This window comes from Streptomyces griseoruber (assembly GCF_001514205.1).
Classification (GTDB): domain Bacteria; phylum Actinomycetota; class Actinomycetes; order Streptomycetales; family Streptomycetaceae; genus Streptomyces; species Streptomyces griseoruber.
Genome location: NZ_KQ948767.1, coordinates 57,527 through 239,836, shown reverse-complemented (window position 1 = coordinate 239,836; position 182,310 = coordinate 57,527). Strand labels below are relative to the sequence as shown.

Sequence of the window (182,310 nt, the reverse complement as noted above, 5' to 3'; positions counted from 1 at the left end):
GCCCGATCCCCGGGAACCGCCGCCCTCGCTGTTTCCGCACGCCCACATCACCCACCCACCGGACGACCACCGAGCCCCGAGCCTCGAGCCCAGAAAACCGGAAGAGCCCCGAAGCACACGGCGTGCGCCCCCGCCCCCGTACTCCTCACCCCCAGCCTGCAGTTGTCCACCGGCCATGGCGGGGGGTACCTCTGTGTGTTTTGGTCAAGGTCTGAGGCCAGTAGGTTCGTGAGGTCGGGGGCGGGGGCCAAGCCGGAGGGGTGCGCATGAACGACAGCCAGGTCACAATCAAGCTCACGGGTGACGAGGCGCTGGTGCTGTCGCACTGGCTGGAGAAACTTCAGATGACGGACCTCAGTCGCGTTGTCGATGATCCGGCGGTCTGGGCTCCGATCCATCGAATCGCCGGAACGCTGGATAAGACACTCCCTGAGCTGTTCGCCTCCGACTACGACCAGCGACTTGAGTCCGCTCGGCAGCGACTGCGACCGCAAGACTGACCGGCCAGTCTCAACCCTCAACGGGGTGCGGCGGGTTGGGGTTCCCCGGAGAGGCCGTCGCGGAGCGTTCGCGAAGAGGACGTCAACCCGGGGCCTGGCGATTCGGCATCCCCGACCTGCCGGTGGGCGTCGACCGTGCCGGCCGTCGCCCGCCCCTGCGATGTGACGAGCCAGGCGAGTACCTGTTCCATCAGCGGCGATCCTCCCGGACCCTCGTCGTTCCAGTGCACCCGCCACCGAGGAGGTTTCCGGGGCCGGTCCCGGAAGTGGATCTTGGTCGTGGGGATCGCGTCCAGCCCACGGCATCCGCCCGCCGTCCCTCAACCCCCCTGTGCGGGAGCCGAGGGACGTGGTCGTCGTCCAGGGGCGGGAATCCGGCCGGGCCTCAGCGGTGTTCGGGCAGGTCCGACTCGGCCGGCGTCATGGACGACCTGGGCCGCGCGGGCGACGCCGTCGCGGCCGGCTTCTTGCCGCAGAACGCGGCCTCGAGCGTGCCGCCGAGTGCCGTGTTGGCAGACCCCTTGTTCGAGGTGTTGGCCATCGCGGAGAGGCTGCGCCGACCGTCGCCGGTCGCGAAGGCGTAGGTGTAGTACCCCTGCACGGTACCGGTGTGGCCGTAGACCCGCGTACCGCAGGACAGGTCGTAGCGGCGCAGACCGAGGCCGTAGAAACGGGTGTTGGTGGCGTCGGTCGGCGTGACGGTGGTCATCGCCTCCAGCATCCGCGGCGACAGCAGCCTGCCTCGCATCAGCGCGGTCACGAAGGTGTTCAGATCCGCCGTGCTGGAGATGACCGCCCCGGCCGACTGTGCCCAGGAGACCGTCTGCTCCGTGGAGTCCACCAGCGGCGCGCCCGCCTCGTCGGGGTGCAGATAGCCGTGTGCATGCATCCCCGCGATGCGGACGTCGGGGTGCACGTACGAGGTGTTGCGCAGCCCGAGCGGCCCGATGATGCGGCGCTGGTACTCCTTGACCACCGGCTTCCCGGTGATCTTCTCGATGAGCATGCCGACCACCACGAAGTTCGTGTTGGAGTACTTGTACGCGACGCCGGGCTCGGTGGTGCGGGGCTCGCTCAGCGACAGGTCCACCAGTTCCTGGTAGCTGAAGACGCGATTGCGTACGGCCTCGAAGCCGGGCACGGTGTGCTCGAACATCGCGTCGGTGTAGTCCGCGAGTCCACTGCGGTGGGACAGGAGGTGCCGCACCGTGATCCGGTCGTCGGGCAGCAGCCCGGGAAGGTAGCGGTTCACCGGCGCGTCGAGCTCCAGTTCTCCCTCTTGCACCAGTTGGAGCAGCACCACGCTGGAGAAGGTCTTGCTGACACTTCCGATACGGAAGCGTGCGCGGACGTCCATGGCGGCGCCCGAGTCCCGGTCGCGCACACCCACGGTCCGGGCCTGGACGCCCTCGGGGCTGGTGAACCGGGCCATCGCTCCCGGTGCGCCCTCGGCCATGGCGGCGTTCAGCGCGGCGACGACGCCTTCCATGTCGGGGGCGGGTGTGGTGGCGCGTACGGCGCCGGGAACGGCCGGCGCGGCGTACGCGCTGGTGGTGGGGGTGACACCGGCGGCGAGCGCGGCGATCAGGGTGGCGCCGGCGGCCAGGCGTCGGCGGTTGTTCAGCGTCACGTCATTTCCTTGAGTCGAAGGGCAGGGCGCAGGGTGCGGGAGCGGTCCGCCATGTCAGGCAGGACACTGTCTGATCTGCTGCTTCCACACATCCGCGCTGCCGGTGTTCAGGTACCAGTCGTTGACGTAGCCGCTGTTGCTGCCGCCGACCTCGACCCGCATCCAGTAGCGGTAGTTCGGGTTGTCGTAGGCGCCGTCCCCCAGCCTCCAGCAGGTGATGCCGACCTGGTCGCCGTTGTACAGGCGGCTGTACGCGTCGGCGATCGGGCCGTACCCGTAGCCCGGGCCGGTGCGCACCTGGAGCCAGGAGCCCGGGTCGATGCCGGTGACCGTGGTGCAGGGGATCGTGGAATCGGACATCTGGCACGGGTAGATCGCGGCGTTCGCCGAGGTGGCCGTGCTCAGCAGCATCGTGGCGGTCGCGAAGACGGTCGCGAGACCGAGGATCTTCCGGCGGACGGAGTTCATGGGTTCTCCCCTCGTCGTTGTCAGGGTCTTCAGCAGTGCGGGATCCGCTGCTGCCACACCGCAGGGTCGCCGGTGTCGAGGTACCAGTCGTTGACCCAGCCGGCGCGCACGCCGGTGTCGATGTACATCCAGTAGCGGGAGTGCGGGTTGTCCGCGGCCCCGTCACCCGTGGACCAGCACTTCAGGCCCACTTCGGCCCCGTTGTTCAGGCGCCCGTACGGCACGTCGGCGTAGCCGTATCCGGGGCCGGTGCGCATGTTCAGCCAGGAGCCCGCATCGATTCCCGTGACGTACGCGCAGACCGCCCGGTCCCCCGACACACGGCAGTCGTGGACGGCTGCCTCGGCGGGAGTGACGAGTGTCGGCGTGACGGCGAAGGCCATCAGCACGGCGAACAGCCCCGTGCCGGCCCGGCGTCTGAAAGACATACAGTGCCCCGTTTCTCTTGCGTGTTCCGCGTGGGGGCACAGCGATAGGCGCGGTTGGTCAGCCGCCACCGTCCCCCGTGGTCGGACTCAGTCTGTTCAGAGCCAGGAGCACAACCCAGCATTTCGAGGAGCTTCAAAACGTGTCCTGGTCGGCGTCTTTGCCCAGGTTGTTCGAAACCTTTGCCCAAACCCGCGCGTCCCAAGGGGTGGTGATACGTCAACGGGGGGTGTTCATGGACCGTTTCTCCGAGTTGTGTCTGGGGCCGCTGGAAACGGTGCCGGTGTCCGTGGTGGCGCAGCCCGGCGTCACTTTGATGTCGCTCGTCGCGGATGCGCTGGGCGGCCGTTCCCAGGGTGTGCACCCCATCTGGCGGCGCGCGCTGCGCTCGGCGGTGCCCGAGGGGGCGGAGGCAGTGCTGCGGCCGCTGTTCGCCCGCGAGTACTCGATGGTCCCCGACTGCCTCACCCCCACGGCGCCGCTGTGGGAGATCGACCTCTCGGTCCAGCTCGACCGTCTGGCGGAGATCCCGCCCCATCTGCTGCTGCAGGAGCTGGAGACCGACTTCGGGGGGACGGTCCCCCGGCAGTGGCAGTCGGTCGTCGATCGGCCGAAAGCCTTCATCCACGCGTACGCGGCCATTCTCGGCGCCGTGTGGGAGGCCTTCGGGCCGATATGGGCGCGGGCCGGCTCTCTGCTGGCCCGGGAGACCGAGCGCGTGGGTGTGGCGGTCGTCAGCAACGCCCTGCCGCTCGTTCTGGCCGGGCTCGGGCCCAAGATCCGCTTTGCCGGGCAGACGGTGTACGTGCCGGATCCGCACCCCGAGACGTTCGAGCGGGGTGCCCGCCGCGTGGTTCTGGTGCCCATCGTGTCGGGCAACGGTGCCTCGGTCTTCAGTTTCGACCGTTCCGACGCCGTGTGGTTCGGCTATCCCGTGCCCGGCCTGAACACTCTGTGGACCGCGCAGCAGGCCACGGCCGAAAGGGACCCGCTCAGGCTCGTGGTGGGCTCCCTGCGGGCGGGGATCCTGCGCGAGCTGGTTCGCCCGTGCACCATGGGCTCCCTGGCCTCCGCGCTCAACTGCACGCCGGCGACCGTGACATACCACTGCGGTCAGCTGGAGGCAGCCGGTCTCCTCACCCGGGAGCGCCGAGGACAACGCGTGGTGGCCCGGCGCACGGCGTCGGGTGCGGCACTCGTCACCTTGTTGTCGGGGTGAGCCCGTAGGCCGGAGCCCGACCCGCTGGCGCGACCGCCACCCTGACATCCGTCAGGACCGCCGGACCCGCTCCCCTTTCTAAGGTCGAGTCGTCTTCCAGGCCCCGGCTGTACTGCGGGGCACCCTCCACAGACAGGAAGAGACGGCCTTCATGCGCCTGTTCCGCTCCACCCTCGCCACGGCCACCGCCTTGTGCGCGGTCACCACCGGCGTCGTCCTCGCTCAGCCCGCACAGGCCGCTGCCTCCGACTGCGAAGGCGGCGCACGCGGCTTCCGAGACCACCCCGACAACGCCGAAGGCGACACCGACAAGCCTGCCGACTTCAGCCTGGGCAGTGTCCGCATCACGCTGGAGAAGGGCGTCTACGTCGACCAGCAGATCGCCTTCGGCAAGATCAGCGGCCGGACCCGGCCCGGCGACAACGTGTGGATGGACTGGCGTGCCAACGGCTGGGACAACAGCAACGCCGTGTCCCCCTGGCTCCAGTGCGGACCTTTCACCGTCCGGTCCGCGGGGCAGAGCCTGACCACGCCGTTCCGGCGCACCAGCACCGACCCGCAGTACCAGTTCCGGGTCTGCGGCTCGCTCGCATCGGACGGCGTGGTCCGCTGCTCCGACTGGTGGTAGAGCCCGCCGCCCGGCCCCGCTTCCCAGCGTTCACCACGAAAGGCATGACCATGCGCAGACTCCTGCGCGGCGCCGCCGCGCTCGCCCTCACCGCCGTCGCCGTTCTGACCGGGGCCGCCCAGGCTCAGGCCGAAGGCGGCTCGTGGGACGGCTGTCCCTACGGCGCCGTCTGCATCTACCCGCAGAACCAGATCCCCGTCGACAACCCGCACCCGAGCCACATCTTCTACTCCTACGGGTTCCACCCCATCTACAACCAGTACGGCAACCACTGGGTCTTCAACAACCAGTACGACGGCGCCCTGGCCGAGCTGTGCGAGTCCATCAACACGGACTGCCACGACTCCATCCCCCCGCAGGAAGGCTGGTACGTCGACCTCACACCGATCAACTCGATCCATCTCAGGGAGCACTACCAGTGAGGCGCCGTCTCCTCGCTGCCGCCGCCGCGCTGCTGCTGATCGGCGGCGCGGCGGGCTCGGCCGCCGCCGGTGCCCCGGCCCGGCAGCCGGTGCAGCCCGCCACCGCGTCCGTCGAGGTGCCCGCCGGCGTCAGCGCCGGGGTCGCCGTCTTCGACCGGCAGACCGGCACCTTCACCGAGCAGCTCAACACGAGCACCCGTTTCCGGTCCGCCTCGGTCGTCAAGCTGCTGCTGGCGCTGGACTACTTGTGGGGCCGAGGCCCCGGCTACACCGTGCCCGCCGCCGACCGGGCGTGGCTGGAGCCGATGCTGCGCAGCAGCAACGACAACGCGGCCAACACCTACTGGTCGGACAACGGCGGTACGGCGATCATCACCCGCATGGTGAGCCGCCTCGGCCTGAAGGACACGGCAGTGCCGCCCACCGGGTTGGAGGGCTACTGGGGCTACACCGCGCTCTCCGCCCGCGACACGGTGACGATCTACCGCTACCTCCTGGACTCGGCACCCGGCCCCGTGCGCGACTTCGTGATGGGGAACCTCCGTCAGTCCACGCGCTGTGCCTCGGACGGCTTCGACCAGCACTTCGGCCTCGCGGGGGCGTTCGAGAAGCCGTGGGCGGTGAAACAGGGCTGGGCGGGAACCTCGTACGAGAAGGGCACCTGCGGCCCGGTACGCACCGCGACCGCGACGCCTGCGGCGAGCCCGGCTCCGGCCGGCGCCGCGGACGTGGACCTGACGCGGCCCGCGCTGCACAGCACGGGCACCGTGGGCGCCGGTGACCGGTCCATCGTGGCCGTGTTCACGCTGCATCCCGTCGGCACGTCGTACGGGAAGGCGTACACGGACATCGGCCGGCTCACCCGCTCCCTGAACGTCCCCGGAGCCACACGGTCCACGGGGTGGTGGTACGGAACATGGAGCGACCATGTGAACGTCCGCCCCAACCCCTCCACGGGCAACGCACCCCTCACCCAACTCCCCTCGGGCGTCGAAGTGTTGGTGGGCTGCCAGGCGAGGGGCGAGGAGGTTCACGTACCGCCCTACACCAACGACTGGTGGGCGTACCTCCCCCAGTACGACGGCTGGATCTCCAGCATCTACATCAACTCGCCCGACAACAGGATTCCGGACGTCAAGGACTGCTGAACAGCCTTGAACGACAGCTCCGCCTCCTCACCGCTCGTAGGCGGCGAGGAAGCGGAGCACCTTGTCGACGTGCGGTCGCACGCGTGCGGGGACGCCGCCCTCCACGATGACGGTGCGGTCGCTCGTGCGGTAGCCGGCCGCGATCAGCGCGGGAAGATCCTCGGCGGGCATGTCGGCCTTCTTGAACTGCTGGTCCAGCCAGCACACATAGACCGCCATCGTGGAGATCGCGTCCGGCGGCGACCGGTAGTCCTTGTCCCCGTCGCCGTCACCGTCGACCGCCCAGGCCCGAAACACCGACGGCGTCCACATGGCGATGCCGTACTCCTCGCTCGCCGGGCGGGCCGCGTTGACGTCGAAACCGCTCTCCGCCTTGAGCATGGCGGCGAGCAGCGCGGGTGTGACCTCCGCGTCGGTGCAGCGGTGGGCGGCCTTCACGATGACCGGGCGCAGTGCTTCGGGTACGTCGGAATCCTCCGGGATCTCCTCGGCCGCCCCGCTGTACGCGCCGGTGACGACGGCCGGTGCGCCGCGCCCCTGGTCGTCATCATCGTCACCCCCGCCTCCGCCGCCCCCGACCAGCGCGGCCCCGCCGATGGCGGCGGCCGACACTGCGGCGAGCGCCACAGCGGCGACCGGCAGCAGGCGGCGCCGGCCACGAGGGCGTGCCAGTTGCTCGATCCGGGCGCTGAGGCTCGCGGCGGTGTGGCGCAGGCGACCCGCGTGGTCGGGTGCCAGACAGTCGCCGATGAGTCGGCGCCAGTTCTCGTCGAGTCCGGCGTCCAGACGCAGGGGCGCGGTACCGCGGGCGTAGGCCTGGGCGGCGAGCGAGCGGGCGCGGGCGGTGGCGCCGGGGAACGGGTGGAGGCCACCGGTGAGCACCTGGTGGGCCAGGACGCCGAAGGCCCAGATGTCGGCGGTCGGCCGCGTCACCGTCCCGCCGGCTCCGGTGCGCTGGGACCACCACTCGGGCGGCACATGGTCGAGCGTGCCGAGCGGCGGCACATAGGCGTGGGTGCCCTCGAGTTCGGTGGCCAGGCCGAAATCGGCGAGCCAGACCGCGCCGTCCGCGCCCAGCAGCACGTTGGCGGGTTTGAGGTCGCCGTGCACCCAGCCGGCGCCGTGCATATGGGCAAGCCCGGCGGCGACGCCGCGCAGGACCCGCTCGGCGTCCGGGATCGGGACGCCCAGCCCGGCAGCGTCCAGCACCTGACGCAGACTGGCCTCGGCCCGGTCCATGACGAGCGCGATCGCACCGTCCAGCGCGGGCAGGTCCGGCGCGTCCACGGTGCACACGGCACGAGTCCGCACCAGGTGGGGGTGGTCCGCCTCGGCGCTGAACCGCACCTCGCGCGCGACCAGTTCGCCGAGCGCGGCACGCTGGCCGGGTGCCAAGGCGCCCGTCGGCAGCACCTTCACCGCCGCGATCGCGCCGTCGGCCACCGCGCGAGCCTCGTACACGGTTCCCCAACCGCCCGACCCGATGACGGCATCCAACTCCCAGCCCTCGATGCGGAAACCCGCCGGCAGACGCGGCGTTTCGAGGGCGCCCTCCTCGGCGCCCGACGAGGTCACGTGCCGCTCCCCTGTGGGACGGGCCGCCTGCGGGACGGTAACAGGGCGAGATGCTCCTCGCGCACCAGGCCGAAGCGCAGGGCGAGGGAGGCCAGCCGGGCGCGCTTGGCGCCGGTGCGGCCGTTGCCGTCCGCTCCGGGCTCGTCGCCGAGGTCCAGGCGCAGCTTGGCAAAGGCCAGGTAGTCGATGTGGTAGTTCACCGCGGAGCGGGTCAGACCACGACAGCTCTCCAGCGGGCCAAGCCGCTCCGCGATGTCCCCGGCGCCCGGCAGTGCGCTGTCCGAGGGGTCGCGCAGCCGCGGCTCGCACAGGGCCACCAGCACCAGGAAGTACTTCGCCGTCGTATCGAGTGCGTAGGGGTGCACGGTCGACTCCCCGGCGCCGGGCGAGGACCGCTCGTCCAGATAGGCGTGCTGCGGGGCGAACACCTTGAAGTCGACGGTCCCGCACAGCGCGGGCAGCACGACTCTGGAGAACTCGAAGGGCACCGGCGCTCCGAGCCGACCGGGCGCGACGGTGATGTACTCGCCGGCACCCTCCAGGTTCTCGACCGCATACGCGGTGTCACGGCTGAAGTTCGACAGCCGCCAGTAGTCCTCGGCCGCCTCCAGCCGCCCCGCCCGCCGGGAGATCCCGGGGTCGGGCAGCACGATGGAGACTTCCCGGCCGCCGGGCAGCCCGCGCCCGAAGTCGGCCACGTCGCCCGGTCCCATGTGCAGCAGCTCGGGCCCGCCCGCGGCGGCATCACCCGGCCGTGACGGACCGGGCGGCTGCACAATGATCGTTTCCATACCGACTTTCCCCCGATGTGGTCGCCAGGATCGCGGCGGTTCCGGCTGCCGCGGAGTGTTCGCCACGGAGCGCCGGCTTCTGGTCAAAAGCCGCACGCGTGACATCGTTGCCCACGCCCGGCACCGCATGCGGGCCGGTTCCAGGGGTGAGAACGCGAGGCACGTCCCCTAGGACGATCGGCCGATCATCTCGGTTCCCGGCGCCTGATCCGCTCCCGCGGCACCAGGGCGGATGACGGGCGAGACCGACTCCGACGCTGGAATCGCCGGTCGATCAGGACCGGAACGGGGGCGACGACCACGAGATCTCTAGCCTCGGCCGTCACTCCCCTCGGAGGGCCGCACGCCCGGTCCCACCAGCTGCTCCCCCACTGCCGGAGCGGGACACAGAGTAGTGGGTGACGGCCGTCGGCTCGGCTCCAGGGCAATCGCGCACACCGCCCGGGGCCGCCCCCACCGGGCGCCCTGGTGGCGGGCCAGTTCCCACGCGTCGTGCGCGCAGAGGGTCTCGACCTCGTCGCCGTGGTCGCGGACCAGGCTGCACGAACGCCTGGAAACTCGCCCCAGCCGGTCGGCCCTCGCCCGCCGTCGGCCCGCGCTGTCACTCGCTGGCTCCCCACCCTTCCCGATGCTCTGGCCGAGGCAGAGCGAGTCCAGCGCAAGGCCGTCCTGTCCACCCACCCCGAACTGACAGCGCTCGCCGCGCAGGTACGCTCCTTCGCCCCCGTGCCACCCACCTACCTCGATGCCGTTACCGTCGGCCTCGCACCATCTCCTCCGCAGACACGTCCTGCTGGCGTGACCGAAAGTCACCGCTCCACAAGAAGTGGACCAGAGCCCGAATCCCGACAGCAGATGTGCGGCGCTTCGGGAAGCGGCCCGCCGCTGCCGAAGCCGATGTTCACGAGAACGGTAGGCATGCCGTACCTGGCAGGCGTGGCTTGCAGGACCCGGCCCCCTTGGTGAGGGCAGGGCCCAGGCCGGTGGGTTGACCGGTCGCGTGGGTCCTGATCGCTGCCGGTGGGCACGGCTTTCCTGGAGGGACCCATGAGCTGGGCGGATACCTGCCCCCGCTGAGCAGGAGTCGCACCCTCACCCGCTTGTCGTCGACGACGGAGGCGAGATACGACCGATCAGCGCTCAGCGGGCTCCCACCACACCAGATTGGCGGCCGCCTGAGCCACCGGCTCGATGATCTCCCAGCCCTCGGCGATCAACCCGTCGTCGATCCGCCAGATATCGACGACCGCGATCTCCGGCCCGGCATCGGGGAGTTGCCGCCGCGAGTGCATCACGACGTGATCACCGTCGGCCAGCAGGTGGTGGACCTCGACCCGCATAGCGGCGAGCGGAAGGAGCGCTGCCTGTACGGCGGCGAGCCATTCCGCCTTGGTCGAGGTGGTCGAGTCCGGCCTGTGATGGACGAAGTCATCGCTCAGCAACGGTTCGAGCGCGTCGGCGCTGCCCGTCTCGATCAGTTCCGCCAGTGCCCGTTGAACGATGTTCTTGTTGTCCGTGGTCATGGACGCAGTGTTTCCGCGGTCGTGACGGTTGTCGATGAAGTCGGACTTCATGACGTACGGCTCTCCGATGAGTACTGTCGATGCCTGTGCATACCGTCGGGGAGTTGTTACGGCAGTGGCGGCATCGCCGACGACTCAGCCAACTCGATCTCGCGATCGCGGCCGACGTCTCGGCTCGTCACGTCAGCCTGGTCGAGACGGGCAAGTCCAACCCGAGCGCCGACATGGTCCTCCGGCTCGCGGCCCAGCTCGACGTGCCGTTGCGTGATCGCAACCGGCTGTTGCTCGCGGCCGGCTTCGCACCCCGGTACGCCGAACGGCCACTCGATGACGACGCGCTGTCGGCGGCCCGGGACGCGGTCGCGAGGGTGCTCCGCGCGCATGAGCCGTACCCGGCGTTGGCCTTTGACCGCCGGTGGAACATCGTGATGACCAATCGCGCGGTCGAGCCATTCTACGCGGACGTCGATCCCGACCTGCTACGGCCGCCGATCAATCTGGTGCGGCTGGGACTGGACCCGCGCGGGTTCGCTCCTCTGGTCGTCAACCTGGCCGACGTACGTGCGGTGTTCCGCTCCCGAATCACGCGTCAGCTCGCCCTTGCTCCCGACGCCGAGCTCACTGCGCTCTATGAGGAACTGCTGGAGCCCAACTCCGAGGACGCGTCGAGCCGATCGGTCGAATCCGATGTCGTGATCCCGATGATCCTTCGCTTCCACGGACGAGAGCTGCGGCTGTTCTCGACCATCACCACGTTCGGTACCCCGATGGACATCACGCTGGACGAGGTCGCGATCGAGTCGTACTACCCGGCGGACGCGGAGAGCGCCGCCTACTTCGAGGAGGCCGACGGAATCTAGTCCTCGCCTTGTACGGAGCAACACCGCACTCCAGCCCATCCACCAGAAAGGGCAGGATCTCCACGCGACCCTCCGGAAAACGCCCTCACTGACCTTGCCGGTGTGATGTCGGGGGGCTGACAAGCTGTGGTTGTCGCAGTGGGCCGGTCACCTGTGCGGCGAGGTGGGGGCGAGGGGGCAGGGGACGATCGCCGGGCCGGGGCCGGCGGGGATCTCCAGGGCGTCGTGGTCGAGGTCGAGGTCGCCGAGGACGCGGTGGTGGAAATGTTGTCGGCCGCTGCGGTAGTACAGATCGGCGAGGTCGGTGTCGCCGGGCGTGCGGGCGGCTTCGGTGGACGCGCCGCGCCGCCGGATGCGGCTCCCCCGCATGTGGCCGGGATCGGCTGGGTGAGGTTCACCGCGTTGCGTCGGGGTCCAGGACGTGGGCGACGCGCTGTCCCCACGGCATGTCGTCCGCTCCGCCGCAGACCGCGCCGCCCGACCCGGTGCTGCACCGTTCCGTCCTCGCCATGGTCCGGTTCCAGGGCACCGTGGACGTCCCGTCGGGCGACGACGCCTGCCTCGCGCTTCGCGGCAATGTCCGGGAGGAACCGGCCCGGGACCACGAGATCCAGCGACGGACGCCGATCACGGCCACTCGTTCATCGCGTCGCGAGCGCCGGGTGCCCCTGGTTGCGGTGAATCCCAGCAAGGCTTCGGCGTCGTCGCGCGACATCCGATTCGCGGCGATCTGCAGGCGATCCGAGGGGAAGACCGTGCTGCCGACGCATCATCGCCGACCCCGTCTGCCTTTGGAGTTGGCGGGGTATATCGGCCTGCCCCCGACCACCTCCCGCGAGGCGGGCGAGGACGGCCAGAGGCTGACCAGGCGGTGCAGATAGTCTTCCGCCGCCCACCGCTTCAGGTAGTCGGCGTCGAGTAGGTGCACCCCTTGATCGGCGGCCCACCGGGCGTCCTTTCCGGTGAACTGCTCGACACTGATCACCAGCCGGGCCGTGCGTCCGGGGCCGAACGGCACCGCATCCCACAGGGGAGCCGTATCCCGCAGCGGAGCAGGGCCCGTGTGGACGGCGATCTCAAGCGTTTCGTGACCAGGATGCCAGGCGAACACCCGGGGTCTGCCCTCCACGGTCTCGGAGATGACGCGCCAGAAGCCCTCCCGCCGCAGTATCCGTTCTGCCGCCTTCGCCAGCCCCCACTCGTCCAGCCCCGCGAGTTCCCTCGGTTTGTAGACGCCGTCGCGCCGACGGAGATACCGCATGAAGGGCACCGACAGGACAACGAACGGCAGTACGAAGAGCCCGGCGGCCAGGTGGCCGAACCGGGAGTCAATGCTTTCGAACAGCCCCTGCGGGACGACGAGAGCGAAGGCCAACATGAAGGTCCCGCCGACGACTTTCCCCACACCCCGCCAGGTGAGCCGGTTGATCCCTCTCAACCGCCTCTCCAGCCGCTCCCGTTGACGCACGGCCCGACGCGTTCCCGGCACAGGCGGGCGCAGCCGTCTCAGCACCGTCTCTTTCACCCCGCACCACCGCCCCCTCCGGAGATGTCATGTTCCTTGAGTACCCATGCGTGGGGCGGTGCTATCAGGGCTCAGGCGAAGAGCGCCGATGGCGAGATTGCGCCAGAACGACTTCCGCCGAGTAGCCGGCCGCTGCGTTCAGCGGCCCACGGACGCCAGGCCCTGACCTATCGAGGCCGCGATCAGCCCCAGCACAGGAGGCCCTGCGATCCTGACGGCCCACTGCCCCACGGACAGCGGCTCGCTCCTGGTCTCGCCCCCGTTCCCGCCCCGGAGAACCGACACGAACGACCAGACGATCCAGAGCAACAACGAAACGAGCACGACGGTCGCGAAGAACTCCACGGATGGCTCCCCCCAACAGCAAGTCCGCCTGAGCCAGCAGGCGGCTGTACCCGCAGAGTTCCGCCGGGCGTCGATGTGGTCAAGCCGGTGACGACGAGGCGTAGCGCAGCATCAGCCCGATCGACGAGCGGCACCTGGCCGAAACGGATGGGGTCCCAGGGCTTACCGGCTGAGCAGCGACGCCGGTTGAGGGGATCGGGGACTGTCGGTGGCTGGTGGCAGGATCACCGGCATGGTCTTCGTACGTACTACGCCGCCGCGTCCTGTCGATGTCACCGCGGTCTTTCCGGAGCTCGCTCCGTTGGCGCGTGCCGCGATTCGGCTGCATCCTCGTGCCGGGTCACCTTCGATCAGGGAGAGCTCGGTCGGGGGGCCGTTGCTGTGGCCGGCTGAGGAACCGTGGCCGCACTGCGAAGGCACGCACCTGGACAGTGGGTTCCGCCGGTCGCCGGCAGAAGTGCGGCTCGACAGGCGTAGGCGGGCCCGGCGGCACCATGATCCCCACGGTCCCGAGTCCACGCCCGAGGAAGAGGCGATCAAGGAACGGAACGCCGCGAGGCTCGCGGAGCGACTCGACGCCGGCCCTCCGTGGCCCGCGGAGTGCCCGGTCCCCATGTTGCCCGTGGCCCAACTGTATCTGCGCGACGTACCGCTGTTGCGGCCGCCCGGACAGGCCGACCTGCTCCAGGTTCTCTGGTGCCCCTACGACCATGATCCGGATTACAAGCCGTCGACCGCACTGTTCTGGCGGTCCGCCGCCGCGGTCGTCGACATCCTCGCCACACCGCCAGAACCGTATGAGGCGGACTGGCCGGGCTATGTGCCGGAGCCGTGTCTGCTCGCCCCAGAAGCAGTCACCGAGTACCCCAACAGCCTTGATCTGAGTCCGGAGATGCGGCTGGCGTTGGGAGACTGGAGCAGATGGCAGGCAGCCGACTGCGGCGTGGACAGCTCGTACGCGGACTGTCCGGCGGAGTTCTATGACGGCAATCTGGCTGACGCTCCCGGCTGGAAGGTCGGCGGCTGGCCCCCGTGGGGCCGCACCGACCCGTATCGCCGATACTGCGCCGTCTGCGACGCTCAGATGGTCCCACTGCTCACCATCGCCTCCTTCGAATGGGACGGTGGTGCGCGACGCGGCTGGGCGCCGTACGAGGACCGGGCCGCCGCCTACGCCGCCGGTCACCTCGCCGGCCAGGCCCCCTCTCAGCCGACCAAGGTAGAAGTGGGCAGCACCGACAACATGCAGCTCTACGTCTGCCCGACCTCCCCCGAGCATCCGCACACCGACCTGATCCAATGAACTGTCCAGCCTGTTGCACACCTTCCCGTGGCCGGTGACACACGTGCTGCCGCGTGAGGGTGTGTGACAAGCCGCTTGCCTCGCCTGTGCCAACCAGACAGCTTGGGCCGATCCCAGCTCACCGCGTCATCCGGCTGTGCCGGTGACAACTACTGAGCCGTAGCACATGATCCTGGCCTGAGTGAACTGGTGGGGGATGCTCGGCACTTGTCGCCGTCGGCGCAGCAAGCGTCGCGGATGCGGGTGGTCGCCGCGCTGGTCGAGGGTCATGACCGCGCGGACGCCGCGGCGATGTTCAGGGTGTCGCTCAAGGCGGTGACGGGGCCAGCCTGCAGACCGGCTCCCGGTCGGCAGGCCTCACGCCGTCCGGCGGTGTGGCGGCGCTCGTCATTTCTGAGAAGGCAGTTGGGTGTGGATACAGGCATGGCAGGATCGCGGCCATGTCCCTCAGCGTTCCCCGCCTGCGGATCGGCTCGACCGAGATCATCGCCCTCGCCGACGGCGAGGGCCCGTTCTTCGCGCCGCGCGCCGAGGCCTTCCCCGAGGCCACGGCCGCTCAGTGGGCCGAGGCCGACCACTACGACCCGGGCGCGGTCGATAGCGAGGGCCGCTGGCGCCTCCAGTTCCGCGCGTACGCGATCCGCGGCGACAAGGGCCTCACCGTCGTGGACGCCGGGATCGGTCCGGCGGACAGCCCGGCCGCCTCATGGGCGCCCGTGCCCGGGGTGCTCCCCGAGTCGCTCGCCGCCGCGGGCATCGACCCGGCCGAAGTCGACACCGTGGTACTCACTCATTTGCACACCGACCACGTCGGGTGGGCGGTCGTCACCGAGGCGGCCGCCCCCTCAGCGGGCGGCGCCGTGGACGGCAACGCTTCGACCGGCAGTGCGACCAGCCGCCGCCCCTATTTCCCGAACGCCGAATACCTGCTCCAGCGAGCCGAGTTCGACGCCCTCGACGCCCTCAACCCGCAGCTTCGCGAGACCCTCACCGACCCGCTCGCAGCGGCCGGCCGACTCCGGCTCCTCGACGGGGACACGCCGCTGCGCGCCGGACGCGCGATCGCCACACCCGGCCACACACCCGGACACCAGAGCGTGCTGGTCGCTCACGGGCGCGAGCTGGCACTCGTCACCGGCGACCTCCTGGTGCACGCACTCCAGCTGCTCCACCCCGAGCTCGCCTACGCGCACGAGAACGACCCCGAGGCGGCCGGACACTCAAGGAAGCGCATGCTCAGCCGCGAAACCGCCACCACGCTGCACCTGGCGACGCCGCATCTGACGGAGCCGTTCATCCCGGCGTGATCGCGGCCGTCCGGCGCGAGTCAAGCCGTCAGGACGTCACGGCGCGGCCCGCCACCCGATTGGGTGACGGGCCGCGCTCCCCAACGTCACACCAACGACACCGAGCTGGGTGCGGGACGTGGGTTCTTGGTCCCGGGCGGCCCTCCGCGACCGGCTCCACGAGGTTGGGGCACACGGGCCGGGGTGAGGCGTTCGAGCCTGGTCGGCTTCTCCCTGCGCTGCTCGTTCTCGCAGCCCGGGAACGCATCAGTCCTGTCGCGCACCGGCTCAGGACACCTCGTCCGCATCGGACCGGCAGGCCGCCGGCAGAAGACTCCGATACGTGAACTCGCTGACCTTGCTCTTTCTCCGCAGGAGCAGGGATTTCCGGTCGACTCCCGCGCCGATACTGAACAGGACAGGCCCGTCGTCCCGGGGCTCGAAAACACTGCCCTCGTTCTTGAAGAAATGCCCACCCAGCGCGTTGGTCGGCAGCATTTGAGAAGCCAGCCCTCGCTCCACGACCCGTTGAGCAGCGCGGAGAAGACGGCCCTCGACCTGCGTCTGTCCAGTACCACCACCCCCGGGGACGAGTTCGAAGACGCGCTCCTGGAGAGCGCGCGGGGGCGTGGGTTCTCCCTCACTCTGTGTTCCCTGACAGCGGAGATCATCCAGTCCGATCCGGAACCCGATGGCCATCTCGCCCGGTTCGGCAGCGAAGACGACCAGCGGGCGCTTCGGCTGGCCGAGCACATCGCCGAGTTCCTGCACGAACTCGAGCGCGTCATCCTGCGTGAGTGGGAGGAGCTCGTGCGTTGCAGGACCCGTTCACGGCGATGGCCGGCCGGCCGGGTGTACGGATGGAGCCGTTCCCCTACTTCCGGAAGATCCGCGCGCTGATGTACCAGCAGGGCACCCCGGATCCCATGCGGTACTGGCGTGAGATCGAACCGGCCGTCGAGCTCTTCGGGGTACGGGTCGAGGCCGGAATCCACCGGGAGCTGCTACGGCGGCTCAAGGCGGCCACTGAGAAGTCGCCGTCCGATCTGACCGCACTCGACGCCGACGCCGAACGCTACGGGGTTGCGACGGTCTACGGCTTCCAGCCGCGCACCATCCACGGCGCCGACCGGCTGAGCAACCATGCCTGGGGGCTCGCGATCGATGTGAACGCGACGTGGAATGCGTACATCACCCTGGGCGGGGTCATGGAGGTGATCAACCGGCACACAACCGAACATGTCGATCTGCGCCGGGACGCCGTCGACCATCGGCTCGCCGCACGCGAGGACCGCGAGATCGTCCTCGAACAGCGTGACGAAGTCCTCAAGAATGCCTCCTACGACCTGAAAATCCGGCTCGCCGGCATCGAGCCGAAGGCGACGTCCCTCTTTGACGCGGTGCAGCGGGCGGCCGATGAGCTCGCCAACGCCGAGGCCACCGGGGAAGCGGCCCGTGTGGCCCTGGCACAGGCGCAGTACGCGCAGGCCAGGAAGGCCTACGAGGCGGGCCCGGACGTCGCGGACTACATCTACCTGCGTACGCACCTGCCGGAGAAGGAACTCACGATCTGGACCCTGGAGGGCTTCCTGAATCTGCCCCTCGAGGTGATCAAGATGATCAAGTTCAAGGAAGGCGTGGTCTGGGGCGGCGAGTACGAGAGGATCAAGGACTTCATGCACTTCGAGCTCGCCCCCCTCCCAGGTGCCCGACACTTCCCGGTGAACCCCGCTGACCGACCGACACGGCACTTCGTTCCAGTGCCGCGCCTGACCACGGCCGCGGCCGAATCGGGCGCCGACGAACCGTCGGTCACTTCGGCGCCGTCGCTGTCGTGGCGCAGGCCGTGCCGTTGAGGGTGTAGGAGCTCGGCGGAGCGGTGTTGCCGGTGTGGGCCGACTGGAAACCGATGCCGACCGATGCGCCTGGAGCGATGGTGGCGTTGTGGGCGACGTTCCTGGCCGTCACCCGGCCGGAGGCGGGCGAGTAGTCCGCGTTCCAGCCGGAGGTGACGGTCTGGCCGTCGGGCAGGGTGAAGGCGAGGGACCAGCCGTCGATCACGGTGGTGCCGGTGTTGGTGAGGGTGATGTTCGACGTCAGGCCGGTGTTCCAGGCGCTGACGGTACTGGTGACCCGGCAGGTCGCCGGCCCCGGCGGCGGGTTGGAGGTCTGGAACTGCGTGAAGAACTTCCAGACCTCCTGCGGCACCCAGGTCCTGGATCCGCTGTCTCCTGCGGCCCCGTCCTGCGGCGCGGCGATATGCCCTTCGTCGAACGCAGCCCAGGTGACCGGATGCCCGGCCGAGCATCCCGAGTAGGTGGTGACCCGGTGCGTCAGGCTGCCTTGCGCCGGCTCCGTCGGGTTCTGGGCGGTGCAGCCGTTGTTCCTGACGAACCTGTCCCGCAACGCCCGTCCGCCGGAGATGCCGAGGACGTTGTCCCTGAGGCCGTGCACCCCGAGGTAGGCGATGGGCTGGGTGCCACCGCTGCATCCGCTCAGCTGCCCGCCGCTCTGCACCGCGACCGCGCGGAAGACCGTCGCGCGGGAACACGCCAGGGCGTACGACATGGCGGCTCCGTAGCTGAATCCCAGGGCGAAACGCTGTGTCGTGTCGACGCACAGATCCGTCTCGATGCGCCTGATCATGTCGTCGACGAAGGTGACGTCCTCCCCACCGGCGTTGGCCCAGCCGTTGTCGAGGCCTTGGGGTGCGACGAAGATGGTGCTGTTGTTCGCCAGTCGCTGGAGCCCGTAATAGGCCCAGCTGCCCGTTTCCACGGTCCGGCCGGTGGCGACGTCGGTGGAGGTGCCGCCCAGCCAGTGGAACCCGAAGACCAGCCGGTAGGCGCGGTTGCGGTCGTAGCCGTCGGGAACGCGCAGGATGAAGTTGCGGTTCTTGCCGCCGCTCTGGATCGTGTGCGTTCCGCTCGTCAGGGCGGGAGCCTTGCCGCACCCTGCGGTCGGGGCAGCGGCGCCGGCGGACGCGGCCGCCATGGCGGAGACCGTGCGCGGGGTGCTCTCGCCCTGGCCGCGGCCCAGTGCCGTGCCTCCCATGCTCAGGACGACCACCACCGCGATCACGGCGGACCATAAGAGGGATCCTGTCCTCGTCATCGCGAAACTCCCCTTCTCAAGGCTGTGGTTGCTCACGCGCGGGTCCACTTCTGGTTGGCCTGGCCGTTGCAGGTCCGCAGCAGCAGCGGGGTCCCGTTCGCGGTGCCGGCCCGGTCGACGTCGAGGCACAGCCCGGCGTGGACGTTGCGGATCGACCCGTCGGAACCGGTGGACCACTTCTGGTTGTCCTGGCCGTTGCAGGGCCAGGTGATGACACGGGTACCGTCGGTGGTGCCCTGGTTGTAGGCGTCCAGGCACTTGTCGCCGAAGACGCGGATCTCGCCGCCGGCCCACGTGGTCCACAGCTGGTTGGCGGCCGTATGACAGTCCCAGAGCAGTACTGTCGCCCCGGCGGCGGTGGAGGCGTTGTCCACGTCCACACAGCGGCCGGACCCGTTGCCGCGCAGCCGCGAGGTGGTGGCGGCCAGCGGGCTGCCACCGCTCACCCGGAACACGGCCGCGCCATGCGCGGGGACGCTCGCCGAGATCGGCCCCGCCGTACTCGACGTGGCGCCCGTCCACAGATCGGTGAGGGTGAACGGCCCGCCGGACAGACCTACCTGAGCTGCTGTCGCACTGACCGCCGCGGTGGTCTCTCCCCGGTTGAACAGGCCCACCGCCACCGAGCCGTCGGACAGCGGCTTGGCGAACACCTCGGTGCTGCCGTCGTCGCGCACCCTGCGCCCGCCCGCGCCCAGCTGATCCTGGTTCACCGCCAGCAGCCGCGGGTTGCGCAGGATCGCGCTCACGTCGGCGGACATGGTGCGGATGTCGTTGCCGGCCATGAGCGGGGCAGCCAGCAGCGCCCACAGGGCGAAGTGCGAGCGGGACTCGGTCAGTGACAGGCCGGGACGGCCCACGACCAGCATGTCCGGGTCGTTCCAGTGCCCTGGACCCGACTGCGCCGCCAGTGGTGCGGTGACGTCAAGGACGTTGCCGACGCCCATCGGATAGCTGTTGGTGTTGCCGTTCTGCCAGATGTCGAGCAGGTCCTCGGTCGTCCGCCACAGGTCTGCGACCTCGCCCCAGTCGTACGTGGCACCGGTGATGGCGTGGAAGCTGTTGGGGTTGATGCTGTAGACGATCGGCCGCCCGGTGGCACGCAGTGCGTCGCGCATCACCGTGAACCGTGCGACCTGCTCGTCTCGGGTGCCGCTGGAGGAACACCAGTCGTACTTGAGGTAGTCCACACCCCAGGCGGCGAACGTGGCGGCGTCCTGGGCTTCGTGCCCCCTGCTGCCCGTCGACCCGGGATAGGCACCGCTGGTCTGCGCGCAGGTGCGCTCGCCCGGCACCTGGTAGATGCCGAACTTCAGCCCCTTGCCGTGGATGTAGTCCCCGAGAGCCTTCATCCCGCTCGGGAACTTGCTCGCGGCCCGCAGGTTGCCCGCCGCGTCACGCTGCGGGTCGAACCAGCAGTCGTCGATCACCACGTACCGGTAACCGGCGTCCCGCATCCCCGAGGACACCATCGCGTCGGCGGCCTGGCGAACCTGCGCCTCCGTGACCCCGCACCCGAAGCTGTTCCAGCTGTTCCAGCCCAACGGTGGAGCAAGCGCCGGGCTGCCGGGCGCGGCCGAAGCAGTGGAGTGAGCGGAAGCCGTCACGGACGCGGTGGCCGTCAGCACGATGGTCGCGAGGAGGCGGAGCAGTCGTCCGCCTGACCGTCTGGGCACCAAGCGCTCCTTTCGCGGAAGGGTGCCATGGGCGTGCGACGCGAAGATCGATGTCACGTCCATGACACTGAAGAAGGGGGATGCCGGTTCGAAATTTCGTGAATGATTCGGAAACTGCGGCCTCACGGATACTAGGGGGGTCATCGAGCATGTCAACACCCATCACTGCACTGCCTCCACAATCCGGCCATGCAGACGTGCGGAAGGTCGCGCATCTGCACCATCCGGGCAACTGGCCAGCGGGAACATGGGATCAAATAGCTCCGAATGTTTCGAAGCATCAATCGATTCATGCGAGAGGTATTGACGGCATTCACCGGCCCCCTATCATCCAAAATGCTCGACAAGCCGATCCGTGTTCGACATCTCGTATACAGAGCGGCCGCTCCGCACGAACCAGCAGGGCACCTCCGGACAACTCCAACCGTCGACGGCTGGGTCACAGAGGGAGAACGCCACCCGTGCAGATGTCATGGACTCATCACATCCTGTCCCGCCGGCGCGCACTGACGGCCGCCACCGGCCTGGCCGCCGGTGCCCTGCTGCCTCCGGCAGCGGCCCCCGGCACCACTTCCGCCCAAGGGCCGGCCCTCGGGACCGCGGCGGCCTTCAACAACCCGGTGATCTGGCAGGACTTCGCGGATATCGACGTCATCCGCGTCGGTGACACCTACTACGCCTCGGCCTCGACGATGCACTACTCGCCGGGCGCACCCGTCCTGCGCTCGTACGACCTGGTCAACTGGGAGATCGCCGGCCACTCGGTGCCCGTCCTCGACTTCGGCGCCAAGTACGACCTGAACGGCGCCCGTGGCTACGTCCGGGGCATCTGGGCATCGTCGCTGGCCTACCGGCCGAGCAACCGGACCTTCTACTGGCTCGGCCAGATCGACTTCGCCCGGACGTACGTCTACACCGCCACCGCCGCCGAGGGGCCGTGGAGCAGACTCACGACGATCAACACCCCCTACTACGACGCGGGGCTACTCGTCGACACCGACGACACCCTCTACGTGGCATACGGCAACACCACCATCAACGTGGCCCAGCTCTCGCCCGACGGCCGCACCCAGGTCCGCACACAGCAGGTGTTCACCACTCCGCCGAGTGTCGGCACGCTGGAGGGCTCCCGCTTCTACAGGATCAACGGGCAGTACTACATCTTCCTGACCCGCCCGGCCAACGGCCAGTACGTCCTGAAGTCGTCGAGCGGCCCCTTCGGTCCGTACACGATGCGTCAGGTCCTGCTGGACCTGCGCGGACCGATACCCGGCGGCGGCGTCCCCCACCAGGGCGGACTGGTGCAGACGCAGAACGGCGCCTGGTACTACCTGGCCTTCGTCGACGCCTACCCCGGCGGCCGGATGCCCGCCCTGGCACCGGTCACCTGGACGTCGGACGGCTGGCCCGTCGTCCAACTCGTCAACGGCGCATGGGGTTTGACATATCCCAGCCCTGCCGTGCCCCCTCCGCCCCGCCAGGTCACCCCCCTGATCGGCGTCGACACCTTCGACGGCACGGCCCTCAAGCCGAGATGGGAGTGGAACCACAACCCGGACAACACCAAATGGTCGGTGAACAACGGCCTGACCCTGCAGACCGCGACCGTCACCAACGATCTCTACTGGGCCCGCAACACCCTCACGCACCGCATCCAGGGCCCCACCTCCACCGCCACGGTCCAGCTCGACCACACCGCGATGCGGGACGGCGACCGGGCCGGACTCGCGCTGCTGCGTGACTCCTCCGCCTGGATCGGCGTCAAGCGCGACGGCGCCGGGACGCGGGTGTCCATGGTCAACGGGCTGACCATGGACACCAACTGGAACACCACCGGCACCGGCACCGAGGCCGCGAGCGCGGCCGTGTCGGGCAACCGGGTCTGGCTGCGTGCGAGCGCGGACATCCGTCCCGGCACCGGACGCCTCGGCACCTTCTCCTACAGCACCGACGGCACCACCTTCACCCGCCTCGGGCCCGCCTTCTCGCTGGGCAACGACTGGCGGTTCTTCATGGGCTACCGATTCGCCCTCTTCAACCACGCCACCCAGGCACTCGGCGGCTCGGTGCGCATCGCGCGGTTCGAGCTGACCACGCCCTGAACGGTCCACCGATCGCACCACTCAACCCCCCACCCACTCCACGAGGAGAACCATGAACCCGCTGAAACGGCTCGGCTGTCGCCGAGCCTCGGTCCTGGGCCTGCTGGCCGCGACCGTCCTGGTGACACCCGGGACGGCGACCGCCGCGCCCGACACGCCCGACACGCCCGACACCGTTCGGGCCTCCACCCTGGGCGCCCAGGCGGCCCAGTCCGGACGGTACTTCGGAACCGCCGTGGCCGCAGGCCGGCTCGGCGACGGCACGTACACCGGCATCCTGGACCGTGAGTTCAACTCGGTCACACCCGAGAACGAGATGAAGTGGGACACGACCGAGCCGTCCCGCGGCTCGTTCAACTTCGGCCCCGGCGACCAGATCGTCAACCGGGCGACGTCCCACGGTCAGCGCATGCGTGGCCACACCCTGGTGTGGCACTCCCAACTGCCCGGCTGGGTCGGCTCCATCAGGGACGCGAACACCCTGCGCGGCGTGATGAACAACCACATCACCACCTTGATGAACCACTACAAGGGCCGGATCCACTCCTGGGACGTGGTCAACGAGGCCTTCGCCGACGGCTCCAGCGGCCAGCTCCGCAGCTCGGTCTTCCGGGACGTGCTGGGCAACGGCTTCCTGGAGCAGGCGTTCCGCACGGCTCGGACGGCCGACCCGGCAGCCAAGCTCTGCTACAACGACTACAACATCGAGGACTGGAACGCGGCCAAGACCCAGGGCGTCTACCGCATGGTGCGCGACTTCAAGGCACGCGGCGTCCCCATCGACTGTGTCGGCCTCCAGGCGCACTTCGGCGCCGGCGGTCCCCCCGGCAGCTTCCAGACGACGCTGTCGAGCTTCGCCGCACTCGGCGTGGACGTCCAGATCACCGAACTGGACATCGCGCAGGCGTCGCCGACCGCGTACGCGAACACGGTCAGGGCCTGCATGAACGTCACGCGCTGCACCGGCATCACGGTCTGGGGCATCCGCGACAGCGACTCCTGGCGCAGCGGCGAGAACCCGCTGCTGTTCGACCGCAACGGCAACAAGAAGTCGGCGTACAACGCGGCGCTGACGACGCTGGGCGGCACACCCGCCACCACCCGTAGCGCCCCCGACGCCGCTGCTCTGCCCAGCCGTTACTCGTGGAGCTCCAGCGGCCCGCTGATCGCACCGAAGCCGGACTCGACCCACAACATCGCCGGGATCAAGGACCCGACGGTCGTCCAGTACAACGGCAAGTACCACGTGTTCGCCAGTACCGCGAGCTCCTCCGGCTACAACCTGGTCTATCTGAGCTTCAGCGACTGGTCCCAGGCCGGCTCGGCCACCCACCACTACCTGGACCGCACCGCCATCGGGTCCGGTTACCGGGCCGCGCCTCAGGTCTTCTACAACGCGCCGCAACGCCTGTGGTACCTGGTCTACCAGACCGGCAACGCCTCGTACTCCACCAACCCCGACATCAGCAACCCCAACGGGTGGAGCGCCCCGCGCAACTTCTACTCGTCGATGCCGGACATCATCCGGCAGAACATCGGCAGCGGCTACTGGGTCGACATGTGGGTGATCTGCGACAGCGCCAACTGCTACCTGTTCTCCTCCGACGACAACGGACACCTGTACCGGTCCCAGACGACCGTCGGCCAGTTCCCCAACGGGTTCACGAACACGGTCATCGCACTGCAGGACTCCAAGTACGCGTTGTTCGAAGCGAGCAACGTGTACAAGGTGCAGGACAGCAACCAGTACCTGCTCCTCGTCGAGGCCATCGGATCCGACGGGCGGCGCTACTTCCGCTCCTGGACCACCACCAGTCTGGCCGGCTCCTGGACGCAGCTCGCCGCATCGGAGAGCAACCCCTTCGCGCGGGCGAACAACGTCAGCTTCCCCGCGGGCTCCTGGACCCGGGACATCAGCCACGGCGAGATGATCCGCGCAGGCTACGACCAGACACTCACCATCCCGTCCTGCCGGCTCCAGTACCTCTACCAGGGCGTGAATCCCAACGCGGGCGGCGACTACAACCTCCTCCCGTGGCGGCTCGGACTCCTGACCCAGACCAACCCGACCTGCTGACCGACCATGCCGTGGGGAGTGCTTCCGATGGGAGCGCTCCCCACGCTCATCGCCGGCCATCGGACGCATCCCTGTCAGAAAGCCGAGGTACCGTCATGCGCAGCAGACTGCTCGCCCTGGTGGCCGCGCTCTCCGCGCTGCCGCTCGCGCTCGCCGCCGCACCGCCCGCCCACGCGGCCGACCCGACGACCATGACCAACGGGTTCTACGTGGACCCGGATTCCAGCGCGAAACGGTGGGTCGCCGCCAACCCCGGCGACGGCCGGGCGCCCGCGATCAGCGCCTCCGTCGCCAACACCCCGACGGCCCGCTGGTTCGGCTCCTGGAGCGGCACCATCGGCACCGCCACCGGCGCGTACGTGGGTGCCGCGGACGCCAGGGACAAGCTGCCCATCCTCGTCGCCTACAACATCTACAACCGCGACTACTGCGGCGGGCACTCCGCGGGCGGAGCCTCCTCGCCGTCCGCCTACACGAACTGGATCGCCCAGTTCGCGGGCGGGATCGCGGGCCGCCCGGCTGTCGTCGTCCTCGAACCGGACTCCCTGGGGGACTACGGCTGTATGACCCAGGCCCAGATCGACGAACGCGAGGCCATGCTCACCGGGGCGCTCTCCGAGTTCAACCGCCAGGCTCCCCACACCTGGGTCTATCTCGACGCCGGCAACCCGGCCTGGGCGAGCGCCGCGACCATGGCCACGCGCCTGCACGAAGCCGGCGTCCGCCAGGCTCACGGCTTCTCGCTCAACGTCTCCAACTACCTGACCACGGCCGAGAACACCGCGTACGGCAACGCCGTCAACAGTGAACTCAACGCCCGGTACGGCTACACCAAGCCGTTCGTCGTGGACACCAGCCGCAACGGCAACGGCTCCAACGGCCAGTGGTGCAACCCCTCAGGCCGCCGGATCGGCACCCCCAGCCGACTGGGCGGAGGCGCCGAGATGCTCCTGTGGATCAAGGTCCCGGGTGAGTCCGACGGCAACTGCGGCGTCGGCACCGGCTCCTCGGCCGGACAGTTCCTCCCCGAGGTCGCCTACAAGATGATCTACGGCTACTGAGGCGGCACCGCTCCGCCGCAGTTCCACAGGCCCCGAGACAGACCTGGCGCAGTGGCGGGCCGAGCGCCGCGGACGCGGACCGGACATCTGCCGACCGCCGGACCATGACCTGCGCATTCTGCTCGACGCGGTCCTCTCGCGAACCGCACCGCGATCCCCTGGCGTCACCTCCCGCACGACTACCCGCACGGGAACACCGTCCACGCCCACTTCGCCCGCCGGCGGGAGGGAGGCGTCTTCGACCAACTCAAGGACAACACGCAAGGGCTCGTCTTTGGGGTGATTCCGCCGCCGGGTCCTGACCGGATCGAGGCCGCCCAGGCCAGGATGGCCGACACGCTCCTGGCCTCGGGCATCACGTCCTTCCTCGACGCCGCCAGGGGCGAGGACAGCCTCAAGACCCATGCCGACCTCATCGGAAAGAAACTGCTGCCGCAGCACATCACCCCCGCGCTGCTCATCGACACGGAACTCGCCACAAAGCCACCGGGCCGCGGCCGCATGCCTGCGTGACGTGCACCGGCGCTTCACCGGACCGGCCACGCCGCGGCTGACCACGGCCACGGTGTTCCTCGACGGCGTGATGGCGTTCCCGGCGCAGGCCGCCGCCCTGCTGACCCCGTACCGGAACGCGGCGGGCAGGCCGACCGGTCACCGGGGTGAGCCGTACGTCAGCGACCGCGACCACCAGGCGCTCGTCCGGGCCCTGGACGCGGACGGATGGCGGGTGCACGCCCCCGCCGTCGGCGACCGCGCCGTACGCACCGCCCTCAACGCCTGCGAGCGCGTCGCCCGCCCCGGCCGCCGCGGCCGGCGGCACACCCTCACCCACCTCGACCGATGACTCGCTGCGCCCCTACCTCGGGCCGGAGCGGTACGCACGTCTTGGTGTCGGCGATGTCGAAGGGCGTGTGTTGACCGCCCGGTTGGTGGAGCCGAACGGTTGCAGCGCCTGCCCGTCAGTTCCGCGCTGCCGTTCCGAAGGGGAGGGGCTCGCCGGAGCGCAGGTGTTCCCTCAGCCACTGCTCGGTGTTGCTCACGTGCAGCAGTGCGGCGGCCTGGCTGAGGGCGGAGTCACGGGTGGACAGGGCGTTGAAGATCGCCTCGTGCTCGGCGAGCGTGCGTCCCGCAGCCTTGTCGTCGACCAGACCGCGCCAGATCCGGGCGCGCAGCGTGCGGCCGGAGACGCTCTCCAGGAGGGTGAGCAGGGTTTCGTTGCCGGTCGCGGCGACGACGGCGCGGTGGAAGGCGGCGTCATGGGCGTTGAGCAGTTCGACGTCGTCGCGGGCCTCCCGCATGGCGTCCAAGTGGCTTTTGACGTCGGCCAGTTGGTCGTCCGAGATTCGGGTGGCGGCCAGCGCGGTGGCGACGGGCTCGAGGAGCCGTCGTACCTCCATGAGGTCCTGCAGGGCAGCCGAGTCGCCCTGCAGCAGTTCCACGGCCCCGCCGAGCCCTTCGAGGAGCAGGCTGGGCTGCAGGCTGGTGACATAGGTGCCGTCACCGCGGCGGACCTCCAGGACTCGGGCGACGGCCAGCGCCTTGACCGCCTCGCGCGCGAGGTTGCGTGACAGACCCAGCTGGGCCGCCAGGTCCGGCTCCGGGGGGAGCTTCGATCCCGGCGGCAGCGCACCGGTCCGGATCAGTTCACGGATCTCCTCGATAGCCCTGTCCGTCAGAGACACCGCCCATCCCCTCCCCCCACCGTGCCCCGTGAGCACGTCCGACCTGATCAGCCCCTGAGTGCGGAGATCGTCCCAGAGGCCGTCCGGGACTTGCTGATCATGGAGTCTCGCGTCTCGTCCGGCCTGTTACGGAGTCCGCATGCCGAGGGTGACGTTGATGATACTGGGATGCGTGTGCAAGGAGGTGATCGCGGCCGCGGGCGGGGGGTGCCATGCGCCGCGCGGACCTCGGCGATCGCCCGAGCTCGGGTGTCCAGGGCCGGCGGGGCGTCCTGGTGGCCGTGGTTCATGCCCCCCGACGGGCCGGTCGCGGGAGATCCGCCAGCGGGGAACCGACCATGAACTGCCTGCCAGACATCGCATGTCTGGTGAAGGCAATGCGCATGAAGAGGATGACAAGTGGGACAAAACCCTTAGCAATAAGGGGTATTCATCCCTGCACGCTGGTTGACATCCCATGGCGACATGGCCGACCTTCATGCGTGGCCCTGCATTCCCCCTGTCCCCTTCCGCATCAGGGATGTGTCCATGTCGAGCTCGATCAACAGACGCCACTTCCTGGCCTCCGCAACCTGCTTGGCCACGGCGGCCGTTGCCGGAGGTGTGTTAGGCGCCGACATCGCCCAGGCGGCGCCCAGCACGTACACACCCGACTGGAACTCGGTCGACCAGCACCCGCCGGCCCCTGAGTGGTTCCAGGACGCGAAGTTCGGGATCTACTTCCACTGGGGCGCCTTCAGCGTCCCCGCCTTCGACAACGAGTGGTACCCGCGCAACATGTACCAGACCGGGAGCAACGCCAACCAGCACCACATCGCCACCTACGGCCGGCCCTCGGCATGGCCGTACCACAACTTCATCAACGGAGCGAAGGACCCGGCGGGCAACACCGTGCAGTTCGCGCCGAAACTGAAGTCGGCCGGCGGGAAGTTCGACCCCGACGAGTGGGTGCAGCTGTTCGTCGACGCGGGCGCCAGGTTCGCCGGCCCGGTCGCCGAGCACCATGACGGTTTCTCCATGTGGGACAGCCAGGTCAACGAGTGGAACTCGGTGGACAAGGGACCAGGGCTGGACCTGCTGCAGCTGTTCTCCACGGCCATCCGCGCCAGGGGCCTGAAGCTGCTGGTGGCCATGCACCACGCGTACCACTTCAACGGCTTCTACGAATTCGTCCCCGGCCAGACGGACCCCGGTCTCAAGAAGCTCTACGGGCAGCTGGGTTCATCCGCGGAGAACCAGCTCTGGTACGACAAACTCAAGGAGGTCATCGACCGGGCGCAGCCCGACATCCTCTGGCAGGACTTCAAGCTGGACGCCGTCGACGAGACGCAACGCCTGAACTTCCTGTCGTACTACTACAACCAGGCCAACAGTTGGGGCCGCGAGGTCGTCGCCACCTACAAGGACGGCATGAACGGCAAGGGCGAGGTCTTCGACTACGAGCGCGGCGGCCCGGGCGATCTGACCGCCCCGTACTGGCTCACCGACGACAGCATCTCCAGCAGCAGTTGGTGCTACACCCAGGGCATCGGTTACTACAGCATCCCCCAGATGCTGCACTCGTTCCTCGACCGGATCAGCAAGAACGGCAACGTGCTGCTGAACATCGCGCCGATGGCCGACGGCACCATCCCCCAGGCGCAGAAGGACATCCTGCTCGGCATCGGGGACCATCTGAAACGCTTCGGCGAGTCCGTGTACTCGACCCGGGCGTGGACCGCGTACGGCGAGGGACCGACGAAGATGGGCGGCGGTGCGTTCACCACCCCGCACGCCGGCACGCCCCAGGACATCCGCTTCACCCGCAACAAGGCCGACACCGTCCTCTACGCCACCGTCCTGGGCTGGCCCGGCACCACTCTGACGATCAAGACCCTCAGCTCGGATCGGATCGACCTCTCCTCGCTGACCTCGGTGAAGCTCCTCGGCTCCACCGCCGGCACCTACATCGACCTGCCCACTCCGGCCCAGCACTCCTCCGGCCTCACCGTCGCCCTGCCGTCCTCGGCGCCGTACAGCGCGGGTGCCTACGTCCTGAAGCTCACCTTCTCCGGCACGATCCCTGGCCTGCGGCCGCTCGTCGGCGCCATCGCCTTCACCGACGTCAACTACACCGGTAACGCCGCCGTCCTCACCGTCGGCGACTACACCGCGGCCGACCTGACCGCGGCCGGACCGGGCCCGCGCACCCTCTCCTCCCTCCGGCCGGCCCCCGGCTACCAGGTCATCGGCTACTCCGACGACAACTTCACCGGCACCTCCTGGACCTTCACCGCCGACAACCCCGACCTCAGGGTCACCGGCAACAACGACAAGGTCACCTCTCTCAGGGTTCAGTTCAACCCGGCGACGTACTTCCGGATCACCAACGTCACCAACGGTCTCGCCCTGGACGGCGGCGGCAACGTCGCCTCCGGGGCCAACCTCAAACAGTGGACCTGGGACGGCAGTTCGAACCTGCAGTGGCATGCGGAGGCTGTCGCAGACGGCTACTACAGGCTGGTCAACCGCACGAACGGCATGGTCGCCGACGGCTGGGGCGCCACGACCGACGGCTCCGCAGCCAGACAGGCCCCCTGGAACGGCGGCACCAGCCAACAGTGGAGGATCACCCACCGGGGCGGCGAACGTCATTCGATCGCCAACCGCGCCACCGGCCTGGTCCTCGACGGCGGCGGCAACGTCGCCTCGGGCTCCGTCACCAAGCAGTGGACCTACGGCAACAGCACCAACCTGCAGTGGACCTTCACCGCGCTGTAGCCGCGGGACCGCTGCCGCTGACGTGGCAGCACAGATCCTGGCGCGAGCCTCCGGCCGTACCACCGGGTTGCGCCTTGGCATGGTGCGCAACCACAACGGAGGCCCGCCTGACGTCACGTACCGGAGCTTCTACGATCGTGCCCTGCTGAACGTGTCCGGCGACGTCTGGCAGAACCCGGGCACATGGAGCGCCGCCCACACCTGCCCGTCCGGCACCACCGGAATCGTTGTCTTGGTCCGACGTCACTGTGTCTCGCATGACGACCTTTTTCCCCTCGTCAGAAGACAAGGGGCAATCCGCCTACCTCGAACGCCCCCCTCCGCGTGGTGCTGGCCCACCGGGCGGTGACCGTCGCGCCCGAGGAGACCTGCACGCTCGTTCTGTGGGCGCATGATCCGGGCGGATGAGCGTGGCGTGCCCGCCGCAGCCCCACCTGCCCTAGGCTCCGGAATCGGGATTCCGTCCGTTCGACAGCCGTGGGGAGACACGGATGAAGTGGTTGGTCTCGCTGGTCGGCGCCGGGCTCGTCATGATCACCCTGCGGGACCTGTTCCACACGCTCTGGCACCCCACTCGCCACGGTGGCCTGAGCCGGCTCGTCATGACGGCACTGTGGCGACTTGCCCGGCGCTTCCGCGCCCCCGGCCGCGTGGTCGGACTCGTCGGGCCCCTCGCCATGGTCACGGTGGTGGGCATGTGGGCCCTCACCGTCGTCCTCGGCTGGGCGATCGTCTACTGGCCCCACATGCCCGGGGCGTTCACCTTCTCGCCCGGCTCCAAGGCCGCGCAGGAGCCGGCGCTGCTCGACTCCCTGTATCTGTCGCTGGTCACGGTGGCCACCCTGGGGCTGGGCGACATCGCACCCGACGAGGGCTGGCTGCGTCTGGTGTCCCCGCTCGAGGCCCTCGTCGGTTTCGCGCTCCTGACGGCCACCGTCTCCTGGGTGCTGGAGATCTATCCGGCGCTGACCCGCAGAAGGGTCCTGGCCATCCGACTGGCCCTGCTGCGCGACGCGGATCCGACGACGCCGCAGATCGACGGCACTGCGGGGGCGCTGCTGCTGGAGAGTCTGGCCACCGAAGTCGCGCGCGTCCGCATCGACTTCACCCAGTACGCCGAGGCCTACTACTTCCATGACGGGGAGGACCACTCGTCGCTGGCGGCCATGGTCGGTTACGCCACCGTGCTCGCCCAGCGCGGCCAGGCGGCGGAACGGCCGGAGGTGCGACTGGCGGGTGCCCTGCTCACCGGCGCGTTGAACGACCTCGCCGCCATCCTCGACCAGCGATTCCTCCACACGGGCGGCCCGCCGACGGCCGTGTTCGCCGCCTACGCCGCCGACCACGGCCGCGACGGCGCTCAGCCCTGAGCGGGCAGGGGGCACCCTGAGAAGCGGGAACCGTCCGTCGGGACGCAGGCAGCGCCATTTCCGGGCGCGCCTCCGCGACGTCCGTGACCAGGCGCCATGACAGCCAGCCACCTGCCCAACGAGATCCCCTCGGAACCGCGGACCCCGGTGTGGCGGCGGGTGTCGCGGCAACAGCGCGCCCCTCTGATCTCGTCCTGTTCGGGGGCGGCCGCCCCGACGATCCTGGTGGCGGAGGGCGACATGGTCCCCCCGACGGAGACGTGCTGAAGAAGGCCCCTGACGGTGCCGGACGCGCGGGGCGGCGTCGGCGGGCACGGTCGGGGCCACGGACGGGTCGTGGTGACCGCCACCGGGAGCCGACAGCGCGGACAGCTGATCGGCCCCTGCATCCTCGACGTATCCCTGAGGACCCCGGCGAGCCGACCGCGGCCGGCATGCCGGAGACCCGGGCGTCGACGCCCCGTGTCGTGGCCGCCGACGAGCGCGACACGATGGCACTGCTCCGCCACGACACGGGGGATCCCGCGCTGCCCGGCCACTGCGGGGCGCTGATCGTGCGCCTGGTGACTACAGGACGTCAACGAACGTATCCGCCGGGCGTACGCCCTCGAACGCGAGGTCGCCCCGGCCCTTGCAGCCGGCGATGCCGCCCGCGCCGGAACCGACAGCCCCGCCCAGGCCCTGAGCACTCTCGCCCTGTACGCCCGCTCCGTCCACGGCGCCGAATCGACCACCGCCGTGACGACCTTCCTCGACTGGGACACCCACACCATCACCTACAGCAGCGCCGGCCCCGCAAGTGGGCCGTACGCGGCCTGACCAGAACCGCCGCCCTGGAACTGGGCCGCGACCACATCCGCGTCAACGCCATCCACCCCGGCGTCGTCGCCACACCGTTCATCACCGAACCCGCCGCCGGCAGCGACACCCCGATCTCCGACCTCTGCTCCCCCGAGCCGTTCGCGATCCCGCGCCTGGGTGAACCCGCCGACATCACCCGGGCCCTGCTCTTCATCACCTCGGACGACACCTCGTTCGCCACCGGCTCGGAGTTCGTCATCGACGGCGGCCTCCCGCTCGGCCCCGCCCTCGAGCACGAGGCCGCCCGACCGCAGCCCGTCATCCGACAACCGGGAGCGGAGCCGGGCGTTCGGCGTGTTTGGTCAAGCGGTGAGGACGAGGTCGAGCATGATCCTGTGGTTCTTCGTTCGTCCGACACCTGCTCCCCGCATGTGGAGACGGCCCCTTCGGGCGCCTTCCGTGTCGCTGTCCGCGCCGCCGCCCTGTTCACAGCCGTGCCCGTTCGACCCACGGCCAACGGCGACGGGCTGCCCCGCAACGGCGGCAGGCGCACAATGGAAGGGCGCACCGCCCTTCAGGGCGCGCCAGTGACGGGTTCACCGCAACCGCGGACGGGTCCGCTGACGATCCCTGGTCCAGCCGTGGCGACCAGGAGGAACCATGCCCGTGTTCTCGCCCGGCGAAGGCATCCGACGGCGGCGGGGCGTCCTCCTGCTCACCCGCAGAGGTGCTCGCCCCACCCCTCCCCGCCCGTCGCGCCCGGCCCAACTGCGAGCGCTGCTCGCGGTGCTGGACGAGGCGGTGGCCGCCCAGCGGCCTGCCGACGCCGCGGTGGCCGCGTGCGGGGAGCCCGGCCCCGTCTCCGGCCAAGCCGCCCGGGACTGCGGCGACGCGAGCTCGGCCCTCCTCCGTCTGCGGGCCCGGCTGCGGCAGCTGCCGCTCACCGACCCCGACCTCGTGGAGGCACAGGCGTACGCGGAGCGGTTGCTGGCCTACGACCAGTGGATGGTGTACCAGTCGGTGAACCTGGCCTTCTCCGTGCACCCGGATGCCCGCACGGAATCGGCCCGGCTGCAGCTGAACGGACTGGGCCGGTCAGCGGACGATCTACGACGGTTGCGTGAGGGCCTCCAGCTGGAGGAGAGCGCCCCCGTGCATCCCACCCGCCGGACCGGGTGAACGACACGGGCCCCGCGTCCAGGACATCGACGGGGCGAGGAGGCCGCCATGGAGTTCGACGTGATCGTGGAGATCCCCCAGGGATCCCGCAACAAGTACGAGATGGACCACGAACTGCACCGCATCCGGCTGGACCGGCTGCTGTTCACCTCGACCAAGTACCCGGCCGACTACGGCTACATCGATCACACGCTCGGCGGCGACGGGGACCCGCTCGACGCCCTGGTCCTGACCGGCGAACCCACCTTCCCCGGCTGCACCATCGAGTGCCGGGCCGTCGGCATGTTCGTCATGAGGGACGAGCACGGCCCGGACGAGAAGATCCTCTGCGTGCCCGCCCACGACCCGAGATGGGCGACGGTGCAGGACATCGGCGACATCCCCTCCTTCGACCAGCTGGAGATCACCCACTTCTTCGCGGTCTACAAGGATCTGGAACCAGGCAAGTCGGTCGAGGGCTCCCACTGGGAGGGCCGTGAGCAGGCGTACGCGGAGATCGACGCGTCCCGCCGACGGGCCACGGAACACCCTCACTGAGCCTCCTCCGACTTGAACGCAGCGGGCGGGGTCGGTGCGGGGTTCGGTGAGGGTCCGCCCGGTCCCCCTTCGGGGCGGGGCAGGCCACGGTCACCTGAAAGGTGCGGGACACCCCGGCGGTGACATCCCGGGCGGTGACATTCCGGGAACCGATTTCTGGCTCCAGAGCGGCATGCGGCCCCGGAGCCGACCCGACGCGGCCCGGGAACGTCTGCGTCGTCGCGAACGACGACCCCGCCAACGGCCACAGCCCCCTCCCAGGGCAACCAGACGACCTACTTCGACGTCTACTCGCTGCTCGGCCCCGTTCCCGACCGGTTCGAGCCGAACGAGTCGATCGACACCGCCGTCGCCACCGCACTCGCAGGCTCGCGATCCCGGTGGTCACGGACGAGCCGTACTTCGCCGCGGTCGCCGACGCCGACGTCACCGACCCGACCGCTCCGGGTGACGCCTCCCCGACCGAGCCCGCCGCAGGCCACCCACGACCTCACCGTCGTCGACCGCGCGGCCCCCGCCCCCCGGAAGGGTTCGCAGGCCGATGCGGCCCTCCAGCCGGGCAGGGGGGCACCGAGGCAGTGGTGGATGCCGTGTCCGAAGGCGAGGTGTCCACGCCCGGCGCGCTGAGGTCGTGCGACTCCGGGGCCCGGTCACGCCGGCACCCGACCGGCAACGGGGACGCCGAGCAGTGCCATCGCTTTACCCCTCGTCGTGGCGGGCCGTGCGAAGGGCACCGCCAGACCCCGAGCGGCCGCGAGGATCTCCGCCACCGTCTGCGGAGGCTTCGGTGTCCCCACCCGACGCACGCTCCCACGGCACCCGTGCACAGTCCGCGGAGCATCTCCTTCTCCGGAACACCTTCGAAACATTCGGAGTTGGATGGATCTCCTGATCATCAGCTGAGAGCGCTCTCATCGTGGACCGCAGTCGCCTTACTCGAAAGCCCGCACTGAACAGGCATGTTCCGGCATGTTCCGCTCACAACAGAGCGCTCGGACGGCCGAATGTTTCGAAAGATGTGCCGAAACTGTTGACAGTTGGCAGGGGCATACCAACACTCCCGGTGAACAGAGCCGCCCCCTTGCCGAAGGAGGAAGCACGCGCATGAACGGCACACCCGCACCCGTACTCCCGAAGCGGCGCAGGCACGAACTCTTCGGGTTGCTCGACCGATTCCGGCGGACCGTCAGTGGGGTCTGCACCATGCTGCTGGTCACCGCGGCCGCACTGATCCTGCCTGGTACCGCCCACGCCGACACGGTCGTCACCACGAACCAGACCGGCACCAACAACGGCTACTACTACTCGTTCTGGACGGACAGTCCAGGAACGGTCTCCATGAACCTGGGCTCCGGTGGCAACTACAGCACCTCGTGGAGCAACACCGGCAACTTCGTGGCCGGCAAGGGCTGGAGCACCGGTGGGCGCCGGAGTGTGACCTACTCGGGGAGCTTCAATCCGTCCGGCAACGCGTACCTGGCCCTCTACGGATGGACGTCGAACCCGCTCGTCGAGTACTACATCGTCGACAACTGGGGCACCTACCGGCCCACGGGAACGTTCCTGGGCACCGTCACCAGCGACGGCGGCACGTACGACATCTACAAGACGACCCGGTACAACGCCCCGTCCGTCGAGGGCACCAAGACCTTCGACCAGTACTGGAGCGTCCGCCAGTCGAAGAGGACGGGTGGGACCATCACCACCGGCAACCACTTCGACGCCTGGGCCCGCGCCGGGCTGACGCTGGGCAGCTTCACCTACTACATGATCCTCGCCACCGAGGGCTACCAGAGCAGCGGCAGCTCCAACATCACGCTGGGCACGGCCGGTTCGGGCGGTGGCGGCAGCGGCTGCACCGCCACCCTCTCCGCCGGCACGCAGTGGAGCGACCGCTACAACCTCAACGTCTCGGTCTCCGGCTCCAGCAACTGGACCGTGACGATGAACGTACCGTCCCCGGCGAAGATTCTCTCCACCTGGAACATCAACGCCACCTACCCCAGCGCCCAAGTCCTCACCGCCACACCCAACGGCAGCGGCAACAACTGGGGCGTCACCGTCCAACACAACGGCAACCGGACCTGGCCCACCGTCACCTGCACCGCGACCTGAGCCCCGTATCCCCGCCCCACCGAGGCTGAAGGGCCCTTCCCCATGACGACCATGCCCCACCTTCCCTTACGCTCCCTGATCACGAGACTGGCCGTCGTCGCGCTGGCAGCGGCGGGCGTCCTCACCGTCGACAGCGGCGCACCGGCACAGGCCGCCACCTGCAACGGGTACGTCGGGCTCACCTTCGACGACGGTCCGTCCGGCAACACCCCCGCCCTGCTCAACGCGCTGAAGCAGAACGGGCTGCGGGCCACGATGTTCAACCAGGGGCAGTACGCCGCCGCCAACCCGGCCCAGGTCAAGGCCCAGGTCGACGCCGGCATGTGGGTCGGCAACCACAGCTACACCCACCCCCACCTGACCCAGCAGAGCCAGGCGACGATCGACTCGGAGATATCCCGGACCCAGCAGGCCGTCGCGAACGCGGGCGGTGGCACACCCACGCTGTTCCGGCCTCCCTACGGCGAGACCAACGCGACGGTGAAAGCGGTAGAGGCCAAGTACGGGCTCACCGAGATCATCTGGGACGTCGACTCACAGGACTGGAACGGTGCCGGCACCGAGGCGATCGTGCAGGCCGCCGCCCGACTCACCAACGGTCAGATCATCCTCATGCACGACTGGTCCGCCAACACGCTCGCGGCCATCCCGCGGATCGCCCAGGGGCTGGCCGCTCGCGGCCTGTGCGCCGGAATGATCTCGCCGCAGACCGGCCGGGCCGTGGCCCCCGGCGGTGGCGGCGGTGGCGGCAGCGGCTGCACCGCCACCCTCTCCGCCGGCACGCAGTGGAGCGACCGCTACAACCTCAACGTCTCGGTCTCCGGCTCCAGCAACTGGACCGTGACGATGAACGTACCGTCCCCGGCGAAGATTCTCTCCACCTGGAACATCAACGCCACCTACCCCAGCGCCCAAGTCCTCGCCGCCACACCCAACGGCAGCGGCAACAACTGGGGCGTCACCGTCCAACACAACGGCAACCGGACCTGGCCCACCGTCACCTGCACCGCGACCTGAGCCCGGTGACGCGGGGTGGCGCGGCAGCGCAGGGGGCTGCCGCGCCACCCCGTACCCCGGACGACCACTGCTCCGTCACGCGTACGCCGACCCCGCGTAGAGATCAGGACACCGGGTTCATGGTGAGGGCGCGGCCGATGGAGCATCCGGCACGACCGGCGACGGCACGTGTCACGGGACCGGGGAAGAGGTGACAGCGCAGGCGTCACGGTTTCCGGTGATGGTGTGGTGGCCCTTCGGACCCTCACGAGTCCGTGATCGGGCGGGCGGCATGTGCTCGGGAGGCCTTCGACAGCGAGCACATCCTCGTTCGGCCGCGGGTGCCCGGGGCACCGGCAGGGCACGGCGGACGCCGAAGCCCGCGCGCACGCGCGGAGTGAGGTACCTGACCGACCGGCGTCACGGTCCACGGCGACGGCGGGGAACGGCCGATCACGATGCGCCGGATCAGATGGGTGCCCTCATGGATGACGTGTCAGTGGTGCCGGTGACCGTGCTGGTCCCGGTGCCCGGTCCCGGTCAGCTGTTCCCGGCGCCAGGTGCCGGGGGCCACGGCGTGGGCGCGTTTGAAGGCGCGGCTGAACGCCTCCTCCGAGTCGTACCCGACCCGATGCGCCACGGCGGCTACCGAATGCCCTGTGGTGGCGAGCAGGTTCTCGGCCAGGTGCATCCGCCAGTCGGCCAGGTAGCGGATCGGTGAGCGGCCGAGTACCTGGCGGAAGCGCTCGTCCAGTACGGACCGGGACACCGCGACCGTGTCGGCGAGCTGCTGAACGGTCCAGTGGTGGTCCGGCGCGGCATGCATGCGGGCCAGCACCGGCGCGAGGACCGGGTCGGCGAGCGCGGCCAGCCACCCCGTGTCGATCGCCGGCGCGGTGGCCAGGTGCAGTCGGAGGGTTTCCAGCAGCACCAGCTCGGACAGCTTCGTCGCCGTCCGGTCGGTGCCCGGTGCCGGGGAACCGGCCGCCAGGGCGTAATCGATGCTGGATCTGATCCACGTCGCCGCCGGTCCCTCGGGCGGGCGCACCACGAAGAGGGGCGGCAGCGCCCGTAGGGCAGGGTTGAACAGCGGGTGGTCGCTGTGCAGATAGCCGCACACGATGTCGGTACGTCCGCCGCCCGCGCCATGTCGCAGCACCGGCAGGGTCCGCCAGGGGGGTGGGTCGAGCAGTTCGAGGATCGGCACCTCCTCCGCCGTCTCGGCCCCTCCCATCGCATGCTGTTCACCGTAGGGCACCACGACGACGTCTCCCTCTCGGGCCCACAGGCGTTCCCCGCTCCGGGCCCGGGCCCAGCACGTCCCACCGGCGATGATGTGGAAGACGATCAAACGCCTTGCGCCCGGTCGGAGGATCCGGACGAGTTCGTCGGGCGCCGGTGACCGGTAGGCCCATCCCTCCGTGAACTCGGCGCGGAAGAAGAGCGCTCCGTCCAGCCGCAGGCCCCGCAGCGCCGCGTCCAGCGCGGTCCACGCCGTCGCGGGCCGGGTCACCGTCCCTCCGGAGCCATCTCCGGGGCCACGGCCAGGAGCCCCGGTCGTGCGGTCATGGCTCTTCCTGCCGGCCGTCACGAGTATCAAGTGTGGCACCACCGAGGGTGCCCACCACCCGAAGGGAACGCACCATGGCGCTGTACCTCGACGTCCACACGATCAGCGGTGGCGTCACCGCGGAAGACGCAGCAAGGGCTCACAGGGCGGATCTGCAGACGCAGGACAGGTTCGGGGTCCGCTACCTGCGCTACTGGGTCAACGAACCGGAGGGAAAGGTCTTCTGCCTCATCGAGGCACCCTCGGCGGAGGCCGCCGGCGCCGTGCACCAGGAGGCGCACGGCCTGCTCGCCGATGACATCTTCCCCGTTGAGGAGGGCGACTGAGAAAAGCCGGCCGGAACAACCGGGCGGCGCGGGGGCTCTTTCGGCCGACGGGTTCGGTTCCCGGCCGGAGGACTCGCCCCCGGCCGCCACCCCCTCCGCGCCAGGTGTTCGCGTGTACGACGGCCCGGCAGAAACGATCACCGGGAGCGGACGGAGCGGACCCGGCGTTCGTGACGCCCTCCGCACGGCCCGCTGGCCGCCCATGTGTGGCTGTGTGTCACCGGTGCTCCCGCCGCCCGCCCCGGCCCCGCCGGAGTTCCACGGTCGTCGTGACCCGGGTGAGGCCGGGACGTCTGGGCACCGAGCCGAATCCGAAGCGGACCGGTGGTTCGACGGACGTCAGCCCACCGAGGTCGGTGCCCGCGATGGCTGCCGACACCTCGCGGATCGCCCGCACGTCCCGCGCGCCGTACCACTCACGGCGCCCCGCACCGGCGCTGCCCCGCGTCCGCACGCCGGGCAGCAGGGCACGGGCGGGCCAGTCCGTCAGCGCCGCCCACGCGGGGCGACGGGCGAGGGCGGGGGGTACGGCACACAGCAAGAGCCCCGTAGCCCGGCGCCGGCCGATGGTGAAGCGCAGGTCGAGTGGCCCGGCCGCGACCGTCCAGCCGGCACCGGCGACGCGCACCTCGACCGGGACGAGGCGCACCGAGTCGAATGTGTAGGTGGCGGTGACGAAGTCGGCCGTCTCGCGACTGGGAGCCAGCAGCAGCCTTTGCCCGTCGGGCCATTCGATCATCACGTCGCTGAACGGTCCGAACGGGGAATGTGGCCAGTGGCCCAGCACGATGCGCGTGCCGGAGGCGGTACCCATGCCGGCGATCCAGCCGTCGAAACGCAGCCGCCGACGAGAGACCAAGCCCTGCACCGCCTCCGGTCCGAGCGGCCGGTGGACGAACATCCGGCTCAGCCTGCCGACGCGCAGAGTCGACAGGCCCACCCACTGCTCGGCTCCGAACGCGACCACAGGCGGCGAGTCCCCTCTCCCGGGACACGGAAACGTCCGGGCAAGGGCTCCCAGCAGGCCCGCGAACCGTGGTCCGGCCATGTCCGCGCCTCACCGCACAAGCTCCGTCACCGCCAAGCCCCACCACCACGATCACGATGGGATGAGCCCTCACCGGGGCCGGACCGGGAAGTCCGTGCGTGGCGTGGTCACCGCAGTTCGACGGAGTACGAGGTGCCGGGGAGGTCCCACCCGTCGGTGCAGGGGTCTGCATCGAGACGGATACGCGATATCACTGATACCGTGGATACCATGTCGGATCCCAAAGCAATGAGTCTGCGCTTTCCGGACCCTGCCCAGCGGGCCGCCATCGCGGCAGCCGCGAAGCAGGCGGGGGTCAGCATGCAGGAGTACATCCTCTCGGCGGCCTACGACCGTGCGACCGCCGTGGAGCAGCGCTTCCTGGAAGGCTTCAAGACATCCATGGCCCGTAGCGGCGCGGCTTTCGCCGCCGAGCCCGGGAGCCTGGACCCCAGGGCCGAGCAGCGTGCGGCCGAGCAGGAGGCGCGTCGGGAACTCGAGCAGCACGAGGAGCGAGGCCACGCCGCGTGACCCAGCCGGAACCGCTCCACCCGCTCGACGTGACCTTCCTGCTGCACGCCGCCGAGTTGCTGGACGGTGATCCGCAGGTCGACGACTACGGACCGCTGTACGCCGCGGTCGCCCGGGTCAATGCCAAGGCGATGGAGCGCGCCATCTACGGCTCCCTGCACCTCAAGGCCGCCGCGCTGCTGCAGACCCTGGCGAAATTGCCGTGCCTGGAGCATTCCAACGACGCCTTCGCCTGGCATGCGACCGAGGCCTACCTGATCCTTAACGCCCGCGGACTCGACTACTCCCCCAAGGCGGCCGTTGCGCTCGTGCGGGACGCGGCCTGCGGAGCGCTCGGCGTCGCCCGCATCGCCCGCCGGCTGCGCGACTGGACCGTCATCTGATCCTGACGTGCAGTACTGATCGCATGATCGCGGGTCTGGACCAGGTGTCATCTCATGACATTGGTTCCTCGTGTTCAGGCTTGGCGGGCATAGGACGCGAGGCGATCGGCGAGCGCGATGACGAGGTCGCGCAGTTCATCGGGGCGCTCGATGACGAACGGCCGGCCGAGTGAGGCGAGTACCGGAGGCAACCAGTCGAGCCGCTCCGCCCGCAGCTCGACGCGCAGCCAGCGCTCGGTCGCCCGGTCCTCGCCTGCCGCCGGCTCGTGCTCCTCCAGGCTCGCGACGCCGACGGGAAGGTGGGCGCGGATCTGCTCGACCGTCCCGTGGATCCGCAAGGTCACCTCATGCTGGTACTCAGCCGTGGCGAAGGCTGACAACACGCGCTGTGCCGGACCGGGACCCGCCGGCGCTTCGAATGAACCGGGCAGGGTTCGCGCGTCCGCGATGCGATCGAGCCGGAAGGTTCGGTCCTCGCCGATCCGGGCGTCCTGCCCCGTGACGTACCACCGGCCCGCGTGGGCGACGACCCCGTACGCGTGCAACGTGCGTTCGCTGCGCCGCCCGTCGCGGTCGGTGTAGCGGATCGAGACCGGTCGGCGGTGGCGCACCGCATCGGCGATGGTCAGCAGGACCTCAGCGTTCGGGGTGTCGAAATCACGGGGCTGATCCGTGAAGGCGACGGCCTCCAGGAGAGTGTCGAGCCTGCGGGCGATGTGCTTGGGCAGCACCCGCCGGATCTTCGCCGATGCCGTCTCGCTCGCCGTGCGCTCCGTCGTCGTCAGCCCTGCTCGGCGGCCGGCGACCAGGCCGAGCAGCACGGCCAGCGCCTCGTCGTCGCTGAGCATGAGCGGAGGCAGGCGGTACCCCGGGGCGAGCCGGTACCCGCCGTAGCGGCCTCGCACCGATTCCACGGGCACGTCGAGGTCGATCAGCTGGTCCACATACCGCCGCACGGTGCGCCCTTCGACGCCCAGCCGGTCGGCCAGTTCGGCCACCGTCCGGGTGCCGCCCGACTGCAGCAACTCCAGGAGTGTCAGCACGCGGGCAGTGGGTCGAGGCATGTGCACAACCTAGCGTGAATACAGGACCGATTCTGTCCACTATTTCTCCTAGCCTGCGCAGTGCACGCCTCCAGCACAGCCAAGGAGATCCCCATGGACTTCGTCTCGATCCGCATCATCACCAGCGACGTAGCGCGCCTCGTCGAGTTCTACGAGCGAGCCACAGGGGCGCGGGCGACGTGGGCCACCGAGGATTTCGCCGAACTCAAGACCGTGGGCGCCACCCTCGCGATCGCCGGCACCCGCACCGTCCCTCTGTTCGCCCCGGGCTCTGCCCGCCCTGCGGACAACCACAGCGTGATCACCGAGTTCCTCGTCGACGACGTGGACCGCGTTCACCAGAACCTGAGCGCCTTCGTCTCCGACTTCGTCACCGAGCCCACGACGATGCCCTGGGGCAACCGGTCGCTGTTGTTCCGTGACCCCGACGGCAACCTCGTCAACTTCTTCACCCCCGTCACCCCAGCGGCCATCGAAAAGTTCGCACGCTGACGCCACGCACCGCCGCTCAAACGGGAGCCCCGAGACCCCAGGGCTCCCGGTGGACGCGGCCGCCCAGTCCGGGAGCGCCACCGGCAGGGCACATCGGAACGCACCCCTGACCCCCGAAGGACGGCTGCGCTTGTGCCTGCGGATCGACGCCGGACCTCCGATCGCGCACGTGGCTGCGGAAGCCGGGATCTCCCGCCGCTGCCTGGCCAAGTGGTACGCCCGCCGACGCGCGCACGGCGAGAACGGACTACTCGACCGCTCCTCCCGCCCCACCACCAGCCCCGCCCGCACCTCCGAGGACATCGCTGACCTGGTGGAGGCGCTGCGGCGGCAGACCAAGCACGGGCCGCCCCGGCTCGCCGCCGACCTCCAGCGGCTGCACGGCATCACACTCGCGCCCGCGACCGTCCACCGCATCCTGGTGAGGCGAGGACCCAACCGGGTGGGCGACCCGGTCCACGTCGACATCAAGAAGCTCGGACGCATCCCACACGGCGGACCCGCTGGAAGATCCGCGACGACATCCACCAGGCCCTCCTCACCCTGGCCTGCGCGCTCGTCTGCCGGCGCCGACCGGTCGCAGTTCAGCGCCGCCACTCGTAGGCGCCCGGCGACGTTCGGAGGACTTCGCTCGGCCACTCCCGCCGCACCAGATGGAGCAGCTTCCGCTGGTCGCCGATCCATCCGTCCTCGAGAGACAGGGGGAGGAACACGGAGACGCTGGAGCGAGCCACGTCCTCAAGTCCGCGGCGTCGGCGGGGCGTGAGGCCGGCTCGAGCGCGACGGCAGGACCGCAGGGGCGATGCCCAGCGGCAAGACCCGGTCGATCCGCGGCCGTCGGGGTTCGGCTCGGGCGGCTTCCTCTCCCCCACCGCTGCCCGCACAGTTTGGCAACCGTGTTCGATCCGGGCTGCGCAGAAGCCCTTCCCCCGCCACCACGTGCGGAACCAGCCAGATCGGCCGGTACCGGGAACCAGACGGGACCGCGCCCCGACCACTGACACATGGAGCAGAAAAGCCTGATGTGTGTGGCGCACAGGAAGCGGAACCCACCGTTCGGCGCCTCCGCCGGCGCGCTGGACCTGCTGGTGGGCTGCACCGCGACCGGCGCGGCAGGCGATCCGCCGCCCAGGATCAGGGCCACCGACGCGCGTGTCGTCGCGGCGCCCGCGGGCTCCGGCTCCACCCGCGTGTCCTTCGCGATCCGCAACACGCGCCCGACGAAGGACACCCTGCTCCACACGGGCGGCGCGGTGCGCATGGCCCCCGGCGGGCCCGGCGTCGTGGTTCTGGATCCGCCGGCGCTGAAAGCCAGCCAGGAGACGTCCCACGACCTGTGGTTCCAGCAGAGCGGGAAGGTCGCCGTCCGGGCGACCGTGGCCGAGGGAGAGGCCCGGCCGGCGAGGTGAGCCACCACCACACCACCCCCCGCCACACGCGAAACCCCAGTAGCCCCGGAGGATTGATGAGCCATTCCCGCAGTGCCGGTATCGCCGAGGTGAGAACCCAATCGATACTCGTCATCCTGTTCGACGGCGTACAGCCCCTCGACGTGGCAGGGCCTGTGGACGTGTTCTCGGCGGCGGCGCGCTTCACCGGAAGCGCGAGCACGCCTCCCTACGTCGTTCGCACGGCTTCGCTCGGCGGCGGGACCGTACGATCCGCCGGTGGTCTTCGGCTCGTTCCCGATCTTGATTTGGCTGATGTCGAGGATCCCGACCTGCTTCTCGTGCCAGGCGGGCCGGGTGCGGGAGACGTCGACAACCGGCTCGTGGCCTGGCTGCGCGAGCGTGCTCCTCGCGTTGGACGTGTGGTGTCGGTGTGCACCGGGGCGTATCTCCTGGCCGAGGCCGGACTGCTCGACGGCCGCCGGGCGACGACTCACTGGGATTCCTGTGACTACCTCGCGAGCAGGTTTCCCCGGATACAGGTCGATCCGGTCCCGATCTTTGTCCGGGACGGCTCGATCTCCACGTCAGCGGGAGTGACGGCTGGGGTGGACCTCGCCATCGCTCTGGTCGAGGAGGACTACGGCCGCGCGGTGGCACACGAGATCGCCCGGCTCCTGGTGGTCTACTTGCGCCGGCCGGGCAACCAGGCACAGTTCAGCGTGCAGCTTTCGGCGCAGACCGCCCGCTCGGATCCGCTGCGTGAGGTCCAGTACTGGGCCGCCGCCAACCTGGCAGCCGACCTGTCGGTTCCCGCGATGGCGCAGCGCGCCGGCCTGTCCCCCCGTCAATTCGCCCGCGTGTTTGCCGAGCAGGTCGGGATGCCCCCGGGCCGCTATGTGGACCTCATCCGCCTGGAGGCCGCGCAGCGCATGCTGACGGACACCCGCGACGGCGTGGTCCGTATCGCGCGCCACTGCGGATACGGGACGCCGGAGGCGATGCGTCTCGCGTTCGTGCGTGAACTCGACGTCTCGCCCACGGAGTACCGCCGCGCATTCGCGAAGTCGTCGAAGCTCCTCCCTGACCCTCGATAGAAAGACGCCGGCAATCTGCTTCGGAGCCGAGCGCCTGCGATCTGCGGGATGGCAGATTTGTTGGTCTGCATGACATGGACGTCATACAGGGACGCTCTTACGCTTGTGATGCAACAGTTCATCAGAAGTGAGGCACTCATGACCCCGACGTCACGTCGTCTTTTCTGCGCCGCGTCGACGCCTCTGCTTTCGGCCTGGTGAACCCGAGCAGGAGCGAATGTGTCCTGCGCAATGATCGCCGTCACGTGATCGGTTTCCTGATTCCACGACGGCTCTGAGTGCGGGCCGCCGGGGCTCGGCCGTGCCCGGGCCTATGAATGTTGGAAGGTAGAAAGGCAAATGCCCTTGATATCGCTTGGGTCCGTGCGACCGAGCGCGAAACGGTGTGCTGCCGTGTTGCTCGCGGCCACGTTGAGCCTGGCAGTCGCGGGCTGTGGCTCCGGTGACTCGTCGGGATCCGGTTCAGGTGGCGCGGCAGCCACGGAAAAGAGCGCCGCGCCGACCAGCACATCGTATCCGCTGACGATTGACAACTGCGGTCGGAAGGTGACGTTCGACAGGCCGCCCAAGCGTGTACTGATCATGAATGGCGCGTCCGTCGGAGAGGTGGAGACGTACGTCCTTCTCGGTCTGCAGAGTCACATTCTCGCGAATGCGCAACGCGTCGCCATTTCCGATGATCCGAAGATGGTCACCGAGGTCGCAAAGCTGCCGACCGGAGGTGCCGAGTGGAACAAGAATTTCGATGTGCCCGCCGAAAGGGTGCTCGAACTCAAGCCTGACCTCGTGGTGTCGACATGGAGCGGAAGTTTCGACGCGAAGAGCGGATTCGCCACCCGGGAACAACTGGCGGATGCCGGGATAAAATCGTTCGTCAACCCGGTCGACTGCGCGTACGGAGCGACGAACCCGTCAGCCGCGGACCAGGCCGTCTATGACCAGCAGTCCATCGAATCGGCCTACGAATTCATCACGCAGACCGGGGTCATCTTCGACGAGCAGCACAAGGCGGCGGACCTCGTCGCCAAGCTCAAGGACCGGATCACTTCCGTCAGGGAGCGCGTCGAGGGCAAGGTGCGCAAGAAGGTGTTGCTGGTGTATCCCGGTATGGCGATGATGAGCACCAACAACCTGCCTGCCGTGTTTTCCGGCGGTGTCCACGACGACATCATCGAGGCGGCCGGCGGCGAGAACGCCTTCCCGAGCGACCAGCCGAATCCGGAGCTGACCTCGAACCTGAGTGCCGAGGCCCTGGCATCCGCCGACGTCGACGTGCTCGTGATCGGACTGTCCGATCCATCCGAAAAGGGCGAGGTGCAGCAACTCGCCGACCAGCTGTTCCAGCAGTACCCGCAGTGGGAGGCGTCGCAGACCAAGACCTACACCAGCATCTCCGACGGAGCCTTCGTCGGGCCGACGAACGCGTACGCCGTGGAGGCGATCGCCGATGCAGCGCACCCTCGGTAGGCCCGACGCGCTGTCGCGCCGCCCACACCTGGTGGCGGGCCGCGCGACCGTTCTCCTGTATGTGACGCTCGCCGTGGCGCTCATGGCGGCTGTCACCGCCGCGGTCTCCCTGGGAACGGTCACCGTCCCCGCGCGTGACGTATGGCAGGTGATCCTGCGCCACATCTTCGGCGACACCGGCGGTCTGGACCCGCTCCAGAACCAGATCGTCTGGGACCTTCGCCTGCCGCGCGTCCTCGTGGCCGCGGTGGTCGGTGCGAGCCTGAGCGTCATAGGAGTCGGCCTGCAAGCGCTGGTGCGCAATCCGCTCGCGGATCCCTACATGCTGGGGATCACTCCTGGTGCGTCCCTCGGGGCGGTGCTCGTTCTGGCGATCGGCTCCGCGGCGCTGCACGGACTGGGAGTGACCGGCGGCGCCTTCGCCGCGGCGGTGCTCACCATGGCCGCGGTGTTCCTGATCGCCCAGCGCAGCGGCCAACTCACCGACACGCGGCTGATCCTCGCCGGCGTCGCAGTGGGGTATCTCGCCGTCGCTGCCACGAGCTTCGTGCAGTTGCAGACGAACCCGAACCAGCTCGCGGGCATCATGTTCTGGCTCATGGGCAGCCTCGCGGGGGCGGCATGGTCCGACCTTCGCATACCGGCCGTCGCACTCGCCCTGGGCGTCGTCTGGCTGTTCACCCAGGGGCGCGCCCTCAACGCGCTCATGATCGGCGACGACGCGGCGGCCGGGCTCGGAATCGACGTGCACCGCTTCCGGCGTCGACTGCTCGTGGTGACGTCGCTGATGACCGCGACCGTCGTCGTGGTCGCCGGCGGCCTCGGATTCGTCGGACTGATGATCCCCCACATCGCCCGCCTCGTCGTGGGCGCCGAACACCGGCGCGTACTGCCGACGTCCCTGCTCGTCGGGGCGACCTTCCTGGTGCTCGTCGACCTCGCAAGCCGCACGGTCGCCCGGCCCGACGAGTTGCCGGCCGGCATCTTCACCGCCGGTATCGGCGTGCCCGTACTGCTGTGGCTGCTCCAACGCACCGGGCGAGGGGAGGGGTCGTGATGGAGCTGGAGTTCGAAGGCGTCAGCATCGACATCGCCTCGGCCCGGATCGTCTCCGAGGTGTCGTTGCACATCGCACCGGGTGACATGGTCGGACTCGTCGGGCCCAACGGCAGCGGGAAGTCCACACTCCTGCGCAGCGCGTACCGGGTGCTTCGACCGACCGGTGGGGCGGCGCTCATCGGCGGCGAGAGCGTGTGGAACATGTCCGCGCGGGAGGCCGCACGCCGTCGCGCGATCGTCACCCAGCACACCGTGCTCGGTGCCGAGTTCTCCGTCGAAGAGGTGGTCGCCATGGGGCGAACCCCTCGCAAGAGGATGCTCGATCGGGACACCGACGGGGACCGCCGGATCGTCGAGCAGGCACTCGACGACGTACACATGCGCTGGGCGGCTCAGCGATCATTCGCGACGCTCTCCGGCGGCGAACAACAGCGTGTCCTGCTCGCCCGCGCACTCGCGCAGGAAGCCGCGCTGCTGATACTCGACGAGCCGACGAACCACCTCGACGTACGCGCACAGTTCGAGGTCCTCGACCTGCTCCGGCACCTGGGCATGACGACGCTCACCGCACTGCACGACCTCGACCACGCGGTCTCCTACTGCGACCGCGTCGCGGTCATGGCGGAGGGCGAACTCGTGGCGGTGGGGGCCCCGACCGAGGTACTGACGCCCCAGCTCGTGCATGACGTGTTCGGGGTACGTGCGGTGCTCGACACCCACCCGATCACAGGCCGGCCACGCATCACGGTCGCCTCCGCCGCCCACGGCCCGACGACCACCGCAGGCGACGACGCGCGTGCCCCCGCCTCCACGCCCCGTGCTGAGGAACCGCCGGGACATGCGACATGACCCACCTCTTCGAGCACACGCCGCCGGAAGGCGGCGCGAAGGCCGTCGCCGTCCTCGGACCCGAGAACAACTGAAGGAGCCCCCTGTATGCAGGTCGCGATCGCTCTCTATCCCGAGTTCACTGCGCTGGACGTCATCGGACCGTACGACGTCCTGGGCCGCCTCCCGGACACCGAGGTCGTCTTCGTCGCCGAGCATCCCGGCCTTGTCCGCAACGACCTGCGCAGCCTGTCGATCAACGTCGTCGCAGGTCTCGCCGACATGCCGAACCCGGACGTGGTGATCGTCGGTGGAGGCCCGGGCCAGACAGAACAGATGTCCGACGGGAGCCTGCACGACTGGCTGCGAACCGTCGACCGGACCTCTGCGTGGACGACCTCCGTCTGCACGGGGACCTTGATCCTCGCCGCCGCCGGAGTCCTCACAGGCCGTCGGGCGACGACCCACTGGGGCGCGCTCGAACACCTCACCGAGTTCGGTGTGACGCCGACGCACGAGCGGGTCGTCATCGACGGACACTACGCGACCGCGGCAGGCGTCTCGGCGGGCATCGACATGGCGCTGACCCTTGCTGGTCTGATTGCCGGCGACGACGCGGCACAGGCCCTTCAGCTCCTCATCGAGTACGCACCGGAGCCGCCCTACAACTCGGGATCCCCGGACTCCGCTCCGGTGGAGATCGTCGAGAAACTGTTCACGCTGTTCCCGCCCAGCTGACCCCACCGCCCGCCTCCGCCCGCCTCCGCGCCTGGCGAGCGCTACCCGACCACACCCCCATCACATCAGGAACATGCGAGGCCGTGGTCCAGCGGCCAGGGGGTCGGTACCCCCGGCTTCGGCCCGGGAGGCCGACGGGCGGGCTCGGGCACCGCGAGCTGCCGCCCGTTCCGGGCCGGAGCCTGATCGGCGATGTCGTCGTCCAGGCCCGGCTGGAACGCCCGGCCGCGCCATGACGGTGAGACGAGCACTCGACCCTGGCCGCAGCTCTTCCGGGGCGCCCTGTTCGACCTGCCACGAGTCGCGACCCAACCTGTCACCCCGCAGGTCAGCGCTGCAACGAATCCGCATGACGTCGCGCACGCTGCGGGCCTGGCGCTCCGCCCACGACATCTTGCAGAAAGTGCCCCTGAGCTGCAACGATAGGACTTGCTGAGGGTGCTGTACGGGGTAATGGGAGAGGCACTTCCCAGGTGAAGAAGCCGAGACCGTCCGCAAGTGCCGCCTGGACACTGCGGTATCAGCGGCACAGACGCCGTGGCGCAAGCCTGCGGACCGTGCACGATCCGGGCAAGATCCTGCTGGATGTGGCGCCGGCCTGCGTGCCCGGCGGCGACTGGATGGCCGACGTCGGCATGGTACGGGCCGAGCCGGTGCGTTCGTCCCGCAGCGGAGCCGTGGGCCGGATGACAGGGGCTGGGCGGACCGGAGTTCAGCCAGGTTCCGAACAGTGCGTTGAGGGACTCTTCCCTGGAAACCTGGGCTGCCGCCTTCTCGCAGGAGGCCCGGAGTGAACTCGACGAGCTACGCGGTGACCTGCTGATCGAGTGTGATGAGGTGCCGGTCCCGAGCGCGGGCACAGAGCCCGTGTACTCCGCGCAGATGGAGCTCACGGATCGGTTCCTCCGCAGGCCCGGCTCGAAACCCCGCAGAAGACAGATGGCCTCCGCCCCGTCACGCGCTGTGCGTAGAGGCTGCCGAGAAGCTTCAGGATCGCCGGAAGGACTCGCTCCGGACGTGGCCGAAGACCGACACGTCGACTGGATGCACCGCGGAAGGTTGCCGACGGTGCCGGCGGAGACGCGATGGCCCTGGCGGGGTCAGCTCCGACGCCAGGTTTCGGGTCGACTACGTCGTCCAGCGCAGCGGCGGCATCGGATCGCCCCGCTCGTCGGGCTCGACCAACGCCAGCAGCGCGGGCTGCAGTCCCGCATCCAGCTCACTCGTCTTCTTCCGGCCTCCCCGCACCACGACAACGATCCCGAGGCTGGAAGCCACGACGTATTTTCCGGCCTTCCCTACCCAAGAGGACGGCGGTAGCGCAACTTGTTGAGAGAGGCCCCGCCGGTGGTGTCCTCCACGGCTGCTCCGTCCGCGCGCCAGCCAGCGGCTTCGTAGAAGTGCCGGGCGCGTTCATTGTCTTCCAGGACCCACAAGGTGGCTTGTGCGTAGTCGGCCTGTCCGAGAGTCGTCAACGTGGCCAGCATCAACTGCTTCCCGATTCCGGTTCCCCAGACCTCGGGCATCGCGTAGAGCGTGCCGATTTCCGCGACGCCAGGGGTCTCCTGAGATGGGCCGAAGCCTGCGAAGCCGACGATCCCTGCCTCGGTTTCGGCTACGAGCACTCCCGACGATGGCCATCTTGTCTCCTCGATGCGTGCCTTCCACTTGAGCTCTTCGCGGTGTGGGTCCATGGCGTTGAGGTAGTGCTGGGGAACAAGACCGGCAAAGGCCACTTGCCAGGAGCGCACGTAGACACCGGCGACCGCTGATGCGTCATCAGGCCGTGCCCGTCGAGGCTGCATGGCCGCCATTCTGCAAGTCCCTTCAATCCAGGCCAAGTTCTTTTCCCGATGGCGATGCCGAGTGCTCGACAGTCTGCTCCAGTAGTGCCCGTGCGGAGTCCGCGTGGCGCATCGCGGTCTTCTCGTCGAGCCGGCCGTCCGACAGCCGACCGGGGCGACCTCGACTCCCGCGGCGTGACGAAAAAGGAGTTCACGCGGATCCCACTCATGGCGTCGCTGTTCCCCGCAGGGGCCTTACGACAGCCCGGCTCCGGGATCTTCCCTGGCCACGGTCCGCAGCGGCCGGTCTCCTTGGCCGCGAGTTCCCGCCGGTGAGCGAACGGGGGCATCACCTCCCTGACGACTGCGACATCCCGCTCCTTGACGCCTACGGCCGGTACCTGAGAGACGCCGGAGCCGGCGCGGACCGGCCCCGGGACGTGCTGGCGGATACTGGAGCCTGCTCCGACCGCCGACGGCGCGGTCCCCGTGGCCCGCAACGGCGGCAAGACGACGGTAGCCCGTGCCTACCTGGCCGGCCTCGCAGGTGTCTCCCTGTAACCGGGTGTCTCCCTGTACCGGGGCGACCGGATCGCCCGCGTGCACGGGCTGACACGGGCTGAAACGGGCGGCAGCCGATCGGCCCGGTCCCTGCCCCCTCGACGTGCCAGTGACGGCAACCATCGGCTACAGACCCTGGCGCCCCCGGTTCGACCTCACCGAGGCCCCGGCGCTCTGCGGCATCTGGCAACCGCCGCGTTCATCGTCTGCGCCAACCTGACCGGCATGCGCTCGGGCTGCGCCCCGACCCGGCCGACGGCCACAGGGTGCCATGGCCTCCCCTGGGTCGCCGCCATCGGCGCCGTCGTCGCGACCTCCGCGTCCGGAACGGACCGTCCCCGAAGGGGAGCCGCTCTTCGCCAGCCCGGAACGGATCGCCAACCCAGCCTCGGCAGGAGAACCGCCGGCTGCGGAGGGGACGCGGAGATCCTCGAGCGGGCCACGGCCATCTTCACGAAGCGCGGGCAACAACGTGAAGCGCTCGGCTCCCCACCCGCCGGTGACGGCCACAGCAACGTCCCGGGACCGCTCTTCCAGCAGTTGCCTGCGCGCGTTTCCCGGGAGTACGGCAGGCGCGGCGTCAGGGGACGATGGCGGCCGCGTCCCACACGATGAGTGTGTCGCCACGATCCTTGGTCATCAGGTGTTTCCGGTCGGGTGACATGCGGCAGTCGCGTACATCGTCCGTGTGGGCCTCGAGGGTGTTCAGGAGTTCGCCGGTGCGGGTCGACCGGATCTGCACGCGTCGGGCGTCAGGCACGGCCAGCCAGTCCTCGGTGGTGGCGAAACGTGTACGCGTCTGTTCCAGCGTGAAGCGCTCACGAAGGCCGGGCAGTTCCAGGACCCGGAGGCGGTACAGGTCGCCGATGGCGATCCACGAACCGTCCGGGGCCAGACCGAGCCGGTGGATCTCGTGCGGCTGGCGGGGCAGCTCCGCGAGCAGTCGGCCGGAGCGCGGGTCCCAGAGCAGGATCTGACCCCCGCGGCCGCAGGCAGCCAGGGTTGCTCCGTCGGCGGCGAGCGCCAGCTGCGACATCCCCTTCGTTGTGGGCTTCGTTCCCCGGCGTTCGTTGGTGAGCGGGTAGACGAAGCTGCCGGTCGAGGTGTTGTAGGCAACCCACATACCGTCGGGACCGTACACGGACTCACCCACGGCGCCGACCTTGAAGGGGAGCATCTCCTCGCCGCTGACCGCGTCCCAGGCCTGGGCCTTCTCACCCACCGCTCTGGTCATGATGAATGTGCCGTCCGGAGCGACGGCGCAGTGTCGGAGCATGTCGGACGGGCCTCGGATCGTCCTTCGCAGGGCCTGGGTTTCCAGGTCGTACACATGGACGAGCCGGTCGTTTCCGACCGCCACCAGCCATGTGGCGTCCGGCGCCAGAGCGAAGTCGAAGGTGAGCCGAGGCAACTGCAGTACGGCACGGACCGCCGACTGCGGCTGGACCACGAACTGCCCGGCGACGGTGGGCCGCTCCGGTTCTCCGTGGTGGTCAGCATGGGCTCGCGGGAGCGGCATATGGCCCAGGGCCTGCAGCAACTCGGCCTGCTTCCCAGGATCCAGCCGGGAGCCGTGCTCCTCCCCGTTCATGACCTCGTGGATCACCGAAGCGGTGGCCCTGGACTCCGGGGAGTCGACCAGGGCCAGATCGGCCAGCAGGCCCTGCGCGCCGAGCCGCTGGATCTTGGCGATCTGCCAACCTGGGAACGTCACGAGTCGGGCGGCCTGAGCCGGGTCGCAGTACTGCATGTGCCACACCAGATGCCGCCACCAGTACCCGGCGCCGGCGGGCAGAGCCGACCAGGGGTCACCGGGTTTCAGCAGTGCGAGGGCGTTGTCCACGAGCCGTCCGTGCCAGTCGGCCGCCTCGTCCGCCGACCAGCGCGACCTCAGGCGCTCGTGCAGGGCCTCCGGGACCGTCAGCCGCCACCTGCCGTCGTCGGCCTTGGCGGCGTGCACAAGACCCACGCGCTCGAAGTCCTCAAGCAGGAACAGAGTGCGGTGGACGTGGCGCTTCAGTCCGGAGTCCACATCGACCCAGATCTCTTTGACCTCGGTCATGTCCAGTTCGACGCCGGGAGGGACAGCCGCCAGACGCCGGGCGTCGAGGGAATCCGAGCAACTGAGCCCCAGATCCTCCAGTGCCCTGCCGAGGGGGTCATCGCCCCAGTCCTTGTGGCCTGTTACCTGCTCCCAGTGCTCCCTGAGCCGGCGATCGAGCCGACGCCGGCCCCACCGTGTTCTCATCCCCTGCGCCTCCCCCACCCGGACACCCAGTGAAACAGTTCGAACGCCTGTATGCGGGCATTCCCTCCAGGCCGGCGAACGAACTGCGGGCGGGCCCTCAGCCCGGTGCCTCCGCACAAGGGCGGTGCGGTCCGGCGCCTGCCCGGTCGGGCTCTACCTGACACAGCCCCACCTTTGGCAGGCCGCCGCCGGCCGCACGGTCCACTCACCGTCCGGAGGCATGCGACGGCCTGCCGTCCTCGGTGCCGCACTGCCGCGTGCGGCGTCGGCGCTGCTGGTGCGCGAACCCCTTCTCCGCCGCACTCATCGTGCGTGTGCCGGCACCGGGGCGCAGTCACACAGCGGAGCCTTCCTGGCGCGATGGCGGCCCCGCGCCCGCCGTTGGTGGCAGGCGCGGGACCGGTGGTGTTGCCTCAGCGAGAGGTGAGCTTCCACAGGTGGTCGGCGGTTCCGTTGTCGGACCACTGCAGGACCTGGGCTCCCGACGAAGTGCTCATGCTGTCGACGCCCAGCAGCAGACCGCTGTTGTAGTTGGCGATCTTGTAGTAGCCGTCACGGGCCGGTATGGCCTGCCAGAGGTGGTCGGCGGTGCCGTTGTCGCCCCAGATCAGGGCGGTGCCGCCATTGGTGGTGCTCATGTTGTTGATGCCCAGCAGCAGTCCGCTCTTCTGGTTGACGATCTTGTACAGGCCCGATCCCGCGGCGACCAGGGTCCAGTTCTGGTCGGCGCCGGTGGTGGAGGTGGCCTGGACGACCGAGGTGCCCTGGGCGGTGCCCGCGTTCACGGTGTCGAGGGCGAGTCCGCTGTTCTTGTTGGTGATCTGGTAGCGGCCGGCCAGCGTGGTGGAGCTGCCGCTGGGGGTGATCACCAGGTGGTAGCCGTCGGACGCGTTCATCGTGACCGGCACGGTGATGGAGCCGCCGGAGACCGTGTAGTCGGTGTCGGAGAGGGTGATCGGCCCGGGGGAAGCGGTGGTGCGGCCGGTGCTGGGCGAGTACTCCAGCTTGACGTGGACCGTGCTGCCGAAGGCCGACAGGGAGTTCAGGCCGTTGACCGTGACGGCGCAGGAGCCGGTGCAGCCGCCGGCGATGACGCTGATCTGGTTGCCGGCGCCGTTGAGGGAGGCCAGGCCGTCGATGCCGGTCTGCGCGGGAGGCGTGGTGGTGAGCATGTTCCCGGACATGTCGCCGTACCACTTGTACGTCCAGTAGGAACCGTTGGGCGAGCCGCCGGTGTCGGTGAGGGTGTCGCCGAGGGTGCCGTAGTGGTTCCAGAAGGCGAGCTCGGCGTCCCGGATGCCCGCCCGCTCGAACTTGGCCGCGTAGCCGATGAGGGCGCCCGAGTTGCCCATCTCGGCGGGCGTGCCGTACTCCTCGATGTCGATCGGGCGCGGGCTGATGCCCAGGCTCGTCTCCAGCGCGCGGTACGCCGACACGTGGGCGGCGATGTTCTGGCTGCCCTCCAGCTCGTGCCAGGCGATGACGTCGGGGACGGTTCCGCTCGCCTTGGCGTCGGTGAGGAACGAGCTCATCCAGGACTGGTTCCAGACCGAGTAACTCGGCCCCTGGATAGGCGTCGTGGTGTCCTTGGTGCGCACCTCCTTGAACGTACGCGCCCAACCCGCGTTGAAGGCACCGGCGTTGGTGGTGTCCCAGGTCCAGTCGGGCTCGTTCCACAGGGCGTAGGCGCTGATGTTCGTGGCGCTGGAGGACTTCACGGCGGCGACCTGCTGGTCGACCGCGGACAGCCAGTCGCTCCAGCTCACCCACTGGTAGGGGAAGTCCGGGTACCAGTCCGGCATCCGCACGACGACCTTGGCGCCCGCGGCGGCGGCCTTGGCGGCGACGACGAGGGAGTCGCCCGCGGGAGCGGGCTCGCCGTTGGGCACCTGGCTGCCGCCCGGCGCCATCTGGACGAAGGTGTTCGGCTTCAGGGGCTGCACGAGGCTGTCGGCGGGGGTGCTCGTGTTCGCCAGACCGTAGAGGCTGCCCGTGCCGACGTGGGTGACGGACCGCAGGTTCTGCGCGGCGTTGACGACCAAAGTGGTGGCCGAGGTGGGGGTGGCCTGGGCGGACGCGCCGGTCACGACGACGGCGGTGGCGGCCAGGGCGGTGGCCACGGCGGTGGCGCCGACGCGGCCGAGAGGGGCTCTGAAACGGTGACGGTGGCTCAGGTACGACATCAGCGGCTCTCCTGAGGAGGGGACGGGGACTTGCCGAGTGCGGTGCGCAGGCGGCTCGGGGAACGGCCGGCCGGGTTGCCCGGGGTCTTGGACCCCGGTGACGGGTGACAGCCCTGTGCGGAGTGCGAGCGGGCACGGCGGAGCGCGGCCCCGTCCTGCCGGTGGGGGAGGTCGAGGAAGATGCCGTAGAAACCCATCGCCATGACGATGCCGGGGATCATCTGCGCGACCAGCAGGAACAGGCCGAGCGCGCCGCCGCCGAGCGGGCGCAGCTTCGCCAGCGCGAAGCCGGCCGGGGCGGCGAGGAGGAGGGTGAGGGCGACCGTGCCCAGTCCGATGAGCAGACTGGTGCCGAGGTAGGGCATCTGGTCGTGCAGAACGGGCCGACTCCACCATCGCCGTGCCGTTCGGCGTCATGATCTTCACCGCGTTCATGTCGGGCATCCCCGGCGAGACCGCGGCACGCGGCCGCACCAGCGGCGGACTGGGCACCAAGTACCCGCCGTCATGCTGTTCCCGGTGCACTGGATGCTGAACGTGTCCCTCACCCCGCAGCAGGACACGCGCAAGACCCCGCCGGACCCGCGGGCGTCACCGCGGGCGCGGTCAAGGACTGATCCCGCAGGCCGCGCGCGGTGTGGCGGCCGACGGCGGCGCGGGCCCAGGCCGCGATGCGCCGGACGACGCGCGGATCGGTGGCGTGCCCGGCGACGATCTTGCGGTCGACGCCGACGCGGGACTCGATGTGTCCGAACTCGCGGTCGCCGTGGGCGGCCTGGTTGAGGTTCATGCAGTCCATGTCGATGCTGGGCCACACGATCACGCCGACACAGGCGTCGGAGGCGCTCGCCTCCTGGCACATCCGCCGGATCGACTCGGCGTCGGTGAGGACCGGCTTCCACACGATCCGGACCGGGACCTTGCCGGGACGGCCGAGGGTCTCGGAGACGCTATCGCCCGAACGCCTCCCCCTGCGTCCGGTCAGCGGAACGTGACGCTGACGCCGTCCGGTGCACCACGGCCGCTCCCCGGTCCCCCGCGGCCGTCCAGCAGCGTGGACGAAGACACCGCCCGGCAGTCCGGGAAGCCGGGCTCAGCCGCCGCGCCGCACCCGGGCCGCCTCACGGGCCTCCGCGAGCTTGCGGGCCTCGCTGCTCTTGCGGGACGGCCTGCCACCGGAGCCGCCCTTCGCGTCCTTGGTACTGCCCAGACCGCGGAACGGGGCGTTGTGGTTCTTGGGGCGCGGTACGGCCGGCCCGCCGTCGAGAGGCTTTCCGGAGGGGGCTTTGGCACCGGTGATCCGGCTCAGCTCCGCCTCGCCGGACCGCACTTTGGTGACCTTGGCGGCGACATCGGCGTCCGCCATGACCTGGCTCGTCTCGCGGCGCTGTCCCGAGAGGACGAGTGTCACGACGGTGCCGGAGCGGCCGGCCCGGGCCGTGCGGCCCGCACGGTGCAGATAGTCCTTGGGGTCGGTGGCCGGGTCGACGTTGACCACGAGGTCGAGGTCGTCGACGTGCAGGCCTCGTGCGGCGACGTTCGTCGCTACCAGCGCGGTGACCTGCCCGTTCTTGAACTGGGCCAGGGTCCGGGTGCGCTGCGGCTGGGGCTTCCCGCTGTGCAGGGCGGCGGCGGCCACACCGCTGGCCCGCAGATGCCGCGTGAGCTGATCGACACCGTGCCTGGTGTCCAGGAACAGCAGGACGCGGCCGTCCCGGGCGGCGATCTCCGTGGTCACGGCGTACCGGTCGGGGCCGTGCACGACGAAGACATGGTGCTGGATCGCGGAGATCACGCTGGAGGAGGGATCCACGGAATGGACGGCCGGGTCGCGGAGGTAGTCCTGCACCAGCTGGTCGACATCGCGGTCGAGGGTGGCGGAGAACAGCATGCGCTGCCCGTCGGGACGCACCTGGTCCAGGATCTCGGTGACCTGCGGCAGGAACCCCATGTCACACATCTGGTCGGCCTCGTCCAGGACCGTGATGCGCACCCGTCCCAACCGGCAGCCCTTTCGTCCGACGAGGTCGTGCAGCCGACCGGGCGTGGCGATGACGATCTCGGCGCCGTCCCGCAGCACGGCGGCCTGCCGTCCGATGGACACCCCGCCCACCACGGTGGCGAGCCGCAGCCGCAGCGCCTCGGCGTACGGGGTGAGCGCCTCACCGACCTGCTGCGCCAGCTCCCTGGTGGGCACCAGAACGAGCGCCAGCGGCTCCTTGGGCTGCGCGCGCCGCCCGGCCGTCCGGGCGAGCATCCCCAGGCCGAAGGCGAGCGTCTTGCCGGATCCGGTGCGGCCCCGGCCCAGGACGTCCCGTCCCGCGAGCGCGTTCGGCAGTGCCGCCGCCTGGATGGGGAAGGGCACCGTCACACCACGCTCGTCGAGCGCCCGCAGGATCACGGCCGGCAGGCCCAGCTCCGCGAAGGACGCCGCCGTATGCGGCGCCGGAGCGGCGCCCGGCGCCTCGGACACAGGGTCCTGCTGCCGGGCGTCGGCATGTACTGATTCGCTCACGGAAAGCCTTCCTCCGAAGGGACCGTACCGAGGAAGGCGCGGCGGGGACGCGGCCACCGGTCAGGGACACCGAACCGGGCACCGACGCAGCGACGCTGCAAAAGCTCAACGCTAGCACAGGGCACAGGGCACAGGGCACAGGGCACGCTGCCACGGGCTTCCCCTGACTCGCGGTTCGACTCGGCCCGGCCCGCATCGGCCCCGTGCTGGGCCTGCCCGCTCCACCGTGCACCGCATCCTGGTCCGCCACGAACGCGACCGGCCCGGCGAACTCCTCCACGTCGACGTGAAGAAACTCGGCCGGATCCCCGACGGCGGCGGCCACAAGGTGCTGGGCCGACTGGCCTGCAGCGAGATCCACGGCGACGAGAAGGCCGCCACCTGCGCCGCCTTCCCGCGCCGGGCCGCGGCCTTCTGCACCACCTGCGGCATCGACCGCATCGAGCGGGTCCTGACCGACAACGCCTGCCCTACCGCAAGTCCTTCGCCGGGCCGGTGATCGTGGCGATCGGACGTGCGGTGACGTTCGGTCCGGCCGCGGGGTCACTGCGGTTGAGCCTGGGGGCATGCAGGCCGTGGCCGCCTCATGCGGAGTCACGCTCGACGCGTCGACGTGACTCCGCGTCACAGGGGAATCCAAGCGCGGCCCGGGCATCGACAACGCGCCCGTCCCGCCGGCGCCGCCACCCGTGCGGATCACCGACGTACAGCACGATACCTGCCGCACCTCACCGTGGTCCGGCGTCCTCCGTCCCGGCCGCGTCCCGCGCCTTCGCCGATCCCTCCCCCACCCTCACTGCCGCCACCGGCAGTTGGCGTACGGGCTGGCGGACGCCCTCGCGTTCCAGCACCGTCCGCCAGGCCGAGATCTGCGCCTGGTCGGCGCGGGCGGGGTTCCACAGCCGCAGGGTGTCGGTGTCCGCGATCTCGTGGGTCTCGCGGTGGGTGTCGCGCAGCAGCACGCGGCCGTCGGGACCGCCGACAGGAAGACCGGTGCGGGTGCCGTCAGTGGTGTCCGCCTCCCAGATCAGGGCCCGCACGAGCGGGCCCGCGACCGCGTGCTCGAGCCACCGGGAGCGGAACCGTGCGCCGGCCAGCCCCGTGCTGTCCACAAGGAGTTCCTCGAGGACACCGCGCTCATGGTCGGCCCGGGCCACGAGACGCGGCAGCCTGTGGCGCAGGGCTGTCAGTTCCGGGACGAAGAGCCAGTTGAGCCGGCGCATCGTGTACGGCGTCACGGGCCGCCCTGCGGAGTCGCGCACGTCCACCACCACGGAGCCGTGGGGTCGCACGGTCAGTGATGCCGTGTAGTCCTCGAAGGACACCACGCGGGCGACCTCGTCGGATCCCTCCGGCTCGGGCAGGTACGCGTCGGCGATCGTGTCGAGCGCGGCCCGTGCCGCGTCGGCGACGCCCGTCGGCAGTCCCGTGAGTGCCGCGCGGGGCCGTCCCAGGGCAGGCAGCCCGGCCGCGGCGTTGAGGGCGGTGACGGCCGCACGCACCGACAGGGTGTCCCCGGCCGACAGACCTGGCCGGGTCCGGGCTCGGGCGCGGCGCAGAACCCGTTCGCCCACCAGCGAGATCAGGGCGGGGTCACCGGTGAGGCAGGCCGCCCAGGCGGCTCCTGCCGCGAGTGTGTCCTCCAGGACGGCATAGGCGGGGCCGCATTCCGGGAGCATGGCGTCGTACCCCGAACCACCGTCGTCGAAGCTGAGCAGGGTGCGCAGGACATCCGGGGCTGCCGGGAGCGTTTCCAGCCGTTTCCTTACGCGGCTGAGCCAGGACGGGGCCGGATGGAAGTTGTCGATGGAGGCGAGTGTCGCGAGCAGGTGTGTCACACCGGGTTCGAAGACCCGCGGTCCCAGGGCGACCAGGATCCGGTTGCTCCGGGCGTACCACTTCCGCACGATCTGGCGCAGGCGGTCCAGGGCCTGGCGGTCCTGCGGCAGACCCAGCAGTTCCGCGGCCGTGCAATCGGTGAGATGCCACTCGCAGTGACGGGAGAAGGCGTGGTGGACCAGCGCGCCGAGCATGATCCGGCGTATCTGGGGCTGGTAGCGGGCCCGCTCGGACGGTTCCTGTTCTCGTACGGCGGCGAGGGGCAGCCCCAGTGCCCGGCACACCCGGCGATGACTGTGATCCGAGTCCAGGAGGGAGAGTTCCAGCAGCCCTTCGGTCTCCTCGGGGGACCACCCGCAGGTGTGCTGGGTCAGCGCCGCCTCCAGACAGATGTCCTTCGTGCCGTGGGGATCGCTCAGCAGCGCCAGGCCCAGCCGCCGGCGGTCACCGGGTTCGAGAGCGGCGACGAAACGGTGGCTGTGGCTCCAGTGGACGGGGTCCTGGGGGGCCTTCAGGAAGACACCGAGCGGAACGCCCGAGTCGAGCGACGGGACAATCCCGAAGTCGCGCCGACGGGCCCGAGCCGCGGCTCTGCGCAGGGCCGGGGGCAACGGTGGCACCACCGCACCCCGTCGCCTCCGATAGGGAAACGATCCTCCACCCGCCCACCACGGCCACATCCGCCCCACCCCCACACCGAAGGTATCCCGACTGGCCCCTCCCCGTGACCGATTGCGGTGGAAGGCAGTCGGGTTGACGGCACCATGGTCGTGTGCGGCATCTGGACGGCGCACTTCCCGGGAGGCTCCGACGAGCTGGTCGAGGTTCGTTTCCCTCGGAGGAAGGTCACCGAGGTCACCCGCACCGGCCTGACGACGTTGCCGACCGTTCCGTTGAGCGCGCTTGGACGGCCCGCACCGAACAGTGCGGGCCGTCGACTTTTCGTCGATTCCTTTGACTCTGCTGGTGTAATTCTCCAAGGGTGCCCGGCACGGCATGCGGAATCGTACACCTGAGGGATATTCGCCAACTCAAAGCATTTTCAAGCAGGTTGATGTAACCCTTAAGCGCAAATCCACACCCAAGGGCGTGACGATCAAGGAATGAGGATGTTGAGAGTTAATAACAGCAGCAGAACGGCTTGCGGCGCCGCGCTATCCGCCAAAGACACCCGGCGCCGCTCGCCTTTTCAGATTGGATGCTATGACGAGCACCCAAAGCGGTCAGCCCATGAGGCCGGACCGCAACTCGGTTGGCTCCGACCGCACCCCCGCTGAGCAGCGAGGCGGTGTTGCCCTTCGACACGTCGCGGAAGTAGTCCGCAAGGTCGGCGTGACTGTCATCAAGGTATCGGTGAGGGAGACCACCATCTCGGCCCTTACGACCGGTGACATCGAAATGAAGCAGGTGCTGTTGTCGGCAGCCGCCTCAGGGACTGTGGCATTGACAGGGGAGGCGCTCAGGTGGGTTGCCCGTAGGGTTCGCCGACGGTAGCTCATACGATCTTCAACCCTCCTGTCGTCACGCCTGACGTCTTGGGTCGGCGCCCGTCGCGTCGGCCCTATTCTCAGGTTTTTCGCTGCCTCTTTGGCGTTCTGGTTCCAATACTCACCTAGCCGAGTGACACACGCTCACTTAAACGGGACTTACTTCATAGAGTCGCGGGGGGTTGTAACCGGTCACCCGAAAGGGGTTGAACAGGCCTGACATATTCGAAAATTGGCGCGAAAGGGGCTAACTTGTGATATTGCCCTGCGACGTCCGGTCGAGCCCCCACTGTGTGTGATCTGTGGCCGTGCCGCCCGGTGGGATCCGGTGTTGGAATGATCCAGCGGACGACGCGCGGGGGTTGGGGGCGGGCCACCGCTCGGGGGGCGGAGACGCGGGCGGGTTCTTCCGCTGGCAACGGTGCACCCGGTTCGAAGAGGCGGGAGCAGCGGCGCACGCATGGGATGTCTCCCAAGAAGCCACGGCCGCGCAGTTCGCCGACTTACTCATCGAACACTTGGCTGGTCTGGATGTCATCGGTTCCTTGCCGTGCGGTGCTCGGCGCTCTCATCGGCGAAGACGCAGAGCCGGCTGATGCTCTCGCGATAGCCGTCCGGCGTGCCGTGGTGCTCCTTGCGGGGCGGTCCGTCGATCCACTGATGCCAGAGGCCGTCCGCGGTCAGGAAGCGGGCTGCTTGATCGGCACGGAGCTTGGCGTCGAGGTGGAGGAGCGCGCCCATGGCGGCCGGCTGGTCGTAGTAGAGGTCGGGGCGGCGCAGGTAGCGATCGAGGTAGGCAGCCAGCAGGTCCACGTCGGCGGGAGTCGCGAACGCGGCGAAGGTGACGCAGTAGGCCGAGCCTGCGAAGCAGACCTCGCTGGCAAGCAGCATGTCGCCGAGACGTTCGCGGAACTCGGTTCTGCGGGCGACGGCGATGAGCCAGGCTGCGGTCTTGCGTTCGCGCCACCCGCCTTCGAGCAGGACGGTCAGCTCGCGGGCCGTGATGTCGTCGGCGGCCTCGCCGAGCTCCCGTGTGAACTTGGCACGTTCAGGTTCGGTCATGCGCATGAGAGGGCCGCCGAGTTTGAGGTAGCGCCTGTCGGGCGTGACGTAGCGGTGGACAAGTGCGAGCAGCTCGGGGTCCTCGTGCGTGTGACGCATGGCCGCATCCTGTCCTGGGCGAAGCCGTTCGACCAGTGTTTATCTCAGTCGCACTGGTCGGCCGGCCGGCTCGTCGTATGGTTCGCCCAGGTCGCCCAGGTCGCCCAGGTCGTCGAGGTGGTCGAGGTCGTCGAGGTGGTCGAGGTCGTCGAGGAGGCTGGTGACGCGGCCGGCGACGCGCTGGTGGCGATCGGTCTCCCGCTCCCGTCCGCGGTCCGTCGCGTCGGTGATCAGTTGCCGCTCGACGCAGAGGCGTTCACGCAGGTGTGTCGCGTACGCGGGTGTGCCGACGAACTTCGCCGTACCGGGCCAGCTCCCACGGGTCGTGGGCGCAGAACACCTCGACCTCGTCGCCGTGGTCGCGGACCAGCTCCCGCAGTCGGGCCTGCGTCCCGAGCCGCAGGTCGCGATGGACCTGTGACCGCTGTTGGACGACGTCCAGCAGCGGGTGGGTCTCCTTCGACTCCTCGATCTCGCGGTGGTAGTAGTAGGCGTCGCCGCAGTGCAGGAGCCACCGGTCGTCGCCCTGTACGGCGACTCCGGCATGGCCTTCGGTGTGGCCTCCGAGAGGGACCAGCCTGATCTGCGCAGGCAGTCCCTTCAGCGGAACGGCGGTGAAACCGAACCACTGCTCGCCCGGCTCGGGGTCGTAGGCGACCCAGCCGGGACCGTGCGCCCAGTGGGCCGGGCGGTAGCGCGGGCCGGCCCCCTCGGCGAGCGCCGCGTCCAGTTCCGCAGCGAGCACATGGACCCGGGCGTCGGGGAAGTCGGGGAGGCCGCCGCAGTGGTCCACGTCCAGGTGGGTCAGGACGATGTGGCGCACGTCGGACGGCGCATACCCGAGCCGGGCGACCTGGCGGACAGCGGTCTCCCCCTCGTCGAGCACGGGCCGGGCCATCTCCACCCACTCCGCACCCAACGCCCCGTCCGGGTCCCGGACATCGCCCAGACCCAGCCCGGTCTCCACCAGCACCAGGCCGTCGGCGCCGGTCTCCACCAGCAGACAGTGATTCACGGCGGGTGCGCTCCGCGGGCCGTCGTACGTGGCCTCGATCGTGCGCACCGATCCGCAGTTCAAATGATGGATCTTCATGATGGCTAGGCTGCTACTTGAACCGCGGTTCAAGTCAAGGAGCCCTCGTCAAGGAGTACTCATGGACGGATCGTTGCTGGACATCGCCGAGGTCGCACAGCGGTCGGGGCTGGCACCGTCGGCACTGCGGTTCTACGAGAAGAAGGGCCTGATCACCCCTGCGGGCCGCAACGGCCTGCGCCGCACCTACCGTCCCGACGTGCTCGAGCACCTGGCCCTGATCACCTGCGCGCGCGGCGCCGGCTTCTCCATCGCCGAGATCGACCGCTTCCTCGTGGCCCGGCCCTCCGACGCGGACCTGCGCCTGCGCATGGCCACCAAGGCCCACGACCTCGACGAACAGATCGGCAGGCTCACGCGGCTTCGCGACAGCCTGCGGCACGCGGCCGTCTGCACCCACGAACCACTCGTCGACTGCCCCGATTTCAAGCGGGCCGTGGGCAACGCAGGGCAGGCGAGGCAGGTGGGACAGGTGCCCTCCGCGCCTGACGCGGACAGGCACGCCTGAACCGCCCCGGGCCGCGCCCGCACACCCGTGGCGGACCGGCTCGCCCAGACCGTCGCCCGGCACGGCCGACCCGCACACCCCGTCACCCCGTCAGCCCGTCAGCCCGTCAGCCCGTCAGCCCGTCAGCCCGTCAGCTCATCAGCTCATCAGCTCATCAGCTCATCAGCGAAGGCAAACAGCTGCTGCCGTCTGCCCGGCCCATGCGGCCGACGCAGCCGTACGAGGCGGCGTTCAGCTTCTCCTCCTCGCCAGTGGCGGCCCTCCGAGGCGGGGATTGCGGCGGACCTCGCCAGAGAATAAGTTTGGACCCAAACAACATTCCCCTGTGGCCCCAGGGACACCCGGAAGCGCGAGGAAGCCGATGACGACCACCCCGCCCCGCATGCTGCTCGTCCTCAGCGAGAACTGGACACTGACCGGCGGACGGGCCGATCTGCCAGCCGCCGTGCGCTGGGCTCGGGAGGCGGAGGACGCCGGGTTCGACTCCGTCATGGTGAGCGAGCACATCGTGCTCGGCCCCGACGCCGCAGCCGACGGCATCATGGGCAACCCCCGCGACTACGCCCTGCCGGGCAACCAGGACCCGTACACACCCTGGCCCAACTCCCTGCTCCTGCTCGCCTCCATCGCCTCCGTCACCGAGCGCCTGCGCCTGGCCGCCGCCGCCGTCCTCGCACCGCTGCGCCACCCCCTGCTGCTCGCCAGGGAACTCGGCACCCTCGATCTCCTCAGCGAGGGCCGGCTCCTCGTCCAGCCGACCGTCAGCTGGAGCAAGGACGAGTACGACGCACTGGGCGTGCCCTTCAGCAGGCGGGGGCGGTTGCTGGACGAACACCTCCAGGTCTGGGCGAAGGCGTGGGGGCCGTCCCCGATCTCGCACGACGGCGAGCACTACCCTTTCCAGGACGTCTACTTCGAGCCCAAGGCGTACCGCCCCGACGGGCCGCGGCTGTGGTTCGGCGGCCAGCGCCTGCACGGGCCGGTCCTGCGCCGGCTGGTGGAACACGGCCACGGCTTCCACCCCCTCGGCCGGCCCACACCGCACGACATCCAGACGCTGAAGACGGCCATGGCCGCTGCGGGAAGGGACATCACGGAGCTGGAGATGATCGGCGGCACCCAGGCCGACTTCCCCGACCACCACTCCCCCGCGGACCTGGGCGCGGCTCTCGCATCGATCCCCGAACAGCTGGAACAGGGCTTCACGACCTTCTGCGTCAAACCCAACCAGTTCATCGACGACCCGAACGGCATCGGCGCGTTCTGCCGCGACGTCATACGGCGGGTCGAGGCGCAGACCGCATAACGAGCCCCCTCCCCGCCACCCCACCTGGCACCCGGCAACCACACCCCGCAGACCCCGCCCCCGCCCAAGGGAGCCGGCAGGCGCCGATCGCCATGCTCTGCAAGAGCGCCCCCAGCGCGCGGCCTCCCGAGACGGGCCCGGTCCCTTCCGGGCCGGACCGGGCCGGGCCGGGTCGACGCGGCTCGGCCTGGATCGGGTCGGCCTCAGCCCCTGACGACGATTTCACCCTGGTCGCGCTTGGTGGTGTGCAGTTCCCAGTAGACGGGGGCGATGTCCTCGGCCGTGGCCACCTTGAGCGTGGGGTCGAGGGAGGTGCCGCCGAGCGCCACATCGATGGCTACGTGGGCGGCCTGGATGCCGGTGCCGTCCAGTTCCTTGTGCAGGTTGACCACCCAGTTGCGCAACGCCGCGGCGGCCGCGTTGACGTTGCCGACCACCGGCAGCGGGTCGAGGGAACCGGCGCCGGTGGTGTAGAGCAGGGTGCCCGTACCGGCCTCGCGCATCGCGGGAAGCACGGCCCTGGTGGCGGCCATGGCTCCGTAGAGCTGGAACTCGATCTGGTCCTGGATGTGGGAGGGATCGCTCTCGGCCGGAGTGGCCAGCACGGTGGATTCGATGGCGAGCGGAGAGTATTCCAGGACGTCGATCCCGCCGAACCGGTCGGCGGCGTCCTTGAGGGCCTGGGTGAGGGCGTCGTGGTCGAGTACGTCCGCGGGGAACGCGGCGGCGGTGACGCCCTCGGTGGCGAGCCCGCCGACGAGGGCGTCGAGCTTCTCCCGGTTGCGGGAGATCAGGGCGACGTCGTAGCCCTGGGAGCCGAAGGTGCGGGCGATGGCCAGGCCCATCCGGGGGCCGGCTCCGACGATGGCGATGCTGGTCACAGCGATCCTTTCGAAAATCTCGGTGGGGAAGCGGTCGAATCGGATAGACCTATCCGATTCGATATCCGGATAGGCCTATCCGGTTCACCGCACCACCGTACCACTAAAAGTGGATAGGGCAATCCGATTGATAGGATGGCGGCCATGACCCCTGGCTCCCGGCATCCCCACGGCCCCGCTCCCCAGTCGCTGCGCAGCGACGCGGAGCGCAACCGGGAGCGCATCATCGCCGCCGCGCGCAAGGTCTTCGCGCGCGACGGACTCGGCGCATCCATGGCGTCCGTGGCCCGCGAGGCCGGGGTGGGGATCGCCACGATGTTCCGTCGCTTCCCCACGAAGGAGGAGCTGGTCGCCGCCGTCTTCGCCGACCGCATGGACGCCTACGCCGACGCGGTCGCCGTCGCCCTCGACGACCCCGACCCCTGGCACGGCTTCGTCGGCTACATCGAGACCGCCAGCGCGATGCAGGCAGCCGACCAGGGCTTCGCCGACGTCCTGACCACCTCCTTCCCCACTGCCAAGGCCCTGGAGGTGCGCCGCAACGAGGCGTACGAGGGCATGGTGCGACTCATCGACCGCGCCAAGGCCGCCGGCCGACTGCGCGAGGACTTCGATCCCTCGGACCTGGTCCTGATCCACATGGCCAACGCCGGCGTCGTCAACGCCACCGGTGAGGCCGCTCCCGACGCCTGGCGCCGCGTCGTCGCCCTGTTCATCCAGTCCTTCGAGGCCCCGGCTCGCGGCCCGCTGCCCGCCTCACCCGAGCACGACGCCCTTCACCGGGCCATGCTCCGCACCAACCCGGCCGACCCCACCACTCCGGAACCCGACACGACCGGCTGACCTCGGGCCGGCGCCGCCCTCGGCGAGAGCGGCGCACGCTCCGTGGCACGGGCGTCAACCCCTGACGCGTTCGGCCCTGTCGCGGTCGGTGGTGTGCAGCTCCCAGCAGAGAAGGGAGAGCACGGGGTCGCTGACGCCGCGTCATGCCCGCTGCGGTGCTTCCCGGCGGTGCGGGTGCGGCCGGCCGGGGTGTGCTCCCGACGGCGAGGCCCCGGCAGTATCGGGGTGACAGGCCCGGGCAGACTCGGGTGGCGGGCCCGGTCAGGCCGCGTGCGCCGGCCACCAGTCGGATACCAGGGCCGCCAACTGGTCCGGGGTGGCGACCGAACGGACCGGCACCTGCGGGGGCAGCAGGCGGCGGGCGAGTCCGCTGAGCGTGCTGCCGGGACCGAGTTCGGCCAGCCGCAGCGGGCCCCGGGCCACCGCGGTGAGGGTGCGCATCGAGCCCGCCCAGCGCACGGGCATGACCAGGTGCCGCAGCATCAGGTCCCGCCAGCGCTCCGGGTCGCCCCGGTGAGCGCGGGCGTCGACGTTGGCGATCACCGGGCAGTGCGCGGGGTGCAGCGCGACGGCGGAGACCGCGGCGGCGAGGCGGGGGCGGGCCGCCGCCATCAGCGGGGTGTGGAAGGCCCCGCCGACCGGGATGCGGACCACCCGCGCGCCCGCCGCCTCCGCCTCCTCGGCCAGCGCGGCGACGGCGTCGGCGGTGCCGGAGACCACGACCTGGGCGGGGCCGTTGAGGTTGGCGACCCAGATCGGCGCCTCGGCGCCGGCCCGCAGCCGGGCGGCGAGCCGCTCGGCGTGGGCGGCGACACCGGGTCCGACCAGGACGGCCATGGTGCCGGGCACCCGGCGGGCCGCCTCCGCCATCGCGGCGCCGCGTTCGGCGACCAGCCGGCCGGCGTCCTCCGGGGTGAGCACCCCGGCGGCGGTCAGCGCGGCGAACTCGCCCAGGCTGTGCCCGGCGCACACGGCCGGCCGGACACCGCCGACGGCCGTGTCGAGCGCGTCGAGGATCAGCGTCTCCAGGGTGAAGGTGGCGAGCTGGGCGTTGTCCGTCCGGGTCAGTTCGGCGGCGTCGGCGTGCAGCAGCAGCCGGCCGAGGTCGCGGTCGCAGGCCTCGGACAGCCGGTCGACCACCTTCCAGTGCGCGGTGTCCCGCCACGGCTCGCCCATCCCGGGCCGCTGGGCACCCTGGCCGGGGAAGAGGAGGCCGGTAGCGGGGGCCACCGGCACCGGCCCGGATACGGGGTCAGCCGTGGTCGACGGCACGGTCGACCGCGTCGTTGAAATCGGCGGGGACAATCTCGACGACCTCCCAGTCCTTGTCGTTTCCGGTACGGGTGTCCCGCGGTACGGCGATCGCCGCCGTGTACGGGCCGCCCGGCGCCGGTCGCAGCAGCGTCCACGCCCCCGGCACGCCGTACGCCGGGCCCGCGCCGTCGGGGACCGTGACGCGGCGGACCGCGGACAGGGTGACCCCGCGTCCGGTGGCCTTGAGCAGGGCTTCCTTGCCGGTCCAGCGGCGCAGCAGGGCCGCCCGGCGGTCGGGGTACGGCAGTCTCCGGTAGGCGCCCAGTTCGGGCGGGGCGAGGACGGCCTCGGCGAGTTCGTCCAGGCCCCCCTCGTCGGGCGGCCCGGCGTCCAGGTGTTCCAGGTCGGCGCCGACCGGGGTGTCCCGGCATACGGCGAGCAGGGCGCGGTCGCGGCTGTGGGTGAGGTTGAAGCGGAGGCGACGGCCGCCGGGCCCGTCCAGCCGGGGCCGGCCGTGACGCCCGTAGGCGAAGGCGATCCGGGCGGGCGGCAGGCCGGTGTAGGCACCCAGGACGCGGCGCAGGGTGACCCGGGCGGTGGTCCAGCGGCGGCGGTCCTCGGGGAGCAGCAGGCGGGTCGCACGCCGTCGCTCCCCCGGGTCGAGGACGGAGGGCGCCAGCGCCGCCGCCGTGTCGGCCGCCGGTCCGTCGAGCGGGACGGTCCAGAGGTGCACCTGCCGCGTTCCGGGCGCCGCGACGGGCGTGACCCTCGTGAAGGTCGTGACCGTCATGAGGCCGGAGGCGGTCATGAAGCTGGGGGCGGTCACCGAGCTGGGGGCGGTCATGGTCAGTCCAGTCCGGGCCGGCGGCGCGCGGGGAGGCGGGGCGGGTCCGGGACGTGCGGTACGGGGGTGCCGAGGGCCTTGGCGAGGAAGTCCGGCAGTGAGGCCCGTACCCCCGCGAAGGGTTCGTGGCCGCCGGCGTAGCGCTGCCAGGTCACCGGGTGGCCCCAGGAGCAGAGGAGGTCGCGCAGGCCCTCGCCGCTGCGCTCCGGGACGACCCAGTCCCGCGCCCCGTGCCCGATCCACACCGGGAGCCCGGCGTTGGCGGGGTGAGGGCGCCCTCCGTCGAGCAGTGCGGGCAGGTCGGGGGGCAGGTAGGGGGCGTACAGGGCGGCGCCCGCCAGGGGCTCGGGGTGGGACAGGGCGAGGGTGAGGGCGACGGTGGCGCCCTGGGAGAAACCGGCGAGCAGGACCCGGTCCGCGCCGATCCGCTCGGCCTCCTCGGTGAGCAGGGCGGCCAGCGGGCGGCGTACCGCGTGCAGGCCTTCGGTGTCGATGCGGTCGATCGCCAGCACGCTCTGCGGGAACCAGCAGGTCACCGGGAGTCCGGTGAGGAGGCTGGGTGCCGTGACGGGCGCGCGCGGGAAGACCCCGCGCACGCCCGCCTCGGCGAGCCGCAGCCGGCCGGCCACCTCGGCCAGGTCGCCGGGGACCTGGCCGATGCCGTGCAGCCACACCACGGTGGCGAGGTGCTGCCCGGCCGGTTCGATCTCCTCGTGGTCCAGCCGGTCCACGGCCGCGGCGCTCATGCCGGCCGGGGTTCGTGCGTCCGTGCCCGCTCGGGCGCCTGGCGGGGCGTCGCGGGCCGGCGGAACAGCATCGACGCGTACTGGCCGCCGAAGCCGAAGGAGTTCTTCAGCACCGCGGCGACCGGGCGCCGTACCGGGGTGAGCGAGGTCTTGACCCCGCACGCCGGGTCGGGTTCCGTGCAGGTCACCACGGGCGGTACGACGCCCCGGCACAGGGTGAGCGCGGCAACCGCGCTCTCCACGACGCCGGAGGCGGCCGAGCCGTGCCCGGTGAGCGACTTGACCGCGCAGGTGTCGATCTCGGCCATGCGCTCGCCGAACACCTGGTGCAGGGCGCGTGCCTCGGTGACGTCGTTGAGGCGGGTGGAGGTGCCGTGCGCGTTGACCGAGTCGACGTCGTCGGGCTCCGCCCCGGCGTCGGCGAGGGCGGTGCGCATGACCCGTTCGATCATCTCGACCCGGGGCGCGGTCATATGGGCGGTGTCCACGGCCAGGCCCCAGCCGCCGATCACGGCGTGCGGACGGGTCATGCCGCGCCGGGCGGCGTGCGCGGCGGTCTCCAGGACGAGGGCGCCCGCCGATTCGTTGATGACCATGCCGGTGCGGCGCCTGTCGAACGGCATGGACGCCTGTCCCGGGTCGCCCTTCCAGCGGGACAGCGCCATCAACTGCCCGTACTGGGAGAGCACGTAGGGGGTGTTACGGGACACGGCGGCTGAGACGACCGCGTACTCGGCACGGCCCGAGCGCAGCAGCCGGGCCGCCTCGGCGATGGCGCGCAGGCCGCCGGAGCAGGTGGCCTCCAGCCGGACCGGGAGGACGGCGGTGCCGAGGCGTTCGGCGATCTCGCGGGGGAAGGCGGACAGGTCCTGGGTCTCCAGGGAGAGATGCCGTCCGCGCAGGCGTTCGAGAACGCCGACGGGGTCGTTGCCGACGGCGTCGTAGCGGTCGGCGAGGTCCGCCATGTGGGTGACGTAGTCCTGGGGGAAGGAGCCGGTCGGGCCGGGCCAGACCCGGGCGTAGACCAGGGCGGCCGGGCCGTCGGCGGGCGGCCGGCCCGCGAAGTCGGCGTCGGCGAGGGCCTGTTCGACGCAGGCGTGCATCAGGGTGTCGCCCCAGGAGCGGTCGGGGGCACCGTGCCCGGCCCGGACCTTGTCCTTGACGTCGTCCGGGATGAGTCCTGCGGTCCAGCCGCAGGGCAGGCCCCGGGTGTCCATCCGTTCCTCCAGGACGATCCCGGAGCGGCCCTCCAGGTTGGCCGACCAGAAGGTCTCGACGTCGCCGCCGATGGGGGTGACCACGCCGAGGCCGGTCATGACGATGTCGTCGGGACGGTCCAGGGGATCCTGGGTGCCGGGGGTCTCGTGACTCGGGAAACTCATGCGGGTGCCTCTCCGTCTGCTTCTCCGGTGCCGGTCCCGTCGGTGCGGGTCCCGTCGGTGCCGGACACCGCCGCGATCAGCGCCGCCCCCGCCGCCGCCGCGCCGCGCCCCTGGTTGAAGGCGGTGAGCAGGACGGTCGTACCGTCCCCCAGCGGGCGGGGTCCGCCGAGGACCGGGTCGAGCGCGCCCAGGGCCGGGTCGGGACGGTCGAGCAGGCCGACCGGGGGGAGTTCGCGGCGGGCCAGGCTCTCCACCACGAGGGCGGTGTCGAGGAGCGCCGCGCACTCGAACGCGTTGCCGATGGTGCCCTTGGAGCCGGTGACCGGCAGCGTGCCGGCCCGTGCGGTGACCGTATGGGCCTCGACGGCGTCCAGGGTGCGGGAGCCGGCGCCGTGCGCCCACCAGGCGTCGGGCGGCGCGGCGTCGGCGAGGACCGCGTCGACCGCGTACCGGGACGCGCTCTCCGGGTCACGGGCGGCCAGTACCTCGCAGCCGAGGAACCGGGCGAGCGGTACGCCCCGTGCCCGGTCGGCGCGTTCCAGCAGCACGGCGGCGGCGCCCTGGCCGGGCAGGGTCCCGGCGCGGCCGGTGTCGAAGGGGCCGGCGCCGACGGTGGCGCGGGTGCCGAACGCCTCGTGACTGTCGAAGGCGGCCAGTGAGGTCATGGACAGCGCACCGGCCACGCCGACCACCAGGACCCGGTCGAGTTCGCCGTCCTCCAGCAGCCGTACCGCGAGGGCGAGCGCTCCGGTGCCGCCCGCGGCGGACTCGCCGTAGGCGGCGACGTTGGAGCCGCGGAAGCCGCTGGCGAGGGAGACGAACTGGCCGAGCTGGGAGGGGATGCCGCGGATGTAGGAGTAGTCGGGGACCTCGTCATGGAGGAATTTGGCGAGCGGGCGGGGGTCGTCGCGGAAGCGGGCGGCGAGCCGGGGCATGACCTCGCTGAGTTCGTCGCCGCTGCTCCCGACGGCCATCACGGTGCCGCCGCGCACGTCCTCGGTGTCCCCGGTGATCCCGGCCTGCTCCAGCGCCTGCCCGGCCACCGCGACCGCCCAACGGGCGGACTGGTTGGCGTACTTGCCTGCGTTTGCCCAGACGGTGCCCTGGGGCCAGCCGATCTCGGAGGTGTCGACGGCGGCCGTCGGCCAGGGCAGCGCGGGGGCCGGCCCGTCGTGGTCGCCGGTGCCGAAGAAGGCCTTGCCGGCCGCCATCGCCTCCCACAGACGGGCCGCGCCGAGGCCCGCCGGGGAGATCACTCCGGTGCCGGTGACGACGATCCCGGCGGAGGCGTCGTAGGGGGTACGGCCCGGGACGTCGTGAGGGGTACGGCCCGGGACGTCGTCCGGACTGCGGTCACTCGGCACGCCGGCCTCCGCCGCTGATGCCGCCCCACAGGCGGTAGCCGCCGTCGACGGTGACGGTCTGCCCGGCGATCCAGTCGGCCTCCGGCAGGCAGAGCAGGGCGACCACGTCACCGCTGTTCTCCGGGGTCGTCATCTTGTCGCCGTCCCAGGGGGACACCGACAGTTCCTTCTTGACGCCGTGCGCGAAGTCGGGACGCACCTTGAACACGCCGGTCTGCACCAGGCCGGGGCGGACACAGTTGGCGACGATGCCGTAGGGGGCGAGTTCGTAGGAGAGGTAGTCGGTCAGGGACTCCAGGCCCGCCTTGGCGGCGGCGAACAGGCCGGCCCGGGGGATGATGCGGGTGGTGGTGGAGTTGGTGATGGTGATGAAGCGGGCGCCGGGGCGGTTCTTCATCAGCGGCAGCGCGTACTTGGCGAGCAGCCAGGTGGCACGGGAGTTGGTGTCCTGCACGAACTGCCAGTCGCCGAGGGTGGCGTCCTCCAGCCGGCTGAACTTGGTGGCGGCGGCGTTCTGGATCAGGATGTGCAGGTCGTCGTGGAGGGCGCCGATCTCGTCGATGAGGTTCTGGATCTGCGCCGGGTCGCTGAGGTCGGCGCGGTGCAGCGACACCTCGGTGCCCTGGTCGGCGAGTTCGGCGGCGAGCTCCTTCGCCGGGCCCTCCCGGTCGACGTAGTTGATCGCGAGGGTGGCGCCCCAGGAGGCGAGCTTGCGGCTGATGCCCTCGCCGATGCCACGCGATCCGCCGGTGACCAGGGCCACCTTGCCCTTGAGCGGCTGGTACTGGCTGTCCATCACTGAGCCCTTCCGGTCGGGATTGCGGTCGGCGTCGCGGCCTCGGCTGCGGGGACGGCGGCGTGGCGCAGCAGCACCACGCTCATCCGTCCGATGGCGTAGGTCCGGTCGTGTTCGTCGAAGACCCGGCGGGTGGTGTCGATCAGGCCGAGCCGGTCGTCGATCGGGGCGGACCGGTCGGTGGCGGTGGTGAACCAGAACGGGGTGTCGGGGTAGAGCGGCCGTACGAAATCCCAGCTCATCCGCCGCATCCCGACGATCGCGGCGGGTGAGCCGTGCTGGACCACCCAGCCGGAGGTGATCGAGTGGATGAATCCGCCGGGCACGATGCGCCGTCGGCGGTCGGTGCCGTGGGCGAACGAGTCGCTGTCGTGCACCGGGTGCTTCTCGCCCATCAGATCCAGCAGGCGATCGAGCAGCGCCTCGTCGAACACCACTGGTCCGAACCGCCGTACGGGCGCCTGCGCCAGGTCCTCCCAGTACTTCACGGCCCCCACGGCCGCCTCCTCTCCCTCATCGCTCTCCTCTCCCTCATCGCTCTCCTCTCCCTCGTCGGTCTCATCGCCTCCGGCGCCTGCCCGGGCCTCATCGGCGGGGGCGGCGGCCGGTGCCAGGGCTGCGCATGACCATGCGTCCGCCGTCGACGGTGAAGGTCTGGCCCTGGATGTAGTCGGCCTCGTCGCCGGCGAGGAAGGCGACCAGCCCGCTGATGTCCTCGGGCAGTCCCCAGCGGGTGCCGTCCCCGTCCGAGCCGAGCTTGTCGGCCACGGCCGAGGTCATCTCGGTACGGACCTTGCCGGGTGCCACGCAGTTGACGCGGATGCCCTTGCGGCCGACCTCTACCGCGAGGGCGCGGGTGAGCGACTCGATACCGCCCTTGGACGCGGCGTAGGCGCTCTGGCCGGGGCCGGGAGTGCGGGCCGAGTTGGAGGAGATGTTGATGATGCGTCCCCAGCCCTGGTCGAGCATGACGGGCAGGGCCTCGCGGCTGGTGAGGAACGGGCCGGTGAGGTTGGTCCGCAGCACGTTCTCCCAACGGGCGGTACGGGTCACCGCGAGCAGTTGGTCGTCGATGACGGCGGCGTTGTTGACGAGGACGTGCAGTGCACCCTCCTGCGCAGTGACACGTTCCACCAGGTCCTCCACGTCGGCCTCGACGCCGACGTCGGCCTGGTGCAGGACCGCGCGGCCGCCGGACTCCTCGATCTCCTTGACGACCCGGAGTCCGGCGTCCCGCGCGCTGCGGCACACCAGGTGCACGGTGAGCCCGTCGGCGGCGAGGCGGCGTGCGATGGCGGCGCCGATCCCGCGCGAGCCGCCGGTGACCAGCGCGACCCGGGGGGTCGTGGGCGTCCCGGCGCCGACCGCCCCGGCCGGGGTGGTCCCCGGCACGGCGGTCCCGTTCGCGGCGGTCCCGTTCGCGGCGGTCCCGTTCGCGGCGGTCCCGTTCGCGGCGGTCCCGTTCGCGGCGGTCCCGTTCGCGGCGGTCCCGTTCGTGGCGGCTTCGGGCACGGCCGCCTCAGGCATGCTTGCCGGCCGCAACGGCGGCGGCGATGGAGGCGACGCTGCGGTGGTGGTCGTCGGCCTCGGCGTTCCAGCTGTCGAGGTCGAAGTCGGCGCCGAACTGGCGGGTGATACGCCGGGAGAGCTGGAGCAGGTCGAGGGAGTCGAGGCCCAGGTCCTCGACGACGGACTGGTCGGCGGTGACGGCCTGGTCGGCGATCCCCGGCTTGACCTCCTTGATGAGCTCGATGATCTCGTCGAGGGTGGCGTGGGAAGCGGTCGTCATCGAAGAACTCCTCCGTGGATGGGCGCGGCCCGCCTCGATGAGGGGGCGCTGTCTTCCCGGCCCGCTCGGCCGGCTCATCCATGCCAACAGAGCGCGGAGTGCGACGGCAAGACGCGTCGGGTGCCGGGCTCCGGACACCTTCCGGGGCGTCCGCGTCAACTACCGGAAAAAGAAACTGGTCGATCGGAGGAACCGGTTTCTCCACTTCCCGGACGGATTGAAACAAGGGGTCGCCGGGCACAGCCGCAAGAGGGTTTGCCGGTAAAGCTCAGTAAAGTCTTCTTGACCACTCAACGGGCCCGTCCATAAGGTTGTCCGGGAGAACAAATTTCGGTTCTTAAACGATCCGTAAACAATCCGAGCGGTCCACAACCGATCCCTCCATGACCGGTCCATGCGCGATCCGTTCGCGCCGTGAGCATGCGTGTCCGCACTCGTCGGACGCCTGCACGGCCCCGGTGCAACCGGCGGCCAGGTGGATCGTCGAAACGCCGCACATCCAGCCGCACGTCCAAGGGTCTTGCTATCCAGAGGAGCAGTGGTGGTTCGCAGGCGAGAACCCGTGCCGTCGTCCGCGCGGTACGAGGAACTGGCGCAGTGGCTGCGCGCACTCAGGCAGCGTGCGGGGCTGACGTACCGGCAGATGTCGGAGCTGACGGAGCTGCCACGGGTCGCCGGGCCCGCCTGTTCGGCGGTCACCCTGTGCCGGGCCGACAGCGGGGCGGCCCTGCCGCGCCAGCAGGTGGTGGAGACGTATGCGCAGGTCTGCGGCGCGACCCGGCAGGAGGCGCGGCTGCGCTGGGAACGAGCGGCGGTGGGCGCCGAGTCCGCGGCCGGCGGTCCGCAGTCCCCGGCGGCCCCCCGGGCGGGGCGTCGGCTGGAACTCGTCTACCACCCGGCCCACCTGCTGGAGGCGATGCACCGGGTGCGGCTGGCGGCGGGTCAGCCGTCGCTGCGGGAAATGCAGAAACGGGCGCGCGAACTGGGTGCCGGCCCGCTGCCGCGGAGCACGGTCGCGGACGTGCTGGCCGGTTTGCGGATGCCCTCGGAGGAACTGCTGGTCGCCTTCGTCCGGGTCTGCGGACAGCACGGCCAGCATGTCGTCCAGTGGCGGCGGGCCTGGGCGCGGGCGGTGAATGCGGAACCGGGTTGAGGGGCGGGGCGCACCGGCCGCCCCCGGGCACGGAAAATTCCGTACGAACGGCCTTCGTTTTTCGGACGGATCGACACACGGATCGACGCACGGATCGACGGACTGGTCGACGGATGGCTGACGAACGGACCATCGGACCGGACAAAACCTGAGCCAAAGATGGGCTGAACGGACGAGTCGCCCGAAGAAGCAGCCGAGGAACCGGCCGGGAATGGGCCGGGGAATGGGCCGAAGCATCGACCGACATATCGGCCGACGAATCAATTCGGCGGATCGGCCGCGACGCAAACGCGACCCCTTTCCCGCACTACTTCGTCACCGGAAATTCGCGGGCGTCGGGGTCGGCGTCAGGGCCGGCGTCGGGGACGGGCATCGAGTGGCCACCTCGTCGACGCCGTCGGGTCAGTCCGGCGCCACCGCCGAGACGGCGACCGACCAGCCGAGCGGGGGCAGCACGGCCTTACCGCTGCCAGGCTCGATGACGGTGTCGCCGGCCGCGTGCGCCCAGGGGGCGGCCGGGACCCCCGCGGTGACCGGCGCGGTGCCGAAGTTGAGGGCGACGGCGACGGCGGAGCCCCCCGCCGGGTCGACGGCGGTGTAGGAGAGCGCCGCGTTGCCGAGGGTATGGACCCGGGTGTGGGCGCGCACCAGCCAGGGGTGGCGGCGGCGCAGCCCGATCAGTGCCTGGTGCAGCCGCTGGACGTCGAGCCCCTCCTCCCCCAGCCCGGCCGGATCCGCGGGGAAGGCGGGCCGGATCGCGTCGTCGCCGCCCACCCGGTCCTCCTTGACGGCGCGCATCGCCCGTTCGTCCCCGGCGTACACCGACGGGACGCCGCCCAGGGTGAACAGCAGCGTGAGCGCGTGCGCGAGATGGCGTGGTTCGCGCAGCCGGCTGGCGATGCGGGTGACGTCGTGGTTGCCGACGAAGGTCTGGGGAGCGAAGACGTCGAGGAAGGCGTTGTGGCGTTTGAGGGCCCAGGCCAGTTCGTGCGGGTTGGTGTCGTTGAGGGAGCTCCAGACCGCCTTCCACAGCTCGTACTGGGTGACGGTGTCGAGGCCGCCCTCGGTGACGTACGCGGTGTAGTCGCCGTGGATGACCTCGCCGCTGAACCAGGCGCCGGGATGGCGGCGCCGGACCCGGTCGGTGACGGCGCGCCAGAAGGGGCGCGGCACGGCGTACGCGGCGTCGAGGCGCCAGCCGGCGATCCCCCGGTCCAGCCAGTGCTCCATGACGGAGGCGACGTGGTCGGCGACGGCGGGGGCGGCGTGGTTGAGGGCGACCAGGTGGCGGTGGCCCTCGAACACCCTGTAGTCGTCGCTCTCCGGGACGAACCAGTCGGCGTACGGGGACCGGGCGCCGTGCGCCGCGACATCGGCGAACGGGCCGAAGGACCGGCCGACGTGGTGGAACACGCCGTCCAGCAGGACCCGCACGCCGCGCTCGCCGGCCCGTTCGACCAGCTCGGCCAGATCGTCCTCGGTGCCGAGGCGGGGGTCGATCCGGAAGTGGTCCACGGTGTCGTAACCGTGGGTCTCGGCGGCGAACACCGGGCCCAGTGCGAGCCCGTTGCAGCCGAGGGACACCAGGTGGTCCAGCCAGCCGGTGAGTGCCGGGAGCCGGTGGACCGGGGCGGAGCGGGCGGACAGGGCGGCGTGCTCGGCGCCGAGGAAGCCCAGGGGATAGACGTGCCACCAGATGGCGTGATCGGACCAGGACACGGGCGTCCCTTCGTCAGCGTGAAGGTGAGGGCGGGGGCGGGGGTCAGGGTGAGGATCGGGGTGCGGGTCGGGGTGCGGGGGCGGGCAGTTCGGCCGGGGAGTCGGCGAGCCGCCGCAAGAGGCGGGCGGCGAGCAGCAGCACCTGGCGTTCGGTCTCGGTGAGGTCGGCGAGGGCCACGTCGAGCCAGGCGTCGCGCCGCGCCATGTCCTCGGCGAGGGCGTCCCGGCCGGCCTCCGTCAGCTCCAGCACCCGCTGCCGGCCGTCGTGTTCGTCCCGGGTGCGGCTGATCAGCCCGTCCCGTTCGAGTTCGGCGAAGACCCGGGTGAGGGACTGCGGCTGCTGGTGATCGGCCGCCGCCAGGGCCCCGGCGGACATCGGCCCGTTGCGCCGCAGATGCGCGAGGACGCTGCTCTTGTTGAGGCTCAGCCCCTCAGCCGGCCGCTCGGCGCTGAGCCGGCGCGCGAGCCGCACGACCCCCTGCCGGATCTCGGCGGACTCCCGGGCACCCGCCGCTCCAGGGGCGCCGCCCACGCCACCCGCGTCCCCCGCACGAGAGGTTTCCTCGGCCCCCTCTCCGGCCTCGGGGATGCGCTCTGGCTTCTGCAACGTCATGTGATTAAGGTATCACTTACTAAATACGGGCGGGTGAGCCTCTCCGCGCGCCACGCAATCCCGCCGTTTTGTCCACTCTTGAAGGACATGGCAGCGGCACGGATCGGCGATGATGTTACGTGATGCTTAGTTTATGGGTGCGGCTGCGCCAAGGTCTCCGCCGGGCTCTCCGCCTCGCTCTCCACTTCGACCCCGGCGCCCGTCTGCTGCGCGCCACCGCGCTCGGCATGACCACCGTGCTCGGCACCTACGGCTGGTCGCTGTGGATCGAGAACCGGGCCGGTCTGTACGTCGACAGCGTCGTCCAGGCCGTGGTGATCTCCTCGGCTTTCGCCCGCGTCCAGCGCGTCCACGACCGGACCGACCGGCTGGTCGCCTGCCTGGTGCTGCCCTGCGCGGCGGCCGGCGGCATGGAACTGACCACGCTGATCCACCACCACCCCGACGCCGGCGACGTCCTGTTCACCCTGGGCGTCGCGGCCTCCGTCTGGATACGCCGGTTCGGGATGCGGGCGACCCGGGCCGGCACGCTGGTGGTGCTGCCCCTGGTCGCCGTCCTGGTCGTGCCCGGCGGCGTCGCCCCCGCGCAGGGACACGCGCCCACCGGCTGGGCGGCGCTCACCGCGCTGTTCGCGGTCGCCTGGGGGACGGTGGTCACCTGGGTCGGCCACCGCACCGGTCTGGTCCCCCGCCCGCCGTCCGCCTCGGTGGCCGCGATGCCCGCGCCGGACCGCCCCGGCCTGCGGGCCAGTACCCGTATGGCCCTGCAGTCGGTGGCCGCGCTGGGCGCCGCGTTCGCGCTCGGGAGGGCGCTGTGGCCGGACCACTGGACGTGGGTCGTGCTCACCGCGTTCCTGGTCGGCAGCGGGGCGCGCAGCCGGGGGGACGTGCTGGTCAAGGGGGTCTGGCGGACCCTGGGCGCGGCGGCGGGCACGGTGGTCGCGGGGGCGGTGGCCGGTTCCTTCGGCCCCCACTCGGACACCGTCGTCGTCATCATCTTCAGCGTCCTCGCCGTCGCCACCTGGCTGCGCGAGCTGAGCTACGCGTACTGGGCGGGCTGTGTCACCGCGGTGCTCTCCCTGCTCTACGACTGGTTCGGCCAGGACGCCGGAAGCCTGCTGCACACCCGGCTGGCGGGAATCGCGGTCGGCGCGGTGCTGGGCATCGCCGCCTCCTGGCTCGTCCTGCCCATCCCCACCTCGGGGACGGTACGGTCCCGCACCGCGGCGGCGCTGGCCGGCCTCGGCGAGGTGCTCTCAGCCGACCCGCACGACACCCGGGCGGTACGGGTTACCCGGGCCCGCTTCCTGTTCCGGCTGGAGCAACTGACGCTGGCCGCGGCCCCGTTGCGCGTCGCGGAGTCGTTCCCGGTGCCGCCGGCACTGGCCGCGCGGTGGCGGAAGGGCGGTTTGGCGATCCTGGCGGCACCTGCCGCGCTGGGACGGTGCGCCGAGCCGCTGGGCGCCTACGCCACGGCTGTTGCCGCGGCGCCGGACGCGGTCGCCGCCGACCCCGGGCTGTCGCGTCGACGCCGGGAGGTCGCGGCGCACGGGGTGGCGGTCCGCCGCGCGATCGGACGCCGCCCGGCCCCGGCACCGGACACGTCCGACGACGGTACGACCCTGCACCCGGCCGGGGGCGGCACAGCACCCGAGGGACTGCCCAACCAGGAATCCCCGGCGGGCCCCGAAGCCCCGGCCGGCGGGCCCCGATCGCCCGAGGTGACCACCGCCCACGCCGCCCTGGACGCGATCAGCCTCCAACTCGACGCCCTCACCGAGCTGTTCGGCCCTCCCCCGACCGCCCCCGCGCCGACCCCGGCCCCGGCGCAGGCCGCCTCGGGCTGAGGCGGCGGGAGGCCGTACGGCGTTCGGGCACCCCCCGGCCGGGCACACGGTGGGCTTGCCGTGCGGGCCGAACTTCCGGTGAACGCACGCTGAGTCGGCGGAGCGGGCGGGCAAGTCCGGCGCAGAGTGGCGACTTCGCGGGCGAGGCCGTGGCTTCGGAAGGCTCGCCGTCGTCAAAGCACCCGGGAAGAAACCTCGTTCCAGCCTGCCTGCCGGTAAACAGCGCTTCTAAGATGATTCAGGTGGGTACGGAAAGGAGCACAGCGAAGTGACCGACAGCACGGAGGCCGGAAGAGGCTCACCGACGCCGGGCCGCCCCCTCGCGGGCCTGTTCCCCCAGGTGCTGGCCGACCACCCGCTCCACTGCGGCAAGTGCGAGCACCGGGCCGACCATCGGGTACCGAGGCTGATCGACTGGCGTGACCGCGAGGCCGTGGAGCTGCTGGCGCGCTGCGCTCCCACCGTGCTCTGCCAGGCCTGCGGCGAGGGGATTCCGCTCGACGCCCCCGTGGTCGTCCTGCGACCGGGCGACCCGGCGGCCATGCTCCTGTGCCTGCCCTTCCACACCGACCCGGAACAGGACGGCAAGGTGCTGCGGGCCGTCCTGGGGCATCCGGCGGTGCCCCGTACCCCGGAGGGCCGGGTCTCGGCCCCGGTCGTGACGGCGCTGGCCGATGCGGCGGCTCTGGCCGGCCGGTACACGGGGTTCGCGCTGTGCGCGCTGTCGGGGCTGGACCTGGCCCCGGAGGAGCCCTGGACGGACCGGGAGCGGGCCTGGCTCGCCCAGCTCTCCGAGACGGTCTCCGCGCCGCCACTGCACGCGGAGTTCGCCGCCTTCGTCCAGCATCCCTCGGAGGCCGAGGCCGTCGCCGAGGCCACGCGGACGGGCGTACTCCTGGACCCGGTGTGGTCGGTGGTCGTGGACGAACTCGCCGCACGCACCGCCGCCCTCCAGGTCGACCCCGAGGCCCTGGAGCGGGTCCGGCAACGGGCCGGTGTGCTACGGCGATTACGCCTCGGGACGATCCCGCCCACCGGCCAGGACGGGCTGGATCCGCGAACGTCGGAGCTCCTGGACCGGGCAACGGAGGGCTGGGACGAATTCGCCCCCGAACGACCCGTGGCCATCCGGGAGTTGATCGATGCTCTGCGGCAACGCCCCGACTGTGCTCCCTTGTTGGTGGCCGCCCTGATCAGCTACGCCGCCCGCGTCAGCACCGCCCACGGGCGTACCCCGGCCGCGCTGGCCGCCGCCTTCGAGGCCGCCGGTGAGGCGATCGTCCTCGCACCCGAGGTGTTCGGCGACGATCACGCCGTGACCCAGACCGCCCGGCAGGACTACGCCGCCCTGCTCCTGGAACGCCAGCAGGGCGACCCGGCGGACAACGAACGGCAGGCCCTGGCCCTGTTCGAGCAGGCCGCGAGGGCCCTCGCCACCAGCGGCGGCCGGGCTCTGCCGACAGCCCTGCACAACTGGGCGAACGCCCTGGTCAACCACAACCGGCAGGGCCGCACCGACAACCAGGAACGGGCGATCACCCTGTACCGGGACGCGCTCCACGTCCACCGCCGGCTCGCCCCCCGCGACCGGCGCGGCGAGCTGCTGCTCATGCTGAGCACCGCGGCGGCGCTGCGCAACCGCCGCGCGGGCAACGTCGTGGCGGCCGTCCGCGAGGCCCACCGGCTCTACACCGAGGTCGTGGACGATCCGCGCGCCCCGGAGCTGCTGAGCGCGCTGGAGCTGGCCCAGCCGGTGGCCAATCTCGTCAACTCCGCCTACCGGCTGCATCTGCTGGCCCCCGCCGAGATGCCCGCCACCGAAGTGGCCGAGGCCGCGCGGCGGGCCGCCGTACGGCTGGAGTCCACGCTGCGGGAGGGCGATCCCGGCCGGATCCGTACCCTGTCCAACCTCGGCGGTGTGCTCTCCCAAGTCCGCGACCGGCCCATGACCGGGGCCGAGGCGACCGGATCGGAGGACTCCGACCGCGACTTGGCCGTAAGGCTCACCGGGCAGGCGTACGAGGAGGCGGTCCGGCACCTGCCTCCCGGCCACGAGGAGCTTCTGCGGGTGGGGGCGAACCACGCCTCCTGTCTGGCGTCCTGCGCCGACGACCGCCCGGAGTTCCTGGCGCAGGCCCGGGAACTGCTCCACGAGCTGCTGTCGGCCGCCGCGCCGGAGCGCTCACCGGGGGTGCGGTCGGTCGTCGCCGCGAACCTCGGGCGGATGCTGCTGCGCGGCGGGGAGTCCGGTCCGGCCGCCGCCGTCCTGGAGACGGCCCTCGACGCCGTCGAACGGCTCTACCAGGACGCGCACACCCACGCGACCCGCCTCGCCGAACTGGGCGAGGGCGCCGACCTGGTGGGCTCCTTGGTCGTCGCGCACATCCTCAACAAGGACACCGCGGCCGCCGTGACCGCGATCGAGCGTTCCCGTGCCCGTCTGCTGCGGGACACACCGGCCGCGCGGGCCGGCCGGGACGGCTCCGCGCCCGCCGGGCGGCCCACGCTCTACGTGGGCACGGGACCACACGCGAGCTGGGTCGTTCTGGTCCGGCCGGGGTACGCGCCGTACGGGGCGCTCACCCCGCTGACCGCCGCCGACCTGCGCCCCCTGGTCACCGCGGTCCGCGCGGCCGACACCCACGAGGAACTGGCGGAGGCCCTGGACGCGGTGAGCGCGGTCCTGGGCCCGGCCGTGCTCGTGCCCGCGCGGGAGCTGCTGCGGGAGGCGGGACTCGGCGACATCGAGGTGGTCGCGTCGGGACTGCTGGGCGGGCTGCCGCTGCACGCGCTGCGCCCACCGGCGGAGGACGCAGCGGCGTCCGCGTGCTGGCTCGACCTCGCGGTGGTCCGGTACATCCCGGGCCGGTGGGCCGCCACCGGCGGCGCGCCGGGCCCCGCCCGCCCCGGCGTGGTCGCCGTCACCGACCCCGAGGGCGGGCTGGACTGCGCGCTGCACGAACCGGAGGCGCTGCCCGCGCGGCTCGGCGCCCGGTACCCGGAACCCGACGGCGGGGACCGCACCGCCTGGCTGCTGACGGCGCTCCGGGACGCCACGACCGCCCACTTCGCCTGCCACGCCCACTGGAACCCCGACGACCCGCTGAGCTCCTGGATCGACCTCGGCGCCCCGCACCGGCTGACGATCACCGATGTCCTGGACCTCGTCGCGCCCGGCCTCGGCCTCGTCGTGCTGTCCTGCTGCTCCACCGGTGTCGCCACGGAGTCGCTGGCCGACGAACTGCTGGGCTTCGGGACCGCGTTCCTGCTGACCGGGGCGAAGGCGGTGGTGTGCAGCACCTGGGACCTCTCGGACCTGTCGAGCAGTCTGGTGATGTGCCGGTTCTACCGTCTGCTCGGCCAGGGCGCCGACCCGGCGGTGGCGCTGCGCGAGGCCCAGTTGTGGCTCTCGGCGGTGACCAGGGCGGACATCGAACAGCTGGTCGCGGAGGCCCTGGACGAGGTGCCGGGGGCGCTGCTGCCCGTCGGACTCGCCGTCGAGGCACAGCAGTTGCTGTGGCAGGACACGGCGCCCGGGCACCGGCCGTTCCGGCATCCCGCCGCCTGGGCGGGGTTCGCGTACCACGGCACGGCGGAAGGCGCCCCGGAGGAAGGGGAGGCCGGGTGACCGCCCGGGACGCCGTGGCCGAACTGGTGGCCCAGTGGCCCCGGTTGCCGGAACTGGTCGGTCCCGGCTGGTCGACGCTGCGCCCCCGGGCGCTGGAGCAGATCGGCCTGCTGGCCTCGGCCACGACCGACGCCGAGCGGAGGCGGGGCGTGGGCAAGCTGCTGCGGCTGTTCCTCCCTCATCCGCGCGTGGGCGCGCTGCTCGCGGGGCCGGCGGCCAGGGACCCCCGACGCACCCCCGAGGGGGAGCCCGACGACACGGCGGAGTTGAGCGAGCTGTGCCGCCAGCTGGCCGCCGCGCCGTACGAGCAGTGGATCAGCGCCGTGTTCGAAGGGCACCCGCCCGGCGAGCCCTTCGAGGCCGGACGTGTCCACACCCTCGCCTTCACGGTGGACCGCCACGACCACCCTTTCGCCTTCGCGACGGCACAGCTCGACCTCGCCCCGGCCGCCGGCGAGGACAGCGCGATGCTCGACGTCACCCTGCACGGCGATCCGGACGCCGTCACGATCCGGCCGGTCCGTACCCGGCTCACCGTCCACCGGAACGTGCCCGCCTCCGTCCCCGAGGCAGCCTCGGCGGTCTTCGAAGTGACCCCGCGCAGGACGGACCGACCAGTGGTTCTGATGGCCCGCTTCACGCGGGGCGCCGCCCGGGTCTCCCAGGTGCTGCGACTCACCCTGCGTCCGGCCGGGCCGGTCGAACAGAGCGCTCTGCTGCCCCCGCTGACCACGGGTGACGGCGAGGGCCCGGACATCAGCATCACCCTGATGTCGGCGGGCGGCGGTCATCAGCTGTGCGTCCAGGACCGCACCGGGGCCGCCTTCGCCCCCCTGCCGCACGGCGTCACCGAGCTGTCGTCCAAGGTCCGCGAGGTCCGCAGGGGGCTCGGGCAGCTGCTGGGCGGCCCAGGGGGTCGCGTGTACGCGACCTCGCTGACCATCCCGAAGGACGTGTACCAGCAGGGACTTCGGACGCTGGCCCAGCACGGTGTCGACTTCTTCCGCGCCCTGTTCCGCGCTCCGGGCGGCAGCGAGGACCTGCGCAAGCTGGGCGACATGCTGCTGCACGCGGTCGACGAGGCGGAGAAGGGGGCCACGCCGCCCCCGCGCATCGAGATCGTCTCCGACGAACTCTGTCTCCCGTGGCACCTGATGTACATCGCCGACCGCTACCGGGAGGACGAGCTGAGCCCGACCCGCCTGCTCGGTCTCGGCAGCCGCGTCACCCTGGTCCCCCTCAGCTCCGGCCAGCGTCACCGGCCACCCGAGGCGTGCGGCTCGCTCGACACGCTCCGAGCGCTCCTCGCCGTCAACTCCGACATCGACCGCCCCGGCACGGACCGTCCCCGGACCCTGGTGTCCGGGCAGCTCGACTACTGGCGCGGGCGCCTCGCGAACCGGGCGGAGACGCTGTACGAGAGCGAGGAGGTGACCCGTGCCCTGGTCGGGCCGAGAGAGCCGGACGCGCTCTGGTACTTCTACTGCCACCTGGAGGAGGGCGAGGACCAGCCGTCGGAGGACACCCGTATGGTCCTCACCGGTGACCGGCGGCTGTGGCTGAGGAGGGTACGGAACACGGCGCCGTACGAAGAGCCCCTGTCCGGCGCGCCGCTGGTGGTGCTGAACACCTGTGAGTCGGCCCCGCCCTGGCCGGTGCGGCGCGCGGGGTTCCCGCCCTACTTCCTCGCCAAGGGGGCACGCGGGGTCGTCTGCACGGAGGCCAAGGTGCCGATGGAGTTCGGGACGGAATGGGCCCGGCGTTTCTTCGACCGGCTGCTCGCGGGCGTGCCCCTCGGCACCGCGCTGCACCAGGTGAGCCACGAACTGCTCACCGAGCACCACAACCTGCTCGGACTGCTCTACACCGCTCATGGCGACAGCGGCATGCTGCTGGTGCGGCAGCCGTCCGCGACCCCGGCGAGGCAACCGTGATCAGTGTGGAGGCCCTGCCCGCCCAGCACGGCGACTGCCTGTGGGTGGAGTGGGACGACGGCCCGCACCGCCGCCGCATGCTCGTCGACGGCGGCCCCGGCGCCCGGAACTCCCTGCCCCCGGAGCTGAAGGCGCGGTTCGACCGCCAGCCCGCCGACCCGGCGGCACGGGAATTCGAGCTGGTGGTGTGCACCCACATCGACGACGACCACATCACGGGGCTGCTGCCCCTGCTCTCCGCGCCCCCCGAGCACTTCAGCACACGCGACATCTGGTTCAACAGCCACCGTCACCTGGGCGCACGGGACACCCTCGGCGCCCGCAGCGCCAACCTCCTGGTGGACCGGCTGACGGACAGCGGTCTGCCGTGGAACCTCGAGGCGGGGGGAGACGCCATCGTCGTGCCGGACGACGGCCCGCTTCCCGTGTTCGAGCCGCGCGGCCTACGGCTCACCCTGCTGTCCCCCACTCAGGCGAAGCTGGACAAGCTGCTCGAGCACTGGCCGGATCCGCGCGACGCCACGGCGGACGAGGACCGGGACGTCCTCGGGCCGACGGCCGACGGCGACGGGACCGCCCTGACCCCGCAGCGGCTGGCCGAGATCATCGCCGACCGCCCCTACAGCCGGGACCGCAACCCGGCCAACGGCTCCAGCATCGCCTTCCTCGCCGAGCACCCCGACGGCAGCCGTGTGCTGTTCGGGGCCGACGCCCACGCGGAGACCCTGGTCCAGTCACTCGACCGGCACTGGCCCGGCGGCGGCTGTCCGGTCGCGCTGTGCAAGGTGCCGCACCACGGCAGTGCCCACAACGTCAGCCCGGCGCTGCTCGGCGCCCTCGACTGCCGGCACTGGCTGTTCTCCACGAACGGCGGCCGCGGTCACCAGAAACGGCTGCGGTCCGGCCGGTCCACGCACCCCGACCTGGCGGCGGTCGCCCGGATCCTGCTGCACGACCCGCCGCGGGGACCCGGTGCCACGCTCTGGTTCAACCACCGCTCCCCGAGCACCGAACGCTACCGGGACCCGTCCCTGCGCCACTGCGGCCTGCGGTCCGCGAAGTATCCCCTGGACGGCACCGAGGGCATCACCCTTCTGGTCCGGGGAACAACGGTCACCCGAGGCCGACTGCCCCCGCTCTGAACGGACTTCAGCCACCGGTGCCCCCGGGCACCGCGCCCTGGTCCGGCACCATGCAGGTCTCCAGCAGCCGCTCGGCGTAGAGCCAGGCCGCGGACTCCGCCCAGCGGGCCCGCACCAGCACGGACCAGAACACCGTCAGCGCGGCCTCGACCACCACCAGCACCGCCAGCAGCGCGGTCTCCGGGCGCCCGAGACACCCGGGCGGGACGAAGCCCCAGGCCACCACGGCCAGCAGGCCCGCGACCGCGATCACCAGCGCGTACGGGCGCAGGCCCAGCGCGTTGCGCCGGAAGCCGTACTCGCAGTTCTGCTCCAGCACCAGTTCGGCCCCGGGCAGCCCCCGGGCCCGAGCGCGCAGGACCAGTCCGGCGGCGTCGTAGATCTGGTCGGCCTCCTCCGGTTTCGCGCGCTCCTCGCTCTCCGTGGGCAACCGCAGCGCCGTGCCCGTGATCTGCTGTATGCGGGCGTGCAGGTAGGCGAGGCGCGGCCGGTCGGTGGGCCCGCGCCAGCGCAGCAACTGGACGCTGGGCTTCCCGCCCCAGGACTGGAACAGCCTGCTCTCGATCCGCTTCCCCCGGCTGCGCCCCAACTGGTCGGCGAGCAGGGGCACTCCGCTGAGCAGCGCCAGCGACCAGAGCAGTTGGGCGCGGGGCAGGTGGGGCAGGGCTGCGGCGACCGGCAGCACGAGGGGGAGCGAGGCGAGGAGCACCGGCCGGATCCGGGCCCGCCAGCTGTACTTGTCGAACGGAGCGGACAGCGTGAGCTGGCCCATGCCGCACCTTCCCGGGTTCCGTGTCCGTTCCCTGCGCCGCCTGGCCCGTCCCCGAGAGATACCCGTACGGGAGGCCGTTATACGTACGGGTGGGGCCGGTCAGACGCCGGAGTAGGCGAACCCGGCCCACGAGTCCGGACCGGCGAAGAGCCGTTCGTCGGGGGCGCCGCGCAGCTCCAGCAGCAGGGTGAACTCGTCGGCCGCCTGCTCCGGCAGCCACCCGGCCCCCTCGGCGAGGGCCTTCCGGTACGCGCTCAGCTTCTCGCCGTTCGTCGTGTCCCGCAGCCAGATCTGCGCCTCCCGCAGCGCCGTCGGCGGCGGAACCGGCCGCTCCTGATGGCGCCAGCGCCGGTAGAACTCCGTCATCAGCATCGCGGTGGCCTGGTCCGGGACCTCCCACAGGGCCCCGATGACCCCGGCGGCCCCCGCCTGCAACAACCCCGTGGGCAGCGATACGACCTCGTCGGGGAGCTCGTCGCCCGGCACCGACGTCTCGCACGCGGACAGCACGGCCAGCCGCAGCCGCAACCGCAGGGCCAGCAGATCCCGCAGCCGCAACGCGTCCGTGCCCGACAGCAGCAGCCGGCTCTCCAGCGGGGTCATCAGGTCCGCCTCGCCATGGCACGCCAGATGCGCGACGTCGGCCCGCCCGAGAGCCGCGGACACGGTCGGCACGTCGGCGGCGGTCCCCCCGGCGGACTCCGTGGACCCCGGAAAGGCCGCGGCCGCCACCAGGGCCTCGATCCCGGCGTTGTCCAACCGCCGGCTTCCCGCCTCCCGGGCCGGATCGGCGACGGTGAACAACCGCTCGACCGGCCCCTCGGCGAGTTCCCGGGCCGCCGTCAGCGCTCGGGCGTTGGGGACGTAGGTGAGGGTCGACTCGTCGAGCGCGTAGCGCCGCCCGGTCGGCCGTGACGTGTCCTGCGTCCACGCGGCGTGCAGGGGCAGCAGCCCGAGCAGTCCACCGGCCACGAGCGTCGCGGCACCGTCCGCGCGCAGCCGTCCGAGGACCGGTTCCATGACCGCGGTCCACAGCCATCGTGTGACGTCGTCGAGACCGGTCCTCCAGGAGTCCGTGGCGGTGGGCGTGTCCTCCTTGTCCGCGCCGTGCAGCTCCAGATGGCGCGCGACCCGCCCCCGCAGCGCCTCGCCGGTGAGTCCCGGCAACGGGACGTGCTCGACGTCCTCGCCCCGTACCACCATCGCCAGCCCGCCCGCCTCGGCCGCGGCGAGATAGACCAAGGGCTGGTACCGCGCCGCCACCGCCACCTCGTCCATGCCCGGCGGGGCGAGGAAGGACCCGAATCCCGGCACCCCACGGATCGCCCCGATGGCCTCGTCGAGCTCCCGCCGCGCGGCACCGAGCCCGATCAGGTCGTCGTCGGACATCCCCCGCTCCTCTCCCTCTTCGCGATGCGCCGTTCCGGTACGGCGACCATGCCTCCGTCAGTCCTCCAGCGCGCCCCGCGTGAACTCGCCCAGCCGCGCCACCGCCGCGCGGTACCGGTCGGCCAGGTCCTGGTGACCCGCCTCCGCCAGCCGGTCGACCATGGTGCTGCGCGCTTCGAGCGCCTCGGAGAGCAGCAGGGCCCTGCCGCGTTCCAGGACCACCACGGCCGCCGCCCGGTCCTCGGGCGTCGACCGCGCCACGTGGTTCCAGGCGGCCCGGACATGGATGTCGGCGGCCGTGCGCAGCCAGCTCCACCGGTGGGACCGCAGCACCTGGGCCTGGAAGAGCTGATGGGCCGCCGTCACCCCGAGTCCGAACGCCCTGGCCGCCTCGTCCGGTGCCTCCCGTGCCTCGGCCCACCGGCCCCACACCCGCGCCGCGCCGAGCGCGGTATCGGGTCCGGTGCGCAGCGCCAGACGGCAGGCCTCCGCCAGCAGTGCCACGCCTTCCTCGACACAGGCCTCCTCGCCGGTACGGCGATGTCGGCCGCGCAGTGACCGGCCCAGGTTGGCCAGGTGGAGGGCCCGGTCCGGGGAGGACTCCGACACCAGGGACAGCGCCGTACGGAAGTGGTCCTCCGCCGCGCGGAGATCCGCCGAGGCATCGTGCCGTACGCCCTGCCCGGCCGGTTCGCCGTCCGATCCCCCGCCCGCCCCCTTGTCCGGTCGCACGCCCGGTCGCCTGTCCGGCACGGTGGCACGCTGAACCAGGGCGCCGCCGAGGTTGTTCAGCAGGGTGGCACGCTGAGCCGCCGAGTCGGAGGGCAGGTGGAGCGTGTTCTCCAGGAGCCGGATCGCCTCGTCCAGCAGTCCCTGCTCGCCGGTGTGGCCGTACCGCAGGCGCAGGGCATTGCCCAGGTTGCCGGCGTAGCTCACGCCGGCCGGGGAGTCCGCCGGGGTCGTTTTGAGTGCTTCCCGCAACCGGTCGGCGCAGTCCCGCAGAGCGGCCTCGTCACCGGTGCGCTCATAGCGCTCGGCGAAGCCGACCGCGAGGCTGTTGAGGCACGCCGCCCGGTCGACGGAGTCCGTGGGGGTGGCCTCGGCCACCTGGGTGAAGAGCCGCAGCGCACGGTCCAGGGCGGCCAGGTCACCGGTGCGGCGGTAGCGGATCCACAGCCCGTTCCCCAGGTTGAACAGGAACCCGAGAACGCTCACCGACGCCGGCGTGTCCGGCGTGTCCTCTCCGGCGCCCTGTTCCAGCAGTTCCAGGGCCTCGTCCAGGTCCTTCTCGGTGCCGCGCAGTTGATACCGGGTGAGCAGCCCGATGCCGAGGCTGTTGACCCGGTCGCGCAAGCGGGCGAAGTCGGCGGAGGTCTCGGCGACGGCTTTCCGGTAGATCGTGATCGCACGGTCGATGTCGTCGTCGGCGGCGCTCCCCCGCTCAGCCCGCATCTGGAGGGCATGCCCGAGCGCCACCAGATGCGACGGCCGGTCCGCACTGCCTGGTACGGCGACCCGCACCGCGTGCTCGCCGCTGTCGATCGCGTGGTCGAGATCGGCCGGGTCACCGCCGCGTTCGTACCGGCGTCGCCAGGCGTTGGCCAGCGTCCCGTGGACCGCCGCCTCCAGACGGGATCCGGGTGTCACCAGGGCGGCGGCCTCGGTCAGCAGGTCGGTCGCCCGTTCCAGGTCGGCGGGGTCCGACCGCCGGTCGTGGCGGAGCAACAGCACGCCGGACAGGTTGGCCAGGGAGCCGGGCCGAGCCGGGGAGTCGGTGGGCAGGTGGCGCACCGCGTCGGTGAAGGCCCTGACCGAGCGGTCGAGATCCGCGTCGTCGCCCTGGATCTGATAGCGCTCGGCGAACGCACCACCGAGGTTGTCCAGGAGGGACGGCAGCCGGGCCAGCATCTGCTCCAGCGTGCCGATCCCCTGCTCGGTACTGCGGATCGCGAGTTCGAGGTCGTGGGGTCGGCCGCCGAACGAGTGCCGGGCGCGCAGCGCCTCGCCGAGCGCCCCGAGCAGTACCGGTACCGCCGTCGCGTCGGGTCCGGCGGCTCGCAGTGCCTTGAGCGCCAGGTCCACCGCGGCGTCCAGGTCCGCGGCGCCCCGGTCGCGTTCGTGCCGCTGCCGTAACGCGGCGGTCAGGCTCACCACCAGCTCGGCCCAGCCCGGCGGGCAGGTCATCGGCGGTCGAAGCGCGGCGCCGGCGCGGTCCAGCGCCGCGTCGAGATCCACGTCCCGCCCCGCCACCCGGTACCGCTCGACCAGCGCCTCGGCCTCCGTGACCAGGGCCGACTGCCGACGGGTCGGTATCCCCGCCACCAGTTCCCGTATCCGGGCGCGCACTTCGACGGTCTCGTCCAGCGCGGCCGCCGCTGCCTCGCCAGCGCCACGGGTATGGCGTTTCTGAGCCGCGTCGGCCCGCGCGACCGTCTCGGTCAGCCGCTGTCGGAGCGCGGCCCACCACTGGAAGGTCTCCTCGACCCCCCGCTGCCTGACCCGCCGGAGCAGCATCGCGTGCTCTTCCATCAGGACCCGCGTGTTCCGGTCGGTCTGCGCGTGCAGCTGCTCGGCCAGCGCCTTTTCCCCGGCGTCGGTGAGGAGTTCCGGATGTGTGGCGAGGAATGCCTCCGACTCTGCCCACGAGGAGGTGCTGAACCAGCCGGCCAGGACCAGGGTCAGCGAGTCGACGGGGGACGACGCGGGGTCTGCGGGCAGCTCGCGGGGCGAACCTGACATCTCATCACCATAATGCAGGTACAGGGCTTCAAGTCGGGGAACGGGCATAACTGACGGGGTCCGGCGCCATGACCGGCCCGCCAGCCGACATCGCCGGATTCGGGGCGTCTTCGCAGGCCCGCCCCTCACCAGCCCTCGTCGAGCTCGTACGCCCGGCTTCGGCGACGAGGACGTTTCCAGCGGGCGGGGCATGCCCGTGCCGGAAGGGGGATCGGGTTCCGAGGGTGAACCTTCCTTGTTTCCCAGTGTGTTGGCAGGGGAGGAAGGGGTGGGGTGGTCGGACCGCGCCGGCAGCCATGTCTCTCCGCAGGCGAACGAGCGGCCGACGCTCCCGTTCATGAGTGTTGATCATCCGACTGGGGGCGGGCGCATGAAGTGGCGTCGTTCGGCGAAGTCCGGTTCATCCGGTGACCGTACGGGGAAGAGCAGTCCACCTGACGGGAGTGCGCGGCCCGGTCCGTCCCCTGACGCCGGCACCGCCGACCTCCGGCGGCAGGTGGGCGAGCTGTTCTCCGAGGCGCAGGCGCTGATGGTCGGCGGCCTGTCCGCCGACGCCGCGCCGCTTCAGCAGCAGGCCCGGCGGCTGATGTACGTGCTGGTCGAGCGCGACCCGGGCGACCGGGAGGCCAAACGGATGCTCGGCAGCGTGCTCTACGGACTGGGCTCGACGCTGGTGAGTGCGGAGCAACCGAACGAGGCGCTCGCGGCGCTCACGGAGTGCGCCGGAATCTACGAGGATCTCGCGGAACTCGGTGAGCCCGACATGCAACCGCTCATCGCCGACGTCCGTGTACGCAAGGCACAGGTCCTCAGCAAGCTGGGCCGGGGCGTGTCCGCTGTCGTGGAGTCCGACCGGGCGGTCATGACCTACCTGGACCTCGGCGCGGACAACTCCGACCACCCTCTGTGTCTGGACCTCGCCAGAGTGCTGAGCCTGAACGCGAATGTCCTGTACAACCACGGCGACCACGACCTGGCCGTCTGTTCGGCGGACTGGGCCGTCCGCTACTACCTCGCCAAGGCCGAAGCGCTCAACAACGCCCCGCTCTCGCAGTCCTTCATGCACGGACGCTACCTACGGGGGTCCGCCGGAATCGCGGCGCGTGTGCACACCGAACAGGGCCGGCCCGAGATCGCCCTCGCCGTCGGCGGGACAGAGGTGCACAGCGCGCGGGCGATCGCCCGGTCGAACGCCCCCGAGGACCTCGCCCACCTGGCTTCCGCCCTCACCCGCCACGGACTCAACCTCCGCGAGGCGGGTCGTACGGACGAGGGCACAGAACTTGTCGAGGAAGGCCGGGGGCTCGTTCCCTCGGCCGCGGCCGAGGCCACCGAGTACTGGCAGTCCGTCACCGCCCACAGCACCGGAGACAACGGTGTGCCGTTGCCGTCGTCCTTCTCCGCCGCCCTGACCGCCGTGGCCCGCAGACTCGGTGACGACCGGGTGCCCTCGACGCTGCGCGAGCTGGCGTTCGACCCGGCGGAGGGCGCTACGACCGTGATCCCCTCGCTGCGCTGTCCGGTGCAGATCGCACCCGCTGCGGCGGCGATGCTCGCCGAACTCACCGTCGACCTCCTCGACGATCCGGACCCCTACAGCGCCCGGGAAGCCGGTCTCCTGGGCCGCGAGGCCCACTACTTGTTCGCCGCGGCCTCCCAGGCTCAAGTGATCTCCATGCGCTACCAGTTCCACGACTTCGGCGCCGCCTGGGCGCGGATGCTCCTGGCCCTGATACCCGCCTTCGACAGCGACCCCGCAGGCGCGGTGATCGCCGAAGACCTGGCCGGCTGGCTGGCCGGCATCACCCTGCAACTCCAGCCGTTCGCCCTTGTGGACCAGACAACCGGCCGCCTGGTCGAGGAGTGCAACCTCGTCGTGGAACGCCTCCTCCGGAGCTGAGAATCGTGATCGGCTGAAGCGCGGGCTGCCCCACGGATCTGCATGCTCCTTGCGGCGCGCTCTCAGGGCGAGGCCGACCGCTGGAGAGGAACCGCCCTCTCGCCCTCCTCCTGAGTCCCGCAGGAGTGATCGCCCGAGCCGCCGCAGCCGCGGCGCCCGGCTCCGCTCCGCGGTGCCCTCCACCGCCGCCCACGGGCCCGCCCGGCACCCGGCGAAGAAGCGGCCAATCCGTCGCCCGTTCCGCTCCGGATTACGCGCACAACCCTGATCGCCCAGAGCGGGAGGAGAGGCGATGGAGCGCACGTCACGGGACGTTCCGGAGCGGACGGCGCGGTACGGACGGCGGACAGCCGTGGTGGGATCCGGCGTGGCGGGACTGACCGCCGCGTACATCCTGGGCCGCGGCTGTCACGTCACCCTGTACGAGGCCGACGACCGGCTCGGCGGGCATGCGCACACGCATGAGCTGACGTCGTCGTACGACGGGCGGGTGCACCGCGTGGACTCCGGGTTCATCGTGCACAACCGCCGCACCTATCCGTACCTGCTACGGCTGTTCGACGAACTCGGCGTGGCCACGCAGGAGTCGGAGATGAGCATGTCGGTGCGGTGCGAGGGATGCGGCCTGGAGTACGCCGGAGCCCGCGGCCCGGCGGGGCTGTTCGCCCTGCCCCGCAATCTGCTGCGCGTCCCGTATCTGCGGCTGCTGGCCGAGGTGCCCGCCTTTCACCGGGCGGCCCGGCGGCTGCTCGCCCAGAGGGGCGAGGACGGGCTCACGCTGGGGGCGTTCCTGGACCGGGAGGGCTTCTCGGCCTACTTCCGCGCCCACTTCATGACACCGGTGGTGTCCGCCGTATGGTCCTGCGACGCCGCCACCGCCCAGCGCTACCCGGCCGCCTACCTGTTCCGCTTCCTGGAGCACCACGGCATGCTCTCGGTGGGCGGCTCACCCGTGTGGCGCACGGTCACCGGCGGTTCACGCGAGTACGTCGACCGGGTGGCCAAGCACATCGGCGAGATCCGCACCGCCACCCCGGTGCGGGCCGTGCGCCGCCGTGCCGACGGCGCCGACGTGACGGCCGAGGACGGTTCCACCGAGTCGTACGACGCGGTGGTGATCGCGGTCCACGCGGACCAGGCGCTGCGGCTGCTCGCCGACCCCACCGAGCGGGAACGGAAGGTGCTGGGCGCGTTCCGCTACTCACGCAACAGCACCCTCCTGCACACCGACACCCGGCTGCTCCCGCGCGCCCGCGGGGCCCGTTCCTCGTGGAACTACCTGATGCCGTCCTGCGCGGCCGGCGCCGACCGGGTGCGGGTCAGCTACGACATGAACCGGCTGCAACGCCTGGACTCCGCCGAGGACTTCGTGGTCACCCTGGGCGGGGAGGACCGGGTCGACCCGGGCCGGGTCCTGGCCCGCATGGTGTACGAACACCCGGTCTACACGCCCGAGTCGGTGGCCGCGCAGCAGCGCCTGCCCGAACTCGACAGCGCCGTCTGCGCGTTCGCGGGGGCGTACCACGGCTGGGGGTTCCACGAGGACGGCTGCCGCTCCGGCGTCGCGGCCGCGGCCGCGCTGGGAGCCCGCTGGTGAACGCCGTACCCGGCCCCCACCCGTGCGCCGCCCTCTACCCGTGCACGATCACGCATGTGCGGACCGCCCCCCGCCGGTACGCCCTGCGGCACCGCACCTACCTGTGGCTCATCGACCCCGACCGCCCGCCCCGGCTGCCGCGCCCGCTGCGCCCGCTCGCCCGGTTCGATCCGCGCGACCACTTCACCGGCGACCAGCCCTCGATCCGGGCCGGCCTGGACGCCTTCCTGGCCGCGCACGGCGTACGGCTGGACGGCGGGCGCGTGCTGATGCTCACGCACGCCCGGGTGCTCGGGTACGTCTTCAACCCGCTGACCCTGTACTGGTGCCACGGCCCCGACGGCGACCTGCGCTGTGTCGTCGCCGAGGTGCACAACACCTACGGAGGACGGCACTGCTACCTGCTGCGCCCGGACGCCGACGGGACCGCGCGCACCGGCAAGGAGTTCTACGTCTCGCCGTTCTTCCCGGTCGACGGCCGCTACCGCATGCGGCTGCCCGTACCCGGGCAGCGCCTCGACCTCGCCGTGCACCTGGACCGCGCGGGCGGCCGGGCCCTGACCGCGACGGTGCGGGGCACCCGCCGGGAGGCGGGCGGCGCGGCCCTGCTGCGGCTGGCGCTGCGCCATCCCTGGTCCCCTCTCGTCGTGTCGGCCGCGATCCGGGCCCACGGCATACGCCTGTACCTGCGGGGGCTGCCCGTCCAGCCCCGCCCCGACGACCACCGCACCCCGGAGAAGGTGACATGAGGACAGCAGAGCCCCTTACCGCCCGTCAGGCGCGAGCCGGCGTCGATCCGGCCCGCTGGCCGGACGTAGCCGTCGTGCCGCCCTCCTCCCGGGCCCGTGCCGCCGCGGCCGGGGTTCTGGTGCGCAGAGCGCTGCGCGGGCTGCCCCTGCGGGCCCGGTTCGCCGGCAGCGGCACCTTCGGCGGGGGCGGCCCGCTGCTGGAGATCCACGACCCGCGTGCCTTCCACGCCCGCGTCGGCACCGGCGGCCTGGTCGGCTTCGGCGAGTCCTACATGGCCGGCGAGTGGGACGCCCCCGACCTGGTCGCCGTGCTGACCGTCCTCGCGGGGCACGCCGCGGACCTGGTTGCGGCGCCGCTGCAACGGCTGCGCCGCCTGTGGGCGCCGCGGCACCCGCACGCCGAGCGCAACACCCCCGACGGCTCCCGCTCCAACATCAGCCGCCACTACGACCTGTCGAACGACCTGTTCGCCCTCTTCCTCGACGACACCCTCACCTACTCCTCGGCCGTCTTCCGCGGCTTCCCGGCGAGCCGGGACCTGCTCGTGGCCGCCCAGCGGCGCAAGATCGACCGGCTGCTCGACCTGGCCGGCGTGGGCGAGGGCACCCGGCTGCTGGAGATCGGCACCGGCTGGGGCGAGCTGGCCCTGCGGGCCGCCGCCCGCGGCGCGTGCGTCACCTCGCTCACCCTCTCGCGCGAGCAGCGGGCCCTGGCCCGGGAGCGGGTGCGCGCCGCGGGCCTCGAGGACCGGGTCTCGATCGAGCTGTGCGACTACCGCGAAGCGGGCGGGGAGTACGACGCCGTCGTCAGCGTGGAGATGATCGAGGCGGTCGGCGCGGAGTTCTGGCCGGTGTACTTCCGCACCCTGGACGCGCGGCTGGCCCCCGGCGGCCGGGTGGCGCTCCAGGCGATCACCATGCCGCACGAGCGGATGCTCGCCAGCCGGGACACGTTCACCTGGATCCACAAGTACGTCTTTCCGGGCGGCCTGATCCCCTCCACCCGGGCGATCGAGGAGACCGTCCGCGACCACACGCGGCTGCGCCCGGCGCGCCGCGACGCGTTCGGCGCCCACTACGCCGAGACGCTGCGCCTGTGGCGGGAGCGTTTCACCACGCGCGCCGAGGACGTCGAGGCACTCGGCTTCGACGAGACGTTCCGCCGCCTGTGGACCTTCTATCTCGCCTACTCCGAGGCCGGGTTCCGGGCCGGCTACCTCGACGTCCAGCAGTATCTGTTCACCAAGGAGGGCGCAGTCCGATGACCATCCTCCAGCCCGTCTCCCGGGACGGCGGCGCGACGGGACCGGCCGGTGCCCCGGCGGTCGTGCCACGTTCCCGGCGCGCGCTGCGCCGGCCGCCGAGGCAGCCCGGCGAACTCGGTCCGGCGCGGGCGTGCGCCACCGGCGCCACCGGCGCCCTCGACGTCGAGGGCGACCTCGGGGAGGGACGCAGGGCGGTGTGGGCGGCCGCCCGCGCGCGCGGCCCGCGCCCGCCCCGGCGCACGCCCGCCGACCGGGCGAGAGCGCTCGCCACCGCCGTACGGCTCGGGGTCGCGGGCCCTCCGCTCCTCGACGACACCATGGCCCGCTCGTGCGTCCACCGGGCGGGCGAGGGCCCCGGATTCACGTCCGCGGACGCGCAGCGGGCCAAGCCGGAGCTGGTCTGCCGCAATCTCGCCCTGAAGCCGGGTGCCCGGGAGCGGGCGGCGTACCCGGCGCCCGCCGCCGCCCCGGACAGCCACCTGCGGCCGCTCGGCGAGCCGGTGGGTCCGCTGAAGGCGGCCGGGCGGGAGGTCCGGCACACCAGGTCCCTGCGCGAGCATGACGTCCGCAGCGGTATGCCGACGACCACGCACCCGTGGGACGAGGGGCTGGAGATGCCGTGAGCGGTTTCCCGTGGGGCGCGTTCGCGCTCAATCTCGCCTGGGCCGCCGCCGCGGCCCTGGCCGTCATGCTGGTCACCTTCGCCGTCGCGGTGCGCGCGGGGGTGCACCGGATCGTGGACGTGGCCTGGGGGATCGGCTTCACCGCCGTCGCCGCCGTGACGTTCGCGGCCGGCGCCGGGTACGCAGACCTCGGTCGGCGGGTCCTGGTCACGCTGCTGACCGCGGTGTGGGGGATGCGGCTCGCCGCGCACATCGCCCGCCGCGGCCGGGGCCACGGCGAGGACCCGCGCTACGAGGCGATGCTGGCCAAGGCCCCCGGCAACCGGAACGCGTACGCCCTGCGGATGGTGTACCTGCTCCAGGGCGCGCTGGTGTGGCTGGTTTCGCTGCCCGTCCAGGCGGCGCAGTACGTGCCGGGCACGCCGTCCCTCGTCGCCTGGGCCGGTACCGCGCTGTGGGCGGTGGGCCTCGGCTTCGAGGCGGTCGGGGACGCCCAGCTCGCCCGGTTCAAGGCCGACCCCGACAACCGGGGCCGGATCATGGACCGGGGCCTGTGGTCGTGGACCCGGCACCCCAACTACTTCGGGGACTTCTGTGTGTGGTGGGGCCTGTTCCTGCTCGCCTGTGACTCCCCGGCGGCAGCCGCCGTGTCCGTCGTGTCCCCGGTGGTGATGAGTCTGCTGCTGATCCGGGGCAGCGGAAAGCGGCTGCTGGAACAGCACATGGCCGACCGGCCCGGCTTCGCCGAGTACACGGCCCGCACCAGCGGCTTCTTCCCCCGCCCTCCGAAGCGGGCCCGGACCGGCGGCCGGAGGAAACCATGACCGGCCCGCCCCCGGAGCCCGGGGAACGCCAGGCGAAGGGCCTTGAGGAGGAGCCCGGGAAGGAGCTTGGGAAGGGCCTTGAGGAGGGCCTTGGGAAGAGGCTTGAGAAGGAGCGTGCCGCCTCGCCGGGGTCCGCGCTGGTGCTGCGCGGGTGGCCGCCGCGGCCGCGGGCGGCCGTGCTGGTGCTGCACGGCGGGCAGGCGGACAGCGAGCGGCCCGCAAGGCCCTGGCAGCTCGCCGCGCTGCGCATGGACCCGATCCTGCGGGCGGTTGCCGCCGCGCTGCCCCACCAGGACGTCCTGGTGGGGCAGGTCCGTTATCGCCTCCGCGGCTGGAACGGCATGCGCGCCGACCCCGCGCGGGACGCCCGGCGGGCGCTGCACGACCTCGCCCGCCTCGCGGGCCCCGTCCCCACGGTGCTGCTGGGCCACTCCATGGGCGGCCGGGCCGCCCTGCGCGCCGCGGGTCACCCCCAGGTCCGCGGTGTGCTCGCCCTCGCGCCGTGGTGGCCTGCGGGCGAGCCGGTCGAGCAGGTGGCGGGCCGGCGGCTGGTCGCCCTGCACGGGGCGCGGGACCGTGTCACCTCCCCCGCCGCGACGGCCGACTGCGTGCACCGGGCGCAGGGCACGGCGACACGGGCCGGGATGGCCCTCGTCGCCGACGGCGACCACGCTCTGCTGCGCCGCCACCGCTTCTGGCACCGCACCGCCGCGGCCGTCGTGGCCCATCTGCTCGACCCGGACGGCGCACCGGACCCCCTGCCCGAGGAGTGCTACGGGACGGGTGCCTTCCCGGAGATCTGACCGCGCCGCTCCCCCACCCGATCCCGAGCGGCGCGGACGGGAGACGCCGCCCCTCGGGGCGGCGTCGCTCAGGCGGGCAGCGTCATCAGGGCGACCGGGCCGGAGGTCGGCTCCCGCGAACCGCCCACGGGTTCGACCGTGATACCCATCCCCGAGGCCCCGTCCACGGCGCCGCGCAGCAGGACGACCTGGTCGCTGCGGCGGGGGTCCATCACCCCTGCCGGCCGCATGCTCCCGGCGTCGTCGAACCAGAGCTGGTACACCTTCCCGCCGGGCGGGTGGGTCATCCCCGACACCACGAACACGGCCCTGTCCAGTTCACGGGAGACGACGACGGCACCGGTGGCGCCGTCGCCCAGCTCCGCGGCTCGGGTGCGGGCGTCCGGTGCGGCGAGTACGGCGGCGATCTCGTCCGCCGTGCCCGCCGCGCGGTGGGCCCGCTCACCGGCGTCCTCGGCCCGCCGGTGCTCCCACACGGCGGTCCCGCCGAGCGCGGCGACCGCGGCGAGGCAGGCGGCGAGCGCCCACCGGGACAGCAGCCGGGCCCGACGGCCGTCGCGCGCGGAGAGGGGCCCGCCCACCGTCCCGGGCGCTTCCTGCCGGACGGTGGTGATCCGGCGCAGCACGTGCTCGCGCAGGGCCGGGGAGGGCGCGGTTTCGGCGGCGAGCCCGAGACGGGCGGCCGTCGCGCGCAGTTCGGCGGCCTCCTGCGCGCACGGTTCGCACCGCGCGAGATGGCGCTCGAAGGAGACGTTCTCGTCGTCGGACAGGGCGTGCAGGGCGTAGGCGCCCGTCAGCCGGTGCAGGTCGATGGTGGTCACGCGGTCACCCCCAGGCAGTCGCGGAGCCGGATCAGCCCGTCACGCAGCCGGGTCTTGACGGTCCCCAGTGGGAGGTGCAACGCCTCCGCCACCTCGCGGTAGGTCAGCCCTCGGTAGTACGCCAGCGTGACCGCCTGGCGCTGGATCTCGGTCAGGGTGCGCAGACAGCGCCGCACCTGCTCCCGCTCCAGCCGCGCCTCGACGTGCTCGGCCACCTCGTCGTACTCGGGCACCCGGTCCAGCAGCGCGGCCCGGTGGTCCCGGGCCGCCGCGGCGTCCACCGAGCGCACCCGGTCGACCGCGCGGCGGTGGGCGAGGGTGAGGATCCAGTTGATCGCGGTACCGCGGTCGGGGCGGTAGCGGGGAGCCGTCCGCCACACCTCCACGAGGACCTCCTGGGCGACCTCCTCCGACTGTGCGTGATCACGCAGTACGGCGCGTACGACTCCCAGCACCGGACCCGCCACGGCGTCGTAGACGCCGGCGAACGCCTCTTCGTCCCCCAGCGCCACCTGGCCTAGCAGGCCCTGGAGGTCGGGTTCCGTCGAGGGGTTGCTTCCGATATCCACTGCTTCTTTCACCGAGGGCCTCCACCGTCGGGACATGTCCGGGCGTAATCCGTTCCTGTCGGGACCCCGGATCGGTTGCGGTGGATGGGACACTCGTGTGAGAAGGCAGGTGGTCCTGAGCATCTCGGCGCCCTTCGGCGGCCAGCCGCGAGAACCGGATGGTTCGTCGTCGTCCCTTCGTCGGGGGCTCGGCGGAGGAGCGCGGGCCGGTCGGGCGTAGGCTGCGCACAGCACAGTCACGGCCCGGGGGAGCGGATGACGTCGGAGACGGCACAGGGGTGGGAGTCGCGCCTCGATTCGGTCGTGGTGTACGCGCAGGGCGCGATGTGCCGCCGTCTGGCCCGGGGCGTCGTACCGCCGGACGGCAGGGTACGGGTCACGGGACTTCCCCGCTCGCTGGACGCGGGGTCCCTCCGGGCTCGTGTCCTGGGCGGTTCCACGGTGCGCGTCGGGGAAGCCCGGGTGGAGGTCGAGGCCGAACCGCTCGGCACCGAGGCGCCCGAAGGGCTGCGCCGTGAGGTCGAGCGGCTGCGCGAGGAGAGCGCGGCGGCACGAGGTCGCCGCGACCGCCTGCTCGGTCTGATCGCGGAGATCGGGGCGTTGCGCCCCGTCCCGCCGCCCCGCAGGAAGGACGATCCGCACCGCCGCACCCCGGTCGACGCCTGGCTTCGGCTGGCGGACTTCGTCGACGAACGGCTGACCACGTTGCACGCCCGCCTCGCCGACCAGGACGAGGCGCTGCGGCTCGTCGAGCACGAGCTCTCCCTCGCCGAGGACCGGCTCGCCCGCGCCTCCACCGACGCACCGTCGGCACACGTGGAGACCACCGTCTCCGCGGTCCTGACCCTCGACGGCGTCGAGGACACGGACGTGACGGTGGAGGTGGAGGTGGAATACGGGGTGCCGGGCGCCGTGTGGGTGCCTGCCTACCGGCTCACCCACCGTCAGGACGAGGACAGCGGCCGTCTGGTCCTGCGCGCCTCGGTGGCCCAGCGCACCGGCGAGGACTGGACCGGTGTGCGGATCGCGCTGGCCACCGCCGACCTGCGACGCCGCACCGACCTGCCCAGGCTCCGCTCGATCCGGATCGGACGCCGGCAGCCCGGGCCCGAACCCTCCGGCTGGCGTGAGCCCCCGGCGGGTCTGGCCGACCTGTTCGCCGGGTACGACGCGGCGGGCCGCCGCCCTGAGCCGACCACCGCTGCCGTGAGGGTCGGGGCCGGTCCCCTTCCGCCCCTGCCCCCGCCGCCTCCGCAGAGCTACGGCGCACCCGCCCCCATGGCGCCGGGTCACGGTGTGCCTGCCCCAGGCTCCGTCGCTGCCCCCGGTTTCCCGCCCGGCGGCGCCTGTCCGGACGTCATGGGCGGTGCCGTGGACGGCTTCGCGCCACCGGCCCCGTCGACGGCGGGAAGCAGGCCGCGTTTCGCCGGCGGCCCGGCCGCCGCGGCTGCGCCCTCCCCCGCCCTCGCCGCCCAGGCTCCCCGTTCCCTGGCCCCCTCGGCGCCCGGCGGGGCGGCGCCTCCCGCGCCCGCGGGGCCCGCGGCACCCCTGGGCAAGGCCGCACCGCCGCCGTCCCCGGCGGCCGGTCCGCCGCAGCCCAGCGGCGCCGAACTCGACTACACCGCTCTCGTCCTGTGCGGCCCGGACGAGCAGGGCGGCCGCCGGGGCCGGCTGTTCGCCGACGCCCCCTTCGACCCGGTGGCCACCGAGTACCGTCGCCGCGCCGACGCGGTGGCCGCGCTGCCGTTGCCGGGCCACTGTGTGCGGCCCCGCGAGTCGGCCGGTTCCTTCGACCACCGCTTCGACGCGGTGGCCCGTGCCGACATCCCCTCGGACGGCGCCTGGCACACCGTCACCGTCGGTGAGATACCCGTCGGTCTGCGCGTCGAACACCTCTGCGTGCCGTCCGTGGAGCAGACCGTGTACGCGACGCTCATGGTGTCGAACGCGACCGACCGGGCCCTGCTGGCCGGTCCGGTCGAGGTCACCGCCGGGGACGACTTCCTGGTGACCGCCGCGCTGCCCACGCTCGCCCCCGGCGGGGTCTGCCGGGTGGGGCTCGGCCCGGCCGAGGGCATCCGGGTCACCCGCCGTACGAACCTGCGCGAGTCGACCGCGGGAATGCGCAACCAGACCACCGTGCTCGACCACCGCGTCCACGTCGAACTGGCCAACCGGCTCGCCAGGCCGGTCACCGTCGAGGTCCGTGAGCGGGTCCCGGTCACCTCGGACGCGGACGTCCGCGTCGAGGAGCGGGCCGACTGGACGGCCCCCCGCGACGGCACCGGACCGGACCGCCACGCGCCCGGCACCCGCCTGTGGCGGGTGGAACTGCCCGCCGGCGGCACCGCCGCCCTCGAAGGCGGCTACGAGATCCGCATCCCCTCCGGCAAGTCCCTGGCCGGCGGCAACCGCAGGAGCTGACCCACCCCATGTCCACGGCACCGGAGCCGATCCCCCTCCCCGTCACCGCCGTCACCTGTCTGGAGGACCGCGCCCACATCGAGCGCACGACCGTGCTGGTCCTGGCGGCGGGCGTCCAGCGGCTGCGGCTCGGGCCGGTCGGCGCGCTGGCCGTCGACCGCACCCTCCAGGCGGAGCTGACCGCCGACCACCCGGCGACCGTGCTCGACGTGCGGATCGTCCGCGCCTGGCGGCCGCGCGGGCCGCGCCCCACCGACGACGACTCCGCCCTGCGCCACCACATGGTCCGGCTCGAGGACGAGCGGCTCGCCCTGGGGCAGCGGCGCGACCGGCTGCGGACCCGCCTCGACACGCTCGGCCGTCTCGCGGCCGACCTGCTGCGGGAGATCGGTGAGGGCGCCGGCACCGGAGAGGACGAAGCACCCCGCTGGACCGGCGAACTGGACCGGGTGGACGACGAACGCGACTCCTGCGGCGAACTGCTGCGTGCCACGGAAGCCCGTCTGGCCGCCCTCACCGCGGAACTCGACGCCGCACAGCGGGCGCTGGACCTCGCCGAGGACGAACCGGCCGAGCTGACCGGCCACATCGAGCTCACCGTCGAGGCCGCGGCCGCCGGACCGGCCGGACTGCGCCTGACCCATCTCACCCCCTGCGCGCTGTGGCGGCCCGCCTACCGCGCCGTACTCGAGGGGGACGCCGTCACGCTGGAGACCGACGCGATCGTCTGGCAGCGCACCGGCGAGGACTGGTCCGGCGTACGCCTGACGCTGTCCACGGCGCGCTCGTCGCTGGCCACCGAACCGCCGCGGCTCGGCGAGGACCGGCTGATCCTCCAGGACCGTCCGGCCGCCGAGCGCCGCACCATCGACGTGGAACTGCGCGAGGAGGAGATCGCGGACCTCGGCCCGGCTCCGGTGCTCGGTCTGCCCGGAGTGGACGACGGCGGCGAGGTACGGGTGCTGCGCTCCCCCGCGCCGGTCTCGGTGCCCGCGGACGGCCGCGCCCACCGCGTACCGCTGTCCGTCTTCACCACCACCGCGAGCAGCGAGTACGCCTGCGCACCCGAGCTGTCCCCGCTGGTCACCCAGGTGGTGCGGTTCGACAACCTGGCCGGGCACGCGCTGCTCGCCGGCCCCGTCGACCTGCTGCGGGGCGGTGGGTTCACCGGCCGCGGCACGCTGGACTTCACGGCCCCCGGCGCTCCCGTCGAACTCGCCTACGGCAGCCGTGACGACATGCGGGTCGTCCGGGACACGGAGGAGTCCCGTGACACGGCCGCGCTCACCCAGCGGACCGTGGTGACGCGGACCGTCCGGCTGCATGTGTCCCGGTTCTCCGCCCCGGGCGAGCGGGACGACAGGGTGGTCGTCCTGCGCGAGCGGATCCCGGTCTCGGAGGTCTCGGCGGTGCAGGTACGGCTGTGCGAGGAGGCCTGCTCCCCCGCGCCCGGCCTCCTCGACTCCGACGGGGTCGCCCACTGGGAGCTGACGCTCGCACCGGGCAGCCGACACACGGTCACCCTGGTCTACGAGTTGTCGGCGAGCGCCAAGGTGGCCGGTCTCTGACGCCGGGAGCGGGCCGCGCTCGGCGCCATCACCCACGCGGCCCTTCATGACCGGCCGCTACGCCGGTTCACGACCCTCACCTGCGGCGCACACGCCACCGTTCCCAGCCTGACGCAGGCGTGGTCCATGTGAGCGGATTGCCCGGAGCCGCAGACTTCTCCTGCCGCCCCTCGGGCACCTCCTGTGCGTGCGAAAGTTTCCTCATGTTCTGGCACTGATTGCGGCGACGACGGCCGCAGGCCCGGCAACCGCCGTACCTCGCGACGGGGACGAGCGGATCGTGGCCGCCGTCCAGCGCGCGGCCCGGCCGCTGCACACCACCGAGCCGCAGGGCAGCCTGGCAGACCTCGGTCCGGTGGGAGCGATGGTGGGCCGGGCGCGGATCGTCGGGCTCGGCGAGGCGACCCACGGCTCCCACGAGTTCGCCACCATGAAGCACCGCGTCTTCCGGTACCTCGTGGAGAAGAGGGGGTTTCGGACGTTCGCCCTGGAGGCACCCTGGAGCACCGGGCGGCGCCTCGACACCTACGTCGTGCACGGACAGGGGGATCCGCGCCGCATCATGAGCGAGGACCTCCAGTACGCGTACGCACTCTGGAACAACGCCGAGTACCTGGCCCTGGTGGAATGGATGCGGGCCTACAACCTCCGGCATCCGGGCGATCCGGTGCGGATCATGGGCGACGACTTCGGCTACACCGGTCCGGAGGTGTACGACCGGGTGATCGGGTACGTCGCCGAGGCGCACCCCGAGCTCCTCGGACGTATCGCCGAGCTGTACCGCGGCCTGCCGCCCGCCCTGCCCTCCGGCGCCTACCAGAAGGCGTACTTCGCCCGGCCGCTGACCGAGCGCCAGGAGATGGCCGGCCGGACCGGGCGGGCCGTGGCACTGCTCGCGCGTCTCGCACCGCCCGCCACGGCCGGACCGCGGGCACGCGAGGAGCACGCGTGGGCGCTGCGGGACGCGACGGCGATCGACCAGACCGCCCGCCAGTACGCGTTCGACCCCGCCGATCCGGAGCAGGTGGCCGCCATCATGCGCTGGCGCGACTCGACCATGGCGGACAACGTCGTGTGGTGGCAGGAGCGGACCGGCACCCGGGTCCTGCTGTCGGCCCACAACGGACACGTCGCCTACGAGTCCGAGGACCCGCCGAACCAGCCCAGGACCCAGGGAGCCTTCCTCCGCGACCGGCTCGGCACCGGGTACACGGCCATCGGGTTCACCTTCGGCCAGGGCTCGTTCAAGGCCACCGACCCCGCCGAGACCATGATGCTCACCCAGTCGGTCGGCCCTGCGGAGCCGGGCGGCAACGAGTACGTCCTGGACCGGGTGTGCCGCCTCCGCTACGTCCTGGACCTGCGCACCGCTCCCGCCGTCGTCCGCAACTGGCTGACGACGGCCCGCCCCACCCGCAGCATCGGTACGGCGTACCCGGAGCGGGAGTACGAGATCGCGTTGGCGCGCTCCTACGACATCCTCATCCACCTGCGCCGGGTGCGCGCCGTCCGTCTCCTGGACGAGCCCTGACCACCGACGCCGCCGTTCTCCGCCGCGAGCCGCTGCTGGAGGCACAGATGGCGGAACTCGTAGTGCGCGCCCGACTGGCGCAGCACCCCGCGCCGGTGCGCCTCGTCGAGGAACCGCATGAGCCGCCACGGCGCGCGCCCCGTCACCGCCGGCCCGACCCGGGCCACCCCCAGTCGGCCCCAGGCGCTCCGCGCGGCGGTGGAGGGACCGGTCGGTGTCCACAGCCCGGTGGGCATGGTGTTCCACAGGCTGCCCGTCGGCACGGCCCGGACCAGTGCCGGACAGGCCCCGCGGAGATCCACATCGACGCCGCGTCGCCGTCACCGTCCCCCTCGCCAGTACGACGGTCGGCGCGACGAATGCCGCCGCGACCACCCCGAGTCCGGCCCCCTTGTCACAGAAAGCGCGCATTCACTCTCCTTGAGTTACTATCCGGTTGGTCGTCGGCGAGGGGAATGCCATGAGCTACACGCTGTTGCGTGGCCTGTTCGTCATCCGCTATCCCGATCTGCCGCGGCAGGGGCCGGAGCCCGACGGCGACACGGTCAAGTTCAAGCCGGACACACCCGCCCTGGTCGAGGGCCTGCGCCGGCCGTCGGGGACGCCGCCGGACATCAACGCCCGGGGCGTCTCGGTGCGGCTGGAGGCGGTCGACGCGCTGGAGACGCACTTCACCGAGACCCACCAGGAGCCGGCCGGCGCCGAGGAGGCCCGTGACAGGCTGCTGCACCTCCTCGGGTTCACCCACGTCACCTTCTTCGAGGACCATCCGAACAAGGTCAAGTCGGCCGACCAGGACAGCATCCGCGGATATGTGCTCTCCAACGGGATCGACGCCAACGGCCGCATGATCGGGTTCGTCTACCCGGGCGACCCGGCCGAGCCCGACGGGACGGACGTGTTCCTGGACGAGGCCAGGGTGGACCGGTCCGCCAACGCGACGCTGCTCACCGAGGGCCTGACCTACCCGGCGTTCTACGCGACCCTGCCCGCCTCGCTCCGCACCCACCTGGCCACGACGTCCCGGGTGGCGCGGACAGCGGGGGCGGGGGTGTGGCCCCGCTCGAAGGCCGACCCGAACGGCAAGGCCGACGTCCCGGACCTCGACACGCTGCAGCAGCTGGTGATGTGGCCCAAGCTGTTCCGGCGGATCGTGCCCTACCTCGCGACGGGAGCCACCGACTTCAACGGCTTCGACGCCTGGCTGCGGAGCGACCCGGTGCACCGCGACGATCCCCTCTTCCTCCTGGACCGGGGCGAGTACGGCAACCTGCACGACGTGATCGAAGCCTCGGGGCAGGACATTCAACTCACGCTCTGGCCGGAGGACTTCATCATCAGCCCCGACCCCGCACCGCCGGGGGCCACCACCCACCCCTAGGGCCCTTCCGTTCATGTGGTGCCGCTCAGTTCGGCGGCTGTGTGCGTCGACGCCACCACGTCAGCGCCAGGCCGATCAGCAGGATCCCCACGGCGCCCGTGGCCGCCGACGCGGCGATCAGGCCGGTGTTGCGCGTGCCGTCGGTGGAGCCGGCCGGCTGCAGGGCGTCGACCACCTGGTTGCGGACGTCGTTGCCACCGTTCGTGCCCTTCGCGAGCGGCCCCCGCGAACCCGCCACGGGTTCGGCCAGGTAGGGGAAGGAGTCACCGAACCGCTGGTCGTTGGCGTCGACCGCGTCGCCCAAGTCGTTCTTGGAACCGACCAGTTCACCCTCGACGACCTGGAGAGCGATGTCGACGACGTCATCGGTGAGTCGGCGCCCGTTCGGGAAACCCGCCTGGTCGCCGTCGAGCACACCGAGCCGTTTCGGCTCGGCGGCCGGCTTGATCGACGTGTTCAGACGCAGCATCTCCGCCGGTCGCACGTTCGGCGGCCGGTTGAGGCCCTTGACGCCGTTGAGGAAGACATCGACGAGATCGGTGCGTGGTGCCGCGGGCGCCTTGATCTTGTAGACGCTCTCGATGAGCTTCGGCAGTTCGGGATCGGTCACGTTGTTCAGGAACTGGCCGTCGTTCCACGGCGAGGACGCGTTGAACCTGTCCTTGTCCTTCAGCGGGTTGACGACCTCGTTGACCAGCGGGTTGCCCAGACGTGAGACCTGCTCGTAGGAACCCTGGGCGTTCTTTCGCTGGGTGGTCGACCAGATGCCGACGACCGGCTGGCGCTCCGACGCGGTGATCATGTCGGTGGGCAGTTGCAGGGCGACCGAGTTGACGTTGTAGCCCTCGAGGGTGTCGTCGCCGACCTCGGAGAGGTCCCCGCCGTACAGCAGGTCGAACACGCGCAGGTCCAGGAAGAAGGGGTCATCCGCCTGGCCGGCGAACGTCCGGGCGCCGCCGGCGAGCTTGTGGACGGCCTGCCGGCGCAGCGTGCCGTAGTCCGGCATCGACGCCTTGCCGACGTTCGACGGAGCCACCGGTATGTCGTCGGCGAGCCGCGTCCTCGACACGACCTCCTGGTTGTGCAGCTTGAACAGCTCGATGTCGTAGGTCTGCGTGACGTTCAGGTCCGGGTCGTCCAGGGCGGTGACCGGGCCCGTGGTGTACAGGAACGTCTTCTTGGACTTCGTGTGCGTCGTGAAGGTGTAGCGCAGCAGCAGTTCGCCCTGCGCGTCACCGTTGTTGTCGATGTGGATGTCGTACTGGGCGTCGTCCGCGAACGTGTAGAAGTTCGGGCCGCCCGCCGGGTCCTGGAACGGGATCCAGTTCGCGATGATCGTCGTCGTCTCCGGATCGTCCGGACTGACGAAGGCGTACACGTCCGTGTTGTCGTACCGGGGTTGTCCCGAGATCAGCGGGGCCTCCCGGTGACTGGAGGCGGAGGCCGCCCCCGGTTCCAGCGTGGCCACACCGGCGGCTGCGAGTCCCCCGGCGGCCAGTGCACCCGCGATGAGGGTCGCGAGGCCCGTGCGCCCCGCACCGCTCCTGGAGATAGGTGTCATACCGTCCGTCCTCCATGCCAACTTCCCTGACGCTGGAGGATTCGGAACAGCCACCCCTGCGGATTGGTGCATATTGACTGATCTGACGGATCTATCGGTGGATCCGTCGATTGATCTCGCCTCCCCCGGACGCGGCTGACCGATCCGGCGGGTCCGAAGAGGCGGTGGACGGCGGTCGCGGCAGGGGCTGCTCCGTCCAGATGATCTTGCCTGTGGATGTGTACCGGGTTCCCCAGCGCTCGGTGAGCCGGGCGACGAGGAAGAGGCCGCGCCCGCCCTCGTCCTCGGTTCTGGCGCGACGCAGCCGGGGCGAGGTACCGCTGCCGTCGGAGACCTCGCAGATCAGTGTGCGGTCGCGGAGCAGCCGCAACTGGACCGGACCGGTCGCGTGCCGGATCGCGTTGGTGACCAGCTCGCTGGCGACGAGTTCGGTCGTGAAGGCCAGTTCGTCGAGGCCCCAGGCGGCCAGCTGGCCGGTGACCGCCGCGCGGGAGCGGGCCACGACCGCCGGGTCGCTGGGCAGCTCCCACTGGGCGACGTGTTCCGGCCCCAAGGCGCGGGTACGGGCGACGAGCAGGGCCACGTCGTCACTCGGCCGGGCTGGGAGCAGTGCGTCCAGGACCGCCTCGCAGGTGTCCTCCGGCGCCCGCTCCGCACAGGCCAGGACGGTGCGCAGGCGGTCCATGCCGACGTCGATGTCCTGGAGCCGGTCCTCGATCAGACCGTCGGTGTAGAGCACCAGCTGGCTGCCTTCGGCCAGTTCCAGCTCGGCGGTCTCGAAGGGCATCCCACCGAGCCCGAGCGGCGGCCCGGGCGGCAGATCGACGAAGTCCACCGTGCCGTCGGGGCGGACGACCGCGGGAAGCGGGTGCCCGGCGCGGGCGAGGGTGCAGCGCCGGAGAACCGGGTCGTAGACGGCGTACAGACAGGTGGCGCCGATGATCCCGGTGTCCGGGTGGGTGTTCTCCACCGCCCAGCCCTCGCCCCGGTCGAGCCGGCCGACCAGGTCGTCGAGGTGGGTGAGGAGTTCGTCGGGTGCCAGGTCCAGAGAGCAGAAGTTGTGCACGGCGGTGCGCAGGCGGCCCATCGTGGCGGCGGCGTGCAGCCCATGGCCGACCACATCGCCGACCACCAGCGCGACCCGGGCGCCGGACAGCGGGATGACGTCGAACCAGTCGCCGCCCACCCCGGCCCGCGCCGGCAGATAGCGGTAGGCGACCTCGACGGCGTTCTGCTCGGGCCTGCCCCGGGGCAGCAGGCTGCGCTGAAGGGCGAGGGCTGTGTTGTGCTCGCGCGTGTAGCGGCGGGCGTTGTCGATACAGATCGCCGCCCGGCCGACCAGCTCCTGGGCCAGGGACAGATCGTCGTCCTCGAAGGCGGCGGGCTGCCGGGAGCGGTAGAAACTCACCACACCGAGGGTCACGCCCCGGGCCCGTAGCGGCACCGTGATCAGGGAGTGGACGCCCGCCGCGAGCACGCGTCCGCCACGTGCCGGATCGTTGGCGATCCAGCCGGGGGCCTCGGCCAGTACGGGTTCGAGCACCGACTGCCCGCTCTCCAGGCAGCGGGCCTGCGGCGTGGACGGGACGTAGCCGACCCGGTCGCCGACGCCGTACAGGGCCCGCTCCTCGTACACGGCGCCCAGCGCGACCCGGCGCAGCGGGGTGCCCGCGTCGGTCGGCGCCGGTTCCTCTCCGTGCAGCACCGGGTCGGCCAGGTCGACGGCGGTGAAGTCGGCGAACCGGGGTACGGCCACGTCCGCCAGTTCCTCGGCGGTCCGGGTGACGTCGAGGGTGGTGCCGATGCGGACGCCTGCGTCGTACAGCAGTTCCAGACGCTTGCGGGCCAGCACGGCCAGCCGGCCGACACCGGGCTCACCGACGAGCAGCAACCAGCCCTCGTCCCCGAATCCGCCGGTGTCCGTCGCGCCCCCGGGCACGGGTGAGGCCGTGGGTGAGGCCGTGGGGGACTTGGGCCATGCCGGTGCGCCGGGCAGGGGCGACGGCACGACGGTGTGCGTGTCGACGGGAGCCGTCACGGAGGGCGCCGGCACTGTGGCGGACTGTGCGGGGGACGCTGTCATGGCCGTTGCGGCGGCCCCGGCCGGCACCTCCGGCACGGTGAGTTCGACATGTCGCAGACGGGGGCCACCGAGAACACGGGCCTCGATGACCACCCCTGTCTCACCCGCCTCACCGATGACCGGGCGGCGCAGCAGAGTGGCGATCCGGCCGCCGGACAGGGCCACCTCGTCGAAGGCCCGGTGCGGTGCGGCGATGAGTTCCTCGGCCTTCTCCCGCAGCACGGCCAGGTCGATCCGGCCGAGGTCGCCGCCGCCCTGGGGAGTGCGATGCTCCGGGGAGGCGTGTTCGGGCTGCTGTGACCATACGCGCGCGCCGCCGGTGTCCCGCTCGGCTCGCCGGTACGCGGCGAGGAGCGCCCGCTCGTGCTGTGTGGCCTGTTCCAACAGCCGCTCCTCTATACCGTGGACGGCTTCACGGACCAGCCGCAGCATGGCGGGGTCGCCGTCGGCGCGCAGACAGGTGAGGTCGAGGACCGCCTCGACGTGTCCGCTGAGCGGATTGCGGATCGGCGCGCCCGCGCAGGTGAAGGGTTGCAGGCAGTCGGCGAAGTGCTCACGGCCGACGACGTAGAAGGGGCATCGCTCGGCCAGCGCGGTGCCGACGCCGTTGGTGCCCACGACCTGCTCGGAGGCGTCGAATCCGGGGGCGAACCGTATCTCGTCGAGGCGTTCGCGCAGCGTGCGGTCGCCGCCGTACCGTTGGATCATGCGGGCCCGCCCGTCGCAGAGCACGACCGTCATGCTCACGTCGACGAGCGACGCGGCCAGGTCCTTCAGCACCGGGTCGGCCGCGCGCCGGAACCGGTCGTCCAGCTCCAGGTCGGACCTGTAGGGGACCAGCAACTGGTGCGGCTCCAGCCCGGCGGACCTGCAGCGCTTCCAGGACTCGAGCACCGAGCCGCGCACATCCGAGTCCACCCGGGCACCGGTCAGGAAACGCTCGTGGGCATCGACCAGACCCCCTATCTGGTCCCAGGCGACGGTCATCGGCACCACTTCCTCCACCTGGTGACGGTTTCCTCGCGCACCGCTGCTCGGCTCGCCCCGAGGAAGGGGGAGTCCTCCAAGTGTTTTCACGGTAGACCGTCTGTGATGTGAATCTCAATGCAAGGGCAATGCGCCTCACGAGCAGGCCCGGCCCGATCAGCAGCGGCAGCGCTGCTTCTCGGCAGCACCGCGTGCGCCGGCCACGGGCGGTCGCCGGGATGGCGTGCGCCGTGCCGCAACCCCGCGCGCCCTGTCACGGGTGGGTGTGGATCGTAGGAATGTACTGCTCGGCTCCGGTGGTACGGAGCCGATCTCGGCACGGGCAGACGGCGTGGCTGACTCCGGGATCGTCGACATACGGGTGAGGGTGCGTCGTGGTGGAGCCGCTTCGGTACGGGATCGACCCCGCGCGCGTCGGGCCGTACGAGGTGATGGGCCGTCTGGGCTCCGGCGGCATGGGTAGCGTGTACCTGGCCCGCAGCACGGGCGGCAAGCGGCTCGTGGCGCTCAAGACGATCCGGGCCGAGCTGTCGAAGACGCCCGGGTACCGCGAGCGTTTCGCCCGCGAGATCGTGCGCCGCCGACTACAGCGCCGTGCCCCTGCCGTGACGTGACGGGACGGGGTGCATGAGTCTTCCGGGCGCGACTCCACCCCACCCTCTGGCCGCCGGGGCAGCGATCCGTCACACCACGCTCACCGGATGCCGTACCACCGCGTCGAACAGGTAGCCCTGTGTGTTGAGCACGGCGACGTCCGGCCGGCCCCGCACCCGACCACGACCGCCCGCGCAGTCGCTCTTCGCCGCCTGCCGGGTGAGCGGCCCACTGCCGCCCTCCGGGCAGGAGGGGCCGAACAGCCGGGGTGTGGTGGCCGGTTCCGCGCGGCGCCTCCCAGCTTCACAGCGATGACACTTCGGGTACGACGCCCGGAGGGGGCAGCTGGCCGGAAGAGCGGTTACGGTTCTCGGTGCTGGGACCGGTCAGGGCGTGGCGCGGCCCGGACGAGGGGGAGCTCGGCCCGCCTCAGCAGCGGGCGGGGCTGGCGGTGCACTGCTGGCGCAGGCGTCGCAGGTGTCGACCGGCAGGTTGGTCGACGCGGTCTGGGGAACCAGGGCACCGGCCTCCGCGCTCGGCATTCTGCGCACCTACGTCCACCGCCTGCGGAAGGCGCTGGGACCGGCCGAGGACAGCGCGGCGTCCTTGATCCGTTCCACCGGGGACGGCCACCAGCTCCGTACCCCGCCCGACGCACTGGACCTGGGCGCCTTCCGGGAACTGCTCGCGCGAGCCGAACAGGCGTGCGGTGCGGGCGGCATCAAGGGCGCGGCACAGGTTCTTGACCGGCGCATGGCGTGGATTGTCGGCCAATACTCGTGAGGGGCGCCGCGAACGCGGGAGATCGGCGGGAAGCGCCGCGGGCCGTGGCGGCGGCGGATGTGGCGCTGTGTCACCGTCGTTCGCAGCCGCCCACGTTCGGATGCGCAATCGTTTCCCGGGCCGGAGGGCGCGCCGGTCGCCACGGCACCCGGGGTGGTGAACGGGGACAGGCCCTGTGCGGATGTGAAGCGGAAGGTGCCGTGCCGCCGCAGCGCCGGGCCGGTCTCCCCGTACGCCTCACCTGCACGGGCGACAGCTCAGGACCAGTCGTTCCTCGGCCATATATCCCTGTATCGGGCGACGATTCCTTACTGTGTGCCACTTGTCGCCGACGTTCCGCGATGGCTAGGCTCCCGCTCGCTTTCACGCTTCACGCACATGTTCGACACATGGAGGCCGGCCGTGCGCAGCGGCCTTCCGGGCGTACGGGGAGGTGGGGAACGTCGACGCGTCACCGATCCGCCGCCCTGCCGAGGGGCCCGTCCCGTCGCACGGCGTGAACCGCCCGGGCCCGCGGCCCGGTCCGCCCGACCGGCACCGAGACCTCAGGATCCTGTGGTGGGTCAACGCGGTCGACGGGCTCGGCAGCCAGGCCTCCGGACTGGTCCTGCCGTTGCTGCTCCTGGAGTTGGGGCACGGCCCCGGCACCGCGGGCGTGCTGGCCAGTGCGGCCGCGCTCACCGGCGTCGTCCTGGGCCCGCTCGTCGCGCTACCGGCGGACCGAGGGCGGCGAAGACGCCTGATGACGGGTTCGGCGGCACTCGCGGCCGTGGGAACGGGGGTACTGGCCCTGGCGTGTCTGGGCCGCCCCGCGTTATGGGTCGTGGTGACGCTGGCGCTGACGGAGCGGCTGTGCGCCGTGACCTACGAAGCCGCGTCGCGCGGAGCCCTCGTACGTCTGGCCGCGAGGGACGAGCTGCCCCGGGCGGCCGCCGGCCTGCAGGTGGGCGACCAGGTCGCACTCGTCGTGGGACCGGCGCTCGGCGGGGTCCTCTTCCAACTCGCCCGGCCCGTGCCCTTCTTGGCCGACGCCCTCTCCTACGCGGCCGCCGCGCTGGGCGTACGGGCCATCCGCACCCCCCTCGACACCCCCGCCCCCGCCCCCGCGCCGGGGTCGGCCGACCCCGACCCCGGCTCCGACCCCGACCCCGACCCCGGCTCCCGTCGGGGCGAGAGATGGTCCGCGCGGCTCGGTGCCGCGAGGGCGGGCGTGGTCACGGTGGCCGGGTCCCCCGTGCTGCGACTCGTCCTGGTCTGGACGTCGACGGCCGGGGGCGCCCTCACCCTGCTCTTCTACACGGCCCTGTTCCGGCTGGGCGCCGACGAGCGGAGCGCGGCGGCGGGTCTCGTCCTCGCCGCGTCCGGAGCCGCCGGCCTGCTCGGCTCGCTGATCGCGGCCCCCGCGGTACGACGGCTCGGTGCGGCGCGCCTGCTGACCCTGGCCGCCTGGCTGCTGCCCGTGCCGTGCGGCTCACTGCTGTGGGCGGACGGCGCGGTCGGCTGGGGCGCGGCCTTCTCCGGGCTGTCCTTCCTGGTGCCGCTGATCACCGTGGTCCTGTCCAGCGTCGCCGTCGCGCGCACACCGGCGGCCCTCCAGTCGCGTACCGCCGCCGTCCTCGCCTCGTCGTCCGCGCTGGCCGCGGCCGGTGCGCCCACGCTTGCCGCCCTCCTGGTCACCGCCTGGAGCCCGCGGACGCCCGCGCTGCTGTGCACCGCGCTGTTCGGCGCGCTGGCCGTGTACACGTGGGCGAAGGCGCCCGGCGTTCTGCGTGCCGCGGGCGCCGCGGCCGCCACCGGGAGGGGAGACGGCCGTGGGTGACGGCTTCAAGGTCTTCCTCGGCGCCCTTCCGGAAGCGTGCCCGAGCGACGTCCGCCGTATGGTCCTGACGGCCGACGCCGACGGCCGCTGCGAGGTGTTCACCTGGGACGCGGCCACCCGGACCACCCGGCAGGTCACCGACCGGCCCCAGGGCACGGTGCACTGCGCCCTCGACGCCGACGGATACGTCTGGTGGTTCGACGAGGACGCGCAGGGGCGAGGGCACTGGTGGTTCCAGGCGTTCGACGGGGGCTGCCGGCTGCCCGGTCTGCCGGGCGCTCCGGCCGGGCTGCCGCGCGGTCTGGCGGTGGCGGCCGACGGAACGGTCGCCGCGGCGCTCGCGACCCGGCACGGCGGCACGAGCGTGCTGGTGGGACGGCGGGGCCGCGCCCCGCGCGAGATCCTCGGCACCACCGGGGAGGTCCGGCTGGGCGGCATCACACCGGAAGGCGACCTGGTGGCCCTCACGACCGTGTCCGACGGCGCCGCGACCGTCAGCGTCGTCACCCCCACGGGCCGGCTCGTCGCCACGCTGCCCCGGCCCGGCACCACGGGCGGCGGATTCTGGTGCCGCGGCTTCTCGCCCCGCCCCGGCCGGTCCGAGCTGCTCCTGGTGCACGAGCTGGAGGACCGCTACCACCTGGCGACCTGGACGGAGCGCCACGGACTGGTCTCCCACTCCTGGTGCGCCTTCGACACGGAGATCACCGCACGCTGGTACCCCGACACCGACGAGGTGCTGGTCCGCCAGGAGCGCCACGGCCGCTCGCTGCTGCACAGGGTGTCCCCGCACCGCCGTACCCGCCACGTCGTCCCCACTCCGGCCGGCAGCCTGCTGGACGCCGCCCCGCGTCCGGGCGGCGGGCTGCACTACCTGTGGACCGACACCGCCCACCCGCCCGTGGCCCGCGCGACGGACGGAGTCGCCCTGCCGGTGCCCGGCCTCCTTCCGCGGGTGCCCGGGCGGCACACCGATCTGTGGACCCCGACGCCGGACGGCCCGGTGCACACCCTGCTCAGCCTGCCGCGCCCCGACGACGACCGGGCCGACCGCGCCCACCCGGTTCCGCCGCCGGCCGTGTTCCTGGTGCACGGCGGGCCCGCCGACCACGACCGGGACGCCTACGACGCCACGGTGCACTCGCTGGTGGCCTCCGGCTATGCCGTCGCACGCGTCAACTACCGCGGCTCGACCGGCTACGGCCCCCGGTGGCGGCGCGCCTTCGCGCGGGGTGTCGGCCACCCCCAGGTGGACGACCTGGCCGCGGTACGGGCCGACCTGGTCGGCCGCGGGCTCGTCGACGACCGGGCGACGGCTCTGTGGGGGGTGTCCTGGGGGGCGTATCTCGTGCTCCTCGCCCTCGGTACCCGTCCGGGGCTGTGGCAGGCCGGTGTCGCGGTGAAGCCCGTGGCCGACTGGGTGAGCGCCCACCGGATGACCACGCCCGCGCTGCGCGCCCTGGACATCCGCTGGTTCGGCGGCACTCCGGAACAGGTGCCGGAACGTTACGCCGACAGCTCGCCCCTCACCTACGCGGCGGACGTGACGGCTCCCCTGCTCGTGGTCGGCGCGGACCAGGACGTCAAGTGCCCGCCCGAACAGATCCGCAGCTACCTCGACGCGCTGACCGCGGCGGGCGTGCCCCACGAGCAGATGTGGCTCGACACCGGACACGACGGCTACGACGGTGCGGCGCACGTCGCGGTCCTGCGCCGCTCCCTGACCTTCCTGAGCCGGCAGTTGCCCGCACCGGCGCCCGGCGCCCCCTCGCGTCCCCCGGCACGTCCGGGCGGACCCCGGTCCCGCTGACGACACAGCGGGACCGGGTCGCGCACAGCACCACCCGTTCGGAGAAGCACACCGTGAACCCGAGAAGGAGGACGACCGTGCAGAAGGACATCATCCACAACGACCCGCTCGCCGGCGACGAGGAGAACCGCAAGCCGGGCATCGGCATCACCATCACCATCCCCTTCCGCAACGCCGCCGAGAGCGACGACGAGGAGTGACCCACGGCCCGGCCGGCCCGCCCCGACAGGGGCCGGCCGGGCCTCCCTCCCTCCGCGTCTCCCGTCCCGCCCGCCGCTCGTGCGCAAGGAGCCCACCGTGCGCGTTCTTCTCGTCAACATGCCCTGGTCCCCGATCGACCTGCCCTCACTGGCGCTCGGCATCCTCAAACGAAGCGTCGACGCACACGTCCGGGGAGCGACGTGCGAGGTGCTGCACGCCAATCTGGAGTTCACCGACTGGATCACGAGCCGCACCGAGTTCACCGCCGAGGACTACGAGTACTACGCCCTCTCCTCCTACTTCCTCGGCTGCGGCGACTGGGTGTTCTCCTCGGCGCTCTACGACGACCCCGAGTGGAGGGACTCGGAGTTCGCCGAGGTGATGGCCTCGAAGCTGCGCCGGTCCCGGATGCGCATGACCCGGGAACTGCATCGCCTCGTGCCCGAGTTCGTCACCGAGGTGGCCCGCCGCGTCGTCGAGCTGGAGCCCGACGTGGTCGGGTTCACCTCCACCTTCCAGCAGAACACCGCGGCGCTCGCGGCGGCCCGGCGGATCAAGGACCTCGCCCCGCACATCGTGACCGTCATGGGCGGGGCCAACTGCGACGCCGAGCAGGGTGCCGCCGTCCATCGCAACTTCCCCTTCGTGGACTACGTGGTCCGCGGCGAGGGCGAGGACGCCTTCCCCCGGCTGCTGACCGCGCTGCGGGACGGCGACCCGGCCGCCGCCGCCGCGATCCCGGGGCTGTGCCACCGCACACCGGACTCCCCGCACACGGCCAATCCGATGCCGACCGGGCCGCTGCCGCCGGCGGCGATCCTGCCGCCCGACTACAGCGGTTACTTCGAGCGTCTCGCCGCCTCCGTGGCGCGCAACTGGGTGGAGCCGAAGCTGGTCGTCGAGGGCGCGCGCGGCTGCTGGTGGGGGGAGAAGCACCACTGCACGTTCTGCGGTCTGAACGGCTCCTTCATGGAGTTCCGCAGCAAGAGCCCCGACACCTTCTACCGGGAGATCATGGAACTGGCGGAGCGCCACCAGGTGCTCGACATGTACGTCGTCGACAACATCCTCGACATGCGCTACCTGTCCACCGTGCTGCCCCGGATCATCGACAGCGGCTACGACCTGCGCATGCACATCGAGATCAAGGCCAACATGCGGCGCCCGCAGCTGCAGGTGCTGGCGGACGCCGGGCTCATCTACGTCCAGCCCGGTATCGAGAGCCTCAACAGCCGCGTCCTCGACCTCATGGACAAGGGGGTCAGCGGCTGCCAGAACGTCCGTATGCTCCGCGACGCGGCGGAGACCGGGCTGTCGGTGTCGTGGAACTATCTGCACGGCTTCCCCGGGGAGACCGCGCAGGACTACGAACCCGTCATCCGCCAGCTCCCCGCCCTGGAACACCTCAACCCGCCGGTCGACCTGTCCGCGCGTATCGCCATCGAACGCTTCAGCCCGTACTTCAAGCGCCCCGAACTCGGGTTCACCGGGCTGCGGCCCGAGGAGCACTACCTGTTCACGTACGACCTTCCCGAGGCGGAGCTGTACGACCTGGCCTATGTCTTCCAGGCCCCGGAGCGCGGGATCGCCGAGCCGACGGTGACCCTCCTCAACGACGCCATCGCCGCCTGGAAGAAGCACCACGCCGACGCCCGCCTCACCCACACCGACCTGGGTGACCGGATCGTGCTGGTCAGCAGGCGGCCGTCGTTCGGCTGGCGGACCATGCAGCTCACCGATCCGTTCGAGACTGCGGTCTTCCGGCTCCTGGACCAGCCCCACACGGTCGTCGCGCTGCACCGCAAGCTGACCTCGGCCGCCGGCTCGCCCGGGGGAGCGCGGTGCACCCCGCAGGATCTCGACACCCTTCTCGAGGAGTGGGTCGCCCAGGGCGTGGTGTTCACCGACGCGGGCCAGTACGTGCACCTCGCCCCCGCCGCCGTGAACCAGGACCTGCTGCGGCTGGACTACATGCGCCACACCCACGCCCGGACCGCGGCGGCACCCGAGCCCGCGCCCGTTCCGTCCTGAGCGCCGGTCCTCCCACCCGTTGGCCGCCCGCCCCTCCGACCCGCACGAAGGACCGCCCATGACCACCACCGCACCGGACCTCGCGATATCCGCCTGGCGCGACCTCGACCCGCAGGCCCGTCATCTGCCGGGCATGTCCCTGGGGTCCCTCCCGGTGACCCCGCAGAGCCAGGAGGCCGACCGCCTCTGGGAGCTCGGCGTGCGCCACGCCGAACTCGACAGGACCGTTGACGTGTCCACCGACGATCCCGCGGCGCACCGCCGGGCCGTCGACCGGCTGTGTCTGGTCCGCGATCTCACCGCACGCGCCGTCTCCGTCGACTGGGACCTCCGGCTCTCCCCCCGGACCGCCGCCGACCAGTGGAAGGTGCTGTCCCACCTCCAGCCGCCCCGCTCGATCACCGGACTCGAGGGCGCGGAGGAGGCACTGCACGCCTGGCGGACCCGGCACTACCTGTGCAAGCTCGTCTGGCGCCAGGGGCCGGGGTTCGTCCAGATCCGTGACCGCCGCTGGGGGGATCTGCGCCGCTTCACCGCCGACGAGCCCCGGTACCGGGAGGCCATCGCCCTGCTCGGCCCGGGTGCGCACCACACCGACGTACCCGCGGACGTCCTGGCGGAGTTCACGGCCGAGCACCTCGTCCTGCGGGTCGGCGAGCTGGCGTGGTGGCTGCCGTACCGGGTCTCCCGCTGGCTCCAGGAGGCGATGGCCGTCTGAGCCCGGACCGCGGGCTCCTCACCAACGGCTTCTGTTTTCGGCCGGCTTCGGAGCTCCATGGAAAATCCAGAATCTAAGCAGTGTGCACACATTTTCATCACATGAGATGCCTTCTCCTTCGAACGTGATCTAGCAGGGGGCTCGTTCAGCTGCCCATGGGTGCGCATATCCGACATGCACGCACGGTCATGACGCTCCCCCTCGACGAGATCATCCGGCGGGCCACCCCGCACGGCGGCAGGAGCAAGGGAGGCACCCGCAGACTCGCGCGCTGAGCCGGTCGGGTTCCGGGGCATCGTCCCGAGCGGGATCGTGTGGCCTCGACACGTGTCGGAGGGATGGGAAACCGAGGAGTTCTCGGTCACAGTGGGCGTGGTCGGTCGAGGGGGAAGCCACGGCGGGGAGGATGACCGATGACGGAGCCCGACCTGTCCGAGCTGACGGCCGTCGTGGTGAGGCAGCCGAAGCGTTCGTGGTGGCGCCGTTACAGGGGCCCCGAACTGACCGTGTCCACCGTGGAGGGGACACCGCTCGCAGAGGTGACGAACACCGACGACACGGACTTCCTCCTGGCCCATGTGTCCGGCGAGTTCATCGTCCGCGTCAAGAAGCACGCCGGGTTCGCCTCCATGGGCCCGGTGCGCTTCCACCTCATCGACGCCGAGGACCACGAGGTCGGCCGCGTCCGTCCCTCCCGACTGGTCAAGACCCGGCAGCTGGGCTTCCGCACGGAACGGAGCCGCCCGCTCTTCCTGACGCGGCTGGCTCACCTCGCGATCGAGTGGCAGCTCACGGAGACCGATCCGCTGCGGACCCCGGAGCCGGAGAGCCTCGGTCGTGTCACGGTGAGCACGGTCGACCGGTGGCTGGGGTTGCAGCAGTACGTCGTCGAAACGACCCCACGCCTGGACACCTCCGAACGGCAGACCTTCATCGCCATGGTCATCTGTCTGCATCTGCTCCGGCGGCCCCCGGGCGACAGCTCCGCTCCCGTGTGAGAGTCCTCCGCCCACGTGCGGTTGTTCCGTTGAGCGGACCCTTGAGCGACAGCCGCGCGACAGCCCCCCATGCTGGCCACTCGACACACAGAGAAGAAGCACAAGGGGGACCGATGAGAGAAGCGGCAATGCCAACGCGTCGCCACGTGTTCGCCGGGGCGGCCGCCGGGCTGCGCAGGCGGGCGGCCCGCGCGGCGGGCGCGCCCAAGGCCGTGGTGCTGGTCGTGGCGGCGCTGGTGGCCACCGCCTTCGCCGTGACACCCGCCTACGCGGACGATCCCGGACTGAACTGCGCGGTCACCGCGACCGCCACGGTGTCCGTGACACCCTCACCCGTCGTCTACGGGCACAACGCCCTGGTGCAGTGGAGCGCGGACTGCGTGAACAACACGGCCGAGGACGCGCTGGTGATCAGTGGACCGGGCTTCAACCCCTCCACCACGAGCTTCCCGGTCGGCGGCGGATCGCGGACGGTGTTCATCGACCGGCCCGGGACCGTCGGTTGGGACGTCACGGTGGTCGACCTGTCGTCGGACACCGGATTCAGCAGGAGCCTGGCCTCCGTCTCGGCGTCGGTCACCGGCGTCACGACCGTCCCCGACGTACGGGGTGACACCCAGGCACAGGCCACCTCGGCACTCGCGGCTGCCGGATATGTGCTCGGCGGTGTGGGCAGCGTCGTCGACTGCGAGAGCGTCAACCGGGTCAGGTCGCAGAGTCCGGGCGCGGGCACCGTACTGCTGCCGGGATCGCCCGTCTCGATCACCCTCGGAAGGAGGCCCACGCCGCCCGCCGAGTGCAAGTGATCCGGTGACCCCGCCGGGACTCGGCAACCGACGCTTTGAGTAGCTACTGCTCATGTTCCGTCTCGCGGCGCGCGGCATCCTCGCAGGGACTTGTCGGGTGCGCCGGGGGGAACGGTGAGGGGCTTGAACGGGCGACGGGGAGCGACACCGAGGGCGACGGCGGTCTCCGCGCCGGACGGCGGCGGGCGGAGCGTCCTGGAGGGCGCCTTCAGACTGCTGGAAGTGGTGCAGCGGCGGGAGGAGGCCGGTCTGAGCACGCTGGCCTCGGAGTGCGGACTGCCGAGGACGACCGCGCACCGGTTGCTGGATCAACTGGTGGGACTGCGTGCGGTCGAGCGGCGCGGGCGCGGCTACCGGCTGGGCCCGCGCATGTTCCGCCTCGGGCAGGGATGGCAGCCGCACTCCGGGCTGCGCTCCGCCGCTCGGGAGCCGGCCCGTCGGCTGGCCCGTGCCACGGGCACGATGGTGGGGGTGAGTGTGCTGAGCGAGGGGCGCACGCTGGTCCTCGACTGGACGGTCTGCACGACCGACAACACGCTTGCTCCCCTCTGTGACGACGCGGTGTGGCCGTGGTTCACCGCGGCGGGCAAGGTGCTGGTGGCCGGGGCACCGGCCGGACTTCCGCCGGGCCCGTCACCGGCCTCGTGGAGGGCCGAAGCGGCGGTGATCCGGGACCGGGGTGTCGCCTACGACCGGGAGGAGGTGGTCCCGGGCGTCTGCTGTGCGGCGGTACCGCTGCACGGCCCGGCCGGCACCCCGGTGGCGGCTCTGTGTGTGGTGACCGACCCCGCACACCGCCTGGACCGGCTCGCGGACGCCCTGGCCCGCACCGGCAGGGCCATCAGCGGGCGGCTGCGCCGCCGGTGAACGCGAAGACCGCGGTCTTGGCCGGCCTGGAGGACGAGGCCCGGCTCACCGCGGACCGCGGCCGCACCTGCGCGCAGGCACAGCGGCCGCCACGCACACCGCCGGTTCCGCACCCGCCCGCCTGGCCACCGAAACGGCACAGGGCAGCGCATGGCGGTCGGGTCAGCCGAGGCCGAGCCGGCTGAGCGCGGTCGTCCAGTCCGTGACGATGGCGCTCTGCGCGGCCGCGAGAGTGACCCTGCCGGAGCAGACCGCGGTGTGCAGCTTCGTCTCCACCGGGTCCTTCAGGTTGTTGACACCCGAGCCCTTCTTGTGGCCGGGGTCGGCCGGCTCCACCCACAGGTTGCGGTAGTCGTTGGGGTCACCGCCGAGCTGCAGGCTGATCAGGTGGTCGTACTCGGCGTCCCCCATGCGGCCGGTGTAGCCGTAGGAGGCGGCGTTCAGCTTCTTCTCCTGGCCGGTGACGTAGGTGGAGGGCCGGACGCCGGAGGTGTAGCCGCCCTTGCGGCATATCGTCGACTTCAGATCGGCCTGCGTCACGGCCGGAGAGATCGCGCCCGGGGTGCACGCCGGGTCCTCCAGCGGCTCCCCCTTCTCGTACCGGTAGTGGCAACTGCCCGCGGCCGGCTGCCGCTGCACCGTGTACTTCCGCTGCGGACCGGCGCCGACCGCGATGGACCTCCCCGCCCCTCCGGCACCCGACGCGGACGCCGACGGCGCCGAAGCGCCGGACGAGGACGGCCCCGATGCGTCAAGCGGCGAACAGCCCGCCAGGAGCAGGCAGGCGAGCAGCACGGGCGGAGCAAGGCGGCGGGTCGAGCGCATGACGTCCCCTCACGGGCAGGCGGTACCTGACCAGATGCTGCACTACCGGGAATTCCGTACATCGCCCGGGGTGCCGGGACAGCGGCACGGACACCCCGCGGTCGGGTCGCGCCGCCCGACCGCCGGCGGCCGCAGGTCCCGCCTCAGCCCCCGGGCTGCCCCTCGATCTTGAGCAACAAGCCCAGCAGCGCCGCTCGCTCCGGCTCCGTCAGACCCTCGAAGCACTCCTCGAGCACCGAGTCCGCCACCACGTGGCCGGCCTTCAGCACCCGGTTCCCCTCGGGAGTGAGGTGATGCTCGATACGACGGCCGTGCCCGGGGCGCCGGTCCACCAGCCCCTGCGCCACCAGGCGTCCGGCGAGCGTGCCGAACGCCTGCTCGCTCTGGAACGTCGCCGCCGCCAGCTCCCGCGCGCTGGCGCCCGGCGCGCGGCCGACCGCCCGCAGCGCGTCCCACTGCGCGAGCGTGCTGCCGACGGACGCGAGCCGGGAGTCGAGCGCCCGGTGCTGGCGGTACTGGGCGGCCTTCACGGCCCTCCCGAGGATCTGCAGTTCAACGGCCATGTCCGCCAGGCTAGCACGTCGACTAAACTTGCTTATATAAACATGCTTAGTTAGTGTCCGGGGCATGACTCCGAACCTGACACTCACCGAGTCCGGCCCCGCCACCGGCCGTCCCGTCCTCGTACTGCACGGCGGCGGCGGTCCCGCCACCGTCGCCCCGATCGCCGAGCACTTCGCCCGGACCGCCCGCACCCTGCTACCCACCCACCCGGGCTGGAACGGCACCCCCCGCCCCGACCACCTCACCCGCGTCGCCGACCTCGCCGCCGCCTACCTGGACCTCCTGCGCGACCGCCGCCTGTCCGACGCCCTGGTGATCGGCTCCTCCCTCGGCGGCTGGATCGCCGCCGAACTGGCCACGGCCGACACGGAAGGCCTGATCAGCGGGGTCGTCCTGATGAACGCGGTCGGCATCGAGGTCGACGGCGAACCGATCCAGGACTTCTTCGCCCTCGGCGCACGGGACGTCGCCGAGTACGCCTACCACGACCCCGAGCGCTTCTACGTCGACCCGGCGACCCTCCCGGCCGAGCGACTCGCCGTCATCCAGGCCAACATGGCAGCCCTGCGCGTCTACTCCGGCGGCCCCGCCATGAACGACCCCGCCCTCCGCCCCCGCCTCGCCGCCGTCACCGTACCCACCCTCGTCGTGTGGGGCGAGAGCGACCGCATCGCGACCCCGGCATACGGCAAGCAGTACGCGGCGTCGTTCGCGAGCGCCCGCCTCGAAGTGGTGACAGAGGCGGGCCACTTGCCCCATCTCGAACAGCCGGCACGCACCTACGCCCTGCTCGACGCCTTCGCCGCGGAAACGGGGCGCCGCTGAACGCAAGCCCGCGTCCGGAGCGGGATCGCCCGAAAGGGAAGGGGCGGGCAACCCTGCCCCTGTCTCATGAGTCACACCCGCGTCACCTGTTTCGTTTCCCATAGGTCCGGAAGGGGCCGCACTCTCTGTGATGACTCGTACTCGGCTGACCGCGCTCGCCGCCACGGCCGCCCTCGCCGCCACCGGCGGCCTGATCACCGCCACCCCGGCCGCCGCCGCCGTCACCTGCGCCTCCCCTCTGTGGAGGGCGCAGTACTTCGGCAACTCCACCTTCAGCGGCACGCCGAAGCTGACCGCCTGCGACTCCGCCGTCGCCGAGGACTACGGGTACGGCGACCCGGCCGGCGTGACGCTGCCCAAGGACAACTTCTCCGTCCGCTGGTCCCTCACCCGGGACTTCGGCTCCGGCGGCCCCTTCCGGCTCTCCGCCGCCACACAGGACGGCATGCGCGTGTACGTCGACGGCGTGCGGAAGATCGACCTGTGGAAGAACGTCTCCACGACCGCCCGCAAGACCGTCGACCTGACCGTCCCGGCCGGCAAGCACACGCTCCGCGTGGACTACGTCGCCTGGACCGGCGTCGCCCGCGCCGCTTTCACCTACGCCCCGCGCACCGAGGCCGCCGTCGACGCGGTCAAGCCGCTGGCCCCGACCGGCCTGACCGCCGCGTACAACCGGGACACCTCGAAGACCACCCTGCGCTGGACCGCGAACAAGGAGATGGACCTCGCCGGTTACCGCGTGTACCGGCGGCTGAGCACCACCTCGTGGGCGCGGGTCAGCGGTGCGTCGCTGCTCACCTCCCGCTCGTTCGTGGACGCGACGCCCGCCACGGGCCAGACCTTCCTGTACGAGGTACGCGCGGTCGACAAGGCGGGCCGCGAGTCCGCCGGCAGCCTCGACGCCCCCGCGGTGACCGTGGACCGCACGGGCCCGGCGGCGCCGACCGCTCTCACGGTCGTCGGCGACGCGTGGTGGGCCACCCTGGCCTGGCACCAGGTCGCCGACGCCACGACGTACGAGGTGTACGCCTCCGCCGCGGCCGGCGGCCCGTTCGAGCTGCTGGGCACGACGAGCACGACGTCGTACCGCACCGACGCACCCGAGAACACCGCCCGGTACTACCGGGTCCGCGCCCTCGACGCGCTCGGCAACCCGTCGGCGTACGCCGCCGTCACCGGCGACGGTGTCGACCGGACGCCGCCGAAGTCCCCGACCTCCCTCGGCTCCGTCGTCGGCGTCGGCGACACCGAGGTGTACTGGAAACAGCCCGACGGCTTCCACGAGGACTTCGACAACGGCGGGGCATACCACGTCTACCGCTCACCCGGCACGACCCTCGACCCGGCCGCGCTCACCCGCGTGACCTGCGCCGAGGAGAGCGACGAGACCAGCACCGGCGGCCTCTGCCACGACCTGGACATGCCCGCGGGCACATATGTGACGTACGCGGTCGTGGCGGTGGACCCGGCCGGCAACGAGTCGGCGCTGTCCGCCCCGCTCGTCGTCCGCACCGGCGACCGCGTCCCGCCCGGGCCCGTCACCGGTGTGAAGGCCACCCCGCGCGCCGACGGCGTGCTGGTGAGCTGGGCGGCCTCGAGCGAGGACGACGTCGAGCGCTACGTGGCCTGGACCGGTGCCCGCCAAGCCGACGGCACGGTCAAGTGGCTCGGCTCCGCCTCCTGCCGGGAGGGCACGAGCGACCCGCTCGCCGTCCTGTGCGGCGACCTGCCGGACGGCGAGACGTACGTGTACGCGGTCGTCGCCAGGGACCGCTGGGGCAACGCGCTGCTCCCGAGCGACCCGAGGGTCACGCTCGTCGAGGCCACCGAGCTGGACGTCCGGCCGGAGCTGACGGTCACTCGGGACTGGGACCTCGGCAGCATGGGCTACGGCACCGTGATCGGCGGGCCCGACGAGGACGGGCCGTCCATCAGCTGGCGGTGTGACAAGACCGCCGAGTGCGACAGCGTCGCGGGCTACCGGGTCAGCCGGTGGAACGCGGCCACGAAGGCGTACGAGCCGCTGCACGCGGGACTGCTGCCGTCCCAGACCCGTGCCTACACGGACACCACCGCCGCGCGGGGGACCACGCACTTCTACACGCTGGAGGCGGTGCGCGCCGACGGCGGCATCGCGGGCACCCACGTGTGGAACTGCGTCTTCCAGGACCGCGTCTAGCCACGCGGCGCAGCCGGGGACGCGCGGTCCCGGAGCGGGAAGTGCCGCTCCAGGACCGCGGCGTTAGCCTGTTCGCCCGCAGCCGTCCCGCTCTCTCGCCATTCCTCCACCGCCGCGATGCACACCTGGCTGACCTGTGCGGATGCCCGCACAACGGCGGCGCATACGCCTGCCCGGGCGACGCCCGGGCCGATCCTTCCGGTTGCGGATCTGACGCAGCGTCGGTTGCCTCGTCAGTGGCGTGCGCACAGGCGCCGCACAGACAGCCGGCAGCTGCTCAGTTGGAGGGTTCTCGTGGGCATCACACACGTTGGTATCGGTATCGGCCTGATGGCCGGTGCCCTGGCTCTACAGATTCCGGTCGCCGCCGCGGCCGGCGACTCCGGTCTCGACATCCGGCAGGGCGCCCATGGCTCCACGGTCACCGTCAGCACCACCGCCTGCGGTCCGGACGTGACCTACGGCAAGGGCGAGTCGGAGCTGGCCGGGGCGTTCCACCTCTTCGAGGGCGAGAGCAAGGGTGTGCTCACGGGCGAGTTCACCCTGCCGGAGGGCACTTCGGCCGGCACCGACACCGTCACCGTCAAGTGCCCGCCGCGGATCAAGATCACGGATTCGTACCAGCTCGCCGCACGCGAACCCGACGGTGCCGTCGAGGCAGGTTTCGGACAGCCGGGGAACACCGGCCCGCAGCTCGCCCTCGGCGCGGCGCTGGTCGCCGCGGCCGCGGCCGGGGGGCTGGTGAGGATGCGTCACCGCTCCGGCGCACAGCGCAACTGACCGCCGTATCCCCGCCGGCTCCCGGAGCCTTCCCCTTCCCGGGAGCCGCGAGGAATCCGATCGCCCCGCCCTCTCCCCGCTCCCCCGCTCCCCCACTTCAGGCAGAGACGCGACCGCGATGGCCTCCAGGCGCACCACCCGCTCTCCCTCCTCCTCGTTCGTCCCCTCAGTCGGACTCCTTGTCTGGACACTCGTGGCAGGTGCCGTGCTGGTGGCCGGCGCGCTGCACTACGAGCCGCCGCCACAGCCTTCAGCAGTCCAGGGATTCTCACCGCTGCCAGGTCCCGCCGCACATCGCACGGTCCCCCCGGCGGACCCCGACGTCCCCTCGCTGCCGCCCGCGGAACCCCTCCGGCTCCGGATCCCCGCCATCAACGTGAACGCCCCGCTCACCAAGCTGCACCTGGACGCGACGGGGGCGCTCGAGCCGCCGCCCCCCGACGATCCGAACCTCGCCGGCTGGTACAGCGAGGGCACGGCTCCGGGATCCGTCGGAACGGCCGTCACCACGGGCCACGTGGACGTGCGCACCGGCAACCCGGGCGTCTTCTTCGGACTCGGCGCCCTGTCCAAGGGCAACACGATCGAGATCGACCGGGTGGACCGGCGCACCGCCGTGTTCACCGTCGAGGCCGTTGAGGTCTACGACAAGGAACACTTCCCGAGCAGGATGGTGTACGGCGGCTCCCGGCGGCCCGAACTGCGGGTGATCACCTGCGGTGGCGCCTACACCAAGGGGACGGGATATCAGGGCAACGTCGTCGTGTACGCAACACTCACCGCGGTCGGCTGAGGCCACCGCACCGGCCCTCGTCATGACTCCGGGCAGGACGGTGGTTCGATCACGAAGGTGCCCGGCTCCGGGCGTTTGTCGGCCAGGGCCTCGCCGCCGGCGAGTCGTGCCCGCAGGCGGATGACGGTGCCCGGGGCCAGGCCCGCCACACGGTCGCTCGGCACGGCGAGGCCGAGACGGTGTCCGACCTGCCGGGCCAGCAGATCGGCGTAGCCGGGGACCGGCTGGGCGTCGAGGACGTCGACAGCCAGCAGGTCCCAGCCGTTCAGCCGTGGGTGCGGGGCGGCCGCGACCAGCCGGACGGTCAGCGCGGTGCGGTTCTCGATCGCCTGCACCATGGTTCTCGCCTCCGTCCGTCCTCGCGACAGGGCCTAGGACCGACGGTAGCCGTGGCCGAAGCCCGCGGCGGGTTCCGCGCCCTCCGGCTTGCCGTCGTGCTCCTGGCGCGGGCCGCCTTCGAAGAGCGGCTCGGCCCCTCCGCGCCCCTCGCCCGCCATGGCCCTCTCCAGCGCCTCCAGCCGGGTCTGCAGGGCGTGGATCATCTCGGCCAGCCCGACCTCGCCGACCGCCTGGGGGCGTGCCGCGGCCACCCCGACGGGCAGATGGACCGGTCCCGGCACGGTGACCGCGGCCGTGGCCGTCATCGTGGGCCCTGACGCGGAGATGCCGGTGAGGGAGACGCCTGTCGGGGCGCCCGAGTGGGAGTGGGAGTTGGGGATGCTCGTGGGGCCGAACGCGGTGTTCCCCGTACTTCCCGGGTAGGGGTCGCCGGTGTCGCCGCGGTTCGATCCCCACTCCAGATCCCGCTCGTCGTCGGCCTGCACCAGCCCCACCATGTAGTGGGTCTCGTCCGAGTTGTCCCGCTGGTGCTCGTCGACGTGCCAGATCAGCAGCCCGTCGCCGGGCAGCGAGACGTCGTAGCCGGTGCGCTGGCGGTTCTCGACCAGGAAGTACTCGCTGCCGGGGAGACCTCCGGTCCACAGCCGGTGCACTTGGTGGCTGTTCTTCACGTCGGGGATCGACAAAGTGGTCGGTCCGGTGACGTTGGACACGCTCGCCCAGCCCTGGTCGAGCTTGCACCACGCCGAGGGGTGCGTCGGCACGTCGCCGCCGCCGCCCCACGAACCGCCGCCCATCAGGCACCAGTTGCCGACGCCCTCGGAGCTGCCGTCGATGTCGTACAGGTCGGGGAAGCCGAACAGCAGGTGCCCCAGCTCATGTGCGCAGACGCCGATCTTGGCGTTCTCGGGGATGGTCAGGTAGGCGAAGATGCGTGCGCCGTCCGCGTTGTAGGCGTCCGGCAGGGTCCACTTGTGGGACCAGATGTCTCCGGGGTCGCCGGTCTCCTCGCCGCCGAGTCCCGCGTGCACCACGATGAAGGCGTCGACGAAGCCATTGCCGTCGTTGTCGTACGGGGCGTAGTTGATCTGCGGGTCGGCGGCCATGGCGGTGTCCCTCGCCATGAGGTGCGCCCTGGGCTCGCCGGACGGTCTGCCGATGCCGAAGTTGCCGTTGGCGTACCAGGAGAGGGCCTTCGGCAGCCGGACGGGGCCGACGACCTCGCCGACGATGTCGACCAGACCGTGGGTCACCTCGCGGTAGTACTCGCGAACGCTGCCGTGCTGCAACACGCCTTCGGAGAAGAAGAGTTCCTCGAAGTGCTGCTGCTCACGGGTCATCGGCCGGTCCTCGAAGTCGGCGAGGACGACGACGACGCGTACGGCGCCGGTGAGCGGCCGGCGCTCGGCGGCAGCGGCGGCGATGGTGGCCCGTGGGGTGCCGACGGGGAAGTCGCCGGGCGGGATGATCGTGCCGTCGTCGAAGCCGAGGTGGCGCGGAGCGCCGCTCACGACGAACTGGCCGCCGAGCGGCGAGGCGCCGCGGATGCGCTGCTGTGCGTCCTGCAACCGTTCACGCAGTTCGGGGCTGGGGCACACGGCGCAGAAGTCGGACCAGACGGCGACGGCACCGGGGCGGCGGGAAGCGGAAATGGTCATGGCGAGTCCCCTCGAGCGGAATGCGGGGTCTCCACCAGTCACACATGCCGCGAGGGCGCGCGCAACCGCATACGAAGCGGCACAACCTTCAACTTTGTTGGGCTCGATGCCGGCCGCCACGATCACCAGCGTCAGGGCCATGGGCATCGGCTCGATCGAGGAGCGGTACCGAAGACTCTCGGCGGCGAAGGAGGCACGGACGAGGTCCACCGCGGCGGCGTGGTCGTCGGCCCCCGTCCCCTGCGCGAGGCCTTCGCCAGTGGCTGTGCGGTGACGCAGGGCCAGGGCGTAGCCGAACTCCCGGTAGACCCAGAGGTCCACGGGAGCGGCGAGGGCGTGGAAGAGGGCGGAGCTGCCGGTGAAGCGCAGCACGCGGTCCGCCATGCCGCTGCCTCAGGAGCCGACCTCGCGTTCGAAGCCCCAGGTGTAGAGCGCGCCGGGCAGCACGGCCGCGATCAGGACGTCGAGGGCCTGGACCGAGTCCACCATCGGCTACTGCTCGTCCTTCGGCTCGTGGCCGAGCAGGAACTCCGCCAAGGACGGGGTTTCGCCGGATGACGGGGGCAGCCACGCCTTCGCCCAGGGATTCGGTTCGGTTCTCTGGAAATAGACCAGCAGGTCCAGTGCGGGCACTTCCGTCTGGAACCATCCCGCACAGGCGATCACCTCGTCGTTGTCCCCGCGGACGATCACCTCCACCTTGGCGGAGGTGACGGTGGGGTCGATGGTGCACAGGGTCCTGCCGTCGGCCTGGACGGCGATGTGCCGGTGCGCCGTCTCATGCGTCGTCTCCGACAGCAGCACCGTGCGCTCCGGCCGTTCCCCCTGGAGCGACTTCGCCAGTTCCTCAAGGGTTATCAGCGGTCGCTGGCGGCGATCCTTGGGAAACGGAACGACAACGCGCACCGTCAGCACGGCCGTTTCACCCGTCGTCGGCTGTTCCGGGGGCAGCGCGCCCGCGGGCTCCGGCTGGGACGGTTGCACGGGCCGAGGCACCATGAACACCCGTTGCTTCACATAGACCTTGCCGTCCGCCGAGTAGCCGGGCATCGTCACGAAGTCCGCGGTTCCCTCGCCGTCGCGGCCGCCGTGCGGTTGCTGGCGTTCCGGGTCCAGGGGTGCGCCGGGGTCGAGGGCGAAGTCCCAGACGATGGTGTGGCCGGTCGCGTCGGCGGCGGTGCGGATCTCAGCGGCCAGTTCACAGGCCCGGCCCAGTTGGTCGGCACCGATCTGCAGCCCTGACGCCTGGAGCCGTTGGGCCAGGGCGCCCGCGTCGGGGGCCGGGCCCTGTGCGGGGAAGAGCAGCACCGCCATGCTCGCGATGACCTGGGCCTCCTGCCGTGCGTCCTGGCTGCCCGAGTTGACGGCCACGTTCACCAGCACCTGGTCGGCGAGGTTGTCCAGCCGCCTGCGGATGTCCTGGTGAGGGAGGTAGGAGGCCGAAGGCAGCCCCCGTTCCTGGGTCTTGGCCTGGCTCAGGACGTTCATACGGACGTCCAGTTCGTCGAACCTGCGGTCCTGCGCCGCGAACCGTTCGTCGATGTACTCGCGGAGCAGCCGGTTCTCCCTTTCGAGTTCCTTGACCTTCTCCCATACGGGGCCGACCACGACCTTCCTCAAGGAGGACAACTCCTCCTCGGCCTGCGCACCGTCCGTCCGGGGCTGCCTGCCCCTTCGTCCTTCGTCACCCTGATGTGCCGTCATATCCGGTGTCCCGCCCCCTAGTAGCTGCTGTCGAACCGCAGCGTCGTGTCGAGTTCCGCTCCGGTGTGGGTGTTCACCGCGCGGGCGCTGATCTCCGATCCGCCGAAGCCCAGGCGTACTTGCACCAGGCGTTGGGTGAGCGGGAGCGACATCGCCGTTCCCAACTCCACGGACAGGGTGCCGATCTGTTCGCAGCCCTCGTCGTCGATGTAACGCGGGTCTTCGGCGAGGGTGCGGAAGAACCTGAACGTGACGCTGTCCTGGGTGGGTTGCAGCGGGATGAACGGTGAGGGCCCGCTCGTGCCACCGGTGTCGACGGTGTCGCCGATCCGCACGAAGCGGTGGAACCTGTCGTTGCACATCACCCGGCCCTGACCCTCCAGACGCTTGGCCACCGGGTCGCGGCCCGGCTCGAACGGAAGGGCCACATTGCAGCCGTAGGTGTAGCGGCTGCGCCGGGAGATGATGAGTTCGGGGTCGTAGCCGAGCAGGACCGCCCCGCGCAGGACCGCTCCCACGGGATTGGTGGTCCGTACGAGGGTCACCGTGTCGCCGAAGTGGGACAGCAGGCGCTGGCGCAGATACTGGGCGCCCGACAGTCCACCGACCAGGAGGACCTGTTCGGGGCCGTCCGGCGCTCCGTCGCGTTGCCGCATCGCGGCGAGTTGTACGTCGACGAGTTCGACGAGGTCGCGCAGCACATTGTCGAAGAGCCTGCGGACCTCCTCGGTGGTGACGACGATGCGTGACTCGGAGCCGCCGGGCCGGGCGGCCAGGGACTTGCGGATGTCGTCGGTGAGGAGTTCGTCCAGGTCGCGCGGCAGGGTCACATACACCGGCTGGTCGATGGTGAGTTCGTCGTCGGGGCCCCTGGTGGCGCTCACGGACAGTTTTCCGCTCTCCCAGATCTGCATGATCTCCAGAAGGGCGTCGGGGCGTTCACGGCGGATGCGCTCCACGACCTGCCGGCCGCCGAGCCGGTCGGTGAGGATGTCGTCCACGAAGGCTTGGTTGATGTACTCGGATCCGAGTTTGCCGCCGGAGACCTTGCCGATCTCGACGAGTCGGCGGCGGTCCGCGTGCGCGGTGGCCACCACCCGGTACGCGGTGATGTCGACGGTGCCGCCACCGCAGTCGACGACCATGAAGCGGCTGCCCGCCCGGGTGACCTCGGCGGTGGTCGATTCGCCCCGGGCGGCGATGACCCGGGCCAGGTGGATCTGGCAGTACAGCGCCGCGGCCTCGGGTTCCCTGGCGAGGATCAGCCGGTCGTGGTCGGCGGGCATGCCCGCCTCCACGGCCGCGTCCCGCATGAGCTGCTTCTCGGCCTCGTCCCAGATGGCGGGGATGGTCACGCACCACCGGATCTGGCGCTCCAGGTAGCCGCTGCCCTCGACCTCCTCGCGCACGATCTCGTACATGCGGCGCAGTGACCCGACGACGAGGGGATAGGCCTTGGCCGGGGTGTCGATGGTGGTGCCGGTGATGCCGAGGACCGGTGCGCCCGCGGTGCTGCCGGGTTTCAGGGCCATCTTGAAGCCGTGGACGTAGGTGTGGTTCGTGTGCCGGCCGGCGCGTGCCAGGGCCGTCCAGTCCAGCATGGCCCGGTGCCCCCAGGCCGTGGGTTCGCCGGAGGGGCCGAGGAGCACCGTGCTGAGATCCTTGACGTAGTAGTCGCTCCTGCTGCCGTCCCACTGCTCGCGGATCTGTGTGTTGCGGTCCAGACCCCGCGGGCCGGGGCCGTGTTCGTCTCCTACTTCGGCCCAGGCGTAGCCCGTGCCGTGGGTGCCGAAGTCGATGGCAGCCACGATCGGATACGGACTGATCATCGTCTCCCCCTCCGATGTTCCGATGGTCGAGATACGGGCCCGCGCGGGGCCTAGGGCTGTGGGGTCACCAGCGCCACGGTGCGGTCCTCGGGCAGTTCCAGCCGGAAGCGGCCGGTGCGGCGGCCGGTGGCCACCACACAGTCGATGAGCGGGGCCCGCACCGAGCGGTCGAGGATGTTGCGGATCTCCCGGCCGCCGAGCGCCAGCGACCGCGGATCGCGCATGGCCTGCGCCACTCCGGCGGTGATGGACTCCTGTTCCAGGTCCAGTTCGATGCCGGCACGTGCCGCGGACGCGGTGATCTGGCGGAGGAACTTCGCCGTGATGGCGGGGATGTTCTCCGGTCTGAGGATGTCGAAGGCGAGGACTCCGTTGCCGATCCGCCCGAGCAGTTCGGGGCGTTTGAGCGTGGTGGCGAAGTGCTCCGACACCTCGTGCTGGAACAGCTCGGACACCTCGTCGTAGGAGGGGAGTTCGCCCTTCTGGAGCAGGGCGTACAGCGGTGTGGCCCCGATGTTGGAGGTGAAGATGATCAGGGACTGGGAGAAGTACGCCGTTCTGCCGAGCCCGTCGGTGAGCCGCCCGTCCTCCAGGATCTGCAGGAACTTGTCGAAGACGCTCCCGTGGCTCTTCTCGATCTCGTCGAAGAGCAGCACGCTGAAGGGCTTGCTCATGACCCGGTTGGTGAGTTCACCGCCGCGTTCGTGTCCCACATAGCCGGGGGGCGCTCCGGTGAAGCGTTCGGCGGCATGCTCCATGGCGAACGTGGACATGTCGAAGCGGGTGAGCGCCGTCTCGTCGTCGAAGATCATGTCGGAGAGGGAGCGGGCGAGTTCGGTCTTGCCGACGCCGGTGGGTCCGGCGAAGAAGAAGACTCCCTTGGGCCGGGCCTCGACGCTGTGCGGATCGGAGACGAAGTCGACGTTGAGAGTGCCCGCGGCGAGGGCCCGGCTGACCGCGCGCACGGCGACGGGCTGGCCGATCACGCGTTCACCCAACTGCTGTTCGGCCTGGGGGATCCGGTCGACGAGCCGTACCCAGGGGTCGTCCTGCTGACCGAACAGGGCGCGTTTGACGAGTTCCCTGGGTTCGGAGAGGGGCACCTTCTCCACCCGGCTGGTCTGGGCGAGTCCGTCGAGTTCGGCGAGGGCCATGCCGTCGGTGAGGTTGGCCAGGGTACGGACGGCCGCGGCGGTGTCGTCCTGGTGTTCCGGGGACCGGCCGTGGAAGCGGCCGGCGATGGTGCCGAGGTAGCCGAGCCGTTCGCGGTAGGAGGGCATCGGCACCTCGACGGCTCGTACGAAGGGTTCGTCGCGGTGCAGCCAGGGCGGTACGGACGCCAGGTCCGGTACGACGATGACGAGCAGGTTGTGCACCTGGGCCCCGGCCGCGTGACCCGACTCCAGCATCATCTTCTTGGTGAGCAGCAGCAGGTCCCGGTCCTGCCGGTCGTGGTGGTCGGGGTCGAGGAGGAGGAGTTCGGCGAAGTCGAGGATGAAGGCGGCCGGCCGTGACTGCTGGGCCAGGCCCCGGCGTACCGCGGCGAGGGCCTCGCTGGGCTGGCGGTACCGAGGGGCCTCGGCGGCCCCCTCCCGGATGCTGCTGCGCATTCTGCGGTGCAGCTCCTCGGCACGGGCGCTGCGGGAGGTGCCCGCGGCCCCCGGGGTCCCCTGCTGTTCCCGCTGCTCCCCCTGCTCTTCCCGCTCCTGCGGCAGCTCCTCGGGGCCGGTCGCGGAGGGCGGCCGGGCCTCGATCAGCCGGGCGAACCTGCGGTGTCCGTCCTCGCCGTCGAAGACGAGGCCGTCGATCTGGTCGTAGCGTCCGACGACGTCGTAGGAGAGGGTGTCGAGGACGGCGCCGAGCGCCCGGGCCAGCGGTACGAAGCCGCCCTGCCAGCGGACCACGTCATGGATGTTGCCGTGCAGGATGACATGGCGGCTGCGGGCGATCTCCGCGACGAGCTGCCGCATCCAGGGGGAGACCGTCCGCCGCCCCGCGGGCCGGTTCTCGCCGGGCGGGGTGCTCATCGGCGCTCCCGGGAGCGGTCGCCGGGCAGCCGATTGGCCTCGAAGGCCGGCGGGCGTTCGGGTTTGCCCTTCCCCTGCCAGGACAGCTCGCCGGCGCGTACCCCTTCGGGTTCCAGTGCCTCCTGGAAGCGTTCGAGGACCTCGGCGGTCAGATCGCAGCTCTGCTCCTCGCCGGTGGCCGACAGCCGGGTGACGAAGTCATGGCCCTCGGCCTCGTAGACGAGCTGGGCACCGCCGCTGCCGTCCGGGACGACGGCCATCACGATGCGGTCGCCCGAGGCACGGTGTGCGGTGAGGATGCTGCTGGTGCCGTCGGTCTGCACACTGTCCGGATCCAGCCGCAGCCCGGCGGCCGGCAGTGCGCGGCGTACCGCGTCCAGGACGATCCGGGTGCAGGCCAGTTCGTCGAGCCAGCCGTCGAAGTCGGCGCTGAGAGAGGTGAGTTGCTGTCGGGTCTGCCGGGTCAGCCGGGTGATCTCGGAGGTGTCCCCGCGGTCCGACGCCGCGGTGAGCCGGCGCAGCAGTGCCGCCGCCGCGTCCAGGCCGTCGAGTCCGGCGCCCGCCTGTTCCGCCTCCGCGATGAGCGAGGTGAGTTCCTGATGTGCCTGTTCGGCGTGGCGACGGACCCGGGCCAGTTCCTCGCGCCGCTCGTGTGCCCGGCGCAGATGCCGTTCCGCGGCGTCCGCGGCGGTCGCCCGGGCGGCCGGGAAGCGGTCGGGAGAGCCGACATGGCGTCGGGCCTCGTCGAGTGCGGCGGTGACGTCCCCCGCTCCTTCGGGGTCGAGTTCGGCCCGGTCGGGGAAGGCGGCGAGCCCCGTCTCCAGGGCCGCGAGCGCGGCCGACCGCTGCTGTCGGGCCAGCGCGGCGCTGACGGCGACGTCCAGCGCGGTGGCGGTCTGCTCGGCGGCCGCCAGGGCGGCCCAGGCGGCTTCGAGGGACGGCTCGTCGGAGACAGCGGCGATCGTTGCGGCCAAGGAGGTCAGCGTCGTCGTGAGGTGGGTGTGCCGGGCACCCTCGCCGTTGGCACGGGCGCCGTCCCGCTGTCCGGCGACCCTCGCGGACAGGGCCGAGTGACGGGCGGACAGCTTCTCGCGCTCGCTCCGGACCCGGCGGGCCAGCTCCCGGAGCCGCTTCTGCCGCGCCTTCTCCTCACGCTTGCGGCGCTGCTCGGCCAGTTGCTGCTCCCTCATGCGGTCGAGTTCGGCGTAGGAGTACTTGGGGCTACCGGACATCGGTCCTCCGGGGAATGGTCAGATGGATTCCGTCACGGTCCAGGGCACGTTCGAAGTTCTCGCGGAAGCCGGGCACCGGGGGGACGCCGTTCCAGGCGATGCTCCCGGATGCGATCTCGACCTCCAGACCCGCGCTCCCGTCGTGGGCGGGCGGCTCGTGACGGTCGGTCAGCCAGTGGATGCGCTGGTTGTCGGAACCGCGCCACAGCAGCGGGCGCTGGCGCTCGGCCAGGAACGGGCCGTCCACGAGGATGTCCAGCCGGGCGAGCAACTCCCGCCGGCCCGCGTCCCCACGCCGCAGCCGCTCCAGGGTGAAACCGGAGTACGACATCACCGACCAGTCGCGTGCGGCGCGCATCCGGTCCACCAGCGCGGCCAACGCTGCTGCCTGCGCCATCGGTTCACCGCCGGAGAAGGTCACTCCTGTCACCTCCGCGGGCAGCGCGTGGAGCCGGGCGGCCAGCGCGTCGACCGCCCAGGGCTCGCCTCCCTCGAAGGGCAGTCCCTCCGGTGAGAGACATCCGGGGCAGCGCAGCGGACAGCCCTGCACCCACACCACGGCCCGGGTCCCGGGGCCGAGCACCCGGACCGACTCGGAGATCCGGCCGACGAAGAGCACGGGGGGTCCGCCGGAGGCGGGCATGTCTTCGGGAGGGCGGTCGGGAGGGTTCATGGCGACGTGCCTTTCGGGCGAGCGAGCGGGTGGTGCGGGTGGTGTCAGCTGAGCGGGAAGGCGTCGTGCCCGGTGCGGGCCAGGAGTTCGCACCACGGGCAGTCGGTCGCGTCGGCGAGGTGGACGTGCAGTCGTCCGGCGGTGCAGGGGCGTATCTCGTACTGGGCATCGGTGAGCGCGTCGATCCACTCCTGCGGGCGGGGGCGCGCCTCCGGGTCGTCGTAGCCCTCGCGCAGGCACCGTCGCAGCAGGTGTCCCGGCCGGCCCGCCAAGGCCAGGTCGGCGCGGGGCGCACGGGGCGGCAGCCGCAGACGGGCACCCAGGATCACCGTGCGCCGGGCCTCGACATTGGCCCGTACGTCATGCGGCGGCTGTCCGCCCGGCGGGATTCCCGCGAAGGGGTGGGTGCCCAGCCGGAGGATGGCCGCGACGAGCACGGACAGGGCCCACCAGTCGGCGGAGAACCGGCGCTCCGTGCGGGAGGCCGGGTCCGCCAGGTGTTCCGGCGGGGTGTACTCGTCCCGGGAGAACGGCGAGGGCAGCGGCGTACGGCCACGGGGGTCGCGGATCTGCCAGCCGTCGACGTCGACGAAGGCGACGGTCGCGGCGGCGGTGGCGAAGAGGTTCTCCGGTGACAGATCGGCCACCACATGGCCGGCACGGTGGATGGCCCGCACGGTGCGGGCGAGGTCCAGGGCGAGTTCCAGGTACCAGCGCCAGGTGGCCTGCGCCGGCACGAGCGTTCCACGGCCGCCGAACGCCTGCTCGAGGGAGGCGAACTCCGGTCGCAGCAGGGCGGGTTGGACATAACCGAGCAGTCGTCCGCCGTGGGCGTCACGGACCCGGCCGAGCGGCCAGGCCACCCTGATGATCCCGTCCCGCGCCGTCAGGTGTTGCGGACGGGAGCGGAGCATCACCTCCAGCTTCTCCGGGAACCGGTCGGCATCGGGCCGGCGTTCCAGCTTCACCACGAGCCGCGGCCACTCCACGACGCGCCACACACCGCCCTGTGATCCCGGAGGACCGGCCCGCTCCCCGAGCGTCACCCGCCGGCTCCTGCCGTCCGCGGTTTCGAGCACGACCTCCTTCGGTGGCTGCGTCATGCCCGTTCCACCGCTACGACCAGGGTCTTGTCGTCGTGCGTCCGCGCGGCGATCCGTTCGCCCGCCAGCAGCCGTGCGAGGTAGGTGTCGTCCTCCGCGGCCTGGTCGGCGTGGGCGAAGAGCGGGGTGAAGAACCGCGCGAAGGGCCGCACCGCCTGAGCCCGCTCATGGACCAGCCCGACCTCGCGCAGTCCGTCGCTGGCGACCACCACACCGGTGAGGTCGGGCAGTCTCGCGACCACCCGGCGTGCCCGGGCCTCGGCACCGCGGGAGGTCACGAACACCGTACGCCCGGGTTCGTCGAACCGGCTCGCCCACCGCTGTCCCGTACCGGGTGCCGTACGGTGCGGACGGCCCGTCCGCGGCGCCGGCCCGGGTCCTTGGGCCGGTCCGGGTCGGTGGGCCGGTGCCTCGTCCGGGGGCAGCAACAGGTCGAACTGTTCGGCTCCACAGCGGGTCACCACGAAGCCGTCACCGATCGCGACGGCCCCGAGCCAGGGCCGGCGCACCACGACCAGGGTGAGGGTGGTGCCCCACTCCGCCAGTCCGTAGCCGTGCCGGTCGGGCAGGGAGGAGGCCATCGCCGCCGCGGCGCCGCGGAATCCGCGCACCACGTCCCGTGTGACCCGGTCGAGGTGGCGCGCCCAGTGCTCGGCGACCTCCGCGACGCAGGCCTGGTCACGGCCGTCACGGGCGTCCGGCGGCATCCGCCGGGCCTCGTCGGCGGCACGGTTCACCGTCAGGGTGACGGCGAGCGAGGAGGCGGTGCGGGCCAGCCGGGCCCGGCTGCCGCCGTCGGCGCAGGCGAGGACGAGCGTGTCCGCGTCCTGGTGGGTGGCGAAGCTGTCCTGGCAGTCGGTGACGGACCGGGCGTGCCTGCCGCCCATCACGGACGCGGCCGAGACCAGCCATGGCGTCGGTCTCATGGCCTTCTCCCCCGCGACCCGGCGCCGTCGCCCTCGGCGGCGTCCTCGGCGGCGTCCCCCTCGGCGTCCCAGTCGGCCTGCTCCCATACGGCGGTGTAGGGGTCGTCCGCCGAGGTCGCCACCAGCACCAGGTCGAGCAGCGCGGCGAAGTCCAGATCGGTCAGCGGTATGTAGCCGCGGTCGGTGGCGAGGGTGCGCAGGATCTCCTCGTCGGCACCGGGGGCGCCGAAGGCGAGGAACAGCAGACGGCGCTGGCGGCGACGGGTGGCGATCAGATCCGCCACGGAGCGCCAGGCGTCGGCGGGGAGTTCGTCGTTCGGCGCGCCGTCGCTGAAGAGGATGAGGCGTACCTGTCCTGTCTGCAGACCGTGCCGGTCGGCGAGATGCTCGACCCGGCGGTCGCCCAACCGCAGGGCGAACTCGAGGGCTTCGACCATCGGTGTGGTGCCGGAGGCGGTCAGATCACCGAGATCCAGCTCGGCCGCGGGCACGAACACCCCGCCGTCCTCGGCGAGTTCGGCCTCCGGACGGCGAGGGTCACCGGTCACCGCGCGGACGCCGTCGCCGCCGAACGTCACCACCGCGAACTCGACGGCCCTGAGGGGGCCTTCGCCCTGTCTGCGGATGTCCGGCAGCCAGGCGCGCAGGCTGCGGTTGAGTTCGTCGATGGGACGGGTGCCCTTCTCGGCGAACCGCATGGATCCGGACACGTCGATCAGCAGGATGACGACCCGTCGGTGATAGGTGCCCGGATGGAGGTCGATGTCGTCGGTCGGGTCCGCGGATCCGCCGAACATCTCGTCGAAGTCGTCGAAGACGCTCATGCCGCTCCGTCTCCGTCCAGGGCGTCGCGGAGCGGGGTGGCGTCCCACATCGCGGTCTCGTCCTCCCTGGTCAGCCGAACGATGCCGCCCCGTCCCGGGGGTTCGCCCGGGCCCTGCCACCGGGCCGGCTCGACCAGTCCGTCGACCGTCACCAGCCCGCGCGGGCCGAGGAGCGCGTGGACGGTTCCGTGGATGTCTCCCGGCGCGGCCGGGGCGGGCGCGGGGTTCACGGCCTCCCGGCGCCCACGCCGACGTAACAGCACGGCCACCGCCCCCAGAACCGCCGCGGCGACCGTCCACGAGACGATGTGCGACCTTCGGGCGATCCCGCCACAAAGACTCCTCATCCCACTTCCCCCGAGTATTCCGTGGCATATCCTTCCACAGTCGGTAAATGAGCTTACCTACCCGGGATTCACTCCAATCCCGTTTTGCCGCGAGAAGTTGCGGAACTTGTCCCCCTGTCTGAACTCGGCCGGCGAGGAGAACGCATCGGTGACCCTGTACGCACTCCTCGTGGGAATCGACGACTATCGCGCACCGGTCACACCGCTCGGCGGCTGCCGCAACGACATCGACGCCGTGGGCGTCCTTCTCGGGAGCCGTCTGCCCGACGGGGGGTTCGTGCCGCTGCGGCTGACCGACGGGGCGGCGACCCGCGCGGCGGTGATCGACGGGTTCCGGCACCATCTGGGCCGGGCCGCCTCCGGCGACAGTGCGCTCTTCTGGTTCAGCGGCCACGGCTCGCAGGCTCCGGTGCCCACGGAGTTCGCCCGCTTCGAACCGACCGGGATGCTGCAGACGCTGGTGTGCGCCGACAGCCGGCACGACGGGGTGCCCGACCTCCACGACAAGGAACTCGCCGGGCTGATCGGTGAGATCACCGCGCGGGGCGTCCATGTCGTCGTCGTCCTCGACTGCTGCCACGCGGACAGCGGCACCCGCGGGCCCGCCCCGGCGCACGGTCCCGGGGCCCTCGCGGTGCGGGGGCAGCCGGCGTTCGCCGGGCCGCTGCGGGCCGCGGATCCGGCGCGGGTCCTGCCCGGGGGGCCGGGCGGCGGCCGGGACGGGGCGGCAGCCGTGCGGGGCACGACAGCGGGGAGTCCCGACGCCGCCCCGCATGTGCTGCTGGCGGCCTGCCACTCGGACCAGTACGCCGTCGAGGTACCCACCGCGGACGGCCCGCGCGGGCTGTTCAGCGCGGCGCTGCTGGAGCAGCTGGAGAGCCTCGGACTCGACGCGACCAGCAGGGAGTTGATGGCCGGGACCCGGTGCCGGGTCGAGGACGGCGCCCGTGGTCAGGTGCCCGTGGTCAGGTGCCCGTGCTGTCCCCGGCCGCCGACGCCGTGGTGGACCGTCCGTTCCTCGGTGGCGGGGTCAGGACGGCGCGGTCCCCGGTGACGATGCGCCGGCGGCGCGACGGCTGGGAGATCGACGCGGGAGCCTGCCACGGAGTGCCGTCCGGTGGCCCGGGCGACCCGGCGCTGTTCGCCGTGTACGACTCCGACCCCCCGCTGGAGGTGCGGGTGTCGCGGGTGCTGCCCGACCGCAGTGACGTGACGCCCGTCGGCTGGACACCCGATCCGCACGCGTCGTATCCGATGGTGCTGACCGGGGTCCCGCTGCCCGTCGGCACGGTCGCGCTGGACGGTGGCCCCGGTGACGGGACGGGGGCGACCTCCCGGCTGCTCGCCGCCGCCCTGGACACCGCGGGACCCGGCGGCGGACCCTCGCCCCATGTCCGGGTCGCGGACCCCGCGACGCGGGCCCGCCGGCTGCCGGACGTACGGATCCACGTGCCGCGTGCCGGCACGGTGCGCATCACCGCGCCCGACGGACGGCCCCTCGTCCCCGACGCGCCGTGCGGCACGGCGGACGAGGCGGCCCGGGTGGCCGTCGACCTGGAGCACATCGCCCGATGGCGGCGGATCAAGGAACTGCACAACCCGGTCTCCGCTCTGCCGGGCGCGGTGGCCGTGGAGGTCGTGGCGGCCGCCGGGGGCGAAGCCGTCGACGCCCGCACCCGGCCACCGCTGCGGCCCGGGCCGGACGGCGCCGTCCGTCTGGCCTACCGGTGGACGCGGCGCGGTTGGCAGGAACCCGAGATCTTCGTGCGGCTGCGCAACACGACGGACCGGCAGCTCTACTGCGTCCTGCTGGATCTCACGGACCGGTTCCGGATCCACCCGGACCTGTTCACCGGGGACTGGATCGCCCCCGGGTACACCGCGTCGGCGGCCTGGGGCCGGGCGATCACCCTGTCGCTCCCGCCGGACCGGCCCCTCGTTCCGGGCGCGCGGGGCACGGACTGGCTGAAGGTGCTGGTGTCGGAAACGCCGTTCTCCTCCGCCCCGTTCCACCTCGGTCGCCTCGGTGAACCGCAACCGGCCGAGGCGGTCCGTGGCGGCCGCGGCGGCTACCACGGTGTGCTCGACCGGCTCGGTCTGGCGGCCCTGCACCGGGACGCCGAGCCGATGCGCCCGGAAACGGGCGACTGGACCACGGCCGTCCTCGCGGTGGAGACCCACGTCCCGGGCGCATGAACTCGATCGTCGGCCGGCCGGCATGGCGGAGCGATCACCGCCCGGTGTGCACGAACGCCGCCCAGGACGTGATGTCGGACTCGTCCCGGGTACGGAAGTGCCCGCGCAGCCTCTTCGGCATCTCCTCGGGCGGCCTGCGGCGGCCCACCATGCACAGCTGTGCCTCACGCAGGGCGTCCGCGGGCGGCATGCCCCCCTCCCGCAGGAAGTGGTGGAACATGAACATCAGGACGGAGGTCGCCGCGTCGGGCACGCTCCACTTGGCACTCACCACCGAGCGAACCCGTCCCGCCAGCAGCGTGGTGCTCAGACTGAACGCCTCGTCGAGCCCGCGGCCGGAGCGACCGGAGCTGCACGCCGCGAGGACGGCGAGCGCGATCTCACGGTCCGGTCCCTCGCCCAGGACCCTCACCAGCCGTTCCGCCGCGAGATGCGCTCCCCCGTCGAGCAGCAGATAGGAACTGTCCCCGGCGGCGGTGGACTCCTCGACGATGCCGTGGCAGGCCAGATGGAGCACCGGACCGCCGTCGAGGTCCGCGAGCCAGCGCAGCACCTCCTCGCGGGTACCGGCGCCCTCCGGGCTCGGCTCGCCGTCGGGCATCCGGCCGACGTAGCGGGCGTCCGGGTAGAAGCGGTCCTTGACGGCCAGCGCCTCGAGTCGGGCGGCGGGCAGATCCCGTGCCGCGCCGGCCGGGTCGGGGTCCCCGACGACCAGCCCGCCCCCGGTGAGCGTGACCGGGCCGCGCCACGCCGACGCGCACAGCAGACGGGCCGAGGGCGCGTACGAGAAGACGGCGTGCTCCATCGCGTACCGCCAGCCGCCGTCCGGTGAGCGGGTGCGCGCGGCGTGCCACGGCACGCGCGCCAGCTCCCGCACGGGGATGAGCACGAGCCGCGCGGGACGGCCCTCGGGCAGCGGCAGATGGCGTTCCAGCAGGGGTCCGACGGCCGCGTTCCAGGCCCACTCGCAGATGCCGTCCAGCGCTCTCGGCGCTTTGATCCGGGCGTCGCGCAGTCCGTTGTCGCGGGCCGGAGCGTCGCGTCCCACGGCGCCCTGGGCGGCGTCGGAGAGAAAGGCCTCGAAGGCGGCGATTCCCGCGTCGTTGAGCTGGGGCAGCAGCGTCCAGCTCGCGGGGGCGTCGGCCGGGACCACCACGGCCGCCCCGTTGCGTTCGTCACCGGGCACCAGGTAGACCAGCGCGTCGGCGCCCAGTGCCCGCAGGGCGGCACGGGTCTCCGCGAGCTGCGGCGGGTCGAGCAGCCGTGTGCCGCCCTCGCCCGGCGCGGCCACCGGTGAGCCGTCCTCGGTCAGCGGCATGCCCGCGAGCGAGCCGACGACCCGCCGTCTGAGTTCACCGGGTTCCTCACCGGCGGCGTGGTTCCGCCGGGCCTGCTGCCACTCCCGGGCGAGGGCCGTCTCGCCCGAGGCGGTGAGCCGTGCCGCGATGTCCCGGGTCTCGGTGGTGGCGTAGAGGATGAGACCGCGTCCGGCGTCCAGGGCGACGGCGGCGCCCTCCGGGTCGTTGTCCATCAGGCACCAGCGGGCGGTGTCCAGCGCGTCGTCGGCCGCGTACCGGGCGGTGGCCTGCATCTCGTCGGGCGAGGACTCGAGAAGGACGTTCCACGCATGGCCGCGCAGTCCGCGCAGCGCCGTCGCGCGGCCCAGTTCCCGGCGGCCGGCCAGCCGGTAGGCGTGGGCGAGCGGCATGGCGATGGTGGTCCACAGTCCGTGTGTGGTGGACGCCGCCGACCTCAGTGCCTGCTCCAGCAGTTCGGTGGCGGTCCTCAGCCCGCGTCGGCCGCCCGACATCTCCACCCGGCGCAGATGGGCGGTCCCGGCGTGCAGCAGATAGGAGGGGCGTCGCGGATCGTGCTCGGAGGCGAGGGTGAGCACCTCGGTCATATGGGCGACCGCGTCGTCCACCGACTGCGGGGTGTCCGCGGCGAGTTCCGCCAGCGCGAGCTGGGTCAGCCGCAGGGCCCGTTCGGTGTCGGAGAGACCGGGTTCGTTCGCCATCGTCTCGAAGATGCCGAACTGGGCCTCGGTGGGCTGCTGTACGTACTCCGCCCGCCGCTGTCCCGCGCTCCCCGCGCCGGGAGAGAGCATCTCCAGCAGCGGAGCGGTCGAGTTCATCGCCTGCTCGAGGTGCTCGCGCAGCGGGTCGCCCGGGGGCATCCGGTCAGCGACGTCCCGGAGCCGGCCGAGGATCTCCGCGGCGCCTTCGATGTCGTGCCGCATGACCTTGGTGCTGAATTCCTGCATGAGGGCGAGGACCCGGCCCTGATCGAGCACGGGCGATCCGGGGCCGAGGCCGTTGAGCAGGTCGTGTGCCTCGCGCGTCACCTCCTCGTTCTCCCGCACGTTGCGTTTCCCGGCGGCGTCCAGATGCCGCAGTCCGAGCCGGGCCGAGCGGACCATCGTGGCCTGGGGCTGAGTGTCCCCGACGATCTCCGCGTACCGTTCCAGGTCTTTCAGCGCGGCGTGCGCGGAGAACCCGGGACGGTTCTCCTGCCAGGCCACGAGCAGCTCGTTCGCCCGCAGCGCCGCGGAGGTCGCCGGCCAGTCCGGCAGCGGGGAGGGATCGGTGTCCGCGGTGTCGGTGAGGGCCATCGCCTTGGTCAGGCGCGGGGAGCCCAGCAGCGTCTTGGATCTGACCAGGGAGGTCACCAGGACGGACGCCAGCTTGGCGCGGCCCGGGAAGTCCCTGGGCAGCGCGTCGAAGTCCGCGAGGGCGCTGTCGATGTCGGCCGGGTCCCGGCCGAAGGCCTCGTAACGGCAGGCGCGCATCCAGCAGCGCGCGAACAGCCAGGGTGCTCGGTCGTCCGCGCCGACCACGTGGAGGGCCTGTCCGGTGCGGGAGATGACGGTGCTCAGTTCGTCCGTGGGTGTCGTGTCGGGCATGGCGGCGGTCCTTGTCGCTGGGAGCGGCGGTCCTCGTCGGCGGGGGCGATGGAGGCGGGTGGACGTGAGGCGGGTGGACGTGAGGCGGATCGACAGGGACGGAAGGGCGGGGGCGAAACGGCGGGGGCGGAAAAGCGGGGGCGGAAAGTCGGGGGCCGATGTGGGTCTCAGCCGCCGGCGGCGACGGCGGGCCGTACGGCGCGGATCCAGGCCGCCCCGGTGAAGTTCTTCACGGCGACCTCGATCGCGGCGCGCCGGAAGCCGTCGGCCGCGAGGCCGTCGCAGCCGGTGCCCACGACGTCCTGGTGGAGCGGGTCGGAGAAGGTGGCCACGAGAGGGGCGTCGGGGTACTCGTCCAGGGCTCGGTGCAGGGGGCCGGAGGGCGCCGGGTGGCGGTTCGCCGCCGCCAGGCCTTCGGCCAGTCCGTCCAGGAGACGGGGCACAACCCTGGTCTCGTCGGTGGCGGGTTCCAGGACGAGCAGATATCGGTCCCCCTGGGCCTGGCGTCCGCAGCGGTCCCGGACGCCATCCGCCCGCTCGCCCGCCCGGCGCAGGGTGCGCAGCAGTACCCGTCGCATGCCGCAAGCCGCTCGTGGAACACGGCGGCGGAGCAGTCGACCGGATTCCGCACTGCTGCGAGGAGTACGGCGCACCGGTTGTCGCACCTTGGAGGTGCGGGGGACGGTTCGGGGGGCCGGCCTTCCTCACCGGAGGGCCGGCCCCCGCAGCCGGACGGCGCCCGGCGCCGACAGCCCCCCGGTTCATCCGCCGGCCTCTCGAGATCCCGGTCCGCCGGGGTTCCCGGGCCTCTCCGCATGGGGAAGGGCCTCGGCGTCCACGGTCCACACGCGGTAGCGGAACTCGTCCCCGACGGTCATCCGTTGGTCCCGCACCCCGTCCCGGACCTCCCGCAACAGCTGCGCGAGCGCGCCCCGCGCCCCGGCGGGGGTGCGGGTCTCGCGCGACGTCAGACCGCTGAGATCCATCGGACGGTCCCCCACGATCACCAGCACGGTCTCGGCCCGGGACCCGCCCTCCTGCGGTACGTCCGGCGGCCAGTAGAGCGAGATCGGCTGGGTGACGTGGTCACGGTCCGGTTCGACGGGGCAACCGCTGGGCTGATGGTTCGTCACCAAAGTGGTGCGGCCGCTCAGTCCGACCCCGACGACCCAGAAGTACACCCTTGTCCCGGCGGAGTTGGTGACCCTGACCCGGTAGCCGTCACCGTCGTACAACCGCTCCCCCACCGGTCGCAGCGGGCGCCATGCGCCGCCGTTGCGCAGGGGGTGGCGCGGCTGTCCGGGGGCAGGTGGTTCGGGTACCTCGATCAGTACGTCGACGGCGGCGTGGAGTCGGGCCGCCCCCTCCGGATCGCCCATCCGGCGCAGTCGATCCCCACGGGCGAGTTCCTCCAGGAGTTCGGCCACCCGGGCGGCCCCGGCGAGGGACGGGGCGCCGGGCCTGCGCAGCACCTGTCCGCCGGGGCCGAGTACCTCGGGTGCACCGGCCCGCATCCGTACGACGGCGAAGGCGTCCACCGCCGTGGTGGTCTCGGTGAGCCGTGGTGAGCGGACGAGTTCCCCGCGCAGTTCGTCCGCGAACGGCCGGGGAGCCTCGATGAGCACATTGCGGCGGTCGTGCACCTCGATCGCGAGCGCATGCGAGCCCGGCGGCAGCGGTGCGGTCCGCAACTCCTCGGCCGTGGCGGCGCCGTCACCGGATTCGGTGACCCGCAGCAGGGCATCGCCGCCCCGCATCTCCTCGACGGCCGCCGCCAGCGAGATGTCGCCGCCCTCCTCCTCGGGAGCCCCGACGGGGAACACCAGGGCGACGGTGTCCGGGGGGTGGAGTCCGAACAGGGCGCCGCCCGGGATGCGGAACCGGCCCTCGGAACGCAGCAGGGGCAGCCGATCGGGCTCGGCGGACTCCTCCAGCGAGAACGGCAGGCGGCCCGAGGGACCGCCGGCGTCCGGCCGTTGCCGCATCCGTTGCTGAGCGATGCGGTCCCGGGCTCGCGCCACCAGCACCGACCAGGGGACGCGACGGCCCGCGGTGGCGTCCAGCAGGTCGGCCAGCGCTGCCGTGAACACCCCCTGCAGACCGGCTCCGGGCTCCGGTTCCCACTCCCACGCCGCACCGTGCTGCGCGCACGCCGCGAGCCGTACCACGTTCGGCACCAGCGGTTCGTCACGGCGGGTGAGCGCCTCCGCACGGGTCCGCGCGGCGTCCAGGGGGACCCTCGGCAGCAGCACGGACTTCAGTGTCCAGCGACCCGATGTACAGGCCGCCTCACGTACCGCTCCGCCGGAGTGACAACAGTCCAGGATGCACGTGATGTTGGGCGTGCGCTCGGCCAACGCCGCCAGTTCCGCGGTGAGTTCCTCGGCGAGGTAGCCGCGGAAGTCCGCGGCGGTGCTCTCGGCCAGGTCGAAGGGCACCAGGTACTGGAGGTCGTCGGTGAGCCCGCCGTGCCCCGAGTAGTGGACGACGACGCCGTCGCCGGACACGGTCCGGTCCCGGAGTCGGGCGAAGCCTTCCCTGATTCCCTCGTAGGAGGCGTGCTGTCCGGTGCGGATGTCCAGGTCGGTGAAGCCGCGGCCGGTCAGGACCTGCCGCATCCGCTCGATGTCGGCGTGCACTCCCTTCAGGCCGAAGGTCTGCGCACCGATCAACAGGGCTCTCAAGGTCATCTCATACCCCCACATGGATGAAGGGCGCCCAGTGGTACGGGTGCCGGTCGTCGAGGGCGGGGCCGAGCCGGGCCGGGGAGCTGTCTCGCGGGCCCGCCGCCCACGAGCGCCGTCCGTCGGCCGTCCCGGATGCCCCACCGGTGCGGCGGGTGAGCCGCCCGTACTCCGCCTCGCGTGCCGCGTGGCCCAGGGCTCGGACCTCCTGCTGGGCGAGGTGCAGCGCGGTCCCGACGTCCACGGTCCCGCCCTCGGTGAGCTGTCCGTCCCCGGCGAGGTGGCGGTACATGCGGGTCATCACCAGGGCACCGAGATCGTCGCGCACCGGCCACAGCGAGACGATGGCGTTCCGGGCGCCGGTGACGAGGGCGGCCCGGGTCAGTCCGAGGACGTCCCCGCCCGCGGTGGCCCGGCCGCGTCCGGTGTCGCAGGCGGAGAGGACGAGCAGGCGTGGCGCGTGGGCGGCGGTCAGCAGATCGGCCAGGTCGAGCGCATCGTCTCCCGCCAGCGGCAACCGGCTCCGGTTCGGTGCGAGTTCGTCGATCACTCCGTGGGTGGCGAGGTGCACCACCTCGTGGCCGGGGGCGGTCGCGAGCACCTCGGCACGGCCGGCACGGGCGCCGGTCAGCACGGTGGTGCGGGGCAACAGCCGGGCGATCTCGGCGATCTCGGCGGCGGTGCCGGGCAGTTCGGGCAGTCGGTGGCGTGCGTCGGTCGCGGGCGCGCCGACGAGCAGGGCGTCGAGATCCCGCCACGGCCGTGGATCCCCTCGTTCCCGGAGTCTCGGCAGCAGTCCCGCCGCGGGCAGATACGACACGGGCCGGTGGGCGCCCAGGACGTCGCCGTCCCAGGGCAGGGTGTGGAACGGCAGCAGGGCAAGGGCCGCGGGCGGCACCACGACCACCCGCCGTGCGGTGTCGAGCACTTCGGCGAAGGGTTCCAGCAGCCATGCGGCGAGCAGGGCCGCGTCGTCCTGCCCGTGACCCTCGTGGAGGGGGTCGGCGCACCCGTCCCGGAAACGGCGGGCGGCGCCCACCACCTGGTGGGTGAGCGCACGCCCTCCCGGCCGGCCCCTCAGGGGTTCGCACCGCAGCGTGTCGCGCGTCATGGCCCAGCCGATGAGGGCGTCGTCGAAGAGGTGGTACGCGAGCAGCACGGCGCCGTCGGGAAGGGCACCGGCCACGGCTGCCGGGTCCGGCACGACATCTCGCTCCGCCGCGGCGAGCGCCGAGGGGGCACGGCGCCGCACGACCGCCTCCGCCTCACCCAGCCGGAGTGCGGCTGTGTCAACCCGTCGGCGGATGACGGCCGTTGTGGGGTGCGAGGTCGGGGGCAGCGAAGGATCCGAGGGCCAGGACGGCGAAGGGCTCCGCTCCGGCACGGCGGTGGCGGCGCCTGGGGCGCCCCCGCGCTCGGCACGCAACGCGGCGACATGGTCCTCGAACTCCGCGGCCCAGCGGACCTCGGTGGCCAGCCAGTGCCGGACCGCCGCGCGGGCCGCCGGGTCGGCAGCCGCGGCGTCCAGGGCCCGTACGGCGCCGAGAAAGCCGGTGCGGACACGGTCGGCCTGGCCGAACGCGACGGCCGGTGCGTCCTCTTCCCCGGAGGCCAGCCGGGCGAGAACCGCGACATGGTGCAGCCGGGCCGCCACCGGGTCGTCGGCGAACGAAGCACGCAAGGTGTCCCGGGCGAGCCTGTTCCGCTGCTCCTCGTAGGCGGCGAGTCCGCGCAGGGCGTACTCCCCGGCCTCCCGCGTCGGTGTCCCTTCGCCGCCGGCGGTCTCCGCCCGCAGGGACAGCAATTGCCAGGAGTTCTCGACGGCGTCACCGACATGCGGCAGACAGCGCCGCGCACGCGCGGGATCGCCGAGCCGCACCCACAGCGCTGCGGCCTGAAGGGCGGGCAGCCGGGACTCCATCCGCTCCGCCTCGGCGCGGGCCCGCGCCCTGTCGCCCAGGTCGGTGAGGGCGGTGCAGCGCACATGGCAGCGCAGTACGTCGTCCGGGATCGAACGGGCCCGGTCGAGCGCCTGTTGCGCCAGCCGGTCGGCCTCGTCCCCGAGCCCCGCCTCACGGGCCCGGCGGGAGTGGAAGAGGGACTCCTGGGCGGGGCACGCGGCGAGGTCCGACCTGAGTCCGGCCAGGACGTCCCGCATCGGATCGGCGATCCAGGTCCCGGTCCCGGTCCCGGTCTCGGTTCCGGTCCCGGTCTCGGTTCCGGTCTCGGTTCCGGTCCCGGTCTCGGTTCCGGTCCCGGTCTCGCGCACGACGAGTTCGCCCACGTGGACGGCGAGTTCGAGTCGTGCGCGCGCCGCGGCCGCCACCTCCGGGTCCCCCAGTTCGGTGGCCTGGGTGTGGAAGGCCTTGGCGGTCCGGACGACGCCGAGGCAACGGGTGAGGTCGAGCGCGCCCCGCTGGTCGTCGTGCCGGATGCGGGCGAGGTGTTCGCGCTGTTCCAGGTCGATGAGGACGAGGGCGGCCCCATGGTGCCGGGCCTGGACCGCGGTGTCCGTGGTGGGGACCGCCACCGCGCTCGGGCCCGCGGAGGATGGCGCGCGGTCCTCCGAGAGGAGACGGGCGAATGCCTCGGCCCGGTCCCCGCTCCGGGCGTAGCCCTCGGCGTACCAGGAGTCCGCGCGGTTGCGGACGAGCCAGGACAGTCCGTGCACCCAGGACGTGCTGCCGACGGTCCGCCCCCATACGGCCACCGCCTTCGCGACCGCTGCCTCCGTCCCTTCCCCCGAGTCGGCGTCGATCAGGTCCAAAACCTGATGGACCTGCAACAAGGCTGCGCACGCGCCGTCCTTCGCCTCGTACGCCGCGTCGAGCGCCGACGCCAGACGCGTACGGCACGTGTCCCCCCGCCCCTGGATCCGGTGCACATGGGCCAGCCTCAGCAGTGCCGCCGCCCGTCCGTGGGGTGCGCGCGCCGCGGTGCAGGCGGCGAGGGCGGACTCGTAGCGCCTCTCGGCGGCCCGCAGGATTCCACCGGCTCCCACGGCCCCCGGAGCTCGGGGGGTGACGACGCATTCCTCCGCCGTGCCGGGCGCGCCCAGTTCCCGGTCCCCTTGCAGGAGTTCTCGGAGTGCTCGCGATCCCGTCGGGGTGTGACGGAGTTTCCCCGGCGCCGCCGGCAGGGTGCCGGCCTCGATGCCGACCTCGATGCCGCCGGCCCTGATCCGCAGATCCGCGGCGAGCAGAAGATGGCAGGCGGCGGCGTCCGTGTGCCCGGACTCGGCGATCGTCGCGTGCAGGTCGTCGAACCATCGCAGAGCCTGCTCGACGCCTTCCCGGAGATCCTGGTCGCGTTCGCTCGCGACGCCGCCGTCCAGGGGTGGATGGGCCTCGCGCTCCCGCGCGTCGTGGGCGCGGCCCGCATGTCCCACGATCATCCGCGCGGAGAGCAGGACCGGGATGACCTGTCCGGCCAGGAACGCGGCGAGCCGCAGATTTCCCTCGGGCAGGTCGCCCGCCCCCTGCGCCATCGCCTGCGCCAGGCCCTGGACCGGGGCGAGGCAGGCTCCGGGCTGCCAGTTGACGTCCATGTGCAGCGCGGCGGTCCGTAACGGCGGTGCGAGGGGGAGCTGTTGATCCGTCGGTAACGCGTCCAGAACGGCAAGTGCCCTTTTGGGCTCACCGGCCGCGAGGGCGGCCGCGGCCGCCTGGTAATCGGTGCCCCGGCACTCGGCCGACAACAACGCGGCAAGCGTTCCTACGTCCACCCCGTACCCCCGTCCCCGGTTCGTTCCCGGGCCGCGCCGACGTACAGACGCTAACGGCCGCCAGGGAAATGAACCATGGCTCTTCTTCCCAGAGACAAGAACGGTCTTCGAACAAGTCAAAATGCGTCGGCCGCACACAAATTCATAAGAGAAACAACGAACCGAAGACATACATCCGGATCTCGCCGAAGCCCGCCCTGCCTCCCCATGCATGCAATCACGGGCCCCGCCCGCCCATTCCGCACCACAGCCGATGTCCACCGCTCCGCGGCGGGCGGTCGACCCCGCTGCGGGTCAGCGGCGCCCGCTGTCGCGCCTACGCCCACACCGCGTAGAGAGTGCCGTCGAGGCTGCCGGCGCAGACGGGCGACGGACCGCAGCCGTCGGAGCAGATCTGTTGACGGTCGGGGGACGGCTCCTCAACTGCTGTGCCAGGGACGGAGCTTCTCGGGATTTCGCACGGCCCAGATGTACCTGATCCGGTCGCCCGCGATCTCGAAGGCGAACACGGTGACGATGGTGCCGTCCTGCTGCGCCACCAAGCCGGGCCGGCCGTTGACCGCGCACTCGAGGAACGTCGTGCGGCCGCCCCACAGACGGGCGATCTCGGCGTAGGCGCGCGCGATCCGCTCACCGCCCACGATCGGGTCCAGGTGGGTGACGGCCAGCCCGCCGCCGTCGGCGGTCGCGGTGGCGTCGGGGTCGAGCAGGCTGATCAGCGCGTCGATGTCCTTGGCCTCCCACGCCGTTCTGAACTGCCTGACGATGCCGGCCTGTCCGGCACTCGGGCCTGCCGGAGTCCGCGCGGAGCGGATGCGACGGCGGGCGGACGAGGCCAGTTGGCGGCACGCCGCCGGAGTGCGGCCGACGATCTCGGCGACCTCGCCGAAGGGGTAGCGGAAGACGTCGTGCAGGACGAACGCGACGCGCTCGGCCGGGGTCATCGCGTCAAGGACGACCAGGAAGGCCATCGTCACCGACTCGTCGAGGGTGACCCGGTCGGCCGGGTCGGTCCCGCCGACGCCGGAACGCCCGCTGATCCACTCCGTGGGGTCGGGCAGCGGCTCCGGGATCCACGCGCCCACGTACGTCTCCCGCCTGGCCCGCGCCGAGCCGAGCAGGGTCAGGCAGATACGGCCGGCCACCGTCATCAGCCAGGCGCCGGGCGACTCGATGGCCCGCTGCTCCCGTTCCGACAGGGCGTACCAGCGGGCGTAGGTCTCCTGTACGACGTCCTCGGCGTCGGCAAGGGAGCCGAGGAGCCGATAGCCGAGGTTGATCAGCCGGCGCCGCTCGCTCATGATCGCTCCCAGGCCCGGATCGCTCTGATCGTCGCCGGGCTCGCCTCTGGTGGTCATGGTCCGCCGTCTCCCTCGCTCGCTTCTGCGCCTCTACCCGTCAGGACCGGACAGCGCACCGGAATGTGAGGCCGAGGCGCCCGCCTCACATTCCGGGGGTCTGCGGTGTCGTACCGGTGAGGACGACAACCGGACGGGAGAGGTGACGTTGATGAACGACTTCCAGACCATCGCGGACCGCGTCGAGATCGAGGCCCTGCGCGGCGAGTTCACCGACGCGGTGATGATGCGCGACCGGCCCCGCCTGGCGTCGCTGTTCACACCGGACGGTGTCCTGCGGATGCCCGATGTCCCCGCCGAGTTCGTCGGCCGCGAGGAGATCCGAGCCGGGGGTGAGCGGCTGCAGAGCCAGTGGGACTTCTTCGTGCAGACCACACACCCCGGCACGATCCTGCTCGACGGCGACACCGCGACCGGCCGCGCCTACCTCCAGGAACTCGCGCGCACCCTCGACGGACGCCAGGGTCTGAACTACGCCGTCTACCACGACCGCTACCGGCGCACCGCGCAGGGCTGGCGGTTCGCCGAGCGGGTGTACGAGGTCAGGTACCTCGACACCTCCCCGCTGGCCGGCACGGCGCCCCACGCGGCACCGGGCTCCGGGACCGACCCGTCGGACACCACCGCCACCCCGGCCCCCGCCGCATCCTTCGCCGACCCGGCATCGGCCGAACGACTGGAACGGGTGGCCGCCGCGCTGCGGGCGGGCGGCTTCGCCGCCGAGATCCTCGACGATGCCGCGGCCGCGCGCACCCGCGTCAAGGACCTCATTCCGGAGGGCGCCGGCGTGCTCACCGGAGCCAGCGAGACCCTCCGGCTGTCCGGCATCGACGCGGACATCAACGCCGGCGGCCGGTACGACGCCATCAGGCCGCGCGTCCTGGCCATCGACCGTGCCACCGGCGCCGACGAGATCCGAAAGCTGCTCGCCGGCCCCGAGTTCGTCGTCAACAGCGTCGCCGCGGTCACCGAGACCGGCTCGCTCGTTCTCGCCTCGGGCAGCGGCAGCCAACTCCCCGCCAACGCGGGCGGCGCCGCCCACGCGGTCTGGGTCGTCGGCGCGCAGAAGGTGGTGCCCGACCTGAGCACGGCGCTGCGCCGCGTCGAGGAGCACGCCCTCCCGCTGGAGAACGCGCGCGCCCAGGCGGTGTACGGGATGCCCAGCGCCGTCAACCGCCTGCTCATCCTCAACGCGGAACCCCATCCGGGGCGCGGCACCGTCCTGCTTCTCCGGGAAGCCATCGGATACTGACCCGGCCCAGGGTCCGTCGGTTCCTGGACGGCCTGCTTTCGGCCGGCCGCATGGACCAGGTCACCGGTCCGTCACGTCTCGGACGCGAGAAGCCCAGCTCAGAGAAGATCCGAGCCGGGCTTCGGCGGGGCCGCACATGAGACTCGCAGCGGGCCCGTGGGAGTCAGGCGGTCACTACCTCGTCCCCGGGGTCTGGCCGCCCGAGGCCGGCTTGACCTGGACCCAGCCGGCGGTGCTGGGCACGCCCTCCTCGTTCAGCAGGAAGAGCATGTAGTAGCCGGGAGGGGCGGCATTGGCCGACGGCGGTGCCTGGAGTTCGAGGAAGTTGCCGCTGCGGCTCTTGATGCGCAGGTCGAGGTGGCGCTGGCTGGTGTTGACCGAGTGGGTCGCGGTGGTCGGCGCCAGCAGGACGGCACGGGTGACGTCGGAGGCGGTGTTGCTGCTCACCGTGATCTTGTCGTTGTACCCGACGGACGGGTTGAACACCATGCCGAGGTGAGGGCGGCTGCCCTGCTGGAGGTAGGCCGGCTCGTAGATCTCGATGCTGCCGTTCATGTCGTCGGTGATGTCGGGGTCGTTGGCGAGCTGCTGGAGCTCGTCACCGGTGACCATCACCCGGCCGTCCGGGAGCACCACGGCGTTGGAGTGGTAGCCGCGCGGCAGCCGCTGGGCCGGGCCGAGCCTCCAGTTGCCGTTCTCGTCACGCAGTTCGATCTGGCGGTACTTCAGGTCCGCGTTGGGGTTGTACGGGCCGTTGCCGTAGTCACGGATGTCGAAGGCGCCGTTGACGGTCATCAGGGTCCCGTCCGGCATGAGCAGGGTGTCGTCCTGGGTGCGGCCGAAGGCCCTGGCCTTCTCCTTGCTCCACTGGTTGCCGACCAGCTGATACGTGTTCGGGTCGTCCCGGTCCCCGCCGAGGACCAGTACCGAGTCCGGGCCCTTGAAGCCGGCCGGGAGCGGCACGGCCGAACCGTAGTTGCGCGGCATGTTGTCCGGTCGGGGTGCCAGGTCCGTCCGGGTCTCGGCGGCGGGGTCGAACTTCCACTGCTGCTCGGGGTTGCGGCCCAGGCCGTAGATCTTGCCGTCGCGCAGCGAGAAGAGGTGCGGGTAGTCCCGCTTGAACGGGGCGTCGGCCTTGAAGCGGTCCACCGCCCAGCCCTCCGGCTTGTCCGTCCTGGCCGTGGGCACGGGCTTGTTCAGGGCGGGGAAGCGCTCGACGATCGGGGTGGGGGTGCCCCAGCCGAGCTCCGACTGGCCGGACATGATGAGCTGCCGCCCGTCCGCGCCGGTCACCACCGAGGGGTACCAGCGGCCGACCGCCATGTCCTGGTTCTGGTACCACTTCTCCTCCCATGGGTCGAAGACCAGGGAGAGTTTCGCGCCGGACCCGCCGTTGCCGCCGAGGTTGCCGCCGAAGACACCGAGCATCCCGTTGGGCAGGAAGGAGTGGCCGGCACAGAAGAACGGCGCGGGGCGGGGCTGGTTGAGCCCGTCCGGCATGTTGATCACGGGCGGCGTGACCTTGGTGAACGAGCCCGGTCCCGTGCCCTTGGCGGGATCCCACAGGTAGGCGCGGCCCGCGTTCTCCTTGCCGATGGTGTCGGTCGGGGCCGGCTCCTTCTGGGGGTTGGTCTCGATGCGCTCGAAGGAGAACAGCAGCACCTTGCCGGTGGGCAGCATGGCGATGTGCGCGGCGAAGTCCGGGGACTGGAAGTACTCCCGGAACCTCCCGGCGTCCAGCGCGTCGAAGTCCGCGTTGACCTTGGCCTGGGAGGCCGTGAGTGCCTTGAGCCGTTCGGTGCGGGTGGACTGCGGGTACTCGCCGACGGCCTTGACCGCGTTCCTGGTCATGGCGTGTTCCTCGGCGTGCTCCTTGCCGATGACGGTCGCCTCGTCCGGGTCGGCGTGCGCCCGGTCGGCCGAGGGGGCGTCACCACCGTGCCCGTGGGCGGCGGCGGTGCCGGACGAGAGCACGGCGAGGGTCAGCGCGGAGACGGCACACGCGGAGATGGCCGCGTACCGCATCCGTCTGGACGACGGACCGGGCAGGTTCCTGGGGGACATGGGGCTCCTTGCGAGAGAGGGCTGGGCGCACGGCATAGGCACACGGCATAGGCATATGACTACTCACAGTGTTCGCATGCCGGGCGGTCGCTGTCGCGCGATGCCGGGCAGGTGGGTGACCTCTCGAGGGCCAAGCGGGTCAGAACCCTTACAGGACAGGGGTCCTGTGCGACAGCGAAGGATCCCGACGCCACCGGCCCGGCGACGCCCCCACCCACCCACCGATCACGTAGCGTAGTTTCATGATGACCATGATGATCCCATGGCATATGCGACCGTCAAGGAGAAAACATGACGGAAGACCTCAGACTGCGTCAGAGTGAGGACATCCAGGGCGATGTGATCGCGGGCTTCAAGAAGGACCGCATGACGCTGCTCTTCCTCAAGTTCGAGGACCCCGCGCGGGCCCGCACCTGGGTGAAGCGGCTCGCCCCCCAGATCTCCACCACCAGACAGGTGGCCACCTTCAACGCGGCGTTCCGCAAGGCCAGACAGGCCACGGGCGGCGACGATCCGCGGACGATGAAGGCCACCTGGACGAACGTCAGCTTCACCTACGAGGGCCTGAAGGTCCTCATCGGCGGCAAGGACCCCCTGCCCTCGGTACGCAAGGGCGGCACCCTGGAGGCGTTCAAGGAGGGGTCCCACAGGCGCTCACTGGGCGACACCGGCGACAGCTCACCCGAGAACTGGCTGTTCGGGGACGGCAAGGGCCAGACCGTGCACGCCGTGATCACCGTCGCCTCCGACACCGCCGAGGGGCTCCAGGACGCGTTGACCACCCAGCGCGAGGCGGCCGCGCAGGCCAAGATCGTGATCGTCTTCCAGCAGAACGGCGCCACACTGCCGGGCACCCGCCGCGGAAAGGAACACTTCGGCTTCAAGGACGGGGTCAGCGAGCCGGGCGTGATCGGCTTCGACGAGCCCGACCCGAAGCGGCCGGAGTGGGTCAAGGACCACCCGGGCACCCGGCTGATCCCGCCCGGAGAGTTCGTCATCGGACACGACCGGGTCGGCGGGATTCCGTACGACGAGATGCCCGAGTGGGCGGGCAACGGCAGCTTCCAGGTCGTGCGCCGGCTCGGTCAGGACGTCCCGGGCTGGTGGGCCCAGGTCGCCGCGCAACTGAAGGTCCTCAGGAAGGCCAAGGTGGTGCCGGACGAGGCGACCACCGAATGGCTGGCCGCCCGCCTGGTGGGCCGCTGGCGCTCGGGCACGCCCGTCGCCAAGTGCCCGCACGCCGACATGCCGGACAACGCCCTCGCGAGCCAGGACAACGACTTCGGCTACCGCGACGACCCGGAGGGGTTCACCACCCCGCTCTCCTCCCACCTGCGCAAGACCAACCCGCGGGACGGCCTGCAGGAGAGGCCCGGCACGGACCCGTTCCCCGAGAACCCGGTCATGGACCGGCGCCGGATCATCCGCCGCGGGGCCCCCTACGGTGCGCCCTTCGACCCGGCCTCGGACGGTCCCGGTGGCCCCGACCAGCCGCGCGGACTGCTCTTCGTCTGCTACCAGTCGGACCTGGTCGAGCAGTTCGAGTTCATCCAGAAGAGCTGGATCAACAACGTCGGCTTCCCGCCGGACCGCCCCGCGAAGCCCGGCCCCGACCCGATGGTCGGCCCCACGGGCAAGGTCGCCTTCGAGAGCCCCGACGCGACGACCGAGCTGAGCTTCCACCAGTTCGTCACCACCGAGGGCTCGGTCTACGCGTTCGTCCCCTCGCTCACCACACTGCGGCTGCTGGGCGACGGCCGCCTCACCGACAAGCTCCCGGACACGGTCCGGCCCACCGACGCCTTCCTCCCCATCCCCGATCGTCAGCGGGACAAGGGCAAGAGCTGGTACTGGGCGTACGGGACCGGCGGCGACGGACCGGTCTGCCGCACCCTCTCCATCGCCGACGGCGACGAGCACAAGGACGTCGTCGAGCGCCCGGACCGGCCCCTGTCCACCTGGCCGTGCCACGACGGCGTCTCGAAGGTGGACGCGATCCTGCCGGTGCCGGACGAGCAGCGCGTGGGCGGCCGCAGCCGGTACTGGCTGTTCCACACCGTGGAAGGCCGCCAGGTCTACCGGCTGATCTCGGTCGCGGACGGAGCGGAGTCCGGGCTCGCCCCCGAGGCGGCAGCCGCCGTGGACCGGCCCGACCGGCCGATCTCGGCCTGGGCCTCGTTCAGTGGGATCACGCAGGTGGACGCCTTCCTGCCGGTGCCCGACATGCAGCGCCAGAACGGGAAGAGCCACTACTGGCTCTTCCACTCCTCCCTGGGGCAGCAGGTCTACCGGCTGATCTCGATCGCCGACGGTTCCGCGCACCACGACGTCATCGAACGCGGCGACCGCTCGCTCAGTCTGTGGCAGTCGCTGGCCGGCGTCTCCCGTGTGGACGAGTTCCTCGCCGTGCCGGACATGCAACGCATCAACGGGCTGAGCCTGTTCTGGGTGTTCCACCAGCAGAAATACCGGATCGTCTCCATCGCCGACGGCCACGGGCACAACGACCAGGTCGTGGTCGAGGACCGTCCGATCACCCTGTGGAAGTCCCTGACCGCCTGAGGCACGCACAGGACCCGTCTCGGGTCCGCCCGCGCCGACTGCGCTCATGCCTGGGCGATCACGGGGTCGTAAGGGGTCGAGCGCAGGCGGCCGGACATGAAGGAGAGGAAATCGTTGATGAACGCGCTGCGGGTGTAGGCGCCGTCGGTGCGGTGGGTGTCACGGTGGAACCCGGTCTGGAACAGGGCGCGGTATTCGTCGGCGTCGATGCGCTGATCGCCGTCGGTGTCGGCGACGTCGAACAGTACTTCGGCGACCCTGATGAGCGCGGGGCCGGCCAGCGAGGGGACGGCGGAGGCGTACTCGTGGGCGCTGACGCGGCCGTCGCCGTCCGTGTCGAGTGCCTGCTGGAGCTCGCGCCACCAGTCGGCGTGGGCGTGGTAGAGCCTGGTCTCCTCGGGCTCGTCGAGGTCGAGGCGGGTGGACAGTTCACGGGCCATGGCGGCGAGGTCGGGCCAGTCGAGGTAGCCGTCGCCGGTCTGGTCCAGGACCTCGCGGAAGAACTCCTCGGCGCTGCGCCGGGTGGTGTTCGGCGTGGTGGGCTCGGGGACCGGGGGGAACGGGGTGATGAGCCGGATCAGGGCGCCGGCCCGCTTCATCCGGTGGTGCAGGGCGGCGATGGTGCGCGCTCGCGGGTCGTCGCTGTCGGGTGAGAGAGCGAGCAGGTCGGCGACGGCGTCCGCCCGGATCCAGCCGTCGGGCAGGAAGCGGGCCAGGCCGACGGCCAGGTAGGCGCCCTGCATCAGGGTCTGGGCGCCGGGCGTCTCCGGCAGCCCGGCCCGCCTGCGGAACGGCTCCGGGAGCGACGCCACGGTGATCGCCCCGATGAGGGGGCCGGTGACGGCGCGGCCGGCGGCCCACAGGGTGGGCAGGCCCCCCAGGACGGGTGGTGCGGGCAGATGGTCGAAGAGTCGGTAGAGGATGATCCGCATCGCCTCCGTGTTCTCCAGCTCGTGCGTCACGATCCGGTCGTAGTAGGTCCAGAACTCCGGCAGCGTGTCGGGCAGTTGGCCTGCATCGTCCTCCATGAGGGCCAGGTACGCACGGAATTCGGTGTAGAGACGCTCCATCACCTCCTGTTCCAGGGGCTGTCCGCTCAGCCGGCACATCGTGACGGTGCTCTCGAACAAGGTCGCCACCACCCAGGCGCGCACGGCCGGGTCCCTCGCGTCGTACGGCCGTCCCTGCGGGTCGGTGCCGCTCAGCCGTGCGTGCAGACGGTTCAGGCGCGCGGCCTCCCGGTGCCGTGCCTCGTCGTCGTCGCCGCACATGCGCTGGAGGCTGCGGAGGGTGTTGCGCAGGCGCCGCCAAGGGTGGGCGACGAAGGTGGAGTTCTCGAGGAGGGCGGCGCCGACCTGCGGATGCGCGGCCTCCAGGACCGTCGCCCGGATGACGGCCAGTGCCCAACGGGGGTCGTTGAGGAACTCCTGGAATCGTGAGCCCGTGCCGAACAGGGGTGCCTGGCCGGCGCCGTGCCCGGTGTCTGCCCGGTGATCCGCGTCACCGTCGCGGGTGTCGTCCGTGATGGTCATGGTCGAGAGGCTCCGTTCTGTTGCGGCACCACGCCGCCGAAGCGGCGGTCGCGGTGCTGGTAGGTGCGCAGACAGGCGAGGAAGTGGGGTGCGCGGAAGTCGGGCCACAGCACCGGAGGGAAGATCCACTCGGCGTAGGCGACCTGCCAGAGCATGAAGTTGGAGATGCGCTGCTCACCGGAGGTCCGGATGACCAGGTCCACGTCGGGAGTGTCGGGAAAGGGCAGATGCGCGGCGAAGCTCTGCTCGGTGACGGCCTCGGCGGGGACGCCGGCACGGATCAGTGACCGCGCGGCCTCGACGATGTCCCTGCGTCCTCCGTGGTCGAACGCGACCGTCAGTGTCATCCCCCTGTTGTCGCCGGTCAGCGTCATCAGGTCGGCGACATCGCGCGCCAGTGCCGGAGGGATCCGTGAGTCGCTCGCGCCGAGGAAGCGGCAGCGGATGCCGCGCGCGTGGAGCAGCGGTGCGTGTTTGCGTACGACTCGGCGGACCAGGTGCATCAGGTAGTCGACCTCGGTGCTGGGCCGGCCCCAGTTCTCCGTCGAGAAGGCGTACAGGCTCAGCCACTCGACGCCCGCGGCCCGCGCCGCCTCGATGACATCGATGACGGTCGTCTCGGCGGCACGGTGACCCGACGTGCGCGGCAGTGACCGCTGGGCCGCCCATCGGCCGTTGCCGTCCATCACACAGGCGACGTGCCGGGGCACCTTGCGCGGCGAGGCGCCACCGGTGGGTCGTACGACGGGATTCGGATCCTCCGAGGGATCGTCCACGCTGTGTCCGGCCGTCACGCCCCACCCTCCGCCCGCCCCGCCGGCGCCCCCCGTCGAGCAGCCACGCTGTTCCGCAGCGTGCCAGTTCACGACCGTCGGACGGCGTGCCCGAGCTGGACATTCACCCTTGGAACTGGTGCCCGACAGGGGTTCACGGGGCTACGGCCGGGACAGCGGCATCACCGCCGGCCCGGAATCAGGATGATCTTTGTCGCTGCCACCGCGGTGGGTGAGCCGGTCGACGCGGTGGTCTCCGGGCTGCCGCGGACCGTCATGCCGCGCGAACACCGCGGGCCGATCCTGGACGCCGCCGCTTTCGTGCACCGGGCCGTCCAGAACCGGTCGGCCCCGCCGGGACACGTCCGCGCGGTGCCTGTGCCGTCGCCTACGCGTTCGCGGCGTCGGCGATCGCGCCGAACTGGTGCTTGAGGAACGCGCCCGACCAGTCCATCAGGTCCGACGGCACGTAGTAGTCCTTCTCGTCGTTGACGGCGTCCCAGTTCGCCGCCACGTCCTCGACGGTCACCGGGCCGCCCCGGTGGACGTACCCCTCGGTCGAGGCGAGGAAGAGGCGCGCGAAGCGGCCGGCGCCGGCCGTGTAGATCTCCCCGCTCACCGGGCAGCTCTCGTGCGCCAGGTACGCCACCATCGGCGCCACCGCGTCCGACGGCATGTACGGCATGCCCGCGACCGGCTCGGCCGGCTCCTCCTCGGGACCGCCGCCCATCCGGGTCATGGCCGCCGGCGCGATCAGGTTGACCTTGATCCCATGGGGTTCGCCGGCCAGTTTCGCGCTGCGGGCCAGCCCGACCGTGCCCGCCTTCGCCGCCGCGTACGACAGGTTGTTGTCGAGTCCGAACATGCCGCTGGAGGTGGTCAGCACGACACGGCCGTACCGCTGCCCGACGAAGTGCGGCCAGGCGGCGCGCAGCGTGTTGAACGAGCCGACGAGGTGCACCGCGAGATGGCGTTCCAGGTTCTCCGCGTCGACCTCGGGCAGTCCGGCCCACCGGATGATCCCCGCGTTGTTGACGAGGACGTCGATGCGGCCGAAGTGCTCGATCGCGGTGTCGACGACGGCCTCACCGCCGGCCGCCGTGGAGACGTCGTGGGTGTCGGCGACGGCCTCGCCGCCCGCCGTGACGATCTCGTCGACGACCTTCTGCGCGGGGCCGGCGTCGGCGCCGTCGCCCTCCATGGATCCGCCCAGGTCGTTGACGACGACCTTCGCTCCGCGCGCCGCCAGGAGACGGGCGTGGGCCCGGCCGATCCCCCGGCCCGCGCCGGTGACGACCGCGACCCGGCCTTCGAAGCTGAACTCGCTCATGCGTTACTCCTGTTGTCCTGCCGATGCGGATGCGGATGCGGATACGGATGCGGATGCGGATACGACCGGTCCCGTCCGTGCGAACGGGACCGGTGGAGCGCCTGCGGCGCCGCGCGACGGCGGACTACCAGGTCACCGGCAGCTCGCCGATGCCGAAGGCGAGCGCGTCGGCCGGGCGGAACGCGAGCGCGTCGCGTTCGACCGCGAGCCGCAGGGTCGGGACGCGGCGGTAGAGGGTGCCGAAGACGACCTGGAGCTCGATCCGGGCGAGCTGCTGGCCGAGACACTGGTGGATGCCCCAGCCGAAGGCGTGGTGGTGGTTCGCCTTGCGGGTGAGGTCGAGCTTCTCCGGCTCGGGAAAGGCCTCGGGGTCCCAGTTGCCGGCGGGCAGCGGGACGATGATGCCGTCGCCCGCCTTGATGTCCGCGCCCTCGAACGTGAAGTCCTCGGCGGCGATGCGCCGTTGGCCGAACGTCGCGACGGTCAGGTAGCGCAGGATCTCGTCGACCGCGTTCGCGACGTCGCGGGTGTCGTCGATCTCGCGCAGCCGGGCCAGCTGTCCGGGGTTGTCCAGCAGCAGGGCGGTACCCAGCGTGATCATGTTGGCGCTGGTCTCGTGCCCGGCGATCAGGAGGATCATGGAGAGCAGAGTGGCCTCGGGCAGCGTGAGGTCGCCGTCCTTGATCCGCGTCGCGAAGTCGGAGAGGACGTCCTCCGTGGGCTCCCCCATCTTCTTCTGGAGCAGTCCGGCCAGGTACCCGCCGAGGGCCTGGTTCGCCGCCTGCTGCTCCTCGGTGGTCTTGTCGCTGCGGGTGGCGAAGGAGGCGTGCTCCTGGAAGAAGTCGTGGTCCTCGTACGGCACACCGAGCAGCGCGCAGATCATCAGGGAGGGCAGCGGCAGCGACAGCGCGTGCATCAGGTCGACCGGCTTGGGGCCGGCGAGCATCGTGTCGATCAGCTCGTCGGTGAACTGCTGGATCTGCGGCCGCAGCGCCTCCATCCGGGGGCGGGTGAAGGGCCGGGTCATCATGCGGCGGATGCGGGTGTGGTCGGCGCCGTCCGCGTTGAAGATGGTGAGCGGGTGGTGATGGGCCGTCTCCGCCATCGCCTTGTTCGGGTACGGGAACCCCGCCAGCTTGTCGTTCGAGCTCACTCGGGGGTCGGACAGGATGGCGCGCTGAGCGGCGTGGCCGGTCACCAGCCACGGGGTGCTGCCGTCCCAGATCCGCGCCCGGGTGACCGGGGCGTGGTCGTTGAGGGCGCGCAGACCGGGTGGCGGGGCGAACGGACATGTGGTGTCCCGGTCGTCCTGGTAGAAGTAGAGCCGTTCCTCGGTAGCCTGCCGGGTGTCGGACTCGGCCATGGATATTCCTCCAGCGGTGGGGGGTCTCGTGGTCTATTCCTCGATGCGGATCGCCAGCGCGGGACAGACCGCGGCGGCGTTGCGCACGTCCTCCGCCAGTGCGGCGGGCGGGTTCTCGTCGAGGAGGACGACGATGCCGTCCTCCTCGCGCTGGTCGAACACGTCCATGGCGGCGGCCACGCACTGTCCGGCGGCGACGCACTTCTCCTCGTCGACGACAACCTTCATGGGGATCTCTCCTGATAGTTCAGTGGGTGGGGCGAAGGTGAGGGGGCCGCCGACGATCTCCTGGCGGCGCACCCGGGCCTGCTGCGCATGTTCCACAGCGGGAGTCGCCCACCACGCCGTTCACGTCCTCGCGCAGGGCTGGTCAGACGAGGTAGCGACCGCCGTTGACGCTGAACGTCTGGCCGGTCACATAGCCCGCTTCCTCGGAGGCGAGATAGGCCACCGCGTGCGCCACGTCCTCGGGTGTGCCGGCGCGCCTCATCGGCATCGTGGCGGCGGCCGCCTCCACGTCGATGGGGCCCTGGCGCACCAGGGGCGTGTCGATGAACCCCGGCGGTACGTGGTTGACGGTGATCCCCTTCTCGATGTACTCGACCGCCAGTGCCCTGGTGAGGCCGATGACACCGCCCTTGGAGGCCGCGTAGTGCGCCATGGCCGGCGCGCCGGTCTGGGCGGACGACGAGGAGATGTTGACGATCCGCCCCCAGCCCGCCTCGAGCATGTCGGGGACCAGTTCCCGGGTGACCAGGAAGGGGCCCTTGAGGTTGACCGCGATCATGCGGTCCCAGGACGACTCGCTGATGCCGGTGAACGGCTCGTAGGCGGTGATCCCCGCGTTGTTGACGAGGATCGTGACCGGCCCGAGCGCCTCCCGGGTGAGTGCCGCGGAGCGGGCGACGGCCTCGGCGTCGGCCGCGTCGCCGCCCACCGCGACGGCAGTCCCGCCCGCGGCCTGGATCTCCGCGGCGGTCTTCTCGGCGCCCTCGGTGTTGAGGTCCCAGACCGCCACGGCGGCCCCCTTGGCCGCGAGCACGGCCGCGATCCCGCGTCCGATCCCCCGCGCGCCGCCGGTGACGACCGTGACCTTTCCCTGCAATGACATGCGTGTGCTCCTCGTGTGCTCGGTGTGGGGTCGGGACGGCTGTGCGTCCCGGCCGGGGGCGGTCAGCCCTCCAGCGCCTCGCGGGCGGCGGTGCGGGCGGCGACGGCCCGCGGGAACCCGGTGTAGCCGCTGGAGTGGTAGATGACCTCGGCGATCTCGTCCTGGGTCAGACCGTTCGTCAGCCCGATACGGACATGGGTCTTCAGCTCGGTCTCCGCCCCCAGGGCGATGAGGATGCCGAGCGTGACCAGACTGCGATCGCGCGGGGCGAGGCCCTCGCGTCCCCACAGCGCCCCCCACACACTGGTGAGACCGATGTCGACGAGGTCCTCGCCGAGGCGGCCGTCCCGCAGATCGATGTCCCCCTCGGGGAACACGCCGGGCAGGGCGGCTCGCATGGCCCTCCAGCCCGCGGCCCGCAGATCGGTGGCTTCTTCGGCGCTCTTGTCACTCATGACGGACTCCAGTCGTGCGGCTTCGCATCCCTGAGCGAAAGTTAGACCAGACGGTCGGTACAATCAATGCTTACCGGTGAGATTCACCTCCGTGACACGAACCCGGGGAGCACATGGCGAAACGACGACGACGGGCCCGGCGGAGCAGTGCCTCGTCGACGTACTACGGCTACCTGTTCTCCCAGTAGCCGAAGGCGACCGAGGCCGTCCGGGAGCAGCTACTTCCACGAGGCCGACATCCCCGGCAAGGCGATCAAGCAGCTGCTGAACCCGACGGGCCGCTGGAAGCTCCAGGTGCCGATCCGCGAGTCGGTCGGGAAGGGCCTCCCGGCCTCCGGCTTCCCCACAGGCCAGGGCTCGACGGAGCAGGAAGCGACGGACCAGGAACCGAAGGCCCCGGCCTCGAAGGCCTGAGCGGGGAGACGCCCGTGCCGCCTGTGGATCAGGAGGCATGGGCGTCCCGGCCGGCGCGGATGCGCTCAGGGCTGGAAGGTCGTGACGCGACGCCGGAACTTCCACACACCGTCGCGCAGACGCAGTGTGTCGTCGTACCGGCCGACCAGCGCCACCGCCCAGCCGGACTCGCCGCGCTGGAGGAAGGCCAGATCGCTGACCGCGGTGGCCTCCTCCTCCGCGAACGAGGTGACCACCGTGTTGGCGGTCAGGTGCAGTTGCGGCAGGGGCGGCGCGAAGGCCGCGTATCCCTCCCGGATCGCGTCCCGGCCCTCGAAGGTGGCCACGCCCGCTATCTCGGCGACACCGTCGGGCACGAAGAGGTCGGCGATGTCGTCGTTGCGGCCGGCGTCCAGCGCCTGCGCGTAGGCGGCGACGGCGGACTGCACGGCGGCGGCGACCGACACCTCGGCGTCGGCAGAGGTCGTACTCATCTCACTCCAGGATCGAAGGGGGCGGAAGGTAGGACTTCGGGTGTCGCTACACCTGGTAGGTCGTCTTCCTGCGCCGCAGCAGCCAGGCTCCGCCGACCCGCCGGAACGAGTCGTCGTAGCGGCCCACGACCTGCGGGGCCCAGCCGGCCTCACCGCGCTGGAGGAAGAGCACGTCGCTCACCGCCGTCGCCTCGTCGGGTCCGGTGGACGTGACGACCGTGTTGGTCACCAGGTGCAGTTGCGGCAGGGTGGGTTCCCACCCCTTGAAGGCGGCGCGCAGCGCGTCGTGCCCCTGGAGGGGGTCCGTGCCGGGAAGCTCCAGAACCGCGTCGGGTGTGTACAGCGCGACGATCTCGTCGGTGCGGCCGGCGTCCTGGGCCTGCGTGTGTGCCCCGATCACGGCCCGCACGCCCGCCGCGACCCACGCCTGTGTGGATTCGCTCATTGCGCCCCTCCATGGGATAGACGTTGGACAGCTGTTTCGACCAGTCAGTCTATTGCCTGGATAGAGGCAATATGAAGCCTCCCTACCGGGCAATAAGACTTGTTGACCGAACGGTACAATCTCCCTAGCATGCGGAGAGCAGTCAACGGGGACCGTGATCCGAGGAGGCGTTTTACCGTGAGCAAGCGTTGGAAGCAGCGCCCACCGGGCTCCACCTGGGGAGACTTCGGCGAGGACGACGAGCTGGGGCGGATCAACCTGCTGACCCCCGAGAAGGTCCTCCAGGGAGTCCGGGAAGTCGAGCACGGCATCACGTTCAGCCTGAGCCTGCCGCTGGACTATCCGGGCGGCACGTCGTTGAACCAGCGCCGCTATCCGCCGATCCTCAGGCCCACCGAGGACCTCCAGCACCAGCAGGACGTCTTCTACAACATCAAGGCCAGCGAGCACTTCTCGCCCGACCTCATCGACGTCTGGTCCGACGACGTGGTGACCCTCTGGCTGCAGTACTCGACCCAGTGGGACTCGCTCGCCCACCAGGGCGCCGAGTTCGACGCCGACGGGGACGGGGTGGCCGAGGCCATCTACTACAACGGCTTCCGGCCCGGCGCCGACATCGTCGGCCCCCGGCCGGACGCCAAGGGCGACGGCAGCGGCAGCCTCGGCTTCGCCCGCCACCTGGGCCTGGAGAAGATGGCCGAGCACGGGGTCCAGGGCCGCGGTGTCCTCATCGACATCGCGCACCACCTCGGCACCGGTTTCCAGGCGGTCGACTTCAAGCAGCTCCAGGACATCATGGCGGCGGACGACGTCGTCGTGGAACCCGGGGACATCCTCCTCGTCCACACCGGTTTCGCCACCCAGGTCCTCGCCTGGGAGAAGAACCCGGACCCGGTCGCCATCCACCGGACCGCCGCCTACCTCGACGCGGACGACCCGGACCTGCTGAACTGGATCGCCGAGTCGCAGATCTCCGCCATCGCGTCGGACAACTACGCGATCGAGGGCGTCGGCGTCACCCAGGCCCAGGGCCCGCACACCCTGCTCCCGCTGCACCACCTGTGCCTGTTCAAGCTGGGCGTCCCGATGGGCGAGATGTGGTACCTGCACGACCTCGCCGCCTGGCTGCGTGAGCACCGCCGCACCCGCTTCCTGCTCACCGCTCCCCCGCTCAACCTGCCGGGGACACAGGGCAGTCCGCTGACACCGGTCGCCACCGTCTGAACGACGGACGCCCCTGTGCGAGGGGTTGGCCCGGGACCTGATCCCGCGCCAACCCCTCGCGCTCTTCCGCACGTCGGGCGCGCCGACCGTCGGACGGCGCGCCCGACAGCCGAGTCCGGAGGCACCCCCGGTGACCAGCGCCGATGAACCGTCGATGGTCATGTGCGACTCCTCACGGGACGGGGGTCACAGTCCCAGTGACTTGCTGAGGATGGTCTTCAGGACCTCGCTGGTGCCGCCGTAGATGCGGGTCACCCGCGCGTCGGCGTACAGCCGGGCGATCGGGGACTCGAGGATGTAGCCGTAGCCGCCGTGCAGTTGCAGACAGCGGTCGACCACGCGGCCCTGGGTCTCGGTGCAGAACAGCTTGGTCTTCGCCGCGTCGCCCGGGCTCAGTTCGCCGGCGACGAGCGCCTCGACCGCCGCGTCCAGGAACATCGGCCGAAGACCGTACGGTCGCGGACGTACGCGACGGTCAGCTCGATCGCGGCGCGGGTCTGGGCGACGGCGCCGACGGCGATGGCGATCCGTTCCTGGGTCAGGTTGCGGCCGAGGAGGGTGAAGGCGGCGCCCTCCTCGCCCAGGAGGTCGGCGACGGGGACCCGGACGTCGGTCGAAGGACAGTTTGGCGGTGTCCTGGACGGGGAGTCCGATCTTCTCCAGCCTGCGCCCGACGGTGAACCCGGGCGTGCCCTTCTCCACCACGAGCAGGGACAGCCCGGCGCGCCGGTCGTCGGGGTCGGTGGCGGTGCGGGCCACGACGATCACCAGGTCGGCGTGGTGGCCGCCGGTGATGAAGGTCTTGGCGCCGTCGAGCAGGTAGGAGCCCGTGCCCGGTTCGCTCATCGCGATCGCGGTGCAGAGCTCGTCCGAGGCCGGCCCCGGGAACCAGCGGTCCCGCTGCTCGGCGTCGGCGAGGCCGAGGAAGTACGGGACGACGACGTCGAGATGGGTGCGCAGGCCGCCCAGGGGGACGCCCGCGCGGGCGTACTCCAGAGCGGCGCGCCGCCAGTCCTCGTACACGGGGAGCACGTCGCGGGCGAACGACGGCTGGCGGGTGGCCCTGAGCAGCCTCGGCCGGGAACGCTCCGGGGTGGCCGCGCGCGGCGCCGGGCTGTTCGCCGTGCTGGAGGACCCGGTCCGGCTCGCGGAGGACACCCGGATCGGCGGCCGGCCCGCGTGGGACGACTCGGCCACCCGGCAGACGATCGGGGAGCTCGCGGCACGGGTGCAGGTGAACGGCGCGCTCATCGGGCTCGCCCAGTCACGGATGCCGCACGGCACGGAAGGGCCCGTCGACGCCCTGCTGGGCAAGATCTTCTTCAGTGAACTCAACCACGATCTGGCCGACGTCGGTCTGCGCGTGCAGGGCGTGGACGGACTGCTCGTCGAGGACGACCCGCAGGCGGTGGCCGGCGGGTGATGGCAGGACGCCCACCTGTACTCCCGCGCGTACACGATCGCGGGCGGGGCGAACGAGATCCTGCGGACGCAGGTGGCCGAGCGCGGGCTGGGGCTCCCGAGGGACGACGGCGCGGGTGACGGCGGCGCCGGTGACGGCGACCGGGAGGGCGCGCGTCCGCTCGAACGCGGCTGGATCATCACCGCGGTGGACGACTCCGCACCGGAGCGCGCCGTCGCCGACGCCCGGCGCATGATCGCCTTCTGCCTCACCGTCAGGACGTACGACCTCTTCGTCGCCCACCACGGGTGGCAGGAGCCCGTCGACCGGCTCCGGGCGGCGTTCCGGGCCGGTGACACCGACGGCACGGCACGGGCGGTCACCGACGAGATACCGAGCGGGATCGCGGTGTGCGGGACGACCGCCGACGCCGAGGAGGCCCTCGCCCGCCGGGCCGGTTCGCCGCCCCGGGACGTCGGCTACTTCGCGGCCCCGGGCTTCCTGGTGAGCCGGCGACGACGGGCGGCGTACGCCCTGGCCTCCCTGGAGCTGATCGGCGCCGTGCCGGACTGACCGACCGCCGCACCGGCGCCCCGCCGGCCGCGGAGCGTGACGGCTCCGCGGCCGGCGGCGCTCCCGCGCGGGTCAGGCGTCCTGGGGGACGGTGGCGAGCTTCCTGCTCCTGTCGAAGTGCACGACGTCGGCGAGGGTGCCGCCCAGGATGGCCGCGCGGTCCTCGTCGGACACCGTCTCGTCGAAGTTGTACGCGATGCAGTCCGCGCTGCTGCGGAAGGTGCCCTCCGCATGCGGGTAGTCGTTGCCCCACATGATCGTCGAGATGCCGGTGATGCCGCGGGCCTTGACCGCCGTCGGGTCGTCCGCGAACTGGACGTGGATCTGGCGCTGGATGTACTCGCTGGGCTTGAGCGGGTAGGGCCACTTCTCGTTGATGGTGAACAGCCGGCCCATGGCGGGCTGGTCCTTCGGCGAACGGCTGTCGTCCCAGAAACCCAGCCACCAGTCGGCGTCCTGGCCGATGCCGGTCCGGAAGGACTTGTCCATGAAGCCCATGTAGGAGACGAGCCAGCCGGCGCTGAACTCGATCAGGTTGAAGTGCAGGTTCGGGTACCGCTCGCAGACGCCGCCGCCGACGAGGTCGGCGATGATGCGCTGCGGGCTCGCGAACCCGGCGGCGGCGTTCTGCAGCCGGCCCGAGACCATGTCGTCGGTCAGCTGGCCCTTGCCCATGGTGACGGCCATCATCATCTGGCGGACGGTCAGCGCCGTCTCCGAGGTGTTCTCCCTGGTCTTCACCCCGCCGGTGGCGACATGGATGAACACCGGCATCCCGTGCGACTGGGCGGCGGCCCACAGCGGGTCGTAGATCCGTGCGGCGTACGGCACCGGAGGGGTCTCGGGGATCAGGATCGCACCCAGGCCCATACGCGCGCACCGCTCGACCTCGGCGACGGCCTCGGGGATGTCCGTGACGGGGACCGCCGCCGTCGGGCGCAGCCGGTCCTTGTGCCGGAGGAACCGCTCGGCGATGTAGTCGTTCCACACCCGCGCGTGGGCCATCGACAGCTCGTGATCGTCGGTGAACAGCACGAACAGCGACAGGTTGGGGAACATCACCGAGGCGTCGACGCCGTCGAGGTTCATGTCCCGCAGGATGTGGTCGGGCTCGCCGTCCGGGGTCGCGCCGCCGAACTGCCGGTACTTGGAGATCGTCCAGCCGTCGTACCCGATGGTGTGCAGCTTCTTGAACTCGGTGTGGCCGCCCTCGACGATCGGCTCGTCGAGGGTGAACTCCTCTTCCCACAGGGCCCGCTCGCGCAGCTGCTTCGGCAGGCGCGTCTTGAAGAGATCGACCGGCTCGATGATGTGCGAGTCGCCGGACACCACAAATTCCTTGAACACAGGCGGTACCTCTTTCGAACCTCGTCGTTCGCGGCAGAACCCACCCCCCGAATGGTGCCGAAGTTAGCTGTACCGATCGGTCTAGTCAATGATTCAGCATTCGGAATCACTGATGGACCACGGGGAGAAAGCCTGACAGATCGCTGACGTGCGGCCGACAACGCGACAACCTTTCCTCCGGTACGCAATTAAGTACCCTCAAATTGACGTGATGGCAGAGATCAGGAGACGGCACATGACGACGGCGCACTCGTTCTCTTCGCAGCTCTACATCGACGGGCGCCGGACCGACGGCCGGTCGGACGCCTCGCTGTCCGTCCGCAATCCGGCGACGGAGGAGACCATCGCGGAGGTCCCCGACTCCTCACCGCCGAGGCGATGGAGAGCAGACCGCCCGAGATCGTGGCCGTGAACATGGCCGAGGCCGGCTCGGTGCGCGCGCCGGCCGAGACCCTCCAGAGGCGGGTCCCGGTGACACATCTGCGCGACATGGCCGAGCGGGTGTCCCGGCCTTCGCCCGGGAGCGCCCGATGGATCCGACGATCGCGGCGGGCATCGGGATCTCCCCAGGGGTGCTTCGCCGCGAGGGGTTCGGCGTGTGCGCCCTCATCCCGGCCTACCACTTCCCTTTCTTCCTCAGCGTGATGAAGGTGATCCCGGCGCTCGCCGCGGGCTGCACCGCCGTGCTGAAGCCGGCGCCCGCCACTCCCCTGGAGTCCCTGCTCATCGTCGACTTCGCCGACGCCGCCGGGCTCCCGCCGGCCGTGCTGAACATCGTCAAAGGTCGTCCTGGAACTCGGCAGCAAGTCGGCCACCCTCGTCCGCGCCGACGCCGACCTCGACGGCGCCGTCGTCTCCGTCCAGACACCGCGGCTGAGCGGCCGGATGCGTCTGCGGTCCGCCGATCCCGCGACGCCTCCGCGCCTCGACTACGGCTATCTGTCGACCGCGGGCGACCGGCGGCGCCTGCGCGAAGCGGTCCGCGTCACCGCCGAGCTGGTCGCCCCAGCCGGCTTCGGGAAGGTCTCCGCCGGGCTCACGGAACGGGGTGCCGCAACGCTGGACGACGACCGGCGGCTCGACCGGTGATCCTCGGGCGTCCGGGCACGTCCCACCACACGTGCGGCACGGTGCCGATGGGGCCGGCCGGTGATCAACGGGCGGTCGTCGACCCCTACGGGCGGGTGCAGGGCGTCGCCGGTCTGCGGGTCGCGGACACCTCGATCCTGCCGACACCCCCGCTGCGGGGGCCGGCGGCCGGGGCCGTCCTGGTCGGCGAAGTCGTCGCCGACGGGATGCGGCGCGGGCTGACGTGACGACGGCTCGCCGGGCGATACGGTCCTGCGGTCTCCGGTGGGCGATCGAGTGACGCCGGGCACAGTGAAGCCGGGGTCCGTGCCCCGGCGTGTTAGCGTCCGGCCCGTGAATTCCCCGGCTCTGGACACCCGCTCAGTCGGCGGCGCGAACTCCGGGGCCGGCCCGGGGTCCCGCCGCGGGCTGCTCGATCTGCTCGACCTGTTCGGCGACGGCTTTGTCCGGGACCCGTACCCCTGGCTGGACGTACTGCGCTCCGAGTCCCCCGTGCACCACGATCCGGCCACCGGATTGTGGCTGGTCAGCCGCTACGACGACATCCGTCGGGTGCTGCTCGACCCGGCCGGGTTCCACCCGGACAACGCCCTGCACGCGGTCACCCCGCTGACGGTCGGGGCGCTGCGCGCACTCGCCCGGGCCGGCTTCGCGCTCCCGCCCGCGCTCGCCAACAACGGCGGTCCGAGCCATGCGGGACTACGGCGCCTGGTGACCCGGTTCTTCCACGCGGAACGCGTCGCGGCGGCCGTACCGGCCATCGAGCGCATCGCCGACGAACTGCTGGACACCGCGCGGTCCGAGCTCGACGCCACCGGCGGCTGCGACCTGTTCGGCTCCTTCGCGCAGGTTCTGCCCTGCCGGGTGCTCATGGAGCTCCTCGGCATCCAGGGGGTCGACCCGGCGACGCTGATCCGCTGGAGCGACGCGTCTCTGGAACTGTTCTGGGGCCGCCCCACGCCCGAGCGGCAGCGCGAACTGGCCGAGCTCGTCGGCGCGTTCCACCGGTGGCTGACCGCCACGGTGAGCGACGGCGGCCACCCACCCGACTCGCTCGTCGGGGCCCTGGCCCGCCACCGCCTGCCCGACGGCGAGCCACTGGACGCCCGTACCGCCGTGGCCGCGTGCTTCTTCGTGTTCATCGCGGGCCAGTCCACGACCGGCCAGCTCATCGCCACGGTGCTGCGGCGAGGACTCACCGAGCCGGGCCTCTGGCGGCTCCTGCCCCACCAGAGGGGTCTGGCCGAGGCGTGGACGGAGGAGGTGCTGCGCCGCGAACCGCCCGTCACCACCTGGCGCCGGGTCACCGCCCGACCGGTCGAGCTGGGCGGAGTGAGCCTCCCCGCGGGAGCGCGGCTCCTGCTGATGCTGCTGGGCAGCGGATCCGACCCGGAGGTCTTCGCCGACCCGGCGCGGATGTGCCCGCACCGGCCGAACATCCGTCACCATCTCGCGTTCGGGGCCGGCCGCCATCGCTGCCCAGGGGCGTCCCTGGCCCGTACGGAGGCCGCGATCGCCCTGCGAGCGGCAGCCGGCCGACTGCCCGAAGTGGGACGGCACGAAGGGCGAGGAGCGCAAGAAGGGCACGGAGCGTCAGGAGGGCGAGGAGGCGACGAGCCGCCGATGCTCGGCCTGCTGTCCTTCCGGGCGCCCCTGCGCGTCACCGTCCGGGGATGAACCGGCAGGACGCCCCGCGGGACGACGCTCACCGTTCCCGCGCTCTGCCCTCCCGAGTGTTCTTCCACCCGGAGCGAGCGGCCGAGGTCCGGGGCCCGGCGCTGGCCGAGGGCTCGGCCCGGCGGGACCCCGCCTGCGGCGCGCTCGACGTGGTGGTCTCCCCGCCGCTGGCCATCGGTGAGGACGTCGAGGACCTGATCGGCCTCGTCCGGCCCCAACTCGCCCTGTATCTGGGCGGGATGGGGGCACCCGGCAAGAACTTCCACAACGACCTCGCCCGCCGCTACGGCTTCGGGGGCGCGGCGGCCACCGTCCAGGAGCTGTACCTGTCCGGCCGCAAGGACGAGGCCGCGGCCGCCGTGCTCGCCGACCTGCTGCGGGCGACCTCACTGATCGGCCCCGCCTCGTACGTCGCCGAACGGCTCGCGGCGTTCCGGGCAGCCGGAGTCACCAGCCTCCAGGTCCGCCCGATGGCCCACCACACGGCACAGCGCCTGGCCGACGTCGAGAAGCTCGGAACGACGGTCTGCTGAGCCGGAGCGGCATGCGCAGGACGCGGCTTCCGGTGTTTGGGGGGATTTTCGGCTGTTCGCCGGGTGGGTAGGACGTCGTGGGCGAATCATGGTGAGCCGTGAAGGGGCGGCGCGAGGACAGGGGGCCGAGTGGATCGCGATGTCATCAGCGCGCTGCGGCAGTTGGAAGCGGAGGCCGAGGACGTCCTGCGGGCCGAATGCGACGAGGGCCGGTGGCGGCGGATCGCCGACGTCCTGGACCGTGCCCGGTCGGGCGTCCGTTCCGGACGCGTACCCGATGCCGCCCAGGTCCGGCAGTGGGCGGGCGAGCTGGAGGATCTGTGCGCGGACCTGCGCGCCCGACGGCTCTCCGAGCCTCCCGTGGCGGCCCCCGCCTCCGTCGAGGAGAACGCGCATGGCCTGGTCCATGACATCGCCACCACCCTGACGACCCTCACCGGTGATCCGGTGCCGGGCGCGGCGGCGCCCGCTCCCGCCGCCTCCTCCTCGTCCCCGGACGCCACGCGCCGCACGCCCCGGCAGGGAGGGGGAACGGATGCGGGCCGGTCCGCGTGAGCGCGACATGGTGGTGCACGTCTTCTACTCCTCCGCCCGGTGCACACCGGACAGCCCTGCGCATGACCACCTCAGGGCGGTCTGGGCCGCCTGCCGCGACCGGTTCGGCATGGACGCTCCCGCCCTCGCCGGCGTGCCGGCGGATCCGCCCGCCGACCTGCCGGCCGCGATCGCCGCAACCGGCTCCGCCTTCCGGGTGCTGGCCGCGGCCGAGGACAGCGCTCGCTCGGGCGACTACCAGGCCGTGCTCTACGCCGTGCACGAGATGGTCGGCGTGACCGTGGTGCTCACCTGCGGCGGCGACCGCGCCTGGGCGGACGCCGACTCCGCGTGGCAGGCCGCCGTCCCCCTGGTGCCGCAGGACGCGGCGGTCTCCGGGGTCCTGCGGGCCGTCCGTGTGTACCGGGGCGTGTGCCCGCACGCCCCTCTGGTTCCCGCCGACGCCGACGACGCCGTCGGCGTCCTGCGTGAGCAGCTGCCGGCGGGTGCCGTCGCCGCGGTGCCCGGGCCCGTCCACCGGCCCCTCGGCGAGCCCGGTCCGGCCCTGCGGGAGATCGGGGCCGGCGGTCATGGCGCCGAACGGCGCCTGCTCGCCCTGGCCCCGGACGGCGGACGGGAACCGCTCGACGCATGGACCTGGTCCGACGGAACCGGTCGCCCGGTCCCCCTCACCCGCTACCTCCTGCACGCAGCCGCCGTACGTCATCAGGAGGCCGTGTACGCCGCCGCCCTGGCTCCGCTGACCACCGCCCGCACCCGTGTGGAGCAGGCCGTGGAGCGGGTGACGGCCCTGCATCCCGAGGTGCTGGGCGGCACCCTGCCCGTCGGCGCTCTGGTCCGCGCCTCCACGGAACTGGCCTGGATCCAGGGCGGCTCCGCCGGGCTGATCGACGCCCTCGGCAGGATCCGCATCATGCGCCGGGGAGTGGAGGCGTCGGTGGCGGCGATGGCCCGTGCCGAGGGCGAGGGCGCGGGAGCGGGGGCGGGAGCGTTGTGCGAAGGCGACCGCCTCGCGGCGGACCTGCTGCTGGCCGCCCTCGACGACACCGCCGCCCACCTGGACGTGGTGCGGCAGCGGGCCGACGAGATCGCCCGGGTCACCGACGGCCTGGTCACCCAGCGCCTCACCAGTCGGCGCCAGCAACTCCTGCAAGTCCAGGGGGCGGTGATCGGTGGTGTGCTGATGGCGCTCACCGCCATCCAGGCGTTCGGGTTCCAGGTCCCGCTGCCGACGCCGCTCCAGCCCCCTGTCATCGTGCTGCTCTTCGGGCTGGCCGTGGCCCTTCCGGGGACGGTTCTGCGCTGGTCCGGCGCCGACGATCCGTTCGCCCGGTCCGCGGGCGTCGACCGGGCCGGGCTCGCCGCCGCCGCGGCCGGTGCCGGATGGCTCGCGGTGGCTGCCGGCTGTCAACTCGCCGGTCACGCGTCGAAGCCCCTGCCCGCGCTCGGAGCAGCGGTCGCGGCCGTCGCTCTCACCCACCTCGCGGACCGCCTCCGCACCCGCTCGCGCCGCCGCGCATGACGAGAGGACGTGCCCTCATCAGCAGTCCGGAAGACCCTCCCCCTCCCGCCTCCGTCGGGCGGTTGCGCCGGATGGCCGCCCGCCTCGGGATCCGGCGAGACCCGCGGCCTCCGGTACCTGTGCCCTCGGCCGCCCCCGAAGGGCGGCAGCCGTCCCGGCAGGCCCTCCCACTGCGCCGCCGTATCGATCTCCACACCGCTCCGCGCACGGACGCGACCTCCGGTGCCGACATCGCCGGCACCGACGACCCCGGGGGCCTGCTGGACCCGCGCGCGACCGCGGAGGCACGGCAGGCCGCCGCCGTCGCCGTGAGCCCGCAGCCCCGTCCGCCCGGCTGGCGCGTGCACGAACCGGACGTGCATCTGCTCGGCACCTTCCACTGGTTCCGGTGCGAGCTCCTCGACGGCACGGACGCGGACGACGAACTCGCGCGTGCGTGTGCCTACTTCACCTTGCTCTTCCAGGACCATCCGGGAAGCGTCCCGCCACCGGTTCTGGCCTCGCTGCGGGCCGCGGTCGCCGGAGTACCGGAGTCCGACCTGCGGGGCGGGCCCGCCTTCTGGAGGCGGTGTGCCGCAGCCCCGGTCCGCGCGGCCGAGAACGGCACGGGCACCCGCGGCGCGCTCGCCAGCGCCCTCGTCCTGATCCGGCTGGCGGTGGCGGCCACCGCCCCGGGGGACCCCGAGCACGGACGCGGCCTCGGCCTGCTGGTCCGCGCCCTGCGGACCGACTCCGGGTGGGCCACCGATCCGGAGACCGCCGCCGAGACACTCGACGCCGCCCGCCGCGCCGTCGCCGCGTTTCCCGAAGGGGATGCCGAGGGCCTCCTGCACCGGGCCGTCCTCTCCACGGTCCTGACCCACCTGTGGGAGGCCACCGGCGACCCGGACCACCTGACCGAGGCCCTGCGCACGTCCGCCACGGCAACGGCGAGCTTCGGCGGCCCCGGGAAACCCGTCGACGACCGGGACGTCGAGGAAGGGGGCCGCGCCGCAGGCACCGAAGCGGCACCGCCGCCCGCCGTCCACCGCATTGCGCTGCTCACCGCCACCGCCCTTGCCCTGCACGCCCGTTACTCCGCGGAGGACTCCCTCGCCGACCTGCGGGCCGCCCTCGCCCACGAGACGCAGGCCGTACGGCTGGCCGAGGCGGAGGAGCCGGCCCTGCTTCCCGGACTGCTGCCGGTACGGGCCGTCTCCCTGGTCGACCTCTACGGCCGCACCCGCGACGACGCCCACATCCGGCAGGCCATCGGCGCCCACCGGCGGGCCCTGGCCCTGCTGGACCCGTCCGCCCCCGAGCACGCCGAGACGTCCTTTCTCCTCGCCGCCGCTCACACGCTCCGCTACCGGCACCGCCATGACCCCGAGGACCTGGAAGCCGCCCGCCGGCTCATCGGCGCGCTGCGGCGGACCGGCCGCCGCTCCAGTGCCCTCGGCGTGCGGCTGACCGAGCTGGACTCCCTGCTGCTGCGCCAGCAGGGCGAGTTCGAGCGGGACGAGGTGGTGCTGCGCCGCAGCGAGCGCGCCCAGGCCCGAGCCCTGCGGAGGCTGGTGGCGTCCGGCGGGCCCGAGCGGGACCTGATCCGCCCCCTGACCGCCCACGCGGGCGTGCTCGGCGAACTGCACGACCTGACAGGCGAGCGCTCGGACCTCGAACAGGCAGCCACCCTGTACGAACAGGCCGCCGGGATCACCGCGGCGCCCCCGTTCGACCGGGTGCTCGCCGCACTGGGCGCGGCACGGGCCGAGGCCACCCTGAACCGTCCGGACCGCGCACTGACCCAGTTCCGCGCGGCCCTGGCGCTCCTGCCGGCCGCCGCCTGGCACGGGCTGCCGCGAACCGACCGCGAGCACATCCTCTCGGCCCTCGCCGGAATCGGCGGCGATGCCGCGGCGGCGGCGCTGGACACCGGCGCCCCCGAACTCGCCCTCGAACTGCTCGAACAGGGGCGGGGTGTGCTGCTGCGCCAGACCCTCGACCGACGGGCCGAGCGCCGGTGGCTGCGCTCGCACCGCCCACAGCTCCTGACCCGCCTGGACCGGGCACGCCAGGCCCTGGACCACGCCGCGGACGAGACCGCCGGCACCGGCGGGCCGTCGCCCTTCGAGCCCGATCCGCAGCGCGCCGCCGAGCGGGAATGGGACGCCCTGGTCAGGACCGTCCGGCAGGAGACCGGCCTGCCGTTCCTGACCGGGCCGCACACCCCGGAACTGCTGCGGGCGGGCGCCGAGGGGCCGGTCGTCGTCGTCAACTGCGCCCGCACCCGCAGCGACGCCCTGATCGTGCTCCCCAGCGGGATCACCGTGGTCCCGCTGCCCGGTCTGTGCCCGGAGTACGCCGGCAAACTCGCCCGCAGGCTCGATCGCGCCGCCGCTCTCGCCGAGGACGATCCCGCAGCGGCGCATCCGCTCGTCGGCGACGTCCTGGCCGAACTCGGCGCCCGGGTCGCCGCGCCGGTCCTCAGCGCCCTCGACTCGCTACCCGGCCTCGAGGAGGCCGGCGCGACCGCGGCCCCCTCGGACCCGAACGGCGCCGCCCCCTCCGACCGGCTGCCCCGGCTGTGGTGGTGCCCCACGGGCCAGGCCGCGTTCCTCCCGCTGCATGCCGCCCGGCTCCCCGACGGTACGTGGCTGCCGGACCGCTGGATCTCCTCCTACACGGTCACCCTGCGCACGCTGTCGGAGTCCCGTGCCTCCGGGGCCGCGGTCACCGCCTGCGAACCCCCGGGGTCCGCCGCGGAGAAGCGACGCGCCGCTCCCCCGCTGATCGTCTGCGTGCCCCGTCCGGGTGAGCAGGACCGGCTGCTGCGGCACGCCGACGAGGAGGCCCGACGGGTCCTCACCCACCTGCCCGGGGCCGACCTCCTGCCGGGTGACCGGGCGACCCCTCAGGGCGTGCTCACAGCCCTGCGCGACTCCCGGTGGCTGCACTTCATCGGCCACGCGGAACAGCTGCCGTCCTCCGAAGGAGGCGCCCTGCTCCGCTGCCGGGACGCCGGCGACGGACGGGAAGGCGCCGTCACCGCCACCGAGATCGCCGGCCTCGGCCCGGCCGAGGCCGACCTCGCCTACCTCTCCGCCTGCGAGACGGCCACCGGGGACATCGATCTGCCCGACGAGGCGGCCCATCTGGCCGGAGCACTCCAGATGGCCGGATTCCGGCACGTCATCGCCGCACAGTGGGCCGTGAGCGAC

At 71.7% G+C, this 182,310-nt stretch carries 151 protein-coding genes and 12 pseudogenes (1 of these 163 running past the window's edge); 86 read left to right on the top strand and 77 right to left on the bottom strand.

Annotation, left to right across the window (positions count from 1 at the left end; translation table 11 throughout):
* Positions 1-266: 266 nt before the first annotated feature.
* Positions 267-500, top strand: coding sequence for a hypothetical protein (locus AQJ64_RS16265; RefSeq protein WP_055637342.1), 234 nt, complete (start codon positions 267-269; stop codon positions 498-500).
* Positions 501-885: 385 nt separating this feature from the next.
* Here the strand turns inward: AQJ64_RS16265 and AQJ64_RS16260 are convergent, their stop codons facing one another.
* The 3 genes from AQJ64_RS16260 to AQJ64_RS16250 are packed head-to-tail and all read right to left on the bottom strand — an operon-like array spanning position 886 to position 3,026.
* Positions 886-2,130: a serine hydrolase domain-containing protein gene (locus tag AQJ64_RS16260; RefSeq protein WP_055637341.1), complete on the bottom strand. Its 1,245-nt coding sequence runs from the start codon at positions 2,128-2,130 to the stop codon at positions 886-888.
* Between the two features lie 54 nt (positions 2,131-2,184).
* Positions 2,185-2,598 carry an SH3 domain-containing protein gene (locus tag AQJ64_RS16255; RefSeq protein WP_055637340.1) on the bottom strand — a complete coding sequence of 138 codons (414 nt, stop codon included), beginning with the start codon at positions 2,596-2,598 and terminating at the stop codon, positions 2,185-2,187.
* Positions 2,599-2,627: 29 nt separating this feature from the next.
* A complete protein-coding gene (locus AQJ64_RS16250; protein ID WP_055637339.1) occupies positions 2,628-3,026 on the bottom strand; it encodes an SH3 domain-containing protein in 399 nt (132 codons plus the stop codon).
* 233 nt (positions 3,027-3,259) lie between these two features.
* Between AQJ64_RS16250 and AQJ64_RS16245 the strand changes: the two genes are divergently transcribed.
* From AQJ64_RS16245 to AQJ64_RS16230, 4 genes are all read left to right on the top strand, one after another.
* Positions 3,260-4,243, top strand: coding sequence for an ArsR/SmtB family transcription factor (locus AQJ64_RS16245; RefSeq protein ID WP_157881109.1), 984 nt, complete (start codon positions 3,260-3,262; stop codon positions 4,241-4,243).
* Positions 4,244-4,394: 151 nt separating this feature from the next.
* Positions 4,395-4,871 carry a hypothetical protein gene (locus tag AQJ64_RS16240; RefSeq protein ID WP_055637337.1) on the top strand — a complete coding sequence of 159 codons (477 nt, stop codon included), beginning with the start codon at positions 4,395-4,397 and terminating at the stop codon, positions 4,869-4,871.
* Positions 4,872-4,915: 44 nt separating this feature from the next.
* Positions 4,916-5,293, top strand: a complete 378-nt coding sequence (locus AQJ64_RS16235; RefSeq protein WP_338060010.1) for a hypothetical protein — start codon at positions 4,916-4,918, stop codon at positions 5,291-5,293.
* Positions 5,290-6,441, top strand: coding sequence for a serine hydrolase (locus tag AQJ64_RS16230; RefSeq protein WP_055637336.1), 1,152 nt, complete (start codon positions 5,290-5,292; stop codon positions 6,439-6,441). Before AQJ64_RS16235 ends, AQJ64_RS16230 begins: the two co-directional genes overlap by 4 nt.
* A gap of 27 nt (positions 6,442-6,468) precedes the next feature.
* On the opposite strand, the gene AQJ64_RS16225 is transcribed toward AQJ64_RS16230, so the two are convergent.
* The 3 genes from AQJ64_RS16225 to AQJ64_RS16215 form a co-directional block, all read right to left on the bottom strand.
* Positions 6,469-8,016, bottom strand: a complete 1,548-nt coding sequence (locus AQJ64_RS16225) for a serine/threonine-protein kinase (protein ID WP_055637335.1) — start codon at positions 8,014-8,016, stop codon at positions 6,469-6,471.
* Positions 8,013-8,807, bottom strand: a complete 795-nt coding sequence (locus AQJ64_RS16220) for a hypothetical protein (protein ID WP_055637334.1) — start codon at positions 8,805-8,807, stop codon at positions 8,013-8,015. The genes AQJ64_RS16225 and AQJ64_RS16220 overlap by 4 nt, the downstream gene beginning before the upstream one ends.
* Before the next feature lie 1,133 nt (positions 8,808-9,940).
* Entirely contained in the window at positions 9,941-10,330 is a 390-nt protein-coding gene (locus tag AQJ64_RS16215; protein WP_055637344.1) for a nuclear transport factor 2 family protein, read from the bottom strand.
* Positions 10,331-10,410: 80 nt separating this feature from the next.
* On the opposite strand from AQJ64_RS16215, the gene AQJ64_RS16210 reads away from it, so the two are divergent.
* Positions 10,411-11,190, top strand: a complete 780-nt coding sequence (locus tag AQJ64_RS16210) for a helix-turn-helix domain-containing protein (protein WP_206189842.1) — start codon at positions 10,411-10,413, stop codon at positions 11,188-11,190.
* Positions 11,191-11,337: 147 nt separating this feature from the next.
* Here AQJ64_RS16210 and AQJ64_RS16205 read toward each other — a convergent pair whose 3' ends face one another.
* From AQJ64_RS16205 to AQJ64_RS16195, 4 genes and pseudogenes are all read right to left on the bottom strand, one after another.
* Positions 11,338-11,559, bottom strand: a complete 222-nt coding sequence (locus AQJ64_RS16205; protein WP_059202735.1) for a hypothetical protein — start codon at positions 11,557-11,559, stop codon at positions 11,338-11,340.
* A 2-nt stretch (positions 11,560-11,561) separates the two neighbouring features.
* Positions 11,562-11,668: pseudogene (locus tag AQJ64_RS50795) on the bottom strand (extradiol dioxygenase); the annotation flags it as partial.
* Positions 11,669-11,959: 291 nt separating this feature from the next.
* Positions 11,960-12,628 (bottom strand): hypothetical protein, encoded by a 669-nt coding sequence (locus AQJ64_RS16200; RefSeq protein ID WP_162252493.1) that lies wholly within the window; start codon positions 12,626-12,628, stop codon positions 11,960-11,962.
* A 225-nt stretch (positions 12,629-12,853) separates the two neighbouring features.
* Positions 12,854-13,060 (bottom strand): hypothetical protein, encoded by a 207-nt coding sequence (locus AQJ64_RS16195; RefSeq protein WP_055633143.1) that lies wholly within the window; start codon positions 13,058-13,060, stop codon positions 12,854-12,856.
* A gap of 232 nt (positions 13,061-13,292) precedes the next feature.
* Between AQJ64_RS16195 and AQJ64_RS16190 the strand changes: the two genes are divergently transcribed.
* Complete coding sequence (locus tag AQJ64_RS16190; RefSeq protein ID WP_055633142.1) at positions 13,293-14,363, top strand: hypothetical protein; 1,071 nt, start codon at positions 13,293-13,295, stop codon at positions 14,361-14,363.
* A 440-nt stretch (positions 14,364-14,803) separates the two neighbouring features.
* Entirely contained in the window at positions 14,804-15,670 is an 867-nt protein-coding gene (locus AQJ64_RS16185) for an MBL fold metallo-hydrolase (RefSeq protein WP_055633141.1), read from the top strand.
* Between the two features lie 267 nt (positions 15,671-15,937).
* Here AQJ64_RS16185 and AQJ64_RS16180 read toward each other — a convergent pair whose 3' ends face one another.
* Complete coding sequence (locus tag AQJ64_RS16180) at positions 15,938-16,420, bottom strand: hypothetical protein (protein WP_157880891.1); 483 nt, start codon at positions 16,418-16,420, stop codon at positions 15,938-15,940.
* A 44-nt stretch (positions 16,421-16,464) separates the two neighbouring features.
* Here AQJ64_RS16180 and AQJ64_RS16175 point away from each other — a divergent pair, with 44 nt between their 5' ends.
* Positions 16,465-17,505, top strand: a complete 1,041-nt coding sequence (locus AQJ64_RS16175; RefSeq protein ID WP_059202733.1) for a M15 family metallopeptidase domain-containing protein — start codon at positions 16,465-16,467, stop codon at positions 17,503-17,505.
* Here AQJ64_RS16175 and AQJ64_RS16170 read toward each other — a convergent pair.
* Both AQJ64_RS16170 and AQJ64_RS16165 read right to left on the bottom strand, forming a co-directional pair.
* On the bottom strand, positions 17,462-18,721 hold the full coding sequence (locus tag AQJ64_RS16170) for a CE1 family esterase (RefSeq protein ID WP_206189668.1): 1,260 nt from the start codon (positions 18,719-18,721) through the stop codon (positions 17,462-17,464). The genes AQJ64_RS16175 and AQJ64_RS16170 overlap by 44 nt on opposite strands.
* 74 nt (positions 18,722-18,795) lie before the next feature.
* Positions 18,796-20,439 carry a glycoside hydrolase family 27 protein gene (locus tag AQJ64_RS16165; protein ID WP_055633136.1) on the bottom strand — a complete coding sequence of 548 codons (1,644 nt, stop codon included), beginning with the start codon at positions 20,437-20,439 and terminating at the stop codon, positions 18,796-18,798.
* Between the two features lie 467 nt (positions 20,440-20,906).
* Here AQJ64_RS16165 and AQJ64_RS16160 point away from each other — a divergent pair, with 467 nt between their 5' ends.
* The 6 genes and pseudogenes from AQJ64_RS16160 (at position 20,907) to AQJ64_RS49060 (ending at position 26,523) form a co-directional block, all read left to right on the top strand.
* Positions 20,907-22,541: a glycoside hydrolase family 43 protein gene (locus tag AQJ64_RS16160; RefSeq protein ID WP_211286487.1), complete on the top strand. Its 1,635-nt coding sequence runs from the start codon at positions 20,907-20,909 to the stop codon at positions 22,539-22,541.
* A 52-nt stretch (positions 22,542-22,593) separates the two neighbouring features.
* On the top strand, positions 22,594-24,618 hold the full coding sequence (locus AQJ64_RS16155; RefSeq protein WP_055636305.1) for a glycoside hydrolase: 2,025 nt from the start codon (positions 22,594-22,596) through the stop codon (positions 24,616-24,618).
* Between the two features lie 95 nt (positions 24,619-24,713).
* Positions 24,714-25,679, top strand: coding sequence for a glycoside hydrolase family 6 protein (locus AQJ64_RS16150; protein WP_055636304.1), 966 nt, complete (start codon positions 24,714-24,716; stop codon positions 25,677-25,679).
* Positions 25,680-25,713: 34 nt separating this feature from the next.
* Positions 25,714-25,928 (top strand): annotated as a pseudogene (locus AQJ64_RS52025) (transposase); the annotation flags it as partial.
* A 78-nt stretch (positions 25,929-26,006) separates the two neighbouring features.
* Positions 26,007-26,192, top strand: a complete 186-nt coding sequence (locus tag AQJ64_RS16145) for a hypothetical protein (RefSeq protein WP_157881043.1) — start codon at positions 26,007-26,009, stop codon at positions 26,190-26,192.
* 1 nt (position 26,193) lies between these two features.
* Positions 26,194-26,523, top strand: a complete 330-nt coding sequence (locus tag AQJ64_RS49060) for a hypothetical protein (RefSeq protein ID WP_055636302.1) — start codon at positions 26,194-26,196, stop codon at positions 26,521-26,523.
* 115 nt (positions 26,524-26,638) lie between these two features.
* Here AQJ64_RS49060 and AQJ64_RS16135 read toward each other — a convergent pair whose 3' ends face one another.
* A complete protein-coding gene (locus AQJ64_RS16135; protein ID WP_055636301.1) occupies positions 26,639-27,361 on the bottom strand; it encodes a FadR/GntR family transcriptional regulator in 723 nt (240 codons plus the stop codon).
* Between the two features lie 528 nt (positions 27,362-27,889).
* Between AQJ64_RS16135 and AQJ64_RS16130 the strand changes: the two genes are divergently transcribed.
* From AQJ64_RS16130 to AQJ64_RS16100, 8 genes and pseudogenes are all read left to right on the top strand, one after another.
* Positions 27,890-30,121 (top strand): alpha-L-fucosidase, encoded by a 2,232-nt coding sequence (locus AQJ64_RS16130; RefSeq protein WP_055636300.1) that lies wholly within the window; start codon positions 27,890-27,892, stop codon positions 30,119-30,121.
* A gap of 73 nt (positions 30,122-30,194) precedes the next feature.
* Positions 30,195-30,308: pseudogene (locus AQJ64_RS52280) on the top strand (acetylxylan esterase); the annotation flags it as partial.
* Positions 30,309-30,612: 304 nt separating this feature from the next.
* A complete protein-coding gene (locus AQJ64_RS16125; protein ID WP_055636299.1) occupies positions 30,613-31,491 on the top strand; it encodes a potassium channel family protein in 879 nt (292 codons plus the stop codon).
* Positions 31,492-31,925: 434 nt separating this feature from the next.
* Positions 31,926-32,552 (top strand): annotated as a pseudogene (locus AQJ64_RS52275) (SDR family NAD(P)-dependent oxidoreductase); the annotation flags it as partial.
* Positions 32,553-32,952: 400 nt separating this feature from the next.
* On the top strand, positions 32,953-33,471 hold the full coding sequence (locus tag AQJ64_RS16115; protein ID WP_055636297.1) for a hypothetical protein: 519 nt from the start codon (positions 32,953-32,955) through the stop codon (positions 33,469-33,471).
* A gap of 48 nt (positions 33,472-33,519) precedes the next feature.
* Positions 33,520-34,008, top strand: a complete 489-nt coding sequence (locus tag AQJ64_RS16110; protein WP_055636296.1) for an inorganic diphosphatase — start codon at positions 33,520-33,522, stop codon at positions 34,006-34,008.
* 1,203 nt (positions 34,009-35,211) lie between these two features.
* Positions 35,212-36,123, top strand: a complete 912-nt coding sequence (locus AQJ64_RS16105; RefSeq protein ID WP_099054044.1) for a glycoside hydrolase family 11 protein — start codon at positions 35,212-35,214, stop codon at positions 36,121-36,123.
* Positions 36,124-36,165: 42 nt separating this feature from the next.
* Positions 36,166-37,140, top strand: a complete 975-nt coding sequence (locus AQJ64_RS16100; protein ID WP_055636295.1) for a polysaccharide deacetylase family protein — start codon at positions 36,166-36,168, stop codon at positions 37,138-37,140.
* 475 nt (positions 37,141-37,615) lie between these two features.
* On the opposite strand, the gene AQJ64_RS16095 is transcribed toward AQJ64_RS16100, so the two are convergent.
* Positions 37,616-38,632: an AraC family transcriptional regulator gene (locus AQJ64_RS16095; RefSeq protein WP_055636294.1), complete on the bottom strand. Its 1,017-nt coding sequence runs from the start codon at positions 38,630-38,632 to the stop codon at positions 37,616-37,618.
* Positions 38,633-38,763: 131 nt separating this feature from the next.
* Between AQJ64_RS16095 and AQJ64_RS16090 the strand changes: the two genes are divergently transcribed.
* The gene (locus tag AQJ64_RS16090; RefSeq protein ID WP_055636293.1) at positions 38,764-39,015 is read left to right on the top strand and encodes a DUF4242 domain-containing protein; all 252 of its coding nucleotides are present in this window, start codon (positions 38,764-38,766) and stop codon (positions 39,013-39,015) included.
* 217 nt (positions 39,016-39,232) lie between these two features.
* Here AQJ64_RS16090 and AQJ64_RS16085 read toward each other — a convergent pair whose 3' ends face one another.
* Entirely contained in the window at positions 39,233-39,916 is a 684-nt protein-coding gene (locus AQJ64_RS16085) for a hypothetical protein (RefSeq protein ID WP_055636307.1), read from the bottom strand.
* A 357-nt stretch (positions 39,917-40,273) separates the two neighbouring features.
* Between AQJ64_RS16085 and AQJ64_RS16080 the strand changes: the two genes are divergently transcribed.
* Both AQJ64_RS16080 and AQJ64_RS16075 read left to right on the top strand, forming a co-directional pair.
* On the top strand, positions 40,274-40,573 hold the full coding sequence (locus AQJ64_RS16080) for a type II toxin -antitoxin system TacA 1-like antitoxin (RefSeq protein WP_240512782.1): 300 nt from the start codon (positions 40,274-40,276) through the stop codon (positions 40,571-40,573).
* Positions 40,570-40,956, top strand: coding sequence for a hypothetical protein (locus tag AQJ64_RS16075; RefSeq protein ID WP_055636291.1), 387 nt, complete (start codon positions 40,570-40,572; stop codon positions 40,954-40,956). Before AQJ64_RS16080 ends, AQJ64_RS16075 begins: the two co-directional genes overlap by 4 nt.
* A 74-nt stretch (positions 40,957-41,030) precedes the next feature.
* On the opposite strand, the gene AQJ64_RS16070 is transcribed toward AQJ64_RS16075, so the two are convergent.
* The gene (locus AQJ64_RS16070; protein WP_055636290.1) at positions 41,031-42,020 is read right to left on the bottom strand and encodes a helix-turn-helix transcriptional regulator; all 990 of its coding nucleotides are present in this window, start codon (positions 42,018-42,020) and stop codon (positions 41,031-41,033) included.
* A gap of 93 nt (positions 42,021-42,113) precedes the next feature.
* On the opposite strand from AQJ64_RS16070, the gene AQJ64_RS16065 reads away from it, so the two are divergent.
* From AQJ64_RS16065 to AQJ64_RS50775, 9 genes and pseudogenes are all read left to right on the top strand, one after another.
* A complete protein-coding gene (locus AQJ64_RS16065) occupies positions 42,114-42,512 on the top strand; it encodes a VOC family protein (protein WP_055636289.1) in 399 nt (132 codons plus the stop codon).
* Positions 42,439-43,278, top strand: a complete 840-nt coding sequence (locus AQJ64_RS52270; RefSeq protein ID WP_079061703.1) for a helix-turn-helix domain-containing protein — start codon at positions 42,439-42,441, stop codon at positions 43,276-43,278. The genes AQJ64_RS16065 and AQJ64_RS52270 overlap by 74 nt, the downstream gene beginning before the upstream one ends.
* Positions 43,279-43,516: 238 nt before the next feature.
* Complete coding sequence (locus tag AQJ64_RS16060; protein WP_055636288.1) at positions 43,517-43,921, top strand: copper chaperone PCu(A)C; 405 nt, start codon at positions 43,517-43,519, stop codon at positions 43,919-43,921.
* Between the two features lie 89 nt (positions 43,922-44,010).
* The gene (locus AQJ64_RS16055) at positions 44,011-44,997 is read left to right on the top strand and encodes a GlxA family transcriptional regulator (RefSeq protein WP_420876552.1); all 987 of its coding nucleotides are present in this window, start codon (positions 44,011-44,013) and stop codon (positions 44,995-44,997) included.
* A gap of 393 nt (positions 44,998-45,390) precedes the next feature.
* The gene (locus AQJ64_RS16050) at positions 45,391-46,464 is read left to right on the top strand and encodes an ABC transporter substrate-binding protein (protein WP_206189798.1); all 1,074 of its coding nucleotides are present in this window, start codon (positions 45,391-45,393) and stop codon (positions 46,462-46,464) included.
* Positions 46,445-47,521 (top strand): FecCD family ABC transporter permease, encoded by a 1,077-nt coding sequence (locus AQJ64_RS16045; protein WP_055636285.1) that lies wholly within the window; start codon positions 46,445-46,447, stop codon positions 47,519-47,521. Before AQJ64_RS16050 ends, AQJ64_RS16045 begins: the two co-directional genes overlap by 20 nt.
* Complete coding sequence (locus tag AQJ64_RS16040; protein ID WP_063788795.1) at positions 47,521-48,372, top strand: ABC transporter ATP-binding protein; 852 nt, start codon at positions 47,521-47,523, stop codon at positions 48,370-48,372. The genes AQJ64_RS16045 and AQJ64_RS16040 overlap by 1 nt, the downstream gene beginning before the upstream one ends.
* 87 nt (positions 48,373-48,459) lie before the next feature.
* The gene (locus tag AQJ64_RS16035) at positions 48,460-49,089 is read left to right on the top strand and encodes a DJ-1/PfpI family protein (RefSeq protein WP_059202731.1); all 630 of its coding nucleotides are present in this window, start codon (positions 48,460-48,462) and stop codon (positions 49,087-49,089) included.
* A gap of 484 nt (positions 49,090-49,573) precedes the next feature.
* Positions 49,574-49,742, top strand: a pseudogene (locus AQJ64_RS50775) (IS1380 family transposase); the annotation flags it as partial.
* Positions 49,743-50,138: 396 nt separating this feature from the next.
* On the opposite strand, the pseudogene AQJ64_RS45780 reads toward AQJ64_RS50775, so the two are convergent.
* From AQJ64_RS45780 to AQJ64_RS45760, 5 genes and pseudogenes are all read right to left on the bottom strand, one after another.
* A pseudogene (locus tag AQJ64_RS45780) lies at positions 50,139-50,337 on the bottom strand (ISAzo13-like element transposase-related protein); the annotation flags it as partial.
* A 50-nt stretch (positions 50,338-50,387) separates the two neighbouring features.
* Positions 50,388-50,903 carry a GNAT family N-acetyltransferase gene (locus tag AQJ64_RS16030; protein WP_240512675.1) on the bottom strand — a complete coding sequence of 172 codons (516 nt, stop codon included), beginning with the start codon at positions 50,901-50,903 and terminating at the stop codon, positions 50,388-50,390.
* Positions 50,904-52,014: 1,111 nt separating this feature from the next.
* Positions 52,015-53,496, bottom strand: a complete 1,482-nt coding sequence (locus tag AQJ64_RS48025) for a WD40 repeat domain-containing protein (protein WP_055634685.1) — start codon at positions 53,494-53,496, stop codon at positions 52,015-52,017.
* Between the two features lie 599 nt (positions 53,497-54,095).
* Positions 54,096-55,865 carry an RICIN domain-containing protein gene (locus tag AQJ64_RS16020; protein ID WP_055634684.1) on the bottom strand — a complete coding sequence of 590 codons (1,770 nt, stop codon included), beginning with the start codon at positions 55,863-55,865 and terminating at the stop codon, positions 54,096-54,098.
* Between the two features lie 167 nt (positions 55,866-56,032).
* Positions 56,033-56,251: pseudogene (locus AQJ64_RS45760) on the bottom strand (carbohydrate ABC transporter permease); the annotation flags it as partial.
* On the opposite strand from AQJ64_RS45760, the pseudogene AQJ64_RS52265 reads away from it, so the two are divergent.
* A pseudogene (locus AQJ64_RS52265) lies at positions 56,248-56,346 on the top strand (carbohydrate ABC transporter permease); the annotation flags it as partial. The pseudogenes AQJ64_RS45760 and AQJ64_RS52265 sit on opposite strands and share 4 nt — an antisense overlap.
* A gap of 138 nt (positions 56,347-56,484) precedes the next feature.
* On the opposite strand, the pseudogene AQJ64_RS16010 reads toward AQJ64_RS52265, so the two are convergent.
* Together AQJ64_RS16010 and AQJ64_RS16005 are read right to left on the bottom strand one after the other, a co-directional pair.
* A pseudogene (locus tag AQJ64_RS16010) lies at positions 56,485-56,850 on the bottom strand (L-arabinose isomerase); the annotation flags it as partial.
* Positions 56,851-56,958: 108 nt separating this feature from the next.
* On the bottom strand, positions 56,959-58,380 hold the full coding sequence (locus AQJ64_RS16005) for a DEAD/DEAH box helicase (protein ID WP_420876536.1): 1,422 nt from the start codon (positions 58,378-58,380) through the stop codon (positions 56,959-56,961).
* Between the two features lie 211 nt (positions 58,381-58,591).
* Between AQJ64_RS16005 and AQJ64_RS16000 the strand changes: the two are divergent.
* A pseudogene (locus AQJ64_RS16000) lies at positions 58,592-58,843 on the top strand (IS481 family transposase); the annotation flags it as partial.
* 265 nt (positions 58,844-59,108) lie between these two features.
* On the opposite strand, the gene AQJ64_RS15995 reads toward AQJ64_RS16000, so the two are convergent.
* The 3 genes from AQJ64_RS15995 to AQJ64_RS15985 all read right to left on the bottom strand — a co-directional run bounded on the left by AQJ64_RS15995 (position 59,109) and on the right by AQJ64_RS15985 (position 63,960).
* The gene (locus tag AQJ64_RS15995; protein ID WP_159060291.1) at positions 59,109-60,839 is read right to left on the bottom strand and encodes a DUF4132 domain-containing protein; all 1,731 of its coding nucleotides are present in this window, start codon (positions 60,837-60,839) and stop codon (positions 59,109-59,111) included.
* Positions 60,840-62,240: 1,401 nt separating this feature from the next.
* On the bottom strand, positions 62,241-62,867 hold the full coding sequence (locus tag AQJ64_RS15990; protein ID WP_055639144.1) for a DUF6000 family protein: 627 nt from the start codon (positions 62,865-62,867) through the stop codon (positions 62,241-62,243).
* Between the two features lie 256 nt (positions 62,868-63,123).
* Positions 63,124-63,960 carry an MBL fold metallo-hydrolase gene (locus AQJ64_RS15985; RefSeq protein WP_055639143.1) on the bottom strand — a complete coding sequence of 279 codons (837 nt, stop codon included), beginning with the start codon at positions 63,958-63,960 and terminating at the stop codon, positions 63,124-63,126.
* A 61-nt stretch (positions 63,961-64,021) separates the two neighbouring features.
* Here AQJ64_RS15985 and AQJ64_RS15980 point away from each other — a divergent pair, with 61 nt between their 5' ends.
* Entirely contained in the window at positions 64,022-64,468 is a 447-nt protein-coding gene (locus AQJ64_RS15980) for a MerR family transcriptional regulator (RefSeq protein ID WP_055638925.1), read from the top strand.
* 361 nt (positions 64,469-64,829) lie between these two features.
* Entirely contained in the window at positions 64,830-65,774 is a 945-nt protein-coding gene (locus tag AQJ64_RS15975) for a TIGR03619 family F420-dependent LLM class oxidoreductase (protein WP_055638926.1), read from the top strand.
* A gap of 203 nt (positions 65,775-65,977) precedes the next feature.
* Here AQJ64_RS15975 and AQJ64_RS15970 read toward each other — a convergent pair whose 3' ends face one another.
* Entirely contained in the window at positions 65,978-66,655 is a 678-nt protein-coding gene (locus AQJ64_RS15970; protein WP_059202729.1) for an SDR family NAD(P)-dependent oxidoreductase, read from the bottom strand.
* A gap of 144 nt (positions 66,656-66,799) precedes the next feature.
* On the opposite strand from AQJ64_RS15970, the gene AQJ64_RS15965 reads away from it, so the two are divergent.
* Entirely contained in the window at positions 66,800-67,498 is a 699-nt protein-coding gene (locus AQJ64_RS15965; protein WP_055637795.1) for a TetR/AcrR family transcriptional regulator, read from the top strand.
* 261 nt (positions 67,499-67,759) lie between these two features.
* On the opposite strand, the gene AQJ64_RS15960 is transcribed toward AQJ64_RS15965, so the two are convergent.
* The 9 genes from AQJ64_RS15960 to AQJ64_RS15920 form a co-directional block, all read right to left on the bottom strand.
* Positions 67,760-68,728, bottom strand: a complete 969-nt coding sequence (locus tag AQJ64_RS15960; RefSeq protein ID WP_240512906.1) for an ACP S-malonyltransferase — start codon at positions 68,726-68,728, stop codon at positions 67,760-67,762.
* 22 nt (positions 68,729-68,750) lie between these two features.
* Positions 68,751-69,596: a 4'-phosphopantetheinyl transferase family protein gene (locus tag AQJ64_RS15955; RefSeq protein ID WP_055637793.1), complete on the bottom strand. Its 846-nt coding sequence runs from the start codon at positions 69,594-69,596 to the stop codon at positions 68,751-68,753.
* Positions 69,597-69,598: 2 nt separating this feature from the next.
* Positions 69,599-70,342 carry an alpha/beta hydrolase gene (locus tag AQJ64_RS15950; RefSeq protein ID WP_059202728.1) on the bottom strand — a complete coding sequence of 248 codons (744 nt, stop codon included), beginning with the start codon at positions 70,340-70,342 and terminating at the stop codon, positions 69,599-69,601.
* Positions 70,339-71,724, bottom strand: a complete 1,386-nt coding sequence (locus tag AQJ64_RS15945) for a beta-ketoacyl-[acyl-carrier-protein] synthase family protein (RefSeq protein WP_055638811.1) — start codon at positions 71,722-71,724, stop codon at positions 70,339-70,341. Before AQJ64_RS15945 ends, AQJ64_RS15950 begins: the two co-directional genes overlap by 4 nt.
* Complete coding sequence (locus tag AQJ64_RS15940) at positions 71,721-73,088, bottom strand: beta-ketoacyl synthase N-terminal-like domain-containing protein (protein WP_055638812.1); 1,368 nt, start codon at positions 73,086-73,088, stop codon at positions 71,721-71,723. The genes AQJ64_RS15945 and AQJ64_RS15940 overlap by 4 nt, the downstream gene beginning before the upstream one ends.
* The gene (locus AQJ64_RS15935; protein ID WP_055638813.1) at positions 73,078-73,884 is read right to left on the bottom strand and encodes an SDR family NAD(P)-dependent oxidoreductase; all 807 of its coding nucleotides are present in this window, start codon (positions 73,882-73,884) and stop codon (positions 73,078-73,080) included. The genes AQJ64_RS15940 and AQJ64_RS15935 overlap by 11 nt, the downstream gene beginning before the upstream one ends.
* Positions 73,884-74,381, bottom strand: coding sequence for a MaoC family dehydratase (locus AQJ64_RS15930; protein WP_055638814.1), 498 nt, complete (start codon positions 74,379-74,381; stop codon positions 73,884-73,886). Before AQJ64_RS15930 ends, AQJ64_RS15935 begins: the two co-directional genes overlap by 1 nt.
* 88 nt (positions 74,382-74,469) lie before the next feature.
* Positions 74,470-75,396, bottom strand: coding sequence for a 3-oxoacyl-ACP reductase family protein (locus AQJ64_RS15925; RefSeq protein WP_055638815.1), 927 nt, complete (start codon positions 75,394-75,396; stop codon positions 74,470-74,472).
* Between the two features lie 7 nt (positions 75,397-75,403).
* A complete protein-coding gene (locus AQJ64_RS15920) occupies positions 75,404-75,673 on the bottom strand; it encodes a phosphopantetheine-binding protein (protein WP_055638816.1) in 270 nt (89 codons plus the stop codon).
* A 541-nt stretch (positions 75,674-76,214) separates the two neighbouring features.
* Between AQJ64_RS15920 and AQJ64_RS15915 the strand changes: the two genes are divergently transcribed.
* Entirely contained in the window at positions 76,215-76,826 is a 612-nt protein-coding gene (locus AQJ64_RS15915; RefSeq protein ID WP_240512983.1) for a helix-turn-helix domain-containing protein, read from the top strand.
* Positions 76,827-77,228: 402 nt separating this feature from the next.
* Here the strand turns inward: AQJ64_RS15915 and AQJ64_RS15910 are convergent, their stop codons facing one another.
* On the bottom strand, positions 77,229-78,545 hold the full coding sequence (locus AQJ64_RS15910) for an alpha-amylase family glycosyl hydrolase (RefSeq protein WP_055638818.1): 1,317 nt from the start codon (positions 78,543-78,545) through the stop codon (positions 77,229-77,231).
* Positions 78,546-78,588: 43 nt separating this feature from the next.
* Positions 78,589-79,158, bottom strand: coding sequence for a MarR family winged helix-turn-helix transcriptional regulator (locus AQJ64_RS15905; protein WP_079061695.1), 570 nt, complete (start codon positions 79,156-79,158; stop codon positions 78,589-78,591).
* A 122-nt stretch (positions 79,159-79,280) separates the two neighbouring features.
* Here AQJ64_RS15905 and AQJ64_RS15900 point away from each other — a divergent pair, with 122 nt between their 5' ends.
* The 4 genes from AQJ64_RS15900 to AQJ64_RS15885 all read left to right on the top strand — a co-directional run bounded on the left by AQJ64_RS15900 (position 79,281) and on the right by AQJ64_RS15885 (position 87,709).
* Entirely contained in the window at positions 79,281-81,005 is a 1,725-nt protein-coding gene (locus AQJ64_RS15900; protein WP_159060290.1) for an FUSC family protein, read from the top strand.
* A 268-nt stretch (positions 81,006-81,273) separates the two neighbouring features.
* Positions 81,274-84,633 (top strand): CHAT domain-containing protein, encoded by a 3,360-nt coding sequence (locus AQJ64_RS15895; protein ID WP_059202726.1) that lies wholly within the window; start codon positions 81,274-81,276, stop codon positions 84,631-84,633.
* Complete coding sequence (locus AQJ64_RS15890) at positions 84,630-86,567, top strand: CHAT domain-containing protein (protein ID WP_055636482.1); 1,938 nt, start codon at positions 84,630-84,632, stop codon at positions 86,565-86,567. Before AQJ64_RS15895 ends, AQJ64_RS15890 begins: the two co-directional genes overlap by 4 nt.
* On the top strand, positions 86,564-87,709 hold the full coding sequence (locus AQJ64_RS15885) for a ComEC/Rec2 family competence protein (protein WP_055636481.1): 1,146 nt from the start codon (positions 86,564-86,566) through the stop codon (positions 87,707-87,709). Before AQJ64_RS15890 ends, AQJ64_RS15885 begins: the two co-directional genes overlap by 4 nt.
* 7 nt (positions 87,710-87,716) lie before the next feature.
* Here AQJ64_RS15885 and AQJ64_RS15880 read toward each other — a convergent pair whose 3' ends face one another.
* The 3 genes from AQJ64_RS15880 to AQJ64_RS15870 form a co-directional block, all read right to left on the bottom strand.
* The gene (locus tag AQJ64_RS15880) at positions 87,717-88,481 is read right to left on the bottom strand and encodes a hypothetical protein (RefSeq protein ID WP_055636480.1); all 765 of its coding nucleotides are present in this window, start codon (positions 88,479-88,481) and stop codon (positions 87,717-87,719) included.
* A 99-nt stretch (positions 88,482-88,580) separates the two neighbouring features.
* Positions 88,581-89,870: a CHAT domain-containing protein gene (locus AQJ64_RS15875; RefSeq protein ID WP_055636479.1), complete on the bottom strand. Its 1,290-nt coding sequence runs from the start codon at positions 89,868-89,870 to the stop codon at positions 88,581-88,583.
* A gap of 57 nt (positions 89,871-89,927) precedes the next feature.
* Positions 89,928-92,609 carry a tetratricopeptide repeat protein gene (locus AQJ64_RS15870; protein WP_055636478.1) on the bottom strand — a complete coding sequence of 894 codons (2,682 nt, stop codon included), beginning with the start codon at positions 92,607-92,609 and terminating at the stop codon, positions 89,928-89,930.
* Between the two features lie 496 nt (positions 92,610-93,105).
* Here AQJ64_RS15870 and AQJ64_RS15865 point away from each other — a divergent pair, with 496 nt between their 5' ends.
* The 7 genes from AQJ64_RS15865 (at position 93,106) to AQJ64_RS15835 (ending at position 100,370) form a co-directional block, all read left to right on the top strand.
* On the top strand, positions 93,106-94,509 hold the full coding sequence (locus AQJ64_RS15865) for a hypothetical protein (RefSeq protein WP_055636477.1): 1,404 nt from the start codon (positions 93,106-93,108) through the stop codon (positions 94,507-94,509).
* Positions 94,510-94,801: 292 nt separating this feature from the next.
* Entirely contained in the window at positions 94,802-96,106 is a 1,305-nt protein-coding gene (locus AQJ64_RS15860; RefSeq protein WP_055636476.1) for an NAD(P)/FAD-dependent oxidoreductase, read from the top strand.
* Complete coding sequence (locus tag AQJ64_RS15855; RefSeq protein ID WP_055636475.1) at positions 96,103-96,855, top strand: DUF1365 domain-containing protein; 753 nt, start codon at positions 96,103-96,105, stop codon at positions 96,853-96,855. The genes AQJ64_RS15860 and AQJ64_RS15855 overlap by 4 nt, the downstream gene beginning before the upstream one ends.
* Positions 96,852-98,120, top strand: coding sequence for an SAM-dependent methyltransferase (locus AQJ64_RS15850; RefSeq protein ID WP_055636474.1), 1,269 nt, complete (start codon positions 96,852-96,854; stop codon positions 98,118-98,120). Before AQJ64_RS15855 ends, AQJ64_RS15850 begins: the two co-directional genes overlap by 4 nt.
* Positions 98,117-98,743 (top strand): hypothetical protein, encoded by a 627-nt coding sequence (locus tag AQJ64_RS49640; RefSeq protein ID WP_055636473.1) that lies wholly within the window; start codon positions 98,117-98,119, stop codon positions 98,741-98,743. The genes AQJ64_RS15850 and AQJ64_RS49640 overlap by 4 nt, the downstream gene beginning before the upstream one ends.
* Positions 98,740-99,567: a DUF1295 domain-containing protein gene (locus AQJ64_RS15840; RefSeq protein ID WP_055636472.1), complete on the top strand. Its 828-nt coding sequence runs from the start codon at positions 98,740-98,742 to the stop codon at positions 99,565-99,567. Before AQJ64_RS49640 ends, AQJ64_RS15840 begins: the two co-directional genes overlap by 4 nt.
* Positions 99,564-100,370 carry an alpha/beta hydrolase gene (locus tag AQJ64_RS15835; protein WP_079061693.1) on the top strand — a complete coding sequence of 269 codons (807 nt, stop codon included), beginning with the start codon at positions 99,564-99,566 and terminating at the stop codon, positions 100,368-100,370. Before AQJ64_RS15840 ends, AQJ64_RS15835 begins: the two co-directional genes overlap by 4 nt.
* 68 nt (positions 100,371-100,438) lie before the next feature.
* Here the strand turns inward: AQJ64_RS15835 and AQJ64_RS15830 are convergent, their stop codons facing one another.
* Positions 100,439-101,191: an anti-sigma factor gene (locus tag AQJ64_RS15830; RefSeq protein WP_059202725.1), complete on the bottom strand. Its 753-nt coding sequence runs from the start codon at positions 101,189-101,191 to the stop codon at positions 100,439-100,441.
* Positions 101,188-101,772 carry a sigma-70 family RNA polymerase sigma factor gene (locus AQJ64_RS15825; RefSeq protein ID WP_059202724.1) on the bottom strand — a complete coding sequence of 195 codons (585 nt, stop codon included), beginning with the start codon at positions 101,770-101,772 and terminating at the stop codon, positions 101,188-101,190. Before AQJ64_RS15825 ends, AQJ64_RS15830 begins: the two co-directional genes overlap by 4 nt.
* A 243-nt stretch (positions 101,773-102,015) precedes the next feature.
* Here AQJ64_RS15825 and AQJ64_RS15820 point away from each other — a divergent pair, with 243 nt between their 5' ends.
* The 3 genes from AQJ64_RS15820 (at position 102,016) to AQJ64_RS15810 (ending at position 107,283) form a co-directional block, all read left to right on the top strand.
* Positions 102,016-104,184: a DUF4139 domain-containing protein gene (locus tag AQJ64_RS15820; protein WP_059202723.1), complete on the top strand. Its 2,169-nt coding sequence runs from the start codon at positions 102,016-102,018 to the stop codon at positions 104,182-104,184.
* A gap of 8 nt (positions 104,185-104,192) precedes the next feature.
* Positions 104,193-105,752 (top strand): DUF4139 domain-containing protein, encoded by a 1,560-nt coding sequence (locus AQJ64_RS15815; RefSeq protein WP_055637292.1) that lies wholly within the window; start codon positions 104,193-104,195, stop codon positions 105,750-105,752.
* Positions 105,753-106,032: 280 nt separating this feature from the next.
* A complete protein-coding gene (locus AQJ64_RS15810; protein WP_240512871.1) occupies positions 106,033-107,283 on the top strand; it encodes an erythromycin esterase family protein in 1,251 nt (416 codons plus the stop codon).
* Here AQJ64_RS15810 and AQJ64_RS15805 read toward each other — a convergent pair.
* On the bottom strand, positions 107,223-107,546 hold the full coding sequence (locus tag AQJ64_RS15805; protein WP_157881108.1) for a hypothetical protein: 324 nt from the start codon (positions 107,544-107,546) through the stop codon (positions 107,223-107,225). The two genes, AQJ64_RS15810 and AQJ64_RS15805, sit on opposite strands and share 61 nt — an antisense overlap.
* A 197-nt stretch (positions 107,547-107,743) precedes the next feature.
* On the opposite strand from AQJ64_RS15805, the gene AQJ64_RS15800 reads away from it, so the two are divergent.
* Positions 107,744-108,664, top strand: a complete 921-nt coding sequence (locus AQJ64_RS15800) for a thermonuclease family protein (protein ID WP_206189837.1) — start codon at positions 107,744-107,746, stop codon at positions 108,662-108,664.
* Between the two features lie 25 nt (positions 108,665-108,689).
* Here AQJ64_RS15800 and AQJ64_RS15795 read toward each other — a convergent pair whose 3' ends face one another.
* Together AQJ64_RS15795 and AQJ64_RS15790 are read right to left on the bottom strand one after the other, a co-directional pair.
* A complete protein-coding gene (locus AQJ64_RS15795) occupies positions 108,690-110,225 on the bottom strand; it encodes a DUF4331 domain-containing protein (protein ID WP_059202721.1) in 1,536 nt (511 codons plus the stop codon).
* A 91-nt stretch (positions 110,226-110,316) separates the two neighbouring features.
* Entirely contained in the window at positions 110,317-113,295 is a 2,979-nt protein-coding gene (locus tag AQJ64_RS15790) for a SpoIIE family protein phosphatase (protein WP_079061729.1), read from the bottom strand.
* 377 nt (positions 113,296-113,672) lie between these two features.
* On the opposite strand from AQJ64_RS15790, the gene AQJ64_RS15785 reads away from it, so the two are divergent.
* The 10 genes from AQJ64_RS15785 (at position 113,673) to AQJ64_RS15745 (ending at position 123,922) form a co-directional block, all read left to right on the top strand.
* Positions 113,673-113,909 (top strand): hypothetical protein, encoded by a 237-nt coding sequence (locus AQJ64_RS15785; RefSeq protein WP_157880823.1) that lies wholly within the window; start codon positions 113,673-113,675, stop codon positions 113,907-113,909.
* Between the two features lie 457 nt (positions 113,910-114,366).
* Positions 114,367-114,672 (top strand): AfsR/SARP family transcriptional regulator, encoded by a 306-nt coding sequence (locus AQJ64_RS15780; protein WP_206189610.1) that lies wholly within the window; start codon positions 114,367-114,369, stop codon positions 114,670-114,672.
* Between the two features lie 496 nt (positions 114,673-115,168).
* Entirely contained in the window at positions 115,169-116,491 is a 1,323-nt protein-coding gene (locus AQJ64_RS15775) for an MFS transporter (RefSeq protein WP_063808084.1), read from the top strand.
* Positions 116,484-118,301: a S9 family peptidase gene (locus tag AQJ64_RS15770; RefSeq protein WP_055638233.1), complete on the top strand. Its 1,818-nt coding sequence runs from the start codon at positions 116,484-116,486 to the stop codon at positions 118,299-118,301. Before AQJ64_RS15775 ends, AQJ64_RS15770 begins: the two co-directional genes overlap by 8 nt.
* A gap of 77 nt (positions 118,302-118,378) precedes the next feature.
* Entirely contained in the window at positions 118,379-118,501 is a 123-nt protein-coding gene (locus AQJ64_RS51725; RefSeq protein ID WP_266720057.1) for a hypothetical protein, read from the top strand.
* Between the two features lie 97 nt (positions 118,502-118,598).
* Positions 118,599-120,533, top strand: coding sequence for a RiPP maturation radical SAM C-methyltransferase (locus AQJ64_RS15765; protein WP_055638232.1), 1,935 nt, complete (start codon positions 118,599-118,601; stop codon positions 120,531-120,533).
* 58 nt (positions 120,534-120,591) lie between these two features.
* The gene (locus tag AQJ64_RS15760; RefSeq protein WP_055638231.1) at positions 120,592-121,251 is read left to right on the top strand and encodes a DUF5825 family protein; all 660 of its coding nucleotides are present in this window, start codon (positions 120,592-120,594) and stop codon (positions 121,249-121,251) included.
* Positions 121,252-121,664: 413 nt separating this feature from the next.
* Entirely contained in the window at positions 121,665-122,249 is a 585-nt protein-coding gene (locus AQJ64_RS15755; protein WP_055638230.1) for a hypothetical protein, read from the top strand.
* 128 nt (positions 122,250-122,377) lie between these two features.
* Positions 122,378-123,055: a PASTA domain-containing protein gene (locus AQJ64_RS15750; protein ID WP_157881156.1), complete on the top strand. Its 678-nt coding sequence runs from the start codon at positions 122,378-122,380 to the stop codon at positions 123,053-123,055.
* A gap of 123 nt (positions 123,056-123,178) precedes the next feature.
* Positions 123,179-123,922 carry an IclR family transcriptional regulator gene (locus AQJ64_RS15745; RefSeq protein WP_055638228.1) on the top strand — a complete coding sequence of 248 codons (744 nt, stop codon included), beginning with the start codon at positions 123,179-123,181 and terminating at the stop codon, positions 123,920-123,922.
* A 162-nt stretch (positions 123,923-124,084) separates the two neighbouring features.
* Here the strand turns inward: AQJ64_RS15745 and AQJ64_RS15740 are convergent, their stop codons facing one another.
* Both AQJ64_RS15740 and AQJ64_RS15735 read right to left on the bottom strand, forming a co-directional pair.
* Positions 124,085-124,561 (bottom strand): hypothetical protein, encoded by a 477-nt coding sequence (locus tag AQJ64_RS15740; protein WP_420876581.1) that lies wholly within the window; start codon positions 124,559-124,561, stop codon positions 124,085-124,087.
* A gap of 329 nt (positions 124,562-124,890) precedes the next feature.
* Positions 124,891-125,310, bottom strand: a complete 420-nt coding sequence (locus tag AQJ64_RS15735) for a MarR family winged helix-turn-helix transcriptional regulator (RefSeq protein WP_055638226.1) — start codon at positions 125,308-125,310, stop codon at positions 124,891-124,893.
* Positions 125,311-125,374: 64 nt separating this feature from the next.
* On the opposite strand from AQJ64_RS15735, the gene AQJ64_RS15730 reads away from it, so the two are divergent.
* The 4 genes from AQJ64_RS15730 to AQJ64_RS15715 all read left to right on the top strand — a co-directional run bounded on the left by AQJ64_RS15730 (position 125,375) and on the right by AQJ64_RS15715 (position 129,891).
* Entirely contained in the window at positions 125,375-126,136 is a 762-nt protein-coding gene (locus AQJ64_RS15730) for an alpha/beta fold hydrolase (RefSeq protein ID WP_059202719.1), read from the top strand.
* 130 nt (positions 126,137-126,266) lie between these two features.
* Positions 126,267-128,318, top strand: a complete 2,052-nt coding sequence (locus AQJ64_RS15725; RefSeq protein ID WP_055638723.1) for a fibronectin type III domain-containing protein — start codon at positions 126,267-126,269, stop codon at positions 128,316-128,318.
* A 294-nt stretch (positions 128,319-128,612) separates the two neighbouring features.
* Complete coding sequence (locus AQJ64_RS15720) at positions 128,613-129,098, top strand: sortase (protein ID WP_099054162.1); 486 nt, start codon at positions 128,613-128,615, stop codon at positions 129,096-129,098.
* Positions 129,099-129,216: 118 nt separating this feature from the next.
* Complete coding sequence (locus AQJ64_RS15715) at positions 129,217-129,891, top strand: class F sortase (RefSeq protein WP_055632381.1); 675 nt, start codon at positions 129,217-129,219, stop codon at positions 129,889-129,891.
* A 20-nt stretch (positions 129,892-129,911) separates the two neighbouring features.
* Here the strand turns inward: AQJ64_RS15715 and AQJ64_RS15710 are convergent, their stop codons facing one another.
* The 11 genes from AQJ64_RS15710 to AQJ64_RS49055 all read right to left on the bottom strand — a co-directional run bounded on the left by AQJ64_RS15710 (position 129,912) and on the right by AQJ64_RS49055 (position 142,553).
* A complete protein-coding gene (locus AQJ64_RS15710) occupies positions 129,912-130,229 on the bottom strand; it encodes a hypothetical protein (RefSeq protein ID WP_055632382.1) in 318 nt (105 codons plus the stop codon).
* A gap of 33 nt (positions 130,230-130,262) precedes the next feature.
* A complete protein-coding gene (locus AQJ64_RS15705) occupies positions 130,263-132,272 on the bottom strand; it encodes a M6 family metalloprotease domain-containing protein (protein WP_055632383.1) in 2,010 nt (669 codons plus the stop codon).
* 108 nt (positions 132,273-132,380) lie between these two features.
* Positions 132,381-133,508, bottom strand: coding sequence for a hypothetical protein (locus AQJ64_RS15700; protein WP_157880853.1), 1,128 nt, complete (start codon positions 133,506-133,508; stop codon positions 132,381-132,383).
* Positions 133,509-133,609: 101 nt separating this feature from the next.
* Positions 133,610-135,421, bottom strand: a complete 1,812-nt coding sequence (locus tag AQJ64_RS15695; RefSeq protein WP_055632385.1) for an Hsp70 family protein — start codon at positions 135,419-135,421, stop codon at positions 133,610-133,612.
* A gap of 50 nt (positions 135,422-135,471) precedes the next feature.
* Positions 135,472-137,448: an AAA family ATPase gene (locus tag AQJ64_RS15690; RefSeq protein ID WP_055632386.1), complete on the bottom strand. Its 1,977-nt coding sequence runs from the start codon at positions 137,446-137,448 to the stop codon at positions 135,472-135,474.
* Complete coding sequence (locus AQJ64_RS15685; RefSeq protein WP_055632387.1) at positions 137,445-138,680, bottom strand: coiled-coil domain-containing protein; 1,236 nt, start codon at positions 138,678-138,680, stop codon at positions 137,445-137,447. The genes AQJ64_RS15690 and AQJ64_RS15685 overlap by 4 nt, the downstream gene beginning before the upstream one ends.
* Positions 138,670-139,353, bottom strand: a complete 684-nt coding sequence (locus AQJ64_RS15680; protein ID WP_240512499.1) for a 4Fe-4S single cluster domain-containing protein — start codon at positions 139,351-139,353, stop codon at positions 138,670-138,672. Before AQJ64_RS15680 ends, AQJ64_RS15685 begins: the two co-directional genes overlap by 11 nt.
* Before the next feature lie 44 nt (positions 139,354-139,397).
* Positions 139,398-140,456: a hypothetical protein gene (locus AQJ64_RS15675; RefSeq protein ID WP_055632389.1), complete on the bottom strand. Its 1,059-nt coding sequence runs from the start codon at positions 140,454-140,456 to the stop codon at positions 139,398-139,400.
* Entirely contained in the window at positions 140,453-141,382 is a 930-nt protein-coding gene (locus AQJ64_RS15670) for a protein phosphatase 2C domain-containing protein (protein WP_157880854.1), read from the bottom strand. The genes AQJ64_RS15675 and AQJ64_RS15670 overlap by 4 nt, the downstream gene beginning before the upstream one ends.
* Positions 141,379-142,206, bottom strand: a complete 828-nt coding sequence (locus AQJ64_RS48010; protein WP_055632391.1) for a vWA domain-containing protein — start codon at positions 142,204-142,206, stop codon at positions 141,379-141,381. The genes AQJ64_RS15670 and AQJ64_RS48010 overlap by 4 nt, the downstream gene beginning before the upstream one ends.
* A complete protein-coding gene (locus tag AQJ64_RS49055) occupies positions 142,203-142,553 on the bottom strand; it encodes a hypothetical protein (RefSeq protein ID WP_159060289.1) in 351 nt (116 codons plus the stop codon). The genes AQJ64_RS48010 and AQJ64_RS49055 overlap by 4 nt, the downstream gene beginning before the upstream one ends.
* Positions 142,554-142,701: 148 nt before the next feature.
* Between AQJ64_RS49055 and AQJ64_RS45750 the strand changes: the two genes are divergently transcribed.
* Both AQJ64_RS45750 and AQJ64_RS15650 read left to right on the top strand, forming a co-directional pair.
* On the top strand, positions 142,702-143,607 hold the full coding sequence (locus AQJ64_RS45750) for a caspase family protein (RefSeq protein ID WP_055632393.1): 906 nt from the start codon (positions 142,702-142,704) through the stop codon (positions 143,605-143,607).
* Entirely contained in the window at positions 143,523-144,749 is a 1,227-nt protein-coding gene (locus AQJ64_RS15650) for a hypothetical protein (RefSeq protein ID WP_055632394.1), read from the top strand. The genes AQJ64_RS45750 and AQJ64_RS15650 overlap by 85 nt, the downstream gene beginning before the upstream one ends.
* A 34-nt stretch (positions 144,750-144,783) precedes the next feature.
* Here AQJ64_RS15650 and AQJ64_RS15645 read toward each other — a convergent pair whose 3' ends face one another.
* From AQJ64_RS15645 to sigJ, 5 genes are all read right to left on the bottom strand, one after another.
* Complete coding sequence (locus AQJ64_RS15645) at positions 144,784-147,651, bottom strand: CHAT domain-containing protein (protein ID WP_055632395.1); 2,868 nt, start codon at positions 147,649-147,651, stop codon at positions 144,784-144,786.
* A gap of 167 nt (positions 147,652-147,818) precedes the next feature.
* Positions 147,819-148,229: a hypothetical protein gene (locus AQJ64_RS15640; protein WP_059202718.1), complete on the bottom strand. Its 411-nt coding sequence runs from the start codon at positions 148,227-148,229 to the stop codon at positions 147,819-147,821.
* Between the two features lie 183 nt (positions 148,230-148,412).
* Entirely contained in the window at positions 148,413-150,341 is a 1,929-nt protein-coding gene (locus tag AQJ64_RS15635; RefSeq protein ID WP_055638036.1) for a caspase family protein, read from the bottom strand.
* Position 150,342: 1 nt separating this feature from the next.
* Positions 150,343-154,059, bottom strand: coding sequence for a CHAT domain-containing protein (locus AQJ64_RS15630; RefSeq protein ID WP_157881144.1), 3,717 nt, complete (start codon positions 154,057-154,059; stop codon positions 150,343-150,345).
* Positions 154,060-154,478: 419 nt separating this feature from the next.
* The gene (gene sigJ, locus AQJ64_RS15625; RefSeq protein ID WP_055638038.1) at positions 154,479-155,417 is read right to left on the bottom strand and encodes an RNA polymerase sigma factor SigJ; all 939 of its coding nucleotides are present in this window, start codon (positions 155,415-155,417) and stop codon (positions 154,479-154,481) included.
* Between the two features lie 151 nt (positions 155,418-155,568).
* Here sigJ and AQJ64_RS45745 point away from each other — a divergent pair, with 151 nt between their 5' ends.
* Positions 155,569-156,669, top strand: coding sequence for a nuclear transport factor 2 family protein (locus AQJ64_RS45745; protein WP_079061687.1), 1,101 nt, complete (start codon positions 155,569-155,571; stop codon positions 156,667-156,669).
* Positions 156,670-156,843: 174 nt separating this feature from the next.
* Here AQJ64_RS45745 and AQJ64_RS15610 read toward each other — a convergent pair whose 3' ends face one another.
* Positions 156,844-158,733: a galactose oxidase early set domain-containing protein gene (locus AQJ64_RS15610; protein WP_240512928.1), complete on the bottom strand. Its 1,890-nt coding sequence runs from the start codon at positions 158,731-158,733 to the stop codon at positions 156,844-156,846.
* A gap of 291 nt (positions 158,734-159,024) precedes the next feature.
* Between AQJ64_RS15610 and AQJ64_RS15605 the strand changes: the two genes are divergently transcribed.
* A complete protein-coding gene (locus tag AQJ64_RS15605) occupies positions 159,025-161,295 on the top strand; it encodes a Dyp-type peroxidase (protein WP_055636059.1) in 2,271 nt (756 codons plus the stop codon).
* A 44-nt stretch (positions 161,296-161,339) separates the two neighbouring features.
* Here the strand turns inward: AQJ64_RS15605 and AQJ64_RS15600 are convergent, their stop codons facing one another.
* The 9 genes from AQJ64_RS15600 to AQJ64_RS15560 all read right to left on the bottom strand — a co-directional run bounded on the left by AQJ64_RS15600 (position 161,340) and on the right by AQJ64_RS15560 (position 169,191).
* Entirely contained in the window at positions 161,340-162,827 is a 1,488-nt protein-coding gene (locus AQJ64_RS15600; RefSeq protein WP_055636058.1) for an oxygenase MpaB family protein, read from the bottom strand.
* Positions 162,824-163,537, bottom strand: a complete 714-nt coding sequence (gene uppS / locus AQJ64_RS15595; RefSeq protein WP_276206687.1) for a polyprenyl diphosphate synthase — start codon at positions 163,535-163,537, stop codon at positions 162,824-162,826. Before uppS ends, AQJ64_RS15600 begins: the two co-directional genes overlap by 4 nt.
* 451 nt (positions 163,538-163,988) lie before the next feature.
* A complete protein-coding gene (locus AQJ64_RS15590; protein WP_059202716.1) occupies positions 163,989-164,930 on the bottom strand; it encodes an SDR family NAD(P)-dependent oxidoreductase in 942 nt (313 codons plus the stop codon).
* A gap of 124 nt (positions 164,931-165,054) precedes the next feature.
* Positions 165,055-166,293 (bottom strand): cytochrome P450, encoded by a 1,239-nt coding sequence (locus AQJ64_RS15585; protein WP_055632721.1) that lies wholly within the window; start codon positions 166,291-166,293, stop codon positions 165,055-165,057.
* 33 nt (positions 166,294-166,326) lie between these two features.
* Positions 166,327-166,521 carry a ferredoxin gene (locus tag AQJ64_RS15580; RefSeq protein ID WP_055632720.1) on the bottom strand — a complete coding sequence of 65 codons (195 nt, stop codon included), beginning with the start codon at positions 166,519-166,521 and terminating at the stop codon, positions 166,327-166,329.
* 142 nt (positions 166,522-166,663) lie between these two features.
* The gene (locus AQJ64_RS15575; RefSeq protein ID WP_055632719.1) at positions 166,664-167,404 is read right to left on the bottom strand and encodes an SDR family oxidoreductase; all 741 of its coding nucleotides are present in this window, start codon (positions 167,402-167,404) and stop codon (positions 166,664-166,666) included.
* Positions 167,405-167,466: 62 nt separating this feature from the next.
* Entirely contained in the window at positions 167,467-167,859 is a 393-nt protein-coding gene (locus AQJ64_RS15570) for a carboxymuconolactone decarboxylase family protein (RefSeq protein ID WP_055632718.1), read from the bottom strand.
* Between the two features lie 479 nt (positions 167,860-168,338).
* A complete protein-coding gene (locus AQJ64_RS15565) occupies positions 168,339-168,746 on the bottom strand; it encodes a nuclear transport factor 2 family protein (protein ID WP_055632717.1) in 408 nt (135 codons plus the stop codon).
* A gap of 46 nt (positions 168,747-168,792) precedes the next feature.
* Entirely contained in the window at positions 168,793-169,191 is a 399-nt protein-coding gene (locus tag AQJ64_RS15560) for a nuclear transport factor 2 family protein (RefSeq protein WP_055632716.1), read from the bottom strand.
* Between the two features lie 177 nt (positions 169,192-169,368).
* On the opposite strand from AQJ64_RS15560, the gene AQJ64_RS15555 reads away from it, so the two are divergent.
* Entirely contained in the window at positions 169,369-170,415 is a 1,047-nt protein-coding gene (locus AQJ64_RS15555) for a cyclase family protein (RefSeq protein ID WP_055632715.1), read from the top strand.
* Between the two features lie 186 nt (positions 170,416-170,601).
* Here AQJ64_RS15555 and AQJ64_RS15550 read toward each other — a convergent pair.
* Positions 170,602-171,486 (bottom strand): annotated as a pseudogene (locus AQJ64_RS15550) (acyl-CoA dehydrogenase family protein).
* Here AQJ64_RS15550 and AQJ64_RS49050 point away from each other — a divergent pair.
* Both AQJ64_RS49050 and AQJ64_RS15540 read left to right on the top strand, forming a co-directional pair.
* Positions 171,473-171,838, top strand: coding sequence for an acyl-CoA dehydrogenase family protein (locus AQJ64_RS49050; protein WP_240512531.1), 366 nt, complete (start codon positions 171,473-171,475; stop codon positions 171,836-171,838). The pseudogene AQJ64_RS15550 and the gene AQJ64_RS49050 overlap by 14 nt on opposite strands.
* A 72-nt stretch (positions 171,839-171,910) precedes the next feature.
* On the top strand, positions 171,911-172,390 hold the full coding sequence (locus AQJ64_RS15540; protein WP_240512530.1) for a hypothetical protein: 480 nt from the start codon (positions 171,911-171,913) through the stop codon (positions 172,388-172,390).
* A gap of 72 nt (positions 172,391-172,462) precedes the next feature.
* On the opposite strand, the gene AQJ64_RS15535 is transcribed toward AQJ64_RS15540, so the two are convergent.
* On the bottom strand, positions 172,463-173,719 hold the full coding sequence (locus AQJ64_RS15535; protein WP_206189645.1) for an amidohydrolase family protein: 1,257 nt from the start codon (positions 173,717-173,719) through the stop codon (positions 172,463-172,465).
* 253 nt (positions 173,720-173,972) lie between these two features.
* On the opposite strand from AQJ64_RS15535, the gene AQJ64_RS50080 reads away from it, so the two are divergent.
* The 9 genes and pseudogenes from AQJ64_RS50080 to AQJ64_RS15500 all read left to right on the top strand — a co-directional run.
* A complete protein-coding gene (locus tag AQJ64_RS50080) occupies positions 173,973-174,149 on the top strand; it encodes a hypothetical protein (protein WP_206189644.1) in 177 nt (58 codons plus the stop codon).
* 118 nt (positions 174,150-174,267) lie between these two features.
* Positions 174,268-174,465, top strand: a pseudogene (locus AQJ64_RS50770) (aldehyde dehydrogenase family protein); the annotation flags it as partial.
* 157 nt (positions 174,466-174,622) lie between these two features.
* Positions 174,623-174,826, top strand: coding sequence for a GMC oxidoreductase (locus AQJ64_RS51720; RefSeq protein WP_055632713.1), 204 nt, complete (start codon positions 174,623-174,625; stop codon positions 174,824-174,826).
* Positions 174,823-175,053 (top strand): GMC oxidoreductase, encoded by a 231-nt coding sequence (locus tag AQJ64_RS51715; RefSeq protein ID WP_055632712.1) that lies wholly within the window; start codon positions 174,823-174,825, stop codon positions 175,051-175,053. The genes AQJ64_RS51720 and AQJ64_RS51715 overlap by 4 nt, the downstream gene beginning before the upstream one ends.
* Positions 175,054-175,159: 106 nt before the next feature.
* Positions 175,160-176,503, top strand: a complete 1,344-nt coding sequence (locus tag AQJ64_RS15520; RefSeq protein WP_099053906.1) for a cytochrome P450 — start codon at positions 175,160-175,162, stop codon at positions 176,501-176,503.
* Positions 176,500-177,036 (top strand): LLM class flavin-dependent oxidoreductase, encoded by a 537-nt coding sequence (locus AQJ64_RS15515; protein WP_079061684.1) that lies wholly within the window; start codon positions 176,500-176,502, stop codon positions 177,034-177,036. Before AQJ64_RS15520 ends, AQJ64_RS15515 begins: the two co-directional genes overlap by 4 nt.
* A gap of 129 nt (positions 177,037-177,165) precedes the next feature.
* On the top strand, positions 177,166-177,591 hold the full coding sequence (locus AQJ64_RS15510; protein WP_055632711.1) for a CATRA system-associated protein: 426 nt from the start codon (positions 177,166-177,168) through the stop codon (positions 177,589-177,591).
* Positions 177,572-179,113 (top strand): CATRA conflict system CASPASE/TPR repeat-associated protein, encoded by a 1,542-nt coding sequence (locus AQJ64_RS48000; RefSeq protein WP_055632710.1) that lies wholly within the window; start codon positions 177,572-177,574, stop codon positions 179,111-179,113. The genes AQJ64_RS15510 and AQJ64_RS48000 overlap by 20 nt, the downstream gene beginning before the upstream one ends.
* Before the next feature lie 119 nt (positions 179,114-179,232).
* On the top strand, positions 179,233-182,310 hold the 5' portion of the coding sequence (locus AQJ64_RS15500; RefSeq protein WP_055632709.1) for a CHAT domain-containing protein. 168 nt of this gene lie beyond the right edge of the window; the window shows 3,078 of its 3,246 coding nt (coding positions 1-3,078); its start codon is at positions 179,233-179,235; its stop codon lies beyond the right edge, outside the window.

What these genes read in the sequence shown, in the direction of transcription:
- AQJ64_RS15515 (WP_079061684.1), top strand. Translation starts at nt 176,500, where the DNA reads ATGAACCGGCAGGACGCCCCGCGGGACGACGCTCACCGTTCCCGCGCT.
- AQJ64_RS15880 (WP_055636480.1), bottom strand. Translation starts at nt 88,481, where the DNA reads ATGGGCCAGCTCACGCTGTCCGCTCCGTTCGACAAGTACAGCTGGCGG.
- AQJ64_RS16240 (WP_055637337.1), top strand. Translation starts at nt 4,395, where the DNA reads ATGCGCCTGTTCCGCTCCACCCTCGCCACGGCCACCGCCTTGTGCGCG.
- AQJ64_RS16125 (WP_055636299.1), top strand. Translation starts at nt 30,613, where the DNA reads ATGAAGTGGTTGGTCTCGCTGGTCGGCGCCGGGCTCGTCATGATCACC.
- AQJ64_RS15950 (WP_059202728.1), bottom strand. Translation starts at nt 70,342, where the DNA reads ATGAGCGCCGCGGCCGTGGACCGGCTGGACCACGAGGAGATCGAACCG.
- AQJ64_RS48025 (WP_055634685.1), bottom strand. Translation starts at nt 53,496, where the DNA reads ATGACCGAGGTCAAAGAGATCTGGGTCGATGTGGACTCCGGACTGAAG.
- AQJ64_RS16155 (WP_055636305.1), top strand. Translation starts at nt 22,594, where the DNA reads ATGAACCCGCTGAAACGGCTCGGCTGTCGCCGAGCCTCGGTCCTGGGC.
- AQJ64_RS15990 (WP_055639144.1), bottom strand. Translation starts at nt 62,867, where the DNA reads ATGCGTCACACGCACGAGGACCCCGAGCTGCTCGCACTTGTCCACCGC.
- AQJ64_RS16085 (WP_055636307.1), bottom strand. Translation starts at nt 39,916, where the DNA reads ATGTTCGTCCACCGGCCGCTCGGACCGGAGGCGGTGCAGGGCTTGGTC.
- AQJ64_RS16215 (WP_055637344.1), bottom strand. Translation starts at nt 10,330, where the DNA reads ATGACCACGGACAACAAGAACATCGTTCAACGGGCACTGGCGGAACTG.
- AQJ64_RS16040 (WP_063788795.1), top strand. Translation starts at nt 47,521, where the DNA reads ATGGAGCTGGAGTTCGAAGGCGTCAGCATCGACATCGCCTCGGCCCGG.
- AQJ64_RS15605 (WP_055636059.1), top strand. Translation starts at nt 159,025, where the DNA reads ATGACGGAAGACCTCAGACTGCGTCAGAGTGAGGACATCCAGGGCGAT.
- AQJ64_RS16235 (WP_338060010.1), top strand. Translation starts at nt 4,916, where the DNA reads ATGACCATGCGCAGACTCCTGCGCGGCGCCGCCGCGCTCGCCCTCACC.
- AQJ64_RS16255 (WP_055637340.1), bottom strand. Translation starts at nt 2,598, where the DNA reads ATGAACTCCGTCCGCCGGAAGATCCTCGGTCTCGCGACCGTCTTCGCG.
- AQJ64_RS15955 (WP_055637793.1), bottom strand. Translation starts at nt 69,596, where the DNA reads ATGACCGCCCCCAGCTCGGTGACCGCCCCCAGCTTCATGACCGCCTCC.
- AQJ64_RS16210 (WP_206189842.1), top strand. Translation starts at nt 10,411, where the DNA reads ATGCCTGTGCATACCGTCGGGGAGTTGTTACGGCAGTGGCGGCATCGC.
- AQJ64_RS16020 (WP_055634684.1), bottom strand. Translation starts at nt 55,865, where the DNA reads ATGTCGTACCTGAGCCACCGTCACCGTTTCAGAGCCCCTCTCGGCCGC.
- AQJ64_RS16105 (WP_099054044.1), top strand. Translation starts at nt 35,212, where the DNA reads ATGCTGCTGGTCACCGCGGCCGCACTGATCCTGCCTGGTACCGCCCAC.
- AQJ64_RS16045 (WP_055636285.1), top strand. Translation starts at nt 46,445, where the DNA reads ATGCAGCGCACCCTCGGTAGGCCCGACGCGCTGTCGCGCCGCCCACAC.
- AQJ64_RS49055 (WP_159060289.1), bottom strand. Translation starts at nt 142,553, where the DNA reads ATGAGGAGTCTTTGTGGCGGGATCGCCCGAAGGTCGCACATCGTCTCG.
- AQJ64_RS16080 (WP_240512782.1), top strand. Translation starts at nt 40,274, where the DNA reads ATGTCGGATCCCAAAGCAATGAGTCTGCGCTTTCCGGACCCTGCCCAG.
- AQJ64_RS16220 (WP_055637334.1), bottom strand. Translation starts at nt 8,807, where the DNA reads ATGGAAACGATCATTGTGCAGCCGCCCGGTCCGTCACGGCCGGGTGAT.
- AQJ64_RS15580 (WP_055632720.1), bottom strand. Translation starts at nt 166,521, where the DNA reads ATGAAGGTTGTCGTCGACGAGGAGAAGTGCGTCGCCGCCGGACAGTGC.
- AQJ64_RS15670 (WP_157880854.1), bottom strand. Translation starts at nt 141,382, where the DNA reads ATGAGACCGACGCCATGGCTGGTCTCGGCCGCGTCCGTGATGGGCGGC.
- AQJ64_RS15755 (WP_055638230.1), top strand. Translation starts at nt 121,665, where the DNA reads ATGACGGAGCCCGACCTGTCCGAGCTGACGGCCGTCGTGGTGAGGCAG.
- AQJ64_RS16035 (WP_059202731.1), top strand. Translation starts at nt 48,460, where the DNA reads ATGCAGGTCGCGATCGCTCTCTATCCCGAGTTCACTGCGCTGGACGTC.
- AQJ64_RS49640 (WP_055636473.1), top strand. Translation starts at nt 98,117, where the DNA reads ATGACCATCCTCCAGCCCGTCTCCCGGGACGGCGGCGCGACGGGACCG.
- AQJ64_RS16245 (WP_157881109.1), top strand. Translation starts at nt 3,260, where the DNA reads ATGGACCGTTTCTCCGAGTTGTGTCTGGGGCCGCTGGAAACGGTGCCG.
- AQJ64_RS16185 (WP_055633141.1), top strand. Translation starts at nt 14,804, where the DNA reads ATGTCCCTCAGCGTTCCCCGCCTGCGGATCGGCTCGACCGAGATCATC.
- sigJ (WP_055638038.1), bottom strand. Translation starts at nt 155,417, where the DNA reads ATGACCACCAGAGGCGAGCCCGGCGACGATCAGAGCGATCCGGGCCTG.
- AQJ64_RS16265 (WP_055637342.1), top strand. Translation starts at nt 267, where the DNA reads ATGAACGACAGCCAGGTCACAATCAAGCTCACGGGTGACGAGGCGCTG.
- AQJ64_RS15965 (WP_055637795.1), top strand. Translation starts at nt 66,800, where the DNA reads ATGACCCCTGGCTCCCGGCATCCCCACGGCCCCGCTCCCCAGTCGCTG.
- AQJ64_RS15835 (WP_079061693.1), top strand. Translation starts at nt 99,564, where the DNA reads ATGACCGGCCCGCCCCCGGAGCCCGGGGAACGCCAGGCGAAGGGCCTT.
- AQJ64_RS15725 (WP_055638723.1), top strand. Translation starts at nt 126,267, where the DNA reads ATGACTCGTACTCGGCTGACCGCGCTCGCCGCCACGGCCGCCCTCGCC.
- AQJ64_RS45745 (WP_079061687.1), top strand. Translation starts at nt 155,569, where the DNA reads ATGAACGACTTCCAGACCATCGCGGACCGCGTCGAGATCGAGGCCCTG.
- AQJ64_RS15570 (WP_055632718.1), bottom strand. Translation starts at nt 167,859, where the DNA reads ATGAGTGACAAGAGCGCCGAAGAAGCCACCGATCTGCGGGCCGCGGGC.
- AQJ64_RS15715 (WP_055632381.1), top strand. Translation starts at nt 129,217, where the DNA reads ATGGCCTCCAGGCGCACCACCCGCTCTCCCTCCTCCTCGTTCGTCCCC.
- AQJ64_RS15600 (WP_055636058.1), bottom strand. Translation starts at nt 162,827, where the DNA reads ATGACCATCACGGACGACACCCGCGACGGTGACGCGGATCACCGGGCA.
- AQJ64_RS15905 (WP_079061695.1), bottom strand. Translation starts at nt 79,158, where the DNA reads ATGACGTTGCAGAAGCCAGAGCGCATCCCCGAGGCCGGAGAGGGGGCC.
- AQJ64_RS15635 (WP_055638036.1), bottom strand. Translation starts at nt 150,341, where the DNA reads ATGACCTTGAGAGCCCTGTTGATCGGTGCGCAGACCTTCGGCCTGAAG.
- AQJ64_RS16205 (WP_059202735.1), bottom strand. Translation starts at nt 11,559, where the DNA reads ATGCGGGGGAGCCGCATCCGGCGGCGCGGCGCGTCCACCGAAGCCGCC.
- AQJ64_RS15675 (WP_055632389.1), bottom strand. Translation starts at nt 140,456, where the DNA reads ATGACGCAGCCACCGAAGGAGGTCGTGCTCGAAACCGCGGACGGCAGG.
- AQJ64_RS15640 (WP_059202718.1), bottom strand. Translation starts at nt 148,229, where the DNA reads ATGCGACGGGTACTGCTGCGCACCCTGCGCCGGGCGGGCGAGCGGGCG.
- AQJ64_RS15710 (WP_055632382.1), bottom strand. Translation starts at nt 130,229, where the DNA reads ATGGTGCAGGCGATCGAGAACCGCACCGCGCTGACCGTCCGGCTGGTC.
- AQJ64_RS15685 (WP_055632387.1), bottom strand. Translation starts at nt 138,680, where the DNA reads ATGTCCGGTAGCCCCAAGTACTCCTACGCCGAACTCGACCGCATGAGG.
- AQJ64_RS15900 (WP_159060290.1), top strand. Translation starts at nt 79,281, where the DNA reads ATGCTTAGTTTATGGGTGCGGCTGCGCCAAGGTCTCCGCCGGGCTCTC.
- AQJ64_RS15920 (WP_055638816.1), bottom strand. Translation starts at nt 75,673, where the DNA reads ATGACGACCGCTTCCCACGCCACCCTCGACGAGATCATCGAGCTCATC.
- AQJ64_RS16090 (WP_055636293.1), top strand. Translation starts at nt 38,764, where the DNA reads ATGGCGCTGTACCTCGACGTCCACACGATCAGCGGTGGCGTCACCGCG.
- AQJ64_RS15690 (WP_055632386.1), bottom strand. Translation starts at nt 137,448, where the DNA reads ATGAGCACCCCGCCCGGCGAGAACCGGCCCGCGGGGCGGCGGACGGTC.
- AQJ64_RS51720 (WP_055632713.1), top strand. Translation starts at nt 174,623, where the DNA reads ATGCGTCTGCGGTCCGCCGATCCCGCGACGCCTCCGCGCCTCGACTAC.
- AQJ64_RS15850 (WP_055636474.1), top strand. Translation starts at nt 96,852, where the DNA reads ATGAGGACAGCAGAGCCCCTTACCGCCCGTCAGGCGCGAGCCGGCGTC.
- AQJ64_RS15590 (WP_059202716.1), bottom strand. Translation starts at nt 164,930, where the DNA reads ATGAGCGAGTTCAGCTTCGAAGGCCGGGTCGCGGTCGTCACCGGCGCG.
- AQJ64_RS15815 (WP_055637292.1), top strand. Translation starts at nt 104,193, where the DNA reads ATGTCCACGGCACCGGAGCCGATCCCCCTCCCCGTCACCGCCGTCACC.
- AQJ64_RS15750 (WP_157881156.1), top strand. Translation starts at nt 122,378, where the DNA reads ATGCCAACGCGTCGCCACGTGTTCGCCGGGGCGGCCGCCGGGCTGCGC.
- AQJ64_RS15820 (WP_059202723.1), top strand. Translation starts at nt 102,016, where the DNA reads ATGACGTCGGAGACGGCACAGGGGTGGGAGTCGCGCCTCGATTCGGTC.
- AQJ64_RS16150 (WP_055636304.1), top strand. Translation starts at nt 24,714, where the DNA reads ATGCGCAGCAGACTGCTCGCCCTGGTGGCCGCGCTCTCCGCGCTGCCG.
- AQJ64_RS16190 (WP_055633142.1), top strand. Translation starts at nt 13,293, where the DNA reads ATGGTCTTCGTACGTACTACGCCGCCGCGTCCTGTCGATGTCACCGCG.
- AQJ64_RS16130 (WP_055636300.1), top strand. Translation starts at nt 27,890, where the DNA reads ATGTCGAGCTCGATCAACAGACGCCACTTCCTGGCCTCCGCAACCTGC.
- AQJ64_RS15565 (WP_055632717.1), bottom strand. Translation starts at nt 168,746, where the DNA reads ATGAGTACGACCTCTGCCGACGCCGAGGTGTCGGTCGCCGCCGCCGTG.
- AQJ64_RS16145 (WP_157881043.1), top strand. Translation starts at nt 26,007, where the DNA reads ATGGCCGACACGCTCCTGGCCTCGGGCATCACGTCCTTCCTCGACGCC.
- AQJ64_RS15795 (WP_059202721.1), bottom strand. Translation starts at nt 110,225, where the DNA reads ATGACACCTATCTCCAGGAGCGGTGCGGGGCGCACGGGCCTCGCGACC.
- AQJ64_RS16070 (WP_055636290.1), bottom strand. Translation starts at nt 42,020, where the DNA reads ATGCCTCGACCCACTGCCCGCGTGCTGACACTCCTGGAGTTGCTGCAG.
- AQJ64_RS15575 (WP_055632719.1), bottom strand. Translation starts at nt 167,404, where the DNA reads ATGTCATTGCAGGGAAAGGTCACGGTCGTCACCGGCGGCGCGCGGGGG.
- AQJ64_RS16065 (WP_055636289.1), top strand. Translation starts at nt 42,114, where the DNA reads ATGGACTTCGTCTCGATCCGCATCATCACCAGCGACGTAGCGCGCCTC.
- AQJ64_RS15645 (WP_055632395.1), bottom strand. Translation starts at nt 147,651, where the DNA reads ATGCCCGACACGACACCCACGGACGAACTGAGCACCGTCATCTCCCGC.
- AQJ64_RS15680 (WP_240512499.1), bottom strand. Translation starts at nt 139,353, where the DNA reads ATGAACCCTCCCGACCGCCCTCCCGAAGACATGCCCGCCTCCGGCGGA.
- AQJ64_RS15760 (WP_055638231.1), top strand. Translation starts at nt 120,592, where the DNA reads ATGACCACCACCGCACCGGACCTCGCGATATCCGCCTGGCGCGACCTC.
- AQJ64_RS16115 (WP_055636297.1), top strand. Translation starts at nt 32,953, where the DNA reads ATGCCCGTGTTCTCGCCCGGCGAAGGCATCCGACGGCGGCGGGGCGTC.
- AQJ64_RS15935 (WP_055638813.1), bottom strand. Translation starts at nt 73,884, where the DNA reads ATGGACAGCCAGTACCAGCCGCTCAAGGGCAAGGTGGCCCTGGTCACC.
- AQJ64_RS15585 (WP_055632721.1), bottom strand. Translation starts at nt 166,293, where the DNA reads ATGGCCGAGTCCGACACCCGGCAGGCTACCGAGGAACGGCTCTACTTC.
- AQJ64_RS50080 (WP_206189644.1), top strand. Translation starts at nt 173,973, where the DNA reads ATGACGACGGCGCACTCGTTCTCTTCGCAGCTCTACATCGACGGGCGC.
- AQJ64_RS15980 (WP_055638925.1), top strand. Translation starts at nt 64,022, where the DNA reads ATGGACGGATCGTTGCTGGACATCGCCGAGGTCGCACAGCGGTCGGGG.
- AQJ64_RS16160 (WP_211286487.1), top strand. Translation starts at nt 20,907, where the DNA reads ATGTCATGGACTCATCACATCCTGTCCCGCCGGCGCGCACTGACGGCC.
- AQJ64_RS16100 (WP_055636295.1), top strand. Translation starts at nt 36,166, where the DNA reads ATGACGACCATGCCCCACCTTCCCTTACGCTCCCTGATCACGAGACTG.
- AQJ64_RS16030 (WP_240512675.1), bottom strand. Translation starts at nt 50,903, where the DNA reads ATGGCGGCCATGCAGCCTCGACGGGCACGGCCTGATGACGCATCAGCG.
- AQJ64_RS15975 (WP_055638926.1), top strand. Translation starts at nt 64,830, where the DNA reads ATGACGACCACCCCGCCCCGCATGCTGCTCGTCCTCAGCGAGAACTGG.
- AQJ64_RS15730 (WP_059202719.1), top strand. Translation starts at nt 125,375, where the DNA reads ATGACTCCGAACCTGACACTCACCGAGTCCGGCCCCGCCACCGGCCGT.
- AQJ64_RS15790 (WP_079061729.1), bottom strand. Translation starts at nt 113,295, where the DNA reads ATGACCGTCGCCTGGGACCAGATAGGGGGTCTGGTCGATGCCCACGAG.
- AQJ64_RS48010 (WP_055632391.1), bottom strand. Translation starts at nt 142,206, where the DNA reads ATGAGCGTCTTCGACGACTTCGACGAGATGTTCGGCGGATCCGCGGAC.
- AQJ64_RS15735 (WP_055638226.1), bottom strand. Translation starts at nt 125,310, where the DNA reads ATGGCCGTTGAACTGCAGATCCTCGGGAGGGCCGTGAAGGCCGCCCAG.
- AQJ64_RS48000 (WP_055632710.1), top strand. Translation starts at nt 177,572, where the DNA reads ATGCGGGCCGGTCCGCGTGAGCGCGACATGGTGGTGCACGTCTTCTAC.
- AQJ64_RS15945 (WP_055638811.1), bottom strand. Translation starts at nt 71,724, where the DNA reads ATGAGTTTCCCGAGTCACGAGACCCCCGGCACCCAGGATCCCCTGGAC.
- AQJ64_RS15695 (WP_055632385.1), bottom strand. Translation starts at nt 135,421, where the DNA reads ATGATCAGTCCGTATCCGATCGTGGCTGCCATCGACTTCGGCACCCAC.
- AQJ64_RS15860 (WP_055636476.1), top strand. Translation starts at nt 94,802, where the DNA reads ATGGAGCGCACGTCACGGGACGTTCCGGAGCGGACGGCGCGGTACGGA.
- AQJ64_RS15800 (WP_206189837.1), top strand. Translation starts at nt 107,744, where the DNA reads ATGAGCTACACGCTGTTGCGTGGCCTGTTCGTCATCCGCTATCCCGAT.
- AQJ64_RS15560 (WP_055632716.1), bottom strand. Translation starts at nt 169,191, where the DNA reads ATGAGCGAATCCACACAGGCGTGGGTCGCGGCGGGCGTGCGGGCCGTG.
- AQJ64_RS15985 (WP_055639143.1), bottom strand. Translation starts at nt 63,960, where the DNA reads ATGAAGATCCATCATTTGAACTGCGGATCGGTGCGCACGATCGAGGCC.
- AQJ64_RS16060 (WP_055636288.1), top strand. Translation starts at nt 43,517, where the DNA reads ATGGAGCAGAAAAGCCTGATGTGTGTGGCGCACAGGAAGCGGAACCCA.
- AQJ64_RS16250 (WP_055637339.1), bottom strand. Translation starts at nt 3,026, where the DNA reads ATGTCTTTCAGACGCCGGGCCGGCACGGGGCTGTTCGCCGTGCTGATG.
- AQJ64_RS15610 (WP_240512928.1), bottom strand. Translation starts at nt 158,733, where the DNA reads ATGTCCCCCAGGAACCTGCCCGGTCCGTCGTCCAGACGGATGCGGTAC.
- AQJ64_RS15705 (WP_055632383.1), bottom strand. Translation starts at nt 132,272, where the DNA reads ATGGCGGACCGCGTGCTGCGCTTCACCGGCAGCTCCGCCCTCTTCCAC.
- AQJ64_RS16110 (WP_055636296.1), top strand. Translation starts at nt 33,520, where the DNA reads ATGGAGTTCGACGTGATCGTGGAGATCCCCCAGGGATCCCGCAACAAG.
- AQJ64_RS15875 (WP_055636479.1), bottom strand. Translation starts at nt 89,870, where the DNA reads ATGTCCGACGACGACCTGATCGGGCTCGGTGCCGCGCGGCGGGAGCTC.
- AQJ64_RS15870 (WP_055636478.1), bottom strand. Translation starts at nt 92,609, where the DNA reads ATGTCAGGTTCGCCCCGCGAGCTGCCCGCAGACCCCGCGTCGTCCCCC.